This is a genomic window from Marinomonas sp. 63XJN7_9_ISO-PGPR-S23-217 (genome assembly GCF_056173515.1).
The window spans coordinates 2870130-3100815 of sequence record NZ_CM149678.1 but is presented as its reverse complement, the minus strand read 5'-3'; the positions used below and the strand labels follow the sequence as shown (position 1 = coordinate 3100815).

221 protein-coding genes (2 of these 221 only partly in view) are annotated in these 230686 nt (G+C 44.2%); 144 read left to right on the top strand and 77 right to left on the bottom strand.

What is annotated here, in order from left to right; genetic code table 11:
• Together aroA and AC0VYI_RS14480 are read right to left on the bottom strand one after the other, a co-directional pair.
• On the bottom strand, positions 1-1211 hold the 5' portion of the coding sequence (gene aroA / locus AC0VYI_RS14485) for a 3-phosphoshikimate 1-carboxyvinyltransferase (RefSeq protein ID WP_475443740.1). Its footprint begins 67 nt before the window's first position; only the first 1211 of its 1278 coding nucleotides appear in the window; its start codon is at positions 1209-1211; its stop codon lies off the left edge, out of view.
• A 57-nt stretch (positions 1212-1268) separates the two neighbouring features.
• The gene (locus AC0VYI_RS14480; RefSeq protein ID WP_199474759.1) at positions 1269-2162 is read right to left on the bottom strand and encodes a MurR/RpiR family transcriptional regulator; all 894 of its coding nucleotides are present in this window, start codon (positions 2160-2162) and stop codon (positions 1269-1271) included.
• Positions 2163-2538: 376 nt separating this feature from the next.
• Between AC0VYI_RS14480 and alc the strand changes: the two genes are divergently transcribed.
• From alc to AC0VYI_RS14460, 4 genes are all read left to right on the top strand, one after another.
• A complete protein-coding gene (gene alc, locus AC0VYI_RS14475) occupies positions 2539-3525 on the top strand; it encodes an allantoicase (protein ID WP_475443738.1) in 987 nt (328 codons plus the stop codon).
• A gap of 62 nt (positions 3526-3587) precedes the next feature.
• Positions 3588-4118, top strand: a complete 531-nt coding sequence (locus AC0VYI_RS14470; RefSeq protein WP_475443736.1) for an ureidoglycolate lyase — start codon at positions 3588-3590, stop codon at positions 4116-4118.
• Positions 4119-4148: 30 nt separating this feature from the next.
• Positions 4149-5048 (top strand): aldo/keto reductase, encoded by a 900-nt coding sequence (locus tag AC0VYI_RS14465; protein WP_475443735.1) that lies wholly within the window; start codon positions 4149-4151, stop codon positions 5046-5048.
• A 234-nt stretch (positions 5049-5282) separates the two neighbouring features.
• Positions 5283-5792 carry a putative pterin-binding protein gene (locus tag AC0VYI_RS14460; protein WP_475443733.1) on the top strand — a complete coding sequence of 170 codons (510 nt, stop codon included), beginning with the start codon at positions 5283-5285 and terminating at the stop codon, positions 5790-5792.
• 11 nt (positions 5793-5803) lie between these two features.
• Here the strand turns inward: AC0VYI_RS14460 and AC0VYI_RS14455 are convergent, their stop codons facing one another.
• Positions 5804-6322, bottom strand: coding sequence for a YchJ family protein (locus AC0VYI_RS14455; protein WP_475443732.1), 519 nt, complete (start codon positions 6320-6322; stop codon positions 5804-5806).
• A gap of 80 nt (positions 6323-6402) precedes the next feature.
• Here AC0VYI_RS14455 and sbcB point away from each other — a divergent pair, with 80 nt between their 5' ends.
• Entirely contained in the window at positions 6403-7854 is a 1452-nt protein-coding gene (gene sbcB / locus AC0VYI_RS14450) for an exodeoxyribonuclease I (protein ID WP_475443730.1), read from the top strand.
• Between the two features lie 16 nt (positions 7855-7870).
• Entirely contained in the window at positions 7871-8929 is a 1059-nt protein-coding gene (locus AC0VYI_RS14445; RefSeq protein ID WP_475443728.1) for an AI-2E family transporter, read from the top strand.
• 143 nt (positions 8930-9072) lie between these two features.
• Here AC0VYI_RS14445 and AC0VYI_RS14440 read toward each other — a convergent pair whose 3' ends face one another.
• Together AC0VYI_RS14440 and AC0VYI_RS14435 are read right to left on the bottom strand one after the other, a co-directional pair.
• Positions 9073-10833: a methyl-accepting chemotaxis protein gene (locus tag AC0VYI_RS14440; protein ID WP_475443726.1), complete on the bottom strand. Its 1761-nt coding sequence runs from the start codon at positions 10831-10833 to the stop codon at positions 9073-9075.
• A gap of 168 nt (positions 10834-11001) precedes the next feature.
• Positions 11002-11739: a hypothetical protein gene (locus AC0VYI_RS14435; RefSeq protein ID WP_475443725.1), complete on the bottom strand. Its 738-nt coding sequence runs from the start codon at positions 11737-11739 to the stop codon at positions 11002-11004.
• A gap of 243 nt (positions 11740-11982) precedes the next feature.
• Between AC0VYI_RS14435 and AC0VYI_RS14430 the strand changes: the two genes are divergently transcribed.
• Together AC0VYI_RS14430 and AC0VYI_RS14425 are read left to right on the top strand one after the other, a co-directional pair.
• Positions 11983-12717: a response regulator gene (locus AC0VYI_RS14430; RefSeq protein WP_475443723.1), complete on the top strand. Its 735-nt coding sequence runs from the start codon at positions 11983-11985 to the stop codon at positions 12715-12717.
• 177 nt (positions 12718-12894) lie between these two features.
• Positions 12895-13596, top strand: coding sequence for a dienelactone hydrolase family protein (locus tag AC0VYI_RS14425; protein ID WP_475443721.1), 702 nt, complete (start codon positions 12895-12897; stop codon positions 13594-13596).
• A gap of 109 nt (positions 13597-13705) precedes the next feature.
• Here AC0VYI_RS14425 and AC0VYI_RS14420 read toward each other — a convergent pair whose 3' ends face one another.
• Entirely contained in the window at positions 13706-14812 is a 1107-nt protein-coding gene (locus AC0VYI_RS14420) for an ABC transporter ATP-binding protein (RefSeq protein WP_475443719.1), read from the bottom strand.
• Between the two features lie 9 nt (positions 14813-14821).
• Positions 14822-15610, bottom strand: coding sequence for an IclR family transcriptional regulator (locus tag AC0VYI_RS14415; protein ID WP_475443717.1), 789 nt, complete (start codon positions 15608-15610; stop codon positions 14822-14824).
• A 208-nt stretch (positions 15611-15818) separates the two neighbouring features.
• Here AC0VYI_RS14415 and AC0VYI_RS14410 point away from each other — a divergent pair, with 208 nt between their 5' ends.
• The 14 genes from AC0VYI_RS14410 (at position 15819) to AC0VYI_RS14345 (ending at position 33036) form a co-directional block, all read left to right on the top strand.
• On the top strand, positions 15819-16694 hold the full coding sequence (locus tag AC0VYI_RS14410; protein WP_475443716.1) for a carbohydrate ABC transporter permease: 876 nt from the start codon (positions 15819-15821) through the stop codon (positions 16692-16694).
• Positions 16694-17545 (top strand): carbohydrate ABC transporter permease, encoded by an 852-nt coding sequence (locus tag AC0VYI_RS14405; protein ID WP_475443714.1) that lies wholly within the window; start codon positions 16694-16696, stop codon positions 17543-17545. The genes AC0VYI_RS14410 and AC0VYI_RS14405 overlap by 1 nt, the downstream gene beginning before the upstream one ends.
• A 5-nt stretch (positions 17546-17550) precedes the next feature.
• Positions 17551-19692 (top strand): alpha-galactosidase, encoded by a 2142-nt coding sequence (locus tag AC0VYI_RS14400; RefSeq protein WP_475443712.1) that lies wholly within the window; start codon positions 17551-17553, stop codon positions 19690-19692.
• Entirely contained in the window at positions 19693-21456 is a 1764-nt protein-coding gene (locus AC0VYI_RS14395; RefSeq protein ID WP_475443710.1) for an IlvD/Edd family dehydratase, read from the top strand.
• Entirely contained in the window at positions 21456-22262 is an 807-nt protein-coding gene (locus AC0VYI_RS14390) for an SDR family NAD(P)-dependent oxidoreductase (protein WP_475443709.1), read from the top strand. Before AC0VYI_RS14395 ends, AC0VYI_RS14390 begins: the two co-directional genes overlap by 1 nt.
• Entirely contained in the window at positions 22262-23248 is a 987-nt protein-coding gene (locus AC0VYI_RS14385) for a 2-dehydro-3-deoxygalactonokinase (protein ID WP_475443707.1), read from the top strand. The genes AC0VYI_RS14390 and AC0VYI_RS14385 overlap by 1 nt, the downstream gene beginning before the upstream one ends.
• Complete coding sequence (locus tag AC0VYI_RS14380; RefSeq protein ID WP_475443705.1) at positions 23248-23892, top strand: 2-dehydro-3-deoxy-6-phosphogalactonate aldolase; 645 nt, start codon at positions 23248-23250, stop codon at positions 23890-23892. The genes AC0VYI_RS14385 and AC0VYI_RS14380 overlap by 1 nt, the downstream gene beginning before the upstream one ends.
• 39 nt (positions 23893-23931) lie before the next feature.
• The gene (locus AC0VYI_RS14375) at positions 23932-24792 is read left to right on the top strand and encodes an SMP-30/gluconolactonase/LRE family protein (RefSeq protein ID WP_475443703.1); all 861 of its coding nucleotides are present in this window, start codon (positions 23932-23934) and stop codon (positions 24790-24792) included.
• Between the two features lies 1 nt (position 24793).
• Positions 24794-26779: a beta-galactosidase gene (locus tag AC0VYI_RS14370; protein WP_475443701.1), complete on the top strand. Its 1986-nt coding sequence runs from the start codon at positions 24794-24796 to the stop codon at positions 26777-26779.
• Between the two features lie 41 nt (positions 26780-26820).
• A complete protein-coding gene (locus AC0VYI_RS14365; protein ID WP_475443700.1) occupies positions 26821-28053 on the top strand; it encodes an ABC transporter substrate-binding protein in 1233 nt (410 codons plus the stop codon).
• A gap of 291 nt (positions 28054-28344) precedes the next feature.
• Positions 28345-29916, top strand: coding sequence for an ABC transporter substrate-binding protein (locus AC0VYI_RS14360; RefSeq protein WP_475443698.1), 1572 nt, complete (start codon positions 28345-28347; stop codon positions 29914-29916).
• Complete coding sequence (locus AC0VYI_RS14355; protein WP_475443697.1) at positions 29913-30848, top strand: ABC transporter permease; 936 nt, start codon at positions 29913-29915, stop codon at positions 30846-30848. Before AC0VYI_RS14360 ends, AC0VYI_RS14355 begins: the two co-directional genes overlap by 4 nt.
• Positions 30845-31645 (top strand): ABC transporter permease, encoded by an 801-nt coding sequence (locus AC0VYI_RS14350; protein WP_475443695.1) that lies wholly within the window; start codon positions 30845-30847, stop codon positions 31643-31645. The genes AC0VYI_RS14355 and AC0VYI_RS14350 overlap by 4 nt, the downstream gene beginning before the upstream one ends.
• Positions 31642-33036 (top strand): ABC transporter ATP-binding protein, encoded by a 1395-nt coding sequence (locus AC0VYI_RS14345; RefSeq protein ID WP_475443693.1) that lies wholly within the window; start codon positions 31642-31644, stop codon positions 33034-33036. The genes AC0VYI_RS14350 and AC0VYI_RS14345 overlap by 4 nt, the downstream gene beginning before the upstream one ends.
• Positions 33037-33113: 77 nt before the next feature.
• Here AC0VYI_RS14345 and AC0VYI_RS14340 read toward each other — a convergent pair whose 3' ends face one another.
• Entirely contained in the window at positions 33114-33911 is a 798-nt protein-coding gene (locus tag AC0VYI_RS14340; RefSeq protein ID WP_233407540.1) for a nucleoside-specific channel-forming Tsx family protein, read from the bottom strand.
• A gap of 413 nt (positions 33912-34324) precedes the next feature.
• On the opposite strand from AC0VYI_RS14340, the gene AC0VYI_RS14335 reads away from it, so the two are divergent.
• The 3 genes from AC0VYI_RS14335 to AC0VYI_RS14325 all read left to right on the top strand — a co-directional run bounded on the left by AC0VYI_RS14335 (position 34325) and on the right by AC0VYI_RS14325 (position 39590).
• Positions 34325-34570: a hypothetical protein gene (locus AC0VYI_RS14335; RefSeq protein ID WP_475443690.1), complete on the top strand. Its 246-nt coding sequence runs from the start codon at positions 34325-34327 to the stop codon at positions 34568-34570.
• A gap of 80 nt (positions 34571-34650) precedes the next feature.
• The gene (locus AC0VYI_RS14330) at positions 34651-39144 is read left to right on the top strand and encodes a response regulator (RefSeq protein WP_475443689.1); all 4494 of its coding nucleotides are present in this window, start codon (positions 34651-34653) and stop codon (positions 39142-39144) included.
• Positions 39144-39590, top strand: a complete 447-nt coding sequence (locus AC0VYI_RS14325) for a response regulator (RefSeq protein ID WP_475443688.1) — start codon at positions 39144-39146, stop codon at positions 39588-39590. Before AC0VYI_RS14330 ends, AC0VYI_RS14325 begins: the two co-directional genes overlap by 1 nt.
• Before the next feature lie 96 nt (positions 39591-39686).
• Here AC0VYI_RS14325 and leuA read toward each other — a convergent pair whose 3' ends face one another.
• Positions 39687-41375, bottom strand: coding sequence for a 2-isopropylmalate synthase (gene leuA, locus AC0VYI_RS14320; protein ID WP_199474789.1), 1689 nt, complete (start codon positions 41373-41375; stop codon positions 39687-39689).
• Between the two features lie 212 nt (positions 41376-41587).
• Here leuA and AC0VYI_RS14315 point away from each other — a divergent pair, with 212 nt between their 5' ends.
• On the top strand, positions 41588-42061 hold the full coding sequence (locus AC0VYI_RS14315; protein ID WP_199474790.1) for an Lrp/AsnC family transcriptional regulator: 474 nt from the start codon (positions 41588-41590) through the stop codon (positions 42059-42061).
• A gap of 97 nt (positions 42062-42158) precedes the next feature.
• Positions 42159-42764: a GTP cyclohydrolase II gene (ribA, locus tag AC0VYI_RS14310; RefSeq protein WP_199474791.1), complete on the top strand. Its 606-nt coding sequence runs from the start codon at positions 42159-42161 to the stop codon at positions 42762-42764.
• A 138-nt stretch (positions 42765-42902) separates the two neighbouring features.
• On the opposite strand, the gene AC0VYI_RS14305 is transcribed toward ribA, so the two are convergent.
• Positions 42903-44111 (bottom strand): DEAD/DEAH box helicase, encoded by a 1209-nt coding sequence (locus AC0VYI_RS14305; protein ID WP_199474792.1) that lies wholly within the window; start codon positions 44109-44111, stop codon positions 42903-42905.
• Positions 44112-44283: 172 nt separating this feature from the next.
• Here AC0VYI_RS14305 and AC0VYI_RS14300 point away from each other — a divergent pair, with 172 nt between their 5' ends.
• Positions 44284-44841: a DUF1415 domain-containing protein gene (locus tag AC0VYI_RS14300; protein WP_475449824.1), complete on the top strand. Its 558-nt coding sequence runs from the start codon at positions 44284-44286 to the stop codon at positions 44839-44841.
• 58 nt (positions 44842-44899) lie between these two features.
• The gene (locus tag AC0VYI_RS14295) at positions 44900-45733 is read left to right on the top strand and encodes a CvfB family protein (protein ID WP_199474794.1); all 834 of its coding nucleotides are present in this window, start codon (positions 44900-44902) and stop codon (positions 45731-45733) included.
• Between the two features lie 36 nt (positions 45734-45769).
• On the opposite strand, the gene AC0VYI_RS14290 is transcribed toward AC0VYI_RS14295, so the two are convergent.
• On the bottom strand, positions 45770-46714 hold the full coding sequence (locus AC0VYI_RS14290) for a ketopantoate reductase family protein (protein ID WP_475443685.1): 945 nt from the start codon (positions 46712-46714) through the stop codon (positions 45770-45772).
• 85 nt (positions 46715-46799) lie between these two features.
• Here AC0VYI_RS14290 and AC0VYI_RS14285 point away from each other — a divergent pair, with 85 nt between their 5' ends.
• A complete protein-coding gene (locus AC0VYI_RS14285) occupies positions 46800-47285 on the top strand; it encodes a YajQ family cyclic di-GMP-binding protein (protein WP_199474796.1) in 486 nt (161 codons plus the stop codon).
• A gap of 59 nt (positions 47286-47344) precedes the next feature.
• Here AC0VYI_RS14285 and AC0VYI_RS14280 read toward each other — a convergent pair whose 3' ends face one another.
• Positions 47345-47695 carry an MGMT family protein gene (locus AC0VYI_RS14280; protein ID WP_475443682.1) on the bottom strand — a complete coding sequence of 117 codons (351 nt, stop codon included), beginning with the start codon at positions 47693-47695 and terminating at the stop codon, positions 47345-47347.
• A 49-nt stretch (positions 47696-47744) separates the two neighbouring features.
• Between AC0VYI_RS14280 and AC0VYI_RS14275 the strand changes: the two genes are divergently transcribed.
• From AC0VYI_RS14275 to AC0VYI_RS14190, 18 genes are all read left to right on the top strand, one after another.
• Complete coding sequence (locus tag AC0VYI_RS14275; protein ID WP_199474797.1) at positions 47745-48224, top strand: FxsA family protein; 480 nt, start codon at positions 47745-47747, stop codon at positions 48222-48224.
• Between the two features lie 130 nt (positions 48225-48354).
• Entirely contained in the window at positions 48355-48645 is a 291-nt protein-coding gene (locus AC0VYI_RS14270) for a co-chaperone GroES (RefSeq protein ID WP_067014631.1), read from the top strand.
• A gap of 57 nt (positions 48646-48702) precedes the next feature.
• Positions 48703-50349 carry a chaperonin GroEL gene (groL, locus tag AC0VYI_RS14265; RefSeq protein WP_475443680.1) on the top strand — a complete coding sequence of 549 codons (1647 nt, stop codon included), beginning with the start codon at positions 48703-48705 and terminating at the stop codon, positions 50347-50349.
• Between the two features lie 1090 nt (positions 50350-51439).
• On the top strand, positions 51440-53098 hold the full coding sequence (gene ltrA, locus AC0VYI_RS14260; RefSeq protein WP_475443679.1) for a group II intron reverse transcriptase/maturase: 1659 nt from the start codon (positions 51440-51442) through the stop codon (positions 53096-53098).
• Positions 53099-53139: 41 nt separating this feature from the next.
• Entirely contained in the window at positions 53140-53562 is a 423-nt protein-coding gene (locus tag AC0VYI_RS14255; protein WP_475443677.1) for a hypothetical protein, read from the top strand.
• Positions 53563-54762: 1200 nt separating this feature from the next.
• Positions 54763-56421 carry a group II intron reverse transcriptase/maturase gene (ltrA, locus tag AC0VYI_RS14250; protein WP_475443679.1) on the top strand — a complete coding sequence of 553 codons (1659 nt, stop codon included), beginning with the start codon at positions 54763-54765 and terminating at the stop codon, positions 56419-56421.
• 41 nt (positions 56422-56462) lie between these two features.
• On the top strand, positions 56463-56885 hold the full coding sequence (locus tag AC0VYI_RS14245) for a hypothetical protein (RefSeq protein ID WP_475443677.1): 423 nt from the start codon (positions 56463-56465) through the stop codon (positions 56883-56885).
• A 363-nt stretch (positions 56886-57248) separates the two neighbouring features.
• A complete protein-coding gene (locus AC0VYI_RS14240) occupies positions 57249-59549 on the top strand; it encodes a FimV/HubP family polar landmark protein (protein WP_475443676.1) in 2301 nt (766 codons plus the stop codon).
• Positions 59542-60459, top strand: coding sequence for a tRNA pseudouridine(38-40) synthase TruA (gene truA, locus AC0VYI_RS14235; protein WP_475443674.1), 918 nt, complete (start codon positions 59542-59544; stop codon positions 60457-60459). Before AC0VYI_RS14240 ends, truA begins: the two co-directional genes overlap by 8 nt.
• Positions 60443-61060, top strand: a complete 618-nt coding sequence (locus AC0VYI_RS14230) for a phosphoribosylanthranilate isomerase (RefSeq protein ID WP_475443672.1) — start codon at positions 60443-60445, stop codon at positions 61058-61060. The genes truA and AC0VYI_RS14230 overlap by 17 nt, the downstream gene beginning before the upstream one ends.
• Positions 61053-62264 carry a tryptophan synthase subunit beta gene (trpB, locus tag AC0VYI_RS14225; protein ID WP_199474802.1) on the top strand — a complete coding sequence of 404 codons (1212 nt, stop codon included), beginning with the start codon at positions 61053-61055 and terminating at the stop codon, positions 62262-62264. Before AC0VYI_RS14230 ends, trpB begins: the two co-directional genes overlap by 8 nt.
• The gene (trpA, locus tag AC0VYI_RS14220; protein ID WP_199474803.1) at positions 62261-63082 is read left to right on the top strand and encodes a tryptophan synthase subunit alpha; all 822 of its coding nucleotides are present in this window, start codon (positions 62261-62263) and stop codon (positions 63080-63082) included. The genes trpB and trpA overlap by 4 nt, the downstream gene beginning before the upstream one ends.
• Before the next feature lie 23 nt (positions 63083-63105).
• The gene (accD, locus tag AC0VYI_RS14215; RefSeq protein ID WP_199474804.1) at positions 63106-63969 is read left to right on the top strand and encodes an acetyl-CoA carboxylase, carboxyltransferase subunit beta; all 864 of its coding nucleotides are present in this window, start codon (positions 63106-63108) and stop codon (positions 63967-63969) included.
• Between the two features lie 4 nt (positions 63970-63973).
• Positions 63974-65257 carry a bifunctional tetrahydrofolate synthase/dihydrofolate synthase gene (folC, locus tag AC0VYI_RS14210; RefSeq protein WP_475443669.1) on the top strand — a complete coding sequence of 428 codons (1284 nt, stop codon included), beginning with the start codon at positions 63974-63976 and terminating at the stop codon, positions 65255-65257.
• Positions 65251-65913 carry an SPOR domain-containing protein gene (locus AC0VYI_RS14205; protein WP_475443668.1) on the top strand — a complete coding sequence of 221 codons (663 nt, stop codon included), beginning with the start codon at positions 65251-65253 and terminating at the stop codon, positions 65911-65913. Before folC ends, AC0VYI_RS14205 begins: the two co-directional genes overlap by 7 nt.
• 45 nt (positions 65914-65958) lie before the next feature.
• The gene (locus AC0VYI_RS14200; RefSeq protein ID WP_199474807.1) at positions 65959-66492 is read left to right on the top strand and encodes a CvpA family protein; all 534 of its coding nucleotides are present in this window, start codon (positions 65959-65961) and stop codon (positions 66490-66492) included.
• 83 nt (positions 66493-66575) lie between these two features.
• Positions 66576-68087 carry an amidophosphoribosyltransferase gene (gene purF / locus AC0VYI_RS14195; protein ID WP_199474808.1) on the top strand — a complete coding sequence of 504 codons (1512 nt, stop codon included), beginning with the start codon at positions 66576-66578 and terminating at the stop codon, positions 68085-68087.
• A 262-nt stretch (positions 68088-68349) separates the two neighbouring features.
• On the top strand, positions 68350-69522 hold the full coding sequence (locus AC0VYI_RS14190; protein WP_475443666.1) for an O-succinylhomoserine sulfhydrylase: 1173 nt from the start codon (positions 68350-68352) through the stop codon (positions 69520-69522).
• A 124-nt stretch (positions 69523-69646) separates the two neighbouring features.
• Here the strand turns inward: AC0VYI_RS14190 and AC0VYI_RS14185 are convergent, their stop codons facing one another.
• The 4 genes from AC0VYI_RS14185 to AC0VYI_RS14170 form a co-directional block, all read right to left on the bottom strand.
• Positions 69647-70450 (bottom strand): OmpA/MotB family protein, encoded by an 804-nt coding sequence (locus AC0VYI_RS14185; protein WP_475443664.1) that lies wholly within the window; start codon positions 70448-70450, stop codon positions 69647-69649.
• 3 nt (positions 70451-70453) lie between these two features.
• Positions 70454-71221, bottom strand: a complete 768-nt coding sequence (locus AC0VYI_RS14180; RefSeq protein WP_199474811.1) for a motility protein A — start codon at positions 71219-71221, stop codon at positions 70454-70456.
• Positions 71222-71388: 167 nt separating this feature from the next.
• On the bottom strand, positions 71389-74499 hold the full coding sequence (locus tag AC0VYI_RS14175; protein WP_475443662.1) for an efflux RND transporter permease subunit: 3111 nt from the start codon (positions 74497-74499) through the stop codon (positions 71389-71391).
• Positions 74500-74544: 45 nt separating this feature from the next.
• On the bottom strand, positions 74545-75699 hold the full coding sequence (locus AC0VYI_RS14170) for an efflux RND transporter periplasmic adaptor subunit (protein WP_475443660.1): 1155 nt from the start codon (positions 75697-75699) through the stop codon (positions 74545-74547).
• A 301-nt stretch (positions 75700-76000) separates the two neighbouring features.
• Here AC0VYI_RS14170 and AC0VYI_RS14165 point away from each other — a divergent pair, with 301 nt between their 5' ends.
• Genes AC0VYI_RS14165 through AC0VYI_RS14150 form a run of 4 tightly spaced genes read left to right on the top strand, consistent with a single transcriptional unit; the run spans position 76001 to position 83133 of the window.
• Positions 76001-77947: an ATP-binding cassette domain-containing protein gene (locus tag AC0VYI_RS14165; RefSeq protein WP_475443659.1), complete on the top strand. Its 1947-nt coding sequence runs from the start codon at positions 76001-76003 to the stop codon at positions 77945-77947.
• A 21-nt stretch (positions 77948-77968) separates the two neighbouring features.
• Entirely contained in the window at positions 77969-78577 is a 609-nt protein-coding gene (locus AC0VYI_RS14160; protein WP_475443657.1) for a DUF2760 domain-containing protein, read from the top strand.
• A 3-nt stretch (positions 78578-78580) separates the two neighbouring features.
• Entirely contained in the window at positions 78581-80350 is a 1770-nt protein-coding gene (locus AC0VYI_RS14155) for an Hsp70 family protein (protein WP_475443655.1), read from the top strand.
• Between the two features lie 2 nt (positions 80351-80352).
• Complete coding sequence (locus AC0VYI_RS14150) at positions 80353-83133, top strand: Hsp70 family protein (protein WP_475443653.1); 2781 nt, start codon at positions 80353-80355, stop codon at positions 83131-83133.
• A gap of 40 nt (positions 83134-83173) precedes the next feature.
• Here AC0VYI_RS14150 and AC0VYI_RS14145 read toward each other — a convergent pair whose 3' ends face one another.
• On the bottom strand, positions 83174-84118 hold the full coding sequence (locus AC0VYI_RS14145; RefSeq protein ID WP_475443651.1) for a lipase family protein: 945 nt from the start codon (positions 84116-84118) through the stop codon (positions 83174-83176).
• 107 nt (positions 84119-84225) lie between these two features.
• Between AC0VYI_RS14145 and AC0VYI_RS14140 the strand changes: the two genes are divergently transcribed.
• Both AC0VYI_RS14140 and AC0VYI_RS14135 read left to right on the top strand, forming a co-directional pair.
• Positions 84226-84969: a class I SAM-dependent methyltransferase gene (locus tag AC0VYI_RS14140; protein WP_475443649.1), complete on the top strand. Its 744-nt coding sequence runs from the start codon at positions 84226-84228 to the stop codon at positions 84967-84969.
• A 105-nt stretch (positions 84970-85074) separates the two neighbouring features.
• Positions 85075-85524: a GyrI-like domain-containing protein gene (locus tag AC0VYI_RS14135; protein WP_475443648.1), complete on the top strand. Its 450-nt coding sequence runs from the start codon at positions 85075-85077 to the stop codon at positions 85522-85524.
• A gap of 316 nt (positions 85525-85840) precedes the next feature.
• Here AC0VYI_RS14135 and AC0VYI_RS14130 read toward each other — a convergent pair whose 3' ends face one another.
• On the bottom strand, positions 85841-86758 hold the full coding sequence (locus AC0VYI_RS14130) for a ParB/Srx family N-terminal domain-containing protein (RefSeq protein ID WP_475443646.1): 918 nt from the start codon (positions 86756-86758) through the stop codon (positions 85841-85843).
• A gap of 411 nt (positions 86759-87169) precedes the next feature.
• Here AC0VYI_RS14130 and AC0VYI_RS14125 point away from each other — a divergent pair, with 411 nt between their 5' ends.
• The 4 genes from AC0VYI_RS14125 to AC0VYI_RS14110 all read left to right on the top strand — a co-directional run bounded on the left by AC0VYI_RS14125 (position 87170) and on the right by AC0VYI_RS14110 (position 91846).
• Complete coding sequence (locus AC0VYI_RS14125) at positions 87170-87781, top strand: 3'-5' exonuclease (protein WP_475443644.1); 612 nt, start codon at positions 87170-87172, stop codon at positions 87779-87781.
• Between the two features lie 155 nt (positions 87782-87936).
• Positions 87937-90606 carry a DEAD/DEAH box helicase family protein gene (locus AC0VYI_RS14120; RefSeq protein WP_475449822.1) on the top strand — a complete coding sequence of 890 codons (2670 nt, stop codon included), beginning with the start codon at positions 87937-87939 and terminating at the stop codon, positions 90604-90606.
• Between the two features lie 40 nt (positions 90607-90646).
• On the top strand, positions 90647-91126 hold the full coding sequence (locus AC0VYI_RS14115; RefSeq protein WP_475443642.1) for a GNAT family N-acetyltransferase: 480 nt from the start codon (positions 90647-90649) through the stop codon (positions 91124-91126).
• Positions 91127-91234: 108 nt separating this feature from the next.
• Positions 91235-91846, top strand: coding sequence for a MarC family protein (locus AC0VYI_RS14110; RefSeq protein WP_475443640.1), 612 nt, complete (start codon positions 91235-91237; stop codon positions 91844-91846).
• Between the two features lie 22 nt (positions 91847-91868).
• On the opposite strand, the gene AC0VYI_RS14105 is transcribed toward AC0VYI_RS14110, so the two are convergent.
• Together AC0VYI_RS14105 and AC0VYI_RS14100 are read right to left on the bottom strand one after the other, a co-directional pair.
• Positions 91869-92354, bottom strand: a complete 486-nt coding sequence (locus AC0VYI_RS14105; RefSeq protein WP_199474824.1) for a putative 4-hydroxy-4-methyl-2-oxoglutarate aldolase — start codon at positions 92352-92354, stop codon at positions 91869-91871.
• Between the two features lie 142 nt (positions 92355-92496).
• Complete coding sequence (locus AC0VYI_RS14100; RefSeq protein WP_199474825.1) at positions 92497-93015, bottom strand: hypothetical protein; 519 nt, start codon at positions 93013-93015, stop codon at positions 92497-92499.
• 36 nt (positions 93016-93051) lie between these two features.
• Between AC0VYI_RS14100 and AC0VYI_RS14095 the strand changes: the two genes are divergently transcribed.
• From AC0VYI_RS14095 to AC0VYI_RS14075, 5 genes are all read left to right on the top strand, one after another.
• Positions 93052-94206: a M14 family metallopeptidase gene (locus AC0VYI_RS14095; RefSeq protein WP_475443637.1), complete on the top strand. Its 1155-nt coding sequence runs from the start codon at positions 93052-93054 to the stop codon at positions 94204-94206.
• Position 94207: 1 nt separating this feature from the next.
• Entirely contained in the window at positions 94208-94561 is a 354-nt protein-coding gene (locus AC0VYI_RS14090; protein WP_475443635.1) for a nucleotide pyrophosphohydrolase, read from the top strand.
• Between the two features lie 158 nt (positions 94562-94719).
• Positions 94720-95292, top strand: a complete 573-nt coding sequence (gene efpL, locus AC0VYI_RS14085; RefSeq protein ID WP_199474828.1) for an elongation factor P-like protein EfpL — start codon at positions 94720-94722, stop codon at positions 95290-95292.
• Positions 95293-95746: 454 nt separating this feature from the next.
• On the top strand, positions 95747-97513 hold the full coding sequence (locus tag AC0VYI_RS14080) for a methyl-accepting chemotaxis protein (protein ID WP_475443633.1): 1767 nt from the start codon (positions 95747-95749) through the stop codon (positions 97511-97513).
• A gap of 424 nt (positions 97514-97937) precedes the next feature.
• Positions 97938-99152, top strand: a complete 1215-nt coding sequence (locus AC0VYI_RS14075; protein ID WP_475443631.1) for an MFS transporter — start codon at positions 97938-97940, stop codon at positions 99150-99152.
• A 129-nt stretch (positions 99153-99281) separates the two neighbouring features.
• On the opposite strand, the gene AC0VYI_RS14070 is transcribed toward AC0VYI_RS14075, so the two are convergent.
• The 3 genes from AC0VYI_RS14070 to AC0VYI_RS14060 all read right to left on the bottom strand — a co-directional run bounded on the left by AC0VYI_RS14070 (position 99282) and on the right by AC0VYI_RS14060 (position 101811).
• Positions 99282-99545, bottom strand: coding sequence for a hypothetical protein (locus AC0VYI_RS14070; RefSeq protein ID WP_199475910.1), 264 nt, complete (start codon positions 99543-99545; stop codon positions 99282-99284).
• A gap of 78 nt (positions 99546-99623) precedes the next feature.
• Positions 99624-100397, bottom strand: a complete 774-nt coding sequence (trmJ, locus tag AC0VYI_RS14065) for a tRNA (cytosine(32)/uridine(32)-2'-O)-methyltransferase TrmJ (protein WP_199475921.1) — start codon at positions 100395-100397, stop codon at positions 99624-99626.
• Positions 100398-100434: 37 nt separating this feature from the next.
• On the bottom strand, positions 100435-101811 hold the full coding sequence (locus AC0VYI_RS14060) for a DnaJ domain-containing protein (protein WP_475443629.1): 1377 nt from the start codon (positions 101809-101811) through the stop codon (positions 100435-100437).
• Positions 101812-101983: 172 nt separating this feature from the next.
• On the opposite strand from AC0VYI_RS14060, the gene moaC reads away from it, so the two are divergent.
• The 3 genes from moaC to AC0VYI_RS14045 are packed head-to-tail and all read left to right on the top strand — an operon-like array spanning position 101984 to position 103192.
• Positions 101984-102475, top strand: a complete 492-nt coding sequence (gene moaC / locus AC0VYI_RS14055) for a cyclic pyranopterin monophosphate synthase MoaC (RefSeq protein WP_199475908.1) — start codon at positions 101984-101986, stop codon at positions 102473-102475.
• 14 nt (positions 102476-102489) lie between these two features.
• The gene (locus AC0VYI_RS14050) at positions 102490-102744 is read left to right on the top strand and encodes a MoaD/ThiS family protein (protein WP_199475907.1); all 255 of its coding nucleotides are present in this window, start codon (positions 102490-102492) and stop codon (positions 102742-102744) included.
• A 1-nt stretch (position 102745) separates the two neighbouring features.
• Positions 102746-103192 (top strand): molybdenum cofactor biosynthesis protein MoaE, encoded by a 447-nt coding sequence (locus AC0VYI_RS14045; protein WP_199475906.1) that lies wholly within the window; start codon positions 102746-102748, stop codon positions 103190-103192.
• Between the two features lie 26 nt (positions 103193-103218).
• Here the strand turns inward: AC0VYI_RS14045 and AC0VYI_RS14040 are convergent, their stop codons facing one another.
• Together AC0VYI_RS14040 and AC0VYI_RS14035 are read right to left on the bottom strand one after the other, a co-directional pair.
• Complete coding sequence (locus tag AC0VYI_RS14040) at positions 103219-104466, bottom strand: tyrosine-type recombinase/integrase (RefSeq protein ID WP_199475905.1); 1248 nt, start codon at positions 104464-104466, stop codon at positions 103219-103221.
• A 297-nt stretch (positions 104467-104763) separates the two neighbouring features.
• Complete coding sequence (locus AC0VYI_RS14035; protein ID WP_475443627.1) at positions 104764-105513, bottom strand: IS5 family transposase; 750 nt, start codon at positions 105511-105513, stop codon at positions 104764-104766.
• 277 nt (positions 105514-105790) lie between these two features.
• On the opposite strand from AC0VYI_RS14035, the gene AC0VYI_RS14030 reads away from it, so the two are divergent.
• On the top strand, positions 105791-106069 hold the full coding sequence (locus AC0VYI_RS14030) for a hypothetical protein (protein WP_475443625.1): 279 nt from the start codon (positions 105791-105793) through the stop codon (positions 106067-106069).
• A 91-nt stretch (positions 106070-106160) separates the two neighbouring features.
• Positions 106161-106490 carry a hypothetical protein gene (locus tag AC0VYI_RS14025; RefSeq protein WP_475443623.1) on the top strand — a complete coding sequence of 110 codons (330 nt, stop codon included), beginning with the start codon at positions 106161-106163 and terminating at the stop codon, positions 106488-106490.
• 42 nt (positions 106491-106532) lie between these two features.
• Here the strand turns inward: AC0VYI_RS14025 and AC0VYI_RS14020 are convergent, their stop codons facing one another.
• Complete coding sequence (locus tag AC0VYI_RS14020) at positions 106533-107951, bottom strand: M48 family metalloprotease (RefSeq protein WP_475443621.1); 1419 nt, start codon at positions 107949-107951, stop codon at positions 106533-106535.
• A 35-nt stretch (positions 107952-107986) separates the two neighbouring features.
• Here AC0VYI_RS14020 and AC0VYI_RS14015 point away from each other — a divergent pair, with 35 nt between their 5' ends.
• Both AC0VYI_RS14015 and AC0VYI_RS14010 read left to right on the top strand, forming a co-directional pair.
• Positions 107987-108229, top strand: a complete 243-nt coding sequence (locus tag AC0VYI_RS14015) for a sulfurtransferase TusA family protein (protein ID WP_475443619.1) — start codon at positions 107987-107989, stop codon at positions 108227-108229.
• 12 nt (positions 108230-108241) lie between these two features.
• Positions 108242-109306: an AI-2E family transporter gene (locus AC0VYI_RS14010; protein WP_199475901.1), complete on the top strand. Its 1065-nt coding sequence runs from the start codon at positions 108242-108244 to the stop codon at positions 109304-109306.
• 101 nt (positions 109307-109407) lie between these two features.
• On the opposite strand, the gene AC0VYI_RS14005 is transcribed toward AC0VYI_RS14010, so the two are convergent.
• A complete protein-coding gene (locus AC0VYI_RS14005; RefSeq protein ID WP_475443617.1) occupies positions 109408-111039 on the bottom strand; it encodes an alpha-amylase family glycosyl hydrolase in 1632 nt (543 codons plus the stop codon).
• A gap of 166 nt (positions 111040-111205) precedes the next feature.
• Complete coding sequence (locus tag AC0VYI_RS14000; protein WP_475443615.1) at positions 111206-112084, bottom strand: LysR family transcriptional regulator; 879 nt, start codon at positions 112082-112084, stop codon at positions 111206-111208.
• 93 nt (positions 112085-112177) lie between these two features.
• Here AC0VYI_RS14000 and leuC point away from each other — a divergent pair, with 93 nt between their 5' ends.
• From leuC to hpf, 7 genes are all read left to right on the top strand, one after another.
• The gene (gene leuC / locus AC0VYI_RS13995; protein WP_199475898.1) at positions 112178-113605 is read left to right on the top strand and encodes a 3-isopropylmalate dehydratase large subunit; all 1428 of its coding nucleotides are present in this window, start codon (positions 112178-112180) and stop codon (positions 113603-113605) included.
• A gap of 9 nt (positions 113606-113614) precedes the next feature.
• Complete coding sequence (gene leuD, locus AC0VYI_RS13990) at positions 113615-114265, top strand: 3-isopropylmalate dehydratase small subunit (protein ID WP_199475897.1); 651 nt, start codon at positions 113615-113617, stop codon at positions 114263-114265.
• 89 nt (positions 114266-114354) lie between these two features.
• Entirely contained in the window at positions 114355-115446 is a 1092-nt protein-coding gene (leuB, locus tag AC0VYI_RS13985; protein ID WP_199475896.1) for a 3-isopropylmalate dehydrogenase, read from the top strand.
• 74 nt (positions 115447-115520) lie between these two features.
• Positions 115521-116639 (top strand): aspartate-semialdehyde dehydrogenase, encoded by a 1119-nt coding sequence (gene asd, locus AC0VYI_RS13980; protein WP_475443612.1) that lies wholly within the window; start codon positions 115521-115523, stop codon positions 116637-116639.
• Between the two features lie 277 nt (positions 116640-116916).
• Entirely contained in the window at positions 116917-117606 is a 690-nt protein-coding gene (locus AC0VYI_RS13975; RefSeq protein ID WP_475443611.1) for a hypothetical protein, read from the top strand.
• A gap of 84 nt (positions 117607-117690) precedes the next feature.
• Positions 117691-117816, top strand: a complete 126-nt coding sequence (locus AC0VYI_RS13970) for a GFA family protein (protein WP_475443610.1) — start codon at positions 117691-117693, stop codon at positions 117814-117816.
• Between the two features lie 329 nt (positions 117817-118145).
• Positions 118146-118538 (top strand): ribosome hibernation-promoting factor, HPF/YfiA family, encoded by a 393-nt coding sequence (gene hpf / locus AC0VYI_RS13965; protein WP_199475892.1) that lies wholly within the window; start codon positions 118146-118148, stop codon positions 118536-118538.
• Between the two features lie 584 nt (positions 118539-119122).
• Here hpf and acnB read toward each other — a convergent pair.
• Entirely contained in the window at positions 119123-121726 is a 2604-nt protein-coding gene (gene acnB / locus AC0VYI_RS13960; protein WP_475443607.1) for a bifunctional aconitate hydratase 2/2-methylisocitrate dehydratase, read from the bottom strand.
• 197 nt (positions 121727-121923) lie between these two features.
• Entirely contained in the window at positions 121924-123678 is a 1755-nt protein-coding gene (locus tag AC0VYI_RS13955; RefSeq protein WP_475443606.1) for a formylglycine-generating enzyme family protein, read from the bottom strand.
• Between the two features lie 177 nt (positions 123679-123855).
• On the opposite strand from AC0VYI_RS13955, the gene AC0VYI_RS13950 reads away from it, so the two are divergent.
• Together AC0VYI_RS13950 and AC0VYI_RS13945 are read left to right on the top strand one after the other, a co-directional pair.
• Positions 123856-124473 carry a MiaE family protein gene (locus AC0VYI_RS13950; RefSeq protein WP_199475889.1) on the top strand — a complete coding sequence of 206 codons (618 nt, stop codon included), beginning with the start codon at positions 123856-123858 and terminating at the stop codon, positions 124471-124473.
• Between the two features lie 182 nt (positions 124474-124655).
• Positions 124656-124958: a hypothetical protein gene (locus AC0VYI_RS13945; RefSeq protein WP_233407678.1), complete on the top strand. Its 303-nt coding sequence runs from the start codon at positions 124656-124658 to the stop codon at positions 124956-124958.
• Positions 124959-125129: 171 nt separating this feature from the next.
• Here AC0VYI_RS13945 and AC0VYI_RS13940 read toward each other — a convergent pair whose 3' ends face one another.
• The 4 genes from AC0VYI_RS13940 to queC form a co-directional block, all read right to left on the bottom strand.
• A complete protein-coding gene (locus AC0VYI_RS13940) occupies positions 125130-125912 on the bottom strand; it encodes a UDP-2,3-diacylglucosamine diphosphatase (protein ID WP_475443604.1) in 783 nt (260 codons plus the stop codon).
• Positions 125912-126415: a peptidylprolyl isomerase gene (locus AC0VYI_RS13935; protein WP_199475887.1), complete on the bottom strand. Its 504-nt coding sequence runs from the start codon at positions 126413-126415 to the stop codon at positions 125912-125914. The genes AC0VYI_RS13940 and AC0VYI_RS13935 overlap by 1 nt, the downstream gene beginning before the upstream one ends.
• Positions 126416-126458: 43 nt before the next feature.
• Complete coding sequence (gene queE, locus AC0VYI_RS13930) at positions 126459-127109, bottom strand: 7-carboxy-7-deazaguanine synthase (RefSeq protein WP_475443603.1); 651 nt, start codon at positions 127107-127109, stop codon at positions 126459-126461.
• A 162-nt stretch (positions 127110-127271) separates the two neighbouring features.
• Positions 127272-127931, bottom strand: a complete 660-nt coding sequence (queC, locus tag AC0VYI_RS13925) for a 7-cyano-7-deazaguanine synthase QueC (protein WP_475443601.1) — start codon at positions 127929-127931, stop codon at positions 127272-127274.
• A gap of 242 nt (positions 127932-128173) precedes the next feature.
• Between queC and AC0VYI_RS13920 the strand changes: the two genes are divergently transcribed.
• The 5 genes from AC0VYI_RS13920 to cysS all read left to right on the top strand — a co-directional run bounded on the left by AC0VYI_RS13920 (position 128174) and on the right by cysS (position 133403).
• Positions 128174-129145 carry a bifunctional helix-turn-helix transcriptional regulator/GNAT family N-acetyltransferase gene (locus AC0VYI_RS13920; RefSeq protein WP_475443599.1) on the top strand — a complete coding sequence of 324 codons (972 nt, stop codon included), beginning with the start codon at positions 128174-128176 and terminating at the stop codon, positions 129143-129145.
• Positions 129142-129876, top strand: a complete 735-nt coding sequence (locus AC0VYI_RS13915; protein WP_199475883.1) for an AzlC family ABC transporter permease — start codon at positions 129142-129144, stop codon at positions 129874-129876. Before AC0VYI_RS13920 ends, AC0VYI_RS13915 begins: the two co-directional genes overlap by 4 nt.
• Positions 129873-130193, top strand: coding sequence for an AzlD domain-containing protein (locus AC0VYI_RS13910; protein ID WP_475443597.1), 321 nt, complete (start codon positions 129873-129875; stop codon positions 130191-130193). Before AC0VYI_RS13915 ends, AC0VYI_RS13910 begins: the two co-directional genes overlap by 4 nt.
• 149 nt (positions 130194-130342) lie before the next feature.
• On the top strand, positions 130343-132016 hold the full coding sequence (locus AC0VYI_RS13905; protein WP_475443595.1) for a glutamine--tRNA ligase/YqeY domain fusion protein: 1674 nt from the start codon (positions 130343-130345) through the stop codon (positions 132014-132016).
• A 4-nt stretch (positions 132017-132020) separates the two neighbouring features.
• Positions 132021-133403, top strand: a complete 1383-nt coding sequence (gene cysS, locus AC0VYI_RS13900; protein ID WP_475443594.1) for a cysteine--tRNA ligase — start codon at positions 132021-132023, stop codon at positions 133401-133403.
• Positions 133404-133546: 143 nt separating this feature from the next.
• Here cysS and AC0VYI_RS13895 read toward each other — a convergent pair whose 3' ends face one another.
• Positions 133547-133984 carry a universal stress protein gene (locus AC0VYI_RS13895; RefSeq protein ID WP_475443592.1) on the bottom strand — a complete coding sequence of 146 codons (438 nt, stop codon included), beginning with the start codon at positions 133982-133984 and terminating at the stop codon, positions 133547-133549.
• A gap of 91 nt (positions 133985-134075) precedes the next feature.
• Here AC0VYI_RS13895 and AC0VYI_RS13890 point away from each other — a divergent pair, with 91 nt between their 5' ends.
• Positions 134076-134561 carry a hypothetical protein gene (locus tag AC0VYI_RS13890; RefSeq protein WP_475443590.1) on the top strand — a complete coding sequence of 162 codons (486 nt, stop codon included), beginning with the start codon at positions 134076-134078 and terminating at the stop codon, positions 134559-134561.
• Positions 134562-134644: 83 nt separating this feature from the next.
• Here the strand turns inward: AC0VYI_RS13890 and AC0VYI_RS13885 are convergent, their stop codons facing one another.
• Positions 134645-135436 (bottom strand): DNA topoisomerase I, encoded by a 792-nt coding sequence (locus tag AC0VYI_RS13885; RefSeq protein WP_199475877.1) that lies wholly within the window; start codon positions 135434-135436, stop codon positions 134645-134647.
• A gap of 188 nt (positions 135437-135624) precedes the next feature.
• Here AC0VYI_RS13885 and topA point away from each other — a divergent pair, with 188 nt between their 5' ends.
• From topA to AC0VYI_RS13870, 3 genes are read left to right on the top strand one after another with little or no spacing between them, the layout of a single operon-like run.
• Complete coding sequence (gene topA, locus AC0VYI_RS13880) at positions 135625-138255, top strand: type I DNA topoisomerase (RefSeq protein WP_475443588.1); 2631 nt, start codon at positions 135625-135627, stop codon at positions 138253-138255.
• Positions 138252-138722 carry a DUF6586 family protein gene (locus AC0VYI_RS13875; protein ID WP_475443587.1) on the top strand — a complete coding sequence of 157 codons (471 nt, stop codon included), beginning with the start codon at positions 138252-138254 and terminating at the stop codon, positions 138720-138722. Before topA ends, AC0VYI_RS13875 begins: the two co-directional genes overlap by 4 nt.
• Positions 138723-138724: 2 nt before the next feature.
• Positions 138725-138991, top strand: coding sequence for a hypothetical protein (locus AC0VYI_RS13870; protein ID WP_475443586.1), 267 nt, complete (start codon positions 138725-138727; stop codon positions 138989-138991).
• A 124-nt stretch (positions 138992-139115) separates the two neighbouring features.
• Here the strand turns inward: AC0VYI_RS13870 and lexA are convergent, their stop codons facing one another.
• A complete protein-coding gene (lexA, locus tag AC0VYI_RS13865) occupies positions 139116-139739 on the bottom strand; it encodes a transcriptional repressor LexA (RefSeq protein WP_199475873.1) in 624 nt (207 codons plus the stop codon).
• Between the two features lie 70 nt (positions 139740-139809).
• Here lexA and dinG point away from each other — a divergent pair, with 70 nt between their 5' ends.
• The 9 genes from dinG (at position 139810) to AC0VYI_RS13820 (ending at position 149586) form a co-directional block, all read left to right on the top strand.
• On the top strand, positions 139810-141933 hold the full coding sequence (gene dinG, locus AC0VYI_RS13860) for an ATP-dependent DNA helicase DinG (protein ID WP_475443585.1): 2124 nt from the start codon (positions 139810-139812) through the stop codon (positions 141931-141933).
• A 138-nt stretch (positions 141934-142071) separates the two neighbouring features.
• On the top strand, positions 142072-143424 hold the full coding sequence (locus tag AC0VYI_RS13855) for a DEAD/DEAH box helicase (protein WP_199475871.1): 1353 nt from the start codon (positions 142072-142074) through the stop codon (positions 143422-143424).
• Positions 143425-143504: 80 nt separating this feature from the next.
• Positions 143505-144926 (top strand): protein adenylyltransferase SelO, encoded by a 1422-nt coding sequence (locus AC0VYI_RS13850; RefSeq protein WP_475443583.1) that lies wholly within the window; start codon positions 143505-143507, stop codon positions 144924-144926.
• 125 nt (positions 144927-145051) lie between these two features.
• The gene (locus AC0VYI_RS13845) at positions 145052-146086 is read left to right on the top strand and encodes an NAD(P)H-dependent glycerol-3-phosphate dehydrogenase (protein WP_233407676.1); all 1035 of its coding nucleotides are present in this window, start codon (positions 145052-145054) and stop codon (positions 146084-146086) included.
• A complete protein-coding gene (locus tag AC0VYI_RS13840) occupies positions 146079-146363 on the top strand; it encodes a DUF4389 domain-containing protein (protein WP_475443581.1) in 285 nt (94 codons plus the stop codon). Before AC0VYI_RS13845 ends, AC0VYI_RS13840 begins: the two co-directional genes overlap by 8 nt.
• The gene (locus AC0VYI_RS13835) at positions 146350-146847 is read left to right on the top strand and encodes a SixA phosphatase family protein (RefSeq protein ID WP_475443579.1); all 498 of its coding nucleotides are present in this window, start codon (positions 146350-146352) and stop codon (positions 146845-146847) included. Before AC0VYI_RS13840 ends, AC0VYI_RS13835 begins: the two co-directional genes overlap by 14 nt.
• Before the next feature lie 84 nt (positions 146848-146931).
• Positions 146932-147801 (top strand): alpha/beta fold hydrolase, encoded by an 870-nt coding sequence (locus AC0VYI_RS13830; RefSeq protein ID WP_199475867.1) that lies wholly within the window; start codon positions 146932-146934, stop codon positions 147799-147801.
• Positions 147802-147859: 58 nt separating this feature from the next.
• Entirely contained in the window at positions 147860-148636 is a 777-nt protein-coding gene (locus tag AC0VYI_RS13825; RefSeq protein ID WP_233407674.1) for a DUF4892 domain-containing protein, read from the top strand.
• Between the two features lie 11 nt (positions 148637-148647).
• Positions 148648-149586, top strand: a complete 939-nt coding sequence (locus AC0VYI_RS13820) for a patatin-like phospholipase family protein (protein ID WP_475443577.1) — start codon at positions 148648-148650, stop codon at positions 149584-149586.
• A 55-nt stretch (positions 149587-149641) separates the two neighbouring features.
• On the opposite strand, the gene AC0VYI_RS13815 is transcribed toward AC0VYI_RS13820, so the two are convergent.
• The gene (locus tag AC0VYI_RS13815; protein ID WP_475443575.1) at positions 149642-150232 is read right to left on the bottom strand and encodes a Maf family protein; all 591 of its coding nucleotides are present in this window, start codon (positions 150230-150232) and stop codon (positions 149642-149644) included.
• A 116-nt stretch (positions 150233-150348) separates the two neighbouring features.
• Between AC0VYI_RS13815 and AC0VYI_RS13810 the strand changes: the two genes are divergently transcribed.
• The 7 genes from AC0VYI_RS13810 (at position 150349) to fabF (ending at position 155490) form a co-directional block, all read left to right on the top strand.
• On the top strand, positions 150349-150900 hold the full coding sequence (locus tag AC0VYI_RS13810) for a YceD family protein (protein WP_475443574.1): 552 nt from the start codon (positions 150349-150351) through the stop codon (positions 150898-150900).
• Between the two features lie 11 nt (positions 150901-150911).
• Positions 150912-151091, top strand: coding sequence for a 50S ribosomal protein L32 (rpmF, locus tag AC0VYI_RS13805; protein WP_013661159.1), 180 nt, complete (start codon positions 150912-150914; stop codon positions 151089-151091).
• An 11-nt stretch (positions 151092-151102) separates the two neighbouring features.
• Positions 151103-152056 (top strand): fatty acid synthesis protein, encoded by a 954-nt coding sequence (locus AC0VYI_RS13800; RefSeq protein WP_475443573.1) that lies wholly within the window; start codon positions 151103-151105, stop codon positions 152054-152056.
• Positions 152053-152976: an ACP S-malonyltransferase gene (fabD, locus tag AC0VYI_RS13795; RefSeq protein ID WP_475443571.1), complete on the top strand. Its 924-nt coding sequence runs from the start codon at positions 152053-152055 to the stop codon at positions 152974-152976. The genes AC0VYI_RS13800 and fabD overlap by 4 nt, the downstream gene beginning before the upstream one ends.
• 66 nt (positions 152977-153042) lie before the next feature.
• Positions 153043-153777 (top strand): 3-oxoacyl-ACP reductase FabG, encoded by a 735-nt coding sequence (gene fabG / locus AC0VYI_RS13790; RefSeq protein WP_199475915.1) that lies wholly within the window; start codon positions 153043-153045, stop codon positions 153775-153777.
• A gap of 137 nt (positions 153778-153914) precedes the next feature.
• Positions 153915-154148, top strand: coding sequence for an acyl carrier protein (gene acpP, locus AC0VYI_RS13785; RefSeq protein ID WP_067017871.1), 234 nt, complete (start codon positions 153915-153917; stop codon positions 154146-154148).
• Between the two features lie 103 nt (positions 154149-154251).
• A complete protein-coding gene (gene fabF / locus AC0VYI_RS13780; RefSeq protein WP_199475862.1) occupies positions 154252-155490 on the top strand; it encodes a beta-ketoacyl-ACP synthase II in 1239 nt (412 codons plus the stop codon).
• Positions 155491-155527: 37 nt separating this feature from the next.
• Here fabF and AC0VYI_RS13775 read toward each other — a convergent pair whose 3' ends face one another.
• On the bottom strand, positions 155528-155935 hold the full coding sequence (locus AC0VYI_RS13775) for a PA2817 family protein (protein WP_199475861.1): 408 nt from the start codon (positions 155933-155935) through the stop codon (positions 155528-155530).
• A gap of 59 nt (positions 155936-155994) precedes the next feature.
• Here AC0VYI_RS13775 and AC0VYI_RS13770 point away from each other — a divergent pair, with 59 nt between their 5' ends.
• The 5 genes from AC0VYI_RS13770 to AC0VYI_RS13750 all read left to right on the top strand — a co-directional run bounded on the left by AC0VYI_RS13770 (position 155995) and on the right by AC0VYI_RS13750 (position 159166).
• Entirely contained in the window at positions 155995-156909 is a 915-nt protein-coding gene (locus AC0VYI_RS13770) for an ABC transporter ATP-binding protein (RefSeq protein ID WP_475443569.1), read from the top strand.
• Between the two features lie 4 nt (positions 156910-156913).
• The gene (locus AC0VYI_RS13765) at positions 156914-157687 is read left to right on the top strand and encodes an ABC transporter permease (RefSeq protein ID WP_199475859.1); all 774 of its coding nucleotides are present in this window, start codon (positions 156914-156916) and stop codon (positions 157685-157687) included.
• A 10-nt stretch (positions 157688-157697) separates the two neighbouring features.
• Complete coding sequence (queF, locus tag AC0VYI_RS13760; protein WP_475443567.1) at positions 157698-158513, top strand: NADPH-dependent 7-cyano-7-deazaguanine reductase QueF; 816 nt, start codon at positions 157698-157700, stop codon at positions 158511-158513.
• Positions 158514-158723: 210 nt separating this feature from the next.
• A complete protein-coding gene (tnpA, locus tag AC0VYI_RS13755) occupies positions 158724-159008 on the top strand; it encodes an IS66 family insertion sequence element accessory protein TnpA (RefSeq protein ID WP_475443565.1) in 285 nt (94 codons plus the stop codon).
• Positions 159008-159166, top strand: coding sequence for a hypothetical protein (locus AC0VYI_RS13750; RefSeq protein WP_475443563.1), 159 nt, complete (start codon positions 159008-159010; stop codon positions 159164-159166). The genes tnpA (AC0VYI_RS13755) and AC0VYI_RS13750 overlap by 1 nt, the downstream gene beginning before the upstream one ends.
• A 2-nt stretch (positions 159167-159168) precedes the next feature.
• On the opposite strand, the gene istB is transcribed toward AC0VYI_RS13750, so the two are convergent.
• Positions 159169-159909 carry an IS21-like element helper ATPase IstB gene (istB, locus tag AC0VYI_RS13745; RefSeq protein ID WP_475443432.1) on the bottom strand — a complete coding sequence of 247 codons (741 nt, stop codon included), beginning with the start codon at positions 159907-159909 and terminating at the stop codon, positions 159169-159171.
• Between the two features lie 9 nt (positions 159910-159918).
• Complete coding sequence (gene istA, locus AC0VYI_RS13740) at positions 159919-161451, bottom strand: IS21 family transposase (RefSeq protein WP_475443430.1); 1533 nt, start codon at positions 161449-161451, stop codon at positions 159919-159921.
• A gap of 213 nt (positions 161452-161664) precedes the next feature.
• Between istA and tnpB (AC0VYI_RS13735) the strand changes: the two genes are divergently transcribed.
• Complete coding sequence (gene tnpB / locus AC0VYI_RS13735; RefSeq protein WP_475443562.1) at positions 161665-161949, top strand: IS66 family insertion sequence element accessory protein TnpB; 285 nt, start codon at positions 161665-161667, stop codon at positions 161947-161949.
• 26 nt (positions 161950-161975) lie between these two features.
• Positions 161976-162137, top strand: a complete 162-nt coding sequence (locus AC0VYI_RS13730; protein ID WP_475443561.1) for a hypothetical protein — start codon at positions 161976-161978, stop codon at positions 162135-162137.
• A gap of 23 nt (positions 162138-162160) precedes the next feature.
• On the opposite strand, the gene tnpC is transcribed toward AC0VYI_RS13730, so the two are convergent.
• The 5 genes from tnpC to betC all read right to left on the bottom strand — a co-directional run bounded on the left by tnpC (position 162161) and on the right by betC (position 167094).
• Positions 162161-163780 (bottom strand): IS66 family transposase, encoded by a 1620-nt coding sequence (gene tnpC, locus AC0VYI_RS13725; RefSeq protein WP_475443559.1) that lies wholly within the window; start codon positions 163778-163780, stop codon positions 162161-162163.
• Between the two features lie 26 nt (positions 163781-163806).
• Positions 163807-164151 carry an IS66 family insertion sequence element accessory protein TnpB gene (tnpB, locus tag AC0VYI_RS13720; RefSeq protein ID WP_067021190.1) on the bottom strand — a complete coding sequence of 115 codons (345 nt, stop codon included), beginning with the start codon at positions 164149-164151 and terminating at the stop codon, positions 163807-163809.
• Positions 164151-164435 (bottom strand): IS66 family insertion sequence element accessory protein TnpA, encoded by a 285-nt coding sequence (gene tnpA / locus AC0VYI_RS13715; RefSeq protein WP_475443557.1) that lies wholly within the window; start codon positions 164433-164435, stop codon positions 164151-164153. Before tnpA (AC0VYI_RS13715) ends, tnpB (AC0VYI_RS13720) begins: the two co-directional genes overlap by 1 nt.
• Positions 164436-164562: 127 nt before the next feature.
• Positions 164563-165516, bottom strand: coding sequence for a choline ABC transporter substrate-binding protein (choX, locus tag AC0VYI_RS13710; protein WP_475443556.1), 954 nt, complete (start codon positions 165514-165516; stop codon positions 164563-164565).
• A 54-nt stretch (positions 165517-165570) separates the two neighbouring features.
• Positions 165571-167094: a choline-sulfatase gene (betC, locus tag AC0VYI_RS13705; protein ID WP_475443554.1), complete on the bottom strand. Its 1524-nt coding sequence runs from the start codon at positions 167092-167094 to the stop codon at positions 165571-165573.
• 131 nt (positions 167095-167225) lie between these two features.
• Between betC and AC0VYI_RS13700 the strand changes: the two genes are divergently transcribed.
• Positions 167226-168119 (top strand): choline sulfate utilization transcriptional regulator, encoded by an 894-nt coding sequence (locus AC0VYI_RS13700; RefSeq protein ID WP_475443552.1) that lies wholly within the window; start codon positions 167226-167228, stop codon positions 168117-168119.
• 93 nt (positions 168120-168212) lie between these two features.
• Here the strand turns inward: AC0VYI_RS13700 and bcp are convergent, their stop codons facing one another.
• Entirely contained in the window at positions 168213-168662 is a 450-nt protein-coding gene (gene bcp, locus AC0VYI_RS13695; RefSeq protein WP_199475854.1) for a thioredoxin-dependent thiol peroxidase, read from the bottom strand.
• 193 nt (positions 168663-168855) lie between these two features.
• On the opposite strand from bcp, the gene dapA reads away from it, so the two are divergent.
• The 5 genes from dapA to AC0VYI_RS13670 all read left to right on the top strand — a co-directional run bounded on the left by dapA (position 168856) and on the right by AC0VYI_RS13670 (position 173485).
• Entirely contained in the window at positions 168856-169731 is an 876-nt protein-coding gene (dapA, locus tag AC0VYI_RS13690; RefSeq protein WP_199475853.1) for a 4-hydroxy-tetrahydrodipicolinate synthase, read from the top strand.
• Entirely contained in the window at positions 169731-170711 is a 981-nt protein-coding gene (locus tag AC0VYI_RS13685; protein WP_475443550.1) for a hypothetical protein, read from the top strand. Before dapA ends, AC0VYI_RS13685 begins: the two co-directional genes overlap by 1 nt.
• Before the next feature lie 35 nt (positions 170712-170746).
• Positions 170747-171463 carry a phosphoribosylaminoimidazolesuccinocarboxamide synthase gene (purC, locus tag AC0VYI_RS13680; protein ID WP_199475851.1) on the top strand — a complete coding sequence of 239 codons (717 nt, stop codon included), beginning with the start codon at positions 170747-170749 and terminating at the stop codon, positions 171461-171463.
• Between the two features lie 71 nt (positions 171464-171534).
• On the top strand, positions 171535-172779 hold the full coding sequence (locus tag AC0VYI_RS13675) for a lipoprotein-releasing ABC transporter permease subunit (protein ID WP_199475850.1): 1245 nt from the start codon (positions 171535-171537) through the stop codon (positions 172777-172779).
• Positions 172772-173485: an ABC transporter ATP-binding protein gene (locus AC0VYI_RS13670; RefSeq protein WP_475443547.1), complete on the top strand. Its 714-nt coding sequence runs from the start codon at positions 172772-172774 to the stop codon at positions 173483-173485. Before AC0VYI_RS13675 ends, AC0VYI_RS13670 begins: the two co-directional genes overlap by 8 nt.
• Positions 173486-173644: 159 nt before the next feature.
• Here AC0VYI_RS13670 and AC0VYI_RS13665 read toward each other — a convergent pair whose 3' ends face one another.
• Positions 173645-174157 (bottom strand): DUF2062 domain-containing protein, encoded by a 513-nt coding sequence (locus tag AC0VYI_RS13665; protein ID WP_475443545.1) that lies wholly within the window; start codon positions 174155-174157, stop codon positions 173645-173647.
• 43 nt (positions 174158-174200) lie between these two features.
• On the opposite strand from AC0VYI_RS13665, the gene AC0VYI_RS13660 reads away from it, so the two are divergent.
• From AC0VYI_RS13660 to murI, 8 genes are read left to right on the top strand one after another with little or no spacing between them, the layout of a single operon-like run.
• Positions 174201-176174 (top strand): ComEC/Rec2 family competence protein, encoded by a 1974-nt coding sequence (locus AC0VYI_RS13660; RefSeq protein WP_475443543.1) that lies wholly within the window; start codon positions 174201-174203, stop codon positions 176172-176174.
• Between the two features lie 25 nt (positions 176175-176199).
• Positions 176200-176829: a MotA/TolQ/ExbB proton channel family protein gene (locus AC0VYI_RS13655; protein WP_199475846.1), complete on the top strand. Its 630-nt coding sequence runs from the start codon at positions 176200-176202 to the stop codon at positions 176827-176829.
• Positions 176826-177248: an ExbD/TolR family protein gene (locus tag AC0VYI_RS13650; protein WP_199475845.1), complete on the top strand. Its 423-nt coding sequence runs from the start codon at positions 176826-176828 to the stop codon at positions 177246-177248. Before AC0VYI_RS13655 ends, AC0VYI_RS13650 begins: the two co-directional genes overlap by 4 nt.
• Complete coding sequence (gene lpxK, locus AC0VYI_RS13645; RefSeq protein WP_475443542.1) at positions 177245-178282, top strand: tetraacyldisaccharide 4'-kinase; 1038 nt, start codon at positions 177245-177247, stop codon at positions 178280-178282. The genes AC0VYI_RS13650 and lpxK overlap by 4 nt, the downstream gene beginning before the upstream one ends.
• The gene (locus tag AC0VYI_RS13640; protein WP_475443540.1) at positions 178275-178472 is read left to right on the top strand and encodes a Trm112 family protein; all 198 of its coding nucleotides are present in this window, start codon (positions 178275-178277) and stop codon (positions 178470-178472) included. The genes lpxK and AC0VYI_RS13640 overlap by 8 nt, the downstream gene beginning before the upstream one ends.
• Positions 178469-178939 (top strand): low molecular weight protein-tyrosine-phosphatase, encoded by a 471-nt coding sequence (locus tag AC0VYI_RS13635; protein WP_475443539.1) that lies wholly within the window; start codon positions 178469-178471, stop codon positions 178937-178939. Before AC0VYI_RS13640 ends, AC0VYI_RS13635 begins: the two co-directional genes overlap by 4 nt.
• Positions 178940-178964: 25 nt before the next feature.
• Positions 178965-180044, top strand: coding sequence for a UDP-N-acetylmuramate dehydrogenase (gene murB, locus AC0VYI_RS13630; protein ID WP_199475842.1), 1080 nt, complete (start codon positions 178965-178967; stop codon positions 180042-180044).
• Complete coding sequence (murI, locus tag AC0VYI_RS13625; protein WP_475443537.1) at positions 180041-180916, top strand: glutamate racemase; 876 nt, start codon at positions 180041-180043, stop codon at positions 180914-180916. The genes murB and murI overlap by 4 nt, the downstream gene beginning before the upstream one ends.
• A 22-nt stretch (positions 180917-180938) precedes the next feature.
• Here the strand turns inward: murI and choX (AC0VYI_RS13620) are convergent, their stop codons facing one another.
• The 4 genes from choX (AC0VYI_RS13620) to AC0VYI_RS13605 all read right to left on the bottom strand — a co-directional run bounded on the left by choX (AC0VYI_RS13620) (position 180939) and on the right by AC0VYI_RS13605 (position 184918).
• Positions 180939-181889, bottom strand: a complete 951-nt coding sequence (gene choX / locus AC0VYI_RS13620; protein WP_475443535.1) for a choline ABC transporter substrate-binding protein — start codon at positions 181887-181889, stop codon at positions 180939-180941.
• Between the two features lie 59 nt (positions 181890-181948).
• Positions 181949-182917 carry a 3-hydroxyacyl-CoA dehydrogenase NAD-binding domain-containing protein gene (locus AC0VYI_RS13615; RefSeq protein ID WP_475428321.1) on the bottom strand — a complete coding sequence of 323 codons (969 nt, stop codon included), beginning with the start codon at positions 182915-182917 and terminating at the stop codon, positions 181949-181951.
• A 10-nt stretch (positions 182918-182927) separates the two neighbouring features.
• A complete protein-coding gene (locus AC0VYI_RS13610) occupies positions 182928-183818 on the bottom strand; it encodes a beta-keto acid cleavage family enzyme (protein WP_475443533.1) in 891 nt (296 codons plus the stop codon).
• A gap of 143 nt (positions 183819-183961) precedes the next feature.
• Positions 183962-184918 carry a GlxA family transcriptional regulator gene (locus AC0VYI_RS13605; protein WP_475428319.1) on the bottom strand — a complete coding sequence of 319 codons (957 nt, stop codon included), beginning with the start codon at positions 184916-184918 and terminating at the stop codon, positions 183962-183964.
• A gap of 137 nt (positions 184919-185055) precedes the next feature.
• Between AC0VYI_RS13605 and AC0VYI_RS13600 the strand changes: the two genes are divergently transcribed.
• A complete protein-coding gene (locus AC0VYI_RS13600) occupies positions 185056-185541 on the top strand; it encodes a thioesterase family protein (protein WP_475443531.1) in 486 nt (161 codons plus the stop codon).
• A 168-nt stretch (positions 185542-185709) separates the two neighbouring features.
• Here the strand turns inward: AC0VYI_RS13600 and rne are convergent, their stop codons facing one another.
• The gene (rne, locus tag AC0VYI_RS13595) at positions 185710-189204 is read right to left on the bottom strand and encodes a ribonuclease E (RefSeq protein WP_475443530.1); all 3495 of its coding nucleotides are present in this window, start codon (positions 189202-189204) and stop codon (positions 185710-185712) included.
• Between the two features lie 465 nt (positions 189205-189669).
• Here rne and rluC point away from each other — a divergent pair, with 465 nt between their 5' ends.
• Both rluC and AC0VYI_RS13585 read left to right on the top strand, forming a co-directional pair.
• Complete coding sequence (gene rluC, locus AC0VYI_RS13590) at positions 189670-190641, top strand: 23S rRNA pseudouridine(955/2504/2580) synthase RluC (RefSeq protein ID WP_475443528.1); 972 nt, start codon at positions 189670-189672, stop codon at positions 190639-190641.
• 202 nt (positions 190642-190843) lie between these two features.
• Positions 190844-192310: a DASS family sodium-coupled anion symporter gene (locus tag AC0VYI_RS13585; RefSeq protein ID WP_199475838.1), complete on the top strand. Its 1467-nt coding sequence runs from the start codon at positions 190844-190846 to the stop codon at positions 192308-192310.
• A 125-nt stretch (positions 192311-192435) separates the two neighbouring features.
• Here the strand turns inward: AC0VYI_RS13585 and phnE (AC0VYI_RS13580) are convergent, their stop codons facing one another.
• From phnE (AC0VYI_RS13580) to phnF, 14 genes are all read right to left on the bottom strand, one after another.
• Positions 192436-193344 (bottom strand): phosphonate ABC transporter, permease protein PhnE, encoded by a 909-nt coding sequence (gene phnE / locus AC0VYI_RS13580; protein ID WP_475443526.1) that lies wholly within the window; start codon positions 193342-193344, stop codon positions 192436-192438.
• Positions 193341-194210, bottom strand: coding sequence for a phosphonate ABC transporter, permease protein PhnE (gene phnE / locus AC0VYI_RS13575; protein WP_475443525.1), 870 nt, complete (start codon positions 194208-194210; stop codon positions 193341-193343). Before phnE (AC0VYI_RS13575) ends, phnE (AC0VYI_RS13580) begins: the two co-directional genes overlap by 4 nt.
• Before the next feature lie 54 nt (positions 194211-194264).
• Positions 194265-195194: a phosphonate ABC transporter substrate-binding protein gene (gene phnD / locus AC0VYI_RS13570; RefSeq protein ID WP_475443523.1), complete on the bottom strand. Its 930-nt coding sequence runs from the start codon at positions 195192-195194 to the stop codon at positions 194265-194267.
• Positions 195195-195232: 38 nt separating this feature from the next.
• Complete coding sequence (gene phnC / locus AC0VYI_RS13565; protein ID WP_475443521.1) at positions 195233-196003, bottom strand: phosphonate ABC transporter ATP-binding protein; 771 nt, start codon at positions 196001-196003, stop codon at positions 195233-195235.
• Between the two features lie 218 nt (positions 196004-196221).
• On the bottom strand, positions 196222-197067 hold the full coding sequence (gene phnP / locus AC0VYI_RS13560; protein ID WP_475443519.1) for a phosphonate metabolism protein PhnP: 846 nt from the start codon (positions 197065-197067) through the stop codon (positions 196222-196224).
• Positions 197068-197080: 13 nt separating this feature from the next.
• Positions 197081-197665: a ribose 1,5-bisphosphokinase gene (gene phnN / locus AC0VYI_RS13555; protein WP_475443518.1), complete on the bottom strand. Its 585-nt coding sequence runs from the start codon at positions 197663-197665 to the stop codon at positions 197081-197083.
• Positions 197666-197730: 65 nt separating this feature from the next.
• Positions 197731-198867, bottom strand: a complete 1137-nt coding sequence (gene phnM / locus AC0VYI_RS13550; protein WP_475443516.1) for an alpha-D-ribose 1-methylphosphonate 5-triphosphate diphosphatase — start codon at positions 198865-198867, stop codon at positions 197731-197733.
• A 16-nt stretch (positions 198868-198883) separates the two neighbouring features.
• Entirely contained in the window at positions 198884-199609 is a 726-nt protein-coding gene (gene phnL / locus AC0VYI_RS13545; protein WP_475443515.1) for a phosphonate C-P lyase system protein PhnL, read from the bottom strand.
• Positions 199610-199634: 25 nt separating this feature from the next.
• Positions 199635-200441 (bottom strand): phosphonate C-P lyase system protein PhnK, encoded by an 807-nt coding sequence (gene phnK / locus AC0VYI_RS13540; protein WP_475443514.1) that lies wholly within the window; start codon positions 200439-200441, stop codon positions 199635-199637.
• Entirely contained in the window at positions 200434-201354 is a 921-nt protein-coding gene (locus AC0VYI_RS13535) for an alpha-D-ribose 1-methylphosphonate 5-phosphate C-P-lyase PhnJ (RefSeq protein WP_475443513.1), read from the bottom strand. The genes phnK and AC0VYI_RS13535 overlap by 8 nt, the downstream gene beginning before the upstream one ends.
• Entirely contained in the window at positions 201351-202463 is a 1113-nt protein-coding gene (locus AC0VYI_RS13530) for a carbon-phosphorus lyase complex subunit (RefSeq protein WP_475443512.1), read from the bottom strand. Before AC0VYI_RS13530 ends, AC0VYI_RS13535 begins: the two co-directional genes overlap by 4 nt.
• Positions 202464-203090, bottom strand: coding sequence for a phosphonate C-P lyase system protein PhnH (phnH, locus tag AC0VYI_RS13525; RefSeq protein WP_475443510.1), 627 nt, complete (start codon positions 203088-203090; stop codon positions 202464-202466).
• 2 nt (positions 203091-203092) lie between these two features.
• Positions 203093-203563 carry a phosphonate C-P lyase system protein PhnG gene (gene phnG / locus AC0VYI_RS13520; RefSeq protein ID WP_475443508.1) on the bottom strand — a complete coding sequence of 157 codons (471 nt, stop codon included), beginning with the start codon at positions 203561-203563 and terminating at the stop codon, positions 203093-203095.
• Positions 203563-204255: a phosphonate metabolism transcriptional regulator PhnF gene (gene phnF / locus AC0VYI_RS13515; RefSeq protein WP_475443506.1), complete on the bottom strand. Its 693-nt coding sequence runs from the start codon at positions 204253-204255 to the stop codon at positions 203563-203565. The genes phnG and phnF overlap by 1 nt, the downstream gene beginning before the upstream one ends.
• A gap of 310 nt (positions 204256-204565) precedes the next feature.
• On the opposite strand from phnF, the gene AC0VYI_RS13510 reads away from it, so the two are divergent.
• From AC0VYI_RS13510 to AC0VYI_RS13500, 3 genes are all read left to right on the top strand, one after another.
• Positions 204566-206032 carry an anion permease gene (locus AC0VYI_RS13510; protein ID WP_475443505.1) on the top strand — a complete coding sequence of 489 codons (1467 nt, stop codon included), beginning with the start codon at positions 204566-204568 and terminating at the stop codon, positions 206030-206032.
• A 156-nt stretch (positions 206033-206188) separates the two neighbouring features.
• Complete coding sequence (locus AC0VYI_RS13505) at positions 206189-206827, top strand: alanine--tRNA ligase-related protein (protein WP_475443504.1); 639 nt, start codon at positions 206189-206191, stop codon at positions 206825-206827.
• A 114-nt stretch (positions 206828-206941) separates the two neighbouring features.
• A complete protein-coding gene (locus tag AC0VYI_RS13500; protein WP_475443503.1) occupies positions 206942-207961 on the top strand; it encodes an alpha/beta hydrolase family protein in 1020 nt (339 codons plus the stop codon).
• Position 207962: 1 nt separating this feature from the next.
• On the opposite strand, the gene AC0VYI_RS13495 is transcribed toward AC0VYI_RS13500, so the two are convergent.
• Positions 207963-209006, bottom strand: coding sequence for a helix-turn-helix domain-containing protein (locus AC0VYI_RS13495; protein WP_475443502.1), 1044 nt, complete (start codon positions 209004-209006; stop codon positions 207963-207965).
• A gap of 139 nt (positions 209007-209145) precedes the next feature.
• Here AC0VYI_RS13495 and AC0VYI_RS13490 point away from each other — a divergent pair, with 139 nt between their 5' ends.
• Both AC0VYI_RS13490 and AC0VYI_RS13485 read left to right on the top strand, forming a co-directional pair.
• Entirely contained in the window at positions 209146-209499 is a 354-nt protein-coding gene (locus AC0VYI_RS13490; protein WP_475443500.1) for a DUF805 domain-containing protein, read from the top strand.
• Between the two features lie 14 nt (positions 209500-209513).
• Entirely contained in the window at positions 209514-210077 is a 564-nt protein-coding gene (locus AC0VYI_RS13485; protein WP_475443499.1) for a hypothetical protein, read from the top strand.
• 312 nt (positions 210078-210389) lie between these two features.
• On the opposite strand, the gene AC0VYI_RS13480 is transcribed toward AC0VYI_RS13485, so the two are convergent.
• Positions 210390-212291 carry a PhoX family protein gene (locus tag AC0VYI_RS13480; protein ID WP_199475816.1) on the bottom strand — a complete coding sequence of 634 codons (1902 nt, stop codon included), beginning with the start codon at positions 212289-212291 and terminating at the stop codon, positions 210390-210392.
• Between the two features lie 352 nt (positions 212292-212643).
• On the opposite strand from AC0VYI_RS13480, the gene AC0VYI_RS13475 reads away from it, so the two are divergent.
• Positions 212644-213102, top strand: coding sequence for a hypothetical protein (locus AC0VYI_RS13475; protein WP_199475815.1), 459 nt, complete (start codon positions 212644-212646; stop codon positions 213100-213102).
• A gap of 149 nt (positions 213103-213251) precedes the next feature.
• Positions 213252-213656, top strand: a complete 405-nt coding sequence (locus AC0VYI_RS13470; protein ID WP_475443497.1) for a DUF805 domain-containing protein — start codon at positions 213252-213254, stop codon at positions 213654-213656.
• A gap of 117 nt (positions 213657-213773) precedes the next feature.
• On the opposite strand, the gene AC0VYI_RS13465 is transcribed toward AC0VYI_RS13470, so the two are convergent.
• Complete coding sequence (locus tag AC0VYI_RS13465; protein ID WP_475443495.1) at positions 213774-214568, bottom strand: GntR family transcriptional regulator; 795 nt, start codon at positions 214566-214568, stop codon at positions 213774-213776.
• A gap of 291 nt (positions 214569-214859) precedes the next feature.
• Here AC0VYI_RS13465 and AC0VYI_RS13460 point away from each other — a divergent pair, with 291 nt between their 5' ends.
• The 3 genes from AC0VYI_RS13460 (at position 214860) to copD (ending at position 217805) form a co-directional block, all read left to right on the top strand.
• Complete coding sequence (locus tag AC0VYI_RS13460) at positions 214860-216131, top strand: glucarate dehydratase family protein (protein WP_475443494.1); 1272 nt, start codon at positions 214860-214862, stop codon at positions 216129-216131.
• A gap of 381 nt (positions 216132-216512) precedes the next feature.
• The gene (gene copC / locus AC0VYI_RS13455; RefSeq protein ID WP_475443492.1) at positions 216513-216878 is read left to right on the top strand and encodes a copper homeostasis periplasmic binding protein CopC; all 366 of its coding nucleotides are present in this window, start codon (positions 216513-216515) and stop codon (positions 216876-216878) included.
• Between the two features lie 6 nt (positions 216879-216884).
• On the top strand, positions 216885-217805 hold the full coding sequence (gene copD / locus AC0VYI_RS13450) for a copper homeostasis membrane protein CopD (protein ID WP_475443490.1): 921 nt from the start codon (positions 216885-216887) through the stop codon (positions 217803-217805).
• An 88-nt stretch (positions 217806-217893) separates the two neighbouring features.
• Here the strand turns inward: copD and gcvP are convergent, their stop codons facing one another.
• From gcvP to glyA, 3 genes are all read right to left on the bottom strand, one after another.
• Positions 217894-220758, bottom strand: coding sequence for an aminomethyl-transferring glycine dehydrogenase (gene gcvP, locus AC0VYI_RS13445; RefSeq protein ID WP_475443489.1), 2865 nt, complete (start codon positions 220756-220758; stop codon positions 217894-217896).
• A 110-nt stretch (positions 220759-220868) separates the two neighbouring features.
• Positions 220869-221252 (bottom strand): glycine cleavage system protein GcvH, encoded by a 384-nt coding sequence (gene gcvH / locus AC0VYI_RS13440; protein ID WP_199475809.1) that lies wholly within the window; start codon positions 221250-221252, stop codon positions 220869-220871.
• Between the two features lie 54 nt (positions 221253-221306).
• Positions 221307-222584 carry a serine hydroxymethyltransferase gene (gene glyA, locus AC0VYI_RS13435; RefSeq protein WP_475443487.1) on the bottom strand — a complete coding sequence of 426 codons (1278 nt, stop codon included), beginning with the start codon at positions 222582-222584 and terminating at the stop codon, positions 221307-221309.
• Positions 222585-222956: 372 nt separating this feature from the next.
• Between glyA and gcvT the strand changes: the two genes are divergently transcribed.
• The 4 genes from gcvT (at position 222957) to AC0VYI_RS13415 (ending at position 226807) form a co-directional block, all read left to right on the top strand.
• Entirely contained in the window at positions 222957-224057 is a 1101-nt protein-coding gene (gene gcvT, locus AC0VYI_RS13430) for a glycine cleavage system aminomethyltransferase GcvT (RefSeq protein WP_475443485.1), read from the top strand.
• A gap of 271 nt (positions 224058-224328) precedes the next feature.
• Positions 224329-224874: an elongation factor P hydroxylase gene (locus tag AC0VYI_RS13425; RefSeq protein WP_475449820.1), complete on the top strand. Its 546-nt coding sequence runs from the start codon at positions 224329-224331 to the stop codon at positions 224872-224874.
• Positions 224855-225994 (top strand): 4-phosphoerythronate dehydrogenase, encoded by a 1140-nt coding sequence (locus AC0VYI_RS13420; RefSeq protein ID WP_475443484.1) that lies wholly within the window; start codon positions 224855-224857, stop codon positions 225992-225994. The genes AC0VYI_RS13425 and AC0VYI_RS13420 overlap by 20 nt, the downstream gene beginning before the upstream one ends.
• Before the next feature lie 90 nt (positions 225995-226084).
• Complete coding sequence (locus tag AC0VYI_RS13415) at positions 226085-226807, top strand: flagellar brake protein (protein ID WP_475443483.1); 723 nt, start codon at positions 226085-226087, stop codon at positions 226805-226807.
• Positions 226808-226901: 94 nt separating this feature from the next.
• Here AC0VYI_RS13415 and AC0VYI_RS13410 read toward each other — a convergent pair whose 3' ends face one another.
• The 3 genes from AC0VYI_RS13410 to AC0VYI_RS13400 all read right to left on the bottom strand — a co-directional run bounded on the left by AC0VYI_RS13410 (position 226902) and on the right by AC0VYI_RS13400 (position 229201).
• Complete coding sequence (locus AC0VYI_RS13410) at positions 226902-228068, bottom strand: type III PLP-dependent enzyme (protein WP_199475803.1); 1167 nt, start codon at positions 228066-228068, stop codon at positions 226902-226904.
• Between the two features lie 289 nt (positions 228069-228357).
• Positions 228358-228780 carry a DUF6691 family protein gene (locus AC0VYI_RS13405; RefSeq protein WP_199475802.1) on the bottom strand — a complete coding sequence of 141 codons (423 nt, stop codon included), beginning with the start codon at positions 228778-228780 and terminating at the stop codon, positions 228358-228360.
• 10 nt (positions 228781-228790) lie between these two features.
• Positions 228791-229201, bottom strand: a complete 411-nt coding sequence (locus tag AC0VYI_RS13400; protein WP_475443480.1) for a YeeE/YedE family protein — start codon at positions 229199-229201, stop codon at positions 228791-228793.
• A 204-nt stretch (positions 229202-229405) separates the two neighbouring features.
• Here AC0VYI_RS13400 and AC0VYI_RS13395 point away from each other — a divergent pair, with 204 nt between their 5' ends.
• Positions 229406-229942, top strand: coding sequence for a DUF6942 family protein (locus tag AC0VYI_RS13395; protein WP_475443479.1), 537 nt, complete (start codon positions 229406-229408; stop codon positions 229940-229942).
• Positions 229927-230367, top strand: a complete 441-nt coding sequence (locus AC0VYI_RS13390) for a tellurite resistance TerB family protein (protein WP_199475799.1) — start codon at positions 229927-229929, stop codon at positions 230365-230367. Before AC0VYI_RS13395 ends, AC0VYI_RS13390 begins: the two co-directional genes overlap by 16 nt.
• Positions 230368-230546: 179 nt before the next feature.
• On the opposite strand, the gene AC0VYI_RS13385 is transcribed toward AC0VYI_RS13390, so the two are convergent.
• Positions 230547-230686, bottom strand: partial view of a superoxide dismutase gene (locus tag AC0VYI_RS13385; protein ID WP_475443477.1) — the end only. Its footprint extends 445 nt past the window's final position; only the last 140 of its 585 coding nucleotides appear in the window; its start codon lies beyond the right edge, outside the window; it ends in the stop codon at positions 230547-230549.

Here is a 230686-nt window from a genome sequence, read left to right as displayed (position 1 = left end):
TTGATGGTGACGGGAGTATCTGAAAAGGCCACCAATGAGAAGCACATGGCAATGCGGTGGTCGTTGTAGGTGTCGATGGCGGCATGTTGTAGTTGCTCAACTGGTGTAACCGTGATGAAGTCTTCCCCTTCGATGACATCGGCACCAAGTTTTTTCAGTTCAGTCGCCATGGCGTATAGACGGTCAGTTTCTTTGACACGCCAGTTATAAATATTGCGAATGGTGGTTGGGCCTTTAGCGAACAGAGCGGTGGTGGCGATGGTCATGGCAGCATCCGGAATGTGGTTCATGTCCATATCAATGCCATTTAGCTCGTTTCGTTCTGCTTCAATCCAGGTTGGACCATAAGTGATGTTGGCCCCCATTTTCGCCAGTACATCAGCGAATTTAACATCGCCTTGTACGCTGTCTGCCCCTACGCCGTGAACTTTGATTTTTCCGCCTGCTATTGCAGCGGCGGCCAAAAAGTAAGACGCAGATGACGCGTCACCTTCGACCATGATTTCGCCAGGGCTTTGGTAAGTTTGTTGGCCTTTAACGATGAATGCTTGGTAGTTTTGGTTTTCCACTTCCACACCAAATTGTTTCATGACATCTAAGGTGATGTCGATGTAAGGTTTGGAAACGAGCTCTCCGTCCACTTTTATGGTGAGGTCGTCTTTCGCCATCGGTGCGCTCATTAGAATAGCGGTTAGGAACTGGCTAGAGATATTGCCCTTGATGGATACTTCACCGCCAGATAAACCGTTTGCTTTAATGCAAAGTGGTGGGTAGTTTTTCTCGCCTTCATAAGTAATATCAACACCTAATGCTTGTAAAGCATCGACAAGATCGCCAATAGGGCGTTCATGCATGCGAGGTTCACCATGCAGGTGGAATTCGCCTTTGCCTAGGCACAATGCCGCTGTTAGTGGGCGCATGGCGGTTCCAGCATTGCCTAGGAATAAGTCTCCAAACTCGGCTTGGATTGGACCGCCAAGGCCTTCCAGAATACAAGTGGTGTCATTGTCTTCTAGAGAATAGGTGACGCCAAGTTTTGTGAGGCTTTCTAGCATGCGACGGATATCGTCGCTGTCGAGCAAATTCGTAATGCGTGTGGTGCCTTTTGCCAAAGTTGCCAACAATAGTATACGGTTAGAAAGGCTTTTCGAGCCGGGGATCTGGATGTCGCCATTGGCTTTGGAAAGGGGGCCAAGTGTGATTGAGTTCATTTTTATGTCCGTTATATAGTCAGTATGTGTTTGTTGATTACGACTTGTTTAATAGGATTAAGCGTCATCATCAAAGTCGTCAATAATGGCACCGTTATTTAAAGCGGCCATGTCTAATTCATTGAGTGCTTGATAGGTATTTTCGATGTCTTCAATACGCTCATTGGCCTGATCGTAGTTTTCTTGATAGACGCTACTGGCGATCATGCTGATTAAGTTCATCACGCTGGCATAAGAGTCAAAGGCGGACACGCCACGAACCACACATGAAAAATGTAGGTCACTAATTTGTTGTGGGTTAGCGTCTGCATGATCGGTAATATAGATCAGTCGGCAGCCATTTTGACGCAACGTGATCATGTGGTTTTTTAGCCAAGCGGGTCTTCTCCGTACCCCCATGATGATAACGATGTCATCCTTGGAAAAGCTGACGATCTCTTCACCGAGGGTTTGCCCGGGTAAGGGTAATAGTTGCACATCGGGTCGACACTGAATCAGTTGCTGACGCAAGTGTAAGGCAAGGGCGTGGTTGTTTCGATAACCAATGATATAGACCCGGCTGGCTCGTGATATCCAGCGAATGGCCGTTTGGTAGTGTTTTGTATTAATGGACTCCAAGGTTCGGCGGATATTGTTTTGATCACAGTTAACATAATCCTGAAACAGATTCGATAACGGTTGATTATCAGGCTGTTTATCAGCAATCGGTGCGCCCCAGCGACGAGCAGCGCGTACTTGCTTTTTGACTTCCGTGAAATCTTTATAGCCAAGACGTTGCAATAGACGAGTGACGGCTGACTTGGACACATCTGCCAATTTTGCAAGCTCTGTTGCAGAGTAGGTCGCAATGTCACCTTGATGATTCAAAATGCAGGCGGCTAGCTTTTGCTGAGTCGGTGAAAGTTGGTCGTATATTTGCTTGATTCTGTGTTCTATCGATTTATCAGACATTATTTAGATCGTGTTAGTTCGCGAGTAAGCAAATAATGAAGGAAAACAGGGCGTCAGGGAAGCCTTTCTAGCGTTTCTGTTCAGAATAGACGAATGAAACGGGGCGTTTATCAAAATAGGAAAGAAATTGAATGGGTTCATTAATTTTATTTTTGGTTATTATGAAACAAATGTATTATATTGGTTTACGCTGCATGATAAAACTGACCGTTAAAAGTAGTGAACTCTAGAATACCGATGCTCGCATATACCCTGTACGCCTGTCCTACTTTGTTAAGGGAGGGGCGTAGTGCATTGATCATGCTACACCCATTTTACATTTTAATTTTTTGAATTTGCTTTGTTTATGGAATCGGCAAAGCCATAAGGAGTTGTTATGTCTCTCAGTCAAAAGCCATGGTATGGCGTTAACCTCGCTTCTGAACGTTTAGGTGCGAAAGCGTTATATGCCAATGATGATTTTTTTGCTCCTAAGGAACGCATGTTACAAGACAGTGATCCTGTTTTTATTCCTGGAAAATACGATGACAACGGAAAGTGGATGGATGGCTGGGAAACACGACGTAAGCGTGGGGAAGGGTATGATTATTGTATTGTGAAGTTAGCCGTACCTGGACGTTTGAATAAAATCGAATTAGATACGCGCCATTTTACGGGGAATTATGCGCCTGCTGCTTTGGTGGAGGCGTGCTTTAGCACCACAGAACCGAATGCTGACACTATTTGGAGGCCAATTACAGATACCATAGCGTTAGCTGGTAATGACCAAAAATTGGTGGATATCGAGCACGATGAGGTATTTAGTCATATTCGCTTAAACATTTACCCAGATGGTGGGATTGCGCGTTTACGTGTGTTTGGTCAACCTGAGGTCGACTGGAGTACATTGGCAAATCGTTCAGTAGATCTATTGGCTCTAGAAGTGGGTGGCCGTGCGATTGCTACTAATGATGAACACTTTGGCACGATGCATAACCTGAATTTGCCTGGTAAAGGCATTAATATGGGAGATGGCTGGGAAACCCGCCGCCGTCGAGAGCCAGGTAATGATTGGGTGATTTTAGCCCTTGGTCATCGTGGTGAAATTGATCAAGTCGTCATTGATACTGCCTTTTTTAAAGGCAATTACGCTGCCGCTTGCTCTATTCAGGTTGCCGATATTCACAATCTACCAGACAGTACTTTACCTGCGCAAAGCCTTTACTGGAAAGAGTTGTTGCCAAAATCCGAACTGGGTGCAGACCAGGAGCATTTGTTTACAGATATATTGAAAGAGGTCGGCCCCGTGACGCATTTAAGAGTGAATATTTATCCAGATGGTGGGATCAGTCGTATTCGAGTGATCGGTAAACCTGTTATCTGATTGGTCATCGTTTTGGGTCGTATAAAAAACATTCTGTACATCTATTTAGAGAAGGATTTGCTATGCCTTTTGTGTTAGAGCCATTAACGGCTGAGGCGTTTGCTCCCTTTGGGGAAGTGATTGCTGCGACGGAGTCTGCCCATTCTTTTGCGATTAACGGTGGAACCACAGAGCGTTTTCACGATCTTGCTGCAGTTGAGGTGGATGGTGAAGCTCGTGGGGGCATTAGTATTTTTCGTGGGCAAGCCCGTGAGTTTCCCATTGCGATTCGCATGTTAGAGCGTCATCCAAAAGGGTCTCAGGCGTTTATGCCTTTACAAGGTCGTCCCTACTTAGTGGTGGTGGCGCCAAACGGCGCGAATGATGCGCCCAATCTTTCTCAAATTCGACTCTTTTATGCAACCGCCGAGCAAGGCGTGAATTATCGGCCAGGAACTTGGCATCATCCGTTATTGGCTTTGCAGGCGACGTCAGACTTTTTAGTCGTGGATCGCATTGGTGAAGGGCACAATTGTGATGAGTTTTTCTTTTCCGATGAGCAAGTCATGACCATTGAACAAAACTTGTTAGTTGAGTGTGATGGTTTAGAATGAGGAGATACTCAAACAAATAAGGGCACTTTTATGCGTCATCAATATCATCCTCTTGGGTTTGAAGGGTCTCGAATTGCGCAGGGTTTTTGGCGTTGCCATGAATGGGAGATGTCTGTTTCGGAACGTTTGGACTTTATTATGTCCTGTTTGGATTTGGGAGTAACCACGTTTGACCATGCGGACATTTATGGTGATTATCGTTGCGAAGGTTTGTTTGGCGAGGCCTTAGCGAAAAAGCCCGCGATGCGCGATAAAATGGAAATCGTCACTAAATGCGGGATTTTGCTACCGTCTGAGAGCCGCCCCGATATATTAGTACATCGTTATGATTACCGTGCCAAACACATACACGAAAGTGTGGATCGTTCTTTGGCTAATCTGCAGTGTGACTATATCGATACTCTACTATTGCACCGTCCGAGTCCATTAATGGATGCGGACGAGGTTGCTCAGGCGTTTGATCTGTTGTTTACGCTTGGCAAGGTCAAGCATTTTGGCGTGTCTAATTTTACGCCTGCGCAATTTGATTTACTGCAATCACGCTTAGATGCCCCTTTGATTGTGAATCAAATTGAGCTGTCGCCTCTTTCTTTAGCACCTTTTGAAGACGGCACTTTGGATCATTTGCAGCAACACGCGGTTACGCCCATGGCTTGGTCTCCTTTAGCGGGAGGTGAACTGTTTCGTGGAAATGGGGATCGCGTTGTTCGAGTGAAAGAAGTGGTGTCAGATATCGCCAAATCGATGGGGGTAAACTTTGATCAAGTGGTGATCGCTTGGTTGTTACGTCATCCATCAGGTATTTGCCCTGTAATGGGCTCAGGTAAGATTGAACGTTTGGCTTCGGTTTGCCAAGCCGCCAATATTGTCTTAAGTGACGATGACTGGTTCAAGATTTGGATTACGTCGCAAGGTCATCCCGTTCCGTAACAAAATCTGCTAGTGGAGGGCTGTTGGCTCTTCACTGGCTTGCTGTTCATTGTTTGAGTTTATTCCCGTTTTTTTGTTGTCCTTTACTTCCCCTGCTTTGCTATAAAAACGTCTATTAGATGTTTGCCAGCATATGCCTAGTATAAATAATCAAAATAACCAAAAAAAAAGACAATATATGCACATTATTTGCTATAATGGCGCGTCGGTTATTTTCAGTCTGGGGGTAAGATTATGTGTAAGGTTTATAGGATAATACTCACTAGCTGTATGTTGTTATTGGTATCTGCAGCGCAAGCGATCACTTTACCAGATCCTCAGGGGAAGGTGATTTTAGTGATTGGCGGCAAGATTACCAATACTGGAAAGGATGGCAAAACCGTGCGGTTAGACCGTCAAATGTTGACAGACATAGGTATTGTGGAAAGTACCACCTCGACACCATGGGCGAAAAAGGAAGAGAACTATACCGGTCCATTGCTTCGCCAAGTATTAGAATACGTTGGAGCAAGGGGCGCGATTATGCGAGTGCAGTGGCGTAATAAGCATAGTACCGTTTTGCCGATTAGTGATGCTTACAATTACAGCTTATTGCTGGCAATGGACGTGAACGGTAAGCCCGTTGATAGCCGAGAAAAAGGTCCATTGTTTCTCCTTTACCCAGTAGAGAAAATCCCTGGGTTGGATACGACAGCTCTGCAAAATCGCTCCCTGTCTCAAGTGGAAAGCATCATCGTTGAGTGAATAGAGCTGGGCTAACCACAACATTTTTTGAATTTTTTTCCAGATCCACAGGAACAAGGATCGTTCCGGCCAATGTTTTTTGGTTTAGCGCTTTTAGTGGCAATGGTTTTGACAAGTGACGCTGATTTGATGTCATGTTCCCCTGCAATATACAGCCACTGACTTCCTTCTTTTTTAAACCAAGACTTTTCGCTTAGTTCACCTTTGTGCGTGCCTTCTTGAAAGTAAGCACGAAAGGTCACTGTTCCAGTCTCGTCGCTGGTTTGTCCTTGTTCCGTTGCTAAAATCTCAAGCCGAGTCCAGTTGGTTAAAGCGTTACTGTTATCTTCTATTCCTATTTCACTCTCATCTTCGTTTTCTAGGCGCTGAGTGGCAAGGATATAATCCATTTTATTCAAGGCAAATGCTGCATAACGGGAGCGCATAAGAGCTTCTGCGGTAGGAGCGAAAGCTCTTCCACTATGATAAAGGCCGCAGCATTCAGGGTAGGGGATTGCACTGCCACAAGGGCAAGGGGTTGGGAGTGTCATTGATAGATCACCTTACATCGCCAAATAGTTAATAAGATGCGTATAATACCGCTTTATTTAATGGCTAACAGGAATTATTTGTGACCTCATCGGGACCAACTTCATTTTTCTGGTTTGATTTTGAAACCACAGGAACAGACCCCGCACGAGATAGACCGATGCAATTTGCAGGCATCCGGACGGACTTGAATTTTCAACCCATTGGCGAGCCCATCATGCTGTATTGCCGCCTTTCAGAAGACGTCTTGCCACAGCCAGAAGCCTGTTTGCTCACTGGGATTACCCCGCAGGATGCAAACCGTGAAGGTTTGTGTGAAGCCGAATTTATGCAAGCAATTGAAGCCGAATTGTCTCAACCAGGCACCTGTGCTTTAGGCTATAACACCATTCGATTTGATGACGAAGTGGTACGTTATGGCTTTTATCGTAACTTTATTGATCCTTATGCCCGTGAGTGGCAAAACAATTGCTCACGTTGGGACATTATTGATCTGGTTCGCATGGCGTATGCAATGCGTCCAGAAGGCATTGTTTGGCCGAAAGACGAAGAAGGTCAGGTGTCTATGAAATTGGAAGCCTTAACGAAAGCCAATAACATTGCCCATGAGCAAGCCCACGATGCTTTGTCAGATGTGTATGGCACGATAGAGATGGCAAAACTGATACGGGACAAGCAACCTAAATTATTTCATTACTATCTAAAAATGCGTCAAAAGCACGAACTGCAGCAGTTCATTGATCCAGTTCGGATGAAACCTTTTTTGCATATTTCTGGGATGTTTGGTCAGGCGCGTAAATATACGGCCTTTGTGGTGCCACTTGCCGCGCATCCAACTAATAAAAATGGCGTGATTGTTTATGACTTAATGGCTGATGCTCAGCCGCTGGTGGATTTGTCTGTAGAAGAGATTCGTCACCGGGTTTTCACTTCCAAAGAAGCGCTTGGTGAGGTAGAACGGTTGCCACTCAAAGTGATTCATTACAATAAATCACCAGCGGTGGCGCCGGCGACTTTTTTAAAAGACAAAACGGTTGTTGAACGTTTGGAGTTAGATGGCGATATTTGTCGTCGTAATTTGGCGTTACTGAAACAGCATTCTCATGTGGCGGCAAAAATACGTGATGTGTTTATGCAAGAAGAACGACCAATACCCAATGATCCAGATTTGATGTTGTATTCAGGGGGCTTTTTCTCTAGGGACGATAAGGCGCGAATGGAAACCATACGCTCAACACCGCCTGAGGCGCTGAATGAATTGGAAATGTCGTTTGATGATCGTCGTTTACCTGAAATGCTGATGCGCTATATTGGTCGTAATTATCCTGAATATTTAAGCGAGCAACAACGTGGACAGTGGGAGGAATATCGTATGATTCGTTTAATGGAAAGTGATGGTGGGGGCTCGATTACTATGTCGTCCTTTTTTGAGTGTTTGAATAATCTTGCACAAACTGGTGATCTCAGTCCTAGCAAACAAATTATGTTGCAGGATCTTGCGGACTACGCACAAAGCATCTATCCCATTGGGTAAGTAGGGTAATCAAATCATGAGTGAACAACATAGAGGGACACATTGGCTGGTTGGTTTGGCGGCTTTTGTGATTATTATTGCTGGGTTAAAAACGGCATCGCAAATAGTGGTGCCGTTTATGTTGTCAGTATTTATTGCCATTATTTGTGCTCCTTTTATGGCCACACTGCGACGATATGGTTTGCCAACATGGCTGTCTATTTTGATTGTGGTATTGATTGTGTTAGTTGGCATTGGAAGTTTGGCCGCATTGGTAGGTTCTTCAATGGACAATTTGTCTGAGCAATTGCCAACCTATAAGCAGAACTTTGCAAAACAAATGGAAGTGCTTTTCTCCGGTCTTAATACTATTGGTATTCATATTTCTGATAGTCGTATCCAAGAGTATCTTGACCCATCCTCTCTTATGAAGCTCTTCACCAAGGCGCTAACCAGTCTAGGTAGTGCCCTAACCAATATTATTTTGGTGATTATGACGGTTGTTTTTATTTTATTTGAAGTGGTTGAGTTACCCAAAAAATTAACCTTAGCCGTGTCCAACGCAGAAAAATCCTTAAGTGGGGTTCGTTCTTTTGTTGAATCGGTCAATCGTTATTTGGTTATTAAAACCCTAGTTAGTATTCTAACAGGAGTGATGATTGCTATTTGGCTGTGGGCGATAGGGGTGGACTTTCCTATTTTATGGGGCGTGTGTGCCTTTTTGCTGAATTTTGTTCCGAATATTGGTTCTATTATTGCGGCGGTGCCTGCTGTAATGTTGGCTTTTGTTCAGCTCGGAGCGTTTTCAGCAGGGTTAACAGCAGCGGGCTTTGCTGTCGTGAATTTAGTGGTTGGTAATGTGATTGAGCCGCGCTATATGGGGAAAGGATTGGGCTTATCCACGTTGGTTGTCTTTTTGTCACTATTACTTTGGGGGTGGGTATTTGGTCCTGTTGGTATGTTGTTATCCATCCCGCTGACCATTATCATGAAATTGGCTTTTGAAGCGAATCCACGGATGCATTGGCTAGCGGTGATGATCGACTCAAATACGTCGGCAGCGGATACCAATAAAGATAAAGGTGAAAACAAATAAGGTAATCAAGGTCGGTTTATTGCTACAACGACAAGCCCTTTACAAATTTGCTGTTCTTCCCTAGACGAAAAAACCAACTTGAAGGCAAACAAGTTGGTTTTTTTAGGCAAGCGAGTCGGTAAACGAACCGAACTCGACCTCAATTAGAAGTTAGCGATTTTCTTTAAATGACTGTGAGCGTCGTTCTCGTTGTCATTCAGTTGGTACTCATTCACGTCAGAAGCTAATTGATCCGCTTGACTGAGTAAACTTTCAGAGGCAGCAGCGGCTTCCTCTACCAACGCGGCGTTTTGCTGCGTCATTTCATCCATATTACTAACGGTTTTACTCACCTCATTCAGGGCGATGGATTGTTCCGATGAGGCGTCGGCGATTTCAGTCATAATCTCATTTACTTGTTTGATAGCATTGACGATGTTTTTCATCGTTTCACCGGATTCATTAACAAGCTCATTGCCGTTATTAATGTTATGGGCCGATTCCGAGATTAAATCTTTAATTTCTTTTGCGGCGTTGGCTGAGCGCTGTGCTAAGGATCTGACTTCCGACGCAACCACGGCAAACCCACGTCCTTGTTCTCCTGCGCGAGCTGCCTCAACGGCAGCATTTAATGCCAATATATTCGTCTGAAATGCTATACCATCGATCATGCCGATGATATCCGATATTTTTTGTGATAAGTTATTAATAGAAGACATAGTATTCACCACTTGCTCTATTAACTCTCCTCCTTTTGTTGCAATAGACACCGCGTTTGAGGTCAGTTCATTGGCTCGTTTTGCGTTCTTAGCATTCTGCGAAACCGTACTGGTCATTTCTTCCATGGTTGAGGAGGTTTCTTCTAAACTGGCTGCTTGTTGCTCAGTACGAACAGACAGGTCGCTATTTCCTGTGGAAATTTCACGTGCACTCACATGAACGGTTTCAGAGGCTTGACGTATTTGCACAATAATCTGCGTCATAGTATCGAAAAGCGAGTTAACCCCTTGGGAGATTGCCAACGTCCCTTCAAACTTGCCCTCAGTGGGAATTCTCTTTCTTAAATCTTTTCCTGAAGCGGCCTCAATAGCAGAATTGACTTGTTTAATGGTTTCTTGCAGTTGTTGTTCAGCAACTACTTCCTTTGTGATGTCGGTGGCAAACTTAACGACTTTGTATGGTTTGCCGGAAGAGTCACGAATAGGGCTGTAGTTTGCTTGAATCCAAACGACACTGCCATTTTTATGCACCCGAGGAAAACGTCCAACAAAATGCTTGCCTTGAGAGAGATCCTGCCAAAACTTTTTATATTCGTCGCTTTTTCTGTAGTGAGAGTCCACAAATAAACTGTGATGCTGGCCTCGGATTTCGCTGATCGAGTAACCTAATGTGTCTAGGAAATTTTTATTGGCATCAAGAATAGTGCCATCCAATTTGAATGCTATGACGGCTTGTGAAGCTGAAATTGCCGCTAACTGACTTTCATAATCGGCATTTTGATTCTTTTTATCAGTGATGTCTGTGGCATACTTAACGACTTTATACGGTTTTCCATTATCGTCAAAAATAGGGTTGTAGCTTGCTTCAATCCAAACAGGCTTGCCTTCTTTGGAGTAACGACAAAATTCACCTGCCTGGAACTCACCTTTTCCGATGTTATTCCAAAAGGTTTTATAGTCTTCGCTGGCACGATATTGAGGATCAACAAAAATGCTGTGGTGCTTACCTTGTAGCTCTTCTAATGTATAACCAAGGACATTTAAAAAGTTTTCATTGGCAAAGAGAATGTTTCCTTTTAAATCAAACTCTATGATTGCTTGTGAACGAGATATGGCAGCTAATTGGCCTCGTAAATTAATTAGCTCTTCCTTATCAACAACGACTTTACTGTCGTCTACAGGTGTTGAAAACCAGTTTTTAAACATGATCTAAGCATCCTATCCTAATAGCGGTTTAGTTGGACTTTTTCTGTTTTTAAAACAGTGTAATTTTTTTGTTGCTCTTTGGTTGTGATACAAAATTGATGCTAAATGCCTTATCCTAAGACTAGTAAAAAAAATCCAAAAATCCAAAAATCTTGAGAGAAATACGTTTCAATATGTAAACTCTTTTTTAATCAATGAATTAAGTGCTTTTTTGGCGCGTTCAAAGTCGATAGATTGCATGGCGCTTCTCAGTGCGCTCACTTCAGGAAAATCAAACTTTCCTAACCTCTCCTCAATATGCTGATAGCGATCTAAAGAACGTAAATTACAATTCTCAACAAGGTTTAGTAGAAAGACCAGCTCTTCATCTAAGTCCATTTCTTCTGTCTGGGCCAGCTGAGGGAATGGCGAAGAGGTGGTATCTGACGGTGCTGTGGCCAGAGAAATTTTATTCGCATGGGGTGTTGTTTGAAAAGAAGGATCTGATGCCTGCTGGCTATGCTTTTCTTCGTTTTTCGCAAAATAGCGTGAGACGGTATTGTTAAAAGCATGACATATCTGCTTTGTTTCCCTCACTTTCTCGGCTAGGTCAGAAGCCACTGAGGAGGGGAGGTGTTTTAATTGTGTTTCTAGATGATTCATATCAGCCGACAGTGCCATAAAGCCAAATGTGGCAAACCCACCTTTTAATATATGCAGCCCTTTTGCTGTCTGATCATTTATCTCTTCAAGATACGTTACTGCGGTCATGACTTCCTTTTGAAAAGCGAATAAGGCCATTTTATAGGTATCAAACGAGTCTAAAAACCGAGATAAAGCCAGATCAAATGTTGAGTCGCTAATATTAAATCCATTATTTTTGAAGTAATTGATAAAATCCAGTTTGTATGTTTGTTCGCTATCCATTTTATTACCCTTTAACTATTTGATGCATCAAGCTTATTCTATGGGTACCTGCTACGTGCCAAAAAGAGATAGGCTATGATCAGCAGATTGCCACGACACCGAGAGGCTGATGGTAAAAGAGCTTGCCTAGGGCACCGATATTTTTTTTTATTTATCTTTGTATCCATTAATGGCGACATAGGGATTCTTCACTATACTCATGATAAAAATAGGTGCTATTTAAGGATTGGACAAGGCCACAGGATGAAATTGATTACGAAAGAATTTGATCATACCCCTATCGTTCTTCTGGTTGATGACCAGCCCTCCGTTGCTTTTATTGTAAAAAAGGTTTTAGAAGGCTATTGCGAGTTGCTTTATGCCTCTCATCTCAGTAAGGCCCATGAGTTGTTGATAAAGAACGAAGTCGATCTGGTGTTGTTAGATATTGAGTTACAGGGAGAAACTGGGTGGGATTTCATTGAACAGCTTAAGTCTGTCTACGAGGTGTCTGATTTGCCTCCCATTATGTTCATTACCAGTCACACTGGTAGTGAGATAGAAGAAAAGGCTTTAGAGCTTGGGGCTGCTGACTTTATTGTGAAGCCCATTGTTCCTGCTATTTTAAAACTGAGGGTTATGAATTTATTAAGAATTAAGGCACTCGACAGACAAACCTTATTCTACAAAAATCAATTGGAAGATATGGTAGAGCATTCTGCAATGGTGATGTCTTTTTGGTCACTTAATTGGCAATGTTTGTACTTTCGTGATGGCGATAAGGAATTGGACACACCAGATTCACTGAAATTAGTCGATATTCTTCCCATATCTGTAGCAAGCCATGTGATGCAAGTCAGCACAGAAGAAGGGCACCATCATGTTCAAACACAAACGAATGTAGATGGTATCGAAGGGCTGACGATGACAATACGACACTCTAGTATATTTGGTGATTATGTTTTTCTGTCATTCACACGAGCGTCAGATAACGGTTGATGCTCAAGCTGCAGGTTCTTTGATTGACTTGTGTCATCTGCTAGAAAACCGTAGGGTGAAATGCGTAAATACATCGACATTTCTCGAAGTGAGTTTGTGAATCAAAATCGACTAGGTACACTCTCTAAAACATAATTCTATTAGCGTTTAAGCTAAGTTATTGCTTTGGAGGAATTTATGAACGGTTCATTTCAATCTCTTTTTGTTGATAATGTGTCTCGTCAGCATTATCAAGCCGATCCTGCTACAACGGAAAAGTCACATGTAAAGGTCGTTATATGGCCAACTTTTTCCGGCCTGACACAGTTTGAAAAAGACATTGCTGATCAAATTGCAGCCTTCGGGTACTCTGCAACAGCTTTGGATCTCTATGGTACGAATACTCCTGAAAGCATGGAAGATAAGCGCTCCATCATGGGGGTCTTACTTTCTGAAGAGGCACCATTACATGATTTACAACGTTCTCTAGTGGAAGTGGCTTGCCCAAATGCTTCTAGTAAAACCATTGTTCACGTTGGTTTTTGCTTAGGTGGACGTTTGTCTCTGGAAGCTGGGCTTCATTTGACTGGCAGTGCAGGGGCAGTAAGTTTTCATGGATTGATGAGTTTCTATCGCGGTGCCAAAGAAGACGTCAACCGAGATGTGAAAATTATGGTGCTAAATGGCTATGATGATCATTTAGTCAGTGATGAAGATTCACAGTCAGCGAAGCACTACTGGACAGAGTTAGGCATTGATTTCCAATTTATGGATTTTGGTAATACGATGCATTCTTTTATGTTGCCAAGTGCGAACAATCCAGACCATGGTAGTATGTACAACCCAACGGTTGCTAAGCGTGGCTACCATTATCTAGAGCATTTTTTGAGTGAGTTTTAAATCTATATTTAAACCGCTCTTATCCGAGATAATACGATTAAATGCCCTCACTTGAGGGCATTTTTATATGGCGTCGGTTTTTTTGCTGTTTTACCGTGGTCTTATTTTGTTATTCACGCACCGGTACGGGCCGATCAATTAGCGCCTCTCCTTTTTGGTTAAAAAGGTAGCAGTCTTGTTTATTGATACCGACCTCAACAGATTCACCATTCTTAGTTAAGTTCTGGCCGCTGGCTTCGATGGTTAGTTTGTGGCCCTTATGTTCACCATATAGGAAAGTGGTGCCACCTAAATGCTCTGCAACATCGATTTTTACACTCAATGTAAAGTCGGCATTTTGTGTGGTTTCACTGACATGTTCAGGTCTCAGGCCAAGTTTTACATGGTCGTTTTTCGCGACCTTGACGCCATCCACTTCTAATTGGATGATTTGCCCTGCCACATCAATGGTGGCAAGATCGTTGCCATCGATTTCCAGTACTTTTGCATCTAAGAAGTTCATTTTTGGCGAACCAATAAAACCTGCGACAAACTCATTGGCTGGGTTATGGTAAAGCTCAAGTGGCGAACCAACCTGTTCGACTCTTCCGTCGCGTAATACGACAATTTTGTCGGCTAAGGTCATAGCTTCGACTTGATCGTGGGTGACGTAAATCATCGATGACTTTAAGCGGTTATGCAGCTTAGCTATTTGAATGCGCATGTCGACGCGAAGCTCTGCATCCAAGTTAGATAGGGGTTCGTCAAAAAGAAACACATCCGGTTGTCGTACAATGGCGCGACCAATGGCAACCCGTTGACGTTGGCCTCCAGACAGCTGTTTGGGTTTGCGTTTAAGAAGTGGCTCCAGTTGCAGTATGCTGGCGGCATTGGCCACTTGCTTTTTGATTTGCTCAGGATCGCCTCCTGTCATGCGCAAACCAAAACTCATGTTTTCCTCAACAGTCATATGCGGATACAAGGCATAGGACTGGAATACCATGGCAACACCGCGATCAGCCGGAGCAACATGGTTCATGTTTTGTCCATTGATCTCTAGAGAGCCTTCGGTGATGTCTTCTAAGCCAGCAATTAAACGCAGTAGCGTTGATTTACCACAACCAGATGGACCAACAAAGACGACAAATTCACCATCTTCTAGGTCTAGATTGACTCCATGAATGGTTTCGATGTCATTAAAGCGTTTGATGACGTTTTTTAAAGTTATTGTTGCCATGAAATTACCTTACTGCTTGTCGGAGGCGATGGCCCCCATACGAGTGGAGACTTTCAAGCAAGCTTCTTTAACCAGTGCTTGAAAGTGTTGGAAACGCGCGTCATCGACTCGAAATTTCGGGGCGGTGATACTAAGCGCAGCGATGGGTTCGTTTAAATGGTTAAAGATGACCGATGCAGCACATTGAATGCCTTCTTCATGCTCTTCTAAATCTAGTGAAATCTTGCTCTCACGAATGTCGGACAATCTGGCTTTTAGGTCGTCCGCATTGGTAATGGTGGTCGGTGTGTGACGAATAAAGGATTGCGCTTTTATTGCTTCATCTAGTTGATCCTCCTTTAGAAATGCCATCATGGCTTTTCCTACGCCAGTACAATAACCTGGGCCTTTTTTACCAACAGCCGAGAATAAGCGTAAGCTTTTTTGGCTTTCCAGTTTGTCAATGTAAATGACATCACCACGGTCTAACACGGCTAAGTGGATGGTTTCACCGGTTTCCTTCCATAGATGCTTCATTTGGTCTGCGGCGATATCTCTTACATCAATTTTTGACCAAGACTGATGAGCTAACTCTAATAAACCATACCCTGGATGGTAGGTTTGGGCGTCTTCATCGAAGCGTAATAAACCTTTATCGACAAGTGAGAGCAAAATACGATGAGCTGTTGCTTTAGGTAAATCTGCGCTTTCAACAATCTCGGCGAATCTTAGAGGTATCTCAGACATGCACACCTTCTGGAGCAAGCTTAGTGCTTTATCCAGAGAGGAGCCTCCGCTTTTGGTCTCCGATTTTGTCATGGTAGTTCTCCAAAAAGTAAGCTTAATAATCTTGATGTCTATATATGGAACTCGGTTCCATTATTTTTTTATTAAGTGTTGCAAAAAATGGAACTTTATTCCATTATTTTTTTAGGTGAGTTGTCTGTCAAGAATGATGACCCTTTATTTAAATAAAAATAGTTATAACTCTAACAAAAATAGTAATAAAAATAAGAGGTGGGTTAGCATGCAGAAATTGCATCGCAAACAACAACAATGGATGCCGATTGCCTTCCTTGCACCGGCCGTCATTTTGTTTTCAGTGTACGTTATCTTCCCCATTGTTCAGAGTGTTTGGTTAAGCTTCTATCAATGGGATGGGCTTGGTGAAAAAACCTTTGTTGGCTTTGGTAATTATATTGAGTTGTTTCAGGATGATCAGTTCTGGACCGCATTTGTCAATAATATTTACTGGTTGATTTTTTTCATGCTAGCGCCACCTATTGGTTTATTGCTGGCATTGTTTTTAAACCAAAAAATGATGGGCATTCGCTTTGTTAAAGCCATGTTCTTCTTTCCTTTCGTCATCTCCCAAGTGGTGGTTGGCTTAGTTTTTTCCTGGTTCTATGATCCGAGCTTTGGTCTGTTCAATAAATTCATTGAACTGTTTGGCTTTCAGCCGATTGCGGTCTTGTCGGATCCAAATGTGGTTACCTTTGGCATTATTGCAGCGGGATTGTGGCCGCAAATTGCCTATTGCATGATTTTGTATCTCACAGGGTTAAACAATCTTAACCCAGACCAAATTGAAGCGGCCCGCTTAGATGGCGCTTATGGCTGGAAAATGCTGCGTCATGTGATTCTTCCTCAGCTAAAGCCAGCGACGTTTATTGCTATTGTGGTTACCGTCATCGGTGCTTTACGAAGTTTCGATTTAGTGGCGACCATGACTTCTGGTGGACCATTTGGTAGCTCCAGTGTGCTGGCTTACTTCATGTACGAACAGTCGATATTCAATTATCGCGTGGGCTATGGCGCCGCTATTGCCACGGTCTTGTTCCTGATGATGGATATCTACATTGCCTACTTTCTATGGCGCATGCTGAAGAGTGAGAAAGCCTAATGTTTCCTACCCCAATCGAAAAAAGATCATTACCTTTTAATATTAGTTACCGTGTCGCGGTTTGGATTGCCTTAATTTTATGGCTCCTACCTTTGATTGCAGTGTTATTAACCTCAGCGCGTTCTACAGCGGATTTAAATGCGGGAAATTACTGGGGGATTCCCACCCAGTGGATGCTTGTGCAGAACTATGAGCAAGTCTTTACGCAAACCCCCATGCTGCGTTATTTATTAAACTCCATCATTATTACGGTGCCAGCTGTGATTGGCGCGGTGTCTCTGTCGACATTAGCTGGATATTCCCTGGCGAAATTTAAGTTCCTTGGGCGTATGGGATTATTTGCGACTTTTATCGCTGGGAATTTTGTTCCCTTTCAAATTTTAATGATACCCGTACGAGATTTAACCATTCATATGGGCTTGTATGATACCGCCAGTGGTTTGATTTTATTCCATATTGCCTTCCAAACAGGGTTTTGTACCTTGTTTATGCGCAACTTCATCGTGGGCTTGCCTGATGAGTTGATAGAAGCGGCAAGGGTGGAAGGGGTGAGTGAGTGGAAGATTTTCCGCCATATCGTCTTACCCTTGGTCAGGCCTGCGCTAGCAGCTTTGGCTGTGCTTATTTTTACCTTTGTTTGGAATGATTATTTTTGGGCCTTGGTCTTGGTGCAAAGCGATGATGTACGCCCGATTACCGCCGGTATCGCTGCCTTGAAAGGTCAGTGGATGGCATCCTGGCAGTTAATTTCGGCTGGCTCCATTGTTGCCGCGTTGCCTCCGGTGATGTTGTTTTTTGCCATGCAACGACACTTTATTGCGGGTCTAACGCTCGGTGCAACGAAGGGGTAATGGTGATGAAAAATACACACGATATTGCTCTGTATCGTCAGGATAGACAGAATCAAACGTTGGTGATTGCTTGCCCACAAGATGGCGCGCCAGAATTGCTCTACTTTGGACGAGCTTTACCAAAAGACACGCACTTAAACAGTCTTTATTGGTCTCAGCAGCAAGCAATTCAGCAGGCATCCCTGGATGTACCCGCTCCAATGAGTTTGATTCCTGAAGCAGGTCGGGGTTGGTTGCAATCTCCTGGGGTAGAAGCCAGCGCAGTGGATCGGCCTGCTTGGGCAATGTGTTGGTCACTGTCAAGCGTTCATCAGCAAGCGGATGGCTTTTTGATTGAGTTGGAAGATACTCGGGCTCAGCTTGCTGTGGCATTGTCTATTGGTTTGCAATCATCTGGGCTGTTACGGCAACAGCTGACACTGACGAATCAGGGACAAGCGAATATTACTGTTCATCGTCTTGCCTGCACCCTGCCAATTCCACCACATTTCACTCAGATGCTGAGTTTTTATGGCCGTTGGTGCCAAGAATTTCAACAACAACGAAGTGAGTGGCAAAGTACCTGGTTGCAAGAGAACCGTCATGGTCGTAACTCTCATGCTAATTTTCCGAGTGTGATTCTGGGCGAGCAGGGTTTTAGTGAAGAACAGGGGGAGCTGATTGGCGCACACTTAGCGTGGAGTGGCAACCATCGGCTTAAAGCAGATTACACCATGGAAGGCCATCGGTATTTGCAAGCGGAGGCCCTCTATTTACCTGATGAGATCGTGCTAAGTTCCAATCAATCGATCAGTACCCCAGAGTTATTAGCCAGTTACAGTCGTGCGGGACTCAATATGATGAGTCAGGTATTTCATCAGTATGCTAGAGAACGACTCGCGCTAAGCAAGCCCCGTCCGGTGCATATTAATACCTGGGAAGCTTTTTATTTTGACCATGACATAACGCGTTTAAAGGCCCTCGCTGATAGTGCTGCTCATGTTGGTGTTGAACGCTATATCTTAGACGATGGATGGTTTCGAGGGCGCAGTAATGATCAAGCAGCACTAGGGGATTGGTTTGTTGATCAGGAAAAATACCCTAACGGTCTGACGCCGTTAATCGATCATGTGAAAGGGCTGGGCATGGAGTTTGGTTTGTGGTTTGAGCCAGAAATGGTGAATCCCGATTCCGACCTTTATCGCTCCCATCCAGAGTGGGTTTTGCAACTGCCACAATACGATGCGGTTCTCGCTCGCCATCAACTGGTATTGAACTTAGCGAAACCAGAAGTGTATGACTACCTACGAGAACGCCTGTTTAGCTTATTAAAGGACTATCCAATTGATTACATTAAATGGGATATGAACCGAGATTACACCCAGCCAGGTGGTGAGATCCGACCACAAGCTTATGAACAGGTTGTTGCTTTGTATCGTCTGCTTAGCGAATTAAATACTGCGTTTCCGGACTTAGAAATTGAAAGTTGCTCATCCGGTGGCGCTCGCGTGGATTTCGGTATTTTGAACTTTACTAAGCGTTTCTGGGCATCTGACTGTAATGATGCTTTTGAGCGCCACAGTATTCAGCGAGGTTTTAGTTATTTTTTCCCGCCTGAAGTGATGGGCTCACACATCGGGCCGGATCAAAGTCATACCACAAATCGCATCCACGATGTGGCGTTTCGTGCAGGTACCGCCATGTTGGGGCATTTGGGTATTGAGTGGAATTTGTTGGATGCTAATGCTGAGCAAAAAGCGACTATTGCCCGTTGGATCTCTCATTATAAAGCCTATCGTTCAGTTCTGCATTCAGGCCGTAATTGGCGTTTACCCAGTGCCGATGGTCGAGCGCAAGCTCAGTGGGCGTTGAGCGAGGATGGTCAAGAGGGTCTATTGGTTTATAGCCAATTGACGATGCCGAAACAGGCGCAAACCTTACCCGTTCGTTTACCCGGGCTAGAAGCTGAGCAGAACTATCAAATTAGTGTATTGGAACACAGTCCATTACCTGGGCACTTGATGAAAGCTTTACCTGCGTGGTGGAAAAACGACCTTATTTTAAATGGCGCGACGTTAAGTCAATTAGGACTGCAACTACCAATATTGGATCCAGAATCCTTATTAATGCTGTCTATTCGCGCTGTATCCCGTTTGGAGGCTCAGTAAATGACCGATTCTACGAAAGACAAAAAGGATAGCCAACCAGTCAATGGCGAGAAAAAACCACTCCGTAGCCAACAATGGTATGGCAAGTTAGATAAGGACGGTTTTATTCATCGCAGCTGGATGAAAAATCAAGGTTTGCCAGACCACAGTTTTGATGGTCGTCCTGTGATTGGTATTTGCAATTCTTGGAGTGAGTTGACGCCTTGTAATGCCCACCTTCGTGAATTGGCTGAGTACGTAAAACGTGGTGTATGGGAGGCAGGAGGAGTGCCTCTTGAATTCCCGGTAATGTCCCTTGGCGAAACACAAATGAAACCCACCGCCATGTTGTTTCGTAATTTGATGAGTATGGACGTGGAAGAATCCATGCGCGCCTATGGAATGGACGGTGTGGTGCTTTTAGGTGGTTGTGACAAAACCACACCAGCGCAATTAATGGGCGCTTGCTCAGTGGATTTGCCGACCATTGTTGTCTCATCTGGCCCCATGTTAAACGGTAAATATCGAGGCAAAGACATTGGCTCTGGCACGGATGTGTGGAAATTCAGCGAAGCAGTTCGTGGTGGAAAAATGAGCCTAGATGAATTTATGAGAGCGGAATCCAGTATGTCTCGCTCCCGTGGTACCTGTATGACCATGGGTACTGCCTCGACCATGGCGTGTTTGGTGGAAGCACTGGGAATGTCCTTACCTGAAAATGGCACCTTGCCAGCTGTGGATGCGCGCCGTCAGGCATTGGCGCATTTAACTGGCGGTCGAATTGTTGAGATGGTCAAAGAAGATCTAAAACCCTCTGATATTTTGACGAAGGCGGCGTTTGAAAATGCCATTCGAGCCAATGCAGCCATTGGTGGCTCCACTAATGCAGTGGTGCACTTGCTCGCAATCGCCGGTCGTTTGGGAGTGAAACTGACTCTCGATGACTGGGATCGCATCGGTGCCGAGATGCCTTGTTTGGTGGACCTAATGCCATCGGGTCGCTTTTTAATGGAAGATTTTCATTATGCTGGTGGTTTTCCTGCGTTGATTCAACGTTTAAGTCACCTGTTTGATATGTCGGCCAATACGGTCTGTGGTGCAAGTTTAGGTGAAATCACCTCAGGTGCGGAGTGTTTCAACGATGAGGTGATTCGCCCCCTTGATAAACCGCTGAGAAGCAATGCAGGGATTGCTGTTTTGCGGGGGAATCTGTCACCACAAGGGGCGATTATTAAACCCAGCGCAGCAACCCCCGAATTGTTACAGCACACAGGTAAAGCTGTGGTGTTTGAAAACATTGAAGACTACAAAGCTCGTATCGATTCTCCTGAGTTAGCGGTCGACAAAGATTCCATTCTGGTTCTGAAAGGTTGTGGGCCAAAAGGCTACCCAGGTATGCCAGAGGTCGGCAACATGCCATTGCCCAGTAAATTATTAGAACAAGGTGTCACGGACATGGTGCGTATTAGTGATGCGCGTATGAGTGGTACTGCGTTTGGTACGGTGGTTTTGCATGTAGCACCGGAGTCGACCATGGGCGGGCCATTGGCCTTGGTTCAAAATGGCGATGAAATTACGTTAGATGTGGCAGGTCGTGGTCTGCATCTGCATATCAGTGCGGAGGAAATGGCGAGTCGCAAAGCCGCATGGCAACCAGAAGAGAGCCAATATCACCGTGGTTATGCCAAGTTGTACATTGATCATGTAATGCAAGCGGATGAAGGTGCTGACTTGGATTTCTTAGTCGGTAATAGTGGCTCAAAAGTGAGTAGGGAGTCTCATTAATGTCAAACAATAAAAATAATAACCAGAACGATCTGAATTCGACTCAAGCTTATCCTCAGTACCCCAGTTTATCGGGGCGTCATGCTTTGGTGACAGGGGGCGCATCGGGGATAGGTGAGGCATTGGTTCGTGCGTTGGCGCAACAAGGTTGCTTGGTGAGCTTTTTTGATATTGATCAAATCGCAGGCAAAACCTTGTCGGAAGAGCTAAACGGCAAAGGGCTGAAAACACATTTTAGCAGAGTGGATTTAACGGACATTGAGACACTGAAAAGTACGATTATAGAGCGGATAGCCGATTGGGGAGCCATTCGTCTTCTCGTCAACAACGCCGCCAACGATCAGCGCCATAGTCTGCAAGATTTTAGTTCAGAGCAGTTTGATCAATGTATGTCAGTCAATTTAAAGCCTCACTTCTTCACGGCTCAAGTGGTTGCTCCCGCCATGGCTGAAGCTGGGGGCGGTAGCATTATTAATATGAGTTCTAACTCTTGGATGTTGGGCTTGTCTGGTTACCCAGGTTATGTCACGGCCAAAGCCGGGATTTCTGGTTTAACCAAAGGCTTGGCTCGAGAACTTGGCGGGCAAAAAATTCGGGTTAATACGGTTTTACCGGGGTGGGTGATGACGGAAAAACAAAAGCGTCTTTGGCTGACTCCAGAAGCAGAAGCAGAACTGATGGTTCAGCAAGCTCTTAAGGAAAAAATTGAGCCAGAAGATGTGGCGGATCTAGTGTTGTTTTTGGGGTCTGACAACAGTCGTATGATTTCAGGACAAAGTCTTGTTGTCGACGGAGGGCGTTTGTGATGACACAGACTCGTCCAGTGTTTGACTCAGATCCTTTTGTGCCTTTGTGTATCGCTGTGGATTGGGGAACGACCAATTTGCGTGCTTTTCTAATGGATCAAACTGGACATATTCACGCCCAGAGAAGCAGTGATCGAGGCATGCTAACCCTCAATAGCGACGAGTTTGAATCTGTTCTACAGAATTTTTTAGGCGATTGGTTGCACCCTGATGTGCCTATTTATATGGCAGGCATGGTGGGCAGTCGTGGAGGCTGGCAAGAGGTACCTTACCAAGTTTGTCCGATGCAACTCGACACACTTGCTGAGCACTTGTGTTGGCTTGATAGTCATTTGCCTTGTGAGGTAGCCATTGTGCCAGGGCTTCAAGGGATTGGTATCAGTGGGCATTTCGATGTGATGCGCGGTGAGGAAACCCAGCTGTTAGGGGCGATGGATTGGCTGTATGAACAAGGTCAAGCGGATCAAGCTGTGTTGTGTTGTTTACCAGGCACCCATAGTAAATGGGTCCCCCTGTTGAAAGGGGAGGTAACTCAGTTTTCGACCAGTTTTTCGGGGGAAATGTTTGCGCGATTGAACAATGAATCCAGCTTGGTGAAGGGGCTACCTAAGCAGGATTCCCTGAATAAAGAAGGCTTTCAACAAGGTCTATTAGCCAGTCAGCAAGCGGGTGGCTTATTGCATCATCTATTTAGTGTTCGCAGTGACTCTGTTTGTGGACGTTTACCAACAGAGCAGGTGCGAGATTATCTCTCTGGAATTGTTATCGGGCACGATGTGAACGATATGCTGGCTGCGCAACCGCAACCTATCAGCAGCGTGTTGATTGTTGGTAGTGAACATCTCTGCGAACGATATCAAGTTGCCCTGTCGTTTCATCAGGTAGCTTCTCAATGTTTGGAGGCCAGTGAAGCGAGTATTCGTGGTTTAACACGCTTGGCTCGCCAGCAAGTGCGTCAGGAGCAACAAATAGGAGAAAAGAAGTAATGAACACATCTTTTAATGAGTTAATGGCTGAGTTTCCTATGGTTGCCATTTTACGGGGCATTAAACCAGAGGAGGTGGTTGAGCATACTCAAGTGTTAATTGATTCTGGTTTTCGATTGATCGAAGTGCCACTGAATTCACCGGATGCCTTTACCAGTATACGGCTATTGCAACGCACTTTTGGTGAGCAGGCTTTGATTGGTGCGGGTACAGTGTTAACCATGGCGCAATTGACAGAACTGGTGGCTACGGGCGCTAAGTTGATGGTCTGCCCCCATACGGATGTGGAATTGATTAAGGCTGCGAAAGTCGCAGGCATGTACGCCATGCCTGGTTTTTTTACGGCGAGTGAAGCTTTTGCCGCACTTCATGCGGGGGCGGATGCCGTTAAATTATTTCCTGCCGAAGCTTTACCCAACATAAATGTTGTGAAGGCTCTGGGGGCAGTTATTCCACAGGATGTCTGGTTATGTCCTGTTGGCGGTGTGACGGCAGATAACGTGCCGGACTATTTTGCTGTTGGTGCAAGAGGGTTTGGTCTGGGGTCGGCTTTATACAAAAAAGGTCAGTCGGTTGAGGTGACCAAAGTCAATGCGGATGCCTTTGTGGCAGCTTGGAACGATTATAGACAAACATCTGTGTAAGTGACCAGAGAAGAAAAGGTCATAACAAGGAGAATAATAATGAAACAGATTAGTACCCAGCGTCATCAATTGGCAGAAGGGCCCTTTTGGAGTGAAGCGGAGCAAGCTTTGTATTGGGTCGACATTCCTGCCTGCCAAGTATGGTGTTGGCATCAAGAGGATAATCGATACGAGCATTGGACCTTGCCAAAGAAAGTGTCTGCGGTTTTCACCACACAAAGTGACCGGCTGTTAGTGGCAATGGCCGATGGTGTTGCTTATTTGGATAAAACCACCACAACGTTGGATTACTTGTGTGATTTAGACAGTGACCTCCCTGGCAATCGTAGTAATGATGCTAAGTGCGACCCTGACGGTGTGTTGTGGGTAGGGACGATGGATGATTTAGAGCAACAAATGACAGGGCGGTTATGGAAAATTACGCCTGAAGGCAAAAAAGCGTTAATGCTGGAGAATCTTGGTATCAGCAATACGTTCGCTTGGGATGAGGGGCGTGGGCGCTTTTACTTTGGCGACACAATGACACGTCGAATTCACGCTTATCCTTACCCTGAGTTTTATGATGTTCGCCTACAAAAGCCCTTTGTCGAAGTGAAAGAAGGGGTTGGAAACGATGGCTCTTGTATTGATCTTGAAGGGTGTCTCTGGAATGCAAATTGGAATGGTGCTCGTATTGTGCGCTATAGCCCAGAAGGGGAGATGTTGCAGACCATTGAATTGCCTTTTGCCAAGCCGACCTCGTGTGTGTTTGGTGGGCCAGAAGGAAAAACCTTGTTTATCACATCCGCTAGCGTGGATACCTCCGCTGAGCAATTGGCAAATCAACCACTGTCAGGTCATGTGATAGCGATTGAAATGGATGTAGCTGGCGCGCCAAGTCAGCCATTTGCGGGAGCATAATATGAAGTTAGGCGTATGTTATTACCCGGAGCATTGGCCCAAAAGTCGTTGGCAGCAAGATGCTCAAGAGATGCGTAAAATTGGCCTTGAGTATGTGCGTATTGGAGAGTTCAGCTGGAGTACCATTGAGCCTGAGCCCGGCGTGCTGCATTGGGAATGGTTAGATGAAGCATTGGATACACTCCACCAACATGGTTTAAAAGTGATTTTAGGGACACCAACAGCGACACCGCCGAAATGGCTGGTAGATCGTCATCCTTCTATGTTGGCAAAAGACGAGCACGGCAGAGTACGTCATTTCGGGTCACGTCGCCATTATACTTTTGCTAGCCTTGATTATCGGGAAGAGTGTCGTCGAATGGTGACGTTAATGGCTGAACGTTACGGCCAACATCCTGCGGTAGCGTCTTGGCAGATGGATAATGAATATGGTTGTCATGATACGGTGCTGAGTTACGCAGAAGCGGACTTAATGGCGTTTCGCCTCTGGTTAAAAGACAAATACGGCACTATCGACCGCTTAAATACCGCCTGGGGAAATGTCTTTTGGAGCATGGATTACCGTTCGTTTGAAGAGGTCGACTTACCTAATTTAACGGTGACAGAAGCCAACCCCTCCCATCGTTTGGATTTTCAACGCTGTTGTTCTGATCAAGTGGTTGCGTTTAATAAATTACAGGTGGACATTCTTCGTCAGTATGCGAAAGGACGAGATTTGGTTCATAACTTTATGGGCTTTTTTACAGCCTTTGATCATCACAAGCTGGGCCAGGATTTGGATGTGGCGAGTTGGGATTCTTATCCTCTAGGTTTTCTGGATCAAGAAACCTTTTACAGTGAAACAGAAAAGCACACTTATTTGCGAATTGGGCATCCCGATGTGGGGGCGTTTCATCATGACCTATATCGTGGCTGTGGCAAAGGGCGTTTGTGGGTCATGGAGCAGCAACCTGGTCCGGTAAATTGGGCACCTCATAATCCAACACCGATTGATGGTGCCGTCAGGCTATGGGCTTGGGAAGCGTTCTCCCATGGTGCTGAACTGGTCTCTTATTTTCGCTGGCGACAAGCACCATTTGGCCAAGAGCAAATGCACACTGGCTTGCTACGACCTGATGGTCAAGCGGCAGAAGCGGCCAAAGAAGCGGCTCAAGTGGCACAAGAGGTGCGTGATTTATCACAGGAACTAGGGTTGAATGCCGAGGAGTTAATGGCGTTACCTAAATCAGGTAACGTTGCCTTGATGTTTGATTATGACGCTTGTTGGTCATTGAATATTCAGCCGCAGTCTCGTGCTTATCGCTATCTTTCTTGGTGTTATCGTGTTTATGAAGCACTACGTGAATTAGGTTTGTCGGTTGATATTGTTTCTAGCCAAGCGGCTTTAGATACCTATCCATTACTCGTACTTCCTGCACAGGCGCATATTTCTAAAGACCTGCAAGCAAGATTAAATAGTTACCAAGGGGTGTTATTAGCGGGGCCGCGTACGGGCAGTAAGACGGATACGTATCAGATTCCTGAAAATCTAGCGCCGGGGCCGCTGGCGAACTTATTGCCATTGACGGTCGAGCGGGTCGACGCTTTACCAGACCATACTCAGCCATCAGTCTTTGGCCTTTGGGGAGAGGGGGCGTTATGTCATTGGCATGAACAAATTTCCACGGATTTACCTTGCTTGTTAAAAGACGAGGCGGGCAAGCCTGTTTTGGTGGGTTGTAATAAACATTTTTATCTTGGCTCCTGTCTCGATAAGCCTTTGCTTAAAGCGAGCCTTGCTAAATTGTGTGAAAAAGCGGGATTGGTAAGCGAATATCTGCCATTAGGTGTGCGTGTTCGAGAGCGAGGAAAATTGATGTTTGCCTTTAACTACGGCCCACAAACGGCTCACTATCGGCCTAATAATGCACAGTGTCTGCTTGGTGGTGAGTCGTTACCACCTGCTGGGGTCGCTATTTGGCAGCGTGAATTAACGAGTAATCAATAAGACTGGTTTCCATCAATAACAACAAAAAGAGGATGTATTGTATGAAAAGAATACCTTTGTTTTGTATTGGAGCTTTGGCGTCTGTCGCGGCTTCTTTATCTTACGCAGGGACCTTGGTCATTAATTCGGATCAGGCGGATCCTGCGCCAAAAAAAGCCTTTCAAGAGGTACTTCAAAAGTTTGAAGCGGAAAACCCAAATATTAAGGTCGAGTATAACCTCTACGATAAAGAAGGCTATAAAACCGCTATTCGTAACTGGCTTGTGACCAGTCCCCCTGATGTGGTGTTTTGGTACTCAGGGAATCGGATGAAGGGATTTGTTGATAGAGGCTTATTTGAAGATGTCAGTGATATTTGGAAGCAGGAAGGGTTAAAAAAATTGATGCCAACGGCCATCGCCGCATCAACATTGAATGATAAACAGTGGGGTATTCCTTACTCTTATTATCAATGGGGGATTTACTATCGAAAAGATATTTTTGCAAAATTGGGCTTAAAAGTCCCTAAAACTTGGAAAGAGTTTTTAGCGGTCAATGCTAAATTGAAAGCCAATGATATCACGCCAATTACCATAGGAACTAAATACTTATGGCCTGCAGCAGGGTGGTTTGACTACCTCGATTTGCGTATTAATGGCTTGAAATTTCATATGGATTTGATGGATGGCAAAATTGCCTATACGGATCCGCGCGTGAGAAAAGTATTTGAGTACTGGGATCAATTAGTAAAACCGGGTTACTTCTTGAAGAATAATGCTTCTTACTCATGGCAAGAGGCACAGCCGTTCTTGTATAACGGTAAAGCAGCGATGTATTTGATTGGTAATTTTATTACGCCCAACTTCCCAAAAGATTTAGAAAGTAAAATGGGCTTTTTCCCGTTTCCAACGATTAATCCTAAAATAGCTGATGCGGAAGAAGCGCCAATGGAAATTGTTAGTATTCCATCAAAAGCCAAAAATAAAAAAGATGCTAAGAAATTCTTAGAGTTTATGGCGCGAGCCAGTACTCAGACATTGCTCAATGCGGCATTGTTACAGATACCACCAAATAAAGATGCCCATGCACCAAATGATGTGTTCTTAAATGAAGGGGTGAAAATGCTCAAAGCGGCTTCTGGTACCTCACAGTTTTATGATCGTGATACCGATCCAGCAATGGCGCGAGAAGGTATGAAAGGGTTTCAAGAGTTTATGATGGAGCCAAATCGTCTTGATTCGATTTTAAAACGTTTGGAGCGAATCAGAGAGCGTGTATTTAAAGTGCAAAATTAGCACTTGTCTGATATCTCAATAGAGCTCACTTAATAAACAAACCAGTTGACCCACAGTAGTTGGACGATCCAATGACTGGGGGTCTTTTTATGCATCATTTACATGCGGTTTGATGAACAACACGTTTCTTAAAGTATAGTTTTTATAAATATTGTGTAATTAGATTGCATTGAATGGTTGATGCATATTTTAGTTATGATATATCATAACATTTTTAAAAGTGCTTCTAAAGGACTCATTGCCTGCTCTGGGCGATGTAATAACCTATTTTTATAGTAAGGATGATAAATAATGCAAAGTTTCCTACGTCTTTTTGGACGACCGACAGGGTTCTTTTTACTGTTAAGTCTCTTCATCACAATGACTGCTTCTGCGGTAGCCTCCGACAACCCAACACCAACCTCACAAAATACTCTTTCCATCAGTGGTCCATTTGAGTTTACGAGTCTAGATCCCTCCAAAAATGGTTACATCTACACTCGTATGCAAGTGTTAGAAACCTTGTTAGGTGTCGATAATCAAGGTCATTTGATTCCGGAATTAGCCACCCAATGGGAGGTGAGTGATGATGGCCTAGCGTGGCGTTTTACGCTAAGAAAGGGGGTGGTTTTTCATGACGGGCAACCTCTAGATGCGAATGCCGTTGTGAAGAGTTTATCGATCGCCATGGGTAAGCATGGCACTCTAGCAAAGGCACCTATAAGTAACATTCATGCTGTGAGCGAGGACGAAGTTGAGATACAGCTTACTCGACCTTACACCTTATTAGGGGCTGTGTTAGCAAATTACGCTAATAGCATTCTGTCGCCAGATAGCTATGGGAGGAAGGGTAATGTCTTAGCTATGTCAGGTACTGGGCCTTATGAGCTTTTCCAATACGCGCCGCCCCATAAGCTGGTGGTAAAACAGTTTGCTGGTTATTGGGGGAAGAAGGCGAGCATTCCTTTTGCGAGCTATTTGACGGGGCATCGCGCAGAAAGCCGTGTGCTGCAAGCACGAAGTGGTCAGGCAGACATTGTGTTTGGTGTCGATCCGGCAAGCATTCCTATGTTGCAGCGTCTTCCTAACGTGTCTGTATTTGATGATGCTCTGCCACGGACTATTGTTTTAAAGCTAAATAGTGGCTACCCATATCTTAATGATGTCCGTGCTCGACAAGCTCTGAGTTTGGCGATCAATCGTCGCGGCATTGCGAATGCAGTGCTTCGCTCTCCTGGATCACAAACCGAACAGTTATTACCCGCTTCATTTGCCGACTGGCATTTGCCCAATATCAAATCACCTGAGCAGCCATTAGTGAAAGCGCAAGCGTTGTTGGCGTCATTAGGTTGGCATCTGAATAAAGATGGTGTTTTAGAGCGTAATGGTAAGCCTTTTGAGTTGACGTTAATTACTTATGCGGATCGCCCAGAATTGATCACTGTTGCCACTGCCCTCCAAGCTCAGTGGGCGAAAATTGGCGTGAAGTTAAAGGTGAATATGAGTAACTCAAGTGCGATCCCTGCTGGTCATCAAGATGGATCTTTGCAAGTCGCCTTGATGGCGCGTAACTATGGTTTTGTTCCCGATCCGTTAGGGGTGATGTTAAGTGATTATGGCCGCACTGGCGGCGATTGGGGCGCGATGAATTGGAATGACGAATCGGTTGATCGAGACCTTGCAACATTGCAATCTGTAACGGATAAGAAAATTCGCCGCCAATTAGCGCAGCATGTTGCCCAGGTCATTTACCAAGATCGGCCAGTGATTCCTGTGGCATTTTATAAGCAACATACTGCGGTAAATAATCGGGTAAAAGGTTTTCACTTTGATCCTTTCGAGCGTACTTTTTATCTAAATGACATGGTGTTTGTCGCACGATGAAAAAAATATTCTTTCCTCGGCTGTTTCAATTATTGTCCGTGATTTGGGGGGTAGGAACGCTGACTTTTATCTTGATGCGAGCTTTGCCGGGCGACATGGCCTACCGGATCGCCGCTAGTCGTTATGGACAAGATAATGTGAGCAGTGACGCTGCGGATTTGGTTCGTCAGGAACTGAATTTGGATCAAGGAGCCGTTGTTGCGTATTTTTCTTGGCTGAAAGAATTGCTGCAAGGTAACTTAGGGCGCTCTTTAGTCAGTGATGAGCCAGTGTGGCAAATATTACAGCATATGCTAGGACACTCTTTGCTGTTGGCCTCAGTGGCACTGTTCTTATCCTTCTTTATTGCCATTCCCTTAGGTTTATTGGGTGCGACTTTTGGTAAAAAGGTCGATCAGGGTATCGTGGTATTTTCGACGACAATAAGGGCTATGCCAGTGTTTGTGGTGGGGTTAATTTTTATTCTGGTGTTTTCTATTCATTGGAATTGGTTGCCTGTGGCAGGGTTTGGCTCGCCAGAACATATCGTATTGCCTGCGCTAAGCCTGGCTTTTACCTTGGCCGCTATTTCTAATCGTGTCGTGAGAAACGCAGCCATTAAGGCTTTTTACGCGCCTTTTTATCGTTTTGCTCAGATCAAAGGTTTGTCGTCAGGCCGGACTTTTTTGCGTCATGGTGCGCGTCATATTGCCTTACCTGTGGTGGCCTTTTTAGGCATCCAGCTGGTGGGGATGATCGAAGGGATTGTGATGATTGAATCCTTGTTTTCTTGGCCCGGAATTGGTCACGGTTTGGCGCATGCAATTTTTGCCCGTGATATTCCGGTAATTCAAGGTGCCGCCTTGTTAATGGGGATTTTGTTTGTGGTGTTGAATACCTTTGTTGATCTTATTTGTTATCGATTAGATCCACGAGCGAGGGAGCAAGCATGATGGTGTCATTGTTAAAACATGCAACATTAGGCCAAAAATGTGGCGCTCTTCTCTTGCTTGTGTTGTTAGCTTTTGCACTATTCGGGAACGCTCTAGCCCCCAACGATGGTGCTTATCAGGATTTAGATGCCATTCTAGCGCCTCCTAGCGAGACTCATTGGTTAGGAACGGATCACTTTGGTCGCAGTATGGTAGCGCGAATGGCGGATGCGATTCGTTTATCCTTTATGCTAGGGGTGTTGTGTGTTGCAACGTCTTCGATCATTGGCGTATCTCTTGGTGTGTGGGCTGCTTGGTCGGGGAAAAAAGTTGATGCGGTGCTCAATGTTTTTGTGAATATTATACTGGCTTTGCCAGGGCTTGTGATTGTCTTGCTGCTTGCTGCTATTGTTCCAGGGTCGTTTTTTGTTTTGTATTTGGCTATTTCACTGGTGCAATGGGTTGAGTATTTTCGTGTTGTGCGAGCCATTACGAAAACGACAGTAGATTCCCCTGCGATGCAATCTTCTCAGATGATGGGCTTTGGTCGTTGGTATCTGTTTAAACGACACATTTGGCCTGCTATCGCCCCTTCTGTATTCACGCTAGCGACCTTTGGTTGTGCCACGGCCATTTTAACCATGGCGTCTCTGGGTTTTGTGTATGTTGGTATGCAGCCGCCTTTAGCGGAGTTGGGATTGATGATGGTGGAGTTGTTTCCTTATTACTCTGATGCGCCATGGCTGCTCGCTGAACCGCTTATTGCTATCGCTTTGTTGGTGCTGGGTTTTCATTTACTAGGAAGGAAATCATCATGAATCCTCTTATTTCAGTGGATCAACTAAGTGTCTACTCAAAGGCGAGTTGTTTAGTCTCTCCGTTAACTTTTAACTTACATCAAGATCGCCCTTTGACAATCCTTGGCCAAACTGGCTCCGGAAAAAGTTTGTTGGCTCAGGCGATCATGGGGCTTTTGCCGGATTCACTCACAATTAAAGGTAAGGTGAGTATTTTTGCAAAGGCCCTGACGAAGCAAGAATGCCGTGCTATGTGGGGAAAAGAATTAGTGATGTTGCCCCAAGAACCATGGCATGCCCTTGATCCATTAATGACTAGTCTGAGACAGGTCCGTGATGTATATCAATGGGTTGTGGGCCAAACAGAACACACCGCAAACAGTAGTGCAATGAAAGCATTGACGTCTCTTGGTTTGGACAAGAGCGCGGATAAGCTGCCAGGTGAATTATCGGGTGGTATGGCCCAGCGCCTAGCGATTGTTGCCGCGACAGCGGGTGGTGCTTCATTGATCCTAGCTGACGAACCGACGAAAGGGTTGGACGTTAGTCGCCGGGAAGAGGTCATTCGTCTTCTACAGGATAAATCACAAGGGGGCGGTTTATTAACCATTACCCATGATGTTCATGTTGCTAAACAACTGGGTGGCGACATCATGGTGATCAAAGAAGGGCAACTGGTGGAGTCGGGTACAGTCGAGCAGGTGCTTTCTAATCCACAAGCTGAATACACTAAATTATTATTGCAGGCTCAGCCGAGTGAGTGGCCTATAGTAGATCGTGACCCGAGCTATTTTGCTAAGTCCGATAGGATAATGCAGACAGAGGCGCTTCGCCTAGTACGTGGCGGTAAAACGATTATTGAGGATTTGTCGTTTACTATCGCAAAAGGCGAAGTGGTGGGCGTGGTAGGTGATAGTGGCTGCGGTAAGAGCTCATTAGGTGATGCGTTGCTTGGGCTGCTGCCATTAGAGGCTGGATCTATTGAGCGTTTTGACAAAAAAGCAAAACCACATCAATGGCTGAAGTTGTATCAAGATCCTCCGTCAGCCTTTACTGGGAGTGTTTCGCTGGCGACGTTATTAGATGACTTAGTTAGTTTGCATGGGGTAGATCAAGCGCGAATTAGACCGCTTATGACTCGATTGAGCCTGTCGCAAGAAATATTAGAGCGGACTTGTCTTGAGGTGTCTGGAGGAGAATTGCAGCGCTTTGCGATTCTTCGAGCTTTGTTGCTAGACCCTGTCTTTTTATTTGCGGATGAGCCAACGTCACGATTGGATCCGATCACAGCAAAAGAAGTGACCATGTTGTTGGTGGAATTAGCAAGGGAGCAAGACTGTAGTGTGCTATTAGTGAGTCATGATCCTGATATGATTCGACACACTTGTGATCAGGTAATTGACTTGTCTTAGTGAATGGGCTGACTTCGTTGCAAAAAAATCCCCGTCTCGTGCGGGGATTTTTATGTATAAACGAATAAAACGGCGTCTTAGAATTTATAAGATACGTCGATATATTGACCAAATCCGGTAGACTTAAGGGCATCAGAGTTTTTAATGCCGTATACGTTATTGAAGTATTTCAAACCGTAACCTACTGCATAACGCTTAGAATGCCAGTAAATACCGTTGAAGTTATCAAACCCTGTACTTGAGGTTGCATAGCCTTTGTCTGTTTTCATGCCGAATTGGTAATCAAAGTAACCTTGGTAGGCGATAAAAGAGCCATTATCAAACGTCATGAAGGGTTTGAACCAGTTTGCGGATAATTGGTAACCATTCCAATCTTGGCGATGGTCTGTGCTATCGTAAAGAGCGTATAGATTTACCCCAGTCTTACCTAGCCAAGGGATTTCGATATCGGAGCCTAAACCAATGAAGTTGTTATTTACTGCATATTTACCAGAACCACCATCCATACTGAATAGTGTTGCAATGTAAAGCTCTTTCACAGGACCAAAAGACAGGTCTTTGCCAGTAATTGCATCCAAAGAGAAACGCGGTGCAATTTTCAAGAAGAGTTTATCTTGACCGTATTTGTCGCTGCTTGTGCTGTTAGTCAGGTTGAATACATCAATGTACCCGTAAAGATCAACAATGCCTGAACGTCCACCAAATTCCATTTCCATATAGTCATGGCTGTTTTTGCCTGGTAACTCTTTTGACGCATACATCAGGTTGAACTGCTTCCAAGAGTAGTCATTTTTATGAATATTATCAGAGTAATCAGCGGCAAGAGTTGTCGTAGCTGCGGCAGCTAACCCTAGTCCTAAAAGTAATTTACGCATTAGCGTCTCCATGGGTGCAATAGTGAGCAGTGTTTAAAATGTGACCAATTAGTCAGTATTATGACTAAAATGCGAATCTTACATGATTTTTTTTTGATTACAATGGATTTTTAATGAAGAAAATGTGTGCACCTAAATGGTTCATTTATGAGTTCTCTTGCACCAAGTGAGCGTTATAATCAATTGTGAAATTTTATTAACTTTCAATGTGTTAACTGTTTTGGTTGACATCATAAGGTCTTCTGAAATATTGCTGTGCACAACCAGTAAAGAAGAAAGAGTGGTAACAAGTGGGCCATAGTAGAAGGCTAGCTATCCTATATAAGAGAGTAATAAAGAGGCATGTGTTTTATTTATAGAGGGGGTATGGTCTAATTTTGACTTATCACATTCTCTTTGACTAAGCAGGAATTATGTCTTTGAAATTACCCCTTATTGTAATGACCTCCGCCCTTGTTTTTTCCTCTTCTAGTGTGTTTGCTACGAAAGATGACTGCACTCCGAAATTAAATCTATACTTGCAAGGTATCTATGACACGGTGAGTTCTAAATATGTATCTGAAAGACAAAAAGAAGTTGCTCAGAAAATTTTAGAAAAAGTGAAAGCGAATCGTGACAAGATGGGGGATTGTGCCTTGTTGGATAAGCTGCTGCCCTAGGGAGTGGGTTGTTAAGGAGCAATAAGCTCACCTTATACTGATTTGCTGTAAAGCTACATTATGAAAAGGTATTTTTATTTATGTTAGGTTCTTTGACTGCTTTACAGCAAATAGACAGTGCCAAACAGTCGTTAATTGCGACTCTTTCTGTTGTCGATAGGCTGTTTGCTTGCTCTTATACTGGGTTAATTTTTCAGGATGATTGCTTACTGTCTAGTGAGCAAAATAAAGAGCATTTTTTGTCGCTCGCCCAGCCAATTCGTCATCATTTCACGGTGGATCGTTTAGCCATCGAAAAAATCGTCGACATAGAGGATTTGCCTGGTTTTCTACAGCATGCATCGTTAATACAGTTTTTAACTCAAGGCTCTGTGTTAATAGAGCGGGTTTGTTTAGGCAATCAGACAAGTTTCCTATTGTGTATTGTGAGTCTGGATACTTCTTTATCATTCGATCAAGCATTTTTCGATTCACTTTCCTCCATTGTGAGTATTTTTACGGGCCTACTGAACAATCAAACTGTCGGCAAACCGACTTCTTCGTTCAATAAGAGAGATCAAGGCGCTATTTCTCTGGCTCATAATGAGCATGACTATATCACTTTATGCAATATGTCTCCTGACTTTCTCGCCGCTTATGATAACGATCTAAAGTGTGTATATGCTAACAAAGCCCATGAAAGAGTTTTAAAAAAACGAAGTTTTGATGTTGTCGGTCTAACTGTTAAAGAGTTGATGGGGGAGGGTTGTTACCAGTTTATTGAAGGGATAGTATCGGATGCCTTGGCGGGTAATGAATCGAATTTTGAATATAGTTCCTATCATGGTTTTAATAAAGAAAAGGTCACTATTAAAGTTAAAATAGTGCCTCGCTATATAAAAAATAAACAGGATGGTTTTTATTTATTCTCTCAAAATATTACAGTATTAAGGCGTACACAGACGACGTTAAGAGCGCTGCACAGTGTTACGAATAATGAGTCGTTGTCTACGGATGAAAAAATACAGAAAATGTTGGAGATAGGGTGCGAACAATATGCTTTGCCCCTTGGTGTTGTGAGCCATGTTGAAGGGGGAAAGTACACGATACAGTATTGCCAATCTCCTAATAATAAACTGTCGGCTGGCATGGTGTTTGATTTGCAAGAAACCTACTGTGTATATGCGCTTAATAGTGAGGAGCCAACATATTTTCATAATAATAAAAAACACATTAAACCGCCTTCTTATTATCAATATTTCGTTTTAGAAGCCTACATAGGTATTGTTATTAGGGTTGGTGGTGAGGTATGGGGAACGTTAAATTTTTCTAGCACTTATCCTAAAGATGTACCTTACGAAGAGGATGAGATCGAACTGATCAAATTATTAGGACAATGGATAGGCTATGAGATCTACAGAAACCGAGCGCTTGAAAGCCTAAAAGAGTCAGAATATCGCAATCGCCTATTATTGGATTCTCTCCAGGAAGGGGTGCTGGGCTTAGACTCTGATGGTAATATCTCTTTTGCCAATTCAGCAGCCTGTCGCTTAACTCAGTACAGTCAACATGAGTTGTTGGGTCAACACCACCATGCCTTTTTACATCATACCGCTCCCGATGGGACGCCCAATTTAGTAGAAAATTGTTCCGTCCGAAATACGTTAGAAACAGGGGTAAGCTCCCATTCAGACAATGAATTTATTTGGGGGAAGCAGGGGCCTTTTGCTGTCGAGTTCAGTTGTGTTTCTTTAAAAAGAAATGATCATGAAGTTGGTGGGGCGGTGATTACTTTTCAGGATAAGACAAAACAAATAGAGTCGGAAACCGTTATTTTAGAACAGAAGCTAATTTTCGAATCTTTGTTTATGGATGCTCCTACAGCGATTGCTTTCTATGATAATACAAGAACCATTCGGATGATAAACCCTGCTTTTTCTAGGCTGTTTGGCTATTTGGAAGAGGAGATTATTGGCTGTTCAACGCGCCAGCTTTATGCGAAGGAAGAGGATTTTATTTGGCTTGGCCAATTCTATAAAAAAAAGGCTGAACGGCCTAAAATTTATGTGGATTATAAAGACAAATATGGCCGTATTTTTGCCTCTGAAACCTTTGGTAGTTCTCTTAAAAAGACAGATGGTAGTTTAAATGGCTACATTGTTCATATCAATGATATTACGGAAAGAATTAAGTCTGAGAATGAAGTGTTGACAGTGAATCAGCGTTTTTCTCTGGCGGCTAATTCTGCTGGCATCGGCGTCTGGTCCTGGGACACACGCACCAATGAAGTCATCTGGGATGATTGGATGTTGAAAATATTTGGCTTTAATAAAGGTGATGATATTGACCCCTTTTTGGGTTGGCTGAATTTGATGCACCCAGATGATGCACCGTTACTTTACCATTCACTTGGTGAGTCCTATCGAAAAAAAGAAAATTTAGATACGGACTTTCGTATTATTCGGCTTGATGGTCAAATTCGCTATATAAAGGCAACAGGCATAATTGAATACGATAAAAAAGGCATTGTTTCTCGTATTACTGGCGTGAACTTTGATATTACCTCTCGCAAAGAGGCGGAAGAGGTATTAAAGAAAGCCAGCCATCAAGCGCAAATGGCGAATCAGGCAAAAAGTGATTTTCTTGCGACAATGAGTCATGAGATCAGGACCCCTTTAAATGGCATTCTTGGGGTGACTGAGTTGTTGCAATCTTCCTATCTGACGGATGAGCAGCGAATGCAAGTGGATATTCTTCGGGAGTCTGGAGAAAGCTTGCTAAGGCTTATCAATGACATATTGGATTTCTCTAAAATAGAGTCCGGTCAGTTGACCATGGAGAAAGTGGAATTTGACTTAGAAAAGAAAATTTTTTCTGTCATTAGCTTGCTGTTGATCAAAGCGGAAGAAAAGGGGGTTGATCTTCTGGTTGAGTATCCTGTACAGATGCCAAAGCATTTTATTGGTGACTCATTTCGCATGCGTCAAATTCTGGTTAACTTGATTAGTAATGCCGTGAAATTCACTCATGAAGGTCAGGTAGTGGTGCGCGTTTCATGTGAGTCAAATCAACAGGGTAATGTGAATGTCTCTATTGAAGTGCAAGATACGGGGATTGGCATTCCTGATGGGGCTCAAGCGTCTCTATTTAAGGCGTTTACTCAAGCGGACACCTCAACCACGCGCCGTTTTGGTGGGACCGGATTAGGGTTGGCAATCACAAAACAATTGGTTGAGTTAATGGATGGCTCGATAGAGCTGGAAAGTAAAGAAGGAGTTGGTTCTACTTTTGTGGTACATGTGCCTTTGGTGGAAAGTTACGCGATTCATAAAGCGGAAGAGACAGTGCTCCCTTTGTCTTTGGTGGGGCGGAGTAAAATATTGCTTGTTGACGACAATGTGTCAAATTTGGCGATTCTATCTAATCAGTTAAGAGAGTTAGGCATGGCATGTGATGCGGAGCGCAATGCTAACTTGGCGTTTGATAAATGGTTCGATGCTTATCGTAGTCAGCGCCCTTACGACGCCATCATTTTGGATTATCAAATGCCAGATTTGGATGGATTGGATTTATGCCGTTTGATTCGCGAGCACAGTAAGCAAATGCATTCCCCGGTGATATTAATGTCTACATCAGCAGGTCGCCTCAGTCAGAATGAATTGACTGAGGCTGGCGTGAATGTGTGCTTAACAAAACCACTTAACGTGAGAGTATTATGTGAAGGACTTACCTTGGCGCTGAACAGTACCGTTTTGGGTAAACAATTTTCCTATTGGGACGTGACAAGCAGTAAGGATCCGCTGCCGACTGTTACAAAGCAATATATTGGCCGAGTATTGGTGGTAGAGGATATGGCCGCCAATAGAGTCGTTGCTCGAGGTATGCTCAAGAAGTTGGGTGTCGAGATCATCGAGGCTGAAAATGGGGAAGTGGGTGTTGCAAAATGGCACTCTGAACGTCCAGACTTAATTTTGATGGATTTACATATGCCGGTGATGGATGGTTTTTCTGCTATGCGAGCAATTCGCCAGGCTGAAAAGGGGCGGGTGTCTAAACGTGTCCCTATATACGCTTTAACGGCAGATGCGATGGTGGAAAGATCTAGTGAAGTCTATCAAGCTGGCGGCGATGGTTTCATTGCGAAGCCGTTTAAACAAGCTGATCTAGAAGTTGTTTTGATAAAGCATTTATTACTTAAGACTTCATCGAATGCAAGGGTGAGGTCCGAGACGGAACAGCTCGACCACTTAGTCTCAGTGCCGTGTATTGACATAAATATGCTAATGGAGCTAAAAAGCCTTTTGGGGGAGGATTTGCAAATACTTATTGATACCTTCTATGAAGACTCTCTTTCCATTATTAATCTATTAAAACGCCATCGTCTTTCTCCGGATTTAAATGCTCTGCATTCTGCCAGTCATAGTATGAAATCCATTGCGATGAATGTGGGGGCTAAGCGCTTGTCAAGCTTGGCGGCTCGTTTAGAGGCAGATTCGAAGCGAGGAGTGGAAGATAATATTGTCGAGCTAATTGATCTTATAGTAGAAGAGTACAGTGCGTTTTGTTCTGAGTTAAAACATCTGGTTAGTGTGTAATGAAAGTATTGATTGCAGATGATACCAATACGGATCGATTGTTGCTCAAGCTACACTTGTCTAAATTGGGCCATCATATTATTGAAGCCTCAAATGGTATTGAAGCGATAGAACAATATATTCTCCATGAAAATGATATTGATTTGATATTAATAGACGCTCAGATGCCGCAATTAAACGGCTTTGAGGCGGTGAAAGAAATTCGCCAAATTGAGCAAGAGCAAGAGCGAGAGTTGGAGTGGGTGCCAGTCATTTTCCTGAGTGCAAGTGCTGAAATGGAAGATGTGGAAAAAAGCATTTCAGTAGGGGGGGATGATTACCTAATCAAACCGGTTCAACAGAAAGTTTTATTGGCCAAAACGCTTACCATGCAACGTATTGCCGCTATGCGACGAAGGTTGATTGCGCTTGATGCTAGGTTGGCAACACAAGCGTCAGATCGCTGACGAGCGGTGTCCAAAGTCCAAGGGAATAAAAAAACCGAAAGTCGCGGGAGTGACTTTCGGTTTTTTTATCAAAGAAGAAAGGGTTAACTGGATAAGTTAAGCCACGGCTTCTTGTTTGCTTTGAGTCGACTTTTGGTTGACTGTTGCAAGTAATGCTTGGATAGAAGCGGATACAATGTCGTTGTCGATGGCAACCCCATTAAAGCGATCACCATCAATGTTGGTTTGAACATAGGCAATGGCTTGCGAATCACTGCCCACTGTTAAGGCATGCTCTTGATATTGGATAATATCGACTCGAACATTAAAGTGTTTGCCTAGGGCTTCAGCAAAGGCCGATAACGCACCATTGCCTTTTCCTGAAATGTTTATCTTGCTACCAGCACCGATAAGTTCGGCATGAATGGTGTCTACTTCGTCTTTGCTATGATCATACTTGCCTAGCTTATATGGCGTTGTTCCTGTCATAAAATGTGTTTCGAACAAGTCTTTCATGGATTCTGCGTCTACTACGCCGCCATCTTGTTCTGCATATTGTTGAATAATTGGGCTGAACTCTACCTGTAACCAGCGCGGCAAAGCTAGACCATATTCTTGCTCTAAGGTATAAGCCACACCACCTTTACCTGATTGGCTGTTAACACGAATAACTTCTTGATAGCTACGGCCCACATCGCGTGGATCAATGGGTAAATAAGCCACATCCCAAGGTTTGTCATCAGTCTGATTCGCCAAGCATTTTTTGATGGCATCTTGGTGAGAGCCGGAAAACGCGGTAAACACTAATTCACCTGCGTAAGGGTGACGAGGGTGAACCTGTAGCAAGGTACATGCTTGAACTACACTAATGATGCGATCCATGTCGCCAAGTGCTAACTCAGGGTCAACCCCTTGGCTATAGATGTTCATTGCCATGGTGACGATATCCATATTGCCTGTGCGCTCGCCATTGCCTAATAAGGTTCCCTCGATGCGGTCTGCCCCGGCCATCACGCCAAGCTCTGCAGCGGCCACACCACAGCCTCGGTCATTGTGTGTGTGTAGACTAACGATCATGCAGTCACGTTTTTTCACGTGACGACAGAAGTATTCAATTTGATCGGCGTAACGATTTGGTGTGGATACCTCTACTGTCGCAGGAAGGTTGATGATAATTTTACGCTCTGGCGTGGGTTGCCATACCTCGGTAACCGCATCAACGACTTCTACCGCATAGTCAATTTCTGTTCCTGTGAAACTCTCAGGAGAATATTGAAATACCCACTCTGTTTCAGGGTATTTTTCGGCGTGTTCCTTAACGCATTTCGCTCCATTAACGGCGATTTGTTTGATGCCTTCCTTATCCAAGCGGAATACTTGTTCGCGTTGTGTTGTGGACGTTGAGTTGTACACATGGACGATGGCTTTTTTGGCCCCTTTTAGTGACTCATAGGTGCGAGCAATTAGCTCAGGACGCGCTTGCGTTAGCACTTGAATGTAGACATCGTCAGGCACTTGATCTTCTTCGATTAACCAACGAACGAAGTCAAAATCCAGCTGAGACGCCGCCGGAAAGCCCACTTCTATTTCTTTAAAGCCCACATCAACAAGCAGGGCAAAGAACTGTTTCTTTTGTTCCACTGTCATAGGTTCAACCAACGCTTGGTTGCCATCACGCAGGTCTACGCTTGACCAAATCGGCGCCTTGGTAATGACTTTATCTGGCCAAGTGCGGTTTTCAATGGCAACCGGCGTAAACGGTTTGTATTTTCTGTGATTAAACGTTGTATGGTCAAAAGACGACATGATCTTGTCCTTATAAATGGGAGGTCGATAAACCTCGTTTATTAATGCGTCTTGTATAGGCGCTTGTTTTGTTGTGTGCATATTTGTTTTTTCAGTATGACTATCATAGCGAAAAAACTTGAGTAAAAGATTGCGTTTTTCACTAGAAAAAACAATAATTTTGGCATTATATTGCTAAATTTTCCGAAAACGAAGCAAAAGGTGGGTGTAAGATGCGATTTGATAAAATTGATTTGAGTATTTTGCGAGAGTTGCAGCAAGATTCTAGCTTAACCAATCAAGAGTTAGCCGATCGTGTTGGCTTGTCAGCTTCACCTTGTTTGCGACGCGTAAAGGCGCTTGAAGAGAGTGGTGTTATCGACCGCAAAGTGACTTTATTAAAGCGATCCAGTTTAGGGTTAAAATTAACGGCTTTTTTGCAAATTAGTATGGATCGACATACGCCAGATCGATTTAGTGTGTTTGAGGAACAGGTAGATCTCTTTCCGGAAGTAAAAAATTGCAATTTGGTGACTGGGCAAAATTGTGATTACTTGTTAGAAGTCGTCGTGGAAGACATGGAAAAATACCATGATTTTTTATTGGGCAAGCTCACGCGCATTCCAGGAGTGACGGGTGTACAGTCAAGTTTTCTATTGCGTAGCGTAAAAGAGAGCACGGCCCTGCCATTGAATCATATCATTTAGCAGGGTATTTCCTCATTTAGTGTTGATATTTATGCTTTTGACCAAATTAATGGACGTTATAATTGGCAAAGTTAAAAATCCCTAGTAGAGAAAGATTATGAGTAAATTGACGGAGAAGCGGCGAGTTGTCATTCCTGTCCGTGCAGGTGATGTGATGGCTGAGTTCATCTCATTTGATGGTGATGATTCTGGTAAAGAACATATAGGGATTTTCTTTGAAGGAAAAAGCAGTGAGAAGAACGACATTCCGTTAGTGCGCTTGCATTCCGAGTGTTTAACGGGAGATGTATTTGGGTCGGGTCGTTGTGATTGTGGTGAGCAACTTGATGAAGCCATTGATCGCATCAATCAAGAAGGAGGGTACATTTTATATTTACGCCAAGAAGGGCGTGGTATTGGGCTGTACTCAAAGCTTGATGCGTATGCATTGCAGGATCAAGGTTATGATACCTATCAGGCTAATGAAATGCTTCATTTACCTGAGGATGGTCGAGATTTCGGTGTCGCCGCTGAAATGCTTAAAGCCGTTGGTGTAACCAAATTGCGTTTATTAACGAATAATCCAGATAAAGCAAAGCAATTGATAGAGCACGGTATTGATGTGGTGGAGTTGGTTCCGACAAAAGTGCATATGAATCAGCATAACCGACAATATTTAGAGACAAAAGCCAAGCGCAAGCATCATACGCTTAAGTTTGACTGATGACTCTTTGTTTTATTAGTTTTAGTGAAGTTATAAAGACCATTGTTGGCGTTTCAATGAGCTAGGCGGGTATTCCGCCTAGTCATATCCATATCGATACTACGTTTGAAAGTTTGAGTGTCTCTTAGATTTGGTGTATTACTTTTTAGTAGTGGTTGTTTTTTTCTTTTTCTTTGGCTTATTGCTTGGTGAGCGTGTTTTAGTTTTGGGTTCTAAACCTTCAATGCGGCCGAATTTGATATTGGCTTGCATAAATCGCTGAATTTTTTCAATCATCGGCAGGTCGTTGATGTCAATCAGGGAGTAGCATTCCCCTGGGGCGCCTTCTCGTGAAGCACGGCCAGCACGATGAATGTAGGAGTCTGCTTTACGCGCCAGCCTTAAGTTAATAACGGTGTTGATTTCGGGAAGATCGATGCCTCGTGAGGCCACATCCGTTGCGACCAGAACCTGTAATCGGCCACGTTTCATTTGTTTTAAGTGTTCGCTGCGATCCCCTTGTTTCATTTCTCCATGTAAGCCATCGCACATGAGCCCCATGTTGCGAATACGTTGTACCCATACATCCACGTGTTCACGATTGGCGACAAAGACAACCGCTTGTTTGACACGTTCTTGAGTTAATAGGTGTTTTAAAACGGCTTCTTTATGGGCGTCGTCATCGACACGGTAAGCAATTTGGCGAATTTGTGTTGGCACAGTGCGAGCGGACTCACCCAGGCGCAATTGTTGGGTATCGTCGTCGAGTAGGGCGCTGGCAAAGCGTCCCATTTTTTCACCTTCTAATGTGGCGGAAAACATTAGGGTCTGGTGTTCTTTTGGTAACTCTTTCGCAATGCGGTTAATGGCATCAACAAAGCCCATATCTAACATTCGATCAGCTTCATCGATGACAAAATAAGAGACATCGCTTAAATCAAGCCACTGCTTTTCGTCTAATTCAACCAGTCGACCTGGGGTTGCCACTAAAATGTCGCAAGGTTCACTTAGTTGCTGCTGCTGCATGCCGTAAGGCGTGCCGCCAATAATCAATTGAGAGGCAATGCGAGTGTGTTGTGTTAGTTGTTGCACAACATTAAAAATCTGCCGTGCCAATTCTCGGCTAGGCGCGAGAATCAACACTTTTGGCGCAGTGGTTGACTGTTCATCACGGTCAAGAATGTGTTGAATGGCAGGAGCACAAAATGCAATAGTTTTCCCTGTTCCTGTTGGTGCCGTTGCCAATAGATCGGATCCATCTAACGCAATGGGTATGGCTTGTTCTTGTATCGGTGTAGGGGACTCAAACCCCAAGTCGCTAATGGCTTGCTCTATGGTGAAATCAAGATCTAATTCAGCAAATGACATGTAAACTCTCTGTTGCGAGGAAAAAAGGTACGCCATTCATTCTATTTGCGCACAATTAGTCAATCATACCTTGTTTTATGGGCTTTCGAAATCGAAACATGCTGGGATTATCTATACCCTCTGGGGCGTTTGCTCTAGAATGGAGAAAACATTAGCAAGAAATAAGAGTGGTATGCAGCTGTCTGATGAATTGGTCACAACCCAGACCATGAAATGGGTAAAAAATTTCATCGTTGACTTGAATATTTGCCCTTTCGCTAAACGAGAAGTGGAGCGTGAGTCGGTTCGTTTTGTGGTACTTCGTTCCAAAAAGACGCAAGTGGCTCTTGAGGAGTTAATGGCTGAAGTGCAATGGTTGGATGAGCACCCTGAAACGGAAACGACTTTATTGGTGTTTCCGACGCTGTTTAGTGATTTTTACCGTTATCTGGACTTTGTTGATCTGGCAGAAAACCTGATGTTTGAGCAAGAATGTGAAGGGGTGTATCAATTGGCCACTTTTCATCCTGATTATTGTTTTTCTGGCACAGAACCCAATGATGTGTCGAATTATACTAACCGCTCACCTTATCCAATGCTGCATTTGTTGCGAGAAGCAAGCGTTGATAAGGCCATCGGTTTTTATGGGGATACGGATGTCATTCCAGAACAGAATATAGAAAAGATGGATGAGCTTGGCAAAGACAAGCTGGAAGCTATTTTATCCGCTTGTATGAAAACAAGCGATTAGCGCTGCCTTTTTCATGGGTAATTAATGGTAGCGTGCAAAATGAATAATAGGAAAAAATATGACGACACAAGTAGGGCGTTTAAATACGTTAAAAGTAGTCAAAGAGAAAGAGTTTGGAATGTATTTAGACGCCGATCAGTTGGGGGAAATCTTATTACCCAAGCGCTATATTCCTAAAGGGTTGAAAGTGGGTGAAGAAGTTGAGGTGTTGGTTTATCTAGATTCTGACGATGAGCTTATCGCCACGACTGAAACACCTAAAGTGCAAGTGGGGGAATTTGCGGCGCTAACCTGTGTTGCAGTCAATCAAGTCGGTGCTTTCTTTGATTGGGGGCTGCCAAAAGATTTGTTGGTGCCATTTAGTCAGCAAAAAAATCGAGTGGAAGAAGGCGAAACACACCTCCTGTTTGTCTATCTAGATCAACTGACTAATCGCATTGTCGCGACGACCAAGGTTGATGCTTTGCTGAATCGTGAAGAGGCGCCTTATCGTACGGGCGATCAGGTATCTATTATCATTGGGGATAAAACCAATATTGGTTTTAAGTGCATTATTGATAATCGTTTCTGGGGGGTCTTGTTTTTTCAAGATGCCTTTCGTCAATTACGTAAAGGTGAGAAAACCACCGCTTTTATTAAGCGTGTTCGTGAAGACGGAAAGATTGACTTGAGCTTGCAAGAAGTTGGTTATAAGAAAGTCCGTAACATCTTAGACGATATTATGGACTACTTAGAGGCGCAAGGGGGTGAGATGGCCTTAACGGATAAAGCCTCTCCCGAAGCGATCTATGCTGTTTTTAAAGTAAGTAAAGCCACTTACAAAAAAGCGCTTGGTGCGCTTTATAAAGATCAGAAAATTGTGCTCAGTAAAGAAAAGGTTACGAAAAAATAGCCTGTTGAGATGAGTTATATACCCATTGAAAAGCTCCTAAGCAATGCTCAGGAGCTTTTTTTTCGTTTCTTCCCGTTGTTCTGGGTTGTTAATGGCTTGATAAAGCATTTCTTGGATAGGAAGTGAATGATTGCTCGTCGCAGCGAGGTAGCCAGAAATATACTCGTTTTCTGTTGGTCGATTTAAGCGAATGTCTTCGTGCATTGAAGAACGATTTAAATGGGTGAGCTTGGCGACCGTGGTGATCCGATTCGTCATATTGGTTTGGGTAAGATGTTGGCTGTGTTGGTAATATTCGAATTTAGGGTTGGTGAAAAAATCAGAAAGTTCTTTTATAGTCGCTTTTAACAGCGGCGAATATTCATCGTTTAAAACATCGCCGTTTTGGATGGCAAATAGGGCCGTAATAGGGTTAATCACTGCATTGATTGCTAGCTTTTCAAGTAATCTTTGATGGATGTTAGCTACGCCTAGCTCTTCAAGGTGAAAGCTTTGTTTATCTGCTTGCTGGTTCCATAAGCCGAAAAAGGTATCGCCTTTTCCCGTATGCTTTACTTTATTGCTACTGAGTTTTAATGCGCCTTCGCTGGTCGTGCCAGCCCATAATGTTTGCGTACTTTTTATTTGTGCAGCCAACTCTTGTTGGGCACCCATGCCATTGCATAAGCAGCAAATATCGGCATCGTCAGTTAAATGCTCTTGTACTTGTTGGTACGCCGAAACAAGGTCAAAGGCTTTAGTGCAAAAAATAACTTTGTCATATTGTTTGGTGAGGTTGTCAGGGGAAAAAGATTTGATTTTATAATCGACAAGTTTGCCATTAGGGTACTCTGGGTCCGCCTGATCATCAAGGGTAATGGCATTACCCGTTTTTTCAGATCGGTAAACTAAATGGACTGTCTGATCTAAGTGTTTTAGTTTGCATGTCACCAGCATACCTATGGCGCCAGCGCCAACGACAAGCCAAGGAGTTGTTTTCATAGTCATCGTTCCATTAGGTGTTTTATTTCAATCCCTGTTATTATCGCGCCAAACTTTATCATTGAAAATGCTAAGGAGCATAAAAATGCCATCATTTGACGTTGTTTCCGAGCTGGATTGGCACGAAGTGACCAATGCTGTTGACCAAGCAAACAGAGAGATAACTACACGCTATGATTTTAAAGGTGTAAAAGCAAGCTATGAGATCAAAGATAAAAGCAGTGTCGTGATGGAGGCAGAAGCAGAGCCTCAGCTACGTCAAATGGCGGATATTTTGAATCAAAAGCTGGTTAATCGTGGTATTGATTTGAAAAGCTTGGAAAAAGAGGAAGTTGTGAAAGGGAATTTGCGTGCGTCGCAAGCCGTTAAAATGAAAGAGGGCTTGGAAACAGACGAAGCGAAGAAAATTGTGAAAATGATCAAAGAGAGCAAAATCAAAGTTCAAGCACAGATTCAAGGCGATCAATTGCGTGTGACAGGTAAAAAGCGTGACGACCTCCAACAGGTGATGGCGCTATTGCGTGGTGCGGATTTGAATCAGCCGGTGCAGTTTACCAACTTCCGTGACTAGGGGGAGTTGTAGAAAAGTTGAATCGTCGGCAAGTGCCTAATTGTTTGGTCTTGCTGACGCTATTTTCTGTTGCTGGTCTTGTTTAGGCTTTTTTTGGAGCTTGTGTTGTCATTATGCGCTAACTTTGTGCCGACAATAAGCCAACCTTCCAGCTCTAGTCTCTTTCTTTGTCTAAGATAGCCGTCAGTGTTTTCAGCAAAACTGATGCGCCGTTGAGCATTGACAACTCTATGCCAAGGCAGCTTGGTGTCCTTGGGTAAGTTTTTCATTAATTGGCCGACTTGTCGCGCATAACCGGGAAAACCAGCAAGTTTTGCCAATTCTCCGTAAGCAATGCATTCTCCTTTAGGGATTTCGCTCAATATAAGCAAGACTTGAGATTTAAATCTGTCTATTGGTTGATTCGTCACGTTTAGTCCTTAGATATGGGGTATAGCAATAATATTTAAGAAGGTATATATGAGACTTGCACTTTTGCTCTTTATTCTCGTGCCCATAATTGAAATGACCGTTCTAATCAAAGTGGGTAGTCATATCGGTGCGTTAGCAACCATTGGTTTGGTGCTTCTAACGGCTATTTTAGGTGTGACCATCATTCGTAAGCAAGGCCTTGAAACCGCTCTTAAAGCTCAGGAAAAAATGGCGCGTGGTGAACTGCCAGCTTCTGAGGTTGCAGAAGGTATTATGCTGATCTTCGCGGGCTTATGCTTAATGATGCCAGGGTTTATAACGGATGCCATTGGTGGTTTGTTGTTGATTCCACCGCTGCGTCGCTTGTTTGCAGCGGGGTTGGTCGTCAACTTTATTGCCTCTATGGTAAAAAAAGGTTCTAGGTGGACATCCTATAGTCGTTATGACTATCACGCTCAAGGAGAGACGATTGATGGTGAGTATTCGAAAGAATCTAAAAATGACAATGACTTAATTGATAAAAAATAATTTATCGGAAGGGTTGAAATCTGTTTACCTAGCCGTATATAGGACTTTGTTAAAGATTCCTACTCTGTATGCAGTAGGGTAATCCAGCCAGGGGAGTCCTGGTATTGTTTTTAATTGGAGAGATTGATCAATGAATATTCGTCCTTTGCACGATCGTGTCGTTGTTCGACGTAAAGAAGAAGAAACAACAACTGCATCTGGTATCGTTCTACCTGGATCTGCGACAGAAAAGCCTACTCAAGGCGAGGTTTTGGCTGTTGGCACTGGCCGTATTCAATCAAATGGTGATGTGCGCGCTCTGGCTGTTAAAGTCGGTGATACTGTTTTGTTTGGCCAATACTCAGGTCAAACGGTTAAGATCGAGGGCGAAGAACTGCTTATCATGAAGGAAGACGAAATCTACGGCATTATTGAAGCCTAAGTCGTCCTGCAGTTTTATTACGATTCATAGCATTTACAACAGTTAAGGTATAAAAAAATGGCAGCTAAAGAAGTTAAATTTGGAGACAGCGCCCGTCAGCAAATGCTGAAAGGTGTGAACGTTCTTGCAGATGCAGTAAAAGTAACCTTAGGGCCTAAAGGTCGTAACGTTGTTATTGAAAAATCTTTCGGTTCGCCTCTTGTTACTAAAGATGGTGTAACAGTGGCGAAAGAAATCGAGCTGGATAACAAGTTCGAAAACATGGGCGCTCAAATGGTGAAGGAAGTTGCTTCCCAAGCCAATGATGTGGCAGGTGACGGTACAACAACTGCAACCGTTCTTGCACAAGCGATCGTTTCTGAAGGTCTTAAAGCCGTTGCCGCTGGTCGCAACCCAATGGATCTTAAGCGTGGTATCGACCAAGCAGCAGGTGCTGTGGTAAAAGAACTTGCGGCGCTATCTACACCTTGTAAAGACAATCGTGCTGTTGAGCAAGTGGGTACTATCTCTGCCAACTCTGATGCATCTGTCGGTAAAATCATTGCTGAAGCAATGGATCGCGTTGGTAAAGAAGGCGTAATCACTGTAGAAGAAGGTTCAGGCTTTGAAGATGAGCTTGCAGTGGTTGAAGGTATGCAATTTGACCGCGGTTACTTATCTCCTTACTTCATCAACAATCAAGAAACTATGAGTGCGGAGCTTGAAAACCCATTCATTCTTCTTGTTGATAAGAAAATCTCTAACATCCGCGATTTGCTACCAGTATTGGAAGGCGTTGCCAAAGCGTCTCGCCCACTATTGATCATTGCTGAAGATGTTGAAGGTGAAGCATTAGCCACTCTAGTTGTGAACACAATGCGTGGTATTGTTAAAGTGGCTGCGGCTAAAGCGCCTGGTTTTGGTGATCGTCGTAAAGCGATGTTGGAAGATATCGCTATCCTAACGGGTGCGACAGTGATTTCCGAAGAAGTTGGCATGACCCTAGAAGGTGCTACTTTAGAGCAACTAGGTACCGCTAAACGTGTTACTTTGACAAAAGAAAGCACAACCATTGTCGATGGTGCTGGTCAAGCGGCTAACATTTCAAGCCGTGTTGAGCAAATCCGTGCAGAAATCGCGAACTCTTCTTCTGATTACGACAAAGAAAAACTTCAAGAGCGTGTTGCTAAATTGGCCGGTGGCGTTGCAGTGATCAAGATCGGTGCGGCAACTGAAGTGGCAATGAAAGAGAAGAAAGCTCGTGTAGATGACGCTCTTCATGCAACTCGTGCAGCGGTTGAAGAAGGTGTGGTTGCTGGTGGTGGTGTTGCTCTTGTTCGCGCACTAACGAAAGTAATTAACCTTAAAGGCGACAACGAAGATCAAAACGTGGGTATTTCTCTAGCTCTTCGTGCGATGGAAGCCCCAATGCGTCAAATCGTAACTAATGCTGGTGCAGAAGCCTCTGTTGTTGTAGATAAAGTGAAACAAGGCGAAGGTAACTACGGTTACAATGCGGCGACGGGTGAGTACGGCGATATGCTGGAAATGGGTATTCTAGATCCTGCGAAAGTAACTCGCTCTGCGCTTCAAGCAGCCGCTTCTGTTGCAGGTCTAATGATTACTACTGAAGCAATGATTGCAGATCTTCCTAAGGACGATGGTCCTTCTATGCCTGATATGGGTGGCATGGGCGGAATGGGTGGCATGGGCGGCATGATGTAGTGCGACGAGAGTCGCGGAGGTAGCTAGCCTCGCGGGCTACGACGTCAGTAGATACTAACATATGTTGGTATCTACTCCCAACCCGCAATAAATAGCGTTTATAAAATCCCGATGTTCGGGCGTTAAACCCCGAGCATCGGACTCTCTAATGAGAGAATTATGCTTGGGCGTTTATCGCCGATTGAAAGCCAAGTTCGCAAAGTGAACCCGAACTTATTAAAAAGACTGCTGGGTAATTTTGACCGAGTCATTTTCATAAGTATGAGCCCCGACCTGTTCGGTTCTCATTCATTTCAAAGACATGCTGATATATCTCCGCAATTTAACGGGATTTATAGAGGCAGGTATCATCGTGGTATTTTATTACCTATGCTAGCTATCGCTTGCGCGTAAGCTGGTATTTTTCATTGTCTCACCTGTTAGCAGGTAACGAGACCTAATGTTCAGCCATTAGTAGCCTAGGGATAGTGCGTCACTGGTAACGGTGGGGTGCGAAGCTTCCTGACAATGTAACCCCCGTCACGGGTATATCTATCCGTGAGGGTGGGTATAGATATCGCGAACAAAGCGCGGTTGAGGTGCTAGGCTTGTTGGTATGGTTAACGCAAGTGAACTGTTGATAAACACCGTCAGCCGCATAGAGCTAAGCTTTGTTATAAGGCTCTGACCAAAATGGTATGTGGTCGGTTATACCTTTTACATCTGGGTATACGCTGATATAGCACCACCGGTGGACAGACAGAACCTAAACCAATGTGTGAAAAATGCCGGAACTCGGTAAGCCCGTAATGTCGCCCTCGTGGCAGGTGAATCGTAAGAGGATCTGTTGGTGTTGCGGGTAAAGGAGGATAGAAAAAGCGAATGCTCATCTGTAATGGGTGAGATAGGGGTTCGAGCTTTGCCCTAACTCGAAAGAGTGCAGACTTCTATCTGGTCTTTAATCGTGTGAAAGCCTGTAAAGCTTTCTGTAGTAGAAAGTACGAGTCTTTGACTCAATAAATATGAACACCCACAGGGGAAAGATTTATTCCCCTGTGGGGATAAATCCGCCTCTATCTTGCGGGTGTTCTTCACTAAGGAGGACTGCAAGATGAGCATTTCAACAAATGAAGCGCCTGCGTCATCCCGCTTTGCTAACTCATGGCATGAGATTGATTGGGAAACCAGCCATCTCAAAGTGAGAGAGCTACAGGTACGGATCGCGAAGGCAGCTAAACAAAAGCAATGGCGTAAAGTGAAACAGCTTCAACGTATGTTGGTACATTCATTTTCCGCCAAAGCTATTGCCATTAAACGTGTCACTGAGAACCGTGGTCGTAAGACAGCGGGGATCGACGGTGAGACTTGGGATTCTCCCAAAAGCAAATGGTCTGCTATGTTTCGGCTAACCCCGAAGGGTTACAAACCGAAACCACTGCGTCGGGTTTATATTCCCAAAGCGAACGGCGGTCGTCGTCCGTTAGGGATACCGACTATGTTGGATCGGGCTATGCAGGCGTTATACCTGTTGGCATTGGAACCTGTTAGTGAAACGTGGGCAGATCGAAACTCCTATGGGTTTCGTCCATTGCGCTCTGCGGCGGATGCTATCGAACAATTGTTCGTGAACTTAAGCCGTAAGTCATCTGCGCAGTGGGTGCTGGAAGGGGATATAAAAGGTTGTTTCGACAACATTAGTCACGATTGGCTGATACAGAATGTCCCTTTGGACAAGAAGATCGTCAAGAAATGGCTAAAGGCGGGTTACATGGAATCGGGACGAATTCATGACATCGACGCGGGTACTCCACAGGGCGGAATCATTTCTCCGTTACTGGCTAACTGGGCACTCGATGGGCTGGAAAGTGTATTGGAATCTCATTTTGGGAAGAAGAACACCAAAGCGGCCTATAAAACGAAGGTGAACTATGTGCGGTACGCGGATGACTTTGTCATCACGGGTATCAACAAGGAATTGTTGGATGAAAGAGTAAAACCTGTCGTTGAAGCCTTTATGGCGGAACGTGGGCTAACACTTTCTAAAGAGAAAACCTTGGTTACCCACATAGATCGTGGATTTGATTTTCTTGGTCAGAACCTCAGGAAATACAACGGTAAGTTTTTAAACAAACCGTCCGCTAAAAACCTGAAAAATGTACTGACTAAGATAAAGGATGTTTTCGTGCGTTATAAAACGGTGCCAGCTTGGTTATTAATCGCCAAGCTTAATCCAATCATTCGTGGTTGGGCTAACTACCATAAAGGTGGGGTGTCGAAGGAAACATTCAAATATCTCGATTACCGTATTTGGAAAATGCTATGGCAATGGTGTAAGCGCCGACACTCAAATCGCCAAAAGCGATGGGTAGTGAAAAAATACTTTATGACTGTTGGAAAACGGAAATGGGTATTCTTTGGCAACTCTCCTGATAAGGGAGTAGTAAACCTTGTTTATGCGTCCGATACGAAAATAACACGCCATACAAAAATTAAAGGGGAAGCGAATCCTTATGATCCGAACTATGAGCTGTATTTTGAGCAACGCTTGGAATATGTCCTCAGAAATTCAGAGATGGGAATGCGTAAAGCCTTTACGTTGTGGAAACGACAGCAACGACGTTGTCCATGTTGCAACCAACTCATAACGCCGGAAACAGGGTGGAATATCCACCATGTAATCGAGCGTCATCGGGGTGGGAGTGACAAATTGGATAACTTGCAGTTGTTGCATCCTAATTGTCATCGGGCATTGCATGTTATGGAGTCGTAGGTTTAACTACGAAGCTAGCTATGATGTTCAGGTGAGGCATAATGGACTTGATAACAGAAGTGATGAAATTTTTAGTTCCTGTTTTCTCTCTAATTCTTGGTTCGGCACTAACGTTTTATTTTGGTGTGAAATCCAAGAAAAGTGAGGCGGCGCTAAAAAGTAAAGAAGAGCAGTACTCTAAGTTACTCTTAAAATTGCAAGGGTTTGTAGGTGCAACAGCAAATACAAAAACTAAACAAGAGTTTTTCGAAGAGTTCTATAAAGCTTGGATCTACAGTTCGGACGAAGTTATTGAGGCAATTAATCATATGATTTCTCTTGTGCGAGAAGGAGGAGCCCCGAACCCTGCGGAAGGCCGTAAAGCCATTGGAAACATAGTTTTGGCTATGCGAAAAGATCTTCACGGTAAAGGGAAGTTGGGGTCTGAATCCTTTGAGTATATTGATGTCATTGATAGAAAATAGCTGCTGGTCTAGCTCGCTAGACTTATAAAGGCTTGAGCTGTATGCAGGGAAACTTGCACGTACGGTTCTTAGGGGAGGGGCGGTCAGCAATGACTGCTCCTTACCCGACGTGCGACGAGAGTCGCGGAGGTAGCTAGCCTCGCGGGCTACGACGTCAGTAGATACTAACATATGTTGGTATCTACTCCCAACCCGCAATAAATAGCGTTTATAAAATCCCGATGTTCGGGCGTTAAACCCCGAGCATCGGACTCTCTAATGAGAGAATTATGCTTGGGCGTTTATCGCCGATTGAAAGCCAAGTTCGCAAAGTGAACCCGAACTTATTAAAAAGACTGCTGGGTAATTTTGACCGAGTCATTTTCATAAGTATGAGCCCCGACCTGTTCGGTTCTCATTCATTTCAAAGACATGCTGATATATCTCCGCAATTTAACGGGATTTATAGAGGCAGGTATCATCGTGGTATTTTATTACCTATGCTAGCTATCGCTTGCGCGTAAGCTGGTATTTTTCATTGTCTCACCTGTTAGCAGGTAACGAGACCTAATGTTCAGCCATTAGTAGCCTAGGGATAGTGCGTCACTGGTAACGGTGGGGTGCGAAGCTTCCTGACAATGTAACCCCCGTCACGGGTATATCTATCCGTGAGGGTGGGTATAGATATCGCGAACAAAGCGCGGTTGAGGTGCTAGGCTTGTTGGTATGGTTAACGCAAGTGAACTGTTGATAAACACCGTCAGCCGCATAGAGCTAAGCTTTGTTATAAGGCTCTGACCAAAATGGTATGTGGTCGGTTATACCTTTTACATCTGGGTATACGCTGATATAGCACCACCGGTGGACAGACAGAACCTAAACCAATGTGTGAAAAATGCCGGAACTCGGTAAGCCCGTAATGTCGCCCTCGTGGCAGGTGAATCGTAAGAGGATCTGTTGGTGTTGCGGGTAAAGGAGGATAGAAAAAGCGAATGCTCATCTGTAATGGGTGAGATAGGGGTTCGAGCTTTGCCCTAACTCGAAAGAGTGCAGACTTCTATCTGGTCTTTAATCGTGTGAAAGCCTGTAAAGCTTTCTGTAGTAGAAAGTACGAGTCTTTGACTCAATAAATATGAACACCCACAGGGGAAAGATTTATTCCCCTGTGGGGATAAATCCGCCTCTATCTTGCGGGTGTTCTTCACTAAGGAGGACTGCAAGATGAGCATTTCAACAAATGAAGCGCCTGCGTCATCCCGCTTTGCTAACTCATGGCATGAGATTGATTGGGAAACCAGCCATCTCAAAGTGAGAGAGCTACAGGTACGGATCGCGAAGGCAGCTAAACAAAAGCAATGGCGTAAAGTGAAACAGCTTCAACGTATGTTGGTACATTCATTTTCCGCCAAAGCTATTGCCATTAAACGTGTCACTGAGAACCGTGGTCGTAAGACAGCGGGGATCGACGGTGAGACTTGGGATTCTCCCAAAAGCAAATGGTCTGCTATGTTTCGGCTAACCCCGAAGGGTTACAAACCGAAACCACTGCGTCGGGTTTATATTCCCAAAGCGAACGGCGGTCGTCGTCCGTTAGGGATACCGACTATGTTGGATCGGGCTATGCAGGCGTTATACCTGTTGGCATTGGAACCTGTTAGTGAAACGTGGGCAGATCGAAACTCCTATGGGTTTCGTCCATTGCGCTCTGCGGCGGATGCTATCGAACAATTGTTCGTGAACTTAAGCCGTAAGTCATCTGCGCAGTGGGTGCTGGAAGGGGATATAAAAGGTTGTTTCGACAACATTAGTCACGATTGGCTGATACAGAATGTCCCTTTGGACAAGAAGATCGTCAAGAAATGGCTAAAGGCGGGTTACATGGAATCGGGACGAATTCATGACATCGACGCGGGTACTCCACAGGGCGGAATCATTTCTCCGTTACTGGCTAACTGGGCACTCGATGGGCTGGAAAGTGTATTGGAATCTCATTTTGGGAAGAAGAACACCAAAGCGGCCTATAAAACGAAGGTGAACTATGTGCGGTACGCGGATGACTTTGTCATCACGGGTATCAACAAGGAATTGTTGGATGAAAGAGTAAAACCTGTCGTTGAAGCCTTTATGGCGGAACGTGGGCTAACACTTTCTAAAGAGAAAACCTTGGTTACCCACATAGATCGTGGATTTGATTTTCTTGGTCAGAACCTCAGGAAATACAACGGTAAGTTTTTAAACAAACCGTCCGCTAAAAACCTGAAAAATGTACTGACTAAGATAAAGGATGTTTTCGTGCGTTATAAAACGGTGCCAGCTTGGTTATTAATCGCCAAGCTTAATCCAATCATTCGTGGTTGGGCTAACTACCATAAAGGTGGGGTGTCGAAGGAAACATTCAAATATCTCGATTACCGTATTTGGAAAATGCTATGGCAATGGTGTAAGCGCCGACACTCAAATCGCCAAAAGCGATGGGTAGTGAAAAAATACTTTATGACTGTTGGAAAACGGAAATGGGTATTCTTTGGCAACTCTCCTGATAAGGGAGTAGTAAACCTTGTTTATGCGTCCGATACGAAAATAACACGCCATACAAAAATTAAAGGGGAAGCGAATCCTTATGATCCGAACTATGAGCTGTATTTTGAGCAACGCTTGGAATATGTCCTCAGAAATTCAGAGATGGGAATGCGTAAAGCCTTTACGTTGTGGAAACGACAGCAACGACGTTGTCCATGTTGCAACCAACTCATAACGCCGGAAACAGGGTGGAATATCCACCATGTAATCGAGCGTCATCGGGGTGGGAGTGACAAATTGGATAACTTGCAGTTGTTGCATCCTAATTGTCATCGGGCATTGCATGTTATGGAGTCGTAGGTTTAACTACGAAGCTAGCTATGATGTTCAGGTGAGGCATAATGGACTTGATAACAGAAGTGATGAAATTTTTAGTTCCTGTTTTCTCTCTAATTCTTGGTTCGGCACTAACGTTTTATTTTGGTGTGAAATCCAAGAAAAGTGAGGCGGCGCTAAAAAGTAAAGAAGAGCAGTACTCTAAGTTACTCTTAAAATTGCAAGGGTTTGTAGGTGCAACAGCAAATACAAAAACTAAACAAGAGTTTTTCGAAGAGTTCTATAAAGCTTGGATCTACAGTTCGGACGAAGTTATTGAGGCAATTAATCATATGATTTCTCTTGTGCGAGAAGGAGGAGCCCCGAACCCTGCGGAAGGCCGTAAAGCCATTGGAAACATAGTTTTGGCTATGCGAAAAGATCTTCACGGTAAAGGGAAGTTGGGGTCTGAATCCTTTGAGTATATTGATGTCATTGATAGAAAATAGCTGCTGGTCTAGCTCGCTAGACTTATAAAGGCTTGAGCTGTATGCAGGGAAACTTGCACGTACGGTTCTTAGGGGAGGGGCGGTCAGCAATGACTGCTCCTTACCCGACATATCATCCCCTAAGCTACTTAGCTTAATAGAAAGCCTCGCTGTTTAGCGGGGCTTTTTTTTGAAATGGGTTTTTCCGTTGAAAGGACGAGTTTTGTTGTTTTTTAATAGATTAAAATGGTGCGACATTGATCATTGTTCTATTCTTAAGCCGATAGTCCAAACCATTGATTCTAAAGCTATTGATAAATAGTGACCTGTGTAAGATACTTGGTACGTAATAAAAGCCATTTTTTTAATAGAAAAGGGAAGCTTATGCTCAGGAAAACCCTCGTTAGTTTAGCCATTGCTGGTGCGTTGTATTCGGTAAGCGGTTATGCGCTGGAACTGGGTGAATTAACCTTAAAATCGAGCATAGATGAACCTTTCCGGGGGCAAATTGAGTTATCTGATGTGGGCTCACTGACTCCCCAAGATATATTAGTGCGTTTAGGGAGTGAAGGTGAGTTTCGTCAGGCTGGGTTTGCGCCTTCTCCTGAGTTAAATGATTTGTCCTTTGATGTTGCCCGTGGGAACAATGGTAAAGGCTTAATCATTGATGTAGTGTCGAAAAAAGTTCTCAAATCCAAAGATCTGCATTTTGTTTTGGCTGCGCGCTGGCCCAGTGGGCAGGTGGTACGAGAATACGATGTGCCATTGACTCAGTCGGCTTTGGTAGATAAATCTCAAAAAGAGGTGATTCAGTCGCCTACCGTTGCCTCGCGAGCCGCAAAACCGAAGGCTGCGACTAATTCAGCTAGTAATAGCCATAGCGTGTTCAAAAAAGAATCTCAGGCGGCGAACAAGTTACCAGTAAAAGGTAATGCGTTCACTCAAGCTGGCAATACTTTATGGCGTATTGCTGAAAAGAATCGACCATCGAATAATTTTACGATTTATCAAACGATGATCGCGATTCAAGCATTAAATAAAGATGCATTTTATTCGAATAATATCAATCTCCTTAAGCAAAATGTCGTACTCCGTATTCCGACAGAGCAACAGATTGCTTTGTTTAATCGCTCCATGTCGAAAGAAGAATTTGAGCGACAAGTTCGTATCTGGCAAACCATTAAGTCCGCGTCCTCTAAGCATTCTCCTATTGCCCGTGAACAATTAAATACTCAAGCCAAAGGGAAGGGAGCATCTAAGCAGCCTATTTCTGATTCAGACCGCTTAACATTGGTGTCTGGACAAAGCGCGCTTGCACAGAAAAATTCGAGTTCGAATGAGGGCAGTGGCAATGAGTCTTCTAAGTTAGAAAACAAACTTTCTGCCACGGAAGAGATGCTAGACAAAGAGAAGCGTGAAAAAGAGGATCTCTCGAATCAGTTGGGTGATCTAAATAAGCAGCTTCAGACGTTGCAAAAACTGATTAGTTTAAAAGACCAGCAAATGGCGGAGCTTCAAAAACAACTCGCCAGTGCGAAACAGTCCATGCAAGAACAAAAAAATACAGTGGATCAATTGCTAGAAACTATTCAACAGCGTACTGATAAGGAGAAAGCAGAAGCTGACTCATGGCAGCACAAGATCTTTGGTAACCCGATTATTGTGTCAGTGGGAGCGGTGGTTCTTCTCATGCTGGGCTTCTTGATTGGTTTGTTGATGCGCCGTATGGGCAAGAAAAAGCCTGACACAACGAAAATGGATGGTGATGAATTTGACTTAGCTGCTGCTACGCCACTAGCGGCTGCCGCAGGTGCCGCCGCTGCGACTGGCGCTGCCGTGGCGGCAGTCGAAACAGAAGAGGCTAAGCCAGAGGAGGAAATAGAGGAAGAAGATCCTTTTGCTTTTGATTTTGGAGAGCCGGAAGAAGAGGCTGATGGATTTAGTGAGTTTGATAATTTAGAAGATCCAGATCAACCAGAAGAATCGGATGTGGAGGATTTTGAATTGCCTGATGATTTAGCCTTTGCTGATGATTCAGTGTCTGATGACGATGATGAAGAAGAGGATCCATTTGCCTCTTTGGATTCTCAGATGGACGATCTAAATGAACTGGATGAGCTAGATGACAATGCTGCTAACGAGGGATTCGATTCCCTTGATGACGAGCTTGAGGCCATTCCAGAAGACGAGACGGCAGAAGAAGTGATTCCGACCGTTGAGCCAGTGAATGAGGATGAGGCTGATGCGGGCACATCTGACTCAGAAGCAGATTTTTCTGAAGAAGAGTCATTTGTCTCAAATCTACTTGAAGATACGGATGGTGAGAATGAAGAAGGTCCAGATGAGTCGGCAATCTTTGATCAAGAGCCAAACGAGTCGCTGGCGTCGAGCATTGAAGAGACGCTAGCCGAAGCACAAGGAAATGAAGCGGATATAGATGTTCCTTCCTTTGGTGAAGCTGAGGCGGCTGATGGTGAAGCAGTCGATGATGACGAAGAAGAATTTGATTTCTTCGATGCCAGTGGTGATGAGGCCGCTACGAAATTGGATCTGGCAAGAGCTTACATGGATATGGGCGACGATGAAGGCGCTCGTGTTATACTTGAGGATGTAGTTTCATCCGGCAATGAGCAACAAATTGCCGAAGCAAAAAGTATGATAGAGCGAATGTTCCCAAGTGACTAAAAAGAAAGTAGTTCTTGTCGTTGAGTACAACGGCGCCGCCTATAAAGGTTGGCAGGCACAAAAATACGGTGTGCCAACGGTTCAAGAAGAAGTTGAAAAAGCGGTCAGTATTATTGCGAATCATCCTGTCAGTATAATCTGTGCTGGCCGGACGGACACGGGTGTTCATGCCAGTGCGCAGGTAATTCATTTTGAGACGGATGCGGTTCGAAATGAGCGTTCTTGGACGCTCGGGGTGAATACACATCTTCCTCGTGATATCTCCATTGTAGCGGCTCGCTATGTGGATATGGATTTTCATGCACGCTTTAGTGCTTTGAGCCGTCGCTACCGCTATGTTATTTACCAATCAGAGCTGCGTCCTGCCATTTTAATCGATGGTGTTACTTGGACGTACAAAAAGCTCGATGTTCAAGCCATGCAAGAAGCGGCCAGAGTGTTTGTTGGCGAACATGATTTCTCCTCTTTTCGTGCTGTCGGTTGCCAGGCAAAAAGCCCAGTACGTACTATTTTAAACTTTTCTGTCCAGCAGTTTGGTCAGTATGTGGTACTAGATGTCAGAGCTAACGCATTTTTACACCATATGATTCGTAACTTTGCTGGCGTATTGATTGCTATCGGGGCAGGTGAACAGCCAGTTGAGTGGGCGAGGCTCGTACTTGAGGCAAAAGACAGAGCTAAAGGAGGAGTGACCGCAGCCCCTTTTGGTTTGTATTTTGTCGATGCCGAATACCCCGAACATTTCAATATCCCTAAACCTGCTCTAGGTCCGCACTTTCTACCGGTTATTGAAGAATCGGTTGGTACTGTGAAGTCATACTATCGGAAAGACGACTCAGTATGTTCTACTTCGTCCAATCAAAAAGCACTTTCGACTGATAAAGAGTTGTCTTATGACCTGTCGAGTTAAAATTTGTGGCATAACAAACCTTGAGGACGCGTTGATTGCTTGTCGTCATGGGGCAGACGCGCTGGGTTTTGTGTTTTATGAAAAAAGCCCACGGTATATTGATCCTCAAGCGGCCAATGACATAGTGGCTAAGTTGCCACCTTTTGTGGTGCCTGTGGCATTATTTGTCAACGCAGAACCCTCTTTGATTGAGCGTGTTATCTCGGGAAGTGCGCGCTGGACGATTCAGTTTCATGGTGATGAAACAGAGTTGGCTTGTTTGCCGTATAATCGTCCTTATATAAAAGCCTTAAGGGTGAGAGAGGGGGAAGATATCGCGGCGCTTGGGCAGGCTTACTCCTCGGCCAGTGCCATTTTACTGGATGCTTATAAAAAAGGGGTTCCAGGAGGTACAGGCGAATTATTTGACTGGCAGTTGATTCCGAAGGAGTTGCCTTTTAGTGTGATTTTGGCGGGTGGTTTAACGCCTCAAAATGTTCGTGCGGCGGTTGAGCAAGTAGCTCCCTACGCAGTGGATGTGAGTGGCGGTGTCGAGCGATCCAAGGGGCTCAAAAGTGAGTCACGTATTCAAGAATTTATTATTGGAGCGAAATGTGAGTGATAGTCCAATTGATTTAAACCTGCCTGATGCGCAAGGGCGCTTTGGGCAGTTTGGTGGAACATTTGTATCCGAAACCTTGATGTCGGCACTTGATGATTTGACCAAGATGTATGAAGAGTTATCTCAAAGTGCAGAATTTCAGGCGGCGTTTGATAAAGATATGGCGCATTATGTTGGGCGCCCGTCACCTTTGTATTTTGCCGAGCGCCTAACCGAAAAAGTAGGTGGTGCGAAAATTTATCTGAAGCGTGAGGATCTCAATCATACAGGGGCTCATAAAATCAATAACACCATTGGACAAGCCTTGCTTGCCAAACATATGGGCAAGCCAAACATCATTGCTGAAACGGGGGCGGGTCAACATGGTGTGGCATCAGCGACTGTGGCGGCTCGCTTGGGGCTGAAGTGTAAGGTCTTTATGGGGGCCGAAGACATCAAGCGCCAGTCTTTAAACGTGTACCGTATGAAATTGTTGGGGGCAGAAGTGGTTCCCGTTGAGTCTGGTACAAAAACCTTAAAAGACGCTTTGAATGAAGCCATGCGTTACTGGGTGAGTAATGTCGATGATACTTTTTATATTATTGGTACTGCTGCTGGACCACACCCTTACCCCAAGTTAGTGCGTGATTTTCAATCTGTGATTGGCCGTGAAACGAAAGTGCAATGTATGGAACAAGAAGGTCGTCTACCAGATGCGCTTGTTGCCTGTGTTGGGGGCGGTTCTAACGCAATTGGCTTGTTCCATCCGTTTATTGGTGACAAAGATGTAGCAATGTACGGTGTTGAAGCCGGGGGGGATGGCATCGAAACGGGCCGTCATGCGGCGCCGTTATCGGCAGGTCGTCCAGGTGTGTTACATGGTAATCGTACGTATGTAATGGCCGACGAAGATGGTCAAATTATCGGTACTCATTCTATTTCTGCAGGTTTAGATTACCCTGGCGTGGGGCCTGAGCATTCTTGGTTGAAAGATGTTGGTCGTGCCAAATATGTGGCCATCAATGACGATGAGGCGATGGAGGGGTTCCGTGATCTTACTCGTCTAGAAGGTATAATGCCTGCCTTGGAGTCCAGTCATGCAGTTGCTTACGGTATGAAACTTGCCGCTACCATGAGTAAAGACCAAATTATCGTAATCAATTTATCGGGTCGTGGTGATAAAGATATTTTAACCGTTGCAGAATTGGATGGGATTGAAGTATGAGCCGTATAAATGCATGTTTTGACAGTTTAGCAGCTTTAGGTAAGAAAGCTCTGATTCCTTATATTACGGCAGGCGATCCTACACCAGAACACACGGTAACCATTATGAATGGCTTGGTGGCAGCAGGGGCCGATGTCATCGAGGTTGGTATGCCTTTTTCCGACCCTATGGCCGATGGCCCGGTTATTCAGCTGGCTTGTGAACGCAGTCTGGCCGCTGGGACGAGTGTGCGTAAAGTATTAGATATTGTTCGTCAGTTCCGAGAGCAGAATACTGACACACCTGTTGTGCTTATGGGCTATTTGAACCCCATTGAGTTTTTTGGCTATCAAGCATTTGCCCATTCTGCTAAAGAAGCAGGGGTAGATGGCATTTTATTGGTGGATCTGACTCCAGAAGAGGCGACAGATGTAGTAGAATGCTTCCGCGAAAATGATATTGATCTCATTTATCTGTTATCACCTACGACGACACCTGCTCGAGCGAAGAAAATTTGTGAGCTTGCTTCCGGTTATGTTTATTACGTTTCTGTGAAAGGGGTGACGGGTTCGACAGCGTTGGATGTGGATAGTGTGAAAAAACACGTTGATTCATTGCGAGAAATTACCCACTTACCGATAGGGGTAGGTTTTGGTATTCGAGATGCTCAAACAGCAGCAGCGGTGAGTCAGTGTTCGGATGGTGTAATTGTTGGCAGTGTATTGGTGAATGCCATCGCAGAAAATCAAAATCAAACAAAAGAATATATCGCTGACGCTTTACAGTCTATTCTTGCACCAATGCGTGTACAGATGGACGCTGAGCAAAGCGGCAGTTAGTAAATAAGGATTTGGAGAAATAAATGAGTAGCTGGTTAGATAAATTTTTACCTTCGATTGTGCGCAGCGAATCAAAGCGTGGTTCGGGATCTGTGCCTGAGGGGCTTTGGAAAAAGTGCCCGAAATGCGACAGTGTATTATACCGCCCTGAGTTAGATAAAAATCTCGATGTTTGCCCAAAATGCCAGCATCATTTGCGCGTTAGTGCGCGTCGTCGTTTAGATATCTTTTTGGATCATGAGGGTCGCTATGAGATTGGTGAGCACTTAGAGCCTGAAGATAAATTGAAGTTTAAAGACTCTAAACGCTACAAAGATCGTTTGGTTGCTGCGCAGAAAGCCACTGGTGAGAAAGATGCTTTAGTCGCAATGGAAGGGGCATTAAATGGCATGCCTGTAGTTGCCGTTGCGTTTGAGTTTAGTTTCCTCGGGGGCTCTATGGGAGCAATTGTTGGGGAGCGTTTTATCCAAGCAGTGAATGTGAGCCTTGAAAAACGTATACCTTTGATTTGTTTTTCAGCCTCTGGTGGCGCGCGTATGCAAGAAGCGTTGATTTCTTTGATGCAAATGGCGAAAACCAGTGCAGGCCTTGAACGCATGAAACAAGAAGGTATTCCATACATTTCGGTGATGACGGATCCTGTGTTTGGTGGGGTGTCTGCTTCATTGGCTATGTTAGGGGATTTAAACGTTGCTGAGCCAAACGCGTTGATCGGTTTTGCCGGGCCTCGTGTTATTGAGCAAACGGTTCGTGAAAAATTGCCTGAAGGGTTCCAGCGCAGTGAATTCCTGATGGAAAAAGGCGCATTGGATATGATCATCAAGCGTAACGAAATGCGTGATCGCCTCTACAATATTTTATCTATGTTGACAAATAGAGCGGCTTAATTGAATGACATCCGAGTCGTTGACTGTGTGTAAGTCTCTGGATGACTGGCTTTCGTATATTGAGAGCCAGCATCCTTCAGAAATTGAATTGGGCCTAGAACGAGGGGCATCGGTTTTAGCTAAGCTTAATATTGTCAGACCCAAAGAAAAAATCATTACAGTAGCGGGTACCAATGGTAAAGGCTCGACTTGCGCCATGTTGACCCAGTATCTGCAATCTCAAGGTCATTCTGTAGGTACCTACACTTCTCCCCATTTTATCGATTTTAATGAGCGCATTACGATCGATGATCGGCCCTGTGAAGACGATCTGATTTGTCAGGCTTTTAAGGTGATCGAAACGGTTCGTGGTGACACACCTCTGACTTATTTTGAGTTCAGTACTTTGGCTGCATTGTGGATTTTCTCTCAAGCAAATTTGGATTATTGGGTACTAGAAGTAGGTCTTGGTGGTCGGCTGGATTCGGTGAATATGGTCGATACCGATGTGGCGGTGGTGACGTCCATTGCACTGGATCATACCGATTGGCTGGGTGACTCCCTTGAGGTAATTGCACAGGAAAAAACGGGCATTGCCCGAGCTGGAAAACTGTTGGTCAGTGGGGTTGTTAACCCTCCCGCATCGTTGGCTAATACAGCAAATGGCATTGGAGCTGTATTGCGCCAAAAAGGCACGGATTTTTCCTACGTTAAGAAGGGGAATGTGTGGTCTTGGTCTGGCAATAACGTTCGCTTTGATGATCTACCTGTCCCCAATCTACCGATTGAAAACGCGGCGACTGTCGTAGCGATATTGAGTTATATGGGATTGTCTCCAACAAAAGAGGCTCTAGCGTCGTTGTTTCACTCTGCGCAATTAACCGGACGTTTTCAAAAAGTATCCAGTGAGCCGTTGGTGTATATTGATGTTGCTCATAATCCTGAGGCGGCCACTGAACTGGCCAATCGGATTGCTGATTTTGAATCTGCTCCTATTGCTGTTTGTGGTATGTTAAAAGACAAAGACATTGCCAGTGTTATGGCCATTTTAGGTTCGCAATTCTCTGCATGGTATTTTTCGGACCTGAAGGGTATACGAGGAGCGAAGGCGGATGAACTATTTACCAAGCTGACTCATCCATACAAGCAGTCTTTTCCATCGGTAGCACAAGCTTATGATGCCGCCGTCGCTCAGGCGATTGAGGAGTCAAGGGCCGTCGTTGTATTTGGTTCTTTTGTAACGGTTACAGACTATTTAGAGCATGCTCGTTATTTGCAGCATGATCGAGAAAAAGGTGTTCCATGTTAGATAAAACTTTGACTCACAGGTTAATCGGTGCCGGCATTATGATTGTCGCTGCGGCGATTATTCTACCGCAAGTTTTAAATGGTAAACGTCCCCCTGAGTTGGGGGTTCAGGTAGAAGTGAGTAAAGCCCCCGTGTTTCCAGGGGCAAAAATAGCGGCAACTCAGCCTGTAGACAATTTGCCGGATACGTCTTCTACAAATGATGTCACTCATGTTTCTGTCACGAACAAACACTCCACCACAGCGATTCCTATCAAACAACCTCAAGATATTACACTTGTACCAGCCGATAAGGCGTCTGTTAAGAAAGACACTTCGGTGTCAAATCAATCTGCCCAAACAGGCTCCTCTTCATCCAGTGCAGCAAAAGCGTCAACAGATAAACAAACCAGTGTCGCCAGCAAAAGCCAGCCTAAGCCACAAATGGCCGTTCGTTGGACAGTACAAATTGCCACCTTTGCGAATGAGGCGAATGCAAAACGTTTGGTGGATAAGTTAAAAAAGGCAAATTACTCGGCATATAGTATCACCAGCAGCTCTCTGAATAAGGTCTATGTTGGTCCTGAGTTTGAGAGAAGTGCGTCTGAAAAAACTATGAGTGACATTAAAAAGAAATTTGGTCTGAAGGGATTTGTGACGAAGTTTTCAGAGAATTAGCGATTCGCTTCTGTTAAAATCCTCCGCGATTTTATGGAGACCATTATGAACACAGTAAACTCTATTACTACAATAGATTGGCTGATCATCGCCGTTGTTCTTGTATCGACTTTGTTGAGTTTAAAGAGAGGGTTTGTTAAAGAAGTATTGTCTCTGGTGACTTGGGTTGTAGCGTTTGTTGTAGCTGTTAAGTTTTCGGATAATATGCAGGCTTTATTGGTTCAGCAAATTCAGAGCGATCAAGTCCGTTATATAGTGGCCTTTATTGCTTTATTTGTTGCTACTTTAATCATTTGTGCCTTGGTGAGTTACTTAATAGGCTCACTTATACAAGTTACTGGATTGTCTAGTACTGACCGGGTATTAGGTATGGTATTTGGCTTTGCGCGAGGGGCCTTAGTGGTCGTGGCGTTTGTATCCTTACTAAGTTTAAGTCCATCAATTGAAAAAACTCAGATGTGGAAAACCTCGACTCTGATCCCTCAATTGGTGTTATTAAAAGACTGGACACGAGATATGTTAGGCAAGAGTTCGGATGCGGTCAGTCCGTCTCTCATAAATCGTGTTCTAGGTAGTTAACTGGTTGCTTATGATGAGTAACCACCCGAAGAAGAACCTTTTTGCGTATTTTACGTAATTTCCCCAATACGAGGATCTAATACATGTGTGGTATCGTTGGTGTCGTTGGCACGTCCATGGTTAACCAAACCATTTTTGATGCTTTGACTGTTCTGCAACATCGTGGTCAAGATGCAGCTGGGATGGTGACAAGTCATAATGGACTATTATGCTTACGCAAAGACAATGGACCTGTGAGCGAAGTTTTTCGTACACGTCATATGAAAAAACTACATGGTAACATTGGCATTGGGCATGCTCGTTACCCCACCGCTGGAACTTCTAGTTCTGCAGAAGCGCAGCCTTTTTATGTTAACTCACCTTACGGTATTTCACTGGCGCATAATGGTAATTTAACCAACACCGCCAAGCTTAAACAAGAAGTGTTTGAGTCCGACTTGCGCCACATCAATACGACGTCTGATTCAGAGGTTCTATTGAATGTCTTAGCTCATGAGATGAGTTTAGAAAACAAGTTAATTCCAACGCCTGACGATATCTTTAATGCGCTAGAGCGTGTTTATAAGCGTATCGAGGGTGGGTATGCAGTTGTTGCTCTGATTACGGGCTATGGAATTTTAGCCTTCCGTGACCCTGATGGTATTCGTCCACTGATTTACGGCTCAAAAATGAGTGAAAATGGTGGCATTGAGTATATGGTGGCCTCTGAAAGTGTCGCCTTGGATGCCGCAGGTTTTACTATTGAGCGGGATATTCAGCCCGGTGAGGCGATTTTCTTCGATGTGAACCATAAGGTTCATGTGCGTCAGTGTACACCGAAGAAAGTGCCTCGTCCTTGCTTGTTTGAATACGTATATTTTGCGCGCCCTGATACAGTGATTGACAATATTTCCGTCTATAAGGCGCGTATCAATATGGGGGATCGTTTAGCGGCGAAAATCCAGAGAGAGTGGCAAGATCATGATATTGATGTGGTTATCCCCATTCCGGACACGAGTCGTACGGCGGCATTGCAAATTGCACAAACGTTGAATATCCCGTTTCGAGAAGGCTTGGTGAAAAATCGTTATATTGGCCGTACGTTTATTATGCCGGGTCAGGCTGTTCGTAAAAAATCGGTGCGTCAAAAACTCAACCCAGTGCCCTTTGAATTCAAAGACAAAACGGTTTTATTGGTTGATGACTCCATTGTGCGTGGTACTACCAGTAAAGAAATTATCGAGATGGCTCGCGAAGCGGGTGCGAAAAAAGTGTACATTGCCTCTGCTGCTCCAGAAGTACGCTATCCAAACGTTTATGGTATTGATATGCCTGCGGTAACGGAATTGATTGCTCATGGCCGCAATGTTGATGAAATTTGTGAGCTAATCGGAGCGGATAAACTGATCTTCCAAGATCTGGACGATTTGATTGAGGCCTGTATCGATGAAAAGCATTCTGAGGTGCGTGAATTTGATACTTCGGTCTTTAATGGTCAGTACATCACAGGTGATATTGATGACGCGTATTTGGAACGTTTGCAAGAAGCGCGCAATGATGCCAAAAAAGCAGCTATCACAGTGAGTTCTAGTAGTGACATGATGTACCCTATGTAGAAAAATAGACTGTCTATGGTAAATTTAGAGAAGGACATGTGAGCGCTGGTCTTCAGTGACATAATCCCGTGAAATAAAGCCAGGTTGTCGCCTGGCTTTATTGTTTTTTAATCTGTCGATTTTTAGCCTGATTAAAGTGGTTTAGGATGCCTTGGGCTCGATAGGTTTAGTACGGATGAATTGGAAAAGGCTTTTTCAAAAGCCTCCCATAGAATTGTGATATGTAGGGTTTATAAGTAGTAACCAAGTTGGAGAGACAGGAATGCCTGATTATAAAGATGCGACGAATGCGATTCATTCTGGTGTTCGTCAGACGCAGGAGCAGGAAAATAGTGAAGCGATTTTTGCTACCTCTAGCTTCGCTTATTCAAGTGCTCAAGAGGCCGCGAGTAAGTTTTCTGGAGAAGAAGATGGCAATGTATATTCTCGCTTTACTAACCCCACCGTTGAGTTGTTTGAAAAGCGTTTAGCTACCCTGGAAAAGGGGGAAGCGGCGATTGCGACCAGTTCCGGTATGGCGGCTTTGATGACCATGGCATACAGTCTGTTGAGTGCTGGCGATAAAGTTGTTTGCTCTCGTAACATCTTTGGATCTACGGTTAAATTCTTTAGTACCTACACAACCAAATTTGGTGTGGAAGTGGTGTATGTGGATGCGACGGACTATCAAGCTTGGGAAGAGGCTATCGATGAAAACACTAAGCTTTGTTATTTTGAAACACCGTCCAACCCATTATATGAAGTAGTGGATGTACAGCGTGTGGCAGACCTTGCTCATGGGAAAGGGGCATTACTGTGTGTCGATACAGTATTAGCAACACCGGCCCTTCAGAACCCTTTAACGCAGGGGGCGGATATCGTGATGCAATCGGCGACGAAGTTCATTGATGGACAAGGCCGTACTCTTGGTGGGGCATTGATCTCAAACAAAGAGATAGTAGAGGTGTTTACGGCCTTTATGCGCAGTGCGGGGCCATGCATGAGCCCATTTAACGCATGGGTTTTAGTTAATGGTTTAGAAACCTTGGCGCTACGGATGACCGCACATTCAGCGAATGCGCTTAAATTGGCACAGTTTTTAGAGGCTCACCCGAAGGTCAAAAAAGTGAACTATGGTGGTTTACCAAGCCATAAATATCACGAGCTTGCCAAGAAGCAGCAAAAAGATTTTGGCGGGCTATTGTCGTTCGAAGTTGAAGGAGGTCGTGAGGCGGCATGGCAAGTAATTAATAGTGCCAAGTTGGTGTCTATCACGGGTAATTTAGGTGATACTAAAACCTTGGTGACGCATCCTGCTACCACTACACACGGTCGGTTAACCGATGAGGAAAAAGCCAAAGCGGGCATTGTGGAAGGTTTGATTCGCGTATCGGTAGGATTGGAAGACATCGAAGATATTATCATGGATTTTGATGGGGCTTTGTCTCAGATCTAACTGAAAAGCCATTGCCTTGATAGTATGTCACCCGAAAAGAGAATGCTGTCTTATTGCTGCATTCTCTTTTTCTATCTGAAGGTTTAAGTTGTCCCTTTTTTAAGGGGTTATCTGCTTCTTAAGGTTACGGAAACGCCAAAGGCTTGGTTTCCTGAGGTTGCTCTTTGGTGGCAGACTTAGGCATCCTTTCCAAAACAAACTCAGCACGCCGATTTTTAGCGCGATCTGCCGGCGTATCATTTGGCACGAGCGGAATACTGTCTGCATAACCTGTTGCCGTCATTCGTTCGGGTGAGATGCCTTTGTCTAGGAAATAGCGCAAAATGGTCGTGGCACGGATCGCTGACAGCTCCCAGTTGCTTGGAAAGCGTGCTGTTTTTATGGGCACATTATCCGTATGTCCTTGGATGTTGATTGTATAATTTGGGTACTTCTTAAAGGTATAGAGCAAGGTGTTTAAGATAAAGTCGGCATCATAACCAATCTCGGCCTCACCTGAGGCGAATAAACTTTTTCCATCAACTCGGATGATGAGTTTGTCACCATTTTCTGAAACAGACACCATTTTATTCAGTTTATAGGTATCAAGTTGCCGTTGTAAGTCTCGTTCCATCTTGGGAAGGTTCGCATCAGGGGCGTCTTCGTCTGCTTGTGAATCGCTTTTACCGGATTTCGTGTCGGTATTTTTTAGTGGGATAGGGGTTATGATTTTGTTGCCACCTTGAGCCGGTTTGTTGTCCGTTCCTTTGATATTATTTTTGTTCGAGATAGCAATTTGAATAGAGGATAAAGTTGACTCTAAAGTCGATTGAGTCATTCTCGACAGTGAAAATAACAGAATAAAAAACACCAAAAGCAGAGACATTAAATCAGCAAAGGTGAAGATCCATGTTGGAACATCATCATCTTCGAAAAAAGGATCATCCATCGTCTAATCCCTAAGACCAACAGGTTTACGCTGATGAGCGGGGACATAGGAAGAGAGTCGCTCATACACGGCTAGATAGTTATTGCTGCCCATCATGGCGATGGTACCATCTCGGATGATTTCCAGAGTTTGTATTTCTAAAATGGTTCTGGCTTTGAGCTTGCCGGCAATGGGCTGAAAAATCACTGTCGATAAAATGGAACCATAGAAGGTGGTTAATAGTGCAACGGCCATAGCAGGACCAATGGCATCTGGGTTATTAAGATGGGACAGCATCTGAATCAAGCCAATTAACGTCCCAAGCATGCCAAACGCAGGGGCATACATGCCCATTTTTTTAAACACGTCCTGAACCACATAGTGGCGCATTTTTAACGAGTCAATATCGGCTTGTAGGGTATGACGAATATAGTCCTCATCGGAGGCATCAGAGGCCATATTGAGTGCTCTTTGTAAGAAAGGGGAGTCGGCTTTTTCACGACTTAACGCCATTAAGCCTTCACGTCGAGCTACTCTAGTTAATTGCAGCATGGTAGCAATCATCTGTTGTGGATTCTGTTTGTCCTGGGTAAAAACAATGGCGGCTGCACGAAAAGCAGCCATTGTGTCTTTGAATTGAAACGTAAATAGCGTGGCGGCAATGGTACCGCCGATGACAATCATAATGCCCGGAACGTTGACAAAAATACTGATATCGCTACTACCGTAAAGAATCGCAGAAACGATTAACGCGAGACCCGAGATGATCCCTACAAAAGACGTAAAATCCATAAATTAATAAACCTAGCACGATTCATAATGTAATGAGATTGACATTATGTAGAGGGTTTATTGACATGACAAGTTATGAATTGTCGATAGTTTTTAATTTTGTTTGGCTTTTGTCTCTGATTGTGTGTTTTTTCTATCCCTGATCTCACTGTTTTTGCGCCATCGATTCAAAGGCGATTTAACCTTTCTCTGCGGCGATACCCTAATACCAATAAGCATGGAGTGAGTATAAGAGTTAATGGCGTGGCGAAAGTAAGGCCGCCTGCAATGGCTGTTGATAGCTGAGTCCACCACTGAGAAGAGGGGGCGCCCACACTGATATCCGCTTGCAGCAGGTCGATATTGAGCTGAAACACCATAGGAACCAAGCCTAGAATGGTGGTGATGGTGGTGAGCATGACAGGGCGAAGGCGCTGTACTCCCGTTCTCACGGCCGCCTCTTTTACCGACAACCCCTGACTTCGCAACACATTAAAGGTGTCAATCAATACAATATTATTATTAACGACGACACCCGCCAGAGCAATCACACCGACACCGCTCATGACGATCCCAAAAGGGTCTCCTTTTATCATTAAGCCAACTAACACCCCCATGGTGGAGAAGATAACCGCACTTAAAATCAATAAACATTGGAAGAAGTTATTGAACTGTGTCACCAATATAATGGCCATAATGAAGAAAGCAACGCCAAAGGCTTTCAGTAAAAAGGTTTGAGCCTCTTGTTGGTCTTCGGTATTACCTCGAAATTGATAGCTGACAGCTTTGGGTAGGTTCGAGGCATCAAGCTCTTTTTTGATTTGCTTTATTACTTGGTCAACGATCAATCCGTCTTTTACGTCAGCGTTAATTTTCACCGTTTTCTTGCCATCGGTACGGTTGATCACACCTTGTTTTTGGGCGGCGTAGCGATGAATAAAATTACTGGCAGGGATCGGGCCTTGGTCAGATGGAATTTGTAAATGATCCAGTTGCTCTAAACTACGATTGTTAATAGGGTAGCGTAGGACGATGTCAATTTTGTCGTCCGCGCCTTCTGGTAGGAAGTCACTTAGTTTAATACCGTTAGTGACCAACTTGATGACGCTGCCTAGTGTATTGACATCAACGCCATAACGGGCGGCTTTGGCCCTATCAATGTCAAAACGCCACTCTATGCCAGGCAAGGATCTATCGTCATCGACAGAGACTATGGCATCGCTGGCTTTTAACTTTTTGATCACGGCATCGGCGGTTTTATTGAGTATCTGCCCGTAGTCAGAACTGAGTTGCAATTGAATATCGGTGTCGGACTGAGGGCCATTTTGTTGCACCACAGAGGTGACTTGGATACCGGGGATTTGCTTTGTTTTCTCTCTAATGCGCTGCAAAATGACGCTGGCAGGTTCACGTTTATACCAGTCGACAAATTCCATGGTGAGTGTGCCTATGCTATCTGGGGCATCATTATTATTGACTTTGGCGTAGGAGGTGGCGACCAAGCTGGTAATGTTAGGGTTACCTAATACGAGTTTTTCAACCTTTTGTACCAGTTTGTCTTTTTCTTCCAGCGATAAGTTGCCCCGGGCATGGATTTCTAATTGCGCCACTTCAGGCTCTATATTGGGGAAAAACTCCACCCCTTTGCCAAATTTCCCATAGCTGATAAAAATAGCGATCAGTAACAAAATGGTGGCAAGCAGTACCCAAATAGGATACTCAATCAGTTTGCTGAGCACGCGGCTGTATGTCCCGACAAATCCTTTAAGTTGTTTTAGATCGCCTGATTCCGCCAAGGCTAACGTCTTGAGCATTTTAGGGGAATAGGCGCCTTTTTTGCCGATTAAAGAGCCGATGGTGGGGATAATGATAAGGGCCATGACAAGAGATGATGAGAGGGTTGCGATAACAGTGATTGGCATGAAACGCATAAACTCTCCGGCAATGCCTGGCCAGAAAAGTAGCGGGAGAAAGACCGCTAATGTGGTGGCAGTGGAAGCGGTAATAGGCCATGCCATGCGTTTGGCGGCTTCAGCATAAGCTGCTTTTTTCGTGGCACCTTCTGCAAGTTTTCGATCCGCGTATTCGGTTACAACAATCGCTCCATCTACCAGCATGCCAACACTTAATATCAAAGAAAACAGCACAACCATGTTGATGGTGTAGCCTTGGATATTGAGCAGTAAAATACCTGCTAAAAAGGCCCCGGGTATGGCGATGCCAACTAAGAGAGCACTACGAATACCTAACGCCCAAACAATAACAATCATCACTAATAACGTGGCGATTAAGACGTTATTGAAGAGATCGTTGAGTGAGGTTTCAATTTGTTTGGATTCGTCTTGGGTAAACTCATACTTCACACCTGCAGGCCACTGCTTACTGGCTTGTTGGGTGATGGCTTTGACCCCATTGATGGTTTCTATGATGTTGGCTCCGACCCGCTTAGACACCGCCAGCGTAATACTATTGCGGCCTTCTACACGGGCGTGGCTGGTTGGGTCTTCGAAGCCGAGTTCTCCGCTGGCAATATCCCCTAATAACACCACTTGATCGCCATTTACCTTAATCGGCAAATTTAAAATATCGTCTTTTGTTTTAAGAAGGCCAGGTACTTTAAGAGGAAAACGGCCCGCACCAGTGTCTAGGTTACCAGCCGCGACGAGGCGGTTATTCTTATCAACAAAATTCATTACATCAGGCAATGACAGGTTGTAGGTGTTGAGCTTATCAGGGCTCACAACAATGTGCGCTTGTTGATCACGATCACCACTGATTTTTGCCTCAAGTACGCCTGGACTAGCTTCTATTTTATCTTGTAAGTTGTTGGCTATTTTGCTTAAGGTGGCAAAATCCAAATTGCCATACAGATTGATTCGCAATACTGGGAAGGTAGATAAATTAATCTCGGTAACTGTGGGTTCGTCTACATCGCTTGGTAGTTCACTCTTGGCACGATCGACCTTTTGCTGAGCATCAATTAGTGCTTGATCAATGTTTGTGCCTTGCTGGAATTCTAAAATAATCGATGCATGTCCTTCGGATGCGGTGGAGCGAATTTCCTTGAGGCCTTCTAAACCTTTTAGTTCTTTTTCTAAGGGCTTGACTAAAAGACTGTCAGCGTCCTCAGGAGAAATGCCTTCTAATGAGACCGATACGTAAGCCATTGGAATGGTAATATCGGGGGTGCTTTCCTTAGCAATGCTGATATAAGAAGCGATGCCAGACACAATCACCAAGGCAAATAATAATAATACCGTGCGGGAGCGAGCGAGCGCAGCGTCAATTAAGGTTTGCATGGTGTAAATTCCTTTTTGTCCAAATGCGTAGACCGTGTAGCCATTCTAGTTTGCTTGTTCTGCTGGTGGTGTGGTTGCATTGGTGTTCTCATTGTCAAAATGAGGTGCTACTTTTTCTCCGGCTTTTACAAAGCCTTGGCCGACGGTAATGATGGTTACCGTATCCGGTAACCCCCCCACCCAGACTTTGTCTCGTTCCGATTTAAGAGGCGTAACGGGTAAGATCTGAACAATATTGTTTTTATCAAGAATTTTAACTGCTGTTTCCCCAGCCCCATTTAATGTTAACAAGGCCGCTGAGAAGGCATGAGCATGTTGTTGATCCAATATAAAATCGACATCGGCGGTTATGCCTGCTGGGGCCGTTTGATTAGGGTTGGCGATGGTTAGTTCTACCGGAATTGTTCTGCTTTGCTGGTTTGCGACCGCGCTGATATAGTCAACTGTGCCCATAGCAGTATAGCCGGAGTCGAGTTTCACCTTGCCTTTTGTCCCTATATGGATGTGTTGTATTTTATTTTGTGGAATGGACACTTGGATATGTAAGGGATCAAGTGAGACAAGGGTTCCTATGGTCGCGTCTTTTGCTAACTGTTGCCCCTTTTCTACATCTACCGTATTCATTACTCCATCAAAGGGGGCGGTAATTGTCGCGTTTTCGAGCTGCACCTCAAGTTGCTTAAGGTTGCTTTTGGCTGTCCCTAACAAGGTTTTCGCTTCAGCCAATTTGACCTGAGAAGAAAGGTTGCTTTTGCTTAATTTCGTGATGCCATCCAGTTCTAAATGGCGTTGTTTGACGAGGAGCCGAGCTTCTTCTAATTGAGCTGCTAATGTCCGAGTATCGACTTTGAGCAGTACATCACCTGCTTTGACATGATCGCCTTTTGTAACTGGCAGAGAGGTAATTTTGCCAGCATATTGATTATGTAGCGTGACCGTCTTCCCCGCCATGGTTTGACCCGATAGCGTCAAATGCAAATCAATGTTTTGGGCGTAAATCCGTTTAGCTTGTACCGATGTCAGTGAGGCTGTTTGTGGGTGTGCGTTAGGCATCGAATCGGGCTTAGGAGGCTGCGATTCTATTCTATGACTATTGTGTTGCGCTGTAATAATGCCTTTTCCGCCGATCAATAACCAACATGCTATTGCTGCGACGATGAGAATCGCCGTCACCGGTCCCAGCTTAGTTTTCAACGCCATTCATATCTCCTTATTAGCTGACATTGGCTTCCCATCATGGATCAATCAAGTCTAGATATAGCGTGGAATTATAGGCATAAAAAGAATTCATTAACACATTATTGTCATGATTATTGCAAAAAGCTTAAGGTGCCGGTCGATAGGCTTATCTTGAAAACGCTTAAAAAAAACAGACTTGGCATAAAAACCGTTCATCTAAATAGGATTTTTGCTTTTTGGTGTGCGGTATTCACTAAACCTTCATTAGGAAGGGTGCTACTATAGCGCCACAAAAAATTTACACTATTTTATATGGATAGATATGAGTCTATTGTCGTTAGAACAGGTTAGTGTTGCATTCGGACATAATCCGTTGCTGTCGAAAATCAGCTTTTCTGCTGAAGCGGGTGAGCGTGTTGCCATCATTGGTCGTAATGGTGCGGGTAAATCTACTTTTTTAAAAGTCGTCTCTGGTGAGCAAATACCGGATGAAGGGGTGGTTCGTATTGAAGGGGGCATGAAAATCGCCCAGCTCCCTCAAGAACTACCAGACGCTAATGAGAAAACCGTTCGTGAAGTTGTCAGTGAAGGGGCAGGTCAAGCCCATCACTTGATGAAACGCTACTTTTCCTTGTTAGAGGATTTTGAAAACGATCACTCCCATGAGCTTGGTGAGATCCAGGCAGAGTTAGATAAAATCCAAGGGTGGGATTTAGAGCAGCGAGTGAACCACATGGTTCAGCGTTTAAGATTGCCTGCTGACAAACTCATGTCGGAGTTATCTGGTGGTTGGCGTCGTCGTGTTATTTTGGCACAGGCGTTAATTTCGAATCCCGATATTCTACTACTTGATGAGCCAACTAACCATTTGGACGTACCAACCATCGAATGGATGGAGCAACAACTCCAACAATTCCGTGGCTTGATCTTATTTATTACCCACGACCGTCGTTTTCTAGAGAAGCTGGCCAATCGTATCGTGGAACTGGATCGCGGTAATTTGATTTCTTTCACCGGAAACATTCATGAGTTTCTTGTTTTTAAAGAAAAATTGCTCGAAGAAGAAGAGCGTGCCAATGCTCTGTTTGATAAGCGTTTGGCTGAAGAGGAGGTCTGGATACGCCAAGGAATAAAAGCCCGTCGTACGCGTAACGAGGGGCGTGTACGTGCCTTGAAAGCCTTGCGACAAGAGCGTTCCGAACGTATTAATCGTCAAGGTAATGCAAAAATGGCGATTGAAACGAAAGATAAATCGGGCAAGCTGGTGGTGGAATTCACACAAGTAGGTCATGCATTTGACGATAAAGTGATTCTCAATCCCATGGATTTTATTGTGAACCGCGGTGATCGTATTGGCCTGATTGGACCAAACGGCTGTGGTAAAAGTACGTTTTTGAAAATTCTGCTGGGGGATTTGAAACCAAAATCCGGCACTGTTCGTCAGGGGACCAAACTGAACGTTGCTTATTTTGATCAGCTGCGTGAGCAACTTGATCCTGAGCAAACGGTGGCAGAAAACGTTGGCGAAGGCAAAGATACCATCGAGATTAACGGTCAGAGCAAACATGTGATTGGCTATCTTGGGGATTTTCTGTTTCCTCCTGAACGGGCACGTACCCCTGTTAAGGCGTTATCAGGTGGTGAGCGAAACCGTGTATTGTTGGCGAAACTCTTCACGAAGCCTGCTAACTTGCTGATCATGGATGAGCCAACTAACGATTTAGATGTAGAAACCCTAGAGCTTTTGGAAGAACTGTTAATGAATTACGATGGCACTTTGCTGCTCGTGAGTCACGATCGTTCATTCCTAGATAACGTGGTGACGAGTGTGATTGCGTTTGAAGGCGAAGGTAACGTAAAAGAGTACGTCGGCGGTTATCAAGACTGGATCCGTCAAGGTGGTAAGTTCCCCGCAGAATCCACGTCGCAAACGGATGATGTACCAACTAAAAAAGAACAAGCAAAAGCCGAATCGAAAAAAGTTGCAGAAGCCACCCAGCAAGCGACTACTAAAGCAGCAGCCTCCACTCCTAAACCAAAAACAAAGCTGAGTTATAAACTGCAGCGTGAATTTGATGCAATGCCAGAGACCATTGCTAAGTTAGAAGAGGACATTGCCGCTTTACAGGCCATAACAAGTTCTCCTGATTTTTATACAGGTGATGCACAAAACATTGAGCAAACCTTGGCAAAGATGGCAGACAAAGAACAAGAGCTTGAAACCATGATGGAACGTTGGCTAGAGCTTGAAACTATGCAGAATGGATAAACCGCTCAGAATGGGTAATTTATGACACAAAAAATTCAACCAGTTTCTTTTATATCGCGCTTTTTTGGTGCCTTTGGCCAATTCTTCAAATACATGGGGAGTGGTGATTATGCTGCTCGCTGTCAGCATGTAGGGCAAGGCGAGTTACTTGCATTTGAAGCTGAGCCCAAAGTGATTACCAAAGAAGTAGAAATCATTCGGGAAATCGAAGTGGCGTCGCCAACATTGGATACAGTCAATGAAGACGGTGCTCATCAATTATTGCAGTTGCTTCAGCAAGAGGCTCGTTTTATTGATTTTCTACAAGAAAGCATAGATGAATACAGTGATGCTGATGTTGGTGCGGCGTCTCGGCAAATTCATGCGGGTTGCGCAAAAGTATTAAAACAGCATTTCACTATTGATGTGGTGTCCCTCGACGTAGTGAACAGCGCTGCCGAAAATAGCCGAGTAGAAGTGCCTGCGGATTACGATGCGAAGCAAATTAAGCTGGAAGGGCGAGTGGAAGGTAAAGGGCCTTATAAGGGCACCTTGATCCACCCAGGCTGGAAAATCACTGAAACGCGCTTACCCAAAGTCAGTGATACTGACAATCTAACCATATTAGCGCCAGCCGAAATCGAGGTATAAATCATGAATCAATATTTTATTGGTATCGATTTGGGTACCACGCATTCGGCTGTCTATTATTCACAGTCTGCTCAGGCGTCATCAGACACTCACTCCATGCCAGCGGCTATTCGGCAGTTATTGATTCCGCAGTTTATTGCTGCGGGTCAAGTTGATGCTCGACCTTTACTACCTTCTTTTGTGTATTTTCCCCATCAAAGCGAGTTTTTAGACAGCGATTTACAATTGCCTTGGGGAAGTACGTCATCAGTGGTTGGACAATTGGCTCGTGAACTGGGGACCAAGTCAGCTGGCCGACTGGTTCAAAGTGCCAAAAGCTGGTTATGTCATGCTAGGGTGAGTGCCGATGAAGCTGTCTTGCCCGTTGACGCCTTACCAGAAGTGCAAAAAGTATCACCTGCACAAGTGACAGAAAGCTTATTATCTCATTTAGTGAGTGCTTGGGAGCATCAATTTCCCAATGCGCCTATCGCGGAACAAACTGTGGTGATTACCGTGCCGGCCTCGTTTGATCCAGCGGCTCGAACCATTACCGAGCAAACGGCCGCGAAAATCGGCTTGCGAGCTCGCTTGATTGAAGAGCCATTAGCTGCCTTTTATGCTTGGTTAAGTGATCAGCAAAACTGGACCGACAGTCTGGACGTCAACGAGCACATCCTTGTGGTCGATGTGGGGGGCGGCACGACGGATTTATCGCTTATCAAAGCTGTCGACCAAGAAGGAGCGTTGGGTTTAGAGCGTGTGGCGGTTGGTCGACATATTTTGCTTGGCGGCGATAATATGGATCTAACCTTAACCTACCATATGGCGGCACAACTTGCGCAAAATGGTACGAACCTTGAGCCTTGGCAAATTAGTGGTTTGACGCAAGCTTGTCGTGAGGCGAAAGAGCGTTTGCTGTCTAATCCGGATTTACAAGATGCGAGCGTGGTGGTGCCAAGCCGAGGTCGTAGTCTGTTTAACAACAGTATCAAAGCGACATTGACGCAAAACGATGTACAGCAATTATTAATTGACGGTTTTTTCCCGCAAGTCACGCTAGGTGAGCAAGCTCAAAAAAATGCCCGTAGCGGTTTTAGCACCATCAATTTAGAGTACGAAGGCGATCCTGCGATTACCCGTCATATTAGTGAGTTTTTATCTCAACACGATGTAACGCCGAGCAAAATATTGCTAAACGGTGGTGTATTTAATGCTGGTGTCATTCGTTCAACACTTGAGGCGCGTTTGGCCTATATGTTGGGGGACAGCAAATTTACCATGCTGACGCCTTCACATTTAGACCACGCTGTTGCCAAGGGCGCAACTTACTATGCCCAAGTTCAAGCGCAAGGTGGTGTTAAAGTAAAAAGTGGTTTGGCGGCGAATTACTATATTGGTGTGGCAAGCCCGATGCCAGCTATTCCAGGTATGGCACCGCCAGTCGACGCGATTTGTGTGGCCCCTTTTGGGTTGGAGGAAGGCTCAGAAGAGCAGATGCTGCCGAATGAATTTTCTCTTGTGGTGGGGGAAAGCGTGACATTCCGCTTCTTCCAGTCGCAAAGCAGTGATGTAGATGAAGTAGGTAACGTTATTTCTTCATTCTCTCTTGGTCAGTTAAATGAGTTGAATCCTTTGTCGATTCGTTTAGATGCAGGGCATTATCATGAAGGGGACATGGTGCGTGTTTATTTGACCGCACGAGTGACGGAGTTGGGCCTACTATTATTGCAAGCACATGATACGCAATCTGACCTAAGTTGGACCATTGAGTTTCAAGTTAGGGAGGCGTAAACATGGCACAACCGACGTTTCGCGTAGGGATTGATTTAGGGACAACCAATTGTGTTGTCTCTTATATTCCAGCCTCGACAGAGGCTTCTTCTATGAATGCCTTGTCAGCATTGCCTACGCCACAACTGTTACCCATTCCTCAAGTAATGGCGGATGGGTCGGTGCAAGAGTTTACCCATTTGCCGAGTGCCATTTATTTATTGGCGTCAGATGAAATAGGCAAACTGGACCCTGTATTGCCTTGGCGTCATCATGATAAAGAACGAGTGGTGGGGATGGGAGCATTAGCACTTGGACAGCGTCGAGCGGGGCAACTGGTGCAAAGTGCGAAGAGCTGGTTGAGCCATCGCCAGGTCGATCGTCGTTCGCCAATTCTTCCTTGGGCAAGTGAGTTCACGAAAAAAGTCAGTCCACTAGAGGCGAGCAAAACCCTTTTACAGCATATTAAACAAAGTTGGGATCATCGTTTCCCTACGGCGCCTTTAGCTTCTCAATCTATTGCCTTAACACTCCCTGCTTCTTTTGACGAAGAGGCAAGAGCCTTAACGTTAGAAGCTGCTAAATTGGCTGGCTTGGACAACCTATATCTGCTTGAAGAGCCTCAAGCCGCTTGTTACCACTACATCTGTGATGATAATCGTCTCGCTGCCCTGTCCGATAAGAAAATGCTCTTAGTGGTCGATATTGGTGGGGGAACCAGCGATTTTAGTTTAGTGGCGATTCGCTCTGTGGAAAAAACAGCGAATGTGGAAAGCGAGCAGAATGCTGCGATTTCCCTAAAGCGTATTGCCGTGGGCGAGCATTTGTTACTGGGGGGCGATAATTTAGATCAAGCACTGGCATTTCAGCTCGATCCTAAGCAAATTTCCGCTTTATCAGCAACTCGACTGGCTGCTTTGGTTCAGCAGACCCGTCAGGCGAAAGAAACGTTTCTAGGACCGAACGCGCCAGAGTCGTTAAGCATCACTGTTTTGGGGGGCGGTAGTCGATTAATAGGTGGGTCACAAAAGTTTAATGTCTCTAGAGCGGCGCTATTAGAGCAAGTCAGTCAGGGTTTTTTCCCCTTAGTCGGTGCTAATGATAAGGTGCAAAAAAACGATTACGCTATGCATACCTTGGGCTTGCCTTATGAATCAGACCCTGCTTTTACACGTCATCTAGCGGCTTTTTTACAGCAACATAAAGCGGCGATTGAGGCGGTGACGGGGTCGGCTATGCCGGATGCCGTGTTGTTTAACGGGGGATTATTTAATAGCCCGGTGTTAAAAGATCGCCTAGTGGAACAGTTGAACTCTTGGTGTGCTGAGCCCATTTTGGTGTGTACTGCCGACGAGCCCAATAATGCTGTTGCTAAAGGGGCCGCCATGTACTTAAACGCGTTGGCGGGAGAAAGTACGCGTATTGAAAGTGGCGTGGCGCACAGCTTGTATTTGAAAGTGGGCGACGATCAATTTGTGGGTATTTTGCCTAAAGGAACGCTTAAGGGCGAAACCATTACTTTAGGACAAGCCTTTTTTGTCACCTTGGGTCAGCAAGTGCAGTTTCCTTTATATCGTTCGGATGATCATGTTGAGTGCTTAGTGGGAGCGGTGCGTAGTGAAGATGGGCTACATTATATTTCTACATTAACAACAGAGCTTGATGGCTCAACGGAGTTAGAAGAATGTGCTGTGACTTTAGCGGTTCAGATGACAGAAGTCGGGGTATTACAAGTATTGCTGAAGGCGAATAATCAGCGAGACCAGTGGCGTTTGGATTTTTCCACGCAATCTCGTCCTTCACAAGGCTCTTCACCGGGTACGTCTGGACATGATGATTCAGGGCAAGTCGATGAAAGTGGTTTGCTGCATGCTCATATGGGGCAAGCAGAAGAGCATCTGGCCAAATGCTTTTCAAGCGTAGGTCAAAAGCAACAGCCCGACTTAGTCAAATCGCTTAAACAAGATTTGGAACAGTTACTAGGTAATCGAGATGATTGGAACCTAGCCACATCTCGTCGTTTGGCCGATAAATTACTTAGCTTAAAGTCTGGTCGACTCAAAAGTGCTCAACATGAACGCCAGTGGTTACAGCTTGTTGGTTACTGCTTGCGTCCAGGTTATGGTGCCAGTGAGGATTTAGCCCGAGTTCAGCAAGTGGTCAATATCACAAAAGCGGGCACACAATTTGATACTGCACCAGTGTGGGGACAATACTGGACGCTTTACCGTCGCATTGCAGGCGGCTTATCTACCGAGCAGCAAACGCATCTGTTTAAACAGTTTAGCCAGTACTACTCACCATCAGGGCAACGCTCTCGAGATAAAATGAAAGCGCTAACAACCAAGTCCAGCGATGATTTGATTCGCCTTGTGGGGGCGTTAGAGAACCTATCGATGGATGACAAACAAACTGCGATTGATTGGTTACTCAAGCGTTTGCAAAAATCGTCTGAGCCAGATACTGCATGGTGGACAGTTGGACGTATTGCTTCGCGCCATTTGTTATCAGGCCAGCAGGAACAGCGTATTGAAGAGAAGAAACTTCTTCCGATATTGGACTTGGTTCTCAAAGAAGATTGGAAAAAACGCAAACAAGCGGGTCTTGCAGCGGTGCTGATGAGTCAAATGAGCCTTGGTGAATCTAAGGAGTTAACTGGTTATCGCAAGAAAATCGCCAACAAACTGAAAAAAGACAAATGCCCAGCCCAATGGCTAGAACGCCTAGAAAGTCGCCATGAAATTAATAGCGATGAACTGAATGCGTTAGTCGGTGAAAGTTTACCCATAGGGCTTCGTTTATGACATGCGTACCCTCTTTGCTTTTTAACAGCAAAGAGGGGGTTTAATCTATGGAAATCCCAAACAGCTTAATATCGGCTTTATAAGGGACTTCAATAGGGTCTGTTTGCAGTCCATCAATTAATTTTAGATAAGTGGTCATCATATGAGCTTGAAGATTCTTTTCGTTAGGAATGGACGAGGTGAATTTGGTGGCTCTGAGCATGCTTTTTAGTCCGCTGGTTTCGGCGTATTGTTTATTACCTTCCAAGATGATCTCTTTCCCCATGTGCCAATAAATGTCCAAGTCTTTAATCTGCATTGGGCTAATAGGTGGGACCAGCGGCACAATATCATCAAAGGTAACGACGCGTATTAACGGCAAATCGGAAAATTTAGTTGCGCCTGTGACGTTAGTGACTTTGGGTTGACCGAAGGTAATGATCTGTCCAATAGGGTAATGATCTTTTTCCAAGTACATTGCAAGCACGACGGCGATAGCGCCACCTAAACTGTGCCCCGTAATATGAATTGGCTGGTTTTTCACTAAGTAAGGTTTGATATTGTCATAGACGGCTTTTGCAGCCGAGTCAAAGCCTTGGTGTAGTTTGATGCCTAGAGTCGGGTCGAGCTTTAACTCAAGGTCTAAATCCAACATAGCGTTTTCTAGATTGTCTGTACCTCTAATCGCAATGGTCTGAATACCCTTTTTCTGACTTAAAAAATAACTCACTTGAGAGCTTGGAAGGGTAGCCTCATGCACCAGTGTTTGTCCTTGTTTTTGCAAAGACTTTTTTAGCTCTGATGGCGTTAGGTAAGTATCCGCTGATAGGGTGGCTTGTGTCTTTATCTCCGTGAAGTTTTGGGCGCCAAAAGCCAATTGAAACGGGGTGAGTAAGACGAGAGAAAGAACCATTAACAGTGTTTTTATCATAATATTCAGTATAAAGGTCGCAGTTGGTGGTGCCAGAGTACAAGATGATAGTGTTATCTTGTAGCCACTTTTCACGAAATAGACACCTTCTATAGACATTATTTGATAACGTGAATAAGTTAAATCAGTCTAACACATGACTTCCACATAACTTTGCCTATTCTCTATGGCGAGGAGTGTTTATGGCGTTTTTTTCTCTAGAGGAAGCCGCAGCCCGATACAATGAATATCGGCCAAAGGTGCACGATGTGATTAAAACATGGCTTGAAGAGGCAGGTTGTAATAATGATTTTTCCAGAGGGCTGGATGTTGCCTGCGGGACGGGAGACTCGACATTACCGTTAATGGCCCTATGTGATGAGGTGATCGGAATCGATATCTCGGAGGCGATGTTAAAATACGCTAACGAGAAATCTATCTCAACCGCGTTGATGTCTTATCAGCACGCTTTTGAATTGGGCAAATTCGACCTGATTTCTACCTGTATGGCATTTCACTGGTTTGATCTGGAGGAGGCGATAGAAGCCTATAAGTCGGCTTCACAAAACGGAGCGGTCTGGCTCATTTATAATTTTTCCTTTGGGGGGAGTGACTCTAGCGAGGCGTTTAATTGGTGGTTGATTAACTACTATTTCAAGCACTATCCAACTCCCCACAGAAACAGCCAAGTTGCCAATATTCAATATGAACAGGGCATTACTAAGCTTGCTGATGGCAAAGGGACATTGCCCATTCGTATGAGTGTTGAGAGATTAATCAAATACCTCACGACTCAGTCCAATGTTGAAGTGCAAGTCAAAGCAGGGAAAGCCTATGAGGAGATTGAAAGAGAATTAATGGAGCAGATTACACCGTTTGGACTTAATTCGCATTTTAGTTACAAATATACCTATGAAATTTATCGCTATGACAGTCATGATTTGTAGGGCAAGCGTGAGGGCTATTTCGCGTGTAATATGTCTTTTATATTATTGAAAAACGCATGATAATGAAAGGCTACCGTTATTATCATTGCCTATGGAGTAAGCAGTATGGAACAGGTATATTTTGAAGAGAAGCGACTCTTAGGGTTAAGTGAACGCACTAACAATGCCAATGAAACACAGCCAGAAACCGCCAAAATCGCTGGTTTGCATCAATCCTTTGCTCAGCAAATCAAAGTTAACTACGCCAACGGTGCCAGTCTATACGGCGTATATTACAATTACGAGTCAGACTATACGGGAGATTTCTCCATATTGGTCGGAACAGAAAAAGAGACCGTTCGAACTTCTACACCCCTAGAAGGTGTGACGCTTCCTAGCGGCGATTACCTGCGTTTTTCCAAAGAGGGAGAGATGCCACAAATGGTGATCGATGCTTGGGGCGAAATTTGGCAGTACTTTTCTAACCCTGATTGCCCACACCAACGAGCTTACACCGTGGATTTTGAGCACTACACCAGTGACAAGAAAGTCGATATTTATATTGCCATTAAATAGTAGTACTTGAGCCGTACAAGCGATTTTTGGTGGTTGTGGATGCAAATCCAGCCACCTTGTTTTATTTGAGGTCGCTTTTGCAACAGAGAGCGCACCATACTGGGAGGCGTGGAGACTCAGTTAGGTTCAGCCGTATTATTGGCGGAACTTATTGTGATTTGATGCAACGAATCGTTGCTTTAGCTAAGGCAGCAATGTTCTAACTTCACATGCAAAGCATAGTAGGGTGAGCTAGAACAAATAAAATAACCCCATCACTGGTATAAGTGATGGGGTTATTGAGAATAAACGAATAGATAAAAATAGCGGCGGCGAGCTATAAGCTATTTTTATATGCCAGCATATAAGCGATCTTTCCTTTTTTGGCTTTGAATAATTTCTTAAAGGCTTTTTCATGAAAGCTAGTCAACTGGCCCATGGCTTTAGCGGATTGACCGGATCCCCCCACATTGCTGCTTTTAATATCTAAAATAGCGTGACTAATCGCCATAATGGCTTGGTGGTAACCTTTTTCTGTTTTCAGATTGTATTTATTTAGGTCAACGTCTTTTCTAAGGTCTTTAGACCAATAGAATTCAATAAATGGTATAGGTGCTTTGGGTTTTTTCCAAGCAATGCCACTTGAGAAGTACATCATGGAACGGTATTTATCATCCTCAAAATTTTTCATACCGAGGGATGTTGGTAACTGTTGATAGGTGATTGGCTGTCCTTGGTTGTTGTCTAGCCATGTATTGCCATCCGCTTTCATCGCGTTCCAAAATTGCTGCATATTAGCGAGATTACGATAATCCTTTGCAACCACCACGTTTACTTTAAAATGTGTACCACCACCATGCATTTGCCAAAATTCATTAAAGGTATGGTGTCCGTCTGTTAGGTAATATTGATTATTCGGCGCAATGACAATGGTTTTCATATCTTTTGGGTAGGTGCCGACCTTATCTTTACACTCAAAGCTTGTTGGGTCGTTTGGCGTAGAGGCTTTATCAAAATGCGCTAAACCTTTTTGCCCATTCACTTTACAGATTTCATCAAATTGCTTTTTAACGTCTTCCTTGTAAAGACCCAGTTTGTAATACACCTCGTCGTAACCAATGACGAGCTGAGTAGGATGTATCTGATCCAGCGATACCTTAGTCACACTTCCTGCGTGTAGTGCTGCCCCATTGGCAAAGCTAGACGCAACAAACAAAAGTGCCAATATAGGCGTAAAAAGTGCTTTAGCATTCATTAAAGATCCTCGTAGAGCAGTGAAAAAGTAAGTAGAAATAGTCAGTTAGGTGTGCTTGGTTTAAAAATCGTATTCTACAAAACTTGTATGGCATTTTTGTGATAAAAGCAACAAAGTGGGATGGATTTTATCGTATTTTTGATAAAATCTAGCTAATTGATACTGGAAGCAAATATGCAATGAAAACGACGGTAGAGATAAAGATCATCTCGTACATCGGGGGGGAATGCTTTGCGATTTCTGTTTACGATAAACCGCTGCGATTAATTCAAAAGACTGTTTGTCTTCTATTGGCTTTTCAGCAGCATTACTGAAAATAGAGTTAAAAGCAGAAATACATGATGTATCGAAAGAGCTTCAAGAAGTATAGTGTGCTTATAGCTAAGCGTTAAACAATGAAAGAGACAGAGAATGAAACGCCCCACTAAGGAACAGATCATTGAATTGCCCTTGTATGTTGGCCTTGATCTTTGTGACATCAAGGTGGTTGAAAGTGAAGATGATGCAATGGAATCGTTGCAAGCTCTACAAGATCAAACCTGCCTTGGATTTGATACAGAAAGCAAACCGATTTTTCGTAAAGGGGAAGTGAGTCCAGGTCCATCGCTTATACAACTTTCTACTGAGTCTAAAGCTTTTTTGTTTCCTACTCGATTTCCTTTCGCTATTTCTGCTGCTAGGGAAATATTAACAAATCCAAAGATTATGAAAGTTGGCTTCGGTATTAAGGACGACAATAAAGAGCTACGCAACAAGCTCAATATAGACATAGTTAACACCCAAGATTTATCAGTGACGCTAAAGCATCTAGCTGGAGAAAAAAACAGTATTGGTGCGCGTGCTGCTGTTGCCATGGTGTTGAAACAACGTCTTGGAAAAGGTGCTCAACAATCCAATTGGGGCGCTCACCCCCTAAAAGATAATCAGATTCTATACGCTGCTAACGATGCGCACTCTGCTATATGCGTTGAAAGGGCGCTGCGTTGTAAATCACAGCTTTCGAAGGGTATGGCATTCATTTAGATGATGATACTGTGTTCTTAATTTTACTCACTTCACTTTACCTAAATAATGCAAAGTGAGTAAAAATAAATAGGCTTATAGTCAATTAAATCTATATCAAATTTTTACTTGAAATCAAAAAAACGTAAAGGAATACAGTGAAACCGTTCGAATCTATGAAATTTAGGCATCCTTGGCGCCCTTATCAGGAGCGTGTTCTCAATGTGATTAAGGATCATTTAGATGATCGGCGTCTTCATATTGTGGCTGCACCTGGGGCGGGTAAAACCACGTTAGGACTAGAAGTTTTTAGAACGCTAGGGAAGCCAACCTTGGTACTTTCACCTACTAGGGTGATTAGAGACCAATGGATCGAACGGATCAAAGACTTTGTGCAAAGTGAAGATGGTTCTCCACTAGATTGTTACCAACTGGATTGGGTAAGTAACTCGATACAAAATCCCCAAATATTAACCTCCATAACCTATCAAGCGCTGCATGCTAAATTCGCTGAAGAACTTAGCGTTAATGAAGAAGAGGATGTGAACCTTGAAGACGATGATGGGTTAAAAGATGATGAGGTAAATCGGTTTATAAAGGTTATTGAAGCGCAAAATATTCAGGTGATTATCCTTGATGAAGCCCATCATCTTAGATCGGAATGGTGGCGAGCACTAGAAAAGGTTTGCGAGTACTTTCCTAATATTATTTTGGTGTCGCTAACCGCCACGCCACCTTACGATGCACAAGGATCTGAATGGAACCGATACGAGCAGTTATGTGGCCCCATTGACGAAGAAATTTCAATTCCAGAGTTGGTGAAAGCGGGAACCTTATGCGCTCATCAAGATTTTATATGGGCATGTGATGCGACGATCAGCGAAAAAGGTCAAATAAAAGAATACGATCATAGAGTATCGACCCTTTGCGATACGCTATTTCACAGCACTGAGTTCGAAGGCATCGTTTTATCACACCCTTGGTTACAGTCAGAAAAGATAGAAGCGGAAATTATTAAAGAACCGCACGTTGCCATTGCACTACTCACTTATATAAAGGCTAAGTCGCTTCCTATGAAGGATGGCCTGATGGCACTTTTGGACATGAAAGCCGAAGACATTCCAGACTTAGGTCGCCATTGGTGGCAGGTATTGCTGGAAAGCATTTTGTTTTCAAAAACGACACAACATACAGATGTACAAAAACAGGCCCTAGATCATTTAAAAAAGCAGCTAAAGGCGAGTGAACTACTCCATAAACGTGAGCTGTCCCTAGAAAGGTCAAGGCGTATAGATAGGTCGCTTTCTTTAAGCGCTTCTAAGGTATTAGCTTGTAGTACGATTCATCAACTGGAATATAAGTACAGAGGCGAACGGCTTAGGCAAGTTGTCTTAACGGATTATATTCGTGATGAGGCTCTTTCATCTGGGTTAGATACAGGGGAAGTCAATTTAGGTGCATGGCCTGTCTTCAAAAGTATTACATCGTCTTCTGCGATTCCTGAGCAAATAGGATTGCTTACTGGTAGGACGAGTATTATTCCTACTAAGAAATTGTCATTGTTGCTTCGTCATATTAAAAGTCACCATGTTAAAACGGAATCTATGGGCAACAATGGGCAGTATCAAAAGGTAGTTGCGCCTCTGAATCAGCTTACTTCAGCGTTTACTGAACTCTTGATGAACGGTGATATAAAAGTGCTTGTGGGTACACGATCACTATTAGGAGAAGGGTGGGATGCACCCGCAGTAAACTCGCTTATATTGGCGAGTTCAGTTGGTTCTTTCATGTTAACAAATCAAATGCGCGGTCGTGCTATTAGAGTTAATTCAAAGCACAAGGATAAAGTAAGCAGTATTTGGCATTTGGTGGCAATTAATACTGAGTATGATGCTGGCTGGAGTGATGCTTTTAATTTGGTATCACGCTTTCACACTTTTGTTGGCCTTTCAGAAAAAGAACTGGCCATAGAAAGTGGCTTTGATCGCATGAACGCTACAGGTTTGAAGTCAGATAATACGTTCAATAAAACGGCCCCTATTTCTCGCAATAACAAACAGATGGTACGGCGCTATCAGAAACGAGAGCTGATTGCAGAACGTTGGAAGAAAGCACTTACCGTAGACGGTACTGCACGTGTGATACCGTCGGTCAAAACAAATAAAATACCTAATTTGCGTGGTTTTGTATTAAAGCATTCCTTCTCTTATTTATTGGTACAGATGCTTGTTATATTGAGCGGTATTATGACTGGGAGTTTTTATTTATCGCTAAATAATCCTTCTTTATTATGGGTATTGATGTTGGTTGGGATTATAGGAGCGTTGATCTATAAACTGCCCAAAACCATCTCTATGATTAAAATAGCGTGTTTTTTTCTGCCCGTAGATGGCGCCCTAAAACGAATTGGTAAAGCTCTCGCTGAATCGCTATGCCAAGCTGGTTTTATAGAAACCTCTATTCGACGGATGGTGACGAATGTTACCAAGCTTGAAGATGGTTCTTTTTATATTGCATTGTCCGGCTGTAGTTTTTATGAATCTTCTGTATTTGCGGATTGTTTGGAGGAAATACTGGCTCCGATTGACAACCCAAGATATTTAATACTTCGAGAGGGCAGGTTTTTAGGCTCCCTAAGAGACGATTATCATGCTGTCCCTATAAGGTTTGCTGCTAAGAAAGACCTTGCTCAAGTATTTTATAAAGCGTGGCAAAAAAATGTAGGATTATCCGAGCTCATTTATACGCGCACAGAAGAAGGGAGAAGGAGGCTTTTGAGGGCAAAAATGAAGGCTTTTTCATCGACTTTCAAAGATGAAGTGAAAAGACAAGATCGGTGGCAATAATGCTGCCTACTATGTAATGTAAATTTATGGTGTTTGTATCATGATTCAAATCCGCTCATATCAACCAAAGGATGCCAATGCTCTCTGGTATTTGTTTTTCAGTACAGTACGAATGATTAATATTAAAGACTATTCTCTGGCCCAAGTGATAGCCTGGGCGCCGGAGTCCTTTGATATGACTGTGTGGGAAAACAAGATGGCCTCTATTCAGCCTTTTATTGCTGAATTGGATGGTGTGATTGTTGGGTATGCGGATTTACAGCCTGATGGCTTGATTGATCACTTCTTTTGTCATCATGCGTACCAAGGAAAAGGGGTGGGTAGGGCCTTGATGAATTATATTTTTTCCCTTGCGGATGAGCGAAAAATTCCCCGTCTATACTCTCATGTCAGTATTACAGCAAAGCCTTTCTTTGAGCACTTTGGCTTTTTTACCGAGAGTGAGCAGACCGCTGAAATACGTGGAGAAGCGTTAAGCAATTTTAATATGGTAAGACCATTAGCAAAGGGCGCTTGTTGAGAGTTGTATTCTTTCCGATTCTAAATGGTCTAGGGTATCGCCACTCGTCGTAATACGCTAAACTGCGCGGCTTTAAAATTCTCCCTACAAAGACAGTTTGAGTGTTTAATGAGTACTGAGTTTTCTATTTTATCGACGTTTCTTTTATTCCTGTTTGTTATTGATCCATTCGGAAATATTCCAATTTTATTGTCTGTGATGAAAGGTGTACCGCAATCGCGTCAGTACCGCATTATTGTGCGAGATGGTGTGGTTGGTTTGGCAATTCTGGTGGGCTTTTTATACTTTGGTGCACAGTTTATGCAATTGCTGCATTTGGAAACAGAATCGATTTCCATCGCCGGCGGTGTGGTGTTGTTTGTGATAGCGCTCAAAATGATTTTTCCTTCCTCGGTACCAAAAGAGAAATCTGTTCTGATAGAGCCTTTTATTGTACCAATTTCCATTCCCATGTTGGCTGGGCCGTCGACCTTGGCGACGTTACTGGTAATGGTAAAAAGTTATCCTAATGACCACAGTGATTTGCTGATTTCCGTTTTTTGCGCCTGGGGCGTTTCGGTGACGATTCTGTTTTGTGCACCACTATTAAATCGTCTTTTAAAAGAAAAAGGATTAGCGGCTCTTGAACGTTTGATGGGGATGTTGCTATTGATGATGTCTGTACAGATGGTGGTGAATGGTGTGCGCAGTTTGTTCACACACACCTTAGCCGTGTTTTAAAAGTAAATGGAAGAGCGATATGCTATGGCAATGCCAGTGGTTGTTTGGCTACGGCAATGCCATTGAGATCGCAGTAAATGTGGTCTCCAGGTTGGATAACGATTCCCGCAAAACGCAGTGTTTTGCCAATCTCTCCTAAGCCGCGTTTTTCCGTTGGCATGGGGTAGGCTTTTAAGGCATGAATCCCTAAATTCACTTGTGACTGTGCGGCAACGTCGCGAATAGCGCCATAAATCACAATACCTTCCCAGCCATTTGACGCCGCTTTTTCTGCGAGCATATCTCCCAATAGGGCTCGTCGAATGCTGCCCCCTCCATCAACCACCATGACTTTTCCCTTGCCATTGGTACTGACCAATTCACGAACTCGGCTGTTGTCTTCAAAGCAGGAAACAGTGACCACTTCCCCATGAAAGACTGTCTTTTTGCCATACGATGTGAAAATCGGGTCGGCAATCTGCAGGTGTTCAGGGTAAAGGTCGCATAAGTCAGGGAGAATGTCTTTCACGGGCTTACTATTCCAAAGTTGGGTTCAGTATTGACTTTAGAGAGCTAGGCCCATGAAAACCAATTTTTGATTATTATGTTCAATATTTCATTTGAATGATAATTGTAAAGAATCTTTACTGTTTAGTTGTGAGGTTTGGTACTCATTCTTCAGAAGACTCGGGAATGTCTGAGGCGTTGATCAGCCCATGCTCTACTGCAATTTGCAATAACAGCACGATGATTTCATCAGGTGGAAGAAGGTGTAGAGGCGTTGACTGTCCGTTATCGGCCAATGCGTCATCTAAATTGATGTCGCGTTCCGCAAACCAGCTGTGAATACTGTGAACTTCAAAGCTGGGATCCAGATTTTTTGTCTCGTAAGTGGCTTCAACGAGCAGACTTGTTTCTTCTGGATGCAAGGCATAGATGACATCTGTATCGAATTCATTTGTCCACTCTGCCAGAATATCGCTGGCTTCGAAACCAAATTCATAAAGCTGGGTTTCGTCGATATCCAATGTGTTTGGTTCAATGACGTGATGTTCAAGCCACTCATCATCAGGTATTACCAATACCTCTTTGACTTGGGCTTCTGGTGTTGACCAAGTAAATAGTAGAGGAAATGCTGGGTTGTCAGATGAGTTGGCGACAGATGTTATGAATATAGGTAAACTTGCCATAATGTAGAACCAATGTTTGATTGTAAGGAAAAGCGAATGACCAGCCGAATCAATATTAGTAGTGCGTTTGATGGCGGTAACATCTCCGTTATTAGTGCCTCGGAGCCGGACAATATTAGAGTAAAAATCCCTAATGATACAAACTCTAAATTCCTTCAATGGTTTTATTTTCGCTTGCAGGGGGGGATGGGGGAGCAATGCATCATTCAGTTTGAAAACGCCAAAGAGGCGGCTTACCCAGACGGTTGGGTAGATTATCAAGCTGTGGCTTCCTACGATCGTGAGGACTGGTTTCGTGTGCCAACAGAATACATCGATGGAAAATTGGTGATTTCTCACCAGCCTGAGCAAGACAGTATTTATTATGCGTATTTTGCGCCGTACAGCTACGAACGTCATTTGGATATGATTGCTTGGGCTGCAAGCCATGAGGATTGTATAACAGATCACTTGGGGGAAACCGCTGAAGGTCGTGATATTACCTTACTGGAGATCAGTAAAACCCAAGGCTTGGCAAAGAATATTTGGATCATTGCGCGTCAACATCCTGGTGAAACCATGGCTGAATGGTTTATCGAGGGGTTGTTAGAGCGTTTGTTTGATGAATCTCACCCCATTGCACGAGCATTGCTGAAACAGTGTCGTTTTTACGTGGTTCCTAATATGAATCCGGATGGGGCAGTACATGGTAACTTGCGGGTGAACTCTAAAGGCGTCAATTTAAACCGTGAATGGAAGAACCCAAGTAAAGAGTTCAGCCCTGAAGTGTTGGCGGTGCAAAGCAAGATGGCTGAAACCGGTGTGGATCTGTTTTTAGACATTCATGGAGATGAAGCATTGCCAGTCAACTTCGTTGATGGTTGCCAAGGTGTGCCATCATTTGATGAGCGCATGGAGGCTATGGAAGCCTTGTTCAAAGAAGTTTTTCTCGCGGTTAGTCCTGATTTTCAAACTGAGATTGGTTACACGCCAGATCAATTTGGTGAAGCCAATCTGACAGTGGCGACTAAATGGGTAGGAGACACGTATCAATGTTTATCCTTTACCTTGGAAATGCCGTTTAAAGATAACCAAAATTTACCTGATGAGCGCGTTGGCTGGTCGCCTGAGCGTGCAAAAATTTTAGGAGCAGATGTGTTGTATCCAATTTATCAGGTGATTAATAGTAAACACATGAAAGCGGATAAATAGAATGTCGGTTGATTCGTTGGAATGGCTGACAATAGCCATGCGAGAGTTTGCAAAAGAGCGCGAGTGGGATCAATTCCACTCGCCAAAAAATTTATCCATGGCACTGGCGGGTGAAACGGGAGAGTTGCTGGATTGCTTTCGTTGGTTGACAGAGGAGGCCAGTTATCAACTGGATGCTCAACAGGCACAGGCGGTCAAAGAAGAATTGGCGGATGTGCTGCTGTTCACGGTGCGTTTAGCTGATAAATTGGATATCAATTTATTTGAGGCGGCGCAAGAAAAAATGCTTAAGAATGAAAGCCATTATCCTGCGGATAGGGTGAAAGGCAGCGCGAAGAAGTACACTGAGTACTAGACTACGTGTCCTTGGCAGCGGTTGATGTGCATTATCCGGGATATTTTACGAAAAATCTTTGCTTGAACTATAGCGCTTATCTGCGAAGTCGATTAGCATCACGCGCGAAGAACCCCATTTATTTGATTGTATAAAACCTCATTTTAGGACGAGAACAAATGCCTAAGGCTAGTGAAATTAAAAAGAATATGGCCATCGAATACGACGGTAAAACTTGGATTGTTCGTGATATTGAACGCTCTGTACCTCAAGGTCGTGCTGGCGGTAGCTTATACCGTATGCGCATGTACGATGTGGTAACTGACCGTAAGTTAGACGAAACCTTTAAAGATTCTGAAATGTTGAATTTGGCGGATTTAATTCGTCGTCCTGTGATGTTCTCCTATGCCGATGGCAATGAGTATGTCTTTATGGATAATGAAGATTATACGCCTTACACGCTAAACAAAGAGGCGATTGAAAACGAGTTGTTGTTTATTAATGAATCAACCGCTGGTATTCAAGTCATTCTTGTTAACGAAGCTCCTGTGGCTTTGGAGTTGCCTACCAACGTAGAGTTAGAAGTCATCGAAACTGATCCTTCTATTAAAGGGGCTTCCGCTACCTCTCGTAATAAGCCTGCTAAATTATCGACAGGTGCCACCATTCAGGTACCAGAGCATATTTCTATCGGTGACAGAATCAAAGTTAACGTAGAAGAACGCAAATTTGCCGGTCGCGCTGAAAAATAAGCGCTAAAACAATATTATAAAAAGGCAGCTTGTAGGCTGCTTTTTTTTGCCTTTAAAGCTAAAGCTATTCTTTTTTCCTTGATTATTTTGGTGTGATAGTGTTGCTATTGATATTAGGTGTATCAAAAAATGCTATTTTATATGAGGCACGAAAGGCTGCCTTTTTATCATCAACACAAAAGATAACAATCAGACATGCTTCACTACATAAAAACTAATGTTTACCGTTTTTTAATATAAAAACTATAATTTAATCATGTTGCTAAGGATAAAGGAGTAAAAACATCGAATTGTGCTCAACGCTTAATTTTAATCTATTGGTAGAATGATAATGAAATTACATAGAAAACTCATCCTAGCAAGTTGCTTAACACTTATTTTAGCGGCTTGTACCCTATCTACAATCTCAATTTTTTCAATGCAGTCGCAGCTTTTAAGCAATTTAGAAAGTACGATGAATCGCTATGGTGTGAGTAGTGCGAGTCGGATTAGTAGCTGGTTAGATGATAGACATCAGGTGGTCGCCTCTATTAAAGAGGTAATCGAGAAACATCCTCATAATGATGCGTATATCGTGCAAGCGCTTACTCAAGGTAAAGCGGCAGGAGACCTAATCAGTACACTTTATGGCACTCGGGATGGTGATACGTATCGTGTGAACGGTAAAAACACCAAAGCTGGGTACGACCCAAGAGTGAGAGATTGGTATAAATTAGGAGTTAATGCAAAAGGACCTGCTGTTTCTGAGCCTTTTTTCGGCTCTTCTTCAAAAGTGTTTATTTTTTCAATTGTCAATCAAGTGAGAATTGATGGACAGTTCGCTGGTGTCGTGTCTGCGAATGTGGCTTTGACAGGCATAAACGATGTGGTTGCTTCTTTAAAAGTACCTGGAAAGGGAATAGCATTTATTGTTTCCAAAAGCGGCAATATTATCTCTTATCCTGATGGTAGTATGAACAATAAGCCACTTAGTGAATTAAACTCGACGTTGACCCTCGATAATATTGACTCTAATGTTAAATCCACAAAGTTGGATGAAGTTAGTTTAAATGGCACTAACTATTTAATGTCGTCAGTAAAAATTTCTGGTACCAACTGGTTTTTAGTTTCCTTAGGAAACGAAAAACTACTCAAAGCCCCCATTAAAAAACTTATCATTTATCAATTAATTGCTGTCATTGTAATGGTAGTGCTTTCTATTATTGTACTGACGATATTAATACGGTTCCTACTGACTGATCTATTAAGAGTATCCAATGCTTTAGAAGATATTGCCAAGGGGCAGGGGGATTTAACCGTTAAAATTGAAACGAAGAGTCGTGATGAAGTTGGTAAGTTGGCATCTAATTTTAATGATTTTGTCTATAAGCTGCGAGATATTATAAAAAGCATTGATAAGCTAAGCAGTGTTCTATCGGATCAATCTAATACGAGTGCAAAATCGGTAGAGCAAAGTACTAAAAAACTTAATATGCAACAGAATGAGATTGTGTCTGTTGCCGCTGCGGTTGAGGAAATGACCGTCGCAACGCAAGAGATTGCGAGTAATGCGGAGCAAACAGCACGCAATGTGAGTAAAACGGTTGATATCAGTAACAGTGGGAAACAGCTGGCCAATGCGAGTTTGGAGTCTATTAATCAATTAGCGAAGGAAGTGGATTTAGCGAGTACCGTAATTGGTGAGCTGAGTGAGCAAGGTGATAAAATTAATACTATCGTTTCGACAATCAGTGGCATTGCAGAACAAACTAACTTGCTAGCACTCAATGCTGCTATTGAAGCGGCACGTGCCGGTGAGCAAGGGCGAGGATTTGCGGTTGTGGCGGATGAAGTACGCGTATTGTCTCAGCGTACTCATACGTCGACCGAAGAGATAAGTAGCATGATTGGCATGTTGCAAACAACCACATCAAGAGCTGTTAATGTTATGAAACTTTGTCATACGCTTGCGAGTACGAGTGTGGAGGACACGAAAAAATCAGGCGTTAACTTTGAGGAGATTGCTGAGGCAATAGGGCATGTAGATGGCATGATGATACAGATTGCCACCGCAGCAGAAGAGCAAACCAGTGTGACCGCTGAAATTGGGGTTAACACACAGGCGATACGGGATGTGTCTTCTCAAATGCAAGCTGAGATGGATGAAGGGCTAAAGCAAGCTCATACCCTAAAAGTCTTGGCTGACTCTTTACGTGAGCAAGTAGAAAAATTCAAGTTGTAACTTTATTATTGATTGATAAGTGAAAAAAAACGCAGCCAGTTTGGCTGCGTTTTTATTTTATTCTTCCTTTTTCCTAATTAATTCTTAAATAAAAATCGCCACGATAGTTTAGTAACTTTAGTGGTTTTAATTGCTTTAGTAAGTTTAGTAACTTTAGTAAGTTTTGTTAGAATTAAAATAAGTGAACCTCTCTATAAAAATATTTGGTATTTTGTGTGTGATTTCCCTCTATTCCTTGTTTAATAAGGTTATAGTTTGCTCCAAAAACAAAATTAATGACATAACTTTACACTTTACAAGCATTATTTATAAATAAAAAAGGCTTAGAGTAATATGTAAGTTTACGGTCTGTTACCATATTGGTTATGTGATGGATCGGGCTTAATTCAACAATAATAAAATGCTTTTTTCGGGGGAAACCTATATGAGTAATTGGAGCTCGACACAACGTCACGTGGCATTTGCCTCTTTCGCTAGTTGGTCGCTTGATGCGTTTGACTTTTTTATTTTGGTATTCGTGTTAAGTGATTTAGCAAAAAACTTCCATAACTCCATTTCTGATGTTGCCGTTACGATAATGCTGACACTAGCTGTGCGTCCAATTGGTGCGTTAATTTTTGGACGTTTGGCAGAGAAATTTGGACGTCGGCCTATTCTTATGTCGAACATTGTCCTTTTTTCAGTATTTGAATTGCTTTCTGCTTGGTCGCCCTCATTTGAGGCCTTTATGGCGTTTCGTATTTTATACGGTATCGCTATGGGGGGAATCTGGGGTGTGGCATCGGCGTTAGCAATGGAGACGATCCCTAGTAAATCTCGTGGCTTTATGTCCGGTATGTTCCAAGCGGGCTATCCTGCGGGCTATTTACTTGCTTCTATTATCTTTGGGTTGTTTTATACCCATGTAGGCTGGCGCGGTATGTTCATTATTGGTGCCTTGCCGATTTTGATGCTTCCTTATATTTACTTCAAAGTGCCAGAGTCTCCTGTTTGGTTGGCGAATCAGGTAGTCAAAGAGAACGTGTCTATTATTGGTACCATTAAGGATAATTGGCGTGTTTGTGGTTTTATGGTGTTGTTAATGACATGCTTTAACTTCTTCAGCCACGGCTCTCAAGATTTGTATCCAACGTTCATGAAAGTGCAACATGGGTTTGATGCACATACTGTGAGTATCATAGCGATCTGTTACAACATCTCTGCCATTATCGGTGGTATATTCTTTGGTTCTTTATCTGAACGTATTGGTCGTAAGAAAGCCATTATGTTTGCCGCTTTGCTGGCGTTGCCAGTGATTCCATTATGGGCTTTCTCTACTGGCTCTGTCTCCATTGGTATTGGCGCATTCTTAATGCAATTTATGGTTCAAGGGGCTTGGGGTGTCGTACCAACGTATCTTAATGAGTTGGTACCTGCGAATGTTCGCGCTATTCTCCCAAGTTTTGTATACCAAATGGGTAACTTACTTGCTTCGGTCAATGCAACAATACAGACGCACATTGCGTCGGCTCATAACGGTAACTACGGTTTGGCGATGGCCATTGTTGTGGGAACGGTTGCTTTATTAATTGCTATCTTGGTATCGCGTGGTAAAGAAACACGTGGTGTCGCTATGACAGCAGAAGGGGCTAAAGTATAGAGTGTTTGTCATTCACTGAATGATGTATTAAGTAAAATAAGCATTAAGTAAAAGAGTAACCGGATAATATCTGGTTACTCTTTTTTATTTTTTGGCGCTTTTATAGTATTACTTTTTATAAGTTAGCGCTTATTTCAGCTGGCAAACCGCATCGGTTTGAATGGTCAGAGTTGATTGGTAAGCGCACTCATAGGTTTTATCTTTAATAGAAGCCGTAAAGCGTACCGTCTTATCATTGGTTTCTTTATTGCTAATGACAACATTTTCTGGATTAACCCCTAGAGAGTAAGCGGCTTTTTGTTGCAGAGTCTGCTCTGTTGTCAGTTGGTTTTTAAGCGCCGCACAGGCGGTTAATTGTGTGATGGCGAGAGCAAGCAAGATACACTTTTTCATTCTATCTCCGTTTTCAGTACACCTAGACAGGCGAGTTGAACATTGTGTTATGGTACTTTTTAACGTTGTCTCTGTCCGTTATTCAATCTCTTTATTATGTTGGCTTTTCTTTTTCTCTGGGTGATTGTTTGCCTCGGTTAATCCTGCTTCACGCTGCACCGCTGCAAGAATGCCTCTTAAAATTCCAAGTTCTTGCTTTTCAGGTCGAGAGCGATTGAAAAAGCGATGCAGTTTGTCGAGTACTTTTCCAGGATGATTACGAATGATGAAGTTGATGCCGTATAAGGTTTCTTCAAGGTGTTCGTAGAATCGTTCCATATCTTGTTTAAGAGGATATTCTCCCACGTCTTTATTGTGAGTAGATTTATCTTGGTTGGCCATCCAAATTTCATAGGAGACAATTTGTACCGCCTGAGAAATATTCAACACAGGGTATTCATCGTTAGCATCTATGTATACTTGGCGATGGCACTGAGCAATTTCTTCATTTAATAAGCCTGTTGTTTCTCGTCCAAAGACAATGGCAACTTGGTGTTCTTTTGCCTCAGGGATAACGGTTTGGGCACATTCGCGAGCATTCATAATGGGCAGTTGGAAAGTGCGATGTCGTGCGCTTGTGCCAATGACCAAACTGCAGTCATGGATCGCCTCTTCGAGCGTATTGACGATGGTTGCGCGTTCTAATAAGTCGACTGCACCTGCCGCGCGACTAGTTGCTTCTTCCGAAGGATAGTCATTTGGATCCACTAGATATAAATTGGTTAATCCCATGTTTTTCATGGCGCGAGCGATGGCGCCAACATTTCCCGGGTGGAATGTGTTGATCAGGACAATACGGATATTACTCAGCATGGCGTTAGAAATACTCGGTGTTAGGGTCGTCTTGGCGTTAAGGATTAAGCGTGAGCGATTGCTCTGTGCTGGCAAATTTTACGTTGTCTAAGACGACTTTGCTTGTGTCATTAAATAGGAATTTTTTGCAGGCGTTATGATACAGGGAACCCGTCTCTAACACCAATCGATAGCGTCCTTCGGGAATGAAGTTTGCAGCAAAAGGCTGCTTGGCTTCAAGAAAGATGGAAAAGGGCTTTCGTCCATCATAGGATTGAAAAGTTAAAATACTTTGCTCAGGAAGATGGTTTAAGATACGAAGACGACTACTGCCATCGGCTTTTCCGATGACTTCACCCTGACTTGGAGCGGTGCCTGGGTAACCAATACAGCCCGTGGCAACGGCATGCTGAATGGTGCCAAAGCCAACATCTTTTGCTTGTATCCATCCGCTCACATTATTGTAGCGTACCGTTAACCATCCACCTTGTTGCTTGATGCTTTGAACATCGGTATAGGCCGGTAACTCTTGGATCGATTTCGTATTTTTATCGGGTTCAGAGTATAAATTCGTTGGAACGAGAGTATAGGCATCACCCACGCGATATTGTGGATACAAACCAGGAATATAAGTGGCCACTTTTTCTTGTTGGGCTGATCTTTGATGATCTTGCCAAAATAGTGTGGCGTAGACCCCAGAAGCGAAACAAACAATATAAGTAGCGGCTCTAAATGCGGCTTTGGCGGCGTACAGGCGAACAGGCTTCGCTTGACTTGGACGATTTGCTTGAAAGCTTGGTTCATTCAGGGTACTTGGGTCATCATCAAACATATAGTAGGGCGGAATGTCGCTTGCTTGTTCTGCTGAACCTGAATTCGCCTGATAAGTTTGTGAAGAATACTGACTGTCTGAATATTTGCGCTGATTATATTCAGTTGAATAAGAAGAGGGTGATTCATCACTTGTATAGCCTTGCGAAGTAAAGCCTTTTGAGGCCTTAAAAGCTTCTTCATACATGGCTTTAACGCGCTTTTCATTGAGGGTATTACGCGCTGCTTTGATGGCTTCTTCTCTGGCTTTTTCCTGTTGAGCACTGTTTCGCTTCATTTGCTCATAGGCTTTTTGCCGTTCTTTTATATAGGCTTCTTGTTCTTTATCTGTGGCTTTTGAGTGGGAATAATAGCGGTTTTTTGCCGTGCTACTTTCTTGGTGGAATTGATAGGGTTTCCACTCTCCTCCTTGCGAACCTTGCTTTATGGCCTGCAAGACATTTTCATAGGCGGCTTGTAAACGCTGGAAATGTTCTGTGGTATCCGTATGTGGGTTTTTATCTGGGTGATAGCGTCGGGCCAGACGACGAAAAGCCGCCTTCGCCTCTTGTTCATTAGCGTGGGTAGGAATTTCCAATAATAGATAATCGTCTATTAAGCTCATGCTATCCTGATAAAAATACTCATATAAAAGAGCATTATGCATGATTTAGCGGCGCTGACAAAGGTAGATGTTTTCCAATTACTCACGCATAAGAACAACTTTTCTTGCAATCCTGTGAGCTTTCTTAAAAGATAGGCGCATTTGCAATGTATCGATTCAATTTAGGAATGTTATGAGTAATCAACTTACCCATTTGGACACTGAAGGTCATGCTCACATGGTAGATGTGTCAGATAAAGACATGACGAAACGTATGGCAAGAGCACAAGCGATTATCGAGATGAAGCCGGATACCTTGGTTAAGATTATCGAAGGGGGTTTACCAAAGGGAGACGTATTGGCAACAGCTCGTATTGCTGGTATTCAAGCGGCTAAGAAAACTTCAGATCTGATACCTTTATGTCATCCATTGATGCTAACCAAAGTGACAATCGATATAACGGTTTTGAATAAAACACAAATTCAAGTGTTGTGTTCTTGTTCCTTGAAAGGAAAAACAGGGGTGGAGATGGAAGCGCTAACCGGAGCTAGTGTGGCTGCGCTGACCCTTTATGATATGTGTAAGGCGGTCGATAAGGGGATGGTGATTAAAAATGTCTCGCTGCTGGAAAAGCAAGGTGGCAAAAGTGGCGATTGGTTAGCGACAGAACACAAAACTGATTGATAGGAGGGGGATATATGAATGAATTAAATGTGGTTTTCTTTGCGTCTCTTAAAGAGGCTCTTGGCATTGAACGTTATGTATTGGAAGGAGATTTGCCAATGACCATCAAAGAACTCAAAGCGCAATTAGCTAATCTGCTGAGAAATGGCGATGCACTATTGGATAAGGGCATTCAGTCATCCATTGATTTCGAATTTGCCCGTGATGGCGACATGGTGAAGCAAGGGACTAAAGAGGTGGCTTTTTTTCCACCTGTTACAGGTGGCTAAGATGATTAAAGTTCAACAGGAAGATTTCGATGTTCAGGCACTCTATGATGATTTAGTGGTGAATAGTGAAACCGGTGCTGTTGCGATGTTTGTTGGTCTAGTGCGCCACTTCTCATCCTTACCATCCCAAGACTGTACCTTTGAGTTAGAGCATTATCCAGGCATGACTGAGCATAATTTACAGACAATTGTCGAGGATGCTTGTTCGCGTTGGTCATTAAATGCAGTGACCGTAGTGCATCGTGTCGGCAAGTTAGCGGTACAAGATAAAATTGTCTTTGTTGGGGTGAGTGCGTCCCATCGAGCAGAAGCCTTTCAGGCCTGTGACTTTATAATGGATTATCTCAAAAGTCGGGCCGCATTTTGGAAAAAAGAAACCCAAGGGGATAAAAGTAAATGGGTGGATGCCAAGGAGCAAGACGAAGAAAGCCTAACCCGTTGGGAGTAAGGCTTTCTTGAGGGCAGGGTAGGTGTTTAGTGTGGGCGTAATGTTTTTTTGCGGCCACTGGCGTGGCGCTCACGGTATTCGGTGTCTATATAGCGATCGGTTGTTGCCATGCTGGCATGTCCTGCGTCCTCACGAACGTGCTCTTTCGGGCGAGTTTTCACATCTTCCGAGATGCCAGTGTGACGGAGCCAGTGAACGGTTGCAACGCGTAAATCTTCCGCATCGGCCTTCATGCCATCATCGCACATGCGCTGATAAGTCGTATCAAAACAAAACTGTACGATATTACGAATCTGTCTTGAGCTGGTCATGGGTCCTTGACCACGATTTTTCGGAATTAATGGGGTGTTTTCCGCAACGGTTGGTAATGGGGGGAGATCTCGGAATTGGCGATATCTCGCAAGGGCGCGCAGCATATCGTCAGAGACTGCAATGAGTCGCTCTTTATTGCCTTTTGACAATACTTTAAACCACCAATGACCGTCTGCGTCTTTGGTGAAATCTCCCATCACGGGGGCGGATCGCTCATCGGCGACCAACTCTGAAATACGTAAGTACATCCCCAGTAGTGCGTTCATGATGAAAAGTGTGCGCTCATGGGTTGCAGGATCTTCTTCCGCCAACATTTCAGCGGTTTCAATCACATAATCCCATTGTAAATTAGAAATGCGTCTTACTTGTCGTCTTGTGACTTCTTTTTTGACGAACTTACTCTTTTGACGAATCAAAGCCACGGGGTTCTGGTGTACCGCTTCTTCTTGCATCAAAAAGCCATAATAAGATGACAGGATGGAAAAAGTTGCCCGAATGGCGGCTTGTGATAGGGAATACTTTTTTGCCACAGGAACGTCGCCATTACTGAATTCTAATTTACTGATATGACTGACAAAAGGTCGCCATTCTTTATTAGGAACACGGCGCCCCATATGTTGTTTAAAGCGAGCAACATTTTTAATGCCTATCCAGCTTTCTGGTGGTGTGATGCAAAAATGGATAAAGGCTTCGATCTGATCACGCCGTAATTGAGTTGTTGGTGTGGATTGCGTATGCCAAGACCACAGGAGTAAACGCTCAACTTCTCGACGATAGGAATTATACGTGGCTTGAGAGCCGTTATAGCTGTAGATAAAACAAAGGGCGAGTTGTAGGTCGCGTTTGTAATCTGGATCGTTTAAAAATGGCACATTCTCCTTTAGCTCAGTGGCGATGTGCTCAAACTGAGTGAAAGGGTTGGGTAGATGTTCTAGATTGTCAATTAGAGCAAACGGAGTCATGATAGTATGCATATAAGGGTTTGTTTCATCATACCAAAAAAACGCGCTGAAAAAACGGTTGTTTTGTGCTTGTATGAGCCTTAGATAGCTGGAACCTGTTGTTTTAATTTATAAAATATTCAAACCGTCCTGTTTTTTTATCATGGTTTCTATGGGGGCGGGTATCTATAGATTAGATGCTTTTGTGTATTATTTTCCTTTCAATATTCTTCCTTTATCTTTTGATGGCTGAAAATATATTTGTATCTTTCTTGAGGGCTGTAAAAATAAAATACGGTCTTAGGGGCTGTTGATCTTTCACATTGGCAGCCAAATGATCGAGCAAGCTAACGCTAACATGCTTTCAAAATGAATTTTCAACTTATCATAACGCGTGGCTATCGCTCTAAAATGTTTGAGCCGAGCAAACGCATTTTCAACTAAATGCCGATATTTGTATAAACACCAATCTATATCGGCGTTTCCTTTTTTCGAATTTTGCTTTCTAGGAATGACTGGAGTCGAGCCGCATTGACGAACTTTCTCGCGAATCGCTTCACTGTCATAACCTTTGTCCGCAATGATGAAATCTCCTTGTGGCAAGACCTCAATAAGGTCATTGGCCACTTTACTATCATGAACTTCTCCGCCTGTGATTATGAACTCTATTGGTAAACCATAACTGTCTACAGCAAGGTGGATTTTGCTTGTATTACCGCCACGACTCAGCCCAATCGCTTGATTTTCCTCAGAGGATGCGCCCGAGCTGTGTTGATGCGCTTTTATATAGCTGCCATCAAGAAACTCCCATTCCGTATCCTTATTGGCCGATAAGGATTTGAATAGCCTGAGTAAAATTCCTTTTCTGGACCACAGTAAAAAACGACGGTAAACCGTATTCCATAAGCCAAAATAGTCTGGTAAATCTCGCCAAGGGCAGCCGACACGCAACCGATAAAGAATGCCTTCCATCGTGTATCGATGCTCTCGCTTGTTATAGACTCTATCTTCAAGCAGAATAGCTTTTAGCTTCGACCACATCTCATCAGTGAGCATTAATCGGGGCATGGTAATCTCGTTGTATTTGTTTTTGGCGAAGTAAATTATACGAGATTACCTTCTTCGCTCACAATTCAGACAAAGATCAACAGCCCCTAGTGTTTTTTGTCTGTTTTTTTAGTGATTGTGCATGTTTGTCTCACATATAGGATAGATATGTACACGTGTGTATTAGGGGTATTTATTCTTCTATTTGTTGCTATTATTTTAATCAAGCAGCTAGATTGTAGTGGAAAGAAAATGAGCTGCTATTCGATTAATAGTAGATGGAAATGGAGTATATAATATGAATACACTTACTAAAACATTATTGGCTGTAGTTTTTTCTTGTTCCGTTGCGACGGCTGCCATGGCAGCGCCTGGTGACGCAACCTATGGTCAAATCACTAAAGCTAGAGCAGAAATTCAGTCTTTGGATCAACAGTTGATGAACAAAGGCGTTAGTGTTAACCAATATAAAGTCAATCAGACGTTATCTCCTGTTACACAAGCGCAATTATTGCAAAATCATGAAATGAACCTACGCTTGAAGCTGAATTCATTAAACTCTCAAAATGCACAATAATATATGATTGATGCTAGAAGATAAAAAGGCCAGTATTGGATTGGCCTTTTTATATTTCTGATGATATTTATTAGAGAATAAGGAGGGGAAGATGTATTTATTTAAAGCTATTTTAATTATGCTACTTTCTATTCCTGTTTTGTCTTTTGCACAGCAATATAATGCTGACCTTGCTAATGGTGAGAATAGCATGATGAGTAAAGTTGAATTGCTGCAAAAGAGTAAGATGAAGCTGACTGATTTGGTGAATCAGTTGGATGCTATGGGTGTTGATGTGCATCAATGTATGGATTACAAACAACCTAAAACATTATTTGAAGAGCAGATGATCGTTCAGACAAAAATCAAACATTTAGAAAATACTTTGTATAAACTGCAGAGAGCACGTTTCAACTATCAGAATCTGTATTCATCCCGATAAATGCTCTTCGAATCTATGGCTGTTGTTTAGACAGTGCCTTTTCTAGTCGTCTCGAATACCTTCTTCCTTTTCCGCTTCTTTTATCATGTCTATTTCATTTTGAGTTCGTCTGATTGACGCTTTATCCTTATCTTTGGCGTCTTGCAAGGCCCTGAAAAGCAGTCTTTGTGCTTCTTTATCCTGTCCTAAATTAAAATCAAGTAACGCCTTGTAGTTAAGCGCCATTGGAATGTTATGCTGATATCTGTAATAAGCAATATCGGCTTCCCATACCTGTTTCTTTTCATAAAGATAGCGAGGTGTCTGGGATCCTGTGTATTTAGTATGTGTAAACGTGGCGTATAATGTTCCAAAAGAAAGATCATTCGGGGCGAGATTAAGGACATTCTGAACAACTTTCAATGCTGCTTTTTTTTGTCCATCTGATTGCAGGCTAAGTGCTTTTAAATAGCTAACAAAACGATTCTGAGTATGAATTTTTGCTAAAAAGGTTAGAGCTTTTTGTGGTGACTGCTCTAAATAGGCGACTAACGCTTGAGCGAAGTTATAGGCATCCTCATTGTCTATGGATTGTAAAAGAACATAGTCTATTCTGTTGCTTAATATGGCACGGTAGGCAAGCATCGTTGCTCTAAAAAAAAGGAAATTCTGACTACTTTCTTTTTGTTTGAGTATGCTCTCTTCTTTCTGGAAAGACATGCTATCCGCGATCCGAGTTTTAGGTAGCGGGTGGGTCGATAAAAATTCTAATTGCGGGCGCCCTAACAGGGCTTTCAACATGGCTTTAAATAAATGGTTCATACCTTGAGGGTTGAGCCCTGCTGCTTTCATATAGCGTCTGCCTTGTCGGTCTGCTTCTTGTTCTTGCTCTCGGCTATAGGTCAGTGTATTTTCTGCTTGGTTTGCCATGCCACCGATCCAGAGGGCGGATGTTGCGTCCGGGCCTGCGCCGGCTGCGGCAGCAGCGATGCTAGCACCAATCATGACCAAGGTTTTGCTTAATTCCTGGCTGGAGAATTGAGTTTGTCGTTCATAGTGATTGAGATCTAGGTGGGCAACTTCATGGGATAGCAGGCCATAAAACATATCTTCATCGGTGATCATTTCCATGATGTCTGAGTAAATAAATAAATGGTTTCCTGGAATGACGAAGGCGTTACTTTGCGTGCTGTTTAATAAAGTAATCTCGACCATTTTATTATCTAGGCCAGTGTGCGGCAAAATGGTTGCCAATGCTTGTCGTACATAATCGTAAGCGGGAGGGAAGGCGATGACCGCTTGGCTGCCATTGATTTGTCGAAACCAGTGCTGCCCAACGACGTAACTCGGATTGGACAATGAACGTTCGTCTTTGCTGCTTGATAGATTGGGTAATTCAGCGCGACTTGGACTTGAAAAAGTGCTAAAAAAAACAATCACTAAGATGGCTAAGTTGGTTATAAAAGGAGAGAATGGTTTCATAATCGGCGAATGTTCTCGTCATGGAGATATGAAGGGTGATTAAAGGTAATTATGAGTGTGATGCCATAGTAGATGCAAGACAAGATGTGTGTCCTATGCCGTTACTGAAAGCTAAAATGGCGTTGAGTAAGTTACAATCAGGTCAATTATTGGCCGTGGAAGCGTGTGATGCTGGGTCATGGAAAGACATTCCTTTTTATGTGGGGCAAGTGGGACATACGTTGCGACATAAAAATGAAAAGGATGGTGTTTATATATTTGTTATTGAGAAAAAATAGAGCGGACCAGATATGTTTAAAATTGTAGATACTCTGATTAAGCGTTACTTCTCCAATGAAGAGGTTGTGGTCTTCCTACTGTTATTGATTGGGACGCTCTGTGTTCTCGCTTTTTGGGGAGGAATTTTAGCGCCGGTTTTAATCGCGATAGTACTGGCATTTTTATTACAAGGAGCCGTTGAGCGGATCAAGCGTCTTGGCGTCAGTCACACCTGGTCAGTGGTAATTGTCTTTTTGTCTTTCTTGGCAAGCTGTGTGGCGTTTATCGGCATTATGGTTCCCATTATTTGGGAACAAGCGGTTCGTTTTGTGAATGACTTACCTCGTATGATTGGGGTGATTCAACAGGCTATCGAAACCTTTGCGCAAGGCCATACCGCACTGGTTAGCCAAAGCGCTATTGATGAGGTGGTTAATTCTTTGGCCACGGAGTTTGCCAGTGTGGGCCAGTGGATTGTGTCATATTCCATTGCCAGCATCCCTTCTTTATTCTCCATTGTGATCTATTTTATTTTAGTGCCACTGGTGATGTTCTTTTTATTAAAAGATCAGAAAGAGATACTAGGTTATATGACCTCTTGGTTGCCAAAAGAGCGTCGTATGTTGCGTAATATCGCCAATGAAATGAATGAACAAATTGCCAATTACATTCGTGGCAAAGTCATCGAAATGATTGTGGTTGCTGTTTTTACCTATATTGTTTTTGCCATTATGGGGTTGAAGTATGCTCAGTTGTTGGCTTTGCTTGTCGGCTTATCCGTACTGATTCCTTACATTGGTGCGGCGGCTGTGACCATTCCTGTTGTTGTCGTGGCTTTTTATCAATACGGTGCGAGCAGTGATTTCTGGTATTTGGTGATTGCTTACTTGGTTGTTCAAGGGTTAGACGGCAATATTCTAGTTCCTTTGCTTTTTTCTGAAGCCGTAAACTTACATCCGCTAGCCATTATCTTGGCGGTATTGTTTTTCGGCGGTATTTGGGGGTTTTGGGGGATTTTCTTTGCGATTCCATTGGCAACTTTAGTCAAAGCGATTATTAATGCTTGGCCAAGACAAAACGAGCTGCCTTCTTTATAAGGCTGGTTTGATTGGACTGTTGTTTAAATCTGTTATGTAATAAAAAACGCCATTCACTATGAACGGCGTTTTTTTTGTTTCTGGTGCGGACTTTTTATTGATTATTCAGTATCCATGACACAACCGATAAATACTGAGAAGGCTGGCAGGACGATTTGTCCGTTTTCAATGTACCCAGCTGGAATGGCCTCAGGTAATACCAGCGGTGTTAATGAAAAATGACAAGAAACAATTTTCGATTGTTCGGCGGTATTGATTGCTATGTACAAAGATTTTCCGTTATAACTTCGCAAAAAAGTCAGGGTAGACACATCATGGTATAAAAACTCAATATCGCCGTGAATCAGCTCAGGATGTCCGCGTCTTAAATGTAAAAAATCTCGATACGCATGCAGAATGGAAGAGCGTGTACCTTCTTGTTCTTCGATGGCGAGGGGCAAATGGCTTTCCGCCACGGGGAGCCAAGGAGACGTGTTACTGGTAAAGCCGCCTAGTGGCGTATTAGTCCACGGCATAGGGGTTCGACAGCCATCACGGCCTTTAAACTCAGGCCAAAAATTGATGCCGTAAGGATCAACCAGTTGTTCATAGGTTAATTCTGCTTCCGGCAGTCCCAGCTCTTCTCCTTGATACAAGCAAATACTACCGCGTAACGAAAGTAGCATGGTCATGTAGGCCTTGCTCTGATTAGGCATATGCTTGTTTTTACCCCAGCGGGTAGCTACTCGTTCCACATCATGATTGCCGATAGACCAACAAGGCCAGCCATCCCCTAATCCTGCTTCAATGGTTTCCATTGTGTGCCGGATATGTCCCATAGAGGAATCATGGGTTAATAAATCAAAGGAATAGCACATGTGCAGTTTATCATTGCCTTGAGTGTAAGCTGCCATGGTCTTAAGTGAAAAGTCGCAGCCTACTTCGCCAACCGTGGTGGTTTGTGGATATTGATCGAGTAGTGCCCGTAGGCGTTGTAAGAAGGCTATATTTTCAGGTCGTGACTTATCATATAGGTGTTGCTGATAGGCATAGGGGTTGTCTAGCCGTACACCGATACTGCCTTCGACAATCTCTTCTTTAGCAGGGTTATCACGTAGTTCGAGATCGTGGTAATAGTAGTTGGCTGTATCAAGGCGAAAGCCATCAACACCGCGTTTTAGCCAGAATTCTACCGTCGCTAAAATGGCATCGACCACGTTTGGGTTGTGAAAATTTAAGTCAGGTTGACTATCTAAAAAGTTGTGCAAGTAATATTGTTTGCGGCGACTATCCCAATGCCACGCGGGGCCACCAAAAACGGAAAGCCAGTTGTTTGGCACGGTGCCGTCTGGTTTGGCATCGGCCCAGACATACCAATCTGCCTTGTCGTTGTCATGGCTTTGCCTTGACTCTTCGAACCAAGGGTGTTGGTCGGAGGTATGATTAAGCACTTGGTCTATCATAACTTTTAAACCGTGTTTGTGCGCTTCTGCCACAAGATCATCAAAGTCTTTGAGTGTGCCGAAGATAGGATCTACATCACAGTAGTCCGATACATCGTAACCGAAGTCTTTCATAGGAGAGGTGAAAAAAGGTGATAGCCAAATAGCATCGACACCTAACGATGCAATGTAGTCTATTTTTTGGGTGATACCTGGAAGGTCTCCGATTCCATCGTTATTTGCATCAAAAAAACTACGCGGATAAATTTGGTAAATTACCGCGCCACGCCACCACTCGATTTTGTTTTCCATACCAACCTCGTTTAATGAGATATCATTCAGGTGCTTGTTTCTTAGGGCTTGCTTTACACTAAAGTTGTTTATTATTTAAGCATAGATCTTGCCAAACTGTTGTACTTGGCGTGCGATTTCCCTCTTTTGAATGTTTTGTGCATCTTAGGCCTCTTGTCGGTGTGGTTTAATTTCCTTGAGCTGTCTTTAGCAAATCGATAAACGCTTGCCCAGCACGACTTAAGGTACGTTGTTTGTGGTGGATAATGCCTAGCCGTCTTTCCACATTCAAGTCTGCATGATGAAGTACTACCAGTTCGTCACTTACGAGTGTGGAGGGGAGCATAGACCATCCCCAGCCGATGTGAACGAGCATGGCGAGTGTTTCAAAATTGTTGGTATTCATGCGCACTTTGGGTTTAAGACCTTGTTTGCCAAAGGCGCGCTCTGCAATGAGTCTGGTAAAGGTATTTTCGTTGGGTAATACGCAGGCATGATGGGCAAGGTCTTCTAGGCTAACATTCTCTATGTTAGCTAATGGATGGTCTTTGCTGACAACACAGGTCAATGGGTCTGACCAAATAGGAATGGCCTCAATTAAGTGATTTTCTTTGTCTGATAGTGTGATGATACCGATTTCCGTCAAGCCTTTTAATACTTGCTGGTAAGCATCTTCGGATTGGGTGAAGTCAATTTCCAGTTGTACGTTAGGAAAATTCTCCTGAAAGCGTTTTAATAAAGGGGGAAGTCTTCTTAATCCAATATGGTAACTGATGGCGATTCTGAGTTCACCGCTGACGTCTTCCATTTGTAGTGTCATGCTTCGCTTTATATCTTGTAAATCCTCTACAATTTTACGTGCTTTAGGCAGAAGCCTGACGCCTGCTTCTGTTAGTTGGACTTGTTTTCCAATACGATCAAACAGCTTGGTTTCGAGGCTACTTTCAAGTGCTGCGATGCGTTTACTCACGGCTGGTTGTGTAATAAATAGAGCTAAACCCGCTTCCGAGAAAGACTTTGTTTCAGCCACTTTTATAAAGGTGAGAAGTTCTGCAATATCTAGCATTCTTAAATATTATCCAAACCATGAAAATTATGAATTTGAGTAATTTGAACAAAAGTTCTAGGATACTTCAACAGGATATTTAGGAGAGAAGTTATGTCAGCCAAAACCCTTTATGACAAGTTGTGGGATAGCCACCTTGTACAGCAACGTGATGATGGTAGTGCGTTGATTTATATTGATTTACAGCTACTTCATGAAGTAACGTCACCGCAAGCGTTTGAAGGTTTGCGATTGGCTGGTCGTAAGCCTTGGCGTGTATCATCTAGTCTAGCAACACCGGATCACAACGTTCCAACCACCAAAAACGAGCGTGTTAACGGTGTTAATGGGATTGAAGATCCCGTTTCTAAAATCCAAGTCACTACATTGGATGACAATTGCCAAGAATTCGGTATCACTGAATTCAACATGAAGGACATTCGTCAAGGTATCGTGCACGTTGTTGGGCCAGAACAAGGCGCGACGTTACCAGGTATGACGGTTGTTTGTGGTGACTCTCATACATCTACTCACGGTGCGTTTGGTGCGTTAGCACACGGTATTGGCACCTCTGAAGTGGAACATGTATTAGCCACGCAATGCTTAGTACAAAAGAAAAGCCGCAATATGCTTGTGCGTGTTGACGGTGAACTCTCGCCTTGGGTGTCTGCGAAAGATGTTGTTCTGGCGATTATTGGTGCCATTGGTACGGCTGGAGGAACAGGATACGCCATCGAATTTGGTGGTACAGGTATCCAGTCTTTATCAATGGAAGGCCGCATGACAGTATGTAATATGGCCATTGAGGCTGGTGCTCGTGTCGGATTGATTGCAGTCGATGACACCACAATAGAATACGTAAAAGGGCGTCCTTATGCACCAAAAGGAGAGCATTGGGACATGGCGGTTGAGGCTTGGAAAGACCTAGTGTCTGACAAAGACGCACAGTTTGACGAAGTCGTCGTTATCAAAGCTGAAGACATCAAGCCGCAAGTCACATGGGGCACGTCGCCAGAAATGGTTATCGCCATTGATGAGCCAATTCCTCGTCCAGAAGATCAAAAAGACCCAGTGAAAAAAGAAGGTTACGCCCGTGCTTGGAAGTACATGGGATTAGAAGGCAAAACCATGTTGTCTGATGTGGTATTAGATCGTGTGTTTATTGGTTCTTGTACGAATTCACGTATTGAAGATTTACGCATCGCAGCTGACGTGGTGAAAGGCCGTAAAGTGGCGCCGACCTTGAAGCAAGCCATTGTGGTACCGGGTTCTGGTTTGGTTAAAGCGCAGGCAGAAAAGGAAGGTTTAGACAAGATATTTGAAGCCGCAGGGTTGGAATGGCGTGAGCCAGGTTGCTCCATGTGTTTGGCTATGAATGCGGACAAATTAGGGGCGGGTGAGCACTGTGCTTCCACTTCTAACCGTAACTTTGAAGGTCGACAAGGCTTTGGTGGTCGTACCCATTTGGTGAGTCCTGCCATGGCGGCTGCCGCGGCCATCGCTGGCCATTTTGTTGATGTTAATGAGTTTGTTAAACACTAGGAGAACAGCATGCGTCCTTTTACGAAACATACAGGGTTAGCCGCTCCTTTGGATTTGGCAAACGTTGATACCGATATGATTATTCCAAAGCAGTTCTTGAAATCCATCAAGCGTACAGGATTTGGTAAAAATTTATTTGATGAGCTGCGTTATGAAGATGAAGGTAAGCCTGATCAGGAGTGTGATGGTCGTCCGATTCGTGAAGAGTTTGTTTTAAACCAACCCCGTTATCAAGGGGCAAGCGTGTTATTGGCTCGACAAAATTTTGGATGCGGCTCCAGTCGTGAACATGCGCCTTGGGCATTGGATGATTACGGTTTTCGAGCCATTATCGCCCCAAGCTTTGCCGATATTTTCTACAATAACTGTTTTAAAAATGGTTTATTGCCCATTGTCTTGGCGTCAGAAGAAGTGGACCAATTGTTCGCTGAAGTGACCGCTAAAAAAGGCGCGGAAGTGATTGTTGACCTTGAAGCTCAAACAGTGACTTCACCTTCTGGTGAGGTATTTGAGTTTTTAGTGGATACCTTCCGTAAGCATTGCTTATTAAATGGTCTGGATGATATTGGTCTGACATTGCAAAACGAAGACAGCATCCGCCGTTTTGAAGAAAAACGCATGGCAAATGCCCCTTGGTTGTTCTTATCGCGTGGCGAGTAGTATCGCGGGCTGATTGTGTTTTGAATCGTGTTTTTAGCCTTCACAAAGCGTTTTGTGAAGGCTGATTTTAAAGAATTGAGGATAAGAAAATGGCTAAGAATGTATTAATTTTGCCCGGTGATGGCATTGGTCCTGAAATCGTTGAACAGGCCGTTCGTGTATTGGATGCGGTCAATGAGGCTTTTCATTTAGATATCACTCACGAAAGTGCGTTAGTGGGTGGGACGGCATATGACGAGACGGGCACACCTCTTCCAGAGTCCACTTTGACCAAAGCAAAAGCGGCGGATGCCATTTTATTGGGAGCAGTCGGTGGGCCTAAATGGGATAAGTTGGACATGGCGGTTCGTCCTGAAAAAGGGTTGCTGGGTTTGCGCTCTAATCTTGAATTGTTTTCGAATCTACGTCCTGCAATTCTTTACCCTCAATTGGCAGGGGCATCTAGTTTGAAGCCTGAAATCGTGGCAGGTTTAGATATCTTAATCGTTCGGGAATTAACGGGTGGTATTTATTTTGGTCAACCACGAGGTATTCGTACGCTAGAAAATGGTGAGCGTCAGGGATTTAATACTTACGTTTACAGTGAGTCTGAAATTCGTCGTATTGGCCGTTCTGCTTTTGAAGCGGCACGTCAGCGTGGCAAACGCGTTTGCTCTATCGATAAATCCAATGTATTGGAAGTGACTGTACTTTGGAAAGAAATCATGGAGGAAGTGGCAAAAGAATACCCAGATGTGGAGCTAACACATATGCTGGTAGACAATGCGGCTATGCAGTTGGTTCGCGCACCTAAGCAGTTTGATGTTATGGTAACAGGGAACATGTTTGGCGATATTTTGTCGGACGCGGCGGCGATGCTAACGGGCTCTATTGGAATGCTACCATCGGCTTCTTTGAATGCAGAGGGGCGAGGTATGTATGAACCTTGTCACGGATCTGCTCCCGATATTGCCGGAAAAGGTATCGCAAACCCGTTGGCGACGATCCTTTCTGTTGCTATGATGTTGCGCTACTCTTTGGATGCAAAAGAGGCAGCGGATGCCATCGAGGCGGCAGTAAGCCGTGTTCTTGATCTAGGATTGAGGACATCAGACATCGCGTCTGAAGGATGTGAAACGGTTAGCACAAAAGCAATGGGTGATGCGGTACTTGACGCATTGGCTGTTGGACTGAAAGCCTAATCAAAAGGATTAGGCATTAACTTGGGATACTGCTCTTGGTATGAGTGGCCCCACCAATAAAAGGGTTTAAAACCATGTCAAAACACACTGTAGGTTTAGTCGGTTGGCGCGGAATGGTTGGTTCCGTGTTGATGCAACGTATGCGTGAAGAGAAAGATTTCGATTTGATCGAGCCTGTTTTCTTTTCCACGTCGCAAACGGGTCAAGCTGGCCCAGATATTGGTAAAGACATTTCATTGCTTCAAGACGCGAACGATATTGAGTCTTTGAAGAAAATGGATGTGATTATTACCTGTCAAGGCGGCGATTACACCAAGGCCATTTACCCTCAGTTGCGTAATGCTGGTTGGCAAGGTTACTGGATTGATGCGGCGTCTTCATTGCGTATGGATAAAGACGCTATCATTGTATTGGATCCAGTCAACCAAAAGGTCATCCAACAAGGTTTGAAAGATGGTGTAAAAACCTTTATTGGCGGTAACTGTACGGTATCATTAATGCTGCTTGCATTGGGTGGTCTGTTTGAAAAAGGCCATATTGAATGGATGACCTCCATGACTTATCAGGCTGCGTCTGGCGGTGGTGCTCGACACATGCGCGAGTTGATCAATCAAATGGGATTATTGCATGGCTCTGTTGCGTCTGAGTTAGCGGATCCGGCGAGCGCAATTCTAGAGATTGATCGTAAAGTTGCAGAGCAAATGCGTTCCAGCTCCATGCCAGTCGATCAATTTGGTGTGCCACTAGCGGGCTCACTGATTCCTTATATTGATTCTCAGCTTGAAAATGGCCAAAGCCGCGAGGAGTGGAAAGCCCAAGCAGAAACCAACAAAATTTTAGGGAATACTGGTGCGCCTATTCCAGTTGATGGTTTGTGTGTTCGTATCGGTGCCATGCGCTGCCATAGCCAAGCCTTTACCATCAAGCTGAACAAAGACATTCCGGTTGCTGATATCGAAGGTATTCTGGCTCAGCATAACGACTGGGTAAACGTAGTGCCAAATGATAAAGAAGCAACAATGAAAGGCTTAACACCAACGGTTGCCACTGGCACACTTAACATACCAGTTGGTCGTATTCGTAAGCTGAATATGGGGCCTGAATACATCAGTGCTTTCTCAGTGGGTGACCAACTACTTTGGGGGGCGGCAGAGCCACTTCGTCGTATGTTGCGCATCTTGCTAGAAGATTAATCGTTCTTGAATAGCTAGTTGATTCTTAAAAACCCGCTTTTTAAAGCGGGTTTTTTGTGTCTGGGCGTCCGTATATTTCATATTCATTGTTGTAAACAGAACTTCGCTGTATGCAAAACGTTCCCTAAAAATCATTTTCTCCAGTGGATAGCATATTGCTGTCACTCCCTGTACATTGGTTGCTCGGCCTGTTCATTTTTAAAGGTCTTTATTGGCTAATGATAACGCCTATTTGTGTTATTTTTTTGTAATATTGGCGTTCAAATAGGAGTGCTAAATGCAAGCTAAGTTTTCCGTTCAAATTGATTCTTTTCGTAAAGTAAGTCAGATTCAAGGTGCTTGGTCTGACCAAGATTATCGCGATCTTTTGAGTATTATGGACTTTGAGGATGATGTAGACAAAATGGACGCGGCGGAGCTCCGTGAGATGTGTCTGATGTCGTTAAACGATCTTGGGCCTGCAGATGCGGCAAAGGCTGTGTTGGTACATTTATTTCCAGAACTAGAAAAAGGCAAAATAGACCAAGTCAGCCACGATATGGTTGATGATCGTTCATGGGAAGAGTACCCAGACTGCATGTTGCACGAGCGTTTCTTTAATGCTTACGGTTTATTGCGTGAAGCCTTTAATGGAACCTTTGCACGTCCGACTGGTGTTGAACTAAAGATGACGGTGACAGCAGAGCATGTTGAGGATATGACGATTTTTGATGAGTCACTGCATTCTTCCATCGTGCGTTTATTAGCCAATGGGCAGGGTGATGATGCTCTGATCAATCGTTTATATGAAGACCAAATCAAAGGGGCACAGTTCCCTGAGGCCTCCGGCCTCGTTTGGCAGTTGAAGCAAGTAATGGATGAAGGTTTAGCTCGTCAATTTAGCTTGGTTAGTTCCTATTTTTGGATGGAAAGCTTTGAGCAAGTGGAAAGTTTTGATGCCGTGTCCCATGCGGATGAAGAGGGGTAGCCTTATTTTTCTATACCTCTTGTGTGGTTAAGGCTACCAGTTGTTTATACGATAAAGAGGTGTAGACCACAAAGGGGTCGAATAATGTTGTTAACGTGTCATTGTGGCAATGTCAGTTTGGAGTTCAGCACTATGCCCGACGAAGTTGGGGTGTGTAATTGCTCTATTTGTCGACGTTATGCTGCTGCTTTCACGTATTCCTGTTCGTAAAATAGATGGCGCATCGGTTGCTATAAAGCAGCGTGGGGTAGGTTGTTAATGGTGCTGTTTCGTATAAAAGTGGGGACTTGCTGGGACCTGTTTTAAGCATTTTCTGTTTGCTCATGCTTTTTTTATGCGGACAAGTAAGGCTATGTTGACACTGGTGTGACCTAACTCATTGTTGTGACAAATTTGTTATCAAACTTGTGAAACAATTTACAAATTTAGGATTGAAATTCATCGCAATAGTCCATAGGTTATTACTATCTACCTAACATAAGGAACCAAGACGACTTTTTTACAAAACAGCTTTCCAATAAAAATGAAGGAAATTCTCTATGTATACATTAAACATTAGCGGTCACCACGTACAATCTGGCGAAGAAGTTCAGCAGTTAGTTAAAGAGAAAATGGATCATTTGGCCCGCATTAATCAACAAATCACTAGTATTAAAGTGATATTAAATACAGAAAAGCATGAGATACATCGTTTGATAGTGGAAGCCAGTGTGCATATTCCTGGTCATGACCTTTTTGCCACGGTGAAAAACGAGCAACAATTAAAACCTGCATTAGACGCATTGGTCGCTAAATTAGAAAAGCAGTTAGTGAAACATAAAACCAAACATGCGGGTCGTCAGCATCATATTAATGCAGAAGACGTGGAGAGTATTGGAGAAAGGGAGCAACAAGCTGAGTTTGACGAATTAGTGGAAAGGGAAGTTATTTAAATATTGGATCATCCTTCACTTTACCTTTTAATGATCTTAAGGTGAGTTTCAACAAACCTAAGCCTCGCTAAGCGGGGCTTTTTGTTATCTATTCTTTGTCTTTTATCCTAAAGCAGTATTATGGCGAGCGTTTGATCTAAAATGGTGCGTTTTAGCGTGCTAACGTTTGGTTTTAGGGCGACTAAGTGCGTTTGCTTTTTAAAAGTAGGGCGCTCTGTTAATGGTTATTGTGATGCTAAGGCCCAGACAGTCGCTGTGTGTTAATGTTGTGATGCTTATTTCAAGGAATCGTTACCTTTTTGAGGGTATTTTTTGGTAATCTTTCAAAGTTGGTCTGATTTTTGTATTAAATATAAGTACTGTTGCACCGTGGACCGATAAGGGTTTGCTAATAAAGCATGCAGATATCATAAAAAGGCAACAACCCCAATGGTTTGAATGAATCGTTGGGGTTTTTTATGTCTAAAATTTCCTTTCTAAGATTGTGTGCGTAAGGCTCTAAACACCTCTTAAATATGTCGGAAGAAATAAAAAGCCGATGTAGATTGCTCTACATCGGCTTTTTAACACTTGTCTAAGCTGGTTTAAGCAGTTGCTGCATCTGTCGCAATAACGCTAGATGCTTTTTTCACGTACTCGCCCATTTTGTCGAAGTTTAGGTACTTGTAGACTTCGGCAGACATGCTGTTAATCTTGTTCGCGTACTCTAAGTACTCTTCAGGCGTTGGTAGTTTGCCTAGTAGAGAGGCAACCGCAGCAAGCTCTGCTGATGCTAGGAATACGTTTGCGCCATTACCAAGGCGGTTAGGGAAGTTGCGTGTTGAGGTAGAAACCACAGTGGACTTCTCGGCAACACGTGCTTGGTTACCCATACAAAGTGAACAACCAGGCATTTCCATGCGAGCACCGGCTTTACCGAAGATGCTGTAGTAGCCTTCAGCGGTCAATTGCTCAGCGTCCATCTTGGTTGGTGGTGCAACCCATAGGCGAGTTGGAACCACTTTACCAGCGGCATCTAGAAGCTTACCAGCGGCACGGAAGTGGCCGATGTTCGTCATACAAGAACCAATGAAGACTTCGTCGATTTTCTCACCTTGAACGTCAGAAAGTAGACGAGCGTCATCAGGATCGTTTGGTGCACAAAGAACGGGTTCTTTGATGGTTTCTAGGTCGATTTCGATAACGGCTGCGTATTCAGCATCCGCATCTGCACGCATTAGACTTGGGTTAGCCAACCATTCTTCCATGGCTTTCGCACGGCGTTCAAGGGTACGAGCATCACCGTAACCTTCAGAAATCATCCAACGTAACATGACGATGTTAGATTTTAGATATTCAGCAACTGATTCTTCAGATAGGTTGATAGTACAACCCGCAGCAGAACGCTCAGCAGAGGCGTCAGACAATTCAAACGCTTGTTCAGCTGTTAGATGCTCAAGACCTTCGATTTCTAGGATACGGCCGGAGAAGATGTTTTTCTTACCTTTCTTCTCAACGGTTAGGTAGCCTTCTTTGATGGCTTGGTAAGGAATTGCATGGACTAGGTCACGTAGTGTGATACCTGGTTGCATTTTGCCTTTAAAGCGAACTAGGACAGACTCAGGCATATCAAGAGGCATGACGCCTGTTGCTGCCGCGAAAGCAACCAAACCAGAACCTGCTGGGAAAGAGATACCTAGCGGGAAGCGGGTATGAGAGTCACCACCAGTACCCACTGTGTCAGGCAGTAACATACGGTTCAACCAAGAGTGGATGATGCCGTCACCTGGGCGCAGTGATACACCACCACGGTTCATGATGAAATCAGGAAGTGTGTGGTGAGTGGTTACGTCGACTGGTTTTGGGTAAGCCGCAGTGTGACAGAAAGACTGCATAACAAGATCAGAAGTAAAGCCTAGGCAAGCCAAGTCTTTTAGTTCGTCGCGTGTCATTGGGCCAGTCGTATCTTGAGAACCGACGGTTGTCATCTTAGGTTCGCAGTAAGAGTTTGGACGAACACCAGGAAGACCACAGGCTTTACCAACCATTTTCTGAGCAAGCGTGAAACCTTTATCAGAATCGGCAACGGCACCTGGAAGTGTGAACAGGTCTGTTGCGCCAAGACCTAGAGATTCACGAGCTTTGGTAGTTAAGCCGCGGCCAATGATCAGAGGAATACGGCCGCCAGCGCGGACTTCGTCTAGCAATACTTGAGTTTTCAACGAGAACGTGCTGATTACTTCGTCAGAGTCGTGTTTCTTCACCACGCCTTCGTATGGGTAGATGTCGATGACATCGCCCATATCCATTTTATCAACGTCCATTTCGATGGGTAGGGCGCCAGCATCTTCCATGGTGTTGAAGAAGATAGGAGCGATTTTACTACCAATACATACGCCACCAGCACGTTTGTTTGGGATGAAAGGAATGTCATCGCCCATGTGCCATAGCACAGAGTTGGTCGCTGACTTACGGCTAGAGCCTGTCCCCACAACATCGCCAACGTAAACTAAAGGATAGCCTTTTTCTTTCAATTCTAGGATTTTGCTGATTGGTCCGATTTCGCCATCCACATCAGGTGTGATGCCATCACGGGCCATTTTTAACATGGCGTTAGCATGCAGTGGGATATCTGGGCGAGACCAAGCATCTGGCGCAGGTGATAGGTCGTCAGTGTTGGTTTCACCTGGTACTTTGAAAACGGTAAGCGTAATCTTTTCTTCCAGCTTTTTCTTGGCAGTGAACCATTCGCCGTCAGCCCAAGATTGGATGATTTGCTTAGCGAATTCGTTGCCTGCTTTTGATTTTTCTTCCACATCGTGGAAAGCATCAAAAATTAACAATGTGTGAGACAAGGCTTTTGCTGCAATAGGGGCAAGCTCTTCGATCTCAAGGCATTCGATAAGTGGTTGAATGTTGTAACCACCTAACATAGTGCCAAGAATCTCAGTAGCCAATTTTTTGTCAATCAGTGGAGAAGTTGCTTCGCCTTTTGTGATGGCAGCTAAGAAGCCTGCTTTAACGTAAGCAGCTTCGTCCACACCAGCTGGCACGCGATTTTTAAGAAGATCAAGAATAAATTCTTCTTCACCTGCTGGTGGATTCTTAAGTAGCTCGATCAAAGCAGAGGTTTGTTCTGCATCGAGAGGTGTCGGTGGAATGCTTTGTTGAGCGCGTTCCTCGACATGTTTACGGTATGCTTCTAACACAATAGTTCCCCTTAGGTTTTTACATCAGTGTATATTTTGTAACCGATGCGTTGAGGCGTAAGTTCAGATAATTCATTACTAAATGATCTGAACACAATAGAAATTTAATCCTTTGGCGTATTTTCATTTTATATAAAAAATAGGCTAAAGGCTTAATAAGTCCCATAATAATTTCGAATAGGTGACATTTAGCGGAATTATTCTGATTTAGGGGTTAGGGCGGAATCTGGAATAACACGCACGACACGGAACCCCCAATTGCTGGCTTTGAGTTTAGGTTGCGCGCGATATCGGGTAGAGCTACGACCCACTCTTGGAATGTCAAACCATGAACCACCGCGCAGTACGCGGCTATCGCATTTGTTTGATAACCAGACTTGGTTGCTGGTTGGCGCGCCGTCATAATTTTTGTGGTAACAGTCTTCTACCCACTCAGCCACATTGCCAAGCATGTCATATAGCCCAAATGGGTTGCTGGCTTGGCTACCGACTGGCGCGGTTGATACCCCGTCCCATTGGCTGCCGCAGCTGTCACACACACTGTAGCCGGCTTTGACTTTGTTGCCATACCAATAGCTGGTATTGGAGTTGGCTCTGGCTGAATACTCCCACTCTATTTCTGTCGGTAATCGGTACTCTTGCCCCGTTTGCTCCGATAGCCATGCCGCATAGGCCTTTGCATCGTACCAGCTGACATTAATCACGGGGCGATTGCCTCGTCCCCAGCCATTATCAGGGGGAAGTGGTCGCCCTGTTGCTTTGGCAAAGCGATCATATTGTTCAAAAGTGACTTCATATTTGCTCATATAAAAGCCCTTCGGAATCTTCACTTCATGAACGGGCCTTTCATTATCGTCGCCTATGTGTTGCTGATCTCCCATTAAAAAGGTCGAAGGGGCAATTTTCTCGACTTTAGGCGCTTTTCCGCCGTCTTTTAATGGTTCCTGTAGAACTTGTGGTAGGGCATTGAATAATTCTTCAGGTGTTTTTTCTTTGGGTGTTTCTGCTTGAGCAATAATGGGTTTCGGTGTGGGCTCTTCAGGCCATAATACCAAGGACGCAAAGGCGACTGAGGTGATCAGGCCCGCTGCGATCAGTATATTTTTACGTGCCAATAAGGGCGAACGTCTGCGATCTTTCGGCGGAGTCTTTTCTTCGGCAACTTCTGGTCGGTATAGGTTTGCCCGCAATAAACGCATGACTTCCACTAAGGACTTTGGGCGATGACGCTCTGAACTGCGAGTCCAGTTTTTGAGCTTTTTCCAAGTGTCATTACTCAGATACGGATGAGAGTTGGGTAGTTGGCTGGGTTGAGTTTTATCTAAAATAGACTCACCTAATAACGCCGCCATGAGTAGGCGCATAAAGCAATAACGATCTGATATAGGGGAGCGATTTTGTGTCTTTTTCAGATACTCAGGTGGAAATAGCCTCGGGTCCATTTCGTTATTGGTGATGCTCTCCATCCAGTGATGGGCGCCGACGCCTGTCATGATACCGATGCCATTCACCACTTGAATGGCACTTAAATCCAAGTGGCCGTGGAAAAAGCTTTTTGCATGAATCTGATCTAGGGCTTTGGCAATGGTGTCAAATAGGCTGACGACCACGTTTAAGGGGGCGCCATCAGGGTATTTGCCTAAAAAACTGTACAAGCTCTCGCCACCACACACGGCGGAACAAGAAAATACCCATAGCTTGGAATAGAAAGGTGGGTAATTTGGGGTAATTGCTGGGTGTTTTAGCTGGGCGTATTTGCGTGCATTTTGGACAAAGTCGTCAACCTTACCGCGATCTTTTTCATAAAATCGAATGACAAAGGATCTTCCACCATGATCCGCAACCCAAGATGCTTTATTCTTACTGGTTGGGTAATTTAAAACATAAGGATCCAGTTCTACACCAACATGCTGGCCGATTTTTAATTTATTTATGTCGTAGAATTCTATCATTAATCGTTTGATGTCCAAATCAAGACAATACTGCCTATGTGTATACGATGAGGGAAGGTGACTAACGCTTTTATTGTCTCATCTTTTATGAGAATTGCTATTAGAGACTGAGAGTTAGAAGACTTATCCATCCTTTCCCTAGTATAATCCCGTTTTTTAAGATGAAAAGGTAGAGTAATGTTATCTGCGTATCCTGAGCTTGTGGCTTTTCTTCCCTGTCGCTCCCCTGATGCCTGGGTGAATTGGGCTCTTGAAAACCAATCGCTGCTGTTAAATGATCATGCACACTGCGAAAAAAAAGCTGCCTCAACGGCAATGAGTTTAATGTATCGCTATGTGGATCGTGATAATTTGCTACATAAAATGTCTCGCTTAGCCCGTGAAGAATTATTGCATTTTGAGCAGGTGCATAAACTGATGCGTAAGCGTGATGTTGCCTATGAGCATTTAACGGCATCTCGCTACGCGGATGGTTTGCGAAAACACATTCGAACTCATGAGCCGGCTCGTCTGGTTGACACTTTAATTATTGGCGCCTTTGTAGAGGCGCGTTCTTGCGAACGTTTTGCTGTGCTGGCTCCCCATTTGGATGCAGAGCTGTCTAAGTTTTATCAATCCTTGCTTAAATCAGAGGCTCGTCACTTTGAAGATTATTTGGCTTTAGCAGAAGAATATGCAGGCGAACCGATTACAGAACGCGTTGAATTTTTCCGTAAATTAGAACATGCTTTAATCATTGAACCTGATGAGGAATTTCGTGTTCATAGTGGCCCGCCGATGGTTGCTGCCGCCTAAAAAGGGCAGTATGGCGGAATAAGATATATGGTAATTGCACTAATACACAAGGTGTAGCGGCTGTTTTTGTTATTACGAAAGGCTACAAAGCATTTCATATTCATACTAGGTATTTGAGTTTAGGGTGCTAGACTTATCGGTGTAACAGCTGATGATTGAAGAGGTGAATGATGGGTATGCAAATGAGTGAGCAATTGCCAGATGTTACCTATTGGTTAGCATTGGAATTATCAAAGAACGATCAAATGATAAACCTTGATAAGGTATATCAAGGGTCTGTGGAATTGGATTATTTGTATCAACTATTAACCAGCAAAGCTCAACAACATTGGTGGCAAACCTATGGCGTTGAACTTAATCCAGTCGTCGTGAATAATGCTTTTTTTCGAGCCGTAGCTTTATTACACGAGCGTCATTTAGAATTTTCACGTTTGCGAAAAGGCGCTGAAACTCAATGGGTAAAGGAGCTGCTTCATCTCAATTAAATCATCTGGTCGCATTGTCCAAACGGAGCATATTGTTCTGATTGGCTTGCTGATAATAAATTTATATGAATTAAAAACGCCCAACTTGAAACAGTTGGGCGTTTTTGTTTTCGGCGCCAATGGCTAATTCGTTATGTTAACTCGCAATTGGCTCCAATGCTGTTGAGTATATTAGCCTAATGGTTGGATGTGAACGTTTTTTAAGGCGCTCAGGCCATTGGCTAAAAAATCCTCTAGATTAGCGTTAGCTTGTACGTAGGCTTGATCGTCTAGGGTGGCTAACCAAACACAATCATCCCAGTCTCCCAATACACAACGGCTATAATCCGTGAGGATGTGGAGTGCTGGGCGATGGGTATGTCCATGGATAAGAAGGTTAGCATGGTGCTCTTTTATAGATTGAGCAACATGAGCTTCCGTGACATCTGTGATACTGAACGATTTGTCTGATGACATGCTTTTGCTGTCATTGCGTAATTGTTCCGCTAGTGCGAGTCGTTGTTCCAGCGACATGGAGAGTACTTGAGTTTGCCACTGTGAGGATCGGACCATAGCGCGAAGCTTTTGATACTCAATATCTTCTTGACAGTATTCATCACCATGAGTGAGAAGAATAGAGTGGTTATCTTGTTTTATTAGCGTTTGCTCACTGAGTAGTGTTGCGCCAACTTCCTGACACCAAGTATTCCCGATCAAAAAGTCACGATTGCCATGAATAAAATATAACTCTATGCCTTTATCTGACAGACTACGAAGAGCCCGTTTGATTGGGGTGTTCCAGTCAGCTTGATAATCGTCGCCGATCCAAGCTTCATAGAGATCACCCAATATATAGAGACTGGCATCGCTGTTTGTGTGTTTGTCGGCGATTTCTTGCAACATACGAACAAACGCGCGGATTAAATCCGGACGTTTGTCGTAAAGGTGCAGATCGGATATAAAGTAACGAGTCATTAGCCCTCGCTTTTAACCAATTCCGCTTTTTCGATGATGACGTCTTCGACAGGCACATCTTGGTGGCCTGCTTTCACAGTGGTTTTGACTTCTTTGATCTTGTTAACGATGTCCATACCCGCAGTGACTTTACCAAATACCGCATAACCCCAACCGTCGGCTGATTTACTGCGGTGATTGAGGAATTTGTTATCGCTTACGTTGATGAAGAATTGTGTTGAAGCGGAATGGGGATCCATCGTGCGGGCCATCGCAAGTGTGCCAGTTAGGTTTTCCAAGCCATTGTCAGCTTCGTTCTCAATCGAGGGTTTCGATTCTTTTTGCGTCATGCCTGGTTCAAACCCTCCCGCTTGTACCATAAAGCCGTTAATGACGCGGTGAAAAATCACGCCATTGTAGTGGCCTGCTACCACATGATCTTCAAAGTTTTTTGCTGTTTTTGGGGCTTTTTCGTAATCCAGCTCAACATGAATGTCGCCGAAGTTAGTATGTAAAATGATCATTTATAATTCCTTATCTTGATAAAGAGAAAATCGTATTCAATGTTTAATCGATATTAAGCATTTTATGTGTTTGTAGGCTGAGACGCCACAGTGGATGTGCTAAACAATAGTGTAATGTGGCTTGTTGGGTGTCAATTAGTGGAATTTGGTCGGTTGTTAAGTGGCTTTGGTCCATAGGTTGTAGATAAAAATGTGTAAAATCCAAGCCTTCAAATAACTCTGGGGTGATGTGTGTTTGTGGGTACACCAGCTTGAGTTCACTGCCTTTGGTTACCACTAGCGGTTTCGTCGTTTTTGGGCTAACGCATATCCAATCAATGCCTTGTGGTAGTGGAAGCGTGCCATTGGTTTCAATGGCTATGGTATAGCCATACTGCTTCATTTCTGCAATGAGTGCTTCATCAAGCTGTAGCGCGGGTTCGCCCCCTGTAAAAACAATGTATTTGTGTGCTTGGCCAGTGGGCCATAGGGCGTCGATGTGTTTGCGTAATTGTTCTGCCGTTTTAAATTTTCCACCGTTTTGGCCATCAGTGCCGATGAAATCGGTGTCGCAGAACTGGCAGTCAGACTGTGCGCGGGTTTTCTCTTGTCCTGACCATAAATTACAGCCAGTAAATCGGCAGAATAGAGCAGGACGGCCAGCGTGTGCTCCTTCGCCTTGCAATGAATAAAAGGCTTCTTTAATTGAGTACATGTGTTACACCAGTTACGTCTCGAAAAACAGTTCGAGGTAAGGGGGCACTTTAGTTGTTATGTTATCGATGTGCTGGGAATTTGTGGAACAAAAGCCAGTCACAACCGACACAAGCAGACTAAAATCAGGGTAAGTGAGTCATTAACGTATGTTGATGAACACTTAGGCTTCATATTCCAGTGGGTCTGTCTTGCCTTGTTCTGCAAACGCTTCTAGTCGTTCGTTACAGGCACCACATTTGCCACAGGATTTTTCTCGGCCATTATAGCAAGTCCATGTTTTAGCGTAATCTAAATTCATCGCTAATCCCGCTTTTAAAATCTCACCTTTAGACGAATGCAAAAAGGGAGTGACAATTTCAACGGGTTGGTAATTGGCAATGCTAGAAACGGCATTCATGGCCGCGACAAATTCAGGACGACAATCAGGGTAAATATGGTGATCGCCCGAGTGAGCGCCATAGTATACTTTACCTGCTTCCAATGAAACCGCATAAGCAATCGCCATAGAAAGTAATACCATATTACGATTAGGGACCACAGTGGATTTCATGTTGTCACTTTCATAATGACCTTCAGGAATGTCTTCATCACTGGTGAGAGAGGAGTTAGCCATTAAACTATTAATTGCCGTGATATCGACGACTTTGTGAGGCACCTGCAATTCGCTGCAAACTTGTGCGGCGACTTGTAGTTCCTTGCTGTGTTTTTGTCCGTAATTAAAAGATAGGGCGTAAACCTCTAGTCCGCTTTGAAGTGCGGTATTGAGAACGGTAAATGAGTCCATTCCCCCGGAATACACCACGACGGCTTTTTCTGACATATCTGTTACCTCTAATTACTTGGGTGATGAGAGTATTGGCTTATTACCTAAGCATGGGTAATAAGGGCGCGGATTATATCAGAAGGCCGATAAATCGAACTAGAAATCATGAAAAATTCAATTGAAAAAAGCAGATGTTGAAAGCTCGAAAGAGTTAAGGTAAATTATTTGCGTAACTGGTTACGTATTTTTTGATATGACGCTAAGTCGATTATGTTATTGGTAAGCTGGAGGGGGCGAAAGTGGAGCAATTTGGTGTATTAACCTTAGGGAGTCGTCTAAAGAGGCTAAGTGATGATCTGTTTAGTGAGGTTCAATCGATTTATTTGCAGTGCGATATTCCTATATCGTCGACGTATTTTCCGATTCTTCGCTTGTTACAGCATGTCGGTGGGTTATCGGTCGTTGAAATTGCCGAAAGGCTAAGGCTTAGTCATCCCGCTGTCAGCAAGCAAGTTACCAAAATGACAAAGGAGTGCTTGCTTGAGAAAACCCTTGATACTCAAGACCAGCGACGCTCTTTATTGAAGCTATCAGAACATGGTATCCAGGCAATGCAGCGGGTGGAACCAATTCTAGAAGAAATGAAAGTGGTCATAGAAAATATGACGAATTTTTCAAGTAGCCACTTTATGGAGGGGTTATCTGAACTGGAGAAACAACTCTTTAGTGGCAGTCTTGCGCATAAAGTCATGGATCGTTTGGGGACAATTACGATTGTGCCGCTTGCAAAAAAACATGAGCGAGCCTTTTATGACCTAAATATGGCATGGTTAAGACGCTATTTTCCTGATCAGATAACAGATAAGGATCATGAATTACTGAGTCATCCACAACGAGAAATTATTGATAAAGGTGGTAGGGTTTGGGTAGCCATAAGAAAGACGCCAACATTTGACTCTGTTGTTGGCGCCATAGCCTTTGTGCCATCCCATGACACTTCATCCAGTAACAAGCGCAGTGGTGAGGTATGTAAGTTAGGCGTAGCGGAACATTGCCAAGGAAAGGGGGTTGCCCAAGGGTTATTGTCTCAGGTGTTTAAGTTTGCTGAACATAATCATCTGTCTAAGTTGACGTTAGAGACTGCATCTTGTTTGACGGCGGCACGACGACTCTACGACAAAAATGGCTTTGTGGAAAAAGCCTTTCCTTACGCTTCTCCATATGAAAGGGCGGATGTCTATATGGAAAAATCATTGGGTGATCATATATGAGTACCTTTAAGGAAATGCGCCGTGGTTTTGTTGCTTCCATTCCAATGATTGTTGGAGGTATACCGTTCGGTTTGTTATTTGGTTCTCTAGCATCTAGTCATGGTTTGAGTCCTTGGTTTGCCATTGCTATGTCGGCTATTGTGTTTGCAGGGTCTGCTCAGTTTGTTGCCCTTGGGTTAATTGCCCTACATGCGCCTATCTGGGTCATTGTTTCAACGACTTTTATCGTTAATCTACGTCACCTCTTGTATGCCGCTGACATGGTGAAATTTGTTCGTCATTTGCCCCTACCCATACGCTTTATTATGGGCTTTGGACTCATTGATGAGACTTATGCGGCGGTTCGACCAATGTATTCTGTGGGGGCTGTCAACGAAGCCACAGGCTATAAAGTATATCTAGGGTCTTTTTTATCGTTTTATGTCATGTGGAATCTGACCACACTGCTGGGGATTTTAACGGGTGAACTGATTCCGGGAATGAGCGACTGGGGATTAGAGTTCGCGATGGTCGCCACTTTTATTGGCATTATTACCCCTTATTTAAAGCACAAGTCGTTTTGGTTGTGTCTTGTCTGTGCGGGGGGATCTTCCATTTTGTTATCTGGGTTACCCAATAATTTAGGTTTGCTGGTGTCTGCATTAATTGGTGTTTTGATGGGCGTTGTCGCAGATGTAATGGTGAAGCCTGCGTCACAAAATGATAAAGGTGTTCAGGAGGTGAAATCATGACATTGCCCGATTATGTTTTGATTATTGCTGGTATGTTTATAGTGACTTTTGGAGTGCGTTTTGTCTTGTTTGCTCGAGCAGATAAGGTTGTTATGCCTGCTTTTGTTGAGAAAGCATTGAAGTTTGTACCTGTGGCTGTGTTGACTGCGATTATCACGCCCATGGTTTTAATGCCAAACAAGCATCTAGATATTTCGCTGGATAATCCTTGGCTGTTAGGAGCCATTGCGGCGTTTACTGTGGGGGTTTGGCGTCAGCATCAGCTGTTGACCATTGTCATTGGAGTGCTGGTATTTTTTGTGGCGAAGTATTGGTAAGAAAGAGGGGGCTCGTCAATAAGTTACCCGAAGAAAAAGAGACAAAAAGATTTTACGCTCAATATCCAAGGGAAACCTAAATAATATATACTTGGCGATCAAAGTAACAATTATTGTTAGACGAATATTAATCGGGACTTACATCAAACATGTCAGAAACGTCAAAACCAGGTAATTTCATTACCCAAATCATTGATAAAGATAACGAATCAGGAAAGCATGGAGGCAAGGTGCTAACGCGCTTCCCACCTGAGCCAAATGGCTATTTACACATTGGTCATGCTAAATCTATCTGTCTAAACTTCGGCGTAGCGCAACGTTACAATGGGCAATGTAATCTACGTTTTGACGATACCAACCCTGAAAAAGAGAGTGTTGAGTACATTGAGTCTATTAAGCACGATGTCGAGTGGTTAGGCTTTGAGTGGAAAGATCAGCCCAAGTTTGCTTCTGACTATTTTGACCAACTGTTTGACTATGCGGTTCAACTTGTACAAGCCGGTAAAGCTTACGCGTGTGAGTTGAATGGCGAGCAAATGCGTGAATACCGTGGCACCTTGAAAGAGCCGGGTAAAAACAGCCCGTACCGTGATCGTACCGTGGAAGAAAATATGGCCATTTTTATGGACATGAAAAACGGCAAATACAAAGATGGTGAAGTGGTGTTGCGGGCCAAAATTGATATGGCCAGCCCAAACATTAATCTTCGTGATCCGATTATTTATCGTGTTCGTCACGTTCATCACCACCAAACTGGTGATAAATGGTGCGTTTACCCAATGTACGATTTTACTCATTGTTTGTCGGATGCCATTGAAGGGGTAACACATTCCATTTGTACGTTGGAATTCCAAGATCATCGTCCATTATATGATTGGGTGTTGGAAACCCTAAAAACCGTTCATCCTCAGCAAATCGAATTTGCTCGGTTGAATTTGAACTACACCGTGACCAGTAAACGTAAACTCAAACAGTTGGTGGATGAGAAGCATGTAGACGGTTGGGATGATCCTCGTATGCCAACCATTTCCGCTCTTCGTCGACGTGGTTATACGGCTCAATCTATTCGCAATTTCTGTGAACGTATTGGTGTGACAAAATCGGACAGCGTGGTCGATGTGGGTATGCTTGAACACGCGATTCGTGAAGATTTGGATGCGAATGCTAACCGTGCCATGGCGGTTTTGAACCCCATTAAAGTAACGTTGACCAACTACCCAGAAGACAAAGAAGAAATCTTCACAGTCAGTAATCATCCGAAAAATGAAGAAGCTGGCACTCGTGAAGTGCCGTTCAGTAAATCGCTCTATATTGATGCGGCAGACTTTGCAGAAGTGCCTCCTCGCAAGTGGAAGCGTTTAACATTGGATGGTGCAGTTCGTCTACGTGGTGGTTATGTGATTACCTGTGATGAGGCGATTAAGAACGAAGCGGGTGAAGTGGTTGAACTGCTATGCCGCTACGATGAGAACACCTTAGGGGTTAACCCAGAAGACTATAAACCAAAAGGGGTGATCCATTGGGTGAGTGCAAAACATGCTGTTGATGCCACCGTGAATTTGTACGACCGTTTGTTTGTTAATGAAGCGCCTGATGCGAATTATGAAGACAAAACCTTTTTAGATTTTATCAACCCTGAGTCATTGACTGTTTTAACCAATGCGAAAGTGGAACCGTCTCTTGTTTCTGCGCAAAAAGGTCAGGGCTTTCAGTTCGAGCGTGAAGGGTATTTTTGTCGCGATTTGAAAGAAGAGGGTATGGTCTTTAACCGTACTGTAACGTTACGTGATTCTTGGGCAAAAATCGAAGCAAAAGGAAAGTAAGAGCATGTTGAAGATTTATAACACCCTAACGGGCAAAAAAGAAATTTTCAAACCCATTGTCGAAGGCAAAGTCGGTATGTATGTCTGTGGCAATACCGTGTATGACTTCTGTCACATTGGGCATGCTCGCGCGATGATTTCCTTCGATATTATCTCACGTTTTATCCGTCACCTTGGTTATGATTTGACCTATATTCGCAATATTACGGATGTCGATGACAAAATTATCAAACGTGCGGAAGAGAATAATGAGTCGACTCAGGCACTGACTGAGCGCATGATCGCGGCCCAGCGTGAAGATGAGCTGGCATTGGGAAATAAAATGCCTGATCGTGAGCCAAAAGCTACAGAATTCATGCAAGAAATCATCGATATGGTAAGCATCTTAGTTGATAAAGGATTTGCTTATCAGGGCGCTTCTGGTGATGTGTACTATCGCGCGGCTAAATTCAAAGATTACGGAAAGCTAAACAATCGTAAGCTTGAAGATATGCTGGCAGGTGCACGTATTGAAGTGGAGGCATCGAAAGAACATCCCGCTGATTTTGTACTGTGGAAGCCCGCAAAAGAAGGTGAGGTCGCTTGGAATTCCCCATGGGGGAAAGGCCGTCCTGGCTGGCATATTGAATGCTCTGCCATGTCGACGAGCTGCCTAGGGAGTCATTTTGATATCCATGGTGGAGGGCCTGATCTTAAGTTTCCTCACCATGAAAACGAAATTGCTCAGTCTGAAGCGGCAACGGGTAAGGATTATGTTAACTACTGGATGCACTGTGGCGCCGTGCGTGTGAACAATGAGAAAATGTCTAAGTCATTAGGTAATTTCTTCACGGTTCGCGATGTGTTAGCGAAATTTAATCCAGAGGTGATTCGATACCTAATGGTGTCGAGCCAGTATCGCAGCCCGATTGATTACTCAGATCAAAGTTTGCAGGAGGCGAAAGTGGCGCTGGAGCGTCTTTACACAGCGCTACGCCAACAAGCGGTTGCTGATTCCTATGAGCCGACCAAATTTACTGAGCGTTTTGAAGACGCGATGAAAGACGACTTCAATACCGCTGTAGCAGTGTCTGTTCTGTTTGAATTGGTTCGCGAATTAAATAAAGCTAAAACGGAGTCGCCGACAATGGCGCCTAAGTTAGCGGCGGAATTGCGAGCATTAGCGGAGTTGCTGGGGCTACTTGGTCAGGATCCTGAGTATTTCTTGCAAAACAGCACTTTGTCAGAAGGATTAGATGAAGCGGCAATTCAGGCGTTGATCGATGAGCGTACACAAGCCCGCAAAGATAAAAACTTTGCTCGCAGTGATGAAATTCGTGATGAGTTAGCACGACAAGGCATTGAGCTGTTGGATAGTCGCGAAGGGACAACGTGGACGCGCCATTAGTGGCTTGAGGTTTTTTCGTAACATCTAGTTAGTAGATAAAAAGTTAGTAGATAAAAAGGCGATGTTTTTTTAATTGGCATCGCCTTTTTTACTGGGAGCGACTTGAATACTGGGAGTTACTCAAGTGATGCTGATTGACAGTGTTATTCGCTGCGGTGAACGCGAACAGCGAGCACATCACATGGTGCGCCATGAAGTACGCCATTGGCGGTCGAGCCTAATAAAAGAGCTAGGCCATGACGGCCGTGACTGCCAACAACGATAATATCGACGCCTTTTTCTTCTGCAATGCGGTGGATTTCACTTTCGATGCCACCTTGAGTGACACAGGTTTCTTTGACAGGTACGTCGATTTGGCCTTCCAAGACGGCCATGCGTTCTTTCGCCGTGTCTTTAAGCTGATTTTGTATGTCAGTGATGTCAATAGGGACATCGCCTCCATAAGCGTAATTGAGAGACTCAATAACGTGTACAATGATGAGTTCGGCTCCCATGGCCTTAGACAGTTCAGCTGCTTTGTTGGCGACTTTAATGCTCTCGTCAGTTAGATCAATGGCAAGTAGTATTTTTTGGTACAACATAGGATACCTCCAGTTTGGATGCTGATTTTAAGTGCTTAAATGCGAATATCAGTTTCTATTTATTTTAGTCTATATGTAACGAGCAAAGTGTATGAAATTAGCGATCATTATTTTTATTACGTTATCCATTATGGGAGCAGCCTCATGGATTCTCCCTACCAAACGAGAACGGCGTTTGGGAGAGCTACGAATGAACGCACGACAATTAAAACTTACTGTTCAGCTTACATCAATCGGGCTACCTGACAAGTGGGATAAGTCAAAAGACGTGCAAAAATTTTATGCTTATTGCTTATTTCGAGACAAACCGCTTGATTTAATTGAAGAAGACCTTTGGTTGATCTCTTATGAGGTATGGAAATACCTTCCTGTCGTGTCAAGCTGGTGGATGAGTAAAGAGCTAAATTTAACCGATCAGGATAAGCAAGATTTGTTAACATTATCCGGTGTTGCCACGGCTATTAAGATCAATAAAGACGGCGTATCAGTGTACTGGGATGAGGAAAAAGGAGATGAGGATACCATCAAACTGATTTCAAGGTTGGCCCATTCTTTAGCAAAGCCGTCCTTGATTTGAAGCTGTGAAGACTGAAAGGTAAACAAACATGTGGTCAAACAAACAGCTGATCACACGTTTAATGTTTGGTTAATTGGCTTTGTCTATTGGTTATCTGCATCCAGTTGCTTGTTGATCATGTTGGCCACATCGTTATTTGCTTCAATATTTTGGATCAGTTTGCTTAGCACTTCTTCTGGGTTTTCAGCATCCTTAATGGCGTCTAGCTTAGGTTGCATGATGCGTTTCATCTTATCCATGACGTAATCCTGGAGTGCTTTCTTTTCTGGCCGCTCAATGGAGTCGGACTTGATATGAGACAAAATAACGCCATAGAGGGTTTGTGCAACACGCAAGTCGCCGCCATTAAAGTTTTTGTTGGCTTGCACCATTTGTCGGTTTAACTGAACCCATAAATTAAGCCAGCGAAGGTAGTCATAGCAGAGCTTGTAATGGGAGTTGCTAATGCGCCCCCGGCGACGAAGATAAAGTAACATTTTAGCTGTTTTCGTCAGGCGCTCTTTGTAATTGGCTTTTTGTTGGAAGCTAAGGGCTTCTGGCTCAGGGTTAAATTCAACGGGTAATGCATTACGATCTTCTTCTGCTTTGGCGATGCGGACTTCTACTTTTTCTGGATCGTCAGAATATTGTAAAAGTTCGCGAAGTGTGTCTAGATAATAATCGTAAAGCACATCGGTCACGATGGTGTCCGTATTAATATCTTTTAGACCTCGCAGATGATATTCGGCGCGATCCGCTCGATTGGTCAGTTGTAATTGCTTAAAACGACGTTCTGTTAACTCTTTTTCTTTCTGTTGGGCACGTGAACCAATGACAACGGAAAGAACGACTATGATCATTAAAAAAGCAATAGTAAGAATTTGAAGTGTTGCCATGATTGTCCTTGAGCAATGAATTCAGTATGTTAAATAAGAAATACTTAGTTCAGCAAGCGATAATATGCGAAACAATACAGCGATCACTTGTCATATAAAAGGTGTTTGCTTAATATCAGCGCCCCGAAGACTAATTTACGCAAAACGAATTTTGCAGACGTACTCAAAAAGAAGGCTTATACAGTTCAATGGGAAAATCACTGGTTATCGTGGAATCGCCAGCTAAGGCGAAAACCATCAACAAATACCTAGGCAATGACTTTGTCGTTAAGTCGAGTGTGGGTCACATTCGCGATTTGCCTTCTGGTAGGACAGCGAAGTCAACGCCTCAAGAGCGTGCTAAGCAAGCGGCTTTGACGCGTAAGATGAGCCCTGAAGAAAAGGTGGAGTATAAGCGTCGTAAGTCACAGCAGCAGCTTATCGCTCGCATGGGCATTGACCCTGAAAATGACTGGGAAGCCCATTATGAAGTGCTGCCAGGCAAAGAGAAGGTAGTTGATGAGCTAAAACGCTTAGCAAAGAATGCCGATCAGATCTATCTGGCAACGGATTTGGATAGGGAAGGGGAGGCCATTGCGTGGCATTTGCGCGAAGCCATAGGTGGTGATGACAACCGCTACAAAAGAGTGGTCTTTAATGAGATCACTAAAAAAGCCATTCAAGCCGCGTTTGAAACGCCCTCTGAGCTTGACATTAACCGTGTTAATGCACAGCAAGCACGTCGTTTCTTAGATCGCGTAGTAGGTTTTATGGTGTCGCCTTTACTTTGGGCGAAAGTAGCTCGAGGCTTATCTGCTGGGCGGGTTCAGTCCGTTGCTGTACGCTTAATTGTTGAGCGAGAAAAAGAAATTCGCGCCTTTGTTCCAGAAGAGTTCTGGGAGCTGCAAGCGTTACTAAAAACGCCAGCGAAAGAGTCGATTAAGTTTGATGCGGTAAAATATCAAGGCAAAGAATATCGTCCGGTTAGCAAGGAAGAGTCTGATGCTCATGTGGCCCGACTGGATGGTGCGAGTTATCAAGTTAGCAATCGCGAAGATAAGCCGACCAGTAGTAAGCCTTCCGCCCCCTTTATCACTTCGACGTTACAACAAGCGGCGAGTACGCGTTTAGGCTTTGGTGTGAAAAAAACCATGATGCTTGCCCAGCGTTTATACGAAGCGGGTTACATCACATATATGCGTACGGATTCGACCAACTTAAGTGTTGAGGCTGTTGAGGCGCTACGAGAGTATATTTTATCGAACTTTGGTGATAAATATTTACCGAAAGAGCCACTACGTTACAGTAGTAAAGAGGGTGCCCAAGAAGCCCATGAAGCCATCCGTCCATCGGATGTGAACGTACGACCTGATGATCTGCAGAGCATGGAAAAAGATTCCCATCGTCTCTATGATCTGATTCGTAGTCAATTTATGGCATGTCAAATGACGCCAGCTTTGTATACCTCAACCTCTGTTACGGTAACGAGCGGCGAATACGAATTTAAAGCCAAAGGACGTATTTTGCGTTTTGATGGTTACACTCGAGCCATGCAGTCGTTCGCGAAAAAGGGCGAAGACAATATCCTACCAGATGTGGCTCAAGGGGAAACCTTGGCACTTGACTCTTTGTTGCCGGAGCAGCATTTTACTAAGCCTATTGCACGCTTTAGCGAAGCCAGTTTGGTAAAAGAGCTGGAAAAACGTGGTATTGGACGCCCTTCTACCTACGCTTCCATTATTTCAACGATTCAAGATCGTGGTTATGTACGGGTTGAAAATCGTCGTTTTTACGCTGAAAAAATGGGGGATATAGTCACCGAACGCTTAGTGGATAGCTTCCATTCTTTGATGAATTTTAGCTTTACTGCTGAAATGGAAGAGCAGCTGGATGATATCGCGGAAGGTAAGAAAGATTGGATTAAAACGTTGAATGCGTTTTATAAAGATTTCAGTGGTATGTTATCCAAAGCGGAATCACCGGATGAAGGGATGATGCCAAACGAGCCGACACCGACTGATATTGAATGTCCGACTTGCTCTCGTCCCATGCAAATCCGTACAGCGAGTACGGGGGTATTCTTGTCTTGTTCAGGTTACTCGTTACCACCTAAAGAACGTTGTAAGGCCACGATTAACCTGGTTCGTGGTGATGAAGCGATTGCCGTTGATGATGAGGAAGGGGAATCTAAAGCCTTAATCGGCAAACGCCGCTGTAAAATTTGTGGTTCGGCCATGGACAGCTATTTGATGGATGAGCATCGCAAACTGCATGTTTGTGGTAATAATCCGGCCTGTTCTGGGTACGAAGTAGAGAAGGGTTCCTTTAAAATCAAAGGTTACGATGGCCCTGTTCTAGAGTGTGATAAGTGTGGCTCCGAAATGCAGCTTAAAACGGGTCGCTTTGGGAAATACTTCGGGTGTACAAACGAAGAATGTAAAAATACTCGTAAGCTATTGAAAAATGGTGAGGCAGCGCCACCAAAAATGGATCCTGTTCCCATGCCAGATTTGGCTTGTGACAAAGTCGATGACCATTATGTATTGCGTGATGGTGCAACCGGTTTATTTCTGGCTGCCAGTCAGTTTCCTCGTAAACGAGAAACGCGTGCGCCGTTAGTGAAAGAACTGCTTCCATTTATGGATCAAATTGATCCTAAATATCATTTTTTCAAAACGGCGCCAGTTAAGGATAATGAGGGGCGTCCTACGGTGATTCGCTACAGTCGCAAAACGAAAGAGCAGTATGTGATGACCGAAGAAGAAGGCAAACCAACGGGCTGGAAAGCGTATTATGTTGGTAGTAAATGGGTTGTTGAAGAGGGTAAGAAAAAGAAATGAGTAACGCGAGTCAAGCAAGCGTTACCAATCAGAAGTTAGACGCAGCACGACGTTTTTTGCAGCAAAGCCAGCAGTGCGAAGAGTCTTGGTTGCTCGCTGGATTAGAAGGGGCGTCTTTGTTTCACCTTCGCAGTGCCTTGAACGGTTTGCTACAAGAGATCAAAACGGCTTATAGTCTGAAATCAGAATTAGATATCTTGAAATTACAACATGCAGCGAAAGAGATAGGGGTTGTGGTACCCACATTGAGCGAGCTAGCAGATCTTGCTTTACAACCCCTTTCTTGGCTGAATCAATTAGAGCAAGCATTCATTGCCCAGTTGGAATGTCACTATACATCGTTTTCTGGTATGAGTTCGGACAATATAATTGGTAAAGGATCGGATGCCGGTGCTTCAGTTGGTCTGTACTTGTCCAAGCTTGTTGAGTTGGTGTTGCGTTTTAGAGAAGAATCATCAGAGTATTAATTATGAAAGAATCTTATCTAGAGATTGTTGAACTCGATAATGGCGACATTGTGTTGAGACCAGCAAGTGAAGACGGAGAGAGTGTTGAGCCGCTGGCCACCTTGGTCATTTCCGATACAACGAAGTCGTACTTAAAAGAGCGGTATTTTGAATTGGCTAAGTGCATGTTTCATGCAGGTATAGACTTTGTTTATTCTGATGAATCCTCTTTTGGAGACGATGCTGAGTACTTAGAAGATTTGGAAATGCGCCCTAAAATCCTGCATTGATCAGGACGATATAAAAAATGCGAAGCCATGGCTTCGCATTTTTCTTGGCCGCCTATTAATGGTTGGTTAGGTCGGCCCGATTTTTATCTGTTAGAATATGTGCCGGGTTAGCTAAGGTATTAGCTTAAACGGTTTGTCTTATGACACCGACAGATAAGCCTTCGATGGCAAACTCTTCGCTTTCCAGATCAACAAGAATATCGTCAAATTCTTCATTCTCGGGTTGTAGACGTACTTGACTGCCTTTTTGATAGAAACGCTTAACCGTGACCTCATCGCCAATGCGGGCAACAACGATCTGACCATTACGAATGGTAGTGGTTTTATGGACAGCCAAGAGATCGCCCTCCATAATGCCAATATTTTTCATGCTGGTGCCGGAGACAGATAAAAAGTAATCCGCTTTAGGGGAAAACATATTAGGCGGCACGCTCACATGTGATGCGATGTTTTCTTGTGCAAGAATTGGAAAGCCCGCGGCCACTTTGCCAATGACGGGTAGGCCAAGCTCTTCGTCGTTGGCAGCCTCGACAGAGTCTTCAATTAATTGAATGCCTCGGGATGCGCCAGAGAGCATTTTGATGGCACCTTTTTTGGCAAGGGCCTTCAGGTGTTCTTCGGCGGCATTGGGCGATTTAAAGCCTAAGCGACCTGCGATTTCTGCACGTGTTGGAGGAAAGCCGGTTTCGCTAATAAATTCGCGAATGGTTTCTAGTACGTCAGATTGTCTTTTGGTTAATTTAATCATAGGGCCATCTGGTTGTTTATACAGTAACTGTTATTATATACAGCATCACCAACGATTCTCAATAATTTAAATGCTTTCAGACGAACTAAAAACACAAATTCATCTTGCTTATCGTGCTTCTTTGGAAGCAAAACAGCATAAACCCCGAGTTGGTCAGCGTCAGATGATCGGCGCAATCGCGCGTACTTTGGGGAATATCAAACAAGACAGCGAAGGTAATCGGCTAGACGAAAAGCACGTGGCGGTCATTGAGGCTGGAACGGGGACTGGAAAGACTCTGTCTTATTGTTTAGCGGCCATTCCAATAGCGAAAGCACGTGGCTTAAAACTCATTATCTCTACGGCAACAGTGGCTCTGCAAGAGCAAATTTTGCATAAAGAACTGCCTAACTTGCTTGCACACACGGAATTAAGCTTCAAATATACATTGGCAAAAGGACGTGGGCGTTATCTCTGTCTAAACAACCTTGAGAGCTTTTTAAGCTCGGAAGATCAAGGTATGGAGGACATGTTTGCAGGACTGTTTGAGCAGCATTTACAAGCTGATGATGTGAATACGGTTTTGTACCAAGAAATGGATGTGGCGTTATCTAAAGGCGAATGGGACGGGGATAAAGATAATTGGGAAGGCGTGATTCGCGATCAAGATTGGCGCCGCTTAACGACAGATCACCAACAATGCACGAACCGAAATTGTGCTAATTATTCTGCCTGTCCATTTTTTAAAGCACGGGCTGAGATTGAGGTTGCCGATGTGATTGTTGCCAACCATGATCTTGTATTAGCCGATTTATCTCTAGGCGGCGGCGCCATTCTTACGCCACCAAAAGAAACCATCTATGTCTTCGATGAAGGCCATCACCTTCCTGATAAAGCCATTGGCCACTTTCGTCATGAAGTGCGTTTACAGCAAAGTATTACTTGGCTTCGCCAGTTGGAGAAAAACCTAGTGAATTTGAAGCAGGAGTTGACCGATGCGGTCAGTTTAACTGGTCAGTTATTGCTGAAAATCCCCCAGCAGATTCAGAGTATTGTGAATTTTATTCAGTATGCTCAGCAAGGTTTGGCGCCTTACATACAAGGTTTAGGGTTGGATCAAGACAATAATCAGCACCGCTTTGAATTTGGTGTGATACCGGATGAGTTGCGACAATTGGCTTACAGTTTGCAGACGTCTTATCAGAAGCTGTTCAATAATATCGAAAGTATACAGGATGAATGTAAGAAAACCAAACAGAACGAAGGAATGGGGATTACCCCAGAAACAGCGGAGACTTGGCAGCCGATTTTGGGCGTGATTTTAGGTCGTTTAGAGCAATGTATTGATTTATGGCGTCTATACTCTACGGTTGATGATCAAAACTTTCCGCCTAATGCCCGTTGGTTAGTGGTGATAGGGCAAGGGATGGAGCAAGATGTTGAGCTTGGTGGTTCACCAATTCTGGCGGCCAATACGCTACGTCAGCAGTTATGGGATAAGTGCTTTGGAGCGCTGGTCACATCGGCCACACTGACCGCGCTGAATCAATTTCATCGTTTTAATATGCGCTCAGGGGTGCCTCGGGAAAGTGAATATTTGCGGGTGTTAAGTCCGTTTGACTTCCAGAATAATGGTCTATTGGTGGTGCCCAATATGGAGCATGAGCCAAATCGTGTGGATCAGCATACTGCGGAGATTGTGACGTATCTGAATGAGCATGTTCATACTGATAAGGGGAGTTTGGTGCTGTTTTCTTCGCGTCGTCAGATGGAGGAGGTAGCTAAATCACTTTCTGCTGGGTTGCAAGAGATTCTTCTTATTCAGGGCGAGCAGTCTAAACGGGTGATTCTAGATTCTCATAGGGCTAGGATTGATGAAGGTAAGGGCAGTTTGCTATTTGGGTTGGCCAGTTTTGCCGAAGGGGTAGACTTGCCTGGTAGTTATTTGACCTCTGTGTACATTGCTAAGATTCCTTTTGCGGTACCGGATGATCCCGTTGAGGCCACATTGGCTGAGTGGATACAAAAACGTGGTGGCAACCCCTTTATGGAAATTACCATCCCAGATGCCTCTTTGCGCTTGGTTCAAGCAACGGGGCGTTTGTTACGAAGTGAAAAAGACTCGGGAGAAATCCATATATTGGATAAGCGTCTCAAGACAAAGCGTTACGGGCAACAGTTAATTGATAGTCTCCCACCGTATCGTATGGTATAGCTTGTCGTCTTTTAATCCTACGACAGGGTATGAAAACGTGCAACTTAGCAAAGCAAGGGGTGATAAAAACCTATCATTTAGGTACACTCCCCGCAAAGTTTCATAAATTCAAAAATATAGAAGAATATAGATTCCAATATGGAAAACCAAACAACAGAATCCGCTCCAGAGAAAAAAACAAGACCTAAGCGTCCGCGCCGCTCTAATAAGCGCCCGAACAAAAATAGCAAATCGAATAATAGTGCGTCTGCACAAACAGCTTCTTCAGTGGCGGAAAAAATGGAAAATAACGGTTCAGTGTGGTCAATAGATCAGTTTCAAGTGCCAAAAGTAGACGGTAAATTACGCTTTCATGATTTAAACCTGCCTGACCGGGTATTAAAATCCATTTCTGAAATGGGGTTTGAGTACTGTAGTGAAATTCAGGCAGAAACCTTGCCAATGACTATTAAGGGATATGACATTATCGGACAGGCGCAAACAGGGACCGGAAAAACGGCTGCCTTTTTGATCGCCATGATCAGTGACTTTTTAGATTATCCGCTAGAGGGCAAACGTGCTAATCACTTTGCCCGTGGCTTGATTATCGCACCAACCCGTGAGCTGGCGTTACAGATTGCCGATGAAGCGGAGAAATTGACGTCAAATTGCCATTTGAATGTGGTCTCTTTGGTGGGTGGTATGAGCTATGAAAAGCAAAAGCAAGCTTTAGAAAACGAGAATGTGGATATTCTTGTGGCGACACCTGGCCGTTTGTTGGATTTTGCTCGCAGCAAAAAAGTTATGTTAAATCAGGTGGAATGCTTAGTGTTGGATGAAGCTGACCGTATGTTGTCAATGGGTTTTATTCCGGATGTCAAAAGCATTATTCGCATGACACCCCATAAAGAGAAGCGCCAAACGATGCTGTTTAGTGCGACTTTTCCAAAAGATATTCAGGTATTAGCACGCCAATGGACGTTCTTTCCGAAAGAAGTCTCTGTTGTACCAAAAGAAGCGACAAACCAGAATATTGATCAAGTGATTTATACGGTGGAGGCCGAGCAGAAATGGCCTGTTCTGCAGCAGTTGATTGAAGGTAATAACAATCAGAGAACGATTATTTTCGCGAATCGTCGTGATGAAACCCGCGACCTTTATGAGAAACTCAGAAAAGCGAATATTAATTGTGCAATTCTGTCGGGTGAAGTGGCGCAAGATAAACGTGTCAAAACATTGAAAAACTTCAAAGAAGGCATTATTCAAGTATTAGTAGCAACGGATGTCGCCGGGCGTGGTATTCACGTGGATAATATTGAACTGGTTGTTAACTATGCTTTACCGGAAGACCCAGAAGACTATGTGCACCGTATTGGTCGTACTGGTCGTGGCGGGGAGACTGGTAAAGCAGTCAGTTTTGCCAGTGAAGATGACGCCTTTTTGATTCCTGAAATTGAAAAGGTCGTGGGTGAAAGTATACGTTGTGAATATATGGTGAATACGGCACTTTAATACTTTTCTTACATTAAAAGCCTTTTACAATATGTGCATAGCGAATGCCATTGTGTAAAAGGCTTATCAAGTGAGTACCTATGAACTTAGAGCACCACTTTGCGGGTTTGGGTGAAGCATTTTTTGCCAAGACGCACATCCAGCCACTTCTTCAGCAGCGCCTGGTTGAATTCAACCAGGAGCTTGCTCACTCTCTGTCTATTGATATTAAATCCTCTGAAACCAAGTCTATTTTGAATGGTGAAACGCAAATAGAACAAGCCTTAAGCATGGTTTATGCAGGGCATCAGTTTGGCGGCTTTTCTCCTCAGTTAGGAGATGGCAGAGGGGTTCTGTTAGGCGAAGTGCGTGATGATCGCGGGCTCTTGCAGGATCTTCATATGAAGGGGGCGGGGCCGACGCCTTATTCTCGTCGTGGCGATGGTCGAGCGGTGCTGCGTTCTTGTATTCGTGAATATCTGGCCAGTGAGGCAATGCATGCATTGTCGATTCCTACTTCCCGCGCTTTGGCCTTGTTTGACAGCGAACAGCCTGTGTATCGTGAAACGCCCGAAAAAGGCGCTATGCTATTGCGTACGGCACAAGGGCATATTCGCTTTGGGCATTTTGAGTTTTTCTTTTATCAACGTAGAGATGATGAACTCAAGGCGTTACTTGACTACTGTCTTGAGCATTATTACGCACAGTGTTTAGCTACAGACGCGCCGCTTGAAAATATGCTAATTGAAGTGGTGAAACGGACCGCCAGAATGATTGCTAAGTGGCAGGCTGTTGGGTTTCAGCACGGCGTCATGAACACCGATAATTTTTCGTTTACCGGTGAAACCATTGATTATGGCCCATATGGTTTTATGGAGGATTATGAGCCGGACTGGATTTGTAATCATTCCGATTACGAAGGACGCTACGCGTTTTCTAGGCAGCCAAGTATCGGTTTGTGGAATTTAAACTGTTTGATGCGTTGTTTTTCTCGGCTGCTTGAGCGTGAGCAACTGATTGCTATTTTGCAGCATTATGAGCCTGAATTGCAGTCGCATTATGAAAATTTGATGAAGGCGAAGATGGGCATAACTAATACGCAGCAGTTGGAGACTCTGTTACCAAGTTTGTTTGCCATATTGGCTGCCGAGAAAATGGACTACAGCATCTTTTTCCGTTTATTGAGTAAATTGACGCCTGATAATTCTCATATCGTGCTGGATGAGGTCATTGATAGAGAACGAATGTCTCAGTGGCTCGCACAGTATCAGCAAGCCCGTGAACAAGAAAATGCAAACTGGCAACAAATCAGTTTGCAAATGCAGCAAGTCAACCCCCAATATATATTGCGAAACTACCTTGCTCACGAAGTCATTGTTGCCGCAGAGCAGGGTGATTATTTGCCTTTTCGTCGTTTGTTATCGGTGCTAAATGCGCCGTTTGACGAGCATGTAGAGAATGAGCAGTTGGCGCAAAGAGCGCCAGACTGGGGTAAGTCATTAGAGGTGAGCTGCTCTTCATAACAAGAACAGAGTGGGCTCGGTAAACAATGATATTAGGTCTTCTTAACGTATAAATATTAGCTTTCTCGCCGAAAAGTAGGTTTATATTCTGTGAGAACACGCGAGTAAAAATTGTAGGAAAAAGGATGATAAAAAAGCAGTCAGTTTGCGTATTAGGTGGCGGCAGTTTTGGTACCGCCTTGGCGAATATTATGGCGAATAATGGCTATCAGGTGAGCCAGTGGATGCGCAATGAGCAGCAGGTAGAAGAAATTAATCTGACAGGTTTAAATAGTCGTTATCTGCCTGGTGCGGAACTGCATCATGAGTTACTGGCGACCAGTAACTTAGAACAAGCGATCAAAGACAGCGATACTGTTTTTGTCTCTATCCCTTCTAAATCATTTGAACAAGTGGTTGAGCGAATCGCGCCTTTGTTAACGGCGGATAAGATGCTTATTAGCACTACAAAAGGTTTTAATCCAAATCGTTTTGAGTTGATGAGTGATATTTTACGTCGCAACCCGGCTACGCAAAAAATTGGTGTGTTAAGTGGTCCTAATCTGGCAAAGGAGATTGCGGCGGGTCAAATCACTGGATCGGTGATTGCCAGCAATGATGAGAAGGTTCGTGCTCGAGTGATTGAGCTGCTTAAGTCGAAGACATTTCGCGTGTATGAAAACGCAGACAGCACTGGGGTCGAGTTGGCTGGGGCGTTAAAAAATATTTATGCCATTGTGTGTGGTTTAGCGAAAGCGCTTAAAGTGGGTGAAAACACCATGGCAATGATCATGACTCGCAGCTTGGCGGAAATGAGCCGTTTTGCTGTGCATTTTGGCGCGAATCCGATGACCTTTTTAGGGTTGGCAGGTATGGGAGACTTGATTGCCACTTGCTCTTCTCCATTGAGTCGTAATTATCGTGTGGGGTTTGCGATCGGATCCGGGCAATCTCTTGAGTCTGCTGTAGAAGAAATTGGCGAAGTGGCCGAAGGGGTGAATACGCTACGTATGGTGGTCGAGGAAGCAAGTAAGCATCAGTTGTATATGCCATTGGCAGTGGGTTTGTCTAGGCTTTTATTTGATGGTGCTAAACTGGATACTTTAATTGGCTCAATGATGACAGGTGAGCAAAAATGGGATGTCGAGTTTGCGACAGATAAGGAGACAAAACATGGCTAAGCCAAGTTATACCGATCAAGGTTTTTGGTTGCGATTAATTTATATGGTGTTGTATTGGTTGATTTTAAATATTGCCTTGACAGTGTTTGGCGCACTGATAGTGGTGGTGAGTCTCATAAGATTGCTCACTTCATCAAAGGCTGAGATGCTATCTGGTTGGCTGACAAGCGTGAGTATGTTTATTCGTCAGGTATGTCGCTTTTTGTCGTTTGAAGACGAGGAAAAACCCTTTCCATTTCAGCCTTGGCCTAAGGTGAATACTGATGAGCAAAACTAAGCGTTTATATGTACTGCGTCATGGTAATGCGCAGGCTTATGGTTTTGATAAAGATGCTTTTCGCGAGTTAACGCCTCTTGGTGTCGAGGAAGTGATTGCAACGGCTGGAGCGTTTCGAGAAAAAGGTGACCGGTTGGATGCTGTCTTTGTTAGTCCGTATGTTCGAGCTCAACAAACGGCACAGCATTTTTTAACGGAGCTAAATCAAATCAACGACGACAATGATTCGCCTTTGGAAGGGCAAACATGCCAGCTGATTACGCCGAGCGGAAAAGCCTTAGATGTGGCGTTATGGCTAAATGAACAGCCCTATGAGTATATTTTATTGGTGACTTATCAGCCATTTGCTTATCAATTGGTTGATTTGTTGTCGGATGCGCCGTTGCCACATGATTTTTCAATGATGACGGCATCATTAGCCGCCCTTGAGGGTGAGCTTTTTGCCACGGCTTGCTGTCAATTCCGGTGGTTTATTCCTCAGTGAGACGTTGGTTGTTAGCTGCGAGAAGAGGCCTCTTAAGTCATTTTGAATGTCGTGTTATGTATGTTGTTTTAAGGAGTAGGTTTCATGGGGAGTGATGTAGTTTTTAATCTGGCTCACACCAAAATCGCAGGGTTGCAAACGTTGTCATCCAACCCTTCTGCGGTCAAAGTTTTATGTTTGCATGGTTGGCTGGATAATGCCGCCAGTTTTAATTGTCTCACTCCTTATTTGTCTGGCTTTACTCATAGCTCTATTGATTTTGCCGGGCATGGTTTATCGGATCATCGTGCGGCAGGATCGTTTTATCATCTTTGGGATTATGCTTTAGACGTCGTTTCCATTCTGAATTTATCGAATCAAAGCACTTGGTTGATTGGTCATAGTATGGGAGGGGCGGTCGCCATGATTGTGGCTGCAATCGCTCCAGAAAAAGTGCGTGGTTTGGTGGTGCTGGATAATATGGGGCCTTTGACAACGAAACCTGCGGAGCGTGTTGCTATGCTGCAACGTGCTATTCAGCGTATGGCAAAACATCGCGAAGGTCGCTTTGCTCGCTACGAAACTCTGGATGATATGGTCAGTGCTCGAATGTATGGCTTTACCAGTTTGTCCCGTGAGGCGGCTAATGAATTGGTTGAGCGTGGGGCGATTCTAACCGATGACAATCTTTGGGGGTGGCGTCATGATCATAAGTTGTCTTTTCCATCCCCTTATAGAATGGATGAAGAGGGTGTAGCGGCGCTTATTGCTGAAATAAAATGCCCTGCTTTGTCCTTAGTAGCCAAAGAGGGAGTGTATGCAAATCAGGAAGGTGAGGCGTTTGTAAGAGCGCGTGCTGCTCAATTTCCTTGGATTAAACTTAAATGGTTAGAAGGGAATCATCATTTTCATCTGGAGCGTGATACGGCGCCAACGGTTGCAGAGGAAGTGAGGAAGTTCATTGATCAAAACTAACACCGCACAATGGTAGTTTAGCTGGCAGGTAAGGCTCATGGTCAATTTTAAGAAAGTTATGATTGCATGTTCAATGTTGGTGAGTAGCATCGCGTTGGCGGATTTAGCGAATATTGAGCCTTACCGAGGGGCTCAGTTAGTAAAAAGTGGTACTGATGACGTGTCTTTAATTGAAGTACCCTTAGGAAAGATTCGTCGATCTGGTCGTGGCTGGGAACCAGAGTCAGTGATTCGGGTGAAAGGTGAAAATAGTTACTCCTTGTATAAAATTAATCGAAATGAACCCTTAAGCAGTGTATTGGCTTATTACAAATCCGTGATGCTCAAGGGAGATAGGCGCCTGTTGTTTGAATGTGATGGTCGTAACTGTGGCAGCAGTAATGCATGGGCTAATAATTTTTTTAAGCAGTATTTGTTGTATGGTGCTGATGATAATCAAATGTTGATGTCATTGCAGGATGGTCTTGGGGATTATCAAGTGCTGTATATTAATCAACGTGGTGCCGGTGACATAATGGTATGGATAAGCGATATTTCTACCAATGCAACCGGTAAGGCGGATTTTGAGGTGGCAGCACAGTTTGATGTCCAGGATATTCCAAGAATTCGTCGTTTTTTGAGCGATTTGTTGCCGAGTCAACATGTTGTGGGGTATGTCTCCAGTAAGGCTGAAGCAGGGTATAGTGCCTTGTCTCGAGGGGATCAGTTTATTAAACAGATACAACTAGGGATCGGCGAGAGATTACAGGCTAAAGTGCGCTTTATTAATGTGGCTGATATGGGACGAACGTCGCTTGGTCAGGATCGTGTTTCCTTTGTTTATATTTTACCCTAAGGCTTGTGAGTATGAAGAAAACAGTATCTTTGGTGCTGGGCAGTGGCGCAGCAAGAGGGTATGCGCATATTGGTGTCATAAATGCGATTGAAGATCATGGTTATGAGATTATCAGTGTTTCTGGCTGCTCTATTGGTTCGATCATTGGTGGGGTGTATGCGGCGGGGCGGTTATCTGATTTTTCGGAATGGGCGACTTCTTTAGATAAAGTGCGAGTGCTTCGCATGTTGGATATGTCATTTCGAAATGGGGCTTATATTAAAGGGGATCGTTTTTTTAAGGTGATTGAAGATATTATCGGTCGTCCTACTATTGAGTCGTTGCCGATTCCTTTTACGTCTGTTGCGGTAGATCTTCTCAATCAAAAAGAGTTTTGGTTCCAAAAAGGGGATCTCGTTGATGCAATGCGTGCTTCTTCTGCAATTCCTTCTATTGTGTCGCCTGTTGAACTGAATGGGCGAGTGTATGTGGATGGTGGGGTGTTAAACCCTTTACCGATCATTCCAACAGTGTTGGCTGGTGCGGATTATTTGGTTGCTGTGGACCTTAATGGCCCTGCGCAAGAATTAACCTCTGAGTCTTTGGTCGAGCAGAGTAATACGCCTGAATGGTGGTCAACCTTTAAAGGATTGTTTGGTCGTCATAAATCCGATGAGGAGGAGCCGAAAGCTCCCTCAGCAAGCTTGGGGCGCAAAAGTAATGCAACCAGCTGGGGGCGAATTCAAACCGTTAATATGATGTTTGAAACCATGCAAGAATCTTTGGCTCAGTACAAGCTGGCAGGGTATTCCCCCAATTTGTTGATTTCCATTCCTAAAGATCTTTCTGGTTTTTATGAGTTCTGGCGCGCCACTGAGCTGATAGAGTTTGGTTACGAGGTAACGGTGAAAGCGTTGAAAGAGCTTACCTCTGAAAACCCCATTCATTTCTCTTTTCCTAAAGGGGTGTGATAAGGGAAGACAACCCTTTTGAGGTGTCTTGTCTCCCGCTTTTCAGTCTCTTGCCTTAAGAGAAAGGCGAAATACCGTGTTGGCGCAACATTTTACAGAGAGTAATTAAAGGTAGGCCGATTAGGCTGGTAGGGTCATCGCCTTCCATTTTTTCAAAGAGGGCGACTCCCAACCCTTCACATTTAAAACTGCCCGCACAATCCAAAGGCTGCTCTATGCTGACATAACGGGCGACTTCTTCTTGGTTAAGTTCTCGAAAATATACATGATATTCGTTGAGTGTATAGGAATACGTCATTGTGTCTGAAGCCAAAACACCTAGCCCGGTTAAAAAAGTGACTTTTCGTCCACTAAAGCGTAATAATTGCGCGATAGCATTTTCCACAGTATGTGGTTTGCCTAGAATATGATTGTCTAATACGGCAACTTGATCGGAGCTGATAATGAGAAGGTCGTGATGGTTTAAGTCTTGGTAAACGGCTTGTGCTTTTTGCGTGGTTAGGCGTTTAACTAATTGCTCTGGTGTTTCCTGTTCTTTTGGGCTTTCGTCAATGTCGGGTGAGTGACACTGAAATGCTAAATTGAGTCGTTCTAATAAGGCTTGACGATAAGGGGATGATGAGCCGAGAATGAGTTTTTTGGTCATAAAAAAATCGCTAGTTGATTAGAGAAGAGCGTTATTTTACGTTTTTTTCAGCTTGAAAGTGAAAAACAGTGAAAAAAAGGCCTTTGAATGCACTTAGACTTTGACAAGACGGACACTTGTCCATATTATTTGCCGCCATGTTGAATGACTCATTACCTAAATATTTTGACCCTCGCAAATACGCTCACCATGAGTCAGCGATTGAAGGGTACTTACCCCTTAACCAGCTTAAGGAGCTTTGTGCTGTCTTGGCGTCGGATGAGGGTGATGCGTTTATTCATCTAGACTTTAGAGTTGATGAAGATAGGCGCTACATTGCTACAGGTTCTCTGAAGACCGTTGTTCAGGTTGTTTGTCAACGTTGTATGGAGATGGTCTCACAGGAACTGACGGTCGATTTGTCGCTTGCTTTCGTTTATGACGAAGAACACGCGAAAAATATACCGAGTGATTATGACCCTGTTGTCATGACCGATGGTGAAATAATCTTGGCAGACATGGTGGAGCAAGAAATTATACTCGCTTTGCCTATTGTCGCCTATCATGAAGAAAGTGGTTGCAACCCAACAGCTTTAAAGTATGCCTCGTCTACCGATGACGCACCGGATGACGAACAAAAACCGAATCCATTTAGTATATTGGCTAATTTTAAGCCAAGTAAAAGTTAGGAGCTCCAAAAATGGCAGTACAAAAAAGTAAAGTGACACGTTCACGTCGCGGCCAGCGCCGTTCTCATGACGCTTTGACAAGTGCAACTCTATCTGTAGAACAGACTACTGGTGAACTTCACCGTCGTCACCACGTCTCTGCAGACGGTTTCTACCGTGGTCGTCAAGTTATCACCCCTAAAGGTGAGTAACTAAGATACCCATGATCAGGGTAGCTTTAGACGCTATGGGCGGGGACTTAGGTCCCCGCATTGCATTTGAAAGCGCACTTGAGGTGCTTTCTCAGTATCCTAATGTAGAAATTACTCTCTACTACTCTTCTCACTTAACGTCAGAATGTATCCCTCTAACTCATCATAGTCGATTAGTGCTTGTGCCTTGCTTGGATGAAATCCGTGCAGAGGATGATATTGTCTTGTCTTTGTTTAAACGTCGGGACAGCACCTTGTATCAAACCATTGCGAGTTTGCAGGGCGGTAAGGCGGATGTGGTGGTGACCTTTGGGAATACCGGAGCGGTGGTTGCTCTGGCAAGACATTTGTTAGGTGTAATTCGTCCTAAGTTGTATCCCGCATTGATTCGCGAGTTGCACGCTGAGCCGCTACGTTGTTTAGTGGACTTGGGGGCAAATGTTCATTGTCCACCGTCAATGCTAGAGGGGTTTGCGCAGCTTGGTGCGGCATATGTTGAAGTATTGAGTAACGAAGTGCCGAAGGTCGGTTTACTGAATGTTGGAGTGGAAAGTACGAAAGGCAGTTCTGTCATTCGTCAAGCAGACACATTGCTTTCTGGCAAAACATGGCCTATCTATTTAGGCTACGCAGAAGGAAGTGAGCTGTTCCATGGTGAGAAAAATGTCATTGTATGTGATGGCATGGTAGGGAACGCTGTGCTAAAAGCGTCAGAGGGATTGTTGTCTTTTCTGATGAAGCAGCTGAAGGAACAAGGTGGCGATCAATCGTTGTTCGAGACGTTTTACCAAACTAAGCGTCGACATGGGGCTTGCCTTGTGGGTGTGAACGGTAATTTGGTAAAGGGTCACGGTGGGTCGGATTTAGCGGCCATGATCGGGGCGATAGAGTACGGAATTGATATTGCGCAAGTGAATTTAGCTAAGGCTATCGCAGCGCGACTTGATAATGAGGAGTCTAAATGAGTAATGAGTTAGCTTTTGTTTTTCCTGGGCAGGGTTCCCAGCAGTTGGGCATGTTGGCGGATTTAGCTGAAAAGTATGACATTATTGGTCAGACCTTCGCGGAAGCGTCAGGAGTGCTTGGTTATGATTTATGGGACCTTGTTCAAAACGATGCAGATAAGCTAAATCAAACCGATAAAACACAACCCGCTTTGTTAACTGCCAGTGTTGCTTTGTGGCGTTTGTGGGAACAACAAGGTGGTCCAAAGCCTGCTTATGTTGCAGGTCATAGTTTGGGTGAATATTCCGCATTAGTATGTTCTGGTGTTATTACCTTTTTGGGGGCGGTTGAACTCGTTAAACTACGTGGAGAATACATGCTAGATGCCGTCCCTGCTGGTGAAGGGGCAATGGCGGCAATCATCGGCTTAGGGGACGATGAGGTCATAGCGGCTTGTCAAGCGGCGACTGGTGTTGTCAGCGCGGTGAATTTTAACTCTCCAGGCCAGGTAGTGATTGCAGGTCATGTGAAGGCGGTTGAAGAAGCAATGGCTCATGCTAAAGAAGCGGGAGCAAAACGTGCACTGCCTCTCCCTGTCAGTGTGCCATCTCATTGTGAGTTGATGGTGCCGGCTGGTGAAAAGTTGGCGGAGAAACTTGCTTCAATCGAATTCCATGAGCCAACTTGTACTTTGGTGCAAAACTTCAGTGCGCAAGCGGTATCTGATGCTAAAGTAATTAAAGCCAATTTGGTGTCTCAATTGAGTGAGCCAGTATTGTGGACTCAATCCATTGAACTACTGGCTGGGTTGGGGGTGAAAACGACCTTGGAGTGCGGCCCTGGCAAGGTTTTATGTGGCTTGAATAAGCGCATTGTTAAAGGCATGGCGGCTTCATCCTTAGGGGATTTAAGTGGCTTTGAGGCTGCAATTTCTGCGTAATTGGGGTTGTGAGAAGATTTTTTAGTACCATATAGCAACTAAGTAAATCGAAAATTGGAGACAATGATGAGTCTGGAAGGCAAGATTGCACTGGTAACAGGAGCAACGCGAGGCATTGGTAAAGCCATTGCTATTGCTCTTGTTCAGCAAGGTGCGACGGTCATCGGAACCGCGACAAGCGAGTCTGGTGCTCAAAGCATTAGCGAATATCTTGGTGAAAATGGCAAAGGCTGGGTGTTAGATGTTGCGTCTAGCGAATCTGTTGATGCGGTAATCAAAGAAATTAACGCAGAATATGGCGCGCCTACAATTTTGGTTAACAATGCGGGGATAACTCGTGATAACCTAATGATGCGCATGAAAGAAGATGAATGGGATCAAGTAATTAATACTAACCTAACATCTGTTTTTCGTGTCACAAAAGCTTGCTTGCGTGGCATGACCAAGGCAAAATTTGGTCGTGTTATTAGCATTAGTTCGGTCGTTGGTTCTATGGGTAACGGCGGACAGTCTAATTACTCTGCAGCTAAGGCAGGACTAGAAGGTTTTAGTCGTTCTTTGGCGGCGGAAATTGGGTCTCGAGGCATCACTGTTAACTGTGTTGCTCCTGGATTCATTGAAACGGATATGACTAAGGTGCTTCCTGAAGAGCATAAAGCGAATTTAGTATCAAAAGTACCAGCTTCGCGTCTTGGTCAACCAGAAGAAATCGCGGCGGCTGTCGCATTTTTAGCGTCTAATGGCGCAGCTTACATTACCGGTGAAACATTACATGTCAATGGTGGCATGTATATGTCGTAATTTGAGTTGAATTTTATATTTAATTCAACGAAAATACGTCTCCGGTTCATGTTGAGAATCACGCCTTTTAGTTTAGGTTGTCGAACATTATAATATTGCTCAAAATGAGCTATTAACGAGTAAAGTAGGAACTTCTAATGAGTAGCATTGAAGAACGCGTTAAAAAAATCGTATGCGAACAGCTTGGTGTTAAAGAGGAAGAGGTTGTCCCTTCAGCATCTTTTGTTGATGATTTGGGTGCCGATTCCCTAGATACTGTTGAATTGGTTATGGCTCTTGAAGAGGAATTTGATACTGAAATTCCTGATGAAGAAGCTGAAAAAATCACTACAGTGCAAGCAGCGAACGACTACATTAACGCTAACTTGTAATTTTCAGTGAATTGAGTTTCCCGAAAAGCCGCTTGTATTCGTTACAGCGGCTTTTCTTATTAATAAGTCCCTGAAGGTTTAGGGCTATTTTCGGAGGAATCCTATGTCGCGTCGTCGAGTCGTCGTCACTGGAATGGGAATGGTGACACCCCTTGGCAACAATGTAAAAGATACGTGGGATAATGTGTTGGAAGGGAAAAGTGGTGTCTCTGATATTGCTTCTTTTGACGCCAGCCAATTTTCTACGCGTTTTGCAGCTCAGGTGAAAGGCTTTGATGTGACTCAATATATGAGCGCTAAAGAAGCCCGTAAAATGGATCTTTTTATTCAATATGGTATTGCCGCTGCGGTACAGGCTATAGAGGATGCTAAGTTGAATGCAGAAACAGCGGATTTGACTCGCGTGGGCTGTGCTATAGGGTCTGGCATTGGTGGTTTGCCGATGATAGAAAAAAACCTTGACCTTTTAAAAGCATCTGGGCCTAAACGTATCTCACCTTTTTTTGTGCCGGGTGCCATCATTAATATGATTTCAGGTCATGTAGCGATACGATTTGGCTTTAAAGGGCCGAATATATCCATTGTGACAGCATGTACAACGGGGACTCACAACATTGGCATGGCCGCTAGGATGATTTCCTATGGGGATGCAGATGTAATGTTGGCTGGAGGGGCTGAAATGGCCATTACACCGTTGGGTATTGGTGGTTTTGGTGCGGCACGAGCCTTATCGACTCGTAACGACGACCCTAAGACGGCAAGTCGTCCGTGGGATAAAGATCGTGATGGTTTTGTGATGGGGGATGGTTCCGGGATTTTGGTGCTTGAAGAATATGAGCATGCTGTTGCTCGTGGTGCGACTATTTATGCCGAGTTGGCGGGCTTTGGCATGAGTGATGATGGTTATCATATTACGGCTCCCCCAGAAACGGGAGAAGGGGCATTTGCTGCCATGAATGCGGCCATCAAAGATGCTGGTATCGCTTCTCACGAAGTGGATTATATCAATGCCCATGGTACTTCAACGATGGCAGGTGATTTGGCGGAAACACAAGCTGTAAAATTATTGATGGGGACTGATGCATCGGATGTGGCAATCAGTTCAACTAAATCGATGATCGGACACTTATTGGGGGCAGCGGGGGCTGTAGAATCGATTTTTTCTATTTTAGCCATCCGTGATCAGGTAGCACCGCCCACAATAAACTTAGAGGATCCAAGTGAAGGGTGTGACTTGAATTATGTGGCTTCGACCCCACAAAAGCGTAAAATTGATGTGGTGTTGAATAATTCATTTGGTTTTGGCGGTACAAATGGGACGCTTGTGTTTAAGCGAGTGTGACTTTAATCAGGGCAGCGCAACTGCCCTGAAGCGTTTGTTAATGTCGTTGTGTTAAGTCACCTCTGAGTACGCTGATTTCTTTTGAAATATTGTAAGTTTTGCCTTGTGAATCTAATTCATAGAGGTGTTCTTCAAGATGTTGATAAAGCGAAATTTCTTCATCCCCTAGGAAATGCAAACATTCGCCTCCAACAAACCAAAGTAGCTCTCTTTTAATGAGAGGGACTAGGTTGGGATAGCAACGAATAAAGCGTGATAGTAGCTCCTGTGCGTCAAATATATAGTCTACGCTGTTCGCTTCTATATTGGGCTCTAATTGGTCCCATTTTTCAAGAAAATCAACTTCTTCTTCGGCCAGATCTTCTCTATTGAATGGGTCGTGTTCAGCGATGCGTTGGCGTAGTTCTGTAAAAGCGTTAAGAATATATTGATTGCGAGATTCCACGTAAAAACCTATTTAAATGTAACGATTAAGTTGGCTATAGCCTAACGAGATATACCATTATGACATATGCAATTGAAATAAGTGATCTTAAAAAGCGTTATGAAGGTGGATTTGAAGCCCTTAAGGGAATAAACCTTAATGTCGAAAAGGGCGATTTTTTTGCGCTGCTTGGTCCTAATGGGGCGGGCAAATCCACAACCATTGGTATTTTGTGCTCTCTGGTAAACAAGACCTCAGGGAAAGTGTCTATCTTTGGGGCCGATATCGATAAAGATTTTGCTAAGGCGAAACAGTACCTTGGTGTCGTGCCTCAAGAATTTAACTTCAATGTATTTGAGACCGTTTTTAATGTTGTTGTGACCCAGGCTGGCTTTTACGGAATCAGTAACCGAGTTGCTGAAGAGCGGGCTGAAAAATATTTAAAGCAATTGGATCTATGGGACAAAAGAAATGACCAGTCGCGCATGCTGTCAGGTGGGATGAAACGACGCTTGATGATTGCTCGTGCGCTGGTTCATGAGCCTGAAGTGCTTATTTTGGATGAGCCAACGGCGGGTGTTGATATTGAGCTACGACGTTCTATGTGGGAGTTTATCAAAAATCTTAATGAGCAGGGCACGACAATCATTCTGACTACCCATTATTTAGAAGAGGCTGAGCAATTGTGTCGTAATATTGCCATTATCAATAGCGGGCAAATTGTTGAGAATACTAGCGTCAAGGCGTTACTAAAAACCCTGAATCAAGAAACGTTTATTTTAGACCTTGATCAATCAGTGAGTGACGACTGGCATGTTGATGGCTATACAACAAAACTGAGCAAGGACTTATCTACTATTGAAGTAGAGGTGATCAAAGGGCAGTCGATTAATCATATTTTTAAAGCACTGGATGAGATTGGCGTTAATGTGATCAGTATGAGAAATAAATCGAATCGTCTCGAAGAGCTCTTCGTCAAATTGATTAAAGGTTAATTGTATGTCTAATTCGGAAATTTTTATCGCCTTTTATACTATTTTGCGTCGTGAAATACGTCGTTTCACTCGTATTTGGCCACAAACTTTATTACCGCCAGCGATTACCATGTCTTTGTATTTCGCTATTTTTGGTAATTTGATCGGTAGTCGAATTGGTCAAATGGGTGGCTTTAGCTATATGCAGTACATTGTGCCTGGTTTGATTATGATGTCTGTGATTACCAACTCTTATTCGAATGTATCGTCCTCATTCTTCTCTGCAAAGTTTCAGCATAGTATTCAGGAACTACTGGTATCACCGACCCCTAATTGGGTTATTTTGGTGGGGTATGTGTTAGGTGGTGTGGCTCGTGGCCTGTTTGTAGGGGGTATTGTGACAATCTTGTCGTTGTTTTTTACTCATCTACATTTACAAAATTTATTTTTAACGATTGCAGTGGTGTGCTTAACGGCTATTATGTTTTCCCTAGGCGGATTTGTGAATGCTATATACGCAAGAAACTTTGATGATGTTTCTATTGTGCCGACGTTTATTTTGACCCCGTTGACCTATTTGGGAGGGGTTTTTTATTCGATCGACTTATTACCTAGCTTCTGGCAGCATGTATCGCTTCTAAATCCTGTTCTTTATATGGTAAATGCTTTCAGATACGGTATTCTTGGCGTTTCTGATATTAATGTATACATGGCGTTAGTGATTGTTGGCATTTTTATCGTAGTATTGTTTACATTTGGTTTGCATTTGCTTAATAAAGGCAAAGGCATTAGAAGTTGAGGAAATAAATATGGGCACTTTACCCTTAGGTCAGCAAACTGAATACGTTTCTGAATACGATCCAGGGTTGCTTTATCCCATTGCTCGAGTTGATAAATGGAAGGAAATGGGCGTCGCCTCTGAGCGCCTTCCTTTCTATGGCGAAGATGTTTGGAACGCTTATGAAGTCTCATGGTTAAACAGTAAAGGCAAGCCGATTGTTGCATTGGCTGAATTTCGTTTGCCTTGCGATTCACCTAATATTATTGAGTCGAAATCGTTTAAATTGTATTTAAATTCTTTGAATCAGATGCGTTATGGTTCACAAGAAGAGGTTCAGTCGGTCTTGGAGAAGGATCTATCCAATGCCGCTGGTGCTGCTGTGACGGTGATTCTACAAGAAGTCGACTCCATGTCGTCTCTTGTCGTGCTCACACCTGACTATTGTATTGATGAGCTGGATGTTGAGATTGATGAATACCATCCCAATGCTAATCTACTGACGCTTGATCGGGACACTGGCATCGTTGAAGAACGTTTAGTCAGTCATTTGCTAAAATCAAATTGTCCTGTGACGAACCAGCCTGATTGGGGATCTGTGTTTATTGATTATAAAGGGCCACAAATTGATCATGAGAGCTTATTAAAATACATTGTGTCTTTTCGTGAGCACACGGATTTTCATGAGCAATGTGTTGAGCGCATCTATATTGACATTATGCGACAGTGTCAGCCTGAAAGTTTGATTGTGTATGCTCGTTATGTTCGCCGTGGAGGATTGGATATTAATCCATACCGCTCTTCTATGCCGTTGGTATTGGGTAATGATCGCCTGACAAGACAGTAGGTTGTTGCTCATATAGCTAGTAGATCAAAAAGCCACCTTGTTCAGGAATGACAAGGTGGCTTTTTGGGTTGTGTACGCACCTGATTATCTTATTTCGAGCGTGGGTTGAAGGGGAGTAAGCGTTCATTCTACGCCGTTATTTCATCCCATCTTTTCGCACTCTAAACTGGACTCCGTTTTCATCTCATCACCGATAACGGAGTCCAACCCATGACCAAGCCTTATATCCGCCGCTCTTCCTCTGAATGGCAACAAATCATTAATGATCAAACCAAGTCTGGCTTATCCGCCCCTCAATACTGCGAACAGCATCAGGTGAGTTACGCCAGTTTTAGTAAATGGCGTCAGCATTTTTCGGGAACTAAAGCATCGCCAGATTCTAGTCACTCAGACTTTATCGATCTCAGTCAGGTGCCCACTCTCTCAGGTACTGGACGTTGGAACATTACCTTGTGTTTAGGCGATGGTGTTGAGCTTCGATTGAGTCGTGACTGATGTTCCTGCCCGATCCCAATGCTAAAATTTGGTTGCATACCCAACCCACTGATATGCGTAAATCCTATCGTGGCTTATTAGTGCATATTCCGCTGATTCCGGACACCGGTACCGTTTTAATCCGGACACCTTTTTCTCTTCATTTTCTCAGTCTCTAGTTTTACTCCATGTGTCCGGATTGCGCCAGTTTTCTCATCGATTCTCCTCCTAGTTCTATGCGGTGACTGTTGTGGATTAAACGGTCCAGTAAAGCGTCCGCAACCGTGGCATTGCCTATCATGTTGTACCACTCTTTCACTGGCAGTTGACTGATCATGATCGTGCTGCTGGTTTGGTAACGATCTTCTAAAAGCTCTAATAAATGGCCTGCATGATCGGCACTGAGTTTTTCCATCCCCCAGTCATCGAGTATCAGCAGCTGCTTTTTGGCGAGGGCGGCAAGTTGTTTTTGATAGGTGCCGTCTAAGCGGCCAAGGCTGAGGTCATCCAGCAGTCGACTCAGGCGCAGATAGCGAACGCTATAAAGTTGCTCGCACGCCTGTGAGGCAAGGGCGCAGGCAACATAGGTTTTGCCCGCGCCCGTTGGGCCTGTGATGAGGATATTTTGATGCTTTTGCAGGTAACCTCCTGTCAACAGTTCTCCTAGTTGGATGCGCTTTAGTCCACGCCCTTCTTTGTAGAGTAGTTGGCTGGCGCTGGCTTCTACGCGCAGTTTTGCTTGTCGTTTGAGCCGTTCGATTTTGCCATGATTTCTGCCTAGCAGCTCACTGTCAAGGAGCAGTGTGAGACGTTGCTCGAAGTCCAGTTCTCCATAGGTGGTTAACTGTTCTCGTTGTTGTTCTAACGCGGTAACGGCATGACTCAGTCGCAGCATTTTGAGTTGTTCAGTCAGGTGATTCATGTTGTTCTCCTAGTGGTAGCAGTGTGGCCCGCGAACATTGCTGTGCGGGGTGTCGGGTGTCGAGTCAGAAGGAAGAGACAGTGTGCCTTCCCGATGATGATCGAGCAGATTTCGGATAAAGCGCAGAGAAGGTTTGTTGACCAGTAAGGCATCCTGACAGGCTTGCTCTAGGCGGACATCCCCATGTTTGCGCGCGAGACTCAGTATGCCAAGACAGCGACGAGTGGCTTGGGCTGGATGGGCTTTGGACAGGATCTGTTGTTTGATGACGTTTTCGGTGGCGACACCAATCTGCTTGCTCCATCCGATTAAGCGTTCTGGTGACCATTTTTGATGTTGATGATGGCTCGGCATATGTTCCATGTGGGTGCTCAGACCATAGTCTTTTCGGCTGATTGGGTGAGACGAGACGGGCTGACCTTGATGGAAGATTTGTATGATCTGCGACGTCGCTTCCAGCGTCACATATTGACCCACAAGCTGATGCGGTACCGAGTAATAATGCTTTGCGTACTCAATGTGGTAATCCGGTCCCACTTTGGCGCGTTTATGTTCTGTGTAGACATACTTCTGCATCGGTAACGGTTTCAACGCGGGTTTATCGAGGGTGTCAAAAAGGGCTTGGCGACTCACGCCAATCTTTTGCATCGGCCGTTGGTTCAGAGCGTTCATCAGCTCTCGAACCGCATTATTCAGCTCTCTTAGGGTATGGAAGGTGCGATGACGAAGGCGCATCATGATCCAGCGTTCGACAATCAGAACCGCATTTTCGGCCTTGGCTTTGTCTTTGGGTTTATAGGGACGAGCCGGCATAATGGCGGTTTGATAGTGATGCGCTAACTGACGATAACTGTCGTTGAGTTTCGGCTCATAACGATCTGTTTTTGTCACGGCAGCTTTTAAGTTGTCTGGCACCAATAAAGCGGGAACGCCACCGAAGTGTTCAAACGCATTGGCGTGACACTGTAGCCAATGCTCCAGCTTTTGACTTTCGCTGGCTTCAACGTAGGTGTAGTTAGACGCTCCCAGTGTGGCGACAAACACTTGTGAGTGGCGAACGTCGCCCGTTTCCGGATTGACGATCGGGATAGTCGGTCCGCAATAATCAATGAATAACTTGTCACCTGCGGTATGGAGTTGACGCATACTGCGTTTTTGTGTGGCGAGCCAACGACGGAAGTACTCGCAGAACTGGCTGTAGCCATAAGTGCGCTCTTGGTGCTCGGCAACATATTCTTCCCACAACAATTGCTTCGTCGCCCCTTTGCGCTTGAGTTCGATAAAAAAGTACGCAAAGTCCGGCATCACTTTCAGGCGATTAGCCGGTTTTTCTTGATACAGCGCTTTAGACAGATCGGTATCGGAAACGTCACTGGCAAGGGGCCAATAATAGTCACTTTGTTTGAAACGAGTCAGGACATCGGACACGGTAGAGCGGCCGACATTCAAACAAGAAGCAATCTGCCGCGTGGATAAATGGCACTCATGTTTGAGACGCAAAATCTCTTTAATATTGGTCATTGAGGTTCTCTTTCTGGTCATGATCACTTCCTGGCAACGTATTAGGTGTAACCAAGTGTAGTGAGCGATTGATTTAAAAGAGAAAACGAAGGGATTCCGGTGAATCCGGACAGGGTTTACGCTAATCCGGACAGGGATTCCGGGGAAAGCCAAAAAGTGTCCGGTTTAGAGCGTAATAGGTGTCCGGATAAAAACGGAATGGGTGTCCGAGTTATATCGGAATGGGTGTCCGGATTGCTCCGGTATATGCAATTAGGGCTGATCAAACAACACCTCAAAGAGAACCCACTCATCGGGTATTTTGTGTTCATTAATCGACGCAAAACGCAGATGAAAATTCTCTATTTTGACACCTCGGGTTACTGCATTTGGTGCAAACGCTTGGCTCAAGGTCAGTTCCATTACCAAGAATCAGCGAACGATAAATACGCCCTCAGTACACTGGAATTACAGCATCTGTTGGCGGGTATAAAAGTCGAAAAATATCGTCAATTTAAACGCTACAAGCGAGCATCATGACAAGTTGGATGGTATAATCCAACCCTATGAATGATGCCTCTTATCGACCTATTTTACCGTTTAAAAACATCGACTTGCTTCACACGAATGAGGTCGATAAGTTACGTGCCGAAGTCGAGGCCATGTCTGTCACTATCCGCCAATATGAAGCGGAAGTTCGCCTGTTAAAGCGTAAGCGTTCATTCTAGGGCTATCATTGATAGCCACTGACTCAGAGTAAGGGCGATTTCAACGGGTTGTCTGCGAACAGTTGCTTCCATCGTATTGGTGTTAAGTCCGCGATGTCTTTGGCTGGATGCTGGCTGACTCGTTGTAGGACATCCGTCAGGTAGACGTTGGGGTCGATGTCGTGCAGCTTGCAGGTGCTGATCAAGCTTTGGATGATGCCGACATGTTCGGCGCCCAGTTCTGTCCAACAGAAGAGCCAATTCTTCTTACCCATTGGGATGGGTCTTATCTCTCGCTCTAGGTGGTTGGTGTCCATGGCAACGTTTGGATTTTCCAAAAAGACCATCAGTTGGCGTTTGCGCTTTAAGGTGTAGTTCAACGCTTTCATCCAGGTATCGTCTGGTAATAGGTCAGCCCGTTGGGTTTGTTCTTCGCAGAAGGCAAAAAATTGATCCACTAAGGGCTTACTGTGTTGCACTCGGTAATCTTGTTTTTTCTCATCTGACCAACCTTTCTGTTTGATATGGCTTTCGTACTGGTACAAGGCGGCAATCAGGTTCAGCGCGTGGGTGACGGCCTCGGTTTCTTCCATTTCGGCTTTCAGTAGCTGACGACGCATGTGCACCCAACACTGAGCATGAGTGACCTCCGGTGAGGTGGCTTCGTAACGACTGTAAGCGGCATAACCATCGGTCAGTAAGGTACCCTGCCAAACATGATCCAGTAAGTCTTGGATGTGTTTCATGCCACGGCTTTGGGAGAAGGTAAACACCACTTCGTCCTGCTCGCCATAGATGGGCCAAAAATACGCTTGCTTCATTTTGCCGGGTTGGTTGCCTACCCCAGGCTGGCGGGTGGCTTTTATCGGTGTCTCATCCATGGCCAGTACCTTGCTGTCCAGCACACTAATCAGTTGCTCTACCACAATGGGTCGTAACAGTTCGATCCCGCGTTTGGTGAGGTTTGTGAGCGTTGCACGACTGAGGGTGATGCCGGAAGCGCTAAGCTGTTGGTGTTGACGATAAAGGGGTAAGTGATACAAGAACTTATTAACCAGTAAGCCAACGATAAAACTCACATCCGCGAGGGAACTGTCAAAAATCAGATCCGGCTGTGGCGCGGTAATGAGCTGTTTACTGGTTTTGTGCTTCACCACCTGACGTTTGGTGATGACGACTTCATAGGCACTGGTTTTTTGTACGATGCGGCTGACGTCTTTGAAGCCGACTTCTTCGTATTCGTGCGCATTGGGGCCTTGTAATTCGTCCGCTAAGATAACCTTTTCACGAACCGGTATAGACTCATCAAAACGCAATCCGGTGATGTTAATTTCATTGCCTTTACGAAACTTGGGCGCTTTGCCACGAACATTGGCAGACTCAGGTTTGTCCTTCTCAACGATAGACTCTTCTTCTACGCGGGTTGGTTCGGCTGACATCGGACCCACGATATCAGCGAGGGCTTGTTGATCTGGTGTGAGTAAGGTACGACGTTCGCTTTTCGGCCCAAATAACTCACGCTTTAGCATGTGCACTTCCGCTTCGTATTGGCGGATTCTTGAAGACATAGCTTCGTTTTCAGCACGCAGTTTTTCGACCTCATTCGTGTGAAGCAAGTCGATGTTTTTGAAGGGTAAAATAGGTCGGTAAGTGGCGTCATTCATGGGGTTGGATTATACCATCCAACTTGTCATGATGCTCGCTTGTAGCGTTTAAATTGACGATATTTTTCGACTTTTATGCCCGCTAAGAGGTGCTGCAATTCAATCACACTTAGGGCGTGTTTAGCGTTTTCTGATGACGCATAATTGAACTGCCCCTGCGACAGTCGTTTACACCAAATGCAATAACCAGAGGTGTCAAAATAGAGGATTTTCATCTGGGTTTTGCGCCGGTTAATGAAGACAAAATACCCGATGAGTGGGTTTTCTTTGAGGTGTTGTTTGATCAGCCCTAATAAGCCACGATAGGATTTACGCATATCTGTGGGTTGGGTATGCAACCAAATTTTAGCATTGGGATCGGGCAGGAACATCAGTCACGACTCAATCGAAGCTCAACACCATCACCTAAACACAAGGTAATGTTCCAACGTCCAGTACCTGAGAGAGTGGGCACCTGACTGAGATCGATAAAGTCTGAGTGACTAGAATCTGGCGAGGCTTTAGTTCCCGAAAAATGCTGACGCCATTTACTAAAACTGGCGTAACTCACCTGATGCTGTTCGCAGTATTGAGGGGCGGATAAGCCAGACTCGGCTTGATCGTCAATGATTTGTTGCCATTCAGAAGAAGAACGACGGGTATAGGGTTTGGTCATGGGTTGGACTCCGTTATCGGTGATGAGATGAAAACGGAGTCCAGTTTAGAGTGCAAAAAGATGGGATGAAATAACGGCGTAGAATGAACGCTTACGAAGGGGATGCGTTTTATGATGGTTGAGTGTGTTAGAGTCCCAATTCTTTCTTAACGACTGGAAGAGCCGGTTGACCACTAAAAGTAGTAACACCTTGAAGCCACTGGGTTAATATTTTAGGGTGCGCTTTTATCCAGTTTTCTGCAGCCACGCGAGATTTTTGATTCTTCTGCTTTGCATCGGCAATGATTTGGTTTTCCATGTTTAAGCTAAATTTGAGATTGCTGAGCAATTTCCCCACATTAGGGCAACTTTTTGAGTAGCCCTTGCGAGTGACTGTATGAATCGTTGCGCTGCCATAATTAGGGCCAAAATATTTATCGCCACCGCTTAAGTATTTCAAGTGGAACCTAATGTTCATTGGGTGCGGTTCCCACGCTAAGAAAACGATAAACTTATCTCTTTTGATGGTTCGAGCCACTTGAGATAGCATGGCTTGCTCACCAGATTCCACGAGTTGCCATTTTCCTAAATCGAAATCATTGGTATTGATCATTTTTTGCAGTTTTTGGTTGGCTGGTGAGCCAGCGCCAATACCATAAATTCTTCGATGGAACTTATCAGCAAATTTATGTAAATCGGAGAAGTCTTTTACCCCAGCTTTATAGACATAGTCAGGCACGGCTAATGTGAACTTTACACCCTCTAAATTGGTTTTCACTACGTCAATGCTGCCTTTGAATTTCTTCATAAAAGCTGATTGAGCAGGCATCCAATTTCCCATAAATACATCAATTTTACCGTTTCTAATACTTTCATAGGTAACTGGTACACTGAGTAGAAAAACATTCGTTTTGTAACCCATTGCTTGCAATAACGTGGTCGTAATACCGTTCGTTGCACCAATGTCTGACCAGCCTGGGTCACTTAATGTGACGTCCTGACATTGCTTTGGCTCTTGAGCGAAGGCCATACTAGAGCTGATAAGCAGTGCTGAGCTAGCTGCGGCGACCAGTAATCGTTTGGTAATTGGTGATGTTATCATTGGGCTGCTCCTGTGTGTTGATATTTGCTTTCGTTATTTATAGTTATTAGAGGGTTATGATACTTTTGGAAATCTCGAACGTTGTTCTAAGACATCCAAGTCAATGTGGTTGCGCATATACATTTCACTGCTATCAAAAATAGGTTGATGATCCCAGGGTGTTTTTTTGCCAGTATTCATCGATTTGACAATAAGTCGACGACGTCGTTGACTGACTAAAACCTCTTGGGTCAACTTATCTGAATCCCAACGACCGATGGCTTCCTGTCTAAAGGTATTGAGCTGGTCACTGAAGCCAGGGTTTGTTGCGAGATTAGTAAGTTCTTGAGGGTCATTTTCTAAGTCAAATAGCTGTTCTGGGTCGGCTTGACAGTAGATGTATTTGTATTGTCCACGGCGGATCATAAAGAGTGGTGCAATGGTGCCTTCGCCAAAGTATTCTCCAATCACCTCATCATGCCCACCTTCAAGTCCTTTTAAGTGAGGCATCAAGCTTTGACCTTGAATGGGCATGGCATAGGTGTGGTCTTGGCAGTTGGTGGCAATATCTAGAAAGGTAGGCAACAGGTCCATGGTCGAGACGGACTCTTTGACCCGCTTAGCGCTGAAATGCTTTGGTGCGTGAACAATCATGGGGACTCGAGCTGAGCCTTCAAAGAAAGACATTTTATACCAAAGATTGCGTTCGCCCAGCATGTCACCATGATCTCCAGAAAAGACAATGATGGTGTTGTCATCTAAGCCAGTGTCTTGGAGTGTTTTGAGCAGTAGGCCAATTTTATCATCTACATAACTAATGGCGCCGTAATATGCCCGTCGGGCATTGCGTATTTGCTGTTCGCTAATGTCTTGATCATGATAGGCATAAACTGCTTGTAGGCGGGCCGAATGCGGATCCTGATCGGCTTTGCTAATGGTGACTTTCGGTAGGTCTATCTCTTCATCTTTGTATCTATCCCAGTATTCTTGCGCAATGGCATAAGGATCATGTGGGTGTGTCATAGAGACAGTGAGACAAAAAGGCCTATCTTGGTTGCTTCTAACGTAGTCAAAAAGATAACGTTGGGCATGAAACGCCACTTCATCATCAAAATCTAACTGATTGCTTCTTATGCAAGGTCCTGCTTGTGTGACAGAGGACATATTGTGGTACCAGGTAGGTCGAGTCTTTAAGTCATCCCAGTTTGGAAACCAGCCATAGTCGGCAGGGTAGATATCAGTTGTCAGTCTTTCTTCAAAGCCATGGAGTTGATCGGGTCCGCAGAAATGCATTTTACCAGATAGAGCTGTTTGGTAATTTTGCGCCCGCAGATAGTGTGCAAAGGTGGGAATGTCGGCAGGAAAGTCGGCGGCGTTATCGTATGCCCCTATCTTGCTTGGTAATTGCCCCGTCATTAACGTGTAACGAGAAGGTGCGCATAAAGGGCTATTACAATAGGCGGAATCAAAGACGACTCCTTCATTGGCGAGCTTGTCTAAGTGGGGGGTTTTGACAATGGGATGGCCATATACCGACAGTGCTGAGGCGGCCATTTGATCTGCCATAATAAAAAGAATATTCGGTTGCTTTGTTGTCATAACTACCTCTAATGGAGTGAGTGCTAAAGTAAGCGTTAATGGTCTCGTGTTGGATAAGATCTTATTAGGTTGCGCTATGAAAAATGCCCTGTAAACTGACTAAAATATTATGCATGGGATAAGTATTACTTATGTTAATGGATTCAGAGTTGCCGCCACTGCAATGGCTTGTCGTTTTTGAGGCATCGGCGAGGTTGCTGAGTTTTACCGCTGCTGCCCACGAGTTGGGCACCACCCAGCCAGCGGTAAGTCAGCAGATACGGGCTTTAGAGAAATCTCTTGGGGTGGCTTTGTTTGAGCGCATCTATCGTGGTGTGGTGTTAACAGATGCTGGTCATATTTTGCTAAAAACGACACAGTCAAGTTTGCGAGATTTGCGAGAAGTCTTGCAAAAAATCAAGCAAAAATCCGCGCCGCGTCGAATTACTGTGGTCACTGATTTTGCTTTTGCTGCTTTTTATCTGATGCCACGGTTGCCAGAATTTCGAGGCTTGCATAAAGAGATTGATATTCGCATACAAACATCCCAGTCAGGGACGGATTTGCCTTCAATGGATTCGGACGTGGCAATTTTATTTGGTGAAGGGGTTTATCAAGGGTACCGGTCGGAAAAGTTGTTGTCCGAAAAAGTCTATCCAGTGTGTAGTCCAAAATTGTTTGAGGAGTTTTCTGGTTTTACGGTTCTTACCGATATGGTAAAGGCGCCTTTGCTGAAATTGAATGCAGATATAAGTCAAAAATGGATGGATTGGGAGCAACTTTTTCATTTGCATGGTGCCCAATGGCAACCATCTGATTCTGTGATGGAGTTTGATAATTATACCCTTTTGGTGCAAGCTGCTATTTCAGGACAGGGGATTGGTCTTGGTTGGTCACCTCTGTTGGATGATTATATAAAAAGTGGCGTATTGGTCGCTTTGCCCCATTTTACCGTAGAGTCTAATAACGGATACCACATTGTGCAGTCTAATCATCATGTGCCATCAGATTCTACTAAGGACTTTCTAGATTGGCTCAAAGCCTAAAGCGACAGTCGCGATGATTCTTAAGGTGCTAGTTTTGTTGAGGCTATGGAACGTCGTAAGACGTCCCATAGGAAATGGCAGGCATAGTGAAAATTAGTCTAAAATTTGAGCAGTGTGGTCTTTTGTCTTCACTTTCTCAATGATTTTGCTAATGACACCTTTTTCATTAACAACAAACGTGGTACGAACCGTCCCCATAAATTCACGTCCCATGAATTTTTTAAGCTGCCATGTGCCATAGAGATCATGTACTACTCGCTCAGTATCGGCAATTAAAGAGAAAGGGAGTTCGTTTTTAGCGATAAAGTTTTGATGGCGTGTTTCACTGTCTGTGCTGACACCCAGAACCACATAGCCTTTTTCCAGCAGCTCTTCGTAATTATCGCGCAAGTTACAAGCCTGAGCAGTACAACCAGGCGTGGAGTCCTTTGGGTAAAAATATAAAATCACCTTTTTGCCTTTAAATTGGCTTAGGGTGATGTTTTCGCCGTGTTGGTCTCTTGCTAAGAAGTCAGGGGCAATATCGCCAACTTTTAGTGACATACTTTCATCTCCGGTTCCGTTATGGTTAAGGTAAAAAATCTCTTAATATTATTAGCTTATCAACAGTCGAGAGAAAAATCCCCCTCAAAAATCGCTTCCTTGTAATTTACTCGTGCTTTACGTCCCTGAATGATTGTTAAACCTTAGTCTGAACGGTACTATATGCACGCTTATAATTAATTGGAGGCTCAAAATGATCACAGGCAGTTTAGTCGCTCTCATTACCCCTATGACATCAGATGGAGCGGTTGACGCAAAAAAGTTAGATGATCTGATTGAGTTTCATATTAAAGAAGGAACTCACGGCATTGTTGCTGTTGGCACGACAGGTGAGTCTTCCACATTGACTCATGAAGAGCATGCCAATGTTATCCGCCAAGTGATTGCAACCGTGAATGGCCGGATTCCGGTGATTGCCGGAACGGGTGCGAACTCCACACACGAAGCCATTGATTTAACACGCCAAGCCAAAGAAGCTGGTGCAGACGCATGTCTATTAGTGACGCCATATTACAATAAACCGACTCAAGAAGGGCTTTTTCAGCATTTCAAGGCCATTGCCGAAGCCGTTGATATTCCGCAGATTCTGTATAATGTACCGGGTCGTACCGCTTGCGATATGCAAAATGAGACGGTAGTACGTTTATCTCGTCTTCCCAATATCGTTGGCATTAAAGATGCAACAGGTAATTTGGAAAGAGGTAAAGCCCTCATTGAAGCTGTGCCGAGCGATTTTTTTGTCTATTCAGGTGATGATCCTACTGCAGTAGGTTTGATGCTATTGGGTGGCAAAGGGAATATTTCTGTGACGGCGAATGTTGCTCCTAAAGCGGTTGCTAAAGCGGCAGAGTTGGCGATAGCAGGAGACGCTCAAGGCGCTCATGAAATTGATCAAACCATTTCACCTTTGCATATGAATCTGTTTGTCGAATCCAATCCAATTCCTGTTAAATGGGCCTGTGCTCAAATGGGATTGTGTGGTACAGGCATTCGTTTGCCTTTGACAGAACTGTCGGCAGCCCATCATGAAGCAGTGAAACAAGCGATGGTTCAAGCAGGAATCCTTTAATGAAAAATACTTCTTTTAAACTGGCCAGTGCTGGTGTACTAGCATTGGCAATGTCTGGCTGTAGCTCCATATTGACCAATCATACGAACGATTATCAATATGCCGTTTCCAACACCACTAAATTGCAAGAGCCACCGGGTTCGCTTCAAGTGCGCGATGACTTGGTGATTCCTAATGCAAGCGAAATCCCTGATATTAAAAAAACAGGGAAATTTGTTACGCCTAGAGCCCCTTTTATCTTCTACCCAATGACTAAAATCCCCGTTTCTAGCGAGCCTGACCGGATGGTCTTTGATGTGCCTGCTGGGTTGGATAAAACCAAAGAGATGATCAAGGGCTTTTTAGGGGCTTTGCATGGTCAGGGGGATGCCATAGCAAGGGATAAAGACAATAAAATAATCAGTGTTCCCTTTGAATTTGAGAAAGAAGGTTTTTGGGCATCAGTTGCTAGTACCTTTACCCGCAATTTTCCTGAAAAAACGGTCTTCGCCTTTACCTTTAAACCTTCTGGTAATGACACGATTGTATCAATGCAGTTTAAGCAGCAAGAGCAAGGTAAGGATGTAACATCTTGGCTAAGCCCAGAGAAAGATCCTAAACGCTATACTGATGCTGTGCGTTTGTGGGGTAATTTGGGCCGCCAAATCAGTGAAGCGTCCGCCTATCTTTCTCAGCGCGGTGAAAACTCGCCATTTCCAATTTGGGTGGATCACAGAGGGATTTTCGCCGTTCACCTTAAAACAACGACAGATGTGGCGGCTCAAATAAAAGCGGCAGGGTTACATTTTGTTGATGGTCAACCAAATATGTTAGCGATTGATAAGCAAGACACTCAGTCTAGTATGCAACTGGATGAACAGACGTTTCCGTATAAAATACAAACCCAGCGGGATGGTAAGTTTTTAGTGATCGATGCGTCTAAAGTGACGGATCCCGAATTGGCGTCGTTCCAATTGGTGCAACGCTTTATAGCGAAATAAGATTAACCCTCACAGCAAAAACCGGAGATTCTCCAATGGAAAAACGACAAGAGCTATATGCAGGTAAAGCCAAATCTGTCTTTGAAACAGATGACCCTGACAAGATGGTTCTGCTGTTTCGTGATGATACGTCAGCATTTGATGGTAAAAGAATTGAACAGCTTGACCGTAAGGGCATGGTGAACAATAAGTTCAATGCTTTCATCATGACAAAGTTGCAAGAAGCTGGCATTCCAACGCATTTTGAAAAATTGTTAAGTGACACAGAAAGCCTTGTTAAGCGCCTTGATATGATGCCAATAGAGTGCGTTGTCCGTAACGTAGCGGCAGGCAGTTTGTGTCGTCGTCTTGGGGTGGAAGAAGGGCTTGTCCTAACGAAACCAACCTTCGAGCTTTTCTTGAAAAATGATGCGCTTGGCGACCCCATGATCAACGAGTCTCATGTTGAGGCTTTTGGTTGGGCAAAGGCCAGTGATTTGGCAAAAGCAAAAGAGCTTACCTTTAAAGTAAATGATGTTTTAAAAGCATTGTTTGCTGATGGTGGCATGATGCTGGTTGACTATAAGTTAGAGTTTGGTCTGTTTAAGGGAGAAGTTGTTTTAGGCGATGAGTTCTCTCCAGACGGCTGCCGTTTATGGGATGCCAAAACTAAAGAAAAATTAGACAAAGATCGTTTCCGTCAAGGGTTAGGTGGTGTCATTGAGGCATACGAAGACGTAGGTCGTCGTATTGGTATTGATTTTGACGCCTAACGCTTGGTGACGTCGTAAATGATGAGGGAGGCTTTTATGCCTCCTTCATTTTTCGTATATAAGGACTCACTTTGATTAACTTTCTTCCCGTTCTTATTGGCTTACGCTATGCGAGAGCAAAGCGTTCCAATCATTTTATTTCCTTTATTAGTTTTTCTTCTGTTGCAGGGCTTGCTCTGGGGGTGACGGTATTAATTACAGTACTGTCCGTTATGAATGGCTTTGATCGTGAACTTCAGCAACGCATATTAGGAATGGTTCCTCAAGCCACCTTGTGGGGAAATCCCACTTTGCCACATTGGCAAGAGGATATGAAAAAAATTGAAGCGATGCCTGGTGTTAAAGCGGTTGCTCCCCATACTGAAGCGCAAGTGATGTTCCAAGCTGGCTCAAGTGTTCATGGGGCGTTGCTTAATGGTATTGATCCAAAAATGGAGCAAAAAGTCTCTATCATTGGTAAGCACATGATACAAGGCTCGTTAGAGGCGCTTAATACAACACCTTACGGCATTGTCTTAGGATCTCAGCTGGCACAAATGTTACAAGTGGGAGTAGGTGACAAGGTTACCGCTATTCTGCCTAGGGCCAATGTATCGATTGCGGGCATTTCTCCAGAATTAAAACGTTTTACCGTGGTGGGGATTTTTCAAATTGGCGCTCAGTTGGATGCCTCTTTAGCGTACATAAATTACAAAGATGCTGCTCGCTTGAAGCGTTACCAACCTAATCAAGTCGAAGGGCTGCGTATTAGTTTTGATAATTTGTTTATGGCGCCAACTAAAATTTGGCAGATTGCTCGCGCTATTCCAGGAGAAAATCGCGTCAGTGATTGGACCAGCACGCAGGGGAATTTATTCCATGCGATTAAAATGGAAAAAACCATGATCGGGCTGTTGTTGCTACTCATCGTTGCGGTAGCAGCGTTCAATATTGTATCTACCTTGGTTATGGTGGTGACCGATAAGCGCAATGACATTGCTATTTTGCGAACTATGGGACTGACATCTCGGCAAGTCATGTGTGTTTTTATTGTTCAGGGTATGTTTATTGGTTTAGTCGGCACCTTAATTGGTCTAGCCTGCGGCATTACATTGGCGCTGAATGTTAGTACCTTAGTGAATTGGTTGCAGGAACTATTGCATGTGCAATTTTTAAGTCCAGAAGTGTATTTCATAGATTACTTACCTTCACAGCTTGAATGGTCTGACGTCAAAGTGATTGTTTCCAGTGCATTTATTATGACAGTGGCAGCGACTATTTATCCCGCATGGCGAGCATCAAAAGTCGAACCAGCCGAGGCGTTACGCTATGAATAAAGACATTGTTTTAGAGTGCCAGAGCTTATCTAAACACTATAAAGACGGTAAGCAGGTCGTTAACGTATTTGAATCCATCGATTTTGCTTTGCACAAAGGGGAGGCCTGCGCCATCGTGGGGGCGTCGGGTTCAGGTAAGACAACCTTGTTAAATCTGCTGGCTGGCTTAGATCTCGCCACCAGTGGTGAAGTGAAGTTGGCAAATGTGTCTTGGGCGAGCCTTAAAGATTCAAAGCGTGCCATGATGAGAAATAAAGACATGGGCTTTGTTTATCAATTTCATCATTTACTGCCTGAGTTCACCGCGCTTGAGAATATTATGATGCCAATGTGGATTGCTGGCGTTGCAAAATCGGTCGCTATTGAGCAAGGTAATCAATTGCTTGCCCAGGTCGGCTTAGCAGAACGTGGCAATCATAAACCCGCGCAGCTTTCTGGTGGCGAACGTCAGCGGGTTGCTATTGCTCGTGCTTTAGCGAACAAGCCAGCCTGTGTGTTGATGGATGAACCAACGGGGAACTTGGACGAAACTACCTCTCAGGAAATTCAAAAGCTGATTAATGAATTGAAAATTAGCCATAATATGGCTTTCCTGGTGGTGACTCACGATGAGAAAATGCTTGGCTGGATGGACAGTGCCTTTCGTTTATCAAAAGGTCAGCTTAAGCCGATTCTTGGAGAAATTAAATCCATTCGTGATGAGTGACGTTGTCATGCTAGAAACTCTGTATTGAAGATGTTAATACGAGTCGTGTATCGAAGGCATTAATAAGCAAAAAGCCGCTTTTAGAATCTCTAAGCGGCTTTTTTATAATTTAGCTTTTTGCAGTGTTCAGCTATTGGGTTACGCTTTGTTGGTCCAAGATTATGAACGACTTGCCTTGCGATTCTTCCAACGTTTGATAACGTGTAAACGCCACACGAACAAAATAGCAAAGTAGGCCGCCACGCCGCAGACCAAGCCAGCGGTGGCTGAACCAACGTACAGCGGTAACCAAATGTGTTCAAGCTTGGCCCAAATCCACTCGACGGAGAGATGGAAGTTTTTTTGGCTATCTGAGCCAAGTATCCATGTTCCTAATTTGTAATTAAAATAAAAGACAAAGGGCATCGTCAGTGGGTTAGTTATCCAAACAAGGGCGATAGACAAAGGAATATTCGCTTTGATTGGAATGGCTACAAGGGCAGACGCAAGCATTTGAAAGGGCATTGGGATAAAAGCCCAAAACAACCCATTTAAAAAGGCTTTTGCAACAGATCGGCGACTAAGATGCCAGAGGTCAGGCTCATAAATCTGACTTCCTAATAAGCCTAGGGCTTTGTTTTGTCTTAGTTTTTCGGGATTTGGGATAAATTTTTTTATATAGCGCTTTGGCATAAGCTGTCAATGTCAAGTTAGCAACGTAAGACATGGAGGTCTGATGTTACTAAGTATTGTGTCAATTTTGATTGGCGCCATTGTGGTGCCGCGTGAATATTCGTGGCTGTATTCTACTCATATCATTATCTTGTGTCTCTATTTAATCCGCTATCATCGCTTTTTATCCCTTATTTTAGTGTTAATTTCCTTTACTTCCATCGTGATCAATGGGTTTTATTCAGCGAATCCGAGCTGGCGCCCCAATACTGGGCTGCTCGTTTATGTCAATCTTAAAGAGAAAGTCCTTTATACCGACCCATTACCGACACAGCCTATTTTTGGTAAAGCAAAGGCTACTCTTGTTCTCACCATGCCAGATGGAGAACGCCAACGTATTACGAATGTGTCAATAAAAGCCATACCATCTTTTCGTGGAGAGACGCCATTTAGTGAACAGGGGGAGGGCAAAAAGGCGGTCCCGATGTTGGTTGGAAAAGTCTCCAGCTTCATGCTGCCGAATAAACAAGGTGGATGGGTAGAGCGGCAACTTTATATTGATCACCAGATTGTTCGCCTCTCGTTGCAAGATGTTCATTGGCTTAGTTATAAAGCAAATCAGGCTAGTCATCACAATAGCAGTATGGTTATTGAGAAAAATTCATTGAGGCAGCAGATTAATGCTTACTTTGATAAGCGTTTTGCTGACTTTGCGAGCTGGCGCTTCACGAAAGCCCTGTTATTAGGAAACAGTGATGACTGGAGTGAACGAGACAAATGGCTTGTTAGAGTGTTGGGGTTGGCTCATTTGTTTGTTGTATCAGGTTTGCATACGGGGTTTGTCTATGGCTTTGGGCGCTTACTAAGTCGTGGGACATGGCGATTGATGCCTGAGTCACTCTTGCTGTCCGGTAAGATGACCGCTTGGCGGTTGGATGCTTTACTGATTATTCCCTTGTTGTTTGCCTATGCGTATTTGACCAATTGGGGGGCGCCAGTGGTGCGAGCAGGGATTATGCTAAGTCTGTATTTGTTAACCAGAGCATCTGTTGTACGTTTGTCCCCGTATAAGACAGTCGGCTTTGCATTGTGGTTGATCTTGCTCATTGATCCAAGAAGTGTGCTTGAGCCAGGGCTATGGTTATCGTTTAGTTTGGTGTGTTTGTTAATTGGTTTTGTACAAGGTGAGAGAAAATGGTCGCGTCTGCTGGTAATGCAAATCATGTTTTCTACTGCATCCTCGGTGTTAATTCTCGGTTGGCAATCTGATGTCTCAGCCGCCACAATTGTCATCAATATTATCATGATTCCATTCGCTGCGTTTGTTTGGTTTCCAGGGGCGATCATCGCCTGTTTGGCGTGTTGTTTGTTTAACAGTCTCTATTGTTATGCATTGCTCGACTCATTATTAGAGCCTGTTATTCATGGTCTTGAGGTCGTGGCGTTTCATTGGCCGCTGCTATCATTTGAGTTGGCTTTCTCCGATCTATTGAAAGTTTTTCTGTTGGGTATACTGGCTTTTTGGGTATGGCAAACGCCACTAAAACGCGGATGGTTTGGTGTGGTGGCTATTTGGGGCGTACTCTTATTGCCGCGTGGTTTCTTTGCTGGAACGCCATTGTTAACGGTATGGCATGTAGGAAGCTATCTGGTAGCTAAGCGCGGAGGGGAACTACTAATGTCTGATCATTGGCATGACAAGGTGTCCAGTCAGTTTATTGATCCCTGGATTAGCGATTCCAAATCTACTCCGAGGATATTATTACCCAATGCGTATAAGAAAACCCTGTCAGCAAACAGTCTAATAAAAAACCACATTGACTGGGTGTTGCTTAAGAAGGTCCCTTCCAAGACGATGTTGGCGCGCTTATCTGCATTACAAGTGAAATGGATTGTTGTGCCAATTGATGAGAGGTTGCAATTTCGTAAAGTGAATCATCATATTTATGTCTGGCATCAGGCTTGTTCTTTTGCCTTTTTTCTCTTTAAATCTGACACTTGCAAGCGTGTTGAAACGTTAGAGTTTGTGTTAAATTAACAAGAAATTTAGAAGGGAGTGCACAGTGTTAACCTTTATTCAAACTGGTGGCTTTTTTATGTGGCCTTTATTGGCTTGTTCTATTTTGGCGCTTGCGATCATTCTTGAGCGTTTTTGGGCGTTGCGTCAGTCACAAGTCACCCCCAAAAACTTACTATTAGAGGTGATGACACGTCTTCGCGAAGACAAAATGAACGTCGAGTTTATTCGTTCTCTGCAGGCTCAGAAAGGGTTGGGCGCGATTTTTGCCGCAGGTTTGCTCAATTCAAAGCATGGGCGTGTCGCCATGAAAGAAAGTATGCAAGAGGCTGCGAGTCATGTCATTCATGAACTTGAACGATTTATGAATCTGTTGGGAACCATTGTCGCCGTCGCGCCGCTTCTCGGTTTGCTTGGTACCGTAGTTGGTATGATTAAAGTTTTCTCTGTTTTGATGGAGCAAGGAGCGGGTAACATGGCTTTGCTTGCAGGTGGTATTTCCGAGGCATTGTTAACCACAGCGGGGGGGCTTGGTGTGGCGATCCCCGCGCTTATTTTCCATCGATATTTCAGTCGCCAAATTGATGTATTGGTTGTTTCAATGGAGCAGAAGTCGACAAAGCTTGTCGATGCTCTTCATGGTGAAAGAGAACCAAAATCAGGAGCTAAACAGTGAAATTTCGTCGTCAAAAATTAGATGACGTGCAAATCAATTTAACGCCTTTGATTGATGTGGTCTTTCTGTTATTGCTGTTTTTTGTCATCAGTACCACCTTTAATCATAGTTCCGAGCTAACCATTGATTTGCCCTCTTCTGAAGCAGGTGCTCCTGCGAATGACACCAGTAAAGATGTTGATATTGTGGTGACCGCAGATGGTCAATATGTGATTAATGGTCAAACACTGATTAATGAGAAAATCAATACGTTAGTGCAAGGCATCAAAGAGGTCGCTCATGGTGATTACTCCCGACCTTTAATAATCACGGCGGACGCTAAAGCCCCTTATGAGATGGTGCTGAAAATTTATGACGCGGCCTCTCAGCTGGGTATTACAAAAATTGCTCATACAACACAAAAAGAGCCAGCTAAGTGAGCCTAGAATCGTTACTGACCCGTTCTTGGTATGGTGGGGCCAAATGGACGCAGCTTTTTTTACCTTTGATACCTCTTGTACGACGTATTGTGGAGAAAAAACGGGCGGTCTTCTTGGCAAATCCTGCTCTGTCGTATACGGCTCCCGTTCCGGTTATTGTTGTGGGGAATATCAGTACGGGTGGAACGGGTAAGTCTCCCATGGTGGTGGCTTTGTGTGAATGGTTAAGGAGTGAGGGCTTTAAGCCCGGTATTGTGTCTCGTGGTCACGGTGCCAAATTGTCGGCGCCAACAATTGTGACAGAGTCAAGCTTTGCACAAGATGTCGGCGATGAGCCTGCTATGTTGGCAGGCCGTACTCAGTGCCCAATGGTGGTTTATCCTAAGCGTGCTGAAGCGGTAAAATGCTTGCTTGAGCGGTTTGACGTGGATGTAGTCATCAGTGACGATGGTATGCAGCATTATGCGCTGAATCGAGATATCGAAATGGCGATGATTGATGCACAACGTGGTGTCGGGAATGGTTATTTATTGCCAGTGGGGCCGTTAAGGGAGCCTGTCGAACGTTTGGCGAGTGTGGACTTCATTGTTAGTATAACGGAGCAATTGACCGCCAAATTAAATAGCTTGCCTTTTCAGGTGATCCCCGCCGCGCTGCAAAGTGACTGCTTATTATCCTTGGATGGCTCTCGCTCACTCTCTTTTGAAGAAGCATTCATTAAGGGGGATAAACCTTGGCATGTGATGGCGGGGATTGGTAATCCAGAGCGGTTTTTATCAACTTTAAAATCTTTGGGTTTGGATAAAGTAGGCAGTGCGCGTTGGTTTACTGATCATTATGGCTATAAAGCAGATGATATACCAAAGCTGGGTCCTGTTATAATGACGGAAAAAGATGCGGTAAAATGTAAAGCATTGTCTCTAGCTAATGATGAAGTATGGTTTTTGCCTGTTAGGTTGGAACTACCTGCTGAGTTGAAGACGCAATTGCTTCAAAAATTAAACAACATTCAAAATGAGAAACGCCATGAATAAAGTACTATTGGATATCTTGGTCTGTCCTGTGACCAAAACACCGCTGATATTGAGCAAAGACGGCTCAGAATTGATTAGTAAAGTGGGGGGGATGGCTTATCCGATTCGTGACGATATCCCTGTACTGCTTGAATCTGAGGCGCGGACATTGACGACTGATGAGCGTTTGGAATCCAGTTCTTCAAAATGAAACGCATCAAAATATTAACGGTTTGTTTGGGAAATATATGTCGCTCACCCGCTGCGCAAGGCATTTTAGAGTCTTGTGCAGCTGAGTATGGTGTTGACCTTGAGGTTGATTCGGCTGGGACGGGGGCATACCATGTTGGTGAGCGACCTGACTCGCGCTCCATTAACGCATTAGCCGATATCGGGATCAATATTGCCACACAAAAGGCCAGAAGGGTGGTGTTAGAGGATTTCGATTATTTTGATTGGATTCTCGCGATGGACAAGGACAACCTTAAGCACTTACGTCAATTGCAACCTGAAAGTAGTCGAGCCAAGCTGGTTATGTTTGGTGAATTTTCTGACGGCGTCTCTTTTGGTGAGGTTGGCGATCCCTATTATGGTAAAGAGGATGGTTTTGTGAAAATGCGAGAGCGTTTGAAACTCATGTCTCAATCTTTTGTTGAGCACCTTGCTGCTCGCTCCTAACTTCAATTAACAAGGCTGTAATGTCATGACTGACGATTCCCTTGAAACCTTTTTGCAACCACAGTTTATTCAGGAAAATGTCTCCTTAGCGTCCTACAATACCTTCCGTTTTGAGCATAAAGCACAATATTTTGCCGAGATTGATAGCCTTGACCGCTTGACTAAGGCATTACGTTGGGCAAAGCGTGCTGAAATTCCCGTGACCGTGATTGGGGGTGGGAGTAACTTACTCATTAGTGATGAAGTGCTTGGGCTTGTCTTGATTAACCGTCTAATGGGGAAAACGGCTGAAACATCAGGCGACAGTGTTTTTTTGCAAGTAGCATCGGGGGAAAACTGGCATCAGCTAGTGGCTTATGCGGTTGAGCATCAGTGGTATGGCATTGAAAATTTAGCACTTATTCCTGGTACCGTGGGTGCTGCGCCTGTACAAAATATTGGTGCCTATGGGGTTGAAGTTAAGGATGTATTAACACGTGTCCAAGTCTTAGATGTTATGTCAGAGACGCTTGAGTGGCTGTCAGCAGAGTCTTGCGGTTTTGCTTATCGAGAGAGTCATTTTAAAGGGCGTTGGCAAGGACGGTACATCATTACCGCTGTTGAGATGCAGTTGCACTGTTTGCCTTCCTATTCTCTTAACTATGGTGGCCTTAAGCAGCAAATCCAAGGTGAGGTGACGCTTGCAAAAGTGTTTGATGCCGTTTGTGAGGTGCGCCAAAGTAAATTGCCGGATCCCGCCAAGCTTGCTAACGCTGGCAGCTTTTTCAAAAACCCTATTGTTGGTGCTGAGCAACATGAAGAGTTAAAAAGGCGCTTTCCAAATTTGGTGTCTTTTCCTTTTGGCGAGGCGTTTAAATTAGCGGCGGGGTGGTTGATTGACCAGGCTGGCTGGAAAGGGGCTATTCACAAGGGGGTGGGTGTCTACGATAAGCAGGCTTTAGTGCTAGTGAATTACTCAGAGCATAAAGCGGATGCATTGTTAGAGCTTGAATCTAAAATCAAGCAATCAGTATTGGATAAGTATGGTGTGTTCTTGGAGCGGGAACCTGTTAAATTACCTGCAGTAGATGCCATGGCAAGTGTCGTTGAAGGTGGTATTCAGTGAAAATTGGCGTATTGGATTCTGGCGCAGGTGGTCTGACCATTCTCAATGTTATTCGAAAAAAAGTGCCTGCTTTGGATTTACTCTATTTTGCGGACTCTGCCTTTGCGCCGTATGGAGAAAAAAGCCCAGAACAGATTCAATCTCGTTTGATTAAGATCGGAGAGTTCTTTGAGCAGCAAGGTGTTTATGCCATCGTTGTAGCCTGTAATACAGCCACTGTTGCCGCTATTGATACGTTGCGTGCTCATACTCAGTTGCCCGTTATTGGTGTCGAGCCTGCCGTGAAGCCCGCTTTTCGAGTCAGCAAAAAGCGTCATGTTGCGGTATTAGCAACGCCATTAACAGCACAAAGTCATCGTTTAAAAGAATTAATCGAATTGTGGCGGTCAGATAGTAAGGTACAAATTATGTCGAGCCCCACACTGGCCTTTGAAATTGATCAGTGGCCCGCTTCCGAAGTTGTGGTTGATAGGTTGATCAAAGAGCTTTGTCAGCATATGTTGGAAGCAGAAATAGATACGTTGGTTTTGGCTTGTACCCATTACCCTTTGGTAAAGCAAATTTTTATTCAGTATCTTGGTGAAAACTGCGAAATCATTGAGCCAAGTGAAGGAGTGACAGCCCAATTATATCGTCGTCTCCAAGAAACTTATCCATTAGAGGTACAAGGATTGGCGGCGTCGGAGCATAGAGGCAGCATTGAGCTGATTAGCACAAAAGACATCGCCAAAGCGCAATCTTTACGCTGCTGGGTGGAAGATCAAACAGCAACGCTAGATGTTCGTAGCACGTCCATTGCACCTACCTTTTCCTCCATGGGGAAGTCTAGTCATTCAACAAGTGTCGTGGAGAGTCAGTCACTTGTTGAATGACTAGAGAAATTTACGCTTTTTCTTAAATTCCTAATTTTGATTTTACTTGGCTTAAAGCAGGTTGACCGTTATAGGTCTTTACCCCATCCAACCATTTGTTCAACACGTCAGGATGGGCTTTTATCCATTCTGTTGCGGCGGTTTTTGCTTTTTTACCCTCATCTTTTTCGGCTAGCATAATTTCATTTTCCATCTTCACACTGAATTTCAAGTTGTGTAGAAGTTTGCCAACATTGCCACACTCCTTAGTGTAACCTTTACGTGTGATGGTCTGGACGGTTGTATTCCCACCATAGTTAGGGCCAAAATACTTGTCGCCGCCACTTAAGTATTTCAGATGAAATCTTATATTCATGGGGTGTGGTTCCCAAGCAATAAAGACAATAAATTTGTGGCGTTTTACGGATCGGGCAACTTGAGAAAGCATACCTTGCTCGCTGGATGCCACTAATTGCCAGTCTCCAAGGTCATAATCTTTATTATGGATCATGTTTTGAAGGGTTTGGTTGACGGCGGAGCCAGCTTCAATACCATAAATGCGGTGATGGAATTTTTTGCTGAATTTATGTAGGTCGTTAAAGTCTTTCACTCCATCATCGTAGACATATTTTGGCACCGCAAGGGTAAACTTGATTCCCGTTAAGTTAGTGCGAATCACATTGATATCGTCTGCGTATTTTTTAATATAATGTGCTTGAACGGGCATCCAGTTACCCTGAAAAACATCGATTTTACCTGTTTTCAAACTCTCAAAAACAATAGGAACGCCCAGCAACATAATATGAGTTTTGTAGCCTAATGCTTTTAGTAGTGTTGTTGTAATGGCATTGGTTGCACCGATATCTGACCAGCCAGGATCAGCAAAGGTCACCGTTTTGCATTGCTCTGGCTCAGCCGCTGATGCGACCAAGCTTGCAGCCAACAATGTTGTGCCTCCCGCGATTTTTAACCAGTGTTTATAGTGCTTTTTCATTGTTCCTCTCCTCGTAATCTTCGACCGGAGTCTCTTGGTTTTATTATTACTTTTTTATATCAGCGCATAATTCCATGTTCTTTTTTGTATTCATCAAGTGTTTGCATAATGCGGATGAGGCATTCATCTCGTTCTTTTATCAGGTCATTTATGCTGGCCCCGTCCGCTTGATTTAGGCAACCTTGAATCATGTCCTCTTTTAGTTTTTGAGTTAATTCAGGGGCTTCGAGGCGGGTCCAGGGTTCTTTGAGAGATTCTTCGAAATGATCCAAAAGGTGAGCCATGCCACCTTGACCTCCACCCAAGTGATACGTCAGGCAGTGTCCCATAATGGCCCAGCGTAGCCCTGGGCCATAGGCGATGGATTTGTCTATATCTTCTACGCTACATTCACCATTTGCCACCATATGCAGGGCTTCACGCCATAATGCCTCTTGTAAGCGATTGCCGATAAAGCCGGGTAATTCTTTGTTCATCTTGGCCACTTTTTTCTCAATGTGCTCGTAGAAATCCGCTGTCCAGTCCACTGTTGCTTGACTGGTTCGCTCGCCGCCACATACTTCACAAAAGGGCACAAGATAAGGTGGGTTGAAGGGGTGCCCTACAACGAATCGTTCTGGAGCTTGGGTTAGCTCCGTGGTCATACTGGACATGCTAAATCCAGAGGTGCTGGAAATGACAATCGTGTCTATGGGTAAGAAGTCATCTAATGCTTTAAAGAGTGCTTTTTTTTGCTCCAGCACTTCTGGTGTGCTTTCTTGAATCACTTGAACTTGTCCTGCCATTTCTTCAAGTGTTTCAACAAAGTGCAAACGGTTTTTACTGGCGTTATTTCGTAAGCCTAGTTTTTCCATGGTTGGCCAGGTGTTTTCAATTGTGGCTAATAATTTTTCTTTCGCATTCGGTCCTGGATCGTAGGCAATAACATCCATTCCCATGCGCAAAAAGTGTAGGGCCCATGCACCACCGATCACACCGGTACCAATCACACCGACAACTGAAACTTTATTTGGGTCTACTCGTGCCATGATGTTCTCCTTATTGAATACCGCGTAAACGTAGTTTTTCACGGGCCTCAGAAGGGGTAAGGACTCGTGTACCAAGAAGCTCTGCTAAGTGCACTGCTTTGTCGACAAGTTGACCGTTAGTGGCGAATTCGCCTTTGCGTAAATAGAGGTTATCTTCCAATCCAACACGAACATGCCCTCCTAATAACATGGCTTGAGCGGCCCAGGGGATTTGTTGGCGACCCAGGGCAAAGGAAGTCCACTGTGTTCCTGAGGGCAACATATCAACCATTGCTTTTAGTAGACTCATTTCCGGTGGTGCTCCCCAAGGAATGCCATGGCAAAGCTGGAAGAGGGCATTGTCTGGTAGTAATCCTTCTTTGGCCATTTGCAAAGCAAACCATAGGTTGCCTGTATCAAAGATTTCCAGTTCGGGGGTGATACCCAGCTCAAGAATGCTTTTCGCACCTTGACGTAGCATATCTGGGGTGGAAACGTAGACTAGATTGTTGTCGCCAAAATTAAGAGAGCCACAATCCAGCGTACACATTTCAGGTTTGAGTGCTTCTATGTGGCGCAAGCGTTCTTTTGCACCAATAAGATCTGTGTCGCTGGCAAACAGGGTTGGAGCATCATCAGGTCCCAGAAACAAATCGCCGCCCATTCCAGCAGTCAGATTTATAATGACATCGCAACTGGATGATCGAAGAATGTCGCAGACTTCAGCATAAAGGTCGACACGACGAGAGCACTGTTTTGTCTCTGGGTCGCGAACATGGATATGAGCAATGGCGGCACCTGCATTCCAGGCTTCTATTGCAGCATTGGCAATTTCATGGGGGGTTACCGGGACATATGGACTGCGGTGGGCAGTATTGCCAGCTCCCGTGACAGCACAAGTAATAATCACCTCGGAATTCATATAAGATCCTCACACAAGCTAACTAGGGCAGTGTTTTTGGCGGAGCTTTCGTGTAGAAATGCAAACCGCTAAAAACACAATACCGAGGCGGGAGGAATTATTTTTAACAAAACCGAAGATAAATAGACGTATTTCGACGGTTGTCAGCGTTCATCACTGGGTTTTTTGAGAAATTCTTTTTGGTAGCAGCGGGAGAAGTGAGAGAGTGATTGAAAGCCGCAGGACTCCGCTATTTTTGTCACACTGTCATTGGTTTGCTGTAACAGACTACGAGCTAAGTTCAAGCGAATGCGTCGATAATAAATAAGCGGCGAGGTGTCTAGGTAATGTTTAAACAGACGTTCAAGTTCGCGTTCGGAGATTTGTACGTAGTTGGCAAGTTCGGCAATGGAAAGAGGCTCTTCAATGTTTCTTTCCATTAATGCAACGGCACCTAGTAAATGTTTATTACGACAATCCAAATGCTTGATAGGACTCAATTTTTGTGGACTGTGGTGCTCTCGAAGTTGCGAATAGATCAATGCATTGCTGACGTTCGACGAGAGTTGGTGTCCATGTTGTATTTTGATAATGTGCAGCATCATATCCAAGCCGGACAATGCGCCTGAACAAGCAAAACGTTTACGATCGATCACATACAGTTCTTGCACGAAATTAACATTTGGAAAGAGAGGTGGCGTTGTTTCCAAAAGCTCCCAATGAAGCGTGCTCTTATAACCATCTAGCGCTCCGGCGGCCGCTATCAAGTGGGCCCCCGTATCTTGTGCGCCAATATAAGCGCCAAATGCCGCTTGCTTACGAATAAAGCCTAATATATGACGCTGCGTATAAAGATTTGGTGACGCGCCACAACAGATAATCAAACACTCACATCTGTCTATATCCTTGATGCTGGCGTGACTGCGAATTTCTATATTGTCACTGGTGGGGACCATTTCTGAAGCTTCCGAAACCAGTGTCCAGGTATAAAGTGGTTCATTGGATAAACGATTAGCATGACGCAGTGGTGCCAGCATGGAGGTTAGGCCAAATAGCGAAAAGTTAGGTAAAATTAAAAAATGAATGTGCTGAGAAAAATTATCTTCTTTGCGATTAAACACGAGCCCACCTTTTATCGAATTTACGCACTATCGTTCCTGCCAAAATGAGCGATGAATCATCGAATATTATCAAATTGCGGTGAGTAATGTTTATTAGAATAATGCTTAACCTTTCAATAAAGTAAGAGGAAAGCGTAATGGCAACAAATGCCCCCATTGTTTTTGAAGGTAAAGTTCTAGCAGAATGGATTGATTATAATAATCATATGAATGACGCCTACTATGTTGTTGCGTTTAGTAAAGGGATAGACGGTTTTATGGATTTGATTGGTCTTAATAGGGATTATCGCTCAGCCCATCAACTCTCCATTTATACGCTGCAAAGTATGACCCATTATCTTAATGAGGTGTCCTTAAATGAAGGTTTTGTGATTAGATCTCATATTGTTGATCATGACGCGAAGAAAATACACTTATTATTAATAATGGAGCATGCCAGTACAGGACAGTTGCTGGCCGCAATGGAAACCATGTTATTGCATATGGATATGGCAAATCACAAACCCGCTCCGTTTACCGCCTTTATTTTGGATAAGATTGCGGCATTATCGATGGTTTTTGATCCTGAGGAACATCAAGGGCTAATTGGAGCAAAAATTGGTATTCGCCGAAAAGTGTCATAATAGGCGGCCATTGATTATTCGCTAAGAGACAATATTTCTCTATTTTGTTGTGAAAAAATAAAGAAAATAAAAACCGTATTGTAATGGCCCTAAGAATATTGCAATCGATGGTTAGGGGTCACAAAAAAGCCCGCTTTAAGCGGGCTTTTTATGTTTTATGGTGAAAACTTATTCTGTTTCAGATGTCTCCGTAACGGTATTTTCTTCTGTTTGAGCAGCTTGTTCTTCAAGTCTAGGATCATTTTTCACCCGACCTGTAGACGATCTTCGACGAGATGACGAGCTACTCTGACGCTTTTCTGCCAGTTCTTGCTTCATTTTTTCCTGTTGCGCAAGAATGGCTTCAGGGAGCTCAATTGGCTCTTTAGGCGCTGTAGTAGGCTTTGCTGTAACCGTTTTGCCACGTCCTCGGCGAGGGGTACGAATGCGTCGAGCAGAACCATTAGTGGAATCTTCTTGCGCGCTTTGCTCTTCTGATTTAGTAGGCGCTTCTGTTGCCGTGTCGGATACAGCTTCTTCTTTGGATTCTTCCACGCTTTCTACTTGCTCTGTTGCTTCAGAGGCCGTGTTTGCGGCTTCAGGCTCAGACGGCTTACTTTCTTCTACTAACACTTCTTCTGTTTCTGCAGAGGTTGTCTGAGAGTCTGTCGTTACGGCATCACTTTCTTCTGCTTCAGACGATTCCGGTTTTGCTTCACTTGATTCTGCTTCTGCTGTTTCAACTGGTTGTTGTGTGACTGCGACTGGCTCATCAGCAACAACTGGTTCTTGAGAAGAAGCGGTCTCTTCGGTGATATCAGCGGATTCAGCTTTCTCAGCCGATTCCGTTGTTTCGGCTGGTTGTGCCTGCTCAGTACTTTCAGTGGATGACACTTCAGTTTGCTCTGCTTGAGATGGTGTGGCACGGACATCGCCTAATTGCGCTTTCGCAGACATTTTTGGCTTGGCAGGGCGTGGCTCAGGAGCGACGTTTGCTTTTTCTTCAGTCTCTGTTGTTACGGCACTGGTCTGTTTGACTTCTGTCTCAGCCTTCTCTTCGCTCACGGTATCCGTTTGCTCAGCAGCAGTTTGCGGAGCTTGTGCACCGGCAATCTCTTCAGTGGCTTCAACAGGTTGAGCTGCTTCAGATGCTGTTTCTACAGATGCCTTCTCTTCAGATGCCGTGTCGTCAGAAATATTGCTTTCAGGTGCATTGTCTTCAGATGCTTTTTTATCGAAAGAGGCTGCTTCTTCTGTCCGAGCTGGCTCTTGAGTCTCAGGCGCTTTTTCCTGTTTGCTTTCTTCCTGAGTGGCTTGCTCTACTTCACTTTCTTCGTTTGTGTTGCTGTCCTCATTTCTGTTAGCAGGCTTACGAGAACGGCGAGAACGACGAGAGCGACGCTGAGGCGTACCATCTTCGTTACTTGCTTCATCATTGCGACGTGTTTCTTCTGCTTGAGCAGCAGCTTCGACTAAAGCAGCATCTTCTTGCTCTTTTAGTTTTTCGGCTTCAATGGCTTCCTCTTTGAGCTTGCCGCTGCGACGGATGTTTTCGTTTTTCTCGCGTTTACGCTCAACAACTTCTGGAACAAACTTCTCTTGACGTGGTGCCTTAGTAGAGACGTCTTTCCTGTCGGATTTCGCCTCTTGAGACTCTTGCTTGTTATTCGCGCGTGTATTGGTGTTGTTGCGATTACCTTTCGCGCTAGCTTCCGCTTGCTCACGACGAGATTGACGAGTCGAACGACTATTTTCTTTACTTGCCTCAGCTGCATTATCACGATCAGCATTTTGGTGCTTACTGCGTTTATTGCGATTATTACGGTTCGCATTTTTGCTGGCTGGGCGTTCATTGTTGCGATCGCGCTCAGTATTTCGTTCACCACTATTGCGCTCAGTTTTTGCTGCAGGCTTGCTGGTTTGCGCTTTGTTTGCAGGCGTTGATTTCGCAGCAGGAGTAGGCTCAGGTTCACCAAATAGCGCGGTTATTATGCGCTTGAGTAAGCCTGGTTTTTGTGTCGTCACGCTCTTCGTACTTTGTTCTGCAGGAGAGGGGGATGCCACAGTATGAGCTGGCGCAGGGGATTTAGGTGCAATGCTGGTGACTGCTGCTTGTGGTCGAGCACTTTCTTTAACCTGACGAGGTTCGTAAGGTGGTTGTTCTGGTGTTTCAACCAAGGTGTAGCTGTTTTCATTTTGCGAGACAACTGAACTGTCATCACGAATACGTTCAACTTCGAAATGTGGTGTCTCCATGTGCGGGTTGGGCACTAAGATAATATGAACGTTATTACGCTTCTCGATTTTCGCAATGTTAGTGCGTTTTTCGTTCAGCAAGAAGGTTGCCACAGAGACCGGTAATACGGCACGGATCTGAGCCGTACGCTCTTTCGAGCACTCTTCTTCGATAAGGCGAAGTACCGACAGGGCCAGAGACTCAACATCACGGATGAAGCCTTGGCCATTACAGCGAGGGCAGACGATGCCACTGGTTTCGCCAAGAGAAGGGCGCAAACGTTGACGTGACATTTCTAATAAGCCAAAGCGTGAAATTCGACCGAGCTGGACACGGGCACGATCCGCTTCCAGTGCATTTTTCATGCGGTTTTCGACTTCTTTTTGGTTACGAACGGGGGTCATATCGATAAAGTCAATGACTACCAAGCCGCCAATGTCTCGAAGACGTAATTGACGGGCGATTTCGTCAGCGGCTTCTAAGTTCGTTTGTAGTGCCGTTTCTTCAATATCACCGCCTTTTGTGGCGCGGGCAGAGTTAATGTCGATAGACACAAGGGCTTCTGTTGGGTCTATAACGATAGAGCCACCCGAAGGTAAACGGACTTCACGTTGGAAAGCTGTTTCAATCTGAGTTTCGATCTGAAAGCGGTTAAATAGTGGGGTAGAATCCGTGTACATTTTGATGCGCGATTTGAAATGCGGCATGACTTGCATGACAAAGTTGATGGCATCTTGGTAAGCGCTTTTTTCATCGATTAATACTTCGCCGATGTCTTCACGAAGGTAATCGCGAATCGCACGAATGACAATGTTACTTTCTTGGTAAATTAAGAATGGAGCAGGTTTTTCCGATGCGGCTTTGGTGATGGAACTCCATAGGGTATCTAGATAATCCAAATCCCATTGCAGTTCTTCTGTAGAGCGACCAACGCCCGCAGTACGGACAATCAAACCACCGTTTTCTGGCGTATTAAGACCAGACATGGCTTCTTTGAGTTGTGAACGGTCATCGCCATCGATACGGCGGGAAATACCGCCAGCGCGAGGATTGTTTGGCATCAATACCAAGTAACGACCAGCCAAACTCACAAATGTGGTGAGCGCAGCACCTTTGTTACCACGTTCTTCTTTATCAACCTGTACGATAACTTCTTGGCCTTCGCTTAACACATCCTTGATGTTGATACGGCCATCGTGGTTCGATTTTTTAGAAAAATAGGTTTTAGAAATTTCTTTTAACGGAAGGAAGCCATGGCGTTCCGCGCCGTAATCTACAAAAGCAGCTTCTAAGCTTGGTTCAATACGAGTGATACGGCCTTTATAAATATTGGCTTTTTTCTGTTCGCGTGAACCAGATTCGATATCAAGATCATAAAGACGCTGTCCATCGACAAGGGCGACTCGCAACTCTTCTTGTTGAGTTGCATTTATTAACATTCTAATCATTATATATGTGAACTCTGTTAGCTGATGCGAACAAATGTTCAGTGAAAGAGAGCCACAGTTAGATGCGCTGACCCAAGTCTTGAGGTGCTATTTCGTTGTATTTAGCAAAGGAGTGCGCGGTGCGTTTATTAAAATAAAACGTTTTTATGCGGTCGCCGCCAAATCAATAACAAAAAGTCTCTATACCAGTCTCGTTTTTTGCGTTTTTACCAAACGACGCGAACGCACGGCCATGCAACTAATGAAAAATTCTTCCACTGAGACAGAATTATCCGAATCATGCGGTTTATTATTTAAGCTTAACTGTTACAGAGGTAAGATAGGGGGCCGAAGTGTCGCTTCGGCTATATATTTCATTTTCAGCGTCTTATCTTCGAGGTGTTTTGTTGCCTCTTACCCTCTGCGAATGTGAATATAGCAGTAAAAACTAAGTGCTTCAATTATAAAGGAAACCAATCTTTGGTTATGTCGGATTCAGAACAAAATTCAGCCCCTCGTCCAGCGGTTCGTTATGTCACCATTGATGACAATAATTCCGGTCAACGAATCGATAACTTCTTGGTTACCTTACTAAAAGGTGTTCCAAAGGGAAAAATTTACAACCTACTTAGAAAGGGTGAAATCCGCGTTAACAAAAAACGTACAAAACCCGATTATCGATTGGTCCATGACGATATCGTTCGTATTGCGCCTATTGTGGTTGCCCCGGAGTCGGAGAAACCCACATTGCCAGATCGTTTAAAAAATGATATCGAGTCGCGCATTGTCTACGAAGATAAAGGGTTGATCGTCGTTAATAAGCCATCAGGTCTGGCGGTGCATGGCGGCAGTGGCCTCAGTTTTGGTTTAGTGGAAGTGATTCGTCAGATGCGGCCACAAGAAAAATTCATTGAGCTTGTTCATCGATTGGATCGAGATACCTCGGGTTTGATCATGATCGCTAAAAAACGCAGTGTTCTGAAAGAATTGCATACAGCGCTGCGGGAAAAAGAAGGTGTACAGAAAACCTATTTAGCACTGGTTTATGGAAGTTGGCCCAAGCGCAAGCTTCAAGTGAATGCGCGGTTGCTGAAAAATGAACTTAAATCTGGTGAGCGGATTGTTAAAGTTCATACTGATGGCAAAGAGAGTTTAACGCGCTTTAAGTTGGTCAGACAATTTGAAGGGTATAGTTTAGTGGAATGTGAGCCCGTTACAGGACGAACACATCAAATTCGTGTGCATACGCTTCACGCAGGTTATCCCATTGTCGGTGATGACAAGTACTCGCCTTCAGAGCGCTTAAAAGAAACTAAAGCGTTGGGCTTTAAGCGCTTGTGTCTACATGCAACACGCTTAGACATTATGTTAAATGGTGAGCGTATGCTGTTTGAGGCGCCTCTAGATAAAGAATGGCAAAGCTTAATGAATGAGAAGCTCGAAGCAAAGTTTGGGTGATGTTTAGCTTGAATTAATAGAAAGGATTGGTAAATATCAGTCCTTTTTTTATTTTTACGCATCATATTGACCGGATGGTCAGTAATTTTAGTTACATAAGTATCTAAAGTGTCAGAATTCATACAGTTGAATTTCTCCATGCTAGAATCGCGCCGACATCCCACCCTTGAGTGGGAGCTTATCGATTTTGGAAGGAGTTGAGATGAAAGTTGGTGGTATAAACATTGTACCCGGGATCATTTCAGTGGTGCTGACATTGCTGATTTGGTTTGTTATCCCAGTGCCAGAGGGTGTATCTGCGAATGCGTGGCATTTGCTTGCTTTGTTTGTCGGAACCATTGCGGCGATTATCGGTAAGGTGATGCCAATCGGTGCGATTGCGATAGTGGCGATTGCTCTGGTTGCTTTGACTGGTGTGACCAATGCAAATCGATCAATTGCGATTAAAGATGCGCTAAGTGGTTTCTCTAACTCTTTGATTTGGTTGATTGGGATTGCTGTTATCATTTCGCGTGGTTTAACCAAAACAGGGTTGGGGCGTCGTATTGGCTACGCCTTCATTTCTGTTTTTGGTAAAAAAACCATTGGTGTCGGTTACGCCTTAGCCTTGTCTGATTTGGTTATTGCCCCAGTAACCCCTAGTAATACAGCCCGCGGTGGGGCCATTATTCACCCCATTATGAAATCCATTGCGGCAGGCTTTAACTCCTCTCCAGAGCAAGGGACCTCTCGTAAAATTGGTCACTATCTATCTTTGGTCAGTTACCACGCGAACACCATCACGTCGGGTATGTTTATCACGGCGACTGCACCCAATCCGCTGATTGTGAAATTGATTGCCGATGTAACCGGGGCGAAGATCAGTATTACATGGGGAACATGGGCATTAGCCGCTTTATTACCTGGTTTAGTGTGTATTCTTCTTTTACCAATGATTATTTATGCGCTGTACCCGCCAGAGTTAAAAGAAACCCCTGACGCCAGCCAGCAAGCAAAAGCGAAATTGGCAGAAATGGGGCCAATAGCTTACGGCGAAAAAGTCATGATTGGTGTATTTGCTATGTTGCTGCTGTTGTGGGCAAACATTCCTGGGATGATTTTTGGTGAAGCCTTTGCTGTGAATACCACAACAGTGGCTTTCATGGGGCTCTCTGTGTTGTTGGTTACCGGTGTCTTGACTTGGGAGGATGTGCTCCAAGAGAAGTCTGCTTGGGATACCATTGTCTGGTTTTCCGCTTTGGTCATGATGGCAACCTATCTAAACAAGCTAGGTTTAGTGCAATGGTTCTCTCATGTCATTGAGGGCAACATTGCAGGTTTTGGTCTAGGTTGGGAAGCGTCTGCTTTGATTCTTGTCTGCGTCTACCTGTATGCCCATTACTTTTTTGCCAGTTCAACGGCCCATGTGACCGCCATGTTTGCCGCTTTTTATTCTGCAGGTTTAGCGCTAGGGGCGCCACCATTATATCTTGGTCTTCTACTTGCGGGGGCTTCTTCTATTATGATGTCACTGACACACTACGCAACGGGAACCTCGCCAATTATTTTTGGTTCTGGTTACGTTAGCATGGGGGACTGGTGGAAAGCGGGCTTTTTGATGAGCGTGATCAACTTAGTGATTTGGGGCGTGGTGGGCGGCCTGTGGTGGAAGGTGCTTGGTTATTGGTAATAATGGATTGAGTGGCGCGAAGAGGTTGTCTAAATACTCTTGCGCCTGATAGAGAAAGAGTGGTGCTAGCTTTTTCTTGTACTGTTTTGCCTTAACTCTTGCTTGGGTGTGGGGGTTAAGGCTTTTTATTTTTCTGTATGTTGTGTTGTCTGATTAAACAGCGGGATGTCCTCGCCGATGATGTATTTTTTGCGCAAGAGTTCTGAGGCTTTGTCCATAAGCATTACTAATAAGACGAGAACCAGTGTAATAAACATCACCACGTCCCAGTTCCAAAGTCGCATATTTTCCGCGTAGACCAATCCTATTCCTCCAGCACCCACGAAACCAAGAACCGCTGCCGAACGGGTATTGGACTCTATTTGGTAAAGTGTTAGGGCTAAAAATTGCGGAAAGGACTGGGTAAAGATACCAAATCGGTGCTTTTGTAGGTGATTTGCTCCCAAGGCGCTTAATCCTCGACTGGGGCGCTTATCAACCGCGTCGTGGCTTTCAGCATACAGTTTGCCCAGTAACCCGGTATCTTGAATAAATATCGCCATGACACCGGCCAGGGGCCCCATACCCACGGCACGAATAAAAATCATCCCCCAGATTGCCATGTCTATCCCCCTCATAATGTCAAAAAGACGTCGTATGACAACGGAAATAGAGGCTAAAACAAACGTGTTCATCACCCTTCGAGAGGCTAAAAAAGAGAGAGGGAGGGCGAGTAATGTTGCTGTGAAAGTGCCAGCGAAAACAATGCCTAATGTCACTGCAATTTGTGTAAAGTAGTAGCCAAATGGCCACTGACTGACATTGCGCCAAATAAACATTCGAGCAAAATATTGCCCCAGTTTATCAAGCCCTTGAAACATCTGTTCTGGTGTTAATCCATTGAAATAAAAAAAGAAGATATAATACAAGAGGATAATAAGGCCCAGACATATGGTGATCACCATATGTCTTCTTCTGCTGGCATAGATTGCAGCATATTGCCGCTCATTATTAGAGCGCTCTGATGTTGATATTGTATTGCTGTGATTTATCATACTGACATCTCTTTTAATAGACGATGACGTAACTTACCGGATATAAAATCCAGTAATGAGACAACGAGAATAATTTGTATGAGCACAATGCTGACCTGATCGTAATGATCGAGTTTAATTGACGTCATTAGCTCTTGACCGATACCCCCGCCGCCAACCAAGCCCAAAATAGTGGATTGACGAAAATTGGTTTCCAGGCGCATAAAGGTATAGGACATAAAGGTGGGTGCTACCTGAGGCCACAGTCCATAACGCATTCGCATTAATCGGCTGGCCCCTAAAGCACGAAGGCCGCGGACGGGTTTGTCAGAGGCAACTTCCACGGTCTCATAAAACAATTTTGTTTGGCATCCAAAGCTGTGTAGAAATAGAGCAAAAAAGCCTGGGATGGGGCCAACGCCAAACGCCATGACAAACATAACGGCCCAAGCAAGTTCCGGCATTGTTCGACAAAACGCAGCAATAGAACGCAAGCCATAACGTAGTGACCAATGTATTTGCGTGTTATTGGAAGCAGGAAAAGAGGCAAAGGTTGCCATTAAACTTGAAAATAAAGTCGCGGCAATAGCAATGGCAATGGTTTGTCCTAATAAAGGGATCTGAATATTTAAGCGATACCCCCAATAGGCGAAAGACCCCTTGGTATGACCATCAGCAAATAAAACCGGAAGATGCAGAGTCGGCAAAATATCCGACAGGTAGTCAAAAAAATGCGGTATGCCTTGCCAAACGACTGATAAACTAAATTCGGATAGATAACCTGAATAAAAATAGACGATTAAAATTCCGATAGACCAAAGTAAACTCTCACGTTTTTGACGTTGTCGAATACGTTGATAATAAGATTCAAATGTTTGGCTTGGCATATCCCGCGTTTCTCTTTTAATGGCTGCGTTTGGTCTTTGCTGTTTCTGCTGGAATTAACGATTACCTTGCATAAGCTCACGTTTTAGATCGATTATGTTTTGGTAATCTTTGACCGAAGCTGGAACCATATGAACCTTACCGCCTGCTGATTTAGCAAAGCAGCTATGGTCATTTTTATCGAGATCATAAAGCGCCTGAGTTAATTCTTTTTTGAACTTAGCAGGTAGGTCATGACGGATAATCACTGGGCCATTTGGAATTAATGGGGATTCCCAGATAATGCGAATTTTTTTCATCAAATCAGGCTGATCTACACGCATTAAACGCGTGAAAGCGCCGGCGGTATAACCTTTATTATAATCGCCGACCATGGATGTCCAAGTCACGGCGCCATCAAACTGTTTATTTAATACGCCCAAAATATCTTGTTCATGACCGCCAGAAAAAGTCGTTGAACTGAAAAAATGGTTGTAGTCGTTGTCTTTGTTGCCACCAAATTTTTGTTTAAAAACATGGTTCGGTATCAAAAATCCCGAGGTTGAATCTGGGTCAGCAAAACCAAAAGAGTGGCCTTTTAAATCCGCCAATTTGTGATAAGGGCTATCCGCGCGAACGATGACCACAGAGTGATAACCTTTAGATTGATCTTTGTCATCTGCAGTAATACCAATAATATCAACCGCTTTAGGATTGTTGATATAAACAGAAGCATAGCCTGACGGAGACATATTGATAACGGCATCGATTTTGCCACCGATGAGTCCTTGAATAATGCCAGAGTAATCAGATGAATTACGTAACTTTGTATCAACATTCAATTTTTTATCTAAGAATGCTTTGACACATTGATTATCGCCGATTTGCTCAGTGGCATTTTGACCACCTAAAATGCCTAAGTTTAATTCACGAACAGCGGCAGAAGCGGTGGCACTGTAGGCTAAAATCGTCGAGCCTAAAAGTAGGCTAATGAGTTTGGTTTTCATTGTCTGAATATCCTCGTTGAGATAAGTATTATGAGTGCCTAAGAGGCCGGGTTTGCATAAATCCGTTGCTGAATGTCCTCGGTCAGTCCATCTGGTGAGCCGTTATAAATAATTTCTCCTGAAGCAATGCCAACAACGCGGGAACAGTATTGTTTCACTTGTTCGATGGAGTGCAGGTTGACCATCACCGCAATATTTTGTGCGCTGATTTCTTGTAGAGCTTCCATGACTCGGTGAGTGTTCTTGGGGTCTAAAGATGCAACTGGTTCATCGGCTAATAAAATACGCGGTGTTTGCATCAATGCTCGGGCAATGGCAACACGCTGACTTTGACCTCCAGATAGGTTTTCCGCCCTCTGTAAGGCATGGTTGATTAGCCCTGTCCATTCCAATAATTCAATGGCACGTTCCACATCTTTCTTGGGAAAAAATTTAAATAAAGAGCGCAGCGTACCCGTATCGCTTAATCTTCCTAATAGCACGTTAGTGATCACATCTAATCTAGGAACCAAACAAAAATCTTGAAAAATCATGCCGCATTGAGAGCGCCAATGGCGCAGTGCTTTGCCTTTTAATAAGTGGGCTTTTTGAGGCGTATCGCTATCGGGAAAGGCGATGATGTCGCCACCGGTGGTGCTGATTGTGCCATTAATCATATGCAAAAGTGTCGATTTTCCCGCGCCAGATCGCCCAATGATGGCCACCAACTCACCTGCGTATAAATCCATACTGAGTTTTTTAATAACGGGATGATGGTTTCCATAACTTTTATCCAAATTGACAATGGAAAGAAGTTTTTCAGGTTGCATATGATTTTGTTCCGATGAGTTTTAATAAAACCAATAGAACATATTTATCTTACATTTTTATTAAATAAAGATTTTATAATGGATGAATAAAAAGTTTTATAAAATAACTGGATGGATTTTATAAATAGCGAACGTAATGAATCATGGCATATTAAAATGCCATTAAAGGGGGGGGAGAATGTAAGATAAAATTTTTAATATCGTTTTATCATATATTTTTAATGTCTTCCTGATGAAAATTCTGTGTTTTGATATATTGTCAGTCCATCGCTGGCTATCTTTATATTGGCTGGTAAACTTTCCTTATGTTCTAACAACCAACAATCGAGTCGATGACTAATGTGGGTCAGTATCATTTGCTTGGGCTCTAGGGTGTTATACATCCAAAGGGCAAGGTTGATGTCGTTATGATTTCTTGGCGCGGTTGGAGTCGGTGGCTCGGAACAATCTACTATCAGACAGTCGAGGATTTTGTTTCTTAAAAAAGCCAAGCTAGCATCTGGTAATCCTACGGTATCCGTCAGATAGGCGAAGGTGAAACCGTCTTTTTCGATCACATAGCCCAAGGTAATTTTAGAGTGAATCAAGGGTAAAGGCGTAATGGAAAAATCCTGAAGTTGAACGGTATTAAATGGAATAAAAGGCGCTTGAAAATCCAGTACGCCAGGATGTTTGTAGAGATCGTCTGCGCCTTTTTCATCATCCGGCCGAAAGACTGGAATTTTCTGCGCTCTTTCTGACCAGCGAAGATGAAATAACCCTTGTACATGATCCATATGAAAATGCGTCAACACAATGCGTGTTATCTCTTCGAAGTCGTAGCGCTCAGCCAAATCACTAAAGCCTGCATCGATTAGTGTGGTGCCAAGTTCCGTACGAATCTCAAGGCTACAAGGGCCACGGCGAAAGGAATGATCTCGTCTGGCGCGCTCGCAGGCTAGGCAGTGACAACCCCACACAGGAACCTGTGCCGCGTTGCCTGAGCCAAGAATACGAATCGTTAATAGAGATTTCGCCGCTTTGGTTTGCTCTAAGATTGGTCTTTTCTCAGGTCGCTTTAGCATATGACTGACTCCTTTACTGATGATCCAATAGACGGTTGATATACGCCATCAGTTGTTTAACGGCATGATCAATTTGCGTGCTATTGTCAATCCTGTAGCAATCAGCGAGTAACTTTTGTTCCCGAGTGAGTTGTTGATTCCTAATAATGCGTGAGTCGATGTCATCAAGCGACTCTCGTCCTCTGTCGATAAGACGTTGACGTAAGATGGCCTCATCGACTGTGATCAATACTGGCACTAACTGCTCACGGTATAACGCTCTTGCGGTGGATAAATAGCCACGGGAACCATTAACAATCACCGTTTGCCCTTGTGCCAGCCAAAGGTCTATTTCACGGCCTATGCCATAGCGTAGGCCATTGGCTTGCCAATCTAAGGCAAAGAGCCCTAATTGTTTGCGCTGACAAAATTCCTTTTCGCTCAACTGAATATGATTTTCGCTGCCAGAGTGCCAATCTCGACAGATATAGCGATGAGCAACCATTAGGTTTGGCCGCGCCTGAGAAACGTCAATATGCTGGCGTAACGTGGAGATAATCGAGTCTTTACCACTGCCTGAAGCACCAATTAAATAAAGGATTTTGCTTGTTTTTTTCATCGCTATGTTTCACTTTACAGACGGTTTATCGTGATAATACTCGTCAACATGGATGAGGTTTGGGGTCAAAAAGCACGTTGACCATTTTTCCAAACCTGCTCAATGTGCACATGGTCTTCCTTCGCGCTACTCCAAATTAGATCCGCTTTACACCCTAAATCAATTAACCCTCTGCCGTGTAAACCAACGGCTTTTGCGGGATTAAGACTGACTAGGTTCATCGCTTTTGGAATGTCGTAATCATTATCTTCTAATCGTGCGATTTTAAAAGCCGACTCCAAAAGACTGGCGGGGTAGTAATCGCTGGAGAGAATATCCAATACCCCAGCGGAAGCGAGTTCATGAGCAGCAATATTGCCTGAATGAGAGCCGCCACGAACAACGTTGGGAGCGCCCATTAAAACACTCATACCTTTTTCATGGGCTGCTTTTGCCGCTTTCTTCGTCGTGGGGAACTCAGCAATCACCATGTTGAAATGATGTGATTCTTCAATATGATCAATCGTGGCATCGTCATGGCTGGCAAGAGGAATATGTCGATTGTGACAAGTGTCGCAGATGACTTCTCTAAACAGTGCGCTATAGCGTTGGCTGTCATCCAGTTGGCGAGTAATGAAGGCCTCCATCTCCGCATTGGATAATTTATATTTGCCTTGATAGTACTCACGATATTTCTCTATATTGGCGAACTGACGTTGCCCTGGAGAATGATCCATCACCGATACTAACTGCACGTTCGTTTGCTCTAATAAGGCGTGAAAGTTTGCTAACGTATCTTTATGGCTGACTTCGCAGCGTAAATGCAAGAAATGATCTGCACGTGTTAAACCACGGTCACGGGATTCATTGAGCGCTTCTACCATACGGCTTAGGTTATTTAATCGTTCACTGCCTTCGATGACATCCCCCACCGAGATGGCATCGAACACGGACGTAATCCCTGCGCTAACCATTTGTGCATCGTGCACCTTAAAGGCTTGGATGGCCGGCCAGTTGACGCCGGGTCGTGGAGTGAAATGCTTTTCCATATTGTCTGTATGCAGCTCTATCATGCCAGCGGTTAGGTAACCATTTTCGCAATCTAGTGCCGTAGGCAGTGAAACATTGCCTTGATCTATTTGTGTGATGACCCCTTCATTGATGACTAGGGTGCCTTTGATGATTTCATTTGGTAAGACGATTCGAGCATTGGTTAAGATCATGGTGAGTGCTCCAGCATCAATTTATGTGCGATGGTGTTTGATCATTTGCATGGGAGGTATCGCTATAGACTGAAAAGACCTGATCAGCAACAGCGTCACGAACGTGCGCATCATGAAAGATACCGACGACAGCGGTATTGTTGGCGAGCGCCTTTTTAATCAATTGCACGACGACATCAGCATTTTTTTGATCCAAAGAAGCGGTTGGTTCATCCAGCAATAAAATCGGGTAATCTTGAATGAATCCTCGGGCAATATTGACCCGCTGCTGCTCACCACCCGAAAAAGTGCTGGGGGCAAGTGACCATAGCCGTTCAGGAATATTGAGTTTTTGTAGTAGGTCGGCGGCTCTGTCTTTGGCTTCCTTGTCGGCAACCCCTCGCTCTTTTAGCGGCTGCATGACCACATCCAACGTGGCGATACGGGGAATCACGCGCAGAAACTGACTGACATATCCCATTGTGTCCCGTCTGACGCTTAGCAGCTGGTGGCTAGAGGCTCGGGCTAAATCCAACATCTCTCCTTGATGACGAACGTAAATGGCACCGGAGCTTGGCAGGTAATTGGCGTATAAAGTACGTAGCAAGGTGCTTTTACCTGAACCACTGTCGCCATGCAGCACGGTGCATTGACCGGCAAAAACCTGTAAATCAACCTTGTCTAAAACAGGCAGTTGTATACCGCCTTGATTATGCAAAGTGAAGGTTTTACTGAGCTGCTCCACATTGATCATCGTTGTCATGTTAAATCTACCTTGTTAAAGAGGATTAAGGGGTCAGCACGGAAGACACTAATAATTGGGTGTAAGCATGTTGCGGATCATCGAGTACCTGATCGGTCAGTCCGGTTTCGACTATCTTGCCGTGGCGCATCACCACTAAACGCTGGGCCAGCAAGCGAGCAACCGCCAGATCATGGGTGACGATAATCACTGATAGATTCATCTCGGTAACCAAGGTGCGTAACAGGTCTAACAAGCGGGCTTGTACCGACACATCGAGACCGCCGGTCGGTTCGTCCATAAAAACGACTCTTGGGTGCGTCACCAGATTGCGGGCAATCTGAAGACGCTGCTGCATACCGCCCGAATAGGTGGCGGGTTTATCGTCGATGCGATCCACGTCCAGTTCAACATCTTGCATCCACTTCATGCCTTTTTCGCGGATTTTCCCGTAATGTCGTTCACCGATGGCCATCAGGCGCTCACCAATGTTGGCTCCAGCAGAGACCCCCATGCGTAAACCATCACGGGCGTGCTGGTGGACCACTCCCCATTCGGTTCTTAATAAGTAACGACGTTCGGTTTCTGATAGTTGGTATAGGTTAAGCCAGTTATTTTCTCGGTTGAGATACAGTACCTCGCCATCATTTGGTGCGAGGCGGGCGGATAGACAAGTTAATAATGTGGACTTTCCAGAGCCTGATTCACCCACGATACCTAATACTTCACCGGGATAGAGATCGAAATTAATGTCTTCACAACCTTTTCCTGGGGCGTACAGCTTGGTCAGATTGTTCACTTTGAGTAACGGTGCATTTGAACGATCTTGTTGGAACAACTGGGTATTAGTCATGAGTTTTTTCTCCAGCTTGGGAGGGAGTCGCCTCGTTTTTGCTTACCTGCTGTCGGCAGTAATCCGTGTCTGAACAGATGTAGCTGCGAGTGCCTTGATCATCGATGATGACCTCGTCTAAGAAGCTGTCTTTTGAGTGACAAATTGCGCAACGCTCTTGCCATGTTTGTATTTCAAACGGATGGTCTTCGAAGTCTAAACTTTTGACCTTAGTGAAAGGTGGAATGGCATAAATACGCTTTTCGCGTCCTGCGCCAAACAGCTGTAAGGCTGGCATTTGATGCATCTTTGGGTTGTCAAATTTTGGAATGGGCGATGGGTCCATAATGTATCTATCATTGACTTGCACCGGGTAGGCGTAAGTAGTCGCAATATGGCCGAAATGGGCGATGTCTTCATAGAGTTTGACGTGCATAACGCCGTAGTCTTGTAGGGCGTGCATTTTTCGCGTTTCCACTTCGCTGGGTTCGATAAAGCGCAGCGGTTCAGGAATAGGCACTTGGTAAACGAGAATCTGGTCGGCTTTTAATGGCGTTTCTGGAATACGGTGGCGGGTTTGAATCAAGCTGGCTTCTACGGTGTTTTCCGTTGTCTTGACTCCCGTTAAGGCTTTAAAAAAGGCACGAATACTGACGGCATTTGTTGTGTCGTCGGCCCCTTGGTCAATGACTTTTAGTACATCAGATTCACCGATGAGCGCAGCGGTTAATTGTATTCCACCCGTTCCCCAACCATAAGGCATGGGCATTTCTCGGCCACCAAAGGGTACCTGATAACCAGGGATTGCTACGGCTTTGAGAAGCGCACGACGTATCATGCGTTTGGTTTGTTCATCAAGATAAGCAAAATTGTAGCCGTCTTTAATGGGCTCAAGAGTGGCTTTGTTTATCGATGTAGTAGAAGAAATGCTCATGCTTGTTCTCCTGAGGCACCTTGTTGTTCGTTATCCATCCTCTCTTTGCGAAGGCGACGTAATAATTCCAACTCAGATTGAAAGTCAACGTAATGGGGAAGTTTTAAGTGAGAAACAAAGCCTGCGGCTTCCACGTTGTCACAATGGGATAAGATAAACTCTTCTTGCTGGGCCGGAGAAACACGCTCTTCTCCGTATTTCTCGGCTTGCAAGGCGCGGTCGATTAAAGCCATGGACAGGGTTTTACGCTCGTTTTGTCCAAAGGCCAGCCCGTAGCCGCGAGTGAACTTAATATCATCGTTTTCTAACTTGCTAAAGCCATTGATCATTTCGCATTCGGTGACTTGCAGAGTACCTATATCGATAGTGAAGCCCAGTTCGTCTGGGGTGATGCTAATGGTGACGTCGCCTGTGCGAATTTCTCCCGCGAAAGGGTGATTTCGCCCGTACCCCCGCTGAGTAGAGTATCCCAGTGCCAGTAAAAAACCTTCATCACCACGGGCGAGGGCTTGTAGTCGAGCACTGCGATGGCAAGGGTAAGCTGGTGGGTCTTGGGTGATGTCAGTGGGTGTGGTTTGTTCATCGATTTCCTCCACCATAAGATTTTCTCGCTCCAGCATTTGCAGTACGCGAGTCATGGCTTCGGCATCATCTTCTTGGCTGGTCGAGGTGATCGTTTCGAGTTCTTCGGGTGTTCGGCCGTCGGCAAGTAAAGTGAAGTCTAATAGTCGGTGTGTATAGTCAAATGTGGAGCCTAGCAGTTGTCCACCGGGAAGGTCCTTAAAGGTGGCTGAAATACGCCGTTCAACTTGCATTTGTGTGGTATCGATTGGATCGCTGCTATAAAAGCGGCTGAGTGTGGTGCGATAGGCACGTAATAAAAAAATGGCTTCAACCAGATCTCCGGCGGATTGCTTGATAGCCAAAGCCGCTAACTGCGGATCATAAATGGAACCTTCAGTCATTACACGGGCAACCGCCAAAGGCAATTGCTCGCTGATTTGTGCCACTGATAATTCAGGAATGTCCAAACTACCACGACGGGTTTTGTCGAGTAATTTGTGTGCGTTGTTTATGGCGGTTTCTCCACCCTTAACGGCAACGTACATTTAAAGTACCTCCACTTGAGTGGTTCGGGGTAGACAAACTAAGTGCGTTTGATCGACGAAGATAAAATCCAAACCAAGTGGAAAAGAGGCATTTCGTTCTCCTGTTTGGTTTGATAAGTAGTCCAATAACGCAAGCGGAAGGTCACTGATAGAAACGAATTTCGCCGTTTCTATGCCAGGCCCAGTGAGGCGTAAATTCACCCCGTTTGAAAGGTCGTCTTTTATGCTGCTGACTTGTACGATCAGGGTACAGCCTGTTTCTGGGTATTCATTTGTTCCTTGCGAAAAGTGTTGAGACAAGTCGGCAAATGATTCCAAATCATCGGGGCAAAGCAAAGCGAATAGGGCTTGTTGGCTTTCGTCAACCATGGACACACCTGTATGAAAATGCAGATTGTGTTTTATATTCGTGGTATGAAAATGGGGTGATAGCCAAAGCGGTGTTTGCTGGTCTAGCATGGCTTGGCATATGGCGAAGGTGCTGGCATTGAGATGATCGATGGGTTCAGGTGAAATCACTGAAACCAGAGAGCCGGGCTCGCTCATGGCTTTGAGTAATTGTCGAAAAACTATTTGACTGTCATGAATGATATGTTGGAAACCTTTCACTAAGGTAGGTGTGGTCATGGTTAGTCTTCTCCTCTCACTAGAGTAAAAAAGTTCACCTTGGTTTGGGCGACTTCGTTCGCTTTCCTTTTTTTCTGCTCGGCTAAGTGGTGTGCCAAAGGCTGGATAATGTTGGTTATCAAGTCTTGTTGGTAGGCTTGGTCTTGTAGCATGGCATCCAGTTGTGCAGCGCGAGTAGCGTGTTCTTTATTGCGTCCTGCTATGTAGCTGTGACCATAATGACCATTGCTGGAACGCACCACACATCGGGTCATGGTCATATCGCCAAGGTTAAATTGAGACCCGGTACCGCCCATGCGACCACGCACTTGGGTTAGTCCTACTTCGGCTGCGCGGATGGTTTCAAAGCGATGTTTATTGATATAAGTATCTGATAAGGCGATTAACGTTTCTGAACGTGATTTTGCCATTACTGACATCCAATGCTGTCGCGCTTGTTGGTTTGACTCGGTAAGGTTTTCACTTGGCATCATTAAGGCTCCACGCTGTATTCAAAAATATCGCTGCGGCTGATGCTAATTGAATACTCCATCAGCTCACCGCTTTCGATTAGATAATATTGAGAATGAATCTCCATGACTGGAACCCCACGACCAATTTGTAGCTGCTGACATTCATCAAAGGTTGGCATTCGGGCTTTAAGTCGTGTGGTGCCTCGGGTGGCATGAAAGTGATAGTGTGCTTTTAAAAAGCCGTGTAAGGATCCCGATTGGTATTGGCTCATAATCTCTTTGTCGACGCCAAACAAGTGATGTTTGATCAGCGTGGTGGCTTGCTTATTAATAGAGCGACAGGTTTTGATTAACAATACCTCTTGTTTTGTGCTCAGTTTAAGGCGCAAGGCAAGCTCTTGGGGAAGCTTGTATTCACAGCATTCGAGCACCTGAGTGTCTAATGTTAAACCTGCTTTTGAGAGATTGTAGGTAAAGCATGACTGGTTATTTAGGGAGTAATCAATAGCAGGTCGGGTCACTTGATTACCAAGCCCTTGAAATCGTTTTACTAAACCATCTTGTACCAGTTCATCAATAGCGCGACGAACGGTATGCCGATTGACATTAAAGCGACTGGCTAACTTTTGCTCGGCTGGTAGTAAATCACCCGATTCGTACTGATGGTGAATTTCATTTTTTAGTTGTTGGGCAATATCTAAATAAATGGCCATGATGTTCTCATTCATATTTCTTGGTTTGTCTAGACAAATTTATAAGACAAAAAAAGAAACAAATTATGGGTTTGTTGAAATCATGTTAGGGGAGGTTTGTGACGGTTTGGTTATCTAGACAAGTCAAAAAAATGAAGAATACATGACAGTGATTTTTTGCCGAGCAATGAAATAAAGTCAGACTATCCTCTTACTTTTCCTATTTTACTCATGATCAAAGCTTATCTGATATAAGTCATCACCAGACTTTGGCTGTCCCGTTATTATGCCCTTTTAAAGTCTTTTTCGTGTTGTTGTAAAAGGAATATGTATGAAGGTGGGTGGTGTAAAAATTGTCCCAGGAATGATTTCGATCGTTGTGACGTTGGGGATTTGGTTTGTCGTGCCAGTGCCTGAAGGGGTTTCTGCCAACGCTTGGCATTTACTGGCTTTGTTTGTGGGGACCGTCGTTGCGATTATTGGCAAAGTGATGCCCATTGGCGCCATTGCAATTCTGGCGATCACTTTGGTTGCCTTTACTGGAGTGACTAATAATTCCCCCTCAGGTGCGATCAAAGATGCGTTAAGTGGCTTTTCGAACTCGCTTATATGGTTGATCGGTATTGCTATTATGATTTCACGTGGGCTTGCTAAAACGGGGTTAGGGAATCGCATTGGCTATTATTTTATTTCTCTATTTGGCAAGAAAACCATTGGTATTGGCTATGCTTTGGCGATTTCGGAATTAGTGATTGCCCCCGTTACGCCGAGTAATACTGCCCGTGGTGGCGGTATTATTCATCCCATTATGAAATCCATCGCAACCAGTTTTGGTTCTTCACCAGAAGAGGGCTCGTCTCGAAAAATTGGTCATTACTTAGCCTTGGTGAATTACCATATTAATCCGATTACCTCGGCCATGTTTATTACAGCGACCGCTCCCAATCCCTTGATTGTGAAGCTCATATCCGATGCAACTGGAGCGAACATTAGCATCACTTGGGGCACTTGGGCATTGGCGGCTCTTTTGCCTGGCTTAGTGTGTATTGCGCTTGTGCCCTTAGTGGTTTACGCCATTTATCCGCCAGAGGTGAAAAGCACACCGGATGCGAGGGCCTTTGCCAAATCCAAACTCAGTGAAATGGGGGTAATGAGCTACGGTGAAAAAGTCATGGTGGCGGTGTTTGCTCTCCTACTGATCCTTTGGGCCGGTGTACCTGCGATGCTGTTTGGCTCGGCATTTGCCGTTAATACAACCGCAGTCGCTTTTTTAGGATTGTCGGTGCTCTTAGTCACAGGTGTATTAAGTTGGGAGGATGTTCTTAAGGAAAAATCCGCTTGGGATACCGTTGTTTGGTTCTCTGCCTTGGTGATGATGGCCACCTTTTTAAACAAGCTTGGCTTGGTGCATTGGTTTTCCACCGTGGTAGAAAGCAATATTGAGCATTTAGGCTTTGGTTGGGAAATTTCGGTGTTGATCTTGGTGGCAACTTATTTCTATGTGCACTACTTTTTCGCTAGTACGACGGCCCATATCACCGCCATGTTTGCGGCTTTTTACGCTGCGGGTTTGTTATTGGGCGCACCTCCTTTGTACCTTGGTCTATTGCTTGCTGGTGCTTCTTCTTTGATGATGTCACTGACTCACTACGCCACAGGCACATCGCCAATTATCTTCGGCTCTGGTTATGTGTCCATGGAAGATTGGTGGATTATGGGATTCATCATGAGCCTAGTGAACCTCTCGGTTTGGGGCATTGTTGGTGGTCTATGGTGGAAAGTACTGGGTTATTGGTAGAGACCTTTTATGACGGTCGTGCTTGCGGCTTCGTGCAAAGGTCTCTGGTAGGTCATCATTTTGCTTGTAAAGGTTCACGTTTGACTGTATTTCCTTTCTCTACTGGGTAACATGAAGCATTAGCTTTTGGCTTGACGTAGCTGAGGAGAAAGGAACGTGACAAAAAAACAATTTTGGGTGGATCCGTATCAGACTGAACTGACGACGACTATTAGCAAACTGGATGGAAACCAAGTTGAACTTGCCGAAACGATTTTCTATGCGGAGTCGGGTGGCCAAGAAAGTGATGGGGGCACGATTGGCGGTTACCAGGTAGTCAGCGCTGAGAAAAGGGATCAATCGATTCTTTATACGCTAGAGTCGACTGCAGGTTTTCAGATTGGGCAAACCGTTGATGTCAAAATAGATTGGCCAAGGCGATACAACTTGATGCGTCTGCATTTCGCTGCGGAAGTGGTTCTTGAATTGTTTTATAAAGCAATTCCCAATCTTGAAAAAATGGGTGCGCACATTTCAGAATCGAAAAGCCGTATTGATTTTGAGTTGCCAGAAAGCATCTCGCCCATGTTACCCGAGATACAAGCTCAAGCTCAGTCGTTGTTTGATGCTGATTTGCCCATCGAGAAAGACTTTTCGGATGTACAAAAGGGGCGGCGTTATTGGAAGGTCGAACATTTTGCTCAAGTGCCTTGCGGTGGCACCCATATTAACCGCACCTCAGAAGTGGGACGCATCAAACTAAAACGCAAAAATATAGGCAAAGGGAAAGAGCGAGTCGAAATTTATCTGGTATGACCCTATTTGCCGACCCCGTGTTTTGTATTATGTCCTCGATCTTGTTTTAGGTCGTTCTATGGTTCTCTTTTCCTCATAGTGATTGTGTTTGCAATCACTATGAGGAGTGAAGTAATGAAATTAGTGTTGGTTTTGATGTTACTGGCAGTGAGTATGACCAGTAAAGTCATAGCACAAGATGCGGTGGGTTTTGAGCAAATTATTTTGTATCCGGACAGTGATAGACCCTTAAAAACCAGTATTTGGTATCCGTCACAGACGCGTTTTCCAGTAGAGAGAGTCGCTGAAAATGCAGCGTTTATTGGAACGGATGTGGTCCGAATTGGGACGCCGATGACAGGAAATTTTCCGCTGGTGGTCATTTCTCACGGTTATAGCGGGAACTGGCGTAATCAAAATTGGTTAGCAACTAAGTTGGTTCAAGAGGGTTATATAGTCGCTGCCGTTGATCACCCTGGCACCACGACGTTCGACCGCTCACCACAAGCGGCTGCGCAATGGTGGCAACGCCCCCAAGATATATCACGTTTATTGGATTGGTTGTTACGCTCATCCATGTGGCGTCGTAACATTAATCGGCATGATATTACCGCTATAGGACATTCTTTGGGAGGCTGGACTGTGATGCTTTTAGCGGGCGCGCAATTTGATCGAGGCCAGTTGAAGCAGGAATGCATTGCCAAGCCAAATCCTCGAATATGTGGTTTGATGCCTGAATTGGGCTTGGATAAGCCGCAAATCGGTGAGCCAACAGGCAGCCTAAAAGACAAGCGGATCAAGCGAGTCGTTTCGTTGGATTTGGGCCTAGCACGAAGCTTGTCACGTCACAGTTTACAAACTTTGACCACACCCACTCTGATACTCGCCGCAGGTGTTGATATTGGCGATTTACCGCAAGCGGAAGAATCGGGTTTTCTCGCAAAGTATATTCCTAAAAACAGGCGTCATTACATTGTCTATCCTGATGCTGCGCATTTTAGCTTCATTCAGCTTTGTAAACCGGGGGCGATAACGATGATCGACAAAGAAAACCCAGGTGATGGGATTGTTTGTCGAGATGGTAAGGGACGTTCACGAAAGGCGCTGCATCAAGCTATGTATGAGGACATTTTGTCTTTTCTACGTCAGTCCTAATTTATTGACTGTTCGAGCGTCGAAAGGCGCTCGGCGTCTGCGCAGTGACACGGGCAAACTCTCTATTGAAATTGGATTTGGTTTGGAAGCCGGAGTCTAAGTAAATTTGGGTGATAGGCTTATCTGTTGTAATGAGCAGCTGTTTGGCGCGTTCGATACGGTATTCGTTAACCACTTGAGACACATTTCGCCCATAAATTTGATTTATTGCGCTGGAAATCTGGCGTGCGGGAATGCAGGCCTTTCTGGCAAGTCTGTCTAAAGAGAGGTCTGGGTCTAAAAAAACTTCTGTTTTAGTGAGTAAGGTGTCTATTTTATCTATTATGGTTTTCGCTTCGTTGTCGGTTTGCTGATGCGTCCTATTCTTTTGCTCTTCTAACGTGATTTCTTCTTCATTTTCATTGGCTGTTTCCGTCATGCTTGGTGCGATACTTAGGCTAATCCTGATCACTGCGATAGCGAGCATTGGCAATAATATGGCGTGACCTATGGCTAAGATATGAATGGCGTGAACGCCTGCGAAAAGCGAGAAATCAATGGCCAACGCGCCATCAATACAAGCCGACATTAACAACATGGCCCCCGCCACTCGTTCTGCTTTTAGTGCTTGATCAATATCGGATAAACGTACCTGCTCAGGAATGTTGGTTACTCTATATGAGGCTCGAATCAGTGCGACACCGTAACTTACATAGAGTAATGTCAAAAGAGGGTCTAAAGGCGGTCGCCAAAAGGGATAGGTAAGAGAGCCTAAAAAGACAAAAATAGGCGGCAATAGATGCCAAAATCGAAATCGATGACGTTGATAAGCGTTCGCAAAACAGTACCAAGCGGTAACAGGGATGCATGACGCCAAGATGGGTTGGAAAAAACGAAACAGTGGGTAATCAAATGTCCAACGTAGACCAACGACTATTGTCGTTAGGGTGCATAAAGTAATAAAGACAAATGCTGAAGGGGTGGTTTCTTCGCGTCGAATAAACAGCAGAATAGCCAAAATACCTAGCAACAGGGCGACCACAAAAGGTAAGGGAATAGCAATCATCTAAACTCCGTTTCTTATTTCTTTGGTTGCTATTATGACCTAGAAAGTCATCAAGGACGTCCTAGAACCTGATTTAGGACGCTATTGTCACCTCAAAACTCTAGATTTTCATCTTCGATAGGTTTTGTTGGAGAAAAATATGAACGGGTATTTTGATGGGTGGCAGCGTTTTTGGCAATTTTCAGGAAGAGCATCGCGAGAAGCCTTTTTGACCTTCTTTTTGGGGAATATGTTGATCTCTGCGCTGTTTGTTGTTTTGGAAGCCTTCTACCTGACGGCATGGAAAGTTGAAGTCATTTACAGCTTGCTGATTTTGCTTCCCATGTTGTCTTTAACGGTGCGAAGACTGCACGACACGAATCGCTCTGCGTGGTGGTTATTGGTTATCTTAGTCCCTGTGGTTGGCATGGTGCTTTGGCTTATTTTAATGGTTTTGCCGAGTGAACCACAAAGCAATGACAATGCTTATTCACAACATGACACAACACTTTGAGCAGGGAGCACTATATGAAAAATATTAATCATTTATCTAGAGTGTTGTGCATGTGTGTAGCGTTCTTTTCTGTCTCCGCCAGTGCTCATGATGTCAGCAACTCAGGCACTAGACGACAAAAAGAGGCATTACAATCAAACGATATAAAAGCCGTTGTGTACATCAAATCCCCTAAAGAAGGCACATTATTACAACTGAGAGGGATTGCGGGAAAAGGTCAGCTTGTTTTCAGGCAGTCCATCATCGGTCATAAAGACAAAACTGTCTGTTTTTCGACACCAGTCCGATTTGCCGCAGGAGATTTTGGCGGATTTGACATTGGTATTCGTGCAGGCGACCCTATACGTCTGGTAATTTACTCGAATAAGGTATTGAAAAAGCTTATCGCAGGGGAGGAAGTTGTCAGCGAAAATTATGTCATCACCGATCAACGTAATACCCAACTTGGTGATATCAAAATTGCATCCGGTTTAACACTCAGTTATGGCTTTGTACTTAATCCTGGGGAATGGTCCTGGTCGTCCTTTTTCGGGCTTGATAAAAATAAAATAGATTGTAAATGGTTGCGTGCTTCTTAATGTTTCAATGGTGTTAGCAAAATGAACTAACTGAAACATAGCTATGTCAGCAGAGCCAATGGTGGCATCAATGACTTTGCTGAAATAACAGAAATACTTAACCATTATATGATTAATGTTGGTACATTTGATAAATATGGAATGAAAAGTAGGGGAATATATTAGTGCAACTTGGCTGCAAAAAAGTTGTAGTAATATGGTTTTTTGAATACATGTTCGCAATTTTTAACGATAGAGTAAAAGAAAAGGGCAGCCAAATGGTTGCCCTTTTGTTTATCCGATCAGATAAATCGTTGTAAAGTCGCTTATTAATTAAGAGACTTTAGGAATCCCTGTGATGTAACCCACAGCCGCACCATAACGATCTTTGTAATTAGCTCGGACGTATGGATCTAATACATCTTTTACTTTGTCATGCAATGGGCTTTCCCAGTCACCAGGGTGTTGCATGTTGCTCATGATGTAGGTCCAGCCGTTAATTTCGTCAACCGCATGCAGGCCAGTTGATTCTGCGCCTGCTGGGCAAGACATAATGCGTGATAGGTCGCCGCTGTCTACATTATAGGCCCATAGGAAGTTGTTGACATGATTGCCACTGTCTTCTCCAATGAACAAAGTGCGAAGCTTTTCAGAGTACTTGATATTATCTGGGTTAGCGATACGGTCAGCATGGGCTGTATTGCCGATTGCATCGGCAGTTTTTAGGTCTTCCCCTGTTAGGTTGAATGGAGCGTGCATGTGAACCGATACCCATTCGCTGTCAATGCTGTTGCCATCACTGTCTGTTTGACCGCCTGTTAGCTTGTGCTCATATACGGCACCAGCTTTTGGTCCTTGAACATGAATGTCATTGCTGCCATCCGTCATGGTTTTATAGATGTATGACATTGCTGAGTAGGCTTTTTTGTCTTTGATATTGACTGTTGTGCCTTCCATTTTGGTAAAGCCTAAAGAGCCACCAACAAGCGCTGCATAACGGTGTGTTTCCAAGAAGGCCGCTTCTTTTTCCATACCTGGTTTCAGTTTTACCCAGTTTGGTTTGCCGCCGTAGCCAATCTTAGTGAAGCTTGGGTCTTTTGGGTCTTTATGATGGATTTCCATGATATCAGAAGATTTAATGCCTGCATCAACTAGGCGTTTGATTTCATCGCTATTGGCTTCACCCAGTTTGATCCAAGAAATATCGCCCGCACCTGGGCCTTCGTTAGAAGTTTGATGCCATTTTCCTACATATAGCTTACCAGAAGATAAATCACGTGGTTTGTCAGCAATAAACATGAACAGACCACCATTTGTCGCATCGTCACCCATGATGACAGTGCGTTCATCTGGCATGACTTGAACAAGCTCATGAGAAATACGGCCCATGCAGTAATGCTTGGTGATAGACCCTGTACCGTCTTTGTTGACGGTGACTTCTGGCAGGTGACCATAATTATAAGGTGTGGCTTTATTTTCATCGCCGAACAAGTTCTTACTGTAAGCTTTGAAGCGCTTATCATCCATTTTTGATGCGTCTGGCTCATATTCTTCGCTGGAAAGGTGAGTGCCCCATGGTGACAAGCTCGCCCCGCAGGTGATCCATAAACCACCAACACTGGAGGTATCAACATTGTGATATTTCACGAGTTTCAATTCACCCGTTTCTTGGTTTTGATCCAGTGTTAATACGGCAATAGGGGAGGGTAGACGACCGTACATATCGTTACCGCCGCCGTCACGCGAAGTATATTCAAATTGAACCACCGCAAATACTGGTTTGCCGTAAACACCAGGTACGTTTGCACCTTCTACCGTTAATAGACTTGAACCATCTGGACAGTCTGAGAAAAATTGGCGATTACCCGCTGTTGGATCGTTAATTGGACGATTGTTAATATCATAATAACCGCCTGCAACGACTGTTCCGCCTTGACCATCAGGAACTTTATCGCCAGAAATGAAAAAAGGATGGTAGTCAAGTTTAACCAGGCGACTAGAACCATCTTCAAACTTAAGCTGCATTGCCGAATTGATATAGGTTGTCGCCATGGCTGCTGGGTTACTTAACGATGGCGCCGCCATTGGAACAAAACTGACAGAGGCTAATGGGGAGTCTGTGATGTTGTCGGCAAACGCTTTGGAGGTGAATATCCCACCAGCAAGAGGGAGTAAAGGGGCGCCTGCCATAAAACCGAGCATACGACGACGAGTATTATCAACGGACTGGGTCATTTCTTCGTTCCTCATTGAGTCAGGGTGATACCTGATTGATATGTAATAGAAATATCGATCACTGCCCGATCGAATTTATCGTCAAAGAGTAAACCATAGTAAGCATGACAATTTCATGACAATTAATTTACTTTAATGGGGTATTTTTTGTTGTTTGTGCATATTTGTTGTTTTTTCTTGCGTATTGTCTTGTCATAAAAATGCAAGGTTTAGGTTTAAATGTGCAATGGGACTGATTGGATTGTGCTGTTCACGCTTGCCCCATAGAATGAAATCTCACTTTTCATAGAATCGAATCGCGTTTTTATAGAGGAGATTGTATGTTGCTATTTTTCAATAGGAGTAGGTGAACATGAAAAAAGTTCTCTTTAAGAGATTGCAGTCGCTCACTGCAATTCTTGTTTTGAACACAATGCCTGTAAGCTACACACAGGCAAGTACGGTTTTTTCGACTCAGCCCGCCTCATCAGGCATTGTTGTAAATGAAAGGAGAGAATCCCGAGGTACTTCTTCTCCCCACGTTACTTTACAGTCCTTGTATTTTCAAAACTCTTTAGATCGCATAAAACGTGATGCGGAGTCTAATAATGCTTCTTACCACGTGGCACTTGCCATGGTAGAAGAGGCTTATCAGGATCATTTTGATGAGGTGTTAGATACCTATGAAGCGGCCTTGAAAAATGCGGCAATCAATCAGGATCCCAAGCTTGTTGTTGAAGCAAAAACGTCAGCAAAAACCGAACTGGCCCAACTGAAATCGATTCGCAGTAAAAAACTGGATGAATTTGCTCGTCAGTTTGGTGCGGTATAAGGTTTTTTAATGGTTTTCTAGACTTGCGTTTGAATCTGTTCTCTTTTTTGAGGGTTAGTTGTAATTTTTTTAGCGATTAATTCCATGCTGTTATATTCTTTACAGAGCGTTTATCTATCAGCTAACTGAATGAAAAGAGAAGGAAAGATATGGGTTGGTATCTGGTTGCCTTTAAGAAATATGCCGTGTTTTCAGGTCGTTCGTCTCGCAAAGAGTTTTGGTATTTTGTTATGGGTAATATGATTGTCAATCTATTGCTCAGTCTCTTGTTTTTTGTGCAATCCTTCTTATCAAAATCATTGATCACCTTAGATCAATTAATGATCGTTGTTTTGGTGTTTAACTTTTTGATTCTATCCCCAACCATTGGGGTGAGTATCCGCCGTCTACACGATATAAACCGCTCTGGTTGGTTTATCTTTCTTAATGTAATCCCTGTATTTGGTACCCTCTTACTGATCTTTCTCTTATCTTTAGAAGGCTCGATTGGTGATAATCGATTTGGTGAAGATCCAAGCTGGATAACATCAAGGAGCGCTCCAATTACCATTTGATAATTTAAATATATAATTTATCAAAAATATCATAATACAAAAAGGCGACAGCAGCTCAGCTCTCCTCCTCGGTCGCCTTGTTTTCATTTCTCTGTTAAATAGGTGTTGTTAACGAGATTATAAAAAAAACTCTGGGTACGTTTTTTTAATTTCCTCGACTTTGGATAGTGTGCCACTTAAGTGTTCACGCATCGAGTCGACTGCTTGGATGGGATCGCCGGAAGTAATGCTTTGGATTATTTTTCTATGAGATAAGATAACACCGCGTACTTTTCCCTCTGAAGGGAGATGTAAACGGCGAATGCGGTCCATATGTCCAGATCGAGAGCAAATAAGCTCATATAACTGGCTTTGGCCGACAGCGTCAAACATCGAGGAATGAAATAATCTATCTAATTTGCTAAATAGGTTTATGTCCTCTGCGTTGCCTCCAATTAAGCTTTCTTGCATATCCACTAACATGGTTAAATGAGACAGTAGTCTACTGTCTTGATGTAATGCTAAACATCTAACCACTTCGAACTCCAACGCTTCTCGCAAAAAATGATTCTGTTCTAATTGCTGTATATCAATGTAGCTTACTTCCGTGCCGGATTGTGGACGAACCTTAATCAAACCAACTTGCTCTAGACGAAGTAGGGCCTCCCTAACGGGGGTTTGGCTGACGTTATACTCTTTACAAAGGTCAACCCTAGTTAAGGGAGCGCCTGGAGGAAGTTCTAAATTAGTGATTCTTCTGTGTAAGTCAGCGTAGATTCGGTCTACTGCCGATTTGGGTGTTTCATCTAGATGATCAAGATACTTTTTGATCAGCTCTATGCTGTGTCTTTCTATCATATTGGCATGTTTATCTAGTGTGATTATTGGGGCACTCTGCCGATTTGTTTGTTTGCTTTTTGCCGATAATGCCATAAGTACGCATAAAACGATTGCACTTTATAACTAATATATTAGTATATTAAATGCTGTATTAGCTAATATATTAGTTGGTAAGTTATGCATCCTTAACAATAAATCTAAAAATAGTGGGAGCGGATAAATGAGATTGCAGGCCTTTCCCATAGCGACTCTCGTCGTCTTTATCTCTTTTACTGGATTGGTGTCGCTTCATGATTAGAGTCATCGCGGCGGCGGATGTTATGTTCAATCTGTCGATTAGTGCTTTATTTGCTAATAAGACATCATTTATCTCGGAGAAAGGTTATGTCACTTATTAAATCAGTGGAAGTCACCCCAATTGCTTTTCGTGATCCACCGTTACTCAATGTCTATGGTATTCACGAGGCGTGGGCGTTGCGGACTATCATTGAGGTACATACGGAGGAGGGGGTGTATGGTTTGGGGGAAAGCTATGGTGATCAGCAAACCATCAGTCAGTTGAAACAAGTCGCTCCCCATTTAATAGGCATGGATGTGTTTCATCTAAACGCCATTCGTCAGAAAATCGAACAAGTTGTTACCTTACCTGACCCAAAATCAGGTCTTGAAATTGCGCCAGGAACATTAGGAGCCACCACAGTACCCCGTATTTTTTCTGCTTATGAAGTCGCTTGTCTGGATGTCATGGGGAAACTCACTGGACGTCCTGTATGTGATTTGCTTGGCGGAAAAGTGCGAGACGAAGTGGATTACAGCGCTTATTTATTCTACAAATACGAACGTCATGGCTTTACTAACGATTCTTGGGCCGATAAATGGGGTGAAGCGCTGACGCCTGAAGGGATTGTTGCTCAAGCGAAAAAAATGATAGGAGAATATGGCTTTCAATCCATCAAGCTGAAAGCAGGCGTTTTCGAACCATTAGAGGAAATAAAAGCACTAAAAGCATTACGTGAGGCGTTTCCTGAATTGCCATTACGCATTGACCCCAATGGTGGTTGGTCTGTTGAGATGACGAAGAAGCTATTGCCCGAATTTAGCGAAGGGTTGCTGCAATACCTAGAAGACCCTGCGCCAGGGAAAGTCGCCATGGGAGAGGTGAGTGCGGTTACTGATATCCCGTTGGCGACCAACATGTGTGTCATTGGGTATTTTGATGTGCCAGAAGCTATTGAACGCGACGCGGTGCAAGTGATTCTTTCCGATCACCATTATTGGGGGGGATTAAGAGCGACGCAAGAATTGGCAAGACTCTGTAAAACCTGGAACATTGGCTTGTCGATGCATTCTAATTCCCATCTTGGTATTAGTTTGATGGCCATGACCCACGCTGCTGCGACGATTGAGAACTTAACATATGCGTGTGATACCCATTATCCTTGGCAGGAAGAGGAAGTAATTAAAGGAGGAAAAATCAAATTTAACAATGGCGCTGTTGTTGTGCCGGATAAGCCAGGTTTGGGTGTTGAGTTGGATCGTGAGGCACTGGCTGCTTTAGCGGAAAACTATAAAAACTGTGGGATTCGAGAGCGTAACGACGTGACTGAAATGCAAAAATACCAGCCAGATTGGCAGGGCACAGTACCGCGTTTTTAGTAGGTGGCGGTATATTGATGGGGTTGGCGTAGAAGATTAATGTTTTTTCAGGTGACGTTGATTCATGGTGATGCTGAACTGGTGTCGTTGGTAGGTGGTTGTTCTTATATGCTAAGTGTTATAAAAAATGCCCTATCTTGCTTATTGTTTACTGAAAAATGACTCTTATTGGGGGCATAATGCTTTGGTTTTCATAAAGCTAATGTCTGATTATTAAGGGATTATTGGTTATATGTTAGACAAAACATAAGGGTAATAGTCCAGATTAGGAGTCTAACTGCTTTATTGCCCAGTCCTACTCGAATGATAGTAAATCGTTTATTTTACTGCTTCATATAGAGTTGTACTTCTCTCAACTTTCATTTTTAACGAGTATACAGTATGAAAAAAATCTTTTTAGGTATGATGGCGACCGCTGCCCTTTCTATGTCCGGTGCTGTTTTTGCGCATGCTCATTTGAAATCGGCTTTCCCGGCTATAAATGGTGTTGCGACTAACTCTCCTGCCAACCTTGTCTTGAAATTTAGTGAGGGTCTTAATATTCATTTTACAGGGGTGAAATTACTGAATGGAAAGCATCAGCCAGTTAAAACAGGGGCAGCATTATTATCTGATAGCGATGATAAAGCGATGGTTGTACCTTTACCTGATGCCTTGGCTAAAGGCAAATACACAGTAGAGTGGCATGCTTTGTCGAAAGACGGGCATAAAACAAAAGGTCATTATACTTTTGTCATTAAGAAATAAAGCTGCGTGGATTTAACGGTTCATTTGGCATTAGTCACCAGCCGCTTCATTTTAGAAGCGGTTGGTTCTTTGGTGTGGGGGATGTTACTTTATCCTGCTATTTGTCTGCGGGCAGAACTTACCCAAGTGTTACCGTCTCCCATTCTTAAGCTTATAACCCCCTGTGTTTGGGTGTTAGTTGGTTGTGTTCTCGTTACTCTTCCTATCAATATTGCGATGATCGGTGATGGCTGGTCAGATGTATTTTCTGACTCTTTATGGTGGCCTGTTATAACTGAAACCTCAGCAGGTCTTGCTTGGCAAATAAGTATCATGGGGTGCTGTGTACTCCTGCTTGCGAACGTTTTTGCCGTCAAGCTAAGACTGGAATATAAAGTACTTCTGTTATTGCTTGGTGTAGGGCTTATTTTAGTGAGCTTTTCTTTTACGGGTCATGCTCAAATGAATGAAGGATGGCGAGGGTTAGTTCATCAACTCTCAGATATTCTTCATGTCCTTGCAGGGGCTTCTTGGGTAGGGGGATTATTCGCTCTTTATTTTGTTCTTAAGGCCCTTGATGACACAGAAAATCCTTTGCCTTTAATCAACGCGGTCCAGGGCTTTTCTCGCCTTGGTATGGTATCCGTTAGTATTATCGTTTGTTCTGGCGCGCTTAACACTTTATTGATTCTCGGGTATTTACCATTTGGTTTGCAAAACACCTATCAGATAATGCTGACAGGGAAAATACTCTTGGTAGTACTAATGATAGGGTTGGCGATTCGTAATAAGGTGGTATTAACACCAAGGCTTAGTCAATCCGATCTACGACAAGAAAGCATAGCGTCACTTAAAAAAGCGACCATGCTTGAATGGTTTTTGGGGATTTTGGTAATTTTAGCCGTCGCTATATTTGGTGTCTTAGATCCCCATGCGGGGGATTTTTAATTAAGTTGCGACTTAGTTTGAAGCGAATCAAATAAAGGCAAGCCATATTCTGGCTTGCCTTTTTGGTATGTTGCATTTAATGCTTAGTTTAGCTTTCGTAGCTGTCGATCGGTGGGCATTCACAGAGCAAGTTGCGGTCACCATAAACGTTGTCGATACGACCAACACTCGGCCAGTATTTACGCCCTTTGATCCAAGGTAATGGGTATGCTGCTTCTTTTCGCGAATAAGCATGGTTCCATTCCATGTCTAACAGACTGTCTGCTGTGTGCGGAGCATTAACGAGAGGGTTGTCTTTTAAGGACCATTCACCCGACTGTACTTTACTGATCTCGTTGCGGATTTGAATCATAGCATCGCAGAAACGATCAAGCTCTTCTTTGCACTCGGATTCTGTCGGTTCGATCATCAATGTGCCAGCAACAGGGAAAGACATCGTTGGTGCATGGAAACCAAAGTCCATTAATCGTTTAGCAATGTCTTCTTCGCTAATGCCAGATTCTGCCTTGATTGGACGAATGTCGATAATGCATTCATGGGCAACTGTGCCATTTTTGCCCGTGTAAAGCACGGGGTAATGATCGGCTAAACGCTTGGCAATGTAGTTGGCGTTCAAAATGGCGTTAAAGGTTGCATCCCGCAGGCCTTTGTCGCCCATCATTTTGATGTACATCCAAGTAATAACAAGAATGCTTGCGCTACCGTACGGGGCTGCGGAGACAGCGCCATGCTGCTCTGTCATGCCCATGACTGGTTCAACGCTATGACCTGGAAGGAAAGGGGCGAGGTGTGATTTAACACCGATTGGTCCCATACCAGGGCCACCACCACCATGTGGAATGCAGAAGGTTTTATGTAGGTTCAAGTGGGAAACATCACCACCAAATGCACCAGGAGGGGCGATACCAACAAGTGCGTTTAAATTGGCGCCATCGATGTACACTTGTCCACCGAATTTATGGACAATCTCGCATACTTCGCGAATATGTTCTTCGAATACACCATGAGTAGATGGGTACGTCGCCATGATGCAGCTTAGTTCGGCGGTGTGCTTTTCTGCCTTCTCAGCAAGGTCGACCAAGTCAATGTTGCCATTTTCATCACATTTCACAATCACGACTTTCATGCCAGCCAAGGCTGCAGAGGCTGGGTTTGTGCCGTGGGCAGAGCTTGGAATCAAACACACATTTCGAGTGTGGTCGCCACGTGACTTGTGGTACTTGTCGATAGCGAGTAGGCCTGCGTATTCCCCTTGAGCGCCTGAATTTGGCTGAAGAGAAATCGTATCGTAACCTGTGGCTTTTGCGAGCATGTCGATCAACTCAGACAACAGGACGTGATAGCCTGCTGCTTGGTTTTTCGGTGCGAATGGATGGATGCTGCCGAACTCCGCCCAAGTGACGGGAATCATTTCAGACGCCGCGTTTAGCTTCATGGTGCAAGAACCAAGTGGAATCATGCTTTGGTTCAAGGCAATATCTTTGACTTCGAGTTGGTGTAGGTAGCGCATCAACTCGGTTTCGCTATGATGAGAGTTGAATACGGGGTGCGTTAAGATGGCATCTTGGCGCAGTAAGCTTTCATCAAAGCCAATGCCAGCGGCACTTGAGTCGATATCATTTTGGTTTAATGTTATGCCAAAACACGCCGCTAGATCGATCACATCTTCTGTTGTCGTCGTTTCGCTGAAAGAAATCGACAAGGCACGATCAGACACTTGAAAAAGGTTGATCAGTTTCGCTTGAGTTGCCTCAATAATGCTCTGTGTTTTGTCTTGGGTATCGACAACAAGGGTGTCAAAGTAGTTGGCGTTGGTCGTAAAACCTTTCTTTTGCAATGCTGTTGCAAAGCAGTGGGTTAGGGCAGCAACGCGAGAAGCGATTTTCTTTAAGCCAGCAGGACCATGATAAACGGCGTAAAAGCCTGCCATCATGGCGAGTAGTGCTTGAGCCGTACAAATGTTGGAGGTGGCTTTTTCGCGACGAATGTGTTGTTCGCGAGTCTGCATCGCCATGCGAAGGGCAGGTTTGCCGTAGCTATCTTTAGAAACGCCAATAACACGACCTGGCATAGAGCGTTTGAACGCATCTTTGGTTGCTAAAAATGCCGCATGAGGACCGCCGAATCCCATTGGTACGCCAAAACGCTGTGCACTGCCGAAAACAATATCCGCTCCCATATCCCCTGGGGATTTAATTAGCACAAGGGCTAATAAATCGACGGCAACACTGGTCAATGCATTTTGCTCATGTGCTTGAGTGATAAGATCGGTTAGATCGATAACCTCGCCATTGATGCCTGGGTATTGGAAAATGGCACCAAATACATCGTAATTGCCTAGGTTGTCGTTATTATCAACAACTACTTCAATGTCCAGTAGTGCGGCACGTGTTTTAATAACATCAATGGTTTGTGGTAGTAACTGGTCTGAAACAAATAAGATGTTACTTTTTTTGCGGTTAGAGCGCTTCATTAGCGTCATGGCTTCGGCAGCGGAGGTGGCTTCGTCTAACAGTGAAGCGTTAGAGATTTCCATGCCGGTTAAGTCAATAATCACTTGTTGAAAGTTTAAGAGGGCTTCCAAGCGACCTTGCGAAATTTCAGGTTGGTAAGGGGTGTAAGCAGTGTACCAGCCCGGGTTTTCTAATAGGTTCCGTACAATAGGCGAGGGGACATGTGTATCGTGATAGCCCATGCCAATAAAGGAGCGTGCCACCGTGTTTTTGCTGGCAATGGCTTTGAGCTGTTTTAGTGCGTCGCTTTCACTGGCAGGCTGGGTAGACAGGTCAAGGTTTGCCTGACGAATTGCTTCGGGTATGGTTTTTTCAATCAACGCATTTAATGAGTCGACACCAATTGTCTGCAACATCAGACCTTGTTCAGATATGTCAGAGCCAATGTGGCGTGCGATGAATTCGTCATTGTTTTGCAAATCACGGATGCACGAGGTCATGGTAATAATCACCTATTAAAATAAAGCAGGAGAGATGGGCTCTCTTAGTGTTAGCTGCAACATGTTTTAGCGGCAAGGTGCGTGCTAGCATAAGAGAGCGGATAACAGAATTATTCGATACTTGACGCGTAGCCGTCTGCATCCAATAACTTACTCAGGTCAGCGCCTTCAGAAAGCTTGATTTTAGCAATCCAAGCGTCTTGGTATGGCGATTCGTTGATTAACTCAGGTGAGTCGTCTAACGCTTCGTTGATTTCGATTATTACACCCGAGACAGGTGCATAAATGTCAGAAGCGGCTTTGACAGATTCAACCAATGAAAATTGTTCGGTTGCAACGGTTTCGGTGCCAACTTCAGGTAATTCAACATAAACCACGTCACCTAAAAGGTCTTGCGCATGGTCTGTAATGCCCACGGTCACAGTGCCGTCGCCATTATCCAATACCCACTCGTGAGAATCAGCGTATTTTAGGTTGTCTGGAATAGTGCTCATATCTTTGCCCCATTAAAAAATAACCCGAGATGTTTAGGCTCGGGTTGTTTGTGATTAGCGATATAGAGGGAAGCGCTTGCAAAGCTCTTTTACTTCTGCAAGTACACGGGCTTCCACTTCTGGATTGCCTTCTGGTTTTTCTACCAAGCCGTCTAGCACGTCACTGATCAAATGGCCCACTTTGCGGAATTCTTCTTCACCAAATCCGCGAGAGGTCGCCGCAGGTGTGCCAAGACGAATACCAGAGGTAATCATTGGTTTTTCAGTGTCGAATGGAATGCCATTCTTATTACAAGTGATGCCAGCTCGTTCGAGGGCTTTATCAACAACGTTACCTTTTAGGCCTTTTGGACGAAGGTCTACAAGCATCAAGTGATTATCTGTACCACCTGTAACGATATCACAGCCACGCTCCATCATGACTTCTGCTAATACTTTCGCATTGGCAACGACTTGATCAATGTAGGTTTTGAATTCAGGTTTTAACGCTTCACCAAATGCAACCGCTTTGCCAGCAATTACATGCATTAATGGACCGCCTTGGTAACCTGGGAAAACCGCAGAATTGATTTTTTTGCCAAGATCAAGGTCATTAGACAAGATCATGCCGCCACGAGGGCCACGTAGTGTTTTATGTGTTGTGGTGGTGACGACGTGGGCATATGGCAGTGGTGAAGGGTGAGCGCCTGTTGCAACAAGACCAGCAATGTGAGCCATATCGACAAAAAGATAAGCGCCAACTTTATCGGCAATTTCACGGAAGCGTTTGAAATCGATCACACGTGGGATGGCAGAACCGCCAGCGATGATCATTTTGGGTTTGCATTCCAATGCTTGTGCTTCAATAGCATCGTAATCCATCAACAGGGTTTCAGGGTTCACTTGGTATTGAACAGCGTTGAACCATTTGCCCGATTGAGCTGGTGGCGCGCCATGAGTCAAGTGACCACCAGCGTCTAGAGACATCCCTAAGATCGTATCACCTGGTTGCAGCAGTGCAAGCATGACGGCGCCGTTAGCTTGAGCGCCTGAATGTGGTTGAACGTTGGCAAATTCGCAGTTAAAAAGTTGCTTCGCACGGTCAATAGCAAGTTGTTCAGTGACGTCAACCGCTTCACAACCACCGTAGTAGCGACGATGAGGGTAGCCTTCTGCGTATTTGTTTGTTAGAACGGAGCCTTGAGCTTCTAAAACGGCTTTAGAGGTGATGTTTTCAGAAGCAATCAATTCGATGCCAGTTTCTTGACGATTTTGTTCTTCAACAATGGTCGCGAAAAGTTCTGGGTCTCGTTCAGCCAGTGATTGACTGAAAAAGGCTTCGGTGTTGGCCATGGTATAATTCCTCTTAAATAAACATTTCTGTCCAATACGATAAATCGTTATCCAATGATAACATTTGAGCCGTCCAAGATGATGAAAAAAGATCATCTTTATAAGAGCGCCGATCAATGACCGTTATGCGTCAACTTGCCATCATCATAACGAAAAAGTTTCCGATTGGAAACAAGAAATAAACAAGCAAGTACGACATTTTAAAGTAACAAAAAATACTGACCATTTGGTTAATTCTATAGACCGCTTCTGAGGCTTAATCTTCTTCAGTCTAGATTAAATTGTACGGATCACTTGTAAAATGGGTGTTTTTTTAGATAATCTGTTTCCAATCGGAAACAAAATTCTCTAAATCATCGAAAGGTCTGTTTTATGAAACGTACCCCTCTATATCAGCAGCACATTGCTGCAGGCGCCAGAATGGTTGAATTTGCTGGTTATGAAATGCCTGTCCAATATCCCCTTGGCGTTAAAAAAGAACATTTATGGGTTCGTGAAAATGCGGGGTTATTTGATGTTTCGCACATGGGACAAGTGATGCTGCGTGGTGCCAATGTTAAACAGGCCTTTGAGAAAATTGTCCCTGTCGATGTCTTAGGTTTGCCAGAAGGTATGCAGCGCTACGGTCTGTTTACCACAGAAAATGGTGCTATTTCAGATGACCTCATGTTTGCGAATTGGGGTGAGGCGCTTTTTGTTGTTGTTAATGCTGCTTGCAAAGACAACGATATTGCTCATATGAAAGCGTCGCTGGTTGGTTGTGAGGTTGAGGTGATTGATGATCGTGCCTTATTAGCCATCCAAGGACCCAAAGCGCGTGAGGCATTTGCTCGCTTGGTACCAGATGCGGCTAAGATGACATTTATGCAGAGTACGCAGTTTGAATGGCAAGGCATTGAATTGTGGGTAAGTTGCTCAGGTTATACGGGGGAAGACGGATACGAAATATCTATCCCCAATGAGCATGCTCAGATTTTAACGGATGCTTTGCTTGATATGCCTGAAGTGGAGTGGATTGGCTTGGGGGCTCGTGACTCTCTGCGCTTGGAGGCTGGGCTATGTTTGTATGGTCATGATATCGATACCAGCACAACGCCAGTGGAAGCGTCACTGAACTGGGCCATTCAACCCGTTCGTCGTCTTGGGGGCGAACGTGAAGGAGGCTTTATCGGGGCGAATGTGATTTTGCCTGAATTTGCTAACAAACCAAACCGCAAGCGTGTTGGCTTTTTAGTGGATGGTAAGGCGCCTGTTCGTGAAGGTGTTGAGATCATTAATGAAGCTGGAGACGTGAAAGGGACGGTGACCAGCGGAGGATTTTCTCCTAGTCTGTCGCAGCCTATTGTCATGGCGTATGTTGAAACACAAAGCTTAACGGATGAGACGCCGTTATTTGCCAATGTTCGCGGGAAAAGCATTCCATTGATTCAAACCAAAATGCCGTTTGTGCCTGCCCATTACTTTAGAGGTTGAAAGTTTTAGAGGTTGAAAGTTTTAGAGGTTGAAGGTTCTAGAGGTTAAGAGTTTCAGAGGTTAAGAGGATAAGGACTTCAGAAGTTAAAAGCATCGGAGAGTTAAGCCCTCTATTCAAAGACTACACAATGCGCCTCATTGGGTTGTATCCGCTGGGGCGTTTTTTTTATGGCTATTCAGCATTTTTCTACGGACAAGCCTCAAATGCTGAATAGCCCACACATTGTAAATGTGTAATAATTTCGCTTTTGATATTTTAGTCTCCGGAGTGGTGCTTTTGCTAACAGCTAAACAACTGATTGAGGCGTTTAATGCCTGTTTTCAATCGGATTTTAACACTGTGCTTGTGAGTGGCGCTGATGAGCCTTTATATCTTCCTCCCACCAAGACGCATCCAGCCTTATTGTATTTTCGCTTAGATTATCCATCCAGTGCGCTTCATGAAATCAGTCATTGGTGTATCGCTGGTGATGAGCGGCGCAAACTGGAAGATTATGGATATTGGTATGAGCCTGATACGCGCACTGAAGAGCAGCAACGGCTTTTTGAAACGGTCGAAGTTAAGCCGCAAGCGGTTGAGTGTTTCTTCCATTGGGCTGCGGGTATGAGGTTTCGTGTGAGCGTTGATAATTTGGCATTACCAGAGTATGACGCTAGTGTTTTTGAACGTGCTGTTTATGAACAAGTAAAACGTTATCTAATGTCGGGCTTGCCTCAGCGAGCTCTCACTTTTTCTCAGTATCTGTTGTCAATGCGTTGCTCAGATACGGACTTTGATAGGTACATGAACCAGCAATATGAAAATAATTGCCGATGAAAATATGCCCAACGTGACCAAGTTGTTTTCAGCTTTTGGTGAGGTTGAATTGGTCAATGGTCGTACATTAACTAAAGAACAAGTTAAAGGTGCTGATGTTCTATTGGTGCGCTCTGTAACGAAGGTATCGCCCGAACTGTTAAAAGGTTCCCGTGTACGTTTTGTAGGAAGTGCTACTATTGGTGTAGATCACATTGATACTGAGTATTTAGCAGAACAAGGCATTGCCTTTAGTAGTGCCCCAGGTTGCAATGCCGATGCGGTGGCGGACTATGTTTTTAGTGGATTAGGTTTTTTGGCATTAACAAAAAATCTCATGTGGTTGAATAAAAAAATAGGCGTGATTGGTTACGGTAATGTTGGTAAGACGGTATTTGATCGTTTTGCTGCATTGGGTTGCGATGTGTGCGTTTATGATCCAATCAAACAGGCAGAGTATGCTAGCAAGAATATAGGCTCAGTGCCGTTTGTTTCCTTGGCTTCAGTCATGGCTTGTGATGTGATTTCCTTGCATGCCCCACTGACGAGAGACGGTGATTATCCGACCATTGGTATGGTTGGTAAGGAGCAACTGCGACAAGTAAAAGCGGGTACTGCGATTATATCGGCTGGTCGTGGTGGTGTAATCGATGAATCGGCCTTGCGAGAGTTATATAAAGAACGGCGTGGCGATTTGCATTTAATTTGGGATGTTTGGCAAGGGGAACCTGACCTTGATGTTGAGACCTTGGCTATTGTGGATATTGCGACGCCACATATTGCAGGGTATAGCAAACAAGGTCGTGAAAAGGGCACTTGGATGGTCTATCAAACATTTTGTCGACATTTCAATATCGACAATCAAGTGTCATTAAGAGATGCCATTAGTCCAGGGCGGCTGCGTGCTGTGTCACTACATGACGATTTAAGCGGCGAAGAATTGTTGGCCCGCGCTGCGCATGCGATTTATGACGTGGCAAGGGACGATTCCCGTTTGCGATTTAACTATCGCCGCTATGCTAATAAGACAACCTTTGATTGGTTGCGTAAGCATTATGTTGAGCGGGATGAGTTCGCCACTTGCATAGTAGAGCCGTCAAGTGAACAGGCTCTTACAAAATTGAAAGCAATGGGGTTTTAAGGTGTTTTTATCTCAAGACCTGTTGAGGAGCGTTGTCCCAGTGGGGAGCAGGTCTTGATATCGATTACAAAAATGAGAAGAGAGCATTTCATGTCTGGAGTAAGACAAGTAGATTTTGATGAATTGGATGTACCGATAGGGACAAGCGTACAGTTGGAGTTTATTTCTCCACCAGGTCGATATATGGTGAGTGTCTTGGGTGCTATTCCTGGCCGCTCACTTATTCTGTCTTGCCCTAAAGTGAATGGTAAAAATATTCTGGTACGTGAAAGTCAACTCGTAAACATTCGTGTCATGCTGGACACCGAGGTGTGTGCGTTTAGTAGTAAAGTGGCAAAAAGTTATTTGGAGCCAGGGCCTCATATTCATATCGCCTACCCTGAGTATGTGGAAGCATCAATGGTTCGGACTGCCGCTCGAGTAGAGACGAGATTAATCTGTCGCTTAGAGCCAGTTGATGGTTCGGACTCGATTCCAGCGTTTACAACTGGCGTATTGGTGGATCTTAGTCTTGGTGGGGCCAAGTTGGTGTCCAAGGAAGATTTTGGTCTAGTGAGTCAGAAGCTTAAAGTGTCTTTAGGTGTGAATGTGGCCGGTTATCATGTGGCGTTAAAGCTTGATGGTGAAATTCGCTCTCAAGAAATACAGATGCTTGAGCAGCTTCAGGCCAGTCTGGTTGATAATGAGTTCTTAGAAAAAATGAATGCAGAGTACTTTTATGTTTATGGTGTTCGTTTTGAGAATATAAGCCGGGAGGCCGCGATCACCCTAAAAGCTTTTATTTTGGAAACGCAAAAAAGTCGGCTCAATTAACGACACATCAATCAACGAACGATGTTGTTGGATAAATGAGTTGCTGGTCTCAGAAGAGGCCAGCAACCCGATACACTGTCCTGTCTAAGACGTTTTATAAATAGTAAGATGCCAAAGGCGGGAAGCCGTTGAACTCTACTGCGCTATAAGTTGTGGTGTAGGCACCAGTTGATAGCCAGTACATACGATCACCAATCGCTAAGTTCAGTGGCAAACCATATTTATAGTGTTCATATAGAATGTCTGCACTGTCGCAAGTTGGTCCGGCAATAATCACCTCTTCTAATTCCCCTTGTTTCTCAACATGAATAGGGTATTTAATCGCTTCGTCTAAGGTTTCGATTAAACCAGAGAATTTACCCACATCAGTGAATACCCAACGATTAAGAGCCGTATGGGATTTACGGGAGATCAACACTACCTCACTGACTAATACTCCAGCATTAGATATCAAAGAGCGTCCAGGCTCTAGAATGATTCTTGGCAAATCGGTGCCAAAGTCTTCTTCCAAGAAGCGTGAAATTTCTTCCGCATAGGTTGCAAGGTCATTGGTGCGGGCGATGTAATTTGCGGGGAAGCCGCCGCCCATGTTGATCATTTCTAATTGGATGCCATCTTCTTCTTTCAAGCGTTCAAAAATGACTTTTACGCTGGCAATGGCTGCATCCCAAGCCCCGATGTCGCGTTGCTGAGAGCCAACATGGAACGAAATTCCGTAAGGAATCAAGCCAAGCTCTTTTGCAAGAATCAGTAGATCCATTGCCATGTCCGGACGGCAGCCGAATTTTCGAGATAAAGGCCAATCAGCTGTGACAGTGCCCTCGGTCAAAATGCGCACATAAACACGAGAGCCTGGCGCGGCTTTAGCGATATTGCGTAAGTCTGCTTCGGAATCGGTAGCGAACATGCGTACGCCTTTCTCGTAGAAGTAACGAACGTCTTTAGCTTTTTTAATGGTGTTACCATAGCTCACGCGATCTGGCGAAATCCCACCAATAGAAAACAGCTTATCTAACTCATAACGAGAGGCGACATCAAAGTTGGATCCACGGTCACGTAATAGGGTTAGAATTTCGGGGGCCGGATTCGCTTTAATCGCGTAAAACACATCCGCAATAGGGAAGCCTTTCGTCAGCTCGGTATAAGCCTCATCGATCATTTGTGTATCAATCACTACAAAGGGCGTTTCTTTGGTATCAGCAAATGCTTTGAAGCGCGCGAAACGTTCTGGGGTATAAAAAGAATAGACGTCAGTAGTCATGGGCTAAAGCTCCTTATCTGGCAAAACATAAACCGTATAAAAGTAAGAACGTCTTTACCTCCCTCCATCCTACTTTAAGCTGTTACTTATCCGGCTCTAAGGCCTTAAGCGACTAGCGCAGCAGTTGAAGCGGTGCGGATTATGTTCAGCAATGACGCGGGCGAAATTTAAAACCCAAGGGGTCTCGCGTCAAGTGTTTTTTTTGTCTCAAGAAAGGAAAGTGTAGTTAGGGATGGAGCAGGAAGAAAGCATGAATTTTTTGTGACTAAAAAATCCATGCTTTGATGGGTTAGGCTTTTGCTAATCGTTTGTTTTGTATATAAAAAATACCACTTCCTATAATAACTGCCCCAATAAAGTAAAAGCCTTCTTGAGGGTTGTTAACTAAAGCGGTTAGGCCTGGTCCTGGACAGTAACCACTCAACCCCCAGCCAATGCCAAATAGAGCGCTGCCGATAACCAGCTTAGCATCAATGTGAGTATGGGTTGGGACAGACCAATTTTTAGCTAGCCAAGGGGCTTGACGGCCATTTTTGATGGCATAGCTTATAACCCCTACTACAATAGCGGAGCCCATTACAAAAATTAAAGACGGGTTCCAGTTGCCGAAAATGTCTAAAAAGCCAAGAACGACTGCAGGGTTAGTCATTTGCGATAACGCGAGGCCGACACCAAATAAAATGCCGCAAAATAGCGTAATTAATATCATCATAATCAGGACCTTATTTCGTGATCATCACGGTTAAAATAGCTGTCACCATAAATATGGCGGTTGCGGTCAAAGAGCGAATCGAACCACGGGAAATGCCACATACGCCATGCCCACTGGTGCAACCACTACCAAGGCGAGTTCCATAGCCAACGAGAAGGCCAGAAGCAATCAATAAAAGCGGGCTTCTGGGATCGGGAAAGGGTACCGTCTGGTGAGTTAAAACACCGTAACTTGCGCCACCAACAACGGTGCCGACAAGAAATATAAGAGGTAACCATTTTGTATTCATGCCAGGTGGGCCAAACAATGCTTGGGACAACAGGCCACTGATGCCCATAATTTTACCTGTTGCTAACAAGTAAATGCTTGCTGAAAGACCAATGCAAAGCCCGCCAAGGATGGGATAAAGTATGTCAGTCATGGTGGTAATCTCGTTGAGGTTGTCTGAGAAGATAGTTAATAATATATCATAATAGAATAAGCTTATTCTGTTAAGTTTCGTATGAAATTAAAGGATTAATCTAGGATGCTATTTGTTTTTTTAATGAATATTCTCTTCTTCCATCGTCTTTGAACATTAGTTAGTTACTATGGGCATAATAAATGAACCTATTCATGGTGTGGGATGTCTGATTTAAGTAATGATGCGTTGCTGTGGTTAGGCGCTCCAAAGGAAACTGCGCAATGTATTTTTCTCATGCCAAATAAGCCTGTGTTGCCGCCGGATTATGATGAGGCCTTTTTGTCTTATCCGAATGTTCCCTTGCTGATTGAATTAAATGGGAATCATTGGCGTAAAATATTCACTATTATAGCGAAGTTGTTAGTGCCTTTGCAGGAAGATTGGCGATATTATCGAGATGAGTGTTTATTTTCTCGTTGTGCGATCATTTGGGATAAGCACCAGCTTGAGGAGTATTACGCGGCGAGTGATGAGGTCAGTCAAGAATGTGTTGTGTTTATCGTTGGTAATACCTTTCGTCAAGACATAGCGATTGATGAAAGGGCGACGGTGGTGGGAGACAAACAGCAGGCTGCTTTTTATGACCATCAAGTTTGGTGTCCATACCTTGATTACCGTCAGTTCCCCAACCGTTTGATTAGTGAGTTGCGTCATCAAGTTCTAGATAATTTACTGGAGAATTCATGTTACAAGCATTAAAAAGCCTTTTTCAGGTATCTACTGAGCCCCATGAGCGTATCTCTTATCAAAGAGCAGTGGCAGCGCTCATGATGGAGGTTATTATGGCGGATGATGACGTCAATGAAAAAGAAGTCACTCAAATGAAAGACTTCCTAAAAGGCGTGACGGATTTAGGAGATGATGTGGACATGCTTTTTGAAGAAGCAAAGGCGGGTATTAAGGAGGCGAACGATCTTTATCAGTTTACTAAAGTGATAAATGATAATGCCTCTTTAGAGCAAAAAATGGAATTGTTGATTGGCTTATGGCGAGTTGCCTATGCTGATGGTGATGTTGACGCCTACGAAGATCATCGTATTCGCTCTATTAGTGATCTGCTGTTCATGCCTCATTCAGAATTTATTCAAGCTAAGTTGATTGCGCAAAAAGAAATGCAAAAGTGATTGATTCTATGTATTAATAAAAACTATTAAGTTAAAGCTTTTTTAAGCCTAGATGGGTTTGAAAAATAATGACTATTTAGTGTATTTATTGATTGGTAGCTCTAACTGATTCATCAATAAGAAAAAAACGCGGCACTTGGCCGCGTTTTTAGACTGCATTACAATTTGGTAAAAGTGAATTACGCTGCGAAGTTTGCGGCAGCGAAATCCCAGTTAGCCAATGCCCAGAAACCTTTTAGGTAATCAGGACGTACGTTACGGTAGTCGATGTAGTAAGCATGTTCCCACAAGTCAACAGTCAGTACAGGCGTCAAACCAT

Excerpts from the sequence above, each read along its gene's own strand:
- AC0VYI_RS14165 (WP_475443659.1), top strand. The coding sequence starts at position 76,001 with ATGAGTCTATTGTCGTTAGAACAGGTTAGTGTTGCATTCGGACATAAT.
- fabD (WP_475443571.1), top strand. The coding sequence starts at position 152,053 with ATGAGTAATGAGTTAGCTTTTGTTTTTCCTGGGCAGGGTTCCCAGCAG.
- AC0VYI_RS14035 (WP_475443627.1), bottom strand. The coding sequence starts at position 105,513 with ATGCCCCGATTAATGCTCACTGATGAGATGTGGTCGAAGCTAAAAGCT.
- AC0VYI_RS13935 (WP_199475887.1), bottom strand. The coding sequence starts at position 126,415 with ATGATCATTTTACATACTAACTTCGGCGACATTCATGTTGAGCTGGAT.
- AC0VYI_RS14410 (WP_475443716.1), top strand. The coding sequence starts at position 15,819 with ATGCAGAAATTGCATCGCAAACAACAACAATGGATGCCGATTGCCTTC.
- AC0VYI_RS13815 (WP_475443575.1), bottom strand. The coding sequence starts at position 150,232 with ATGACCAAAAAACTCATTCTCGGCTCATCATCCCCTTATCGTCAAGCC.
- dinG (WP_475443585.1), top strand. The coding sequence starts at position 139,810 with ATGCTTTCAGACGAACTAAAAACACAAATTCATCTTGCTTATCGTGCT.
- AC0VYI_RS14020 (WP_475443621.1), bottom strand. The coding sequence starts at position 107,951 with ATGAAACCATTCTCTCCTTTTATAACCAACTTAGCCATCTTAGTGATT.
- AC0VYI_RS13895 (WP_475443592.1), bottom strand. The coding sequence starts at position 133,984 with ATGTTGTACCAAAAAATACTACTTGCCATTGATCTAACTGACGAGAGC.
- AC0VYI_RS13665 (WP_475443545.1), bottom strand. The coding sequence starts at position 174,157 with ATGCCAAAGCGCTATATAAAAAAATTTATCCCAAATCCCGAAAAACTA.
- AC0VYI_RS14425 (WP_475443721.1), top strand. The coding sequence starts at position 12,895 with ATGAACGGTTCATTTCAATCTCTTTTTGTTGATAATGTGTCTCGTCAG.
- lexA (WP_199475873.1), bottom strand. The coding sequence starts at position 139,739 with ATGATTAAATTAACCAAAAGACAATCTGACGTACTAGAAACCATTCGC.
- AC0VYI_RS14150 (WP_475443653.1), top strand. The coding sequence starts at position 80,353 with ATGGCACAACCGACGTTTCGCGTAGGGATTGATTTAGGGACAACCAAT.
- AC0VYI_RS14110 (WP_475443640.1), top strand. The coding sequence starts at position 91,235 with ATGAGTACTGAGTTTTCTATTTTATCGACGTTTCTTTTATTCCTGTTT.
- AC0VYI_RS13585 (WP_199475838.1), top strand. The coding sequence starts at position 190,844 with ATGAAAGTTGGTGGTATAAACATTGTACCCGGGATCATTTCAGTGGTG.
- purF (WP_199474808.1), top strand. The coding sequence starts at position 66,576 with ATGTGTGGTATCGTTGGTGTCGTTGGCACGTCCATGGTTAACCAAACC.
- AC0VYI_RS14245 (WP_475443677.1), top strand. The coding sequence starts at position 56,463 with ATGGACTTGATAACAGAAGTGATGAAATTTTTAGTTCCTGTTTTCTCT.
- AC0VYI_RS14230 (WP_475443672.1), top strand. The coding sequence starts at position 60,443 with ATGACCTGTCGAGTTAAAATTTGTGGCATAACAAACCTTGAGGACGCG.
- AC0VYI_RS14130 (WP_475443646.1), bottom strand. The coding sequence starts at position 86,758 with ATGAATGCTAAAGCACTTTTTACGCCTATATTGGCACTTTTGTTTGTT.
- AC0VYI_RS14345 (WP_475443693.1), top strand. The coding sequence starts at position 31,642 with ATGAATCCTCTTATTTCAGTGGATCAACTAAGTGTCTACTCAAAGGCG.
- AC0VYI_RS14060 (WP_475443629.1), bottom strand. The coding sequence starts at position 101,811 with ATGAGCTTAATAGACGATTATCTATTATTGGAAATTCCTACCCACGCT.
- AC0VYI_RS14270 (WP_067014631.1), top strand. The coding sequence starts at position 48,355 with ATGAATATTCGTCCTTTGCACGATCGTGTCGTTGTTCGACGTAAAGAA.
- phnL (WP_475443515.1), bottom strand. The coding sequence starts at position 199,609 with ATGACAACGATGATCAATGTGGAGCAGCTCAGTAAAACCTTCACTTTG.
- AC0VYI_RS14030 (WP_475443625.1), top strand. The coding sequence starts at position 105,791 with ATGAATACACTTACTAAAACATTATTGGCTGTAGTTTTTTCTTGTTCC.
- rne (WP_475443530.1), bottom strand. The coding sequence starts at position 189,204 with ATGATTAGAATGTTAATAAATGCAACTCAACAAGAAGAGTTGCGAGTC.
- phnE (WP_475443525.1), bottom strand. The coding sequence starts at position 194,210 with ATGCCAAGCCAAACATTTGAATCTTATTATCAACGTATTCGACAACGT.
- trmJ (WP_199475921.1), bottom strand. The coding sequence starts at position 100,397 with ATGCTGAGTAATATCCGTATTGTCCTGATCAACACATTCCACCCGGGA.
- AC0VYI_RS13475 (WP_199475815.1), top strand. The coding sequence starts at position 212,644 with ATGAAAAAAGTTCTCTTTAAGAGATTGCAGTCGCTCACTGCAATTCTT.
- AC0VYI_RS13660 (WP_475443543.1), top strand. The coding sequence starts at position 174,201 with ATGTTACTAAGTATTGTGTCAATTTTGATTGGCGCCATTGTGGTGCCG.
- AC0VYI_RS14135 (WP_475443648.1), top strand. The coding sequence starts at position 85,075 with ATGGAACAGGTATATTTTGAAGAGAAGCGACTCTTAGGGTTAAGTGAA.
- AC0VYI_RS14095 (WP_475443637.1), top strand. The coding sequence starts at position 93,052 with ATGACCAGCCGAATCAATATTAGTAGTGCGTTTGATGGCGGTAACATC.
- copC (WP_475443492.1), top strand. The coding sequence starts at position 216,513 with ATGAAAAAAATCTTTTTAGGTATGATGGCGACCGCTGCCCTTTCTATG.
- AC0VYI_RS14360 (WP_475443698.1), top strand. The coding sequence starts at position 28,345 with ATGCAAAGTTTCCTACGTCTTTTTGGACGACCGACAGGGTTCTTTTTA.
- AC0VYI_RS13400 (WP_475443480.1), bottom strand. The coding sequence starts at position 229,201 with ATGACTGACATACTTTATCCCATCCTTGGCGGGCTTTGCATTGGTCTT.
- AC0VYI_RS13415 (WP_475443483.1), top strand. The coding sequence starts at position 226,085 with ATGTCTGGAGTAAGACAAGTAGATTTTGATGAATTGGATGTACCGATA.
- phnP (WP_475443519.1), bottom strand. The coding sequence starts at position 197,067 with ATGCTAAAGCGACCTGAGAAAAGACCAATCTTAGAGCAAACCAAAGCG.
- AC0VYI_RS14025 (WP_475443623.1), top strand. The coding sequence starts at position 106,161 with ATGTATTTATTTAAAGCTATTTTAATTATGCTACTTTCTATTCCTGTT.
- AC0VYI_RS13835 (WP_475443579.1), top strand. The coding sequence starts at position 146,350 with ATGAGCAAAACTAAGCGTTTATATGTACTGCGTCATGGTAATGCGCAG.
- tnpA (WP_475443565.1), top strand. The coding sequence starts at position 158,724 with ATGACCAAGCCTTATATCCGCCGCTCTTCCTCTGAATGGCAACAAATC.
- dapA (WP_199475853.1), top strand. The coding sequence starts at position 168,856 with ATGATCACAGGCAGTTTAGTCGCTCTCATTACCCCTATGACATCAGAT.
- queF (WP_475443567.1), top strand. The coding sequence starts at position 157,698 with ATGGGCACTTTACCCTTAGGTCAGCAAACTGAATACGTTTCTGAATAC.
- choX (WP_475443556.1), bottom strand. The coding sequence starts at position 165,516 with ATGATAACATCACCAATTACCAAACGATTACTGGTCGCCGCAGCTAGC.
- murB (WP_199475842.1), top strand. The coding sequence starts at position 178,965 with ATGACTGACGATTCCCTTGAAACCTTTTTGCAACCACAGTTTATTCAG.
- tnpC (WP_475443559.1), bottom strand. The coding sequence starts at position 163,780 with ATGAATGACGCCACTTACCGACCTATTTTACCCTTCAAAAACATCGAC.
- phnE (WP_475443526.1), bottom strand. The coding sequence starts at position 193,344 with ATGATAAATCACAGCAATACAATATCAACATCAGAGCGCTCTAATAAT.
- leuD (WP_199475897.1), top strand. The coding sequence starts at position 113,615 with ATGCGTCCTTTTACGAAACATACAGGGTTAGCCGCTCCTTTGGATTTG.
- AC0VYI_RS14355 (WP_475443697.1), top strand. The coding sequence starts at position 29,913 with ATGAAAAAAATATTCTTTCCTCGGCTGTTTCAATTATTGTCCGTGATT.
- AC0VYI_RS14185 (WP_475443664.1), bottom strand. The coding sequence starts at position 70,450 with ATGGATGATCCTTTTTTCGAAGATGATGATGTTCCAACATGGATCTTC.
- AC0VYI_RS14180 (WP_199474811.1), bottom strand. The coding sequence starts at position 71,221 with ATGGATTTTACGTCTTTTGTAGGGATCATCTCGGGTCTCGCGTTAATC.
- AC0VYI_RS14480 (WP_199474759.1), bottom strand. The coding sequence starts at position 2,162 with ATGTCTGATAAATCGATAGAACACAGAATCAAGCAAATATACGACCAA.
- AC0VYI_RS14420 (WP_475443719.1), bottom strand. The coding sequence starts at position 14,812 with ATGGCAACAATAACTTTAAAAAACGTCATCAAACGCTTTAATGACATC.
- AC0VYI_RS13940 (WP_475443604.1), bottom strand. The coding sequence starts at position 125,912 with ATGACTCGTTACTTTATATCCGATCTGCACCTTTACGACAAACGTCCG.
- AC0VYI_RS14370 (WP_475443701.1), top strand. The coding sequence starts at position 24,794 with ATGAAGTTAGGCGTATGTTATTACCCGGAGCATTGGCCCAAAAGTCGT.
- AC0VYI_RS13490 (WP_475443500.1), top strand. The coding sequence starts at position 209,146 with ATGAACGGGTATTTTGATGGGTGGCAGCGTTTTTGGCAATTTTCAGGA.
- acpP (WP_067017871.1), top strand. The coding sequence starts at position 153,915 with ATGAGTAGCATTGAAGAACGCGTTAAAAAAATCGTATGCGAACAGCTT.
- AC0VYI_RS14050 (WP_199475907.1), top strand. The coding sequence starts at position 102,490 with ATGAATGAATTAAATGTGGTTTTCTTTGCGTCTCTTAAAGAGGCTCTT.
- AC0VYI_RS13485 (WP_475443499.1), top strand. The coding sequence starts at position 209,514 with ATGAAAAATATTAATCATTTATCTAGAGTGTTGTGCATGTGTGTAGCG.
- AC0VYI_RS13470 (WP_475443497.1), top strand. The coding sequence starts at position 213,252 with ATGGGTTGGTATCTGGTTGCCTTTAAGAAATATGCCGTGTTTTCAGGT.
- phnD (WP_475443523.1), bottom strand. The coding sequence starts at position 195,194 with ATGAAAACCAAACTCATTAGCCTACTTTTAGGCTCGACGATTTTAGCC.
- AC0VYI_RS14100 (WP_199474825.1), bottom strand. The coding sequence starts at position 93,015 with ATGGCAAGTTTACCTATATTCATAACATCTGTCGCCAACTCATCTGAC.
- AC0VYI_RS14115 (WP_475443642.1), top strand. The coding sequence starts at position 90,647 with ATGATTCAAATCCGCTCATATCAACCAAAGGATGCCAATGCTCTCTGG.
- AC0VYI_RS13460 (WP_475443494.1), top strand. The coding sequence starts at position 214,860 with ATGTCACTTATTAAATCAGTGGAAGTCACCCCAATTGCTTTTCGTGAT.
- AC0VYI_RS14335 (WP_475443690.1), top strand. The coding sequence starts at position 34,325 with ATGTCTTTGAAATTACCCCTTATTGTAATGACCTCCGCCCTTGTTTTT.
- AC0VYI_RS13915 (WP_199475883.1), top strand. The coding sequence starts at position 129,142 with ATGAGTACCTTTAAGGAAATGCGCCGTGGTTTTGTTGCTTCCATTCCA.
- AC0VYI_RS14385 (WP_475443707.1), top strand. The coding sequence starts at position 22,262 with ATGACACAGACTCGTCCAGTGTTTGACTCAGATCCTTTTGTGCCTTTG.
- AC0VYI_RS14090 (WP_475443635.1), top strand. The coding sequence starts at position 94,208 with ATGTCGGTTGATTCGTTGGAATGGCTGACAATAGCCATGCGAGAGTTT.
- rpmF (WP_013661159.1), top strand. The coding sequence starts at position 150,912 with ATGGCAGTACAAAAAAGTAAAGTGACACGTTCACGTCGCGGCCAGCGC.
- AC0VYI_RS14070 (WP_199475910.1), bottom strand. The coding sequence starts at position 99,545 with ATGAAAAAGTGTATCTTGCTTGCTCTCGCCATCACACAATTAACCGCC.
- AC0VYI_RS13635 (WP_475443539.1), top strand. The coding sequence starts at position 178,469 with ATGAAACGCATCAAAATATTAACGGTTTGTTTGGGAAATATATGTCGC.
- AC0VYI_RS14140 (WP_475443649.1), top strand. The coding sequence starts at position 84,226 with ATGGCGTTTTTTTCTCTAGAGGAAGCCGCAGCCCGATACAATGAATAT.
- gcvP (WP_475443489.1), bottom strand. The coding sequence starts at position 220,758 with ATGACCTCGTGCATCCGTGATTTGCAAAACAATGACGAATTCATCGCA.
- AC0VYI_RS13845 (WP_233407676.1), top strand. The coding sequence starts at position 145,052 with ATGATAAAAAAGCAGTCAGTTTGCGTATTAGGTGGCGGCAGTTTTGGT.
- AC0VYI_RS13685 (WP_475443550.1), top strand. The coding sequence starts at position 169,731 with ATGAAAAATACTTCTTTTAAACTGGCCAGTGCTGGTGTACTAGCATTG.
- moaC (WP_199475908.1), top strand. The coding sequence starts at position 101,984 with ATGAGTAATCAACTTACCCATTTGGACACTGAAGGTCATGCTCACATG.
- AC0VYI_RS14340 (WP_233407540.1), bottom strand. The coding sequence starts at position 33,911 with ATGCGTAAATTACTTTTAGGACTAGGGTTAGCTGCCGCAGCTACGACA.
- betC (WP_475443554.1), bottom strand. The coding sequence starts at position 167,094 with ATGACAACAAAGCAACCGAATATTCTTTTTATTATGGCAGATCAAATG.
- AC0VYI_RS14045 (WP_199475906.1), top strand. The coding sequence starts at position 102,746 with ATGATTAAAGTTCAACAGGAAGATTTCGATGTTCAGGCACTCTATGAT.
- AC0VYI_RS14460 (WP_475443733.1), top strand. The coding sequence starts at position 5,283 with ATGTGTAAGGTTTATAGGATAATACTCACTAGCTGTATGTTGTTATTG.
- alc (WP_475443738.1), top strand. The coding sequence starts at position 2,539 with ATGTCTCTCAGTCAAAAGCCATGGTATGGCGTTAACCTCGCTTCTGAA.
- AC0VYI_RS14160 (WP_475443657.1), top strand. The coding sequence starts at position 77,969 with ATGACACAAAAAATTCAACCAGTTTCTTTTATATCGCGCTTTTTTGGT.
- AC0VYI_RS13905 (WP_475443595.1), top strand. The coding sequence starts at position 130,343 with ATGTCAGAAACGTCAAAACCAGGTAATTTCATTACCCAAATCATTGAT.
- phnC (WP_475443521.1), bottom strand. The coding sequence starts at position 196,003 with ATGCAACCTGAAAAACTTCTTTCCATTGTCAATTTGGATAAAAGTTAT.
- AC0VYI_RS13390 (WP_199475799.1), top strand. The coding sequence starts at position 229,927 with ATGTTACAAGCATTAAAAAGCCTTTTTCAGGTATCTACTGAGCCCCAT.
- phnN (WP_475443518.1), bottom strand. The coding sequence starts at position 197,665 with ATGAAAAAAACAAGCAAAATCCTTTATTTAATTGGTGCTTCAGGCAGT.
- AC0VYI_RS13410 (WP_199475803.1), bottom strand. The coding sequence starts at position 228,068 with ATGACTACTGACGTCTATTCTTTTTATACCCCAGAACGTTTCGCGCGC.
- AC0VYI_RS14405 (WP_475443714.1), top strand. The coding sequence starts at position 16,694 with ATGTTTCCTACCCCAATCGAAAAAAGATCATTACCTTTTAATATTAGT.
- AC0VYI_RS13840 (WP_475443581.1), top strand. The coding sequence starts at position 146,079 with ATGGCTAAGCCAAGTTATACCGATCAAGGTTTTTGGTTGCGATTAATT.
- AC0VYI_RS13910 (WP_475443597.1), top strand. The coding sequence starts at position 129,873 with ATGACATTGCCCGATTATGTTTTGATTATTGCTGGTATGTTTATAGTG.
- AC0VYI_RS14330 (WP_475443689.1), top strand. The coding sequence starts at position 34,651 with ATGTTAGGTTCTTTGACTGCTTTACAGCAAATAGACAGTGCCAAACAG.
- efpL (WP_199474828.1), top strand. The coding sequence starts at position 94,720 with ATGCCTAAGGCTAGTGAAATTAAAAAGAATATGGCCATCGAATACGAC.
- AC0VYI_RS13855 (WP_199475871.1), top strand. The coding sequence starts at position 142,072 with ATGGAAAACCAAACAACAGAATCCGCTCCAGAGAAAAAAACAAGACCT.
- leuC (WP_199475898.1), top strand. The coding sequence starts at position 112,178 with ATGTCAGCCAAAACCCTTTATGACAAGTTGTGGGATAGCCACCTTGTA.
- AC0VYI_RS14125 (WP_475443644.1), top strand. The coding sequence starts at position 87,170 with ATGAAACGCCCCACTAAGGAACAGATCATTGAATTGCCCTTGTATGTT.
- cysS (WP_475443594.1), top strand. The coding sequence starts at position 132,021 with ATGTTGAAGATTTATAACACCCTAACGGGCAAAAAAGAAATTTTCAAA.
- AC0VYI_RS14170 (WP_475443660.1), bottom strand. The coding sequence starts at position 75,699 with ATGGCGTTGAAAACTAAGCTGGGACCGGTGACGGCGATTCTCATCGTC.
- AC0VYI_RS14390 (WP_475443709.1), top strand. The coding sequence starts at position 21,456 with ATGTCAAACAATAAAAATAATAACCAGAACGATCTGAATTCGACTCAA.
- AC0VYI_RS14080 (WP_475443633.1), top strand. The coding sequence starts at position 95,747 with ATGAATCGCTATGGTGTGAGTAGTGCGAGTCGGATTAGTAGCTGGTTA.
- accD (WP_199474804.1), top strand. The coding sequence starts at position 63,106 with ATGAGTAGCTGGTTAGATAAATTTTTACCTTCGATTGTGCGCAGCGAA.
- AC0VYI_RS13770 (WP_475443569.1), top strand. The coding sequence starts at position 155,995 with ATGACATATGCAATTGAAATAAGTGATCTTAAAAAGCGTTATGAAGGT.
- AC0VYI_RS14440 (WP_475443726.1), bottom strand. The coding sequence starts at position 10,833 with ATGTTTAAAAACTGGTTTTCAACACCTGTAGACGACAGTAAAGTCGTT.
- leuB (WP_199475896.1), top strand. The coding sequence starts at position 114,355 with ATGGCTAAGAATGTATTAATTTTGCCCGGTGATGGCATTGGTCCTGAA.
- AC0VYI_RS14255 (WP_475443677.1), top strand. The coding sequence starts at position 53,140 with ATGGACTTGATAACAGAAGTGATGAAATTTTTAGTTCCTGTTTTCTCT.
- AC0VYI_RS13765 (WP_199475859.1), top strand. The coding sequence starts at position 156,914 with ATGTCTAATTCGGAAATTTTTATCGCCTTTTATACTATTTTGCGTCGT.
- purC (WP_199475851.1), top strand. The coding sequence starts at position 170,747 with ATGGAAAAACGACAAGAGCTATATGCAGGTAAAGCCAAATCTGTCTTT.
- fabF (WP_199475862.1), top strand. The coding sequence starts at position 154,252 with ATGTCGCGTCGTCGAGTCGTCGTCACTGGAATGGGAATGGTGACACCC.
- AC0VYI_RS13535 (WP_475443513.1), bottom strand. The coding sequence starts at position 201,354 with ATGAGCATTTCTTCTACTACATCGATAAACAAAGCCACTCTTGAGCCC.
- AC0VYI_RS14305 (WP_199474792.1), bottom strand. The coding sequence starts at position 44,111 with ATGTCATTTGCTGAATTAGATCTTGATTTCACCATAGAGCAAGCCATT.
- AC0VYI_RS13875 (WP_475443587.1), top strand. The coding sequence starts at position 138,252 with ATGAGTAACGCGAGTCAAGCAAGCGTTACCAATCAGAAGTTAGACGCA.
- AC0VYI_RS13480 (WP_199475816.1), bottom strand. The coding sequence starts at position 212,291 with ATGACCCAGTCCGTTGATAATACTCGTCGTCGTATGCTCGGTTTTATG.
- AC0VYI_RS13830 (WP_199475867.1), top strand. The coding sequence starts at position 146,932 with ATGGGGAGTGATGTAGTTTTTAATCTGGCTCACACCAAAATCGCAGGG.
- AC0VYI_RS14435 (WP_475443725.1), bottom strand. The coding sequence starts at position 11,739 with ATGGATAGCGAACAAACATACAAACTGGATTTTATCAATTACTTCAAA.
- leuA (WP_199474789.1), bottom strand. The coding sequence starts at position 41,375 with ATGTCGTCTTTTGACCATACAACGTTTAATCACAGAAAATACAAACCG.
- AC0VYI_RS13395 (WP_475443479.1), top strand. The coding sequence starts at position 229,406 with ATGTCTGATTTAAGTAATGATGCGTTGCTGTGGTTAGGCGCTCCAAAG.
- AC0VYI_RS13700 (WP_475443552.1), top strand. The coding sequence starts at position 167,226 with ATGTTAATGGATTCAGAGTTGCCGCCACTGCAATGGCTTGTCGTTTTT.
- istA (WP_475443430.1), bottom strand. The coding sequence starts at position 161,451 with ATGACCAGAAAGAGAACCTCAATGACCAATATTAAAGAGATTTTGCGT.
- AC0VYI_RS14285 (WP_199474796.1), top strand. The coding sequence starts at position 46,800 with ATGCCATCATTTGACGTTGTTTCCGAGCTGGATTGGCACGAAGTGACC.
- AC0VYI_RS13870 (WP_475443586.1), top strand. The coding sequence starts at position 138,725 with ATGAAAGAATCTTATCTAGAGATTGTTGAACTCGATAATGGCGACATT.
- AC0VYI_RS13610 (WP_475443533.1), bottom strand. The coding sequence starts at position 183,818 with ATGAATTCCGAGGTGATTATTACTTGTGCTGTCACGGGAGCTGGCAAT.
- AC0VYI_RS14200 (WP_199474807.1), top strand. The coding sequence starts at position 65,959 with ATGAACACAGTAAACTCTATTACTACAATAGATTGGCTGATCATCGCC.
- asd (WP_475443612.1), top strand. The coding sequence starts at position 115,521 with ATGTCAAAACACACTGTAGGTTTAGTCGGTTGGCGCGGAATGGTTGGT.
- AC0VYI_RS14315 (WP_199474790.1), top strand. The coding sequence starts at position 41,588 with ATGCGATTTGATAAAATTGATTTGAGTATTTTGCGAGAGTTGCAGCAA.
- AC0VYI_RS14155 (WP_475443655.1), top strand. The coding sequence starts at position 78,581 with ATGAATCAATATTTTATTGGTATCGATTTGGGTACCACGCATTCGGCT.
- AC0VYI_RS13600 (WP_475443531.1), top strand. The coding sequence starts at position 185,056 with ATGGCAACAAATGCCCCCATTGTTTTTGAAGGTAAAGTTCTAGCAGAA.
- AC0VYI_RS14465 (WP_475443735.1), top strand. The coding sequence starts at position 4,149 with ATGCGTCATCAATATCATCCTCTTGGGTTTGAAGGGTCTCGAATTGCG.
- AC0VYI_RS13825 (WP_233407674.1), top strand. The coding sequence starts at position 147,860 with ATGATTGCATGTTCAATGTTGGTGAGTAGCATCGCGTTGGCGGATTTA.
- AC0VYI_RS14400 (WP_475443712.1), top strand. The coding sequence starts at position 17,551 with ATGAAAAATACACACGATATTGCTCTGTATCGTCAGGATAGACAGAAT.
- AC0VYI_RS14300 (WP_475449824.1), top strand. The coding sequence starts at position 44,284 with ATGCAGCTGTCTGATGAATTGGTCACAACCCAGACCATGAAATGGGTA.
- AC0VYI_RS13800 (WP_475443573.1), top strand. The coding sequence starts at position 151,103 with ATGATCAGGGTAGCTTTAGACGCTATGGGCGGGGACTTAGGTCCCCGC.
- AC0VYI_RS14275 (WP_199474797.1), top strand. The coding sequence starts at position 47,745 with ATGAGACTTGCACTTTTGCTCTTTATTCTCGTGCCCATAATTGAAATG.
- AC0VYI_RS14380 (WP_475443705.1), top strand. The coding sequence starts at position 23,248 with ATGAACACATCTTTTAATGAGTTAATGGCTGAGTTTCCTATGGTTGCC.
- choX (WP_475443535.1), bottom strand. The coding sequence starts at position 181,889 with ATGAAAAAGCACTATAAACACTGGTTAAAAATCGCGGGAGGCACAACA.
- AC0VYI_RS13975 (WP_475443611.1), top strand. The coding sequence starts at position 116,917 with ATGCAAGCTAAGTTTTCCGTTCAAATTGATTCTTTTCGTAAAGTAAGT.
- AC0VYI_RS14240 (WP_475443676.1), top strand. The coding sequence starts at position 57,249 with ATGCTCAGGAAAACCCTCGTTAGTTTAGCCATTGCTGGTGCGTTGTAT.
- AC0VYI_RS14445 (WP_475443728.1), top strand. The coding sequence starts at position 7,871 with ATGAGTGAACAACATAGAGGGACACATTGGCTGGTTGGTTTGGCGGCT.
- phnM (WP_475443516.1), bottom strand. The coding sequence starts at position 198,867 with ATGATCTTAACCAATGCTCGAATCGTCTTACCAAATGAAATCATCAAA.
- phnK (WP_475443514.1), bottom strand. The coding sequence starts at position 200,441 with ATGACTAATACCCAGTTGTTCCAACAAGATCGTTCAAATGCACCGTTA.
- AC0VYI_RS13820 (WP_475443577.1), top strand. The coding sequence starts at position 148,648 with ATGAAGAAAACAGTATCTTTGGTGCTGGGCAGTGGCGCAGCAAGAGGG.
- tnpB (WP_067021190.1), bottom strand. The coding sequence starts at position 164,151 with ATGTTCCTGCCCGATCCCAATGCTAAAATTTGGTTGCATACCCAACCC.
- AC0VYI_RS13850 (WP_475443583.1), top strand. The coding sequence starts at position 143,505 with ATGAACTTAGAGCACCACTTTGCGGGTTTGGGTGAAGCATTTTTTGCC.
- istB (WP_475443432.1), bottom strand. The coding sequence starts at position 159,909 with ATGAATCACCTGACTGAACAACTCAAAATGCTGCGACTGAGTCATGCC.
- gcvH (WP_199475809.1), bottom strand. The coding sequence starts at position 221,252 with ATGAGCACTATTCCAGACAACCTAAAATACGCTGATTCTCACGAGTGG.
- AC0VYI_RS13670 (WP_475443547.1), top strand. The coding sequence starts at position 172,772 with ATGAATAAAGACATTGTTTTAGAGTGCCAGAGCTTATCTAAACACTAT.
- trpA (WP_199474803.1), top strand. The coding sequence starts at position 62,261 with ATGAGCCGTATAAATGCATGTTTTGACAGTTTAGCAGCTTTAGGTAAG.
- AC0VYI_RS13510 (WP_475443505.1), top strand. The coding sequence starts at position 204,566 with ATGAAGGTGGGTGGTGTAAAAATTGTCCCAGGAATGATTTCGATCGTT.
- AC0VYI_RS14190 (WP_475443666.1), top strand. The coding sequence starts at position 68,350 with ATGCCTGATTATAAAGATGCGACGAATGCGATTCATTCTGGTGTTCGT.
- tnpA (WP_475443557.1), bottom strand. The coding sequence starts at position 164,435 with ATGACCAAACCCTATACCCGTCGTTCTTCTTCTGAATGGCAACAAATC.
- AC0VYI_RS13950 (WP_199475889.1), top strand. The coding sequence starts at position 123,856 with ATGTTATCTGCGTATCCTGAGCTTGTGGCTTTTCTTCCCTGTCGCTCC.
- AC0VYI_RS13885 (WP_199475877.1), bottom strand. The coding sequence starts at position 135,436 with ATGGCAACACTTCAAATTCTTACTATTGCTTTTTTAATGATCATAGTC.
- AC0VYI_RS14325 (WP_475443688.1), top strand. The coding sequence starts at position 39,144 with ATGAAAGTATTGATTGCAGATGATACCAATACGGATCGATTGTTGCTC.
- AC0VYI_RS14375 (WP_475443703.1), top strand. The coding sequence starts at position 23,932 with ATGAAACAGATTAGTACCCAGCGTCATCAATTGGCAGAAGGGCCCTTT.
- topA (WP_475443588.1), top strand. The coding sequence starts at position 135,625 with ATGGGAAAATCACTGGTTATCGTGGAATCGCCAGCTAAGGCGAAAACC.
- AC0VYI_RS13500 (WP_475443503.1), top strand. The coding sequence starts at position 206,942 with ATGAAATTAGTGTTGGTTTTGATGTTACTGGCAGTGAGTATGACCAGT.
- gcvT (WP_475443485.1), top strand. The coding sequence starts at position 222,957 with ATGAAACGTACCCCTCTATATCAGCAGCACATTGCTGCAGGCGCCAGA.
- AC0VYI_RS13945 (WP_233407678.1), top strand. The coding sequence starts at position 124,656 with ATGAGTGAGCAATTGCCAGATGTTACCTATTGGTTAGCATTGGAATTA.
- AC0VYI_RS14000 (WP_475443615.1), bottom strand. The coding sequence starts at position 112,084 with ATGCTAGATATTGCAGAACTTCTCACCTTTATAAAAGTGGCTGAAACA.
- AC0VYI_RS14075 (WP_475443631.1), top strand. The coding sequence starts at position 97,938 with ATGAGTAATTGGAGCTCGACACAACGTCACGTGGCATTTGCCTCTTTC.
- glyA (WP_475443487.1), bottom strand. The coding sequence starts at position 222,584 with ATGGCCAACACCGAAGCCTTTTTCAGTCAATCACTGGCTGAACGAGAC.
- groL (WP_475443680.1), top strand. The coding sequence starts at position 48,703 with ATGGCAGCTAAAGAAGTTAAATTTGGAGACAGCGCCCGTCAGCAAATG.
- rluC (WP_475443528.1), top strand. The coding sequence starts at position 189,670 with ATGTCGGATTCAGAACAAAATTCAGCCCCTCGTCCAGCGGTTCGTTAT.
- AC0VYI_RS13420 (WP_475443484.1), top strand. The coding sequence starts at position 224,855 with ATGAAAATAATTGCCGATGAAAATATGCCCAACGTGACCAAGTTGTTT.
- AC0VYI_RS14295 (WP_199474794.1), top strand. The coding sequence starts at position 44,900 with ATGACGACACAAGTAGGGCGTTTAAATACGTTAAAAGTAGTCAAAGAG.
- phnF (WP_475443506.1), bottom strand. The coding sequence starts at position 204,255 with ATGGCCATTTATTTAGATATTGCCCAACAACTAAAAAATGAAATTCAC.
- bcp (WP_199475854.1), bottom strand. The coding sequence starts at position 168,662 with ATGTCACTAAAAGTTGGCGATATTGCCCCTGACTTCTTAGCAAGAGAC.
- AC0VYI_RS13955 (WP_475443606.1), bottom strand. The coding sequence starts at position 123,678 with ATGATAGAATTCTACGACATAAATAAATTAAAAATCGGCCAGCATGTT.
- AC0VYI_RS14040 (WP_199475905.1), bottom strand. The coding sequence starts at position 104,466 with ATGACTCCGTTTGCTCTAATTGACAATCTAGAACATCTACCCAACCCT.
- queE (WP_475443603.1), bottom strand. The coding sequence starts at position 127,109 with ATGTACTCAATTAAAGAAGCCTTTTATTCATTGCAAGGCGAAGGAGCA.
- AC0VYI_RS14005 (WP_475443617.1), bottom strand. The coding sequence starts at position 111,039 with ATGGAAAACAAAATCGAGTGGTGGCGTGGCGCGGTAATTTACCAAATT.
- fabG (WP_199475915.1), top strand. The coding sequence starts at position 153,043 with ATGAGTCTGGAAGGCAAGATTGCACTGGTAACAGGAGCAACGCGAGGC.
- ltrA (WP_475443679.1), top strand. The coding sequence starts at position 54,763 with ATGAGCATTTCAACAAATGAAGCGCCTGCGTCATCCCGCTTTGCTAAC.
- AC0VYI_RS13730 (WP_475443561.1), top strand. The coding sequence starts at position 161,976 with ATGAATGATGCCTCTTATCGACCTATTTTACCGTTTAAAAACATCGAC.
- AC0VYI_RS13750 (WP_475443563.1), top strand. The coding sequence starts at position 159,008 with ATGTTCCTGCCCGATCCCAATGCTAAAATTTGGTTGCATACCCAACCC.
- AC0VYI_RS13890 (WP_475443590.1), top strand. The coding sequence starts at position 134,076 with ATGAAATTAGCGATCATTATTTTTATTACGTTATCCATTATGGGAGCA.
- ribA (WP_199474791.1), top strand. The coding sequence starts at position 42,159 with ATGAGTAAATTGACGGAGAAGCGGCGAGTTGTCATTCCTGTCCGTGCA.
- AC0VYI_RS14120 (WP_475449822.1), top strand. The coding sequence starts at position 87,937 with ATGAAATTTAGGCATCCTTGGCGCCCTTATCAGGAGCGTGTTCTCAAT.
- AC0VYI_RS14010 (WP_199475901.1), top strand. The coding sequence starts at position 108,242 with ATGTTTAAAATTGTAGATACTCTGATTAAGCGTTACTTCTCCAATGAA.
- queC (WP_475443601.1), bottom strand. The coding sequence starts at position 127,931 with ATGTCAGAAAAAGCCGTCGTGGTGTATTCCGGGGGAATGGACTCATTT.
- AC0VYI_RS14470 (WP_475443736.1), top strand. The coding sequence starts at position 3,588 with ATGCCTTTTGTGTTAGAGCCATTAACGGCTGAGGCGTTTGCTCCCTTT.
- AC0VYI_RS13405 (WP_199475802.1), bottom strand. The coding sequence starts at position 228,780 with ATGATGATATTAATTACGCTATTTTGCGGCATTTTATTTGGTGTCGGC.
- phnG (WP_475443508.1), bottom strand. The coding sequence starts at position 203,563 with ATGATGCCAAGTGAAAACCTTACCGAGTCAAACCAACAAGCGCGACAG.
- AC0VYI_RS13970 (WP_475443610.1), top strand. The coding sequence starts at position 117,691 with ATGTTGTTAACGTGTCATTGTGGCAATGTCAGTTTGGAGTTCAGCACT.
- AC0VYI_RS14175 (WP_475443662.1), bottom strand. The coding sequence starts at position 74,499 with ATGCAAACCTTAATTGACGCTGCGCTCGCTCGCTCCCGCACGGTATTA.
- phnH (WP_475443510.1), bottom strand. The coding sequence starts at position 203,090 with ATGACCACACCTACCTTAGTGAAAGGTTTCCAACATATCATTCATGAC.
- hpf (WP_199475892.1), top strand. The coding sequence starts at position 118,146 with ATGTATACATTAAACATTAGCGGTCACCACGTACAATCTGGCGAAGAA.
- AC0VYI_RS14395 (WP_475443710.1), top strand. The coding sequence starts at position 19,693 with ATGACCGATTCTACGAAAGACAAAAAGGATAGCCAACCAGTCAATGGC.
- AC0VYI_RS14350 (WP_475443695.1), top strand. The coding sequence starts at position 30,845 with ATGATGGTGTCATTGTTAAAACATGCAACATTAGGCCAAAAATGTGGC.
- folC (WP_475443669.1), top strand. The coding sequence starts at position 63,974 with ATGACATCCGAGTCGTTGACTGTGTGTAAGTCTCTGGATGACTGGCTT.
- AC0VYI_RS13530 (WP_475443512.1), bottom strand. The coding sequence starts at position 202,463 with ATGTACGTTGCCGTTAAGGGTGGAGAAACCGCCATAAACAACGCACAC.
- AC0VYI_RS14290 (WP_475443685.1), bottom strand. The coding sequence starts at position 46,714 with ATGAAAACAACTCCTTGGCTTGTCGTTGGCGCTGGCGCCATAGGTATG.
- AC0VYI_RS14430 (WP_475443723.1), top strand. The coding sequence starts at position 11,983 with ATGAAATTGATTACGAAAGAATTTGATCATACCCCTATCGTTCTTCTG.
- AC0VYI_RS13465 (WP_475443495.1), bottom strand. The coding sequence starts at position 214,568 with ATGGCATTATCGGCAAAAAGCAAACAAACAAATCGGCAGAGTGCCCCA.
- AC0VYI_RS14455 (WP_475443732.1), bottom strand. The coding sequence starts at position 6,322 with ATGACACTCCCAACCCCTTGCCCTTGTGGCAGTGCAATCCCCTACCCT.
- AC0VYI_RS13640 (WP_475443540.1), top strand. The coding sequence starts at position 178,275 with ATGAATAAAGTACTATTGGATATCTTGGTCTGTCCTGTGACCAAAACA.
- AC0VYI_RS13495 (WP_475443502.1), bottom strand. The coding sequence starts at position 209,006 with ATGATTGCTATTCCCTTACCTTTTGTGGTCGCCCTGTTGCTAGGTATT.
- AC0VYI_RS14415 (WP_475443717.1), bottom strand. The coding sequence starts at position 15,610 with ATGACAAAATCGGAGACCAAAAGCGGAGGCTCCTCTCTGGATAAAGCA.
- ltrA (WP_475443679.1), top strand. The coding sequence starts at position 51,440 with ATGAGCATTTCAACAAATGAAGCGCCTGCGTCATCCCGCTTTGCTAAC.
- AC0VYI_RS14365 (WP_475443700.1), top strand. The coding sequence starts at position 26,821 with ATGAAAAGAATACCTTTGTTTTGTATTGGAGCTTTGGCGTCTGTCGCG.
- AC0VYI_RS14205 (WP_475443668.1), top strand. The coding sequence starts at position 65,251 with ATGTTAGATAAAACTTTGACTCACAGGTTAATCGGTGCCGGCATTATG.
- AC0VYI_RS13615 (WP_475428321.1), bottom strand. The coding sequence starts at position 182,917 with ATGGCACGAGTAGACCCAAATAAAGTTTCAGTTGTCGGTGTGATTGGT.